General features: G+C 43.9%; 257 protein-coding genes, 1 other RNA gene, 2 pseudogenes and 3 riboswitches (2 of these 263 cut by a window edge). Of the genes and pseudogenes, 43 read left to right on the top strand and 217 right to left on the bottom strand.

Annotated elements, in window-relative coordinates:
* The 4 genes in view from kdgT to kdgR are tightly spaced (at most 44 nt apart) and all read right to left on the bottom strand, a layout consistent with a single transcriptional unit that may run on beyond the window.
* A protein-coding gene (kdgT, locus tag M1D94_RS10360; protein WP_015714144.1) for a 2-keto-3-deoxygluconate transporter crosses the window boundary here: on the bottom strand, positions 1-985 show its 5' portion. Its footprint begins 8 nt before the window's first position; the window shows 985 of its 993 coding nt (coding positions 1-985); the start codon lies at positions 983-985; its stop codon lies beyond the left edge, outside the window.
* 44 nt (positions 986-1,029) lie between these two features.
* Complete coding sequence (gene eda, locus M1D94_RS10355; protein ID WP_424935082.1) at positions 1,030-1,620, bottom strand: bifunctional 4-hydroxy-2-oxoglutarate aldolase/2-dehydro-3-deoxy-phosphogluconate aldolase; 591 nt, start codon at positions 1,618-1,620, stop codon at positions 1,030-1,032.
* Position 1,621: 1 nt separating this feature from the next.
* Complete coding sequence (gene kdgK, locus M1D94_RS10350) at positions 1,622-2,596, bottom strand: 2-dehydro-3-deoxygluconokinase (RefSeq protein WP_015251846.1); 975 nt, start codon at positions 2,594-2,596, stop codon at positions 1,622-1,624.
* Positions 2,597-2,633: 37 nt separating this feature from the next.
* Entirely contained in the window at positions 2,634-3,653 is a 1,020-nt protein-coding gene (kdgR, locus tag M1D94_RS10345) for a pectin utilization transcriptional regulator KdgR (protein ID WP_015383935.1), read from the bottom strand.
* Between the two features lie 221 nt (positions 3,654-3,874).
* On the opposite strand from kdgR, the gene kduI reads away from it, so the two are divergent.
* Together kduI and kduD are read left to right on the top strand one after the other, a co-directional pair.
* Positions 3,875-4,702, top strand: a complete 828-nt coding sequence (gene kduI / locus M1D94_RS10340) for a 5-dehydro-4-deoxy-D-glucuronate isomerase (RefSeq protein ID WP_015251844.1) — start codon at positions 3,875-3,877, stop codon at positions 4,700-4,702.
* A gap of 1 nt (position 4,703) precedes the next feature.
* Complete coding sequence (gene kduD / locus M1D94_RS10335) at positions 4,704-5,468, top strand: 2-dehydro-3-deoxy-D-gluconate 5-dehydrogenase KduD (RefSeq protein WP_015251843.1); 765 nt, start codon at positions 4,704-4,706, stop codon at positions 5,466-5,468.
* 41 nt (positions 5,469-5,509) lie between these two features.
* Here kduD and M1D94_RS10330 read toward each other — a convergent pair whose 3' ends face one another.
* Both M1D94_RS10330 and M1D94_RS10325 read right to left on the bottom strand, forming a co-directional pair.
* Positions 5,510-7,435: an ATP-dependent DNA helicase gene (locus tag M1D94_RS10330; protein WP_282627243.1), complete on the bottom strand. Its 1,926-nt coding sequence runs from the start codon at positions 7,433-7,435 to the stop codon at positions 5,510-5,512.
* Positions 7,436-7,537: 102 nt separating this feature from the next.
* Positions 7,538-7,729: a hypothetical protein gene (locus tag M1D94_RS10325; RefSeq protein ID WP_003246090.1), complete on the bottom strand. Its 192-nt coding sequence runs from the start codon at positions 7,727-7,729 to the stop codon at positions 7,538-7,540.
* 163 nt (positions 7,730-7,892) lie between these two features.
* Between M1D94_RS10325 and M1D94_RS10320 the strand changes: the two genes are divergently transcribed.
* Positions 7,893-8,045, top strand: coding sequence for a YpzG family protein (locus M1D94_RS10320; RefSeq protein ID WP_010327933.1), 153 nt, complete (start codon positions 7,893-7,895; stop codon positions 8,043-8,045).
* A 52-nt stretch (positions 8,046-8,097) separates the two neighbouring features.
* Here the strand turns inward: M1D94_RS10320 and M1D94_RS10315 are convergent, their stop codons facing one another.
* From M1D94_RS10315 to M1D94_RS10275, 9 genes are all read right to left on the bottom strand, one after another.
* Positions 8,098-9,255: a THUMP domain-containing class I SAM-dependent RNA methyltransferase gene (locus M1D94_RS10315; protein WP_021481520.1), complete on the bottom strand. Its 1,158-nt coding sequence runs from the start codon at positions 9,253-9,255 to the stop codon at positions 8,098-8,100.
* Positions 9,256-9,355: 100 nt separating this feature from the next.
* An RNA gene (gene rnpB / locus M1D94_RS10310) (RNase P RNA component class B) lies at positions 9,356-9,736 on the bottom strand.
* A 65-nt stretch (positions 9,737-9,801) separates the two neighbouring features.
* The gene (gpsB, locus tag M1D94_RS10305; protein WP_003225629.1) at positions 9,802-10,098 is read right to left on the bottom strand and encodes a cell division regulator GpsB; all 297 of its coding nucleotides are present in this window, start codon (positions 10,096-10,098) and stop codon (positions 9,802-9,804) included.
* 75 nt (positions 10,099-10,173) lie between these two features.
* Positions 10,174-10,719 (bottom strand): DUF1273 domain-containing protein, encoded by a 546-nt coding sequence (locus tag M1D94_RS10300; RefSeq protein ID WP_041850190.1) that lies wholly within the window; start codon positions 10,717-10,719, stop codon positions 10,174-10,176.
* A gap of 88 nt (positions 10,720-10,807) precedes the next feature.
* A complete protein-coding gene (gene cotD, locus M1D94_RS10295; protein WP_010886551.1) occupies positions 10,808-11,035 on the bottom strand; it encodes a spore coat protein CotD in 228 nt (75 codons plus the stop codon).
* A gap of 83 nt (positions 11,036-11,118) precedes the next feature.
* Positions 11,119-11,247, bottom strand: coding sequence for a hypothetical protein (locus tag M1D94_RS10290; protein WP_003230707.1), 129 nt, complete (start codon positions 11,245-11,247; stop codon positions 11,119-11,121).
* Positions 11,248-11,347: 100 nt separating this feature from the next.
* Positions 11,348-12,589 carry a metal-dependent exonucleaseMrfB gene (gene mrfB, locus M1D94_RS10285; RefSeq protein ID WP_041849956.1) on the bottom strand — a complete coding sequence of 414 codons (1,242 nt, stop codon included), beginning with the start codon at positions 12,587-12,589 and terminating at the stop codon, positions 11,348-11,350.
* Between the two features lie 15 nt (positions 12,590-12,604).
* Positions 12,605-14,854, bottom strand: coding sequence for an ATP-dependent helicase MrfA (mrfA, locus tag M1D94_RS10280; protein WP_424935081.1), 2,250 nt, complete (start codon positions 14,852-14,854; stop codon positions 12,605-12,607).
* Positions 14,855-14,956: 102 nt separating this feature from the next.
* A complete protein-coding gene (locus tag M1D94_RS10275; RefSeq protein ID WP_015483368.1) occupies positions 14,957-15,463 on the bottom strand; it encodes a PTS sugar transporter subunit IIA in 507 nt (168 codons plus the stop codon).
* 137 nt (positions 15,464-15,600) lie between these two features.
* Here M1D94_RS10275 and M1D94_RS10270 point away from each other — a divergent pair, with 137 nt between their 5' ends.
* Entirely contained in the window at positions 15,601-16,020 is a 420-nt protein-coding gene (locus M1D94_RS10270; protein ID WP_015251833.1) for an Hsp20/alpha crystallin family protein, read from the top strand.
* Between the two features lie 20 nt (positions 16,021-16,040).
* On the opposite strand, the gene M1D94_RS10265 is transcribed toward M1D94_RS10270, so the two are convergent.
* The gene (locus M1D94_RS10265; protein ID WP_014477159.1) at positions 16,041-16,418 is read right to left on the bottom strand and encodes a YppG family protein; all 378 of its coding nucleotides are present in this window, start codon (positions 16,416-16,418) and stop codon (positions 16,041-16,043) included.
* 187 nt (positions 16,419-16,605) lie between these two features.
* On the opposite strand from M1D94_RS10265, the gene M1D94_RS10260 reads away from it, so the two are divergent.
* Complete coding sequence (locus tag M1D94_RS10260) at positions 16,606-16,794, top strand: YppF family protein (RefSeq protein ID WP_003230690.1); 189 nt, start codon at positions 16,606-16,608, stop codon at positions 16,792-16,794.
* Between the two features lie 38 nt (positions 16,795-16,832).
* On the opposite strand, the gene M1D94_RS10255 is transcribed toward M1D94_RS10260, so the two are convergent.
* Complete coding sequence (locus M1D94_RS10255; RefSeq protein WP_003246080.1) at positions 16,833-17,204, bottom strand: YppE family protein; 372 nt, start codon at positions 17,202-17,204, stop codon at positions 16,833-16,835.
* Between the two features lie 45 nt (positions 17,205-17,249).
* Positions 17,250-17,495: a DUF5446 family protein gene (locus M1D94_RS10250; RefSeq protein WP_021481526.1), complete on the bottom strand. Its 246-nt coding sequence runs from the start codon at positions 17,493-17,495 to the stop codon at positions 17,250-17,252.
* A gap of 198 nt (positions 17,496-17,693) precedes the next feature.
* On the opposite strand from M1D94_RS10250, the gene sspM reads away from it, so the two are divergent.
* The gene (gene sspM, locus M1D94_RS10245) at positions 17,694-17,798 is read left to right on the top strand and encodes an acid-soluble spore protein SspM (protein WP_003225606.1); all 105 of its coding nucleotides are present in this window, start codon (positions 17,694-17,696) and stop codon (positions 17,796-17,798) included.
* Between the two features lie 24 nt (positions 17,799-17,822).
* On the opposite strand, the gene M1D94_RS10240 is transcribed toward sspM, so the two are convergent.
* Entirely contained in the window at positions 17,823-18,785 is a 963-nt protein-coding gene (locus M1D94_RS10240; RefSeq protein WP_021481527.1) for a DUF2515 domain-containing protein, read from the bottom strand.
* Between the two features lie 40 nt (positions 18,786-18,825).
* On the opposite strand from M1D94_RS10240, the gene recU reads away from it, so the two are divergent.
* Both recU and M1D94_RS10230 read left to right on the top strand, forming a co-directional pair.
* On the top strand, positions 18,826-19,446 hold the full coding sequence (recU, locus tag M1D94_RS10235) for a Holliday junction resolvase RecU (RefSeq protein ID WP_004399067.1): 621 nt from the start codon (positions 18,826-18,828) through the stop codon (positions 19,444-19,446).
* Positions 19,447-19,467: 21 nt separating this feature from the next.
* Entirely contained in the window at positions 19,468-22,212 is a 2,745-nt protein-coding gene (locus M1D94_RS10230; protein WP_424935080.1) for a PBP1A family penicillin-binding protein, read from the top strand.
* A 75-nt stretch (positions 22,213-22,287) separates the two neighbouring features.
* Here the strand turns inward: M1D94_RS10230 and M1D94_RS10225 are convergent, their stop codons facing one another.
* The 18 genes from M1D94_RS10225 to M1D94_RS10140 all read right to left on the bottom strand — a co-directional run bounded on the left by M1D94_RS10225 (position 22,288) and on the right by M1D94_RS10140 (position 38,514).
* Positions 22,288-22,782, bottom strand: coding sequence for a YpoC family protein (locus M1D94_RS10225; protein ID WP_064671080.1), 495 nt, complete (start codon positions 22,780-22,782; stop codon positions 22,288-22,290).
* Complete coding sequence (nth, locus tag M1D94_RS10220; protein WP_009967580.1) at positions 22,779-23,438, bottom strand: endonuclease III; 660 nt, start codon at positions 23,436-23,438, stop codon at positions 22,779-22,781. The genes M1D94_RS10225 and nth overlap by 4 nt, the downstream gene beginning before the upstream one ends.
* Positions 23,439-23,456: 18 nt before the next feature.
* The gene (dnaD, locus tag M1D94_RS10215; protein ID WP_064671079.1) at positions 23,457-24,155 is read right to left on the bottom strand and encodes a DNA replication protein DnaD; all 699 of its coding nucleotides are present in this window, start codon (positions 24,153-24,155) and stop codon (positions 23,457-23,459) included.
* A gap of 92 nt (positions 24,156-24,247) precedes the next feature.
* Positions 24,248-25,540 (bottom strand): asparagine--tRNA ligase, encoded by a 1,293-nt coding sequence (gene asnS / locus M1D94_RS10210; protein WP_038430016.1) that lies wholly within the window; start codon positions 25,538-25,540, stop codon positions 24,248-24,250.
* 143 nt (positions 25,541-25,683) lie between these two features.
* Positions 25,684-26,865, bottom strand: a complete 1,182-nt coding sequence (aspB, locus tag M1D94_RS10205; protein ID WP_041849963.1) for an aspartate transaminase AspB — start codon at positions 26,863-26,865, stop codon at positions 25,684-25,686.
* A gap of 22 nt (positions 26,866-26,887) precedes the next feature.
* Complete coding sequence (tseB, locus tag M1D94_RS10200; RefSeq protein ID WP_014477164.1) at positions 26,888-27,373, bottom strand: cell wall elongation/penicillin-binding protein regulator TseB; 486 nt, start codon at positions 27,371-27,373, stop codon at positions 26,888-26,890.
* 8 nt (positions 27,374-27,381) lie between these two features.
* Positions 27,382-27,552, bottom strand: a complete 171-nt coding sequence (locus tag M1D94_RS10195; RefSeq protein ID WP_003225588.1) for a YpmA family protein — start codon at positions 27,550-27,552, stop codon at positions 27,382-27,384.
* A gap of 142 nt (positions 27,553-27,694) precedes the next feature.
* Positions 27,695-30,490, bottom strand: a complete 2,796-nt coding sequence (dinG, locus tag M1D94_RS10190; RefSeq protein ID WP_064671077.1) for an ATP-dependent DNA helicase DinG — start codon at positions 30,488-30,490, stop codon at positions 27,695-27,697.
* A gap of 125 nt (positions 30,491-30,615) precedes the next feature.
* Positions 30,616-30,999, bottom strand: a complete 384-nt coding sequence (panD, locus tag M1D94_RS10185; RefSeq protein ID WP_003225586.1) for an aspartate 1-decarboxylase — start codon at positions 30,997-30,999, stop codon at positions 30,616-30,618.
* Between the two features lies 1 nt (position 31,000).
* On the bottom strand, positions 31,001-31,861 hold the full coding sequence (panC, locus tag M1D94_RS10180) for a pantoate--beta-alanine ligase (protein WP_024571841.1): 861 nt from the start codon (positions 31,859-31,861) through the stop codon (positions 31,001-31,003).
* A 1-nt stretch (position 31,862) separates the two neighbouring features.
* Positions 31,863-32,696 (bottom strand): 3-methyl-2-oxobutanoate hydroxymethyltransferase, encoded by an 834-nt coding sequence (gene panB / locus M1D94_RS10175; protein ID WP_064671076.1) that lies wholly within the window; start codon positions 32,694-32,696, stop codon positions 31,863-31,865.
* Between the two features lie 245 nt (positions 32,697-32,941).
* Positions 32,942-33,919, bottom strand: a complete 978-nt coding sequence (locus tag M1D94_RS10170) for a bifunctional biotin--[acetyl-CoA-carboxylase] synthetase/biotin operon repressor (protein WP_003230650.1) — start codon at positions 33,917-33,919, stop codon at positions 32,942-32,944.
* Entirely contained in the window at positions 33,904-35,097 is a 1,194-nt protein-coding gene (locus tag M1D94_RS10165) for a CCA tRNA nucleotidyltransferase (protein ID WP_038828590.1), read from the bottom strand. The genes M1D94_RS10170 and M1D94_RS10165 overlap by 16 nt, the downstream gene beginning before the upstream one ends.
* Before the next feature lie 4 nt (positions 35,098-35,101).
* Positions 35,102-36,235, bottom strand: coding sequence for an N-acetyl-alpha-D-glucosaminyl L-malate synthase BshA (gene bshA / locus M1D94_RS10160; protein ID WP_021481533.1), 1,134 nt, complete (start codon positions 36,233-36,235; stop codon positions 35,102-35,104).
* A complete protein-coding gene (bshB1, locus tag M1D94_RS10155) occupies positions 36,232-36,942 on the bottom strand; it encodes a bacillithiol biosynthesis deacetylase BshB1 (protein ID WP_015383958.1) in 711 nt (236 codons plus the stop codon). The genes bshA and bshB1 overlap by 4 nt, the downstream gene beginning before the upstream one ends.
* Entirely contained in the window at positions 36,935-37,348 is a 414-nt protein-coding gene (gene mgsA / locus M1D94_RS10150) for a methylglyoxal synthase (protein ID WP_032726032.1), read from the bottom strand. The genes bshB1 and mgsA overlap by 8 nt, the downstream gene beginning before the upstream one ends.
* 15 nt (positions 37,349-37,363) lie before the next feature.
* Entirely contained in the window at positions 37,364-38,167 is an 804-nt protein-coding gene (dapB, locus tag M1D94_RS10145) for a 4-hydroxy-tetrahydrodipicolinate reductase (protein ID WP_282627246.1), read from the bottom strand.
* 11 nt (positions 38,168-38,178) lie between these two features.
* The gene (locus M1D94_RS10140) at positions 38,179-38,514 is read right to left on the bottom strand and encodes a nucleotide pyrophosphohydrolase (protein WP_004398044.1); all 336 of its coding nucleotides are present in this window, start codon (positions 38,512-38,514) and stop codon (positions 38,179-38,181) included.
* Positions 38,515-38,653: 139 nt separating this feature from the next.
* Between M1D94_RS10140 and M1D94_RS10135 the strand changes: the two genes are divergently transcribed.
* Positions 38,654-39,526, top strand: a complete 873-nt coding sequence (locus M1D94_RS10135; protein WP_003230635.1) for a YitT family protein — start codon at positions 38,654-38,656, stop codon at positions 39,524-39,526.
* Between the two features lie 41 nt (positions 39,527-39,567).
* On the opposite strand, the gene ypjB is transcribed toward M1D94_RS10135, so the two are convergent.
* The 36 genes from ypjB to M1D94_RS09955 form a co-directional block, all read right to left on the bottom strand.
* Positions 39,568-40,362: a sporulation protein YpjB gene (gene ypjB / locus M1D94_RS10130; protein WP_124048164.1), complete on the bottom strand. Its 795-nt coding sequence runs from the start codon at positions 40,360-40,362 to the stop codon at positions 39,568-39,570.
* Positions 40,363-40,430: 68 nt separating this feature from the next.
* Complete coding sequence (lhaT, locus tag M1D94_RS10125) at positions 40,431-41,024, bottom strand: lipoprotein heptaprenylglyceryl N-acetyltransferase LhaT (protein ID WP_017696530.1); 594 nt, start codon at positions 41,022-41,024, stop codon at positions 40,431-40,433.
* A gap of 110 nt (positions 41,025-41,134) precedes the next feature.
* Positions 41,135-41,902, bottom strand: a complete 768-nt coding sequence (locus M1D94_RS10120) for a menaquinol-cytochrome c reductase cytochrome b/c subunit (RefSeq protein WP_003225562.1) — start codon at positions 41,900-41,902, stop codon at positions 41,135-41,137.
* Between the two features lie 34 nt (positions 41,903-41,936).
* Complete coding sequence (gene qcrB, locus M1D94_RS10115; RefSeq protein WP_003225560.1) at positions 41,937-42,611, bottom strand: menaquinol-cytochrome c reductase cytochrome b subunit; 675 nt, start codon at positions 42,609-42,611, stop codon at positions 41,937-41,939.
* 1 nt (position 42,612) lies between these two features.
* On the bottom strand, positions 42,613-43,116 hold the full coding sequence (locus tag M1D94_RS10110) for a ubiquinol-cytochrome c reductase iron-sulfur subunit (protein ID WP_003230627.1): 504 nt from the start codon (positions 43,114-43,116) through the stop codon (positions 42,613-42,615).
* A 142-nt stretch (positions 43,117-43,258) separates the two neighbouring features.
* Positions 43,259-43,705: a YpiF family protein gene (locus M1D94_RS10105; RefSeq protein WP_014480115.1), complete on the bottom strand. Its 447-nt coding sequence runs from the start codon at positions 43,703-43,705 to the stop codon at positions 43,259-43,261.
* 54 nt (positions 43,706-43,759) lie between these two features.
* Positions 43,760-44,299, bottom strand: a complete 540-nt coding sequence (locus M1D94_RS10100) for a ReoY family proteolytic degradation factor (RefSeq protein ID WP_014477176.1) — start codon at positions 44,297-44,299, stop codon at positions 43,760-43,762.
* A gap of 71 nt (positions 44,300-44,370) precedes the next feature.
* On the bottom strand, positions 44,371-45,642 hold the full coding sequence (locus M1D94_RS10095) for a tetratricopeptide repeat protein (protein WP_103804407.1): 1,272 nt from the start codon (positions 45,640-45,642) through the stop codon (positions 44,371-44,373).
* 334 nt (positions 45,643-45,976) lie between these two features.
* On the bottom strand, positions 45,977-47,263 hold the full coding sequence (aroA, locus tag M1D94_RS10090; protein WP_172850966.1) for a 3-phosphoshikimate 1-carboxyvinyltransferase: 1,287 nt from the start codon (positions 47,261-47,263) through the stop codon (positions 45,977-45,979).
* 10 nt (positions 47,264-47,273) lie between these two features.
* Positions 47,274-48,389 (bottom strand): prephenate dehydrogenase, encoded by a 1,116-nt coding sequence (locus M1D94_RS10085; RefSeq protein ID WP_014480118.1) that lies wholly within the window; start codon positions 48,387-48,389, stop codon positions 47,274-47,276.
* 48 nt (positions 48,390-48,437) lie between these two features.
* Positions 48,438-49,520, bottom strand: a complete 1,083-nt coding sequence (gene hisC / locus M1D94_RS10080) for a histidinol-phosphate transaminase (protein WP_282627247.1) — start codon at positions 49,518-49,520, stop codon at positions 48,438-48,440.
* Between the two features lie 10 nt (positions 49,521-49,530).
* Positions 49,531-50,334 (bottom strand): tryptophan synthase subunit alpha, encoded by an 804-nt coding sequence (gene trpA, locus M1D94_RS10075; RefSeq protein ID WP_128441686.1) that lies wholly within the window; start codon positions 50,332-50,334, stop codon positions 49,531-49,533.
* Complete coding sequence (trpB, locus tag M1D94_RS10070) at positions 50,327-51,529, bottom strand: tryptophan synthase subunit beta (protein ID WP_101502409.1); 1,203 nt, start codon at positions 51,527-51,529, stop codon at positions 50,327-50,329. Before trpB ends, trpA begins: the two co-directional genes overlap by 8 nt.
* A complete protein-coding gene (locus M1D94_RS10065; RefSeq protein WP_101502410.1) occupies positions 51,510-52,157 on the bottom strand; it encodes a phosphoribosylanthranilate isomerase in 648 nt (215 codons plus the stop codon). The genes trpB and M1D94_RS10065 overlap by 20 nt, the downstream gene beginning before the upstream one ends.
* Positions 52,158-52,161: 4 nt before the next feature.
* A complete protein-coding gene (gene trpC, locus M1D94_RS10060) occupies positions 52,162-52,914 on the bottom strand; it encodes an indole-3-glycerol phosphate synthase TrpC (protein WP_101502411.1) in 753 nt (250 codons plus the stop codon).
* A complete protein-coding gene (gene trpD, locus M1D94_RS10055) occupies positions 52,907-53,923 on the bottom strand; it encodes an anthranilate phosphoribosyltransferase (RefSeq protein WP_014480124.1) in 1,017 nt (338 codons plus the stop codon). The genes trpC and trpD overlap by 8 nt, the downstream gene beginning before the upstream one ends.
* On the bottom strand, positions 53,895-55,442 hold the full coding sequence (gene trpE / locus M1D94_RS10050; protein WP_172850963.1) for an anthranilate synthase component I: 1,548 nt from the start codon (positions 55,440-55,442) through the stop codon (positions 53,895-53,897). Before trpE ends, trpD begins: the two co-directional genes overlap by 29 nt.
* A gap of 215 nt (positions 55,443-55,657) precedes the next feature.
* A complete protein-coding gene (aroH, locus tag M1D94_RS10045; RefSeq protein ID WP_004398675.1) occupies positions 55,658-56,041 on the bottom strand; it encodes a chorismate mutase in 384 nt (127 codons plus the stop codon).
* On the bottom strand, positions 56,038-57,126 hold the full coding sequence (aroB, locus tag M1D94_RS10040) for a 3-dehydroquinate synthase (RefSeq protein WP_021481545.1): 1,089 nt from the start codon (positions 57,124-57,126) through the stop codon (positions 56,038-56,040). Before aroB ends, aroH begins: the two co-directional genes overlap by 4 nt.
* Complete coding sequence (gene aroC, locus M1D94_RS10035; RefSeq protein WP_004398727.1) at positions 57,126-58,298, bottom strand: chorismate synthase; 1,173 nt, start codon at positions 58,296-58,298, stop codon at positions 57,126-57,128. The genes aroB and aroC overlap by 1 nt, the downstream gene beginning before the upstream one ends.
* Positions 58,299-58,372: 74 nt before the next feature.
* Positions 58,373-59,143, bottom strand: a complete 771-nt coding sequence (cheR, locus tag M1D94_RS10030) for a protein-glutamate O-methyltransferase CheR (RefSeq protein WP_038429209.1) — start codon at positions 59,141-59,143, stop codon at positions 58,373-58,375.
* 236 nt (positions 59,144-59,379) lie between these two features.
* Positions 59,380-59,829: a nucleoside-diphosphate kinase gene (gene ndk / locus M1D94_RS10025; RefSeq protein ID WP_010886554.1), complete on the bottom strand. Its 450-nt coding sequence runs from the start codon at positions 59,827-59,829 to the stop codon at positions 59,380-59,382.
* A 115-nt stretch (positions 59,830-59,944) separates the two neighbouring features.
* Positions 59,945-60,907 carry a heptaprenyl diphosphate synthase component II gene (gene hepT / locus M1D94_RS10020; RefSeq protein ID WP_003246013.1) on the bottom strand — a complete coding sequence of 321 codons (963 nt, stop codon included), beginning with the start codon at positions 60,905-60,907 and terminating at the stop codon, positions 59,945-59,947.
* A 25-nt stretch (positions 60,908-60,932) separates the two neighbouring features.
* Positions 60,933-61,634 carry a demethylmenaquinone methyltransferase gene (gene menG, locus M1D94_RS10015; RefSeq protein ID WP_003230580.1) on the bottom strand — a complete coding sequence of 234 codons (702 nt, stop codon included), beginning with the start codon at positions 61,632-61,634 and terminating at the stop codon, positions 60,933-60,935.
* A 6-nt stretch (positions 61,635-61,640) separates the two neighbouring features.
* Entirely contained in the window at positions 61,641-62,396 is a 756-nt protein-coding gene (hepS, locus tag M1D94_RS10010; RefSeq protein WP_004398550.1) for a heptaprenyl diphosphate synthase component 1, read from the bottom strand.
* A 163-nt stretch (positions 62,397-62,559) separates the two neighbouring features.
* The gene (gene mtrB, locus M1D94_RS10005) at positions 62,560-62,787 is read right to left on the bottom strand and encodes a trp RNA-binding attenuation protein MtrB (RefSeq protein ID WP_003230576.1); all 228 of its coding nucleotides are present in this window, start codon (positions 62,785-62,787) and stop codon (positions 62,560-62,562) included.
* 21 nt (positions 62,788-62,808) lie between these two features.
* Positions 62,809-63,381 carry a GTP cyclohydrolase I FolE gene (folE, locus tag M1D94_RS10000; protein WP_003225516.1) on the bottom strand — a complete coding sequence of 191 codons (573 nt, stop codon included), beginning with the start codon at positions 63,379-63,381 and terminating at the stop codon, positions 62,809-62,811.
* A gap of 187 nt (positions 63,382-63,568) precedes the next feature.
* Positions 63,569-63,847 carry a non-specific DNA-binding protein Hbs gene (gene hbs / locus M1D94_RS09995; protein WP_003153447.1) on the bottom strand — a complete coding sequence of 93 codons (279 nt, stop codon included), beginning with the start codon at positions 63,845-63,847 and terminating at the stop codon, positions 63,569-63,571.
* A gap of 374 nt (positions 63,848-64,221) precedes the next feature.
* Positions 64,222-65,700: a stage IV sporulation protein A gene (spoIVA, locus tag M1D94_RS09990; RefSeq protein ID WP_003230572.1), complete on the bottom strand. Its 1,479-nt coding sequence runs from the start codon at positions 65,698-65,700 to the stop codon at positions 64,222-64,224.
* A gap of 180 nt (positions 65,701-65,880) precedes the next feature.
* Positions 65,881-66,615, bottom strand: a complete 735-nt coding sequence (locus M1D94_RS09985; RefSeq protein ID WP_015714176.1) for a hypothetical protein — start codon at positions 66,613-66,615, stop codon at positions 65,881-65,883.
* Between the two features lie 21 nt (positions 66,616-66,636).
* Positions 66,637-66,840, bottom strand: a complete 204-nt coding sequence (locus M1D94_RS09980; protein WP_004399143.1) for a DUF2768 domain-containing protein — start codon at positions 66,838-66,840, stop codon at positions 66,637-66,639.
* Positions 66,841-67,177: 337 nt separating this feature from the next.
* A complete protein-coding gene (locus M1D94_RS09975) occupies positions 67,178-68,215 on the bottom strand; it encodes an NAD(P)H-dependent glycerol-3-phosphate dehydrogenase (RefSeq protein WP_015251807.1) in 1,038 nt (345 codons plus the stop codon).
* Positions 68,216-68,232: 17 nt separating this feature from the next.
* Positions 68,233-69,543 (bottom strand): ribosome biogenesis GTPase Der, encoded by a 1,311-nt coding sequence (gene der / locus M1D94_RS09970; protein ID WP_021481550.1) that lies wholly within the window; start codon positions 69,541-69,543, stop codon positions 68,233-68,235.
* A gap of 153 nt (positions 69,544-69,696) precedes the next feature.
* Positions 69,697-69,891, bottom strand: a complete 195-nt coding sequence (locus M1D94_RS09965; RefSeq protein WP_038828580.1) for a capping complex subunit for YIEGIA — start codon at positions 69,889-69,891, stop codon at positions 69,697-69,699.
* A complete protein-coding gene (locus M1D94_RS09960; RefSeq protein ID WP_003230562.1) occupies positions 69,888-70,781 on the bottom strand; it encodes a YIEGIA family protein in 894 nt (297 codons plus the stop codon). Before M1D94_RS09960 ends, M1D94_RS09965 begins: the two co-directional genes overlap by 4 nt.
* Positions 70,778-71,377, bottom strand: a complete 600-nt coding sequence (locus M1D94_RS09955; RefSeq protein WP_003230560.1) for a YphA family membrane protein — start codon at positions 71,375-71,377, stop codon at positions 70,778-70,780. Before M1D94_RS09955 ends, M1D94_RS09960 begins: the two co-directional genes overlap by 4 nt.
* Positions 71,378-71,454: 77 nt before the next feature.
* Here M1D94_RS09955 and M1D94_RS09950 point away from each other — a divergent pair, with 77 nt between their 5' ends.
* Positions 71,455-71,586: a YpzI family protein gene (locus tag M1D94_RS09950; RefSeq protein WP_003225499.1), complete on the top strand. Its 132-nt coding sequence runs from the start codon at positions 71,455-71,457 to the stop codon at positions 71,584-71,586.
* Positions 71,587-71,628: 42 nt separating this feature from the next.
* Here the strand turns inward: M1D94_RS09950 and fni are convergent, their stop codons facing one another.
* From fni to M1D94_RS09865, 17 genes are all read right to left on the bottom strand, one after another.
* Positions 71,629-72,678 carry a type 2 isopentenyl-diphosphate Delta-isomerase gene (fni, locus tag M1D94_RS09945; protein WP_041850191.1) on the bottom strand — a complete coding sequence of 350 codons (1,050 nt, stop codon included), beginning with the start codon at positions 72,676-72,678 and terminating at the stop codon, positions 71,629-71,631.
* Between the two features lie 12 nt (positions 72,679-72,690).
* The gene (gene rpsA, locus M1D94_RS09940; protein ID WP_014477197.1) at positions 72,691-73,839 is read right to left on the bottom strand and encodes a 30S ribosomal protein S1; all 1,149 of its coding nucleotides are present in this window, start codon (positions 73,837-73,839) and stop codon (positions 72,691-72,693) included.
* A gap of 232 nt (positions 73,840-74,071) precedes the next feature.
* The gene (gene cmk, locus M1D94_RS09935) at positions 74,072-74,746 is read right to left on the bottom strand and encodes a (d)CMP kinase (protein WP_041849974.1); all 675 of its coding nucleotides are present in this window, start codon (positions 74,744-74,746) and stop codon (positions 74,072-74,074) included.
* A gap of 78 nt (positions 74,747-74,824) precedes the next feature.
* Positions 74,825-75,001 carry a YpfB family protein gene (locus M1D94_RS09930; protein ID WP_021481556.1) on the bottom strand — a complete coding sequence of 59 codons (177 nt, stop codon included), beginning with the start codon at positions 74,999-75,001 and terminating at the stop codon, positions 74,825-74,827.
* Between the two features lie 44 nt (positions 75,002-75,045).
* Positions 75,046-75,699, bottom strand: a complete 654-nt coding sequence (gene dgrA, locus M1D94_RS09925) for a cyclic di-GMP receptor DgrA (protein WP_041849975.1) — start codon at positions 75,697-75,699, stop codon at positions 75,046-75,048.
* A 93-nt stretch (positions 75,700-75,792) separates the two neighbouring features.
* Complete coding sequence (ypeB, locus tag M1D94_RS09920; RefSeq protein WP_029726759.1) at positions 75,793-77,145, bottom strand: germination protein YpeB; 1,353 nt, start codon at positions 77,143-77,145, stop codon at positions 75,793-75,795.
* Positions 77,146-77,179: 34 nt separating this feature from the next.
* A complete protein-coding gene (gene sleB / locus M1D94_RS09915; protein ID WP_015714181.1) occupies positions 77,180-78,097 on the bottom strand; it encodes a spore cortex-lytic enzyme in 918 nt (305 codons plus the stop codon).
* 138 nt (positions 78,098-78,235) lie between these two features.
* Positions 78,236-78,892 (bottom strand): glutamic-type intramembrane protease PrsW, encoded by a 657-nt coding sequence (gene prsW, locus M1D94_RS09910; protein WP_014480144.1) that lies wholly within the window; start codon positions 78,890-78,892, stop codon positions 78,236-78,238.
* Between the two features lie 119 nt (positions 78,893-79,011).
* On the bottom strand, positions 79,012-79,986 hold the full coding sequence (locus M1D94_RS09905; protein ID WP_038828568.1) for a YpdA family putative bacillithiol disulfide reductase: 975 nt from the start codon (positions 79,984-79,986) through the stop codon (positions 79,012-79,014).
* 108 nt (positions 79,987-80,094) lie between these two features.
* Positions 80,095-81,369, bottom strand: a complete 1,275-nt coding sequence (gene gudB / locus M1D94_RS09900) for an NAD-specific glutamate dehydrogenase (protein WP_003230536.1) — start codon at positions 81,367-81,369, stop codon at positions 80,095-80,097.
* Between the two features lie 155 nt (positions 81,370-81,524).
* Complete coding sequence (locus M1D94_RS09895) at positions 81,525-82,109, bottom strand: genetic competence negative regulator (protein WP_003230533.1); 585 nt, start codon at positions 82,107-82,109, stop codon at positions 81,525-81,527.
* Between the two features lie 158 nt (positions 82,110-82,267).
* A complete protein-coding gene (locus M1D94_RS09890; protein ID WP_282627248.1) occupies positions 82,268-83,047 on the bottom strand; it encodes a metallophosphoesterase in 780 nt (259 codons plus the stop codon).
* A gap of 87 nt (positions 83,048-83,134) precedes the next feature.
* Positions 83,135-83,578 (bottom strand): YpbF family protein, encoded by a 444-nt coding sequence (locus M1D94_RS09885; protein WP_003230531.1) that lies wholly within the window; start codon positions 83,576-83,578, stop codon positions 83,135-83,137.
* Positions 83,579-83,640: 62 nt separating this feature from the next.
* The gene (locus M1D94_RS09880; protein WP_282627249.1) at positions 83,641-84,372 is read right to left on the bottom strand and encodes a LysM peptidoglycan-binding domain-containing protein; all 732 of its coding nucleotides are present in this window, start codon (positions 84,370-84,372) and stop codon (positions 83,641-83,643) included.
* A complete protein-coding gene (locus M1D94_RS09875; RefSeq protein WP_014477208.1) occupies positions 84,323-84,925 on the bottom strand; it encodes a CPBP family intramembrane glutamic endopeptidase in 603 nt (200 codons plus the stop codon). Before M1D94_RS09875 ends, M1D94_RS09880 begins: the two co-directional genes overlap by 50 nt.
* Before the next feature lie 26 nt (positions 84,926-84,951).
* A complete protein-coding gene (locus M1D94_RS09870) occupies positions 84,952-86,442 on the bottom strand; it encodes a RecQ family ATP-dependent DNA helicase (RefSeq protein ID WP_151870191.1) in 1,491 nt (496 codons plus the stop codon).
* Complete coding sequence (locus M1D94_RS09865) at positions 86,435-87,493, bottom strand: helix-turn-helix domain-containing protein (protein ID WP_187001794.1); 1,059 nt, start codon at positions 87,491-87,493, stop codon at positions 86,435-86,437. Before M1D94_RS09865 ends, M1D94_RS09870 begins: the two co-directional genes overlap by 8 nt.
* Before the next feature lie 265 nt (positions 87,494-87,758).
* Between M1D94_RS09865 and M1D94_RS09860 the strand changes: the two genes are divergently transcribed.
* Positions 87,759-88,007 (top strand): ferredoxin, encoded by a 249-nt coding sequence (locus M1D94_RS09860; RefSeq protein ID WP_003225461.1) that lies wholly within the window; start codon positions 87,759-87,761, stop codon positions 88,005-88,007.
* 39 nt (positions 88,008-88,046) lie between these two features.
* Here the strand turns inward: M1D94_RS09860 and fmnP are convergent, their stop codons facing one another.
* On the bottom strand, positions 88,047-88,619 hold the full coding sequence (gene fmnP, locus M1D94_RS09855; RefSeq protein WP_004399159.1) for a riboflavin transporter FmnP: 573 nt from the start codon (positions 88,617-88,619) through the stop codon (positions 88,047-88,049).
* Between the two features lie 153 nt (positions 88,620-88,772).
* Positions 88,773-88,907, bottom strand: a riboswitch (FMN riboswitch).
* Positions 88,908-89,115: 208 nt separating this feature from the next.
* Here fmnP and serA point away from each other — a divergent pair.
* On the top strand, positions 89,116-90,693 hold the full coding sequence (serA, locus tag M1D94_RS09850) for a phosphoglycerate dehydrogenase (RefSeq protein ID WP_004398713.1): 1,578 nt from the start codon (positions 89,116-89,118) through the stop codon (positions 90,691-90,693).
* 42 nt (positions 90,694-90,735) lie between these two features.
* On the opposite strand, the gene aroD is transcribed toward serA, so the two are convergent.
* The 15 genes from aroD to scpA form a co-directional block, all read right to left on the bottom strand.
* Entirely contained in the window at positions 90,736-91,503 is a 768-nt protein-coding gene (gene aroD / locus M1D94_RS09845; RefSeq protein WP_456270515.1) for a type I 3-dehydroquinate dehydratase, read from the bottom strand.
* A 112-nt stretch (positions 91,504-91,615) separates the two neighbouring features.
* Positions 91,616-92,722, bottom strand: coding sequence for an anti-sigma-X factor RsiX (gene rsiX / locus M1D94_RS09840; protein ID WP_049141251.1), 1,107 nt, complete (start codon positions 92,720-92,722; stop codon positions 91,616-91,618).
* Positions 92,658-93,242 carry an RNA polymerase sigma factor SigX gene (gene sigX / locus M1D94_RS09835; RefSeq protein WP_003230521.1) on the bottom strand — a complete coding sequence of 195 codons (585 nt, stop codon included), beginning with the start codon at positions 93,240-93,242 and terminating at the stop codon, positions 92,658-92,660. Before sigX ends, rsiX begins: the two co-directional genes overlap by 65 nt.
* Before the next feature lie 203 nt (positions 93,243-93,445).
* Complete coding sequence (gene resE / locus M1D94_RS09830) at positions 93,446-95,215, bottom strand: sensor histidine kinase ResE (RefSeq protein WP_021481567.1); 1,770 nt, start codon at positions 95,213-95,215, stop codon at positions 93,446-93,448.
* Positions 95,212-95,934, bottom strand: a complete 723-nt coding sequence (resD, locus tag M1D94_RS09825; RefSeq protein WP_032726061.1) for a DNA-binding response regulator ResD — start codon at positions 95,932-95,934, stop codon at positions 95,212-95,214. The genes resE and resD overlap by 4 nt, the downstream gene beginning before the upstream one ends.
* A gap of 80 nt (positions 95,935-96,014) precedes the next feature.
* Entirely contained in the window at positions 96,015-97,190 is a 1,176-nt protein-coding gene (resC, locus tag M1D94_RS09820) for a cytochrome c biogenesis protein ResC (RefSeq protein ID WP_032726062.1), read from the bottom strand.
* A 19-nt stretch (positions 97,191-97,209) separates the two neighbouring features.
* On the bottom strand, positions 97,210-98,838 hold the full coding sequence (gene resB, locus M1D94_RS09815; protein WP_217019525.1) for a cytochrome c biogenesis protein ResB: 1,629 nt from the start codon (positions 98,836-98,838) through the stop codon (positions 97,210-97,212).
* The gene (gene resA, locus M1D94_RS09810; RefSeq protein WP_003230513.1) at positions 98,835-99,374 is read right to left on the bottom strand and encodes a thiol-disulfide oxidoreductase ResA; all 540 of its coding nucleotides are present in this window, start codon (positions 99,372-99,374) and stop codon (positions 98,835-98,837) included. The genes resB and resA overlap by 4 nt, the downstream gene beginning before the upstream one ends.
* Positions 99,375-99,468: 94 nt before the next feature.
* Entirely contained in the window at positions 99,469-100,203 is a 735-nt protein-coding gene (gene rluB / locus M1D94_RS09805) for a 23S rRNA pseudouridine(2605) synthase RluB (protein WP_004398815.1), read from the bottom strand.
* 91 nt (positions 100,204-100,294) lie between these two features.
* Complete coding sequence (gene spmB, locus M1D94_RS09800; protein WP_003230509.1) at positions 100,295-100,831, bottom strand: spore maturation protein SpmB; 537 nt, start codon at positions 100,829-100,831, stop codon at positions 100,295-100,297.
* Positions 100,832-100,835: 4 nt separating this feature from the next.
* Entirely contained in the window at positions 100,836-101,426 is a 591-nt protein-coding gene (gene spmA / locus M1D94_RS09795) for a spore maturation protein SpmA (RefSeq protein ID WP_004398980.1), read from the bottom strand.
* Positions 101,414-102,562, bottom strand: a complete 1,149-nt coding sequence (gene dacB / locus M1D94_RS09790) for a D-alanyl-D-alanine carboxypeptidase DacB (protein ID WP_014480157.1) — start codon at positions 102,560-102,562, stop codon at positions 101,414-101,416. The genes spmA and dacB overlap by 13 nt, the downstream gene beginning before the upstream one ends.
* A gap of 122 nt (positions 102,563-102,684) precedes the next feature.
* The gene (locus M1D94_RS09785; RefSeq protein WP_014477219.1) at positions 102,685-103,224 is read right to left on the bottom strand and encodes a YpuI family protein; all 540 of its coding nucleotides are present in this window, start codon (positions 103,222-103,224) and stop codon (positions 102,685-102,687) included.
* Between the two features lie 54 nt (positions 103,225-103,278).
* The gene (scpB, locus tag M1D94_RS09780; protein WP_003223904.1) at positions 103,279-103,872 is read right to left on the bottom strand and encodes an SMC-Scp complex subunit ScpB; all 594 of its coding nucleotides are present in this window, start codon (positions 103,870-103,872) and stop codon (positions 103,279-103,281) included.
* Entirely contained in the window at positions 103,862-104,617 is a 756-nt protein-coding gene (gene scpA / locus M1D94_RS09775; RefSeq protein WP_003246108.1) for a segregation/condensation protein A, read from the bottom strand. The genes scpB and scpA overlap by 11 nt, the downstream gene beginning before the upstream one ends.
* 281 nt (positions 104,618-104,898) lie before the next feature.
* Here scpA and M1D94_RS09770 point away from each other — a divergent pair, with 281 nt between their 5' ends.
* Positions 104,899-105,423 carry a DUF309 domain-containing protein gene (locus M1D94_RS09770; protein ID WP_032726064.1) on the top strand — a complete coding sequence of 175 codons (525 nt, stop codon included), beginning with the start codon at positions 104,899-104,901 and terminating at the stop codon, positions 105,421-105,423.
* Between the two features lie 13 nt (positions 105,424-105,436).
* On the opposite strand, the gene ribT is transcribed toward M1D94_RS09770, so the two are convergent.
* From ribT to sipS, 7 genes are all read right to left on the bottom strand, one after another.
* The gene (gene ribT, locus M1D94_RS09765; protein ID WP_003223910.1) at positions 105,437-105,811 is read right to left on the bottom strand and encodes a GNAT family N-acetyltransferase RibT; all 375 of its coding nucleotides are present in this window, start codon (positions 105,809-105,811) and stop codon (positions 105,437-105,439) included.
* A 112-nt stretch (positions 105,812-105,923) separates the two neighbouring features.
* The gene (gene ribH, locus M1D94_RS09760) at positions 105,924-106,388 is read right to left on the bottom strand and encodes a 6,7-dimethyl-8-ribityllumazine synthase (RefSeq protein WP_003223915.1); all 465 of its coding nucleotides are present in this window, start codon (positions 106,386-106,388) and stop codon (positions 105,924-105,926) included.
* Positions 106,389-106,420: 32 nt separating this feature from the next.
* Positions 106,421-107,617 (bottom strand): bifunctional 3,4-dihydroxy-2-butanone-4-phosphate synthase/GTP cyclohydrolase II, encoded by a 1,197-nt coding sequence (locus tag M1D94_RS09755; protein WP_038828558.1) that lies wholly within the window; start codon positions 107,615-107,617, stop codon positions 106,421-106,423.
* A 14-nt stretch (positions 107,618-107,631) separates the two neighbouring features.
* Positions 107,632-108,279: a riboflavin synthase subunit alpha gene (ribE, locus tag M1D94_RS09750; protein WP_014480161.1), complete on the bottom strand. Its 648-nt coding sequence runs from the start codon at positions 108,277-108,279 to the stop codon at positions 107,632-107,634.
* Between the two features lie 10 nt (positions 108,280-108,289).
* Complete coding sequence (ribD, locus tag M1D94_RS09745; RefSeq protein ID WP_077671404.1) at positions 108,290-109,375, bottom strand: bifunctional diaminohydroxyphosphoribosylaminopyrimidine deaminase/5-amino-6-(5-phosphoribosylamino)uracil reductase RibD; 1,086 nt, start codon at positions 109,373-109,375, stop codon at positions 108,290-108,292.
* 129 nt (positions 109,376-109,504) lie between these two features.
* Positions 109,505-109,649, bottom strand: a riboswitch (FMN riboswitch).
* Between the two features lie 120 nt (positions 109,650-109,769).
* Positions 109,770-110,114 carry a hypothetical protein gene (locus tag M1D94_RS09740; protein WP_003230488.1) on the bottom strand — a complete coding sequence of 115 codons (345 nt, stop codon included), beginning with the start codon at positions 110,112-110,114 and terminating at the stop codon, positions 109,770-109,772.
* Between the two features lie 234 nt (positions 110,115-110,348).
* Positions 110,349-110,903 carry a signal peptidase I sipS gene (gene sipS, locus M1D94_RS09735; RefSeq protein ID WP_003246166.1) on the bottom strand — a complete coding sequence of 185 codons (555 nt, stop codon included), beginning with the start codon at positions 110,901-110,903 and terminating at the stop codon, positions 110,349-110,351.
* Between the two features lie 266 nt (positions 110,904-111,169).
* On the opposite strand from sipS, the gene M1D94_RS09730 reads away from it, so the two are divergent.
* Positions 111,170-111,406: a hypothetical protein gene (locus tag M1D94_RS09730; RefSeq protein WP_456270514.1), complete on the top strand. Its 237-nt coding sequence runs from the start codon at positions 111,170-111,172 to the stop codon at positions 111,404-111,406.
* On the opposite strand, the pseudogene M1D94_RS09725 reads toward M1D94_RS09730, so the two are convergent.
* Positions 111,349-111,555, bottom strand: a pseudogene (locus tag M1D94_RS09725) (zinc ribbon domain-containing protein). The gene M1D94_RS09730 and the pseudogene M1D94_RS09725 sit on opposite strands and share 58 nt — an antisense overlap.
* A gap of 169 nt (positions 111,556-111,724) precedes the next feature.
* Here M1D94_RS09725 and M1D94_RS09720 point away from each other — a divergent pair.
* A complete protein-coding gene (locus M1D94_RS09720) occupies positions 111,725-111,937 on the top strand; it encodes a spore germination protein (protein ID WP_003230479.1) in 213 nt (70 codons plus the stop codon).
* A 135-nt stretch (positions 111,938-112,072) separates the two neighbouring features.
* Here the strand turns inward: M1D94_RS09720 and M1D94_RS09715 are convergent, their stop codons facing one another.
* Positions 112,073-112,504 carry a peptidylprolyl isomerase gene (locus M1D94_RS09715; protein ID WP_003223931.1) on the bottom strand — a complete coding sequence of 144 codons (432 nt, stop codon included), beginning with the start codon at positions 112,502-112,504 and terminating at the stop codon, positions 112,073-112,075.
* A 256-nt stretch (positions 112,505-112,760) separates the two neighbouring features.
* Between M1D94_RS09715 and M1D94_RS09710 the strand changes: the two genes are divergently transcribed.
* Positions 112,761-113,633: a DUF1002 domain-containing protein gene (locus M1D94_RS09710; RefSeq protein WP_021479957.1), complete on the top strand. Its 873-nt coding sequence runs from the start codon at positions 112,761-112,763 to the stop codon at positions 113,631-113,633.
* 29 nt (positions 113,634-113,662) lie between these two features.
* On the opposite strand, the gene lysA is transcribed toward M1D94_RS09710, so the two are convergent.
* The 23 genes from lysA to ansA form a co-directional block, all read right to left on the bottom strand.
* Complete coding sequence (gene lysA, locus M1D94_RS09705) at positions 113,663-114,982, bottom strand: diaminopimelate decarboxylase (protein WP_004398851.1); 1,320 nt, start codon at positions 114,980-114,982, stop codon at positions 113,663-113,665.
* 105 nt (positions 114,983-115,087) lie between these two features.
* A complete protein-coding gene (gene spoVAF, locus M1D94_RS09700; RefSeq protein WP_003230471.1) occupies positions 115,088-116,569 on the bottom strand; it encodes a spore germination protein SpoVAF in 1,482 nt (493 codons plus the stop codon).
* On the bottom strand, positions 116,520-117,131 hold the full coding sequence (spoVAEA, locus tag M1D94_RS09695) for a stage V sporulation protein SpoVABEA (protein ID WP_003230469.1): 612 nt from the start codon (positions 117,129-117,131) through the stop codon (positions 116,520-116,522). Before spoVAEA ends, spoVAF begins: the two co-directional genes overlap by 50 nt.
* Positions 117,132-117,138: 7 nt before the next feature.
* Entirely contained in the window at positions 117,139-117,489 is a 351-nt protein-coding gene (gene spoVAE / locus M1D94_RS09690) for a stage V sporulation protein AE (protein WP_003230467.1), read from the bottom strand.
* A gap of 1 nt (position 117,490) precedes the next feature.
* On the bottom strand, positions 117,491-118,507 hold the full coding sequence (gene spoVAD, locus M1D94_RS09685) for a stage V sporulation protein AD (RefSeq protein ID WP_161986180.1): 1,017 nt from the start codon (positions 118,505-118,507) through the stop codon (positions 117,491-117,493).
* A gap of 12 nt (positions 118,508-118,519) precedes the next feature.
* Entirely contained in the window at positions 118,520-118,972 is a 453-nt protein-coding gene (gene spoVAC, locus M1D94_RS09680; RefSeq protein WP_003223947.1) for a stage V sporulation protein AC, read from the bottom strand.
* Between the two features lie 12 nt (positions 118,973-118,984).
* Complete coding sequence (spoVAB, locus tag M1D94_RS09675) at positions 118,985-119,410, bottom strand: stage V sporulation protein SpoVAB (RefSeq protein WP_003230463.1); 426 nt, start codon at positions 119,408-119,410, stop codon at positions 118,985-118,987.
* The gene (gene spoVAA, locus M1D94_RS09670; protein WP_015714205.1) at positions 119,400-120,020 is read right to left on the bottom strand and encodes a stage V sporulation protein SpoVAA; all 621 of its coding nucleotides are present in this window, start codon (positions 120,018-120,020) and stop codon (positions 119,400-119,402) included. The genes spoVAB and spoVAA overlap by 11 nt, the downstream gene beginning before the upstream one ends.
* A 126-nt stretch (positions 120,021-120,146) precedes the next feature.
* A complete protein-coding gene (gene sigF, locus M1D94_RS09665) occupies positions 120,147-120,914 on the bottom strand; it encodes an RNA polymerase sporulation sigma factor SigF (RefSeq protein ID WP_003230458.1) in 768 nt (255 codons plus the stop codon).
* Between the two features lie 11 nt (positions 120,915-120,925).
* Entirely contained in the window at positions 120,926-121,366 is a 441-nt protein-coding gene (gene spoIIAB / locus M1D94_RS09660) for an anti-sigma F factor (protein ID WP_003230452.1), read from the bottom strand.
* On the bottom strand, positions 121,363-121,716 hold the full coding sequence (gene spoIIAA, locus M1D94_RS09655) for an anti-sigma F factor antagonist (RefSeq protein ID WP_003223957.1): 354 nt from the start codon (positions 121,714-121,716) through the stop codon (positions 121,363-121,365). Before spoIIAA ends, spoIIAB begins: the two co-directional genes overlap by 4 nt.
* A gap of 95 nt (positions 121,717-121,811) precedes the next feature.
* The gene (dacF, locus tag M1D94_RS09650; protein WP_326243303.1) at positions 121,812-122,981 is read right to left on the bottom strand and encodes a D-alanyl-D-alanine carboxypeptidase DacF; all 1,170 of its coding nucleotides are present in this window, start codon (positions 122,979-122,981) and stop codon (positions 121,812-121,814) included.
* 154 nt (positions 122,982-123,135) lie between these two features.
* On the bottom strand, positions 123,136-123,951 hold the full coding sequence (locus M1D94_RS09645) for a purine nucleoside phosphorylase I, inosine and guanosine-specific (protein WP_456270513.1): 816 nt from the start codon (positions 123,949-123,951) through the stop codon (positions 123,136-123,138).
* A 12-nt stretch (positions 123,952-123,963) separates the two neighbouring features.
* The gene (gene deoB / locus M1D94_RS09640) at positions 123,964-125,148 is read right to left on the bottom strand and encodes a phosphopentomutase (RefSeq protein ID WP_326243302.1); all 1,185 of its coding nucleotides are present in this window, start codon (positions 125,146-125,148) and stop codon (positions 123,964-123,966) included.
* Positions 125,149-125,308: 160 nt separating this feature from the next.
* A complete protein-coding gene (gene xerD, locus M1D94_RS09635) occupies positions 125,309-126,199 on the bottom strand; it encodes a site-specific tyrosine recombinase XerD (protein WP_014480176.1) in 891 nt (296 codons plus the stop codon).
* 7 nt (positions 126,200-126,206) lie between these two features.
* A complete protein-coding gene (locus M1D94_RS09630; RefSeq protein ID WP_003230440.1) occupies positions 126,207-126,434 on the bottom strand; it encodes a YqzK family protein in 228 nt (75 codons plus the stop codon).
* Positions 126,435-126,557: 123 nt separating this feature from the next.
* Positions 126,558-127,007: a ferric iron uptake transcriptional regulator gene (gene fur, locus M1D94_RS09625; RefSeq protein WP_003223972.1), complete on the bottom strand. Its 450-nt coding sequence runs from the start codon at positions 127,005-127,007 to the stop codon at positions 126,558-126,560.
* Between the two features lie 112 nt (positions 127,008-127,119).
* A complete protein-coding gene (gene spoIIM, locus M1D94_RS09620; protein WP_004398593.1) occupies positions 127,120-127,764 on the bottom strand; it encodes a stage II sporulation protein M in 645 nt (214 codons plus the stop codon).
* A 100-nt stretch (positions 127,765-127,864) separates the two neighbouring features.
* Positions 127,865-128,080: a hypothetical protein gene (locus M1D94_RS09615; RefSeq protein WP_124072979.1), complete on the bottom strand. Its 216-nt coding sequence runs from the start codon at positions 128,078-128,080 to the stop codon at positions 127,865-127,867.
* Positions 128,081-128,176: 96 nt separating this feature from the next.
* Complete coding sequence (locus M1D94_RS09610) at positions 128,177-129,496, bottom strand: NAD-dependent malic enzyme (protein ID WP_070547503.1); 1,320 nt, start codon at positions 129,494-129,496, stop codon at positions 128,177-128,179.
* A gap of 17 nt (positions 129,497-129,513) precedes the next feature.
* A complete protein-coding gene (gene mleN / locus M1D94_RS09605) occupies positions 129,514-130,920 on the bottom strand; it encodes a malate-H+/Na+-lactate antiporter MleN (protein WP_032726072.1) in 1,407 nt (468 codons plus the stop codon).
* Between the two features lie 141 nt (positions 130,921-131,061).
* The gene (gene aspA / locus M1D94_RS09600; RefSeq protein WP_003230430.1) at positions 131,062-132,489 is read right to left on the bottom strand and encodes an aspartate ammonia-lyase; all 1,428 of its coding nucleotides are present in this window, start codon (positions 132,487-132,489) and stop codon (positions 131,062-131,064) included.
* A 44-nt stretch (positions 132,490-132,533) separates the two neighbouring features.
* Positions 132,534-133,523 carry an asparaginase gene (ansA, locus tag M1D94_RS09595; protein WP_004399032.1) on the bottom strand — a complete coding sequence of 330 codons (990 nt, stop codon included), beginning with the start codon at positions 133,521-133,523 and terminating at the stop codon, positions 132,534-132,536.
* 181 nt (positions 133,524-133,704) lie between these two features.
* Here ansA and ansR point away from each other — a divergent pair, with 181 nt between their 5' ends.
* A complete protein-coding gene (gene ansR, locus M1D94_RS09590) occupies positions 133,705-134,055 on the top strand; it encodes an HTH-type transcriptional regulator AnsR (RefSeq protein WP_004399024.1) in 351 nt (116 codons plus the stop codon).
* 8 nt (positions 134,056-134,063) lie between these two features.
* Here the strand turns inward: ansR and M1D94_RS09585 are convergent, their stop codons facing one another.
* Together M1D94_RS09585 and nudF are read right to left on the bottom strand one after the other, a co-directional pair.
* On the bottom strand, positions 134,064-135,227 hold the full coding sequence (locus M1D94_RS09585) for a TIGR00375 family protein (protein ID WP_103803316.1): 1,164 nt from the start codon (positions 135,225-135,227) through the stop codon (positions 134,064-134,066).
* Entirely contained in the window at positions 135,224-135,781 is a 558-nt protein-coding gene (nudF, locus tag M1D94_RS09580) for an ADP-ribose pyrophosphatase (RefSeq protein WP_456270512.1), read from the bottom strand. Before nudF ends, M1D94_RS09585 begins: the two co-directional genes overlap by 4 nt.
* A 74-nt stretch (positions 135,782-135,855) precedes the next feature.
* Here nudF and mciZ point away from each other — a divergent pair, with 74 nt between their 5' ends.
* Positions 135,856-135,978 (top strand): Z-ring formation inhibitor MciZ, encoded by a 123-nt coding sequence (mciZ, locus tag M1D94_RS09575; RefSeq protein ID WP_003230420.1) that lies wholly within the window; start codon positions 135,856-135,858, stop codon positions 135,976-135,978.
* Between the two features lie 62 nt (positions 135,979-136,040).
* Complete coding sequence (locus tag M1D94_RS09570) at positions 136,041-136,961, top strand: aldo/keto reductase (protein WP_021479963.1); 921 nt, start codon at positions 136,041-136,043, stop codon at positions 136,959-136,961.
* 31 nt (positions 136,962-136,992) lie between these two features.
* Here M1D94_RS09570 and M1D94_RS09565 read toward each other — a convergent pair whose 3' ends face one another.
* On the bottom strand, positions 136,993-137,217 hold the full coding sequence (locus tag M1D94_RS09565) for a YqkE family protein (RefSeq protein ID WP_003230416.1): 225 nt from the start codon (positions 137,215-137,217) through the stop codon (positions 136,993-136,995).
* A gap of 160 nt (positions 137,218-137,377) precedes the next feature.
* Here M1D94_RS09565 and M1D94_RS09560 point away from each other — a divergent pair, with 160 nt between their 5' ends.
* Complete coding sequence (locus M1D94_RS09560) at positions 137,378-138,295, top strand: alpha/beta hydrolase (protein WP_031315200.1); 918 nt, start codon at positions 137,378-137,380, stop codon at positions 138,293-138,295.
* Between the two features lie 39 nt (positions 138,296-138,334).
* Here the strand turns inward: M1D94_RS09560 and M1D94_RS09555 are convergent, their stop codons facing one another.
* From M1D94_RS09555 to M1D94_RS09525, 7 genes and pseudogenes are all read right to left on the bottom strand, one after another.
* On the bottom strand, positions 138,335-138,574 hold the full coding sequence (locus M1D94_RS09555) for a YqkC family protein (RefSeq protein WP_003230411.1): 240 nt from the start codon (positions 138,572-138,574) through the stop codon (positions 138,335-138,337).
* A 12-nt stretch (positions 138,575-138,586) separates the two neighbouring features.
* Complete coding sequence (locus tag M1D94_RS09550) at positions 138,587-138,910, bottom strand: iron-sulfur cluster biosynthesis family protein (RefSeq protein ID WP_003226552.1); 324 nt, start codon at positions 138,908-138,910, stop codon at positions 138,587-138,589.
* On the bottom strand, positions 138,907-139,938 hold the full coding sequence (locus M1D94_RS09545; protein ID WP_326243301.1) for a bifunctional GNAT family N-acetyltransferase/GrpB family protein: 1,032 nt from the start codon (positions 139,936-139,938) through the stop codon (positions 138,907-138,909). The genes M1D94_RS09550 and M1D94_RS09545 overlap by 4 nt, the downstream gene beginning before the upstream one ends.
* Positions 139,931-140,276: pseudogene (locus M1D94_RS09540) on the bottom strand (antibiotic biosynthesis monooxygenase family protein). Before M1D94_RS09540 ends, M1D94_RS09545 begins: the two are co-directional and overlap by 8 nt.
* A 9-nt stretch (positions 140,277-140,285) precedes the next feature.
* The gene (locus tag M1D94_RS09535; RefSeq protein ID WP_004398668.1) at positions 140,286-140,756 is read right to left on the bottom strand and encodes a GNAT family N-acetyltransferase; all 471 of its coding nucleotides are present in this window, start codon (positions 140,754-140,756) and stop codon (positions 140,286-140,288) included.
* A 185-nt stretch (positions 140,757-140,941) separates the two neighbouring features.
* Entirely contained in the window at positions 140,942-141,280 is a 339-nt protein-coding gene (locus M1D94_RS09530) for a YolD-like family protein (RefSeq protein ID WP_014477255.1), read from the bottom strand.
* Positions 141,277-142,515 carry a DNA polymerase IV gene (locus M1D94_RS09525; protein WP_010886562.1) on the bottom strand — a complete coding sequence of 413 codons (1,239 nt, stop codon included), beginning with the start codon at positions 142,513-142,515 and terminating at the stop codon, positions 141,277-141,279. Before M1D94_RS09525 ends, M1D94_RS09530 begins: the two co-directional genes overlap by 4 nt.
* 165 nt (positions 142,516-142,680) lie before the next feature.
* Here M1D94_RS09525 and M1D94_RS09520 point away from each other — a divergent pair, with 165 nt between their 5' ends.
* From M1D94_RS09520 to M1D94_RS09510, 3 genes are all read left to right on the top strand, one after another.
* Positions 142,681-142,887 carry a YqzH family protein gene (locus tag M1D94_RS09520; protein WP_014477257.1) on the top strand — a complete coding sequence of 69 codons (207 nt, stop codon included), beginning with the start codon at positions 142,681-142,683 and terminating at the stop codon, positions 142,885-142,887.
* A gap of 545 nt (positions 142,888-143,432) precedes the next feature.
* Positions 143,433-144,686 (top strand): MDR family MFS transporter, encoded by a 1,254-nt coding sequence (locus M1D94_RS09515; RefSeq protein ID WP_169037834.1) that lies wholly within the window; start codon positions 143,433-143,435, stop codon positions 144,684-144,686.
* Between the two features lie 29 nt (positions 144,687-144,715).
* Complete coding sequence (locus tag M1D94_RS09510) at positions 144,716-144,874, top strand: hypothetical protein (protein WP_014477259.1); 159 nt, start codon at positions 144,716-144,718, stop codon at positions 144,872-144,874.
* On the opposite strand, the gene M1D94_RS09505 is transcribed toward M1D94_RS09510, so the two are convergent.
* From M1D94_RS09505 to M1D94_RS09485, 5 genes are all read right to left on the bottom strand, one after another.
* On the bottom strand, positions 144,871-145,257 hold the full coding sequence (locus M1D94_RS09505) for a VOC family protein (protein ID WP_085186446.1): 387 nt from the start codon (positions 145,255-145,257) through the stop codon (positions 144,871-144,873). The two genes, M1D94_RS09510 and M1D94_RS09505, sit on opposite strands and share 4 nt — an antisense overlap.
* Positions 145,258-145,261: 4 nt before the next feature.
* Entirely contained in the window at positions 145,262-146,221 is a 960-nt protein-coding gene (coaA, locus tag M1D94_RS09500) for a type I pantothenate kinase (protein WP_424935074.1), read from the bottom strand.
* Between the two features lie 71 nt (positions 146,222-146,292).
* Positions 146,293-147,639: a D-serine ammonia-lyase gene (gene dsdA, locus M1D94_RS09495; RefSeq protein WP_041849990.1), complete on the bottom strand. Its 1,347-nt coding sequence runs from the start codon at positions 147,637-147,639 to the stop codon at positions 146,293-146,295.
* A gap of 74 nt (positions 147,640-147,713) precedes the next feature.
* Complete coding sequence (locus M1D94_RS09490; RefSeq protein ID WP_041849991.1) at positions 147,714-148,493, bottom strand: SDR family oxidoreductase; 780 nt, start codon at positions 148,491-148,493, stop codon at positions 147,714-147,716.
* 5 nt (positions 148,494-148,498) lie between these two features.
* Positions 148,499-149,458: an MBL fold metallo-hydrolase gene (locus M1D94_RS09485; protein ID WP_424935073.1), complete on the bottom strand. Its 960-nt coding sequence runs from the start codon at positions 149,456-149,458 to the stop codon at positions 148,499-148,501.
* Positions 149,459-149,862: 404 nt separating this feature from the next.
* Here M1D94_RS09485 and proC point away from each other — a divergent pair, with 404 nt between their 5' ends.
* A complete protein-coding gene (proC, locus tag M1D94_RS09480) occupies positions 149,863-150,699 on the top strand; it encodes a pyrroline-5-carboxylate reductase (RefSeq protein ID WP_172850256.1) in 837 nt (278 codons plus the stop codon).
* A gap of 40 nt (positions 150,700-150,739) precedes the next feature.
* On the opposite strand, the gene M1D94_RS09475 is transcribed toward proC, so the two are convergent.
* A complete protein-coding gene (locus tag M1D94_RS09475) occupies positions 150,740-152,383 on the bottom strand; it encodes a M20/M25/M40 family metallo-hydrolase (protein ID WP_282627252.1) in 1,644 nt (547 codons plus the stop codon).
* Positions 152,384-152,554: 171 nt separating this feature from the next.
* Here M1D94_RS09475 and namA point away from each other — a divergent pair, with 171 nt between their 5' ends.
* Together namA and M1D94_RS09465 are read left to right on the top strand one after the other, a co-directional pair.
* Positions 152,555-153,571 carry an NADPH dehydrogenase NamA gene (namA, locus tag M1D94_RS09470; protein ID WP_003230377.1) on the top strand — a complete coding sequence of 339 codons (1,017 nt, stop codon included), beginning with the start codon at positions 152,555-152,557 and terminating at the stop codon, positions 153,569-153,571.
* 109 nt (positions 153,572-153,680) lie between these two features.
* A complete protein-coding gene (locus M1D94_RS09465) occupies positions 153,681-154,442 on the top strand; it encodes an alpha/beta fold hydrolase (protein WP_032726094.1) in 762 nt (253 codons plus the stop codon).
* Positions 154,443-154,484: 42 nt separating this feature from the next.
* On the opposite strand, the gene rpmG is transcribed toward M1D94_RS09465, so the two are convergent.
* Both rpmG and rnz read right to left on the bottom strand, forming a co-directional pair.
* The gene (gene rpmG, locus M1D94_RS09460) at positions 154,485-154,634 is read right to left on the bottom strand and encodes a 50S ribosomal protein L33 (RefSeq protein WP_003226511.1); all 150 of its coding nucleotides are present in this window, start codon (positions 154,632-154,634) and stop codon (positions 154,485-154,487) included.
* An 81-nt stretch (positions 154,635-154,715) separates the two neighbouring features.
* Positions 154,716-155,639, bottom strand: a complete 924-nt coding sequence (rnz, locus tag M1D94_RS09455; protein ID WP_169037831.1) for a ribonuclease Z — start codon at positions 155,637-155,639, stop codon at positions 154,716-154,718.
* Between the two features lie 226 nt (positions 155,640-155,865).
* Here rnz and zwf point away from each other — a divergent pair, with 226 nt between their 5' ends.
* Entirely contained in the window at positions 155,866-157,335 is a 1,470-nt protein-coding gene (gene zwf, locus M1D94_RS09450) for a glucose-6-phosphate dehydrogenase (protein ID WP_070547511.1), read from the top strand.
* 122 nt (positions 157,336-157,457) lie between these two features.
* On the opposite strand, the gene gndA is transcribed toward zwf, so the two are convergent.
* Together gndA and M1D94_RS09440 are read right to left on the bottom strand one after the other, a co-directional pair.
* On the bottom strand, positions 157,458-158,867 hold the full coding sequence (gene gndA / locus M1D94_RS09445; RefSeq protein WP_003230365.1) for an NADP-dependent phosphogluconate dehydrogenase: 1,410 nt from the start codon (positions 158,865-158,867) through the stop codon (positions 157,458-157,460).
* 109 nt (positions 158,868-158,976) lie between these two features.
* Complete coding sequence (locus M1D94_RS09440) at positions 158,977-160,221, bottom strand: DNA polymerase IV (protein ID WP_070547512.1); 1,245 nt, start codon at positions 160,219-160,221, stop codon at positions 158,977-158,979.
* Between the two features lie 72 nt (positions 160,222-160,293).
* On the opposite strand from M1D94_RS09440, the gene mifM reads away from it, so the two are divergent.
* The 3 genes from mifM to M1D94_RS09425 all read left to right on the top strand — a co-directional run bounded on the left by mifM (position 160,294) and on the right by M1D94_RS09425 (position 162,348).
* Positions 160,294-160,581: a membrane protein insertion/folding monitor MifM gene (mifM, locus tag M1D94_RS09435; RefSeq protein ID WP_010886563.1), complete on the top strand. Its 288-nt coding sequence runs from the start codon at positions 160,294-160,296 to the stop codon at positions 160,579-160,581.
* A gap of 30 nt (positions 160,582-160,611) precedes the next feature.
* The gene (locus tag M1D94_RS09430; RefSeq protein WP_021479981.1) at positions 160,612-161,439 is read left to right on the top strand and encodes a membrane protein insertase YidC; all 828 of its coding nucleotides are present in this window, start codon (positions 160,612-160,614) and stop codon (positions 161,437-161,439) included.
* Positions 161,440-161,619: 180 nt separating this feature from the next.
* Entirely contained in the window at positions 161,620-162,348 is a 729-nt protein-coding gene (locus M1D94_RS09425; protein ID WP_038829761.1) for a YqjF family protein, read from the top strand.
* A gap of 40 nt (positions 162,349-162,388) precedes the next feature.
* Here the strand turns inward: M1D94_RS09425 and M1D94_RS09420 are convergent, their stop codons facing one another.
* Genes M1D94_RS09420 through mce form a run of 3 tightly spaced genes read right to left on the bottom strand, consistent with a single transcriptional unit; the run spans position 162,389 to position 165,460 of the window.
* Positions 162,389-163,504 (bottom strand): tripeptidase T, encoded by a 1,116-nt coding sequence (locus tag M1D94_RS09420; protein ID WP_003230352.1) that lies wholly within the window; start codon positions 163,502-163,504, stop codon positions 162,389-162,391.
* A 17-nt stretch (positions 163,505-163,521) separates the two neighbouring features.
* Positions 163,522-165,045 (bottom strand): acyl-CoA carboxylase subunit beta, encoded by a 1,524-nt coding sequence (locus M1D94_RS09415; RefSeq protein WP_172850261.1) that lies wholly within the window; start codon positions 165,043-165,045, stop codon positions 163,522-163,524.
* Positions 165,038-165,460 carry a methylmalonyl-CoA epimerase gene (gene mce, locus M1D94_RS09410; RefSeq protein ID WP_021479984.1) on the bottom strand — a complete coding sequence of 141 codons (423 nt, stop codon included), beginning with the start codon at positions 165,458-165,460 and terminating at the stop codon, positions 165,038-165,040. The genes M1D94_RS09415 and mce overlap by 8 nt, the downstream gene beginning before the upstream one ends.
* Positions 165,461-165,549: 89 nt before the next feature.
* Between mce and prli42 the strand changes: the two genes are divergently transcribed.
* A complete protein-coding gene (gene prli42 / locus M1D94_RS09405) occupies positions 165,550-165,642 on the top strand; it encodes a stressosome-associated protein Prli42 (protein ID WP_003226489.1) in 93 nt (30 codons plus the stop codon).
* 19 nt (positions 165,643-165,661) lie between these two features.
* Here prli42 and M1D94_RS09400 read toward each other — a convergent pair whose 3' ends face one another.
* The 6 genes from M1D94_RS09400 to brxB form a co-directional block, all read right to left on the bottom strand.
* Positions 165,662-166,192 (bottom strand): L,D-transpeptidase, encoded by a 531-nt coding sequence (locus M1D94_RS09400; RefSeq protein ID WP_032726102.1) that lies wholly within the window; start codon positions 166,190-166,192, stop codon positions 165,662-165,664.
* 51 nt (positions 166,193-166,243) lie between these two features.
* Positions 166,244-167,212: an aromatic acid exporter family protein gene (locus M1D94_RS09395; RefSeq protein ID WP_125121273.1), complete on the bottom strand. Its 969-nt coding sequence runs from the start codon at positions 167,210-167,212 to the stop codon at positions 166,244-166,246.
* A gap of 70 nt (positions 167,213-167,282) precedes the next feature.
* Positions 167,283-168,005, bottom strand: coding sequence for an arginine ABC transporter ATP-binding protein ArtR (artR, locus tag M1D94_RS09390; protein ID WP_003230342.1), 723 nt, complete (start codon positions 168,003-168,005; stop codon positions 167,283-167,285).
* Entirely contained in the window at positions 167,998-168,657 is a 660-nt protein-coding gene (gene artQ / locus M1D94_RS09385; RefSeq protein ID WP_003230340.1) for an arginine ABC transporter permease ArtQ, read from the bottom strand. Before artQ ends, artR begins: the two co-directional genes overlap by 8 nt.
* Before the next feature lie 79 nt (positions 168,658-168,736).
* The gene (artP, locus tag M1D94_RS09380) at positions 168,737-169,504 is read right to left on the bottom strand and encodes an arginine ABC transporter substrate-binding protein ArtP (RefSeq protein WP_003230337.1); all 768 of its coding nucleotides are present in this window, start codon (positions 169,502-169,504) and stop codon (positions 168,737-168,739) included.
* 267 nt (positions 169,505-169,771) lie between these two features.
* The gene (brxB, locus tag M1D94_RS09375) at positions 169,772-170,209 is read right to left on the bottom strand and encodes a bacilliredoxin BrxB (protein ID WP_003226477.1); all 438 of its coding nucleotides are present in this window, start codon (positions 170,207-170,209) and stop codon (positions 169,772-169,774) included.
* 160 nt (positions 170,210-170,369) lie between these two features.
* Between brxB and M1D94_RS09370 the strand changes: the two genes are divergently transcribed.
* The 3 genes from M1D94_RS09370 to bmrR all read left to right on the top strand — a co-directional run bounded on the left by M1D94_RS09370 (position 170,370) and on the right by bmrR (position 173,442).
* Positions 170,370-171,263: a diacylglycerol kinase family lipid kinase gene (locus M1D94_RS09370; RefSeq protein ID WP_103803309.1), complete on the top strand. Its 894-nt coding sequence runs from the start codon at positions 170,370-170,372 to the stop codon at positions 171,261-171,263.
* 100 nt (positions 171,264-171,363) lie between these two features.
* The gene (bmr, locus tag M1D94_RS09365; RefSeq protein ID WP_249850945.1) at positions 171,364-172,533 is read left to right on the top strand and encodes a multidrug efflux MFS transporter Bmr; all 1,170 of its coding nucleotides are present in this window, start codon (positions 171,364-171,366) and stop codon (positions 172,531-172,533) included.
* A gap of 72 nt (positions 172,534-172,605) precedes the next feature.
* Entirely contained in the window at positions 172,606-173,442 is an 837-nt protein-coding gene (gene bmrR, locus M1D94_RS09360; protein WP_003230325.1) for a multidrug efflux transcriptional regulator BmrR, read from the top strand.
* A 54-nt stretch (positions 173,443-173,496) separates the two neighbouring features.
* Here the strand turns inward: bmrR and bfmBB are convergent, their stop codons facing one another.
* The 8 genes from bfmBB to M1D94_RS09320 form a co-directional block, all read right to left on the bottom strand.
* Positions 173,497-174,771 carry a branched-chain alpha-keto dehydrogenase complex dihydrolipoyllysine-residue (2-methylpropanoyl)transferase gene (gene bfmBB / locus M1D94_RS09355; RefSeq protein ID WP_172850694.1) on the bottom strand — a complete coding sequence of 425 codons (1,275 nt, stop codon included), beginning with the start codon at positions 174,769-174,771 and terminating at the stop codon, positions 173,497-173,499.
* Positions 174,772-174,793: 22 nt separating this feature from the next.
* Positions 174,794-175,777, bottom strand: coding sequence for a 3-methyl-2-oxobutanoate dehydrogenase subunit beta (bfmBAB, locus tag M1D94_RS09350; protein ID WP_282627254.1), 984 nt, complete (start codon positions 175,775-175,777; stop codon positions 174,794-174,796).
* Positions 175,778-175,790: 13 nt separating this feature from the next.
* Complete coding sequence (gene bfmBAA, locus M1D94_RS09345) at positions 175,791-176,783, bottom strand: 3-methyl-2-oxobutanoate dehydrogenase subunit alpha (RefSeq protein WP_032726106.1); 993 nt, start codon at positions 176,781-176,783, stop codon at positions 175,791-175,793.
* A gap of 21 nt (positions 176,784-176,804) precedes the next feature.
* A complete protein-coding gene (lpdA, locus tag M1D94_RS09340) occupies positions 176,805-178,229 on the bottom strand; it encodes a dihydrolipoyl dehydrogenase (RefSeq protein WP_273797510.1) in 1,425 nt (474 codons plus the stop codon).
* Between the two features lie 20 nt (positions 178,230-178,249).
* Complete coding sequence (gene buk, locus M1D94_RS09335; protein WP_049141231.1) at positions 178,250-179,341, bottom strand: butyrate kinase; 1,092 nt, start codon at positions 179,339-179,341, stop codon at positions 178,250-178,252.
* Positions 179,342-179,359: 18 nt separating this feature from the next.
* Positions 179,360-180,454: a branched-chain amino acid dehydrogenase gene (gene bcd / locus M1D94_RS09330; RefSeq protein ID WP_003230309.1), complete on the bottom strand. Its 1,095-nt coding sequence runs from the start codon at positions 180,452-180,454 to the stop codon at positions 179,360-179,362.
* 11 nt (positions 180,455-180,465) lie between these two features.
* On the bottom strand, positions 180,466-181,365 hold the full coding sequence (gene yqiS / locus M1D94_RS09325) for a phosphate butyryltransferase (protein ID WP_064671043.1): 900 nt from the start codon (positions 181,363-181,365) through the stop codon (positions 180,466-180,468).
* 124 nt (positions 181,366-181,489) lie between these two features.
* A complete protein-coding gene (locus M1D94_RS09320; protein ID WP_004398669.1) occupies positions 181,490-183,568 on the bottom strand; it encodes a sigma-54 interaction domain-containing protein in 2,079 nt (692 codons plus the stop codon).
* Positions 183,569-183,720: 152 nt separating this feature from the next.
* Between M1D94_RS09320 and M1D94_RS09315 the strand changes: the two genes are divergently transcribed.
* The gene (locus M1D94_RS09315; RefSeq protein WP_003230304.1) at positions 183,721-183,957 is read left to right on the top strand and encodes a DUF2627 domain-containing protein; all 237 of its coding nucleotides are present in this window, start codon (positions 183,721-183,723) and stop codon (positions 183,955-183,957) included.
* Between the two features lie 41 nt (positions 183,958-183,998).
* Here M1D94_RS09315 and prpB read toward each other — a convergent pair whose 3' ends face one another.
* From prpB to M1D94_RS09270, 9 genes are all read right to left on the bottom strand, one after another.
* Positions 183,999-184,904, bottom strand: a complete 906-nt coding sequence (gene prpB / locus M1D94_RS09310) for a methylisocitrate lyase (RefSeq protein WP_046160568.1) — start codon at positions 184,902-184,904, stop codon at positions 183,999-184,001.
* Positions 184,905-184,921: 17 nt separating this feature from the next.
* Positions 184,922-186,340: a bifunctional 2-methylcitrate dehydratase/aconitate hydratase gene (locus M1D94_RS09305; RefSeq protein WP_253136836.1), complete on the bottom strand. Its 1,419-nt coding sequence runs from the start codon at positions 186,338-186,340 to the stop codon at positions 184,922-184,924.
* A gap of 14 nt (positions 186,341-186,354) precedes the next feature.
* A complete protein-coding gene (gene mmgD / locus M1D94_RS09300; protein ID WP_046160570.1) occupies positions 186,355-187,473 on the bottom strand; it encodes a citrate synthase in 1,119 nt (372 codons plus the stop codon).
* 32 nt (positions 187,474-187,505) lie between these two features.
* Entirely contained in the window at positions 187,506-188,645 is a 1,140-nt protein-coding gene (locus M1D94_RS09295) for an acyl-CoA dehydrogenase (protein ID WP_327840814.1), read from the bottom strand.
* Positions 188,646-188,672: 27 nt separating this feature from the next.
* Positions 188,673-189,536 (bottom strand): 3-hydroxybutyryl-CoA dehydrogenase, encoded by an 864-nt coding sequence (locus M1D94_RS09290; RefSeq protein ID WP_424935071.1) that lies wholly within the window; start codon positions 189,534-189,536, stop codon positions 188,673-188,675.
* A 24-nt stretch (positions 189,537-189,560) separates the two neighbouring features.
* Positions 189,561-190,742: an acetyl-CoA C-acetyltransferase gene (locus M1D94_RS09285; RefSeq protein WP_049141222.1), complete on the bottom strand. Its 1,182-nt coding sequence runs from the start codon at positions 190,740-190,742 to the stop codon at positions 189,561-189,563.
* 126 nt (positions 190,743-190,868) lie between these two features.
* Positions 190,869-191,600, bottom strand: coding sequence for a glycerophosphodiester phosphodiesterase (locus M1D94_RS09280; protein ID WP_049141221.1), 732 nt, complete (start codon positions 191,598-191,600; stop codon positions 190,869-190,871).
* A gap of 78 nt (positions 191,601-191,678) precedes the next feature.
* Entirely contained in the window at positions 191,679-192,299 is a 621-nt protein-coding gene (locus M1D94_RS09275; protein WP_010886565.1) for an N-acetylmuramoyl-L-alanine amidase family protein, read from the bottom strand.
* 14 nt (positions 192,300-192,313) lie between these two features.
* Entirely contained in the window at positions 192,314-192,607 is a 294-nt protein-coding gene (locus tag M1D94_RS09270) for a lipoprotein (RefSeq protein ID WP_003230284.1), read from the bottom strand.
* Positions 192,608-192,914: 307 nt separating this feature from the next.
* Between M1D94_RS09270 and M1D94_RS09265 the strand changes: the two genes are divergently transcribed.
* Entirely contained in the window at positions 192,915-193,067 is a 153-nt protein-coding gene (locus tag M1D94_RS09265; RefSeq protein WP_014480226.1) for a hypothetical protein, read from the top strand.
* A gap of 72 nt (positions 193,068-193,139) precedes the next feature.
* Positions 193,140-194,258, top strand: coding sequence for an NADH-dependent flavin oxidoreductase (locus M1D94_RS09260; RefSeq protein ID WP_017696437.1), 1,119 nt, complete (start codon positions 193,140-193,142; stop codon positions 194,256-194,258).
* A 464-nt stretch (positions 194,259-194,722) separates the two neighbouring features.
* Here M1D94_RS09260 and spo0A read toward each other — a convergent pair whose 3' ends face one another.
* The 27 genes from spo0A to M1D94_RS09125 all read right to left on the bottom strand — a co-directional run bounded on the left by spo0A (position 194,723) and on the right by M1D94_RS09125 (position 217,524).
* The gene (spo0A, locus tag M1D94_RS09255) at positions 194,723-195,526 is read right to left on the bottom strand and encodes a sporulation transcription factor Spo0A (RefSeq protein WP_003226427.1); all 804 of its coding nucleotides are present in this window, start codon (positions 195,524-195,526) and stop codon (positions 194,723-194,725) included.
* Between the two features lie 275 nt (positions 195,527-195,801).
* Positions 195,802-197,082 carry a SpoIVB peptidase gene (spoIVB, locus tag M1D94_RS09250; RefSeq protein ID WP_004398697.1) on the bottom strand — a complete coding sequence of 427 codons (1,281 nt, stop codon included), beginning with the start codon at positions 197,080-197,082 and terminating at the stop codon, positions 195,802-195,804.
* A 174-nt stretch (positions 197,083-197,256) separates the two neighbouring features.
* The gene (gene recN / locus M1D94_RS09245) at positions 197,257-198,987 is read right to left on the bottom strand and encodes a DNA repair protein RecN (RefSeq protein WP_424935070.1); all 1,731 of its coding nucleotides are present in this window, start codon (positions 198,985-198,987) and stop codon (positions 197,257-197,259) included.
* Positions 198,988-199,023: 36 nt separating this feature from the next.
* Positions 199,024-199,473 carry an arginine repressor ArgR gene (gene argR / locus M1D94_RS09240; protein WP_014114358.1) on the bottom strand — a complete coding sequence of 150 codons (450 nt, stop codon included), beginning with the start codon at positions 199,471-199,473 and terminating at the stop codon, positions 199,024-199,026.
* Positions 199,474-199,570: 97 nt separating this feature from the next.
* Positions 199,571-200,416 (bottom strand): TlyA family RNA methyltransferase, encoded by an 846-nt coding sequence (locus M1D94_RS09235; RefSeq protein WP_003230264.1) that lies wholly within the window; start codon positions 200,414-200,416, stop codon positions 199,571-199,573.
* Positions 200,413-202,314: a 1-deoxy-D-xylulose-5-phosphate synthase gene (dxs, locus tag M1D94_RS09230; RefSeq protein WP_015384069.1), complete on the bottom strand. Its 1,902-nt coding sequence runs from the start codon at positions 202,312-202,314 to the stop codon at positions 200,413-200,415. Before dxs ends, M1D94_RS09235 begins: the two co-directional genes overlap by 4 nt.
* A gap of 174 nt (positions 202,315-202,488) precedes the next feature.
* Positions 202,489-203,379 carry a polyprenyl synthetase family protein gene (locus M1D94_RS09225; protein ID WP_003230262.1) on the bottom strand — a complete coding sequence of 297 codons (891 nt, stop codon included), beginning with the start codon at positions 203,377-203,379 and terminating at the stop codon, positions 202,489-202,491.
* Positions 203,369-203,623: an exodeoxyribonuclease VII small subunit gene (locus M1D94_RS09220; RefSeq protein WP_003226409.1), complete on the bottom strand. Its 255-nt coding sequence runs from the start codon at positions 203,621-203,623 to the stop codon at positions 203,369-203,371. Before M1D94_RS09220 ends, M1D94_RS09225 begins: the two co-directional genes overlap by 11 nt.
* Positions 203,620-204,966 carry an exodeoxyribonuclease VII large subunit gene (gene xseA, locus M1D94_RS09215; RefSeq protein WP_015251733.1) on the bottom strand — a complete coding sequence of 449 codons (1,347 nt, stop codon included), beginning with the start codon at positions 204,964-204,966 and terminating at the stop codon, positions 203,620-203,622. The genes M1D94_RS09220 and xseA overlap by 4 nt, the downstream gene beginning before the upstream one ends.
* A 137-nt stretch (positions 204,967-205,103) precedes the next feature.
* A complete protein-coding gene (gene folD / locus M1D94_RS09210; RefSeq protein WP_003230259.1) occupies positions 205,104-205,955 on the bottom strand; it encodes a bifunctional methylenetetrahydrofolate dehydrogenase/methenyltetrahydrofolate cyclohydrolase FolD in 852 nt (283 codons plus the stop codon).
* 11 nt (positions 205,956-205,966) lie between these two features.
* Complete coding sequence (gene nusB, locus M1D94_RS09205; RefSeq protein WP_003230256.1) at positions 205,967-206,362, bottom strand: transcription antitermination factor NusB; 396 nt, start codon at positions 206,360-206,362, stop codon at positions 205,967-205,969.
* A gap of 263 nt (positions 206,363-206,625) precedes the next feature.
* Positions 206,626-207,033, bottom strand: coding sequence for a fatty acid biosynthesis protein YqhY (yqhY, locus tag M1D94_RS09200; protein ID WP_003230254.1), 408 nt, complete (start codon positions 207,031-207,033; stop codon positions 206,626-206,628).
* A gap of 20 nt (positions 207,034-207,053) precedes the next feature.
* A complete protein-coding gene (gene accC / locus M1D94_RS09195) occupies positions 207,054-208,406 on the bottom strand; it encodes an acetyl-CoA carboxylase biotin carboxylase subunit (RefSeq protein ID WP_003230253.1) in 1,353 nt (450 codons plus the stop codon).
* Between the two features lie 11 nt (positions 208,407-208,417).
* Complete coding sequence (gene accB / locus M1D94_RS09190; protein WP_003230252.1) at positions 208,418-208,897, bottom strand: acetyl-CoA carboxylase biotin carboxyl carrier protein; 480 nt, start codon at positions 208,895-208,897, stop codon at positions 208,418-208,420.
* 155 nt (positions 208,898-209,052) lie between these two features.
* Positions 209,053-209,709, bottom strand: coding sequence for a stage III sporulation ratchet engulfment protein SpoIIIAH (gene spoIIIAH, locus M1D94_RS09185; RefSeq protein ID WP_003230250.1), 657 nt, complete (start codon positions 209,707-209,709; stop codon positions 209,053-209,055).
* The gene (gene spoIIIAG / locus M1D94_RS09180) at positions 209,710-210,399 is read right to left on the bottom strand and encodes a stage III sporulation protein AG (protein WP_003230248.1); all 690 of its coding nucleotides are present in this window, start codon (positions 210,397-210,399) and stop codon (positions 209,710-209,712) included.
* Positions 210,392-211,012, bottom strand: a complete 621-nt coding sequence (spoIIIAF, locus tag M1D94_RS09175; protein ID WP_003230233.1) for a stage III sporulation protein AF — start codon at positions 211,010-211,012, stop codon at positions 210,392-210,394. The genes spoIIIAG and spoIIIAF overlap by 8 nt, the downstream gene beginning before the upstream one ends.
* A 13-nt stretch (positions 211,013-211,025) precedes the next feature.
* Positions 211,026-212,225 carry a stage III sporulation protein AE gene (gene spoIIIAE, locus M1D94_RS09170; RefSeq protein WP_003230230.1) on the bottom strand — a complete coding sequence of 400 codons (1,200 nt, stop codon included), beginning with the start codon at positions 212,223-212,225 and terminating at the stop codon, positions 211,026-211,028.
* 18 nt (positions 212,226-212,243) lie between these two features.
* The gene (gene spoIIIAD, locus M1D94_RS09165; protein ID WP_003230228.1) at positions 212,244-212,645 is read right to left on the bottom strand and encodes a stage III sporulation protein AD; all 402 of its coding nucleotides are present in this window, start codon (positions 212,643-212,645) and stop codon (positions 212,244-212,246) included.
* 6 nt (positions 212,646-212,651) lie between these two features.
* A complete protein-coding gene (gene spoIIIAC, locus M1D94_RS09160) occupies positions 212,652-212,858 on the bottom strand; it encodes a stage III sporulation protein AC (protein ID WP_003153142.1) in 207 nt (68 codons plus the stop codon).
* A 22-nt stretch (positions 212,859-212,880) separates the two neighbouring features.
* The gene (spoIIIAB, locus tag M1D94_RS09155; protein WP_014480238.1) at positions 212,881-213,396 is read right to left on the bottom strand and encodes a stage III sporulation protein SpoIIIAB; all 516 of its coding nucleotides are present in this window, start codon (positions 213,394-213,396) and stop codon (positions 212,881-212,883) included.
* Complete coding sequence (spoIIIAA, locus tag M1D94_RS09150; protein ID WP_015714242.1) at positions 213,390-214,313, bottom strand: stage III sporulation protein AA; 924 nt, start codon at positions 214,311-214,313, stop codon at positions 213,390-213,392. The genes spoIIIAB and spoIIIAA overlap by 7 nt, the downstream gene beginning before the upstream one ends.
* Positions 214,314-214,388: 75 nt before the next feature.
* Positions 214,389-214,670, bottom strand: coding sequence for a YqhV family protein (locus M1D94_RS09145; protein WP_004398639.1), 282 nt, complete (start codon positions 214,668-214,670; stop codon positions 214,389-214,391).
* 144 nt (positions 214,671-214,814) lie between these two features.
* Positions 214,815-215,372 (bottom strand): elongation factor P, encoded by a 558-nt coding sequence (gene efp, locus M1D94_RS09140; protein ID WP_003226377.1) that lies wholly within the window; start codon positions 215,370-215,372, stop codon positions 214,815-214,817.
* Positions 215,373-215,396: 24 nt separating this feature from the next.
* Entirely contained in the window at positions 215,397-216,458 is a 1,062-nt protein-coding gene (gene papA, locus M1D94_RS09135; protein ID WP_014480240.1) for an aminopeptidase PapA, read from the bottom strand.
* Complete coding sequence (gene aroQ / locus M1D94_RS09130) at positions 216,455-216,901, bottom strand: type II 3-dehydroquinate dehydratase (protein WP_003230223.1); 447 nt, start codon at positions 216,899-216,901, stop codon at positions 216,455-216,457. The genes papA and aroQ overlap by 4 nt, the downstream gene beginning before the upstream one ends.
* An 86-nt stretch (positions 216,902-216,987) precedes the next feature.
* Positions 216,988-217,524, bottom strand: coding sequence for a YqhR family membrane protein (locus M1D94_RS09125; RefSeq protein WP_003230222.1), 537 nt, complete (start codon positions 217,522-217,524; stop codon positions 216,988-216,990).
* A 225-nt stretch (positions 217,525-217,749) separates the two neighbouring features.
* Between M1D94_RS09125 and M1D94_RS09120 the strand changes: the two genes are divergently transcribed.
* Together M1D94_RS09120 and M1D94_RS09115 are read left to right on the top strand one after the other, a co-directional pair.
* Positions 217,750-218,706, top strand: coding sequence for a DUF1385 domain-containing protein (locus M1D94_RS09120; protein ID WP_032726146.1), 957 nt, complete (start codon positions 217,750-217,752; stop codon positions 218,704-218,706).
* A 39-nt stretch (positions 218,707-218,745) separates the two neighbouring features.
* On the top strand, positions 218,746-219,141 hold the full coding sequence (locus tag M1D94_RS09115; RefSeq protein WP_003226367.1) for an SA1362 family protein: 396 nt from the start codon (positions 218,746-218,748) through the stop codon (positions 219,139-219,141).
* Here the strand turns inward: M1D94_RS09115 and M1D94_RS09110 are convergent.
* The 3 genes from M1D94_RS09110 to lipM all read right to left on the bottom strand — a co-directional run bounded on the left by M1D94_RS09110 (position 219,138) and on the right by lipM (position 221,503).
* A complete protein-coding gene (locus M1D94_RS09110; RefSeq protein ID WP_003230220.1) occupies positions 219,138-220,013 on the bottom strand; it encodes a patatin-like phospholipase family protein in 876 nt (291 codons plus the stop codon). The genes M1D94_RS09115 and M1D94_RS09110 overlap by 4 nt on opposite strands.
* A 125-nt stretch (positions 220,014-220,138) precedes the next feature.
* Positions 220,139-220,567, bottom strand: coding sequence for a transcriptional regulator MntR (gene mntR / locus M1D94_RS09105; protein ID WP_003236923.1), 429 nt, complete (start codon positions 220,565-220,567; stop codon positions 220,139-220,141).
* Positions 220,568-220,666: 99 nt separating this feature from the next.
* Positions 220,667-221,503: an octanoyltransferase LipM gene (gene lipM, locus M1D94_RS09100; protein WP_014480244.1), complete on the bottom strand. Its 837-nt coding sequence runs from the start codon at positions 221,501-221,503 to the stop codon at positions 220,667-220,669.
* A gap of 190 nt (positions 221,504-221,693) precedes the next feature.
* Here lipM and M1D94_RS09095 point away from each other — a divergent pair, with 190 nt between their 5' ends.
* Positions 221,694-222,074, top strand: coding sequence for a rhodanese-like domain-containing protein (locus M1D94_RS09095; protein WP_004398485.1), 381 nt, complete (start codon positions 221,694-221,696; stop codon positions 222,072-222,074).
* 34 nt (positions 222,075-222,108) lie between these two features.
* Here the strand turns inward: M1D94_RS09095 and gcvPB are convergent, their stop codons facing one another.
* From gcvPB to gcvT, 3 genes are read right to left on the bottom strand one after another with little or no spacing between them, the layout of a single operon-like run.
* The gene (gcvPB, locus tag M1D94_RS09090) at positions 222,109-223,575 is read right to left on the bottom strand and encodes an aminomethyl-transferring glycine dehydrogenase subunit GcvPB (RefSeq protein ID WP_038829738.1); all 1,467 of its coding nucleotides are present in this window, start codon (positions 223,573-223,575) and stop codon (positions 222,109-222,111) included.
* Entirely contained in the window at positions 223,568-224,914 is a 1,347-nt protein-coding gene (gene gcvPA, locus M1D94_RS09085) for an aminomethyl-transferring glycine dehydrogenase subunit GcvPA (RefSeq protein ID WP_029317920.1), read from the bottom strand. Before gcvPA ends, gcvPB begins: the two co-directional genes overlap by 8 nt.
* Positions 224,915-224,943: 29 nt before the next feature.
* The gene (gene gcvT / locus M1D94_RS09080; RefSeq protein ID WP_038829737.1) at positions 224,944-226,032 is read right to left on the bottom strand and encodes a glycine cleavage system aminomethyltransferase GcvT; all 1,089 of its coding nucleotides are present in this window, start codon (positions 226,030-226,032) and stop codon (positions 224,944-224,946) included.
* 171 nt (positions 226,033-226,203) lie between these two features.
* Positions 226,204-226,305: riboswitch (glycine riboswitch) on the bottom strand.
* Positions 226,306-226,473: 168 nt separating this feature from the next.
* Between gcvT and M1D94_RS09075 the strand changes: the two genes are divergently transcribed.
* From M1D94_RS09075 to sinI, 3 genes are all read left to right on the top strand, one after another.
* Complete coding sequence (locus M1D94_RS09075) at positions 226,474-228,147, top strand: DEAD/DEAH box helicase (protein ID WP_032726152.1); 1,674 nt, start codon at positions 226,474-226,476, stop codon at positions 228,145-228,147.
* A gap of 20 nt (positions 228,148-228,167) precedes the next feature.
* The gene (locus M1D94_RS09070) at positions 228,168-228,962 is read left to right on the top strand and encodes a YqhG family protein (RefSeq protein ID WP_125121239.1); all 795 of its coding nucleotides are present in this window, start codon (positions 228,168-228,170) and stop codon (positions 228,960-228,962) included.
* 183 nt (positions 228,963-229,145) lie between these two features.
* Positions 229,146-229,194, top strand: partial view of an anti-repressor SinI gene (gene sinI / locus M1D94_RS09065; RefSeq protein WP_014477323.1) — the start only. It continues 125 nt past the right edge of the window; 49 of the gene's 174 nt are visible here — the first part of the coding sequence; it begins with the start codon at positions 229,146-229,148; its stop codon lies beyond the right edge, outside the window.

The raw sequence follows: 229,194 nt of genomic DNA, 5'->3' as shown, positions 1-229,194 counted from the left end.
TCGTCATTTGATTTTTTGGCGGAGGTGTTCTCCGCTTTTTCTGCTTGATTTTTTTATCTACCCACACTGTTGCCAGCGGGGTTAAGAGCGAGGTGACAATAACGCTTGTCGCGATAATTGCAGTTGCCGACTCAGCAACTGGCGCAAATGAGGCATTCGCTTCCGCTAATGCATATGGCACGGCTACAGCCGCCCCCGCCGTAGAAGAAGCGGCCACTCCCGCGACACCATCTCCCCGCGCAATAAAACGATCAAGCAAAAACAAAGAACTGCCCGATAAAATGACGACAGAAACTCCGATAAAAATGCCGAGCAGCCCTGATTGGATCAGCATTCCAAAATTCAAGGTATTGCCGAGCGAAAAGGCGAAAAATGGAATGATCGCCGGCACAACCTTGCTGAATAAGTCTCTGAGATCATGATCCAGATTTCCAAGTATACATCCAAGTAAAAACGGGATGACTGTCGCTGCCAGCGTTTCCCATGGGAATGCGGCAAGTCCCGTCACACCAAACGTCACCATGGTCATAAAAGGACCAGATTCTGTACTGATAAAGGCGAAAGCGCCCGCATCCTCTTTTCTTCCCATATGGTTCATGAGCGCTAAATACAGTCCGCCGTTCGTTTCATTCATTACCGCGACAATTGCTAAAACAGAAAGGCCTGCAAAAAAGCCGGATTGTATGCCTTCGTCAGGTATAAATTGCGCTGCGATCACGCCGAGCAGCGCCGCAAATCCGATCTTCCCCAATAATAACGTGATTCCTTTTCTTGCGATATAGCCTGAAGAACGAAAATCAATCGTTGCTCCTACGCAAAAGATAAAAACACCCAGTATCGGCAGCGTTCCGGTAATCAAAGCACCCGTAAACCCTCCAAAGAACTCCGCTGTTCCAGGCGCAAACGTGTTGAGCGCCGCTCCAAGAAATAGCGGAATAATCATCATTCCGCCAGGTACCCGTTCAATTGTCGCCTTGATTTTCATATTGTGGATTCTCCCATCCTCCGGTTATGAAAAAACAATTCCACTTACACTTGGAAAACAGCCTGCAAATCCTCTTTTGAACAGCTGCCCAGCTGGCTGCCGACTCCGACGGCGCCAGCTCCGGCTCTAAGCCAATCAGGCACTTCAGACGGATGTATCCCGCCTGTCGGAATAAAGGTCACCTGCGGGAAAGGACCCGCTAAATTTTTCATAAACGGAATGCCAAACACACCGCTTGGGAACAGCTTTAATGTCGTGAACCCGAATGTCAACGCTTCCATAATTTCGCTCGGAGTCAAGACGCCGGGGATATAATGTGTCTTTACAAAAGATAGATGTTCAGCAAGATCAGCTGAAAAACCCGGACTGACAATAAACTGCGCGCCAGCCTCAGCAGCTTCCCCAGCTTGCTGCGCGGTGATGATCGTGCCCGCGCCAATTAAAATATCTTCCCTATTACGGAAGGATTCGATAATATCTGATGCCTCGGGGGTCGTATACGTCACTTCAACTGCACGAATCCCTTTATCTAATAAACTCTCAATCTGCTGACAGGCCTCCTGCTTATCCTTTGAACGAATGACTGCAATCAGCTTTGCTTCTTTCAGACGGTTTTCAACGACTTTGGACTCCATATTAATAATCCCCTTTCTTTTGGTGAACCGTTCTTTGAGCAGATAAAAAAGAAGCTAATTTCTCCCTGGTCGGCAAACCGTCCATATCCCCCGGTGCCTGCACTTGCAAAGCGCCAATCGCATTTCCCCTTTGCACCGCATCCTTGTACGACAAACCGTCTAGGATACCGCTGATTACACCGACTGCAAATCCGTCTCCGGCGCCGACCGTATCAACCACCCGGTCGACCCGGCAGCCTTCTAGAAATCCTTCACTTGTCCCCGTTTTAAAGTAAGCGCCTTCTTTTCCAAGTTTAATAGCAACAAAGCTGGCACCTTTTTTCAAATAATAGTCGGCAATGCCTTCAGGTGTTTTTTCTCCGGTCAATAGCTCTCCCTCTGCGATACCCGGGAAAAACCAGTCTGCAAGCCCAGCCAGATCATTGATTGTGTGTACCATTGTTGCTTGATCAGGCCAAAGCGAAGGTCTTACATTAGGGTCGAATGAAATGGTCTTCCCTGCGTTTCTCATGTCGTTCATGACATGATACGTGAAGTCTTTCATCTCGGCTGATAAAGCAGGCGGAATGCCTGTCACATGCAAATGGCCTGCGCATTGAAAATAATCTCTTGGATATTCAGCTGAAGTTAATGTGCTTGCAGCTGAGTTTTTCCTATAGTAGGTAACTTGCGGGTCGCCTTCTTTCACTTTTGACTTCAGCAGCAGCCCGGTGGGATTTTCGTCCTGCGAGCGGATCACGCGGGACACATCCACTCCCTCTTTTTTAAGCTCTTGTAAAATAAACGTTCCGAGCTGATCATTGCCGACCTTGCTCATCCATCCCATTCGGAATCCGAGTCTGGCAAGGCCGCAGGCGACATTGCTTTCTGCTCCGGCAAGCCCTTTAGAAAAAGTGGATACTTCATGAAGGCCTCCATACTCATTTGCATAAAACATGGCCATTGATTCCCCGAATGTCACCGCATCAAGCTTCATCTCTTCCCAACCTCCTCTTAGTTGAGGGCACCTAGGATTAAAGTGACTTTCTCATAATGACTTTTGCCTCTAATTCAATGGTTTGAGGCGCTCCTTTGTCACCTTCAATCCTTTTTAATACACGTTCCATCGCCGTCCTGCCCATATCATGTGACGGCTGGGCGATCGTTGTAATACCTGGACCGATCAGTTTATACCATTCCGTATCATCGAATCCTGCAATCCCTATATCTTGAGGGATGCGCAGGCCAAGCTCTTCCATACAGCTGATGATTTTCAGCATAATCAAGCCATTCAAAGCCAGAATCGCTTTTTTTTGCTCCGGCATTTCCTTGTGAAAAGAACGAAGCGCCGCCTTAAGCTGCTCCTTGTCCTTTACGTCAATTTCATGCAATCTGACAAGCCCGTTCACATTTTGAACCGAAGCCATTTCCTGATACACAGCTGCTCTTTCTGCACGAGGGCTGATAGAGGAAATCGGTTCGGTAAACAGCGCGACATCAGTATACCCTTTGCTGTACACCTTCTGAAGAATCTCTTTTGTGATCCATCTGTTGTCAGTCGTTACGGTATCCAGTTTCAGATCCGGCAGTTTCCGGTCAATTAAGATTGTTGGAATTTGCTGTTCAGCAAAAGCGCGGAGTACATCCTTGTTTTCCCCTGTTGCGTTTAAAATCAAGCCCTCAACCGAATGGGCTTCTAGCTTTAAGAGCATTTCCCGCTCTTTTTCAGGACTGTTATCTGTATTGCACACCATAATGCTGTATCCATATTGATCACAAACCTCTTCGACTCCCCTGAAAGCAGCGACTGAAAAAGGATTTGTAATGTCAGCCACAACAAATCCGATTAACTTGCTTTTTTTTATTTTCAAACCTTGTGCCATTTTACTCGGCCGATAATTCAATTCTGCGATTGCCTTTTTAATGTTTTTCACTTTTTCAGGAGAAATCGCGTCAATTTTTCCGTTAATATAGCGGGAAACTGTCGATTTCGAAACTCCTGCACATTCAGCTACATCTTTGATGGTTGTATGGCCTGTTGTTTTCTTTTTCATTCAAGTGCTCCTGTATCTCTTATATTTGAAACCGATTTCAAAACCGTTACAACAAAAGGATACCATAATTTTAGAATTTGGAAAGAGTTTTTTTAATAATGTGTCAATTCATTATTTTTCCGTTGACTCTTTTCACTATTTATCCTAAAATTTTCTTTGAAACCGTTACCAAAATATTTTCATTCAAGTGATGCTGAAATCCTAACCAAGGGGGAAATATAATGGAAAATCGTTATTCTGTACATCCTGAACAAGTAAAACGCTTTACAACAGAGGAGCTTCGCAGTCATTTCTTAATGGATCCTTTATTTACAGAAAACAAACTTACGATGTATTACTCACATGAAGACCGGGTTGTCATCGGCGGAGCGGCTCCAGGGCAAAGTGAACTGAAGCTTGATGCAGGTGATTTTCTAAAAACAGACTTCTTTTTGGAACGGCGTGAAATCGGGATTATTAATGTCGGCCAGCCTGGTGCCGTTAGAGTCGGCGATGATGAATATGTGCTTCAAACAAAGGATTTTCTCTATATCGGAATGGGTAATCAGGATGTATCATTTTCAAGCCTGAACGGTGAAAAAGCGAAGTTTTACTTCGTCTCCGCTTGCGCCCACAAAAGCTATCCGACACAAAAAGCCGCCCTAGCTGAACTGACACCGGACCGCCTTGGTGATGATGCAGCGTCTAATGTCAGAAGTCTGTACAAAGTCATTCATCAGGATGGCATTAAAAGCTGTCAGCTGATGATGGGAATAACGATGTTAGATCAAAACAACAACTGGAATACCATGCCAGCACACGTTCATGACCGTCGGATGGAGGCTTATCTTTATCTGGATCTTGAAAAGGACTCAAAGGTATTTCATTTCATGGGCCAGCCGGACGAAACACGCCATCTTGTTGTTGGAAATGAGCAGGCTGTCCTTTCTCCCGCCTGGTCTATTCATTCTGGCGCAGGAACATCAAACTATAGCTTTGTGTGGGCGATGGCTGGAGAAAATTACACATTTACGGACATGGATCTCGTTCCGATGGATGGGCTGAAATAAGATGGGTTATCTACATGACGCCTTTTCATTAGAAGGAAAAACAGCGCTGGTGACAGGCCCGGGAACAGGGATCGGTCAAGGTATTGCCAAAGCCCTAGCCGGGGCTGGCGCTGATATTATCGGCACATCACATACAAGCAGCCTGTCTGAAACACAGCAGCTTGTGGAACAGGAAGGCCGGATATTTACATCTTTTACATTGGACATGAGCAAGCCGGAAGCGATAAAGGATTCTGCAGCTGACCTGTTTGAAAACAGGCAGATCGACATCCTTGTCAATAATGCCGGCATTATTCATCGGGAAAAAGCGGAAGATTTTTCAGAAGAGAACTGGCAGCACGTACTGAATGTCAATCTAAACAGCCTGTTTATTCTGACACAGCTTGCTGGCAGGCACATGCTGAAAAGAGGTCATGGAAAGATTATTAATATTGCCTCTCTCCTGTCTTTTCAAGGCGGCATCCTTGTTCCGGCTTACACCGCGAGCAAACACGCTGTTGCCGGTTTGACAAAATCATTTGCAAATGAGTGGGCAGCGTCCGGTATTCAGGTCAACGCAATCGCCCCAGGCTATATTTCTACTGCGAATACAAAGCCTATTCGGGATGACGAAAAGCGAAATGAGGACATTTTAAAGAGAATTCCTGCCGGCCGCTGGGGCCAAGCGGATGATATCGGGGGGACTGCAGTCTTTTTGGCATCACGTGCTTCAGATTATGTAAATGGACATATTTTAGCAGTTGATGGCGGCTGGCTATCCCGCTGACAAATAAAAAAAGCTGACGAACGATCGTCAGCTTTTTTCCATTACATCATGTGCGGTTCAACAGGCAAGACCTTTTTGACCTCATCAATGATGCGTTCATTTTCTCCGCCAGCGTAAATGTGAATCGAGCCGCTGTCTTGATTCGAGCGAATCAGGCGCCCGATGCCCTGCCGTACACGTAACAACATATATGGCAGATCAACTTCTTCGAACGGATCTTTTTTCGCTCCGTTGCGCTTCGCTGTAAATACAGGATCGTGTGGCGGGAACGGTAATGACCAAATGGTAACATTCTTCAATGCGTCACCGGGAATGTCGAGTCCTTCCCATAAGTGAACTGAACAAAGTACTGTTTCTTCTTCCTCTTGGAATTTCTCTACTAAGCTGCTGATTTCCTCATCACCTTCGAAAAAAATTGGATACGGCAGCTCCCATGCCGCCGACAGCTCTTTAAACTCGTTTAATTCTTCAAAAGAAGGGAAAAGCACCAGCGTTTTTCCTTTGTATCGTTTGATTGTTTCAATCGTTTCAGCCGTTTTTTGTTCAGCGGCCATATCTGTTTTTGCGTATAAATTAATACTCATTTGCTCGTCATAATCATAAGGGGAATTAACAGTTAATGACAAATAATCATGAATCCCAAGACTGTCGGCAATATAATCAAACGAACCGCCTTCTGACAGCGTAGCAGAAGAGAAGATATAAGGAATTTTCTTAGAAAACACTTTTTCGCCAAGTACTTCTGCTACCGTTCTCGGCATCACGACAAAAGTTGATTCTGCTTCCTTTTTCTCCAGCCAGCTGATTGCATCCTTTTGATATAGAGATAATGAATACGCCATTTGTTCAACATATTCTTCCACTACTGACAGCTCGTATTGATCAATCGTATACATTTCAGACTCAAATACAAGTGCCTCACCGATTTTATCAAGTAAACGACAAAGCTCGTCCGCCGCCTTTTTGACACGCTGGTCATTTTTTATTTCTAAACGGTGTGAACCGGCTACTTCCTTTGATTCTTCAGAAAGAACATAGAAAAATTCGTCGTTTGCGAGAAGCGCATCTTCAATCAATTCTGCAAACTCTTCTCTGATGTCATTTTGCAGCAATCGTTCTAAAAACAATTCAAGAGTAGACTGCTTCACTCTATAGGTTAGCGCTTTTTGCGCAGCAAACTCTAACAAGTGCCCCTCATCAAATACAACTGCACTATGATCAGGCAAGAGCGGCAGCTGGCCCTCTCGTTTGCGTGATTCTTCCGTCCACACATGCTCCATATAAAAATCATGGGAACATATGATTAAGTCCGTTGCCTTACGATAGTAATCTCTGGAAAGTGTCAGACCGCATCTGTGTCTCATATCACAAGTCAGACAGTCCTGAAACGAGTCGTAGCTTACGTCAGACCACTCTTCATTCGATAGATTTGCGTACTGCTTACGGTCGCCATACGGATAAAAGCGCTGCATCGCCTGTGACTCGTGGACAAATGACGGTAACGACTCATAAAGATCCAGCCATTTATCATCATCAGAACGCTGCATTGTTTTTTCAAGCTTCTTCAAGCATAAATATTGTTCATGTGATTTTGACAGTCTTGTATCAATTTTCAGATCAAGATGCTCAGCCAGCTTAGAAATATCGCCCTCTTTTTTCACCAGCTGTTCAATTAATGTTTCATCTGCACAAGCGATGATGGCGGGTTTGCCGACATACCTTGCATAGCTGATTGCAAAAAGAAGATAAACCAGCGTTTTCCCCGTTCCCACTCCAGCTTCGGCGAACATGACTTTTTTCTCTTTAAACGCCCGCTCCAGCTGAAAAGCCATAAATACTTGCTCGTCCCGAAGATCAAACCCTTTTTCGGGAAGGATATCGTAAAACACGTCACCAATCCAATTGTTCAATTCTTCATAAAAATTCTTTGTTTTCGTTAAAGAAAAAGGCAAACGTGATGTTGTCACCTAGTTCCAACCCCCAACTATTCGACATTCAGACCACCAATAATATCATTTTCCGCTGATGAATACAATAAAAAAACTTGGCAATGCCAAGTTTTTTGCAGTTTACTTACGATTGATCACATGCGACGATAAAAAAGGATGGTCTGTTGAATAAATATGTTCTACCGCTTTTTCTAAATCAGTTTGCGCATGCGAAATCACAGACGGAGACGAATCAGTCCCGAGCTCCTTCAGCTCGTTTGCTGTTGCGTCAAGCGCCCTTTGAATAAGATTAAAATGTTCGCTGTTCAGCATGAGATCACCTCTGATGGAAATAATCATCATTGTATGCGAACTTTTCATTTTATATACATGCTTTACCGCATGTTATCACCGAAACATGCACAAACTACACTTGATATTCCGTCTCCGGATTATCCGTCTTATCAACAATATTCTATCAGGGAGTGATGTTGACATGAGTTATAGAAACCGATTAGATCAGCATTCTGAACTGTTTCATCACAATTGGACGCGGCCTAAACGTTCTAAGTCTCAAGTAAACGGTCACACTGAAATGTCCCAAACCAACATTATTTTGAGAAGCAACGCGAAAGCTCACCGTTGGTAACGATAGAATAGGGCTGAAAGATGAAAGAAGACGCATGCAGAGCGTCTTCTTTTTATGCGTTTTCTGTTTTCTTTCGCTGCGGCCTTACTTTTGACCAATATTGATAATAATCCGTTTTAATAAACCCGTTAAAGAGCTTTCGTTTCTTCGTTGCTTTTCTGCCATATGCTTCCTCAAAGTTTTCATTTGATGTCAGCATATACACAGACCAAGTATCAAGCGGCTCGAACGCCTTCCCCATTTCTTTGTACATCTGCTCAACGGCTTTTTTCTCGCCGAGACGCTCTCCATATGGCGGGTTGCCGACAATTACGCCAAATTCCAGATTTGTGGTAAAGTCTTTGACCTGCATCTGTTTGAACTGGATTAGATCTCCCAATCCTGCTTCCTCTGCATTTTCTTTTGCGATTTGAACCATGCGGTGGTCTATGTCGCTAGCGAAAATTGTAAGCGGCTGATCATAATTTGCCTTTTCTTCGACTTCAAGCCGCGCTTTGTTCCACAGATCTTTACCGATCCATTCCCAATCCTCTGATACAAAATCGCGGTTGAATCCCGGGGCGATGTTTTGGCCAATTAACGCCGCTTCTATCGCGATTGTTCCGGAGCCGCAGAAAGGATCAACAAACGGGCGGTCCGGCGTCCAATTGGTTAATTGCACCAAAGCTGCAGCAAGTGTTTCTTTAATCGGCGCACCGCCCTGATCGACACGGTATCCTCGTTTGTGAAGGCCTGTCCCTGATGAGTCCAGCGTAATCAGAGCCTGATCTTTCAATAAAGAAATTTCCACTTTATATTCGGCACCTGTTTCTTCAATCCAATCATTGGCTTTGCCGGACTGCAGCTTGAGCTTTTCGACAATTGCTTTTTTGACGATCCGCTGACAGTCGGGAACGCTTGCAAGTGTTGATTTTACCGATTTTCCGATGACAGGGAATTTCCCGTTTTCAGGTATAAATGAGCGCCAGTTAATCGCTTTCGTTTTTTCAAACAGTTCATCAAATGTTTTCGCTTTAAAAGAAGCAACCTGAACCTTTATGCGGTCGGCTGTTCTAAGCCAAAGGTTCGCACGGCAGATGGCAAGTGCATCACCTTCAAAAATAACTTTCCCGTTATCAACCTTGCATTCGTATCCTAAATCTCGTACTTCCTTTGCGACAACAGCTTCAATGCCCATCGGCGCCGTTGCAATTAGTGTATACTTCTTCATCGTATCACCCTGTCTTTTAAAACTTTTCTCTTTTCAAGATAAAAGCTCTCCTTATACGGGAGAGCTTGTTTTCATCATTTTAAATGTAAGTGGTCTAACGTTCTGTAAGCCATGTTTTGTTCCGTCGTACTGCAAACGGCTCATCACCTCGTACTCAGGCGGCAATCATCTATCTACAGAAAGCATTCTGTCCTTCTCTCCGTTGAATTCCGTTAAGAAGGTTCCCCTACCAAAATTTGGGTTTCTCGCTCGAGGGGTTTACCGCGTTCCACTCTCACCATTTCTAGTGAGACTTCGTCACTGTGGCACTTTCAAGGATACTCAGCCATATCCGAAGACGTAGGCTTTTTTCCTGCCGTCAGCCTCTAAAGACTGCCCTAGCTTATGACTTCGCTAGGCACGAACACTACGGGCATCTCAGCACCGTGCGAGCATGGACTTTCCTCTACAGATTCAAGATCTGCAGCGATTACCCGAACGTTAAGAACATGAATTATTATATAACAACTGATTACAATTTACAAGCGCCATTTTTTTCAAGCGTGATCAATCATAAAGCTTGCTACCAAAAACGTGTTTTTCTAAGTTAGACAGCCGTTTTAAAATATCAAAGTTTGTTGTGTTAGATTGCACAGGCTGTTTTTTGCTTGCTTCTTCAAGCTGTTTTTTCAGCTGCAGATTTTCCTGCTGCAGTTCTTCAATTTCTTGATGGAAGGTTTCATAATCCTTAATAATCATATCTAAAAATTTGTCAACGTCTTCTTGCTTGTAGCCTCTAACGCCTGTTTTAAATTCTTTTTCCAAAATTTCTTTCGCAGAAAGCTTTACTTTATCAGCAAGCATCTTTTTCACCTCGTATCGTGAATCATCACATATATTTTTTCAGAAATCTGTACGGTTGTCAAATTTCTCTTATTGCTATGAGTAGCTGTCTTCCTCTACTGTCACTCTCAAGTCATCCATTGTAATAAAGTAGATGGGATAGCCATCCTTTTCGCGCCTTTTTTCCGCTGTCCCAAGCATATACTTAGGGGAGCCTTCCTTTTCCGGGTCATATAAAAGTAGAAGCCCGTCGGACTTATCAATGAAGAACTGATTTTTTTGTTTGAATTGAAGCGGGCTTTCATAAGGACGGTGAGTCAGGCTTGCTTCATAGTCTGCCTGAGCCAGAACTGCTTCATACTGTTCCTTATTCGGTTCTTTCCAGTTCTTTTCCTGCTCGTAAAATGGTGTGATGACAGCTACCTTTAAGTCAGGGTATTCCTCCTGCAAATCATATGCAGCTTCTGCCGTCCACAGCTCCGCTCCAAGCTGGCCCGAAATTAAAATCCATTCTAATCCTTCATCCAAAAAAGCAATCAGCCGGTTCTTAATGGCTTTTTTTATGTAATACAGCGCCTTGTCATCCTGCTTAAATATCCCGAGTTCAAACGGTTTATAGCCCGTAATTGCCAGTACTTTCATCATTTCACCTGCTTTAAAAAATGGGGCTCCCGTGGGCCCCATTTGTTGTGCTGCATTGTTTACACCATCAAGCTGCACGTTTTCCATACTAGTAGTCGCAGCAAGGTTTTCCTGCTTGAAAATGCTGATGCGTAGCCGGGTCAACATTTGAGAAAGTGTGTGGAAAGTAGTGAACGTGCTGAAAATGCTGGTGGTTTACGTTTGTTGTATGCTGTGGGTGAATGTGCGGCACGATAGTCTTCGAAAACGTATGATGTTCACAGCAATGAGTAGGATGGACAATTGGCGCCATCATATGCGGTCTGCAGTGATGCATGATAAAATCCCCTTTCCATAAACTTTATTACAATACTAAGCTATGAAAAATAAGGGGTACATGTTCTGATGCAAAGACCTATTTTAAAAGTGTGCAATTAAGCTGTCTTTAAAGTTTGAAAATACAAAAGCAATCAAAAATACCACAACAAAGAACAAGTAAAAAACACCCTTATACATACCAACTCTCCCTTTAAAAATAACTAAAGTCATTTTACAGGATTCGCCGCTATTCTACAACAAAATCAATGTGAATTCAGCAAAAAAAATTCATGGCGAAACAAGTCGTCTTTTGCGCTTTCCCGGGGAATATTTAAGAGGAATATTTCCTCTTCAGCCGGGCAATTCTCACATGCAGTTTTTCAGTTTCTTTCTCTGATAAGCATGCCGCCTCGCTAAGCAATTGCTCTGCTATTTGCAATGCTTTTCCGAATTCTTTTTTCTTATGCTCAAAATATTTCGCGAGCTCTATTACAGCAGCGTATCTGCACTTCTGGTTTTGCGAGCGGGACAGCTTTTCCCAAAGCGGCACTGCTTCTTCCAAGCGGTTTTGTTTTTTGTACAGGAGCGATAAATCCAGCCGTGCACTGTCCTTGTCCTCAAACGATTTTTCTATAAGCCTTTCCAACTGCTTGATCGCTTGGTCCGTTTCTTTATGAGCCATAAACCATTTCGCCATAGCATAGGCTTCACTGTGTTCTTTTGGCGCATGTGATTCTGAAAGGATTTTTTTAGACATATGGATGTACAATGAAATGAGTGATAACACATCCATTTCATTATGATGCAGGACACCTTTTAAAAGATCCGGCTCTTGCGCCTTGATAAAATGAAAGTAAAGCATTGGAGCCAAGTAGCCCGGTGTGTCTTCTAGTCTGCGGATGCCGAGCTCCTCTTTTTCAACCGTGCCAAGAGATACGCGGTCCATTTTGTGTTTCCACAGGCGTCTAGCTCCATGCAAAAGATCAAAGTGGCCAAACTCCGGAAGCTTCGGAAGTCTGTCACGGATCAAGGTGTGCCTTGTTTTCACCTGCGGCCAATCAAAGGCTTTGCCGTTGTAGGTCACAAGTGATGTAATGTCAACCTCGCTTAAAAAGCTTTGGTACAAGGCGACTTCGTTCCCCGGTTTGGGCAAAAGATGCTGTTTGACTGTCACTCGGTCTTCATATACTCTCGCATGCCCAAGCAAAAAAATGGTATTCCCAGCTCCACCCCCAAGACCGGTTGTTTCTGTATCAAAGAAAAAGAGGTTGTTTTTGTTATACCCTTTTGCTGACAACGTATGCGACAGGCCGCTTTGATTCCACAGTGTGATCACTTCCTCAAGCTCAGAAAAGCTGTATAACCCATGGCGGTGAGAAAGCGGATATTCTACTTCTCTGATGAGGCAATATTCATCTTCGAAGATGAAAGGCTTCATGCCAAAAGCCTCCCACTCTTCTAAAAACGGGATGTCATCAAAGTGGTTTTCTTGTTTGCCTGCTTCTATTTTTTGTTCTCCTTCATTGAGCACCATGTGCTTTTTCATCCGCTGGAGTTTCCCTTTTAATGACATATCCGGCCCCCCTCCTTACGACATTTGATCCAACAGCTGCAAAATTCTTTCCTTTGCTTTTATCCCTTCTATTTCCGTACCTATACAAGACGGACAGCCGTCATGACAAGGACAATGTGTAATCAGTTGTTTCGCCGCTTCATTAATGTCTGAAAAACGTTTAAAGACTTCCTCCGCCAAACCGATACCGCCCGGATAATGATCATATAAAAATATGGTTGGCAATCCGGTATGGGCTGCTTTGATTTGAGAAACAACATGAACATCATTTCGATCACACATGATATACACAGGGACAATATGCTGCAGCACATTCGAGATGCCAAGAAGCAGCTGTTCCAGTGTCTTTTCCCCGATGTCCTCATCCGCTGTTTTGATTTCGAGCCAAGCTGCACTTGTATGCAGTTCTTCTTCCGGCAAATGAATAGGTCCAGACCCAATATTTTCAAAAGTGGTCATTTTTATTTTTTTAAAAATGGTCGGCAGGGCATTGACAGTGACGTCTCCGTAGTGCAATGACGTACGGCTTTTTTCTTTCGTTTTATCGATTTCTAATACCTTCAGCTGAACTGCCAGGTTTGCATCCGTATAATATTCGACATCGACTTTTCTGACATACGCCTTTTTATGGTCCCAATCGAGCTTCTCAACTTGATACTGAACGCCTTCATGCAAATAAATTGCTTCATCATGTAAAAGCGTCATCGCACTAAAACGGTCCATTTCACCGATAATCCTTACATTTGCAATATCCGACTGATCAACTATAACGACATTTTCCTGGGAGGCGGAACGCAAACTGATGTTTGAAGCAGGGAACGACTCACTTGCCCAATGGTACCGTTCGCCGTTGCGGTGAAGAACAGCCTCTTCCTGAAGATACTCAAGAATATCACTGACTTCCATGGCTCCAAATTCTTCATCAGCTCTAAAAGGAAGCTCATAAGCCGCACACTTTAAGTGGTCTATTAAAATAATCAAATTCTCCGGATTGATTCTTGCAGATTCCGGCGAACGATTAAAGAAATATTCAGGATGCCGCACAATATATTGGTCAATCGGTGTTGAATTGGCTACCATGATAATCAAAGATTCACCGTGTCTTCTGCCGGCTCGTCCCGCCTGCTGCCAAGCACTTGCAACACTTCCGGGATACCCCGTCATTACACACACTTGCAGCTGGCCGATATCAACACCAAGCTCTAATGCATTCGTACTGACCACTCCTAAAATGTCGCCTTCTCTCAGTCCTCTTTCGATTTCTCTTCGCTCTTTCGGCAGATAGCCTCCCCGATAGCCTCTGATTGATTTTGTTCCAATCTCTTTTTTCACAAGCTCCTGAATATGGCTTAAAATAATTTCCACCCGAACTCTGCTTCTGGCAAAAACAATGGTCTGCACTTTGTTTTTAAGGAACTCTTTCGCCAGTTCATTCACTTCTGCGGTTGCGCTCCTTCTAATATTCAGCGGTTTGTTCACAATTGGCGGATTGTAAAACACAAAATGCTTGCGTCCGCTCGGTGCGCCGTTGTCATCGACCAGCCGCATCGGTTTGCCTGTCAGCTGCTCTCCCAATTCCTTTGGGTTGGCAATCGTTGCGGAAGTACAAATAAAAACTGGATCACTTCCATAAAACCGACAGATCCGCTTTAGCCGCCGGATCACATTTGCTACATGGCTGCCGAACACACCTCGATACGTATGAAGCTCATCGATGACGATATACTTAAGGTTTTCAAACAAACTGACCCATTTCGTATGATGCGGTAGAATGGCAGAATGCAGCATATCGGGGTTTGTAATGACAATATGACCTGCTTTTCTCACCTTTTGTCTGATTGCCGGAGACGTATCCCCGTCATATGTAAAGCTTTTAATATCAATGCCCATTTCATCAATAATTTCATTTAGCTCGCTCTTTTGGTCTTGTGCCAGCGCTTTAGTCGGGAATAAATATAACGCCCGGTTTGTTTCATCTTGGGCGATGGACTGCAGGACTGGGAGGTTGTAGCATAACGTTTTTCCTGATGCTGTTGGCGTTACGGTAACGATGCTTTCTCCTTTTTGCACATATTGAAAAGCGGAATATTGGTGAGTATATAGTTCATCAATGCCCCTTTTCGAAAGGGCCGCTTTGATTCTCTCGTCTATACTTTCGGGCATAGGCCTTGTTTTTGCTTCCCGAGGCTCAATTTCATGCCAATTCACAACGTTTTCATTTCCTTTTAAATCAGAAATGAGTTCAGTCAGTGATTTCTTTTTCATTCTTTACACCTCTTTGTCAAGTACAGTTTACCGAATATTTGTTTGCATGGCTAGGTGCAAATTTTATACAGTTGAATAAAAAAAGCAAGGCATACGCCCTGCTTATTTCGCTTTTATTGTAAGGAGCTTTGATTCGCCTTTACGAGCAGCCTTTTCGCCTGCCGGCACAATTGATCCTACAGCCTCACCATTCATTATAACGATTGGGATGACTGTGCTGCTCGCTTTTTCTTTTATTAATTCCAAATCACATGTAATCAGCGGGTCACCGACCTTCACTTTATCCCCTTCTTTAATGTGGGCAGTAAATCCTTCTCCGTTCATATTGACTGTCTCCAGCCCGACATGAATTAACAGCTCAATTCCCGAGCGAGTCCGAATGCCAACGGCGTGTTTGGTGTGGAAAATCTGAATGACTTCACCTTCAGCGGGAGAAACGATTTCACCGCTAGAAGGTTCCACCGCTATTCCTTCTCCCATCATTTTCTGTGAAAAAACAGGGTCCGGCACATCTGACAGGTCCATTACTGTACCGTCTGCCGGAGAATAAATAACCTCTTCTGTCACCTTTTCCTGAGTTTTGCCCATTCCGAATAATTTTTTCAGCAATGTATTTTCTCCCTTCTCATTCACTTCAACCGTTATCCCTTCATTCACCACTATTTAACCACACTTTCAATTTTGCTTCAATTTATAACAACATCTGGCATAGACGCATAATCTGGATAAAAAAGGCGGTGGCGAAATTGGAATTCTATGATGACAAAAAGAACGAACTGCAAAAGAAAGAAGAAATCATAACGGAGGCAATCGACACTCTTTTTCAATCCTCAGCGTTCGGCAACCTTATAAACAGATTTCAGAACCTGATCAACTCAAGTTTAAAGGATGTGCAGACGACCATACATGTCAGAGAAAGAGATACTGGGCTGTATATCGATATTACCATTCCGGCGACGTTTCGAGATGGCGAGATCGTCGTTGATGTTAAATCGAGGTATCTCCATGTAACACTCCAAGAAAAACAGAAACACCAAAATGAGGCTACCTTTACAAGCATGACAAGAACGGTTCAGCTGCCTTATGAAGTTCGCCAAGAAGATATGGAAACGTCTTGGAACGAGCAGACAATGACACTTTTCTTTCCAAAAAATAAGCATGAATGAACGATTCATTCATGCTTCTATCATTTAAAAAAGCTGGTAAATCCCTTTATTAAAGATCCGACCTGATTCATTGCACTCATTACTTGACCTGTTGTATCCATCATTTTATTAAAATCAAATTGCCCATTGGCTTTTTTGAACTGCGACATAATGCTTTGAAATTGCGAAGGCTGCTGTTGATTAGGCCTTGGGATAGGATAAGGGTTAGAAAATACAGGCGGCTGCATAGGCATAGGCTGGATCGGAGCATAGGGCTGATAATAATCCTGCTGTCCATAATGCTGCTGAGGCAGTTGTTGCTCTAAATAACCGGGTGCAGCCTGCTGATAATATCCTTGCATTTGCTGAGGATAATAATAGCCCATTTGCCGAGGATAGCTTCGAGAGCTCCTGTTCATTGCGATTCCCCCCTAAACACAACATATTTCTCTTCTATATATGTATGAATGACTTCTATTGTTTGTGTCACAAGTGATGATTAGCATTTGTCAAATTGTGTCGAAAGTTTAAATTTTTTAAAAACAGAAAAAAGTCGAATCATTATGGTACCATATTTTCAATACAGATGAGAGGGGATGCACCATAATGAACGTATCATACTTAAGCAAACGTTTTGCAGAAATGAAGAAATATGAAACAGACTGTATGAATAAACTGATGGACTTTGCCAAGTTCCTCTATATTCAAGGACATCTCAGCATAACTGAGTTTCGTAACAGTATGAAGGTTCTCGAAGCAAATGGAGCAGAAAGCCCGGCATATGAGATGAATTAACGTCCGGCCCCCTATAAAAACGAAAAGAAGACAGCCTTTTACCGGCTGTCTTCTCTTGCAATTTCATCCTTTACTGCGTGCAATGTATAAAGGACTGACTCAGTGATGTCCTTGAATCGTTTTTTATGAATATGATGAACATATGATTGAAGGACCAATTCCAGGAAATTATCCTTTACGGCCTCAATTTGCTCTTTATGCACATATTTAGGCCGGCGGACTTTTATCAATTCAAGAGCACCCTCTGCCCAGCGAGCGGCCAGTTCATCATTCTCTTCAACTGCAGGCTTTATCGTCTCAAAAAAATCATAAGAATGATTACTGTTTTTCCCTTCCTGATACCGATCAGCGCCTTTTTCAGCAACTTCAATCATTTGCTCGGTCATTTCCAGCAAAGTTTGTGATAGCAATATCTTTCACCTCAATGCCTATCGTACCAAATTTCACTCGCAAATTCAGCCGATGCGGTATACCTTCTCAAACGCATACCTGTGTTCAGGCGATTGATACAGCTCATTTATACAAATATGAAGATCTATGATTTCTTCTTCCAGCACACTCAGGCGATCGTTTTCCGTTTCCCGCATCTCAGCCTCTAATGCATTTACAGAATGATTCAGGCTTTGCTCAGCTCGCGTTAATTCATCTTCTATATCAGAAAGCATACGGAGAATATCTGTCTTGCTAACATAACCGGACATTCGTGTACCTCCCTTTCCTCGTCTCTCCCGGTTAAAATTCTTTGCTCTCAAGGCTCTTTCCTTCCTCATGACAAAACTAGAAGCAAATCGCCAAACAAACAGGTATTCCACGAAAAGCTGAAGTTTTCGACAAAAACACCCGCAAAAATTGTATGATCCTCCTCGTTAATGCAAACGATACTTGTGAGGAGGTGCCGTATGAAAACAAGACCGAAAAAAGCCGGCCAGCAAAAAAAGACTGAATCAAAGGCAATCGATTCTTTAGATAAAAAATTAGGCGGCCCGAACCGCCCTTCTACGTAAGAAGCAAGGAATTTCCTTGCTTCTTTATTTTTTCAGCCACTGCTCCACCGCAAAAAGCGCATGAAGCTGGCGCTTTTTATGTAAATACCAGTCTGTCAATTCAATCTGCTTCGGCAATTCCTCGCGCCTAAAGAACGTTTTCTTTATCTTTCCATGAAACCAATCTGTTTTCGTTCCGTCTAATGAGTGGATTAACTCAGGGTAGCATGTCCTTAGCATAGGAGATGTTCTTTTTGTAATCCCGATTATCTTTTCCATATCAAAACGGGAACCTGTGTGCGGCACTGTGTGCAAAAAGTGATAAAAAGAGGAGAACAATTCTGGCTTGAACAGCAATTGAGACAGCTGCTTTCCCAGCCTTATCCTTTCCTCCGCCTTTGAAAAGCGTTTCACTGAAATGCCGTAAAGAAACCCATTTGAGGAAGGAAAAATAACGGTGTTAAAATGTAACCAATCACTTAAATAAAAAGGAATCGTGTCAAAAACATTCTTTTTAAACGAAGGATTTTGTATAATAGGTGTTTGGATAGTGTTTTGTTCATTTATAATGAGGGCATACATTAGCCGCTCCGTATTTCGCTCATGCCAAAAACGGGTCCATTCTTCCGTCATAAATTGTGAGACGCCAAACACATGCAGCAGATGAAACAGCGGTTTCCCGACTCTTTTTGACCATTGGTATAATAGAAGCTGCGGATAGGCATCCGAAAATATAAGCCAGTTCGCTCTTTCATAGGCTAAAAAGAACCATTTTTGCTGTCTCTCACGGAGTCCAAGCTGAAACAGACTGCCTTTTAAGTCAGTCATTGACCAGCCGGCATTACGAGAAACGAAAGAAGCCAAAAGCGACCATTTGATTTCCGGATGACGGTCGTAAAATGCTTTATAAGCATTTGTTCTTGAAATGTTATCCGCGTTTTTTATTTTTGTCTGCCGCTCAATTCGGCTCAGAAGCTTTCTGATGGTCTGTTGTTCTTGCACGTTCATTCACTTCCGTCATGATTAGTTTAATAAGGAGGATGAGAAAGTGATTCGGTATCCTAACGGAAAAACATTTCAGCCGAAACATTCGGTTTCATCCCAAAACAGTCAGAAAAGGGCCCCGTCTTACAGTAATCGCGGAATGACCCTCGAAGATGACTTAAACGAAACGAATAAGTATTATCTGACAAACCAAATTGCCGTTATACACAAAAAGCCGACACCTGTTCAAATTGTAAATGTCCATTATCCAAAAAGAAGTGCCGCAGTGATTAAAGAAGCTTACTTTAAACAATCATCGACAACAGACTACAATGGGATTTACAAAGGGCGGTATATTGATTTTGAGGCGAAAGAAACGAAAAACAAGACCTCTTTCCCCCTGCAGAATTTTCATGACCATCAAATCGAGCATATGAAGCAGGTAAAGGCTCAAGACGGTATTTGTTTTGTTATTATATCCGCTTTCGACCAGGTTTATTTTTTGGAAGCCGATAAGCTGTTTTATTTCTGGGACAGAAAAGAAAAAAACGGCAGAAAATCAATTCGAAAAGATGAGTTGGAAGAAACAGCTTATCCGATTTCTCTTGGATACGCACCCAGAATTGATTATATTAGTATTATTGAACAGCTTTATTTTTCGCCATCATCTGGTGCGAAAGGTTGATTAACGAAAGGTTGAGATGTTATGTCAGATCAATTTAACAGCCGTGAAGCTCGACGAAAAGCGAACAGCAAGTCGAGTCCTTCACCGAAAAAAGGCAAGAAACGAAAAAAGGGCGGATTGTTTAAAAAGACCCTTTTCACTTTACTCATTCTGTTTGTTTTAGGCGTAGTCGGCGGTGCTGTTACATTTGCCGTCATGGTTTCTGATGCGCCGTCCCTTGATGAAAGCAAATTGAAGACGCCTTATTCATCAACGATTTATGATAAAAATGGAAAAGAGATCGCCGAAGTCGGCGCCGAAAAACGGACCTATGTCTCGATAGATGAAATTCCCGATGTTGTAAAAGAAGCCTTTATCGCGACAGAAGACGCTCGTTTTTATGAGCACCACGGGATTGACCCTGTCCGTATCGGCGGTGCTTTAGTTGCCAACTTTAAAGACGGCTTCGGGGCTGAAGGCGGAAGTACGATCACCCAGCAGGTCGTCAAAAACTCCCTTCTTTCACATCAGAAGACGCTGAAACGGAAGGTGCAGGAAGTATGGCTTTCGATTCAGCTGGAGCGCAATTACTCTAAAGATGAAATTTTAGAAATGTATTTAAACCGGATTTATTTTTCTCCTAGAGCATACGGTATCGGAAAAGCGGCGGAAGAATTTTTCGGCGTTACAGATTTAAGCAAATTGACTGTCGAACAGGCTGCGACGCTTGCAGGAATGCCGCAAAGCCCGACAGCGTACAATCCCGTTAAAAACCCGGATAAAGCGGAAAAACGACGGAACATCGTACTCAGTCTGATGAAAAAACAAGGATTTATTTCTGATTCTCAATATAACAAAGCGAAAAAAGTGGCAGTGAAAGACGAAGGCGTCGTGTCACAGAAGGAATATGAAAAAGCAAGTACAAACAAATACAGCGCATTTGTTGAAGAGGTTATGAAGGAAATTGATGAAAAATCTGATGTCGATCCATCTGCTGACGGATTAAAGATCTATACGACATTAGATACAAAAGCACAAGATAAACTAGATGAATTAATGGACGGAGACACCGTCGGATTTACTGAAGGCATGCAGGGCGGTGTGACGCTTCTCGATACCAAAAACGGAGAAGTCCGAGCGATTGGTGCGGGACGCAATCAGCCTGTCGGAGGCTTTAACTATGCTACTCAAACTAAGGCACAGCCTGGTTCAACCATAAAACCGATTTTGGACTACGGACCAGTTATTGAAAATAAGAAATGGTCCACATACGAACAAATTGATGACTCAGCTTATACGTATTCTAACGGAAAACCGATTCGTGATTGGGACCGCAAATATCTAGGGCCTATCTCAATGCGTTACGCTCTGGCCCAATCAAGAAATATACCTGCTTTAAAAGCATTCCAGGCAGTCGGTAAAGATACTGCTGTAGACTTTGCAAATGGACTTGGCCTTGGTTTAACAAAAGATAATGTAACAGAGGCCTATTCTATTGGCGGTTTCGGTGGGAACGATGGTGTTTCTCCTCTGACAATGGCAGGTGCATACAGCGCGTTTGGAAATAACGGAACGTATAATGAACCGCATTTTGTAAAATCTATCGAATTTAACGATGGCACGAAGCTTGACTTAACACCAAAATCAAAATCAGCCATGAGTGATTATACTGCGTTTATGATTACAGATATGCTGAAAACAGCTGTGAAGACAGGTACTGGACAGCTTGCACAAGTACCTGGTGTAGAAGTTGCAGGAAAAACAGGAACGACTAACTTTGATGATAATGAAGTCAAAAGGTACAATATCGCTAGCGGTGGCGCCCGAGATTCTTGGTTCGTTGGCTACACACCGCAATATACAGCTGCCGTCTGGACGGGTATGGGAGAAAACGAAGCTGGAAAGAAATCACTTTCAGCTGAAGAGCAAAAAGTTGCAAAGCGCATCTTCGCCCAACTCATCGCCGATGTCGATGACGGAAGCGGATCATTTGAGAAGCCTGACAGCGTAGTGGAAGCCACCGTAGAAAAAGGTTCTAATCCGGCAAAACTGGCAGGGCCAAATACGCCAAGCGATAAGAAGCTCACAGAGTACTTTGTTAAAGGCACAGCTCCTTCTACTGTTTCTAAAACATATGAGAAAGAAGAAAAAGAGGAAACAGCTAAACTGTCTGGTTTAAACGTGAAATACGATAAAGACAATCAATCTTTAACGTTAAGCTGGAATTATGACGGAGATGCGACCTTTGCTGTTAAGCAATCTGTTGACGGCGGCAGCTACTCGGAAATTCAAAACAGCTCTGCAAAAGAGGCAGTCATTTCGGGTGTGCAGCCAGGATCTGTGTACAAATTCGAGGTAACAGCCGTCAGTGATGATGGCAAAAGTACAGCTTCCACATCTTATGAGGTGCCAAAAGCTGAAGACGATGAAGATAAAAAAGACCAGCAACAAACGGATGATGAAAAACAAGATGATGAGAAGACTCAGGATGATACCCAAACTGATGATTCTCAAAAAGATGACGGTAAGACGGATCAAGATCAGACAGATGATTCAACAAATGATCAAGACAAAAAACAAGACAACACGAACACCAATCCGTCTGACAACAGTAACCAAGACCAATCTAACAATAGTAATAACAATAACAGTAATAACCAGGATACGTCGGATGGTGATTCGAACTCAGATACGAATGACTCAACAGGTACTGACACGAATAAAAATAAAACAGACACATCTAATAAAACACAAACAAACTCATCATCAATTGAAAAAACAAATTAACCAAAAAAGCCGTCACCTTTGGGGTGATGGCTTTTTTGGTACACAGTAAAAAACCTCCCGTTTTAACAGGAGGTTTTATCGATTCATCGCATGATATTTATAAAAATGCTTTTTCATTTCGGTAATCAGCTCATCAAGCTGAATAAAGCAATGGTATTGGGTCGGCTTAAGAAGAATAAATTCCACTCGTTCAGCCCAATTAATCGGCTTTGCGGGATATGATTTCTCCCTCAGTTCTTGCCAATCGAGCGATTGCACCGGCTCACCTGCTGTCCAATGTAACGAAACCAGCAAACACACAATGCCCTTTAACATTTCGTTTTGGTCACATCTCGATTTTCGTGTTTGAAAGACTGGGAGAAGTGATGCTTTGATGTCATCCCACACTTCAAATAAAAGCGGAACGTATTTCCCGCTGTCCTCCCATGGCAAATCGCCTTGTAATTCCGTGCAGAAATCAAAATACACGGGATTGGTCTGCAAGGTTTTCTTCATATCCGAGGAACTCTTCTGGCCAAGACTGCGCAAGTATTGCTCATAGGAAGCCAACACTTCTTTTGCTTGCGTCATCGTTTCACCAGTCCTTTTTTATCCCTCTTCTGCCCTTCTCTGCACAAAGAAAGCAGCGGACACTCCGCACAGCGCGGAGATTGGGCTTTACAGTGATATCTGCCGAAGAAAATAAGCCGGTGATGCGTAACGGACCAGTCTTCTTTGGGAACCTTGCGCATCAGCGTCTTTTCAACTTCCAGAACCGAGTCCTTCCACCTGCAAATGCCCAATCGTTTGCTGACTCTCTCCACATGGGTATCTACGGCTATGGCCGGCACGCCAAACGCAACGGATACCACTACGTTTGCGGTCTTTCTCCCGACCCCTGGCAGTTTGACAAGCTCATCGCGGTCTCTCGGCACTTCTCCGCCATAATCTTCAATAATCATTTTACTCAGCTTTTGAATATTTTTCGCTTTATTACGATATAAACCGATTGATTTAATATCTTGCTGAAGCTCTTCCAGCGGAACAGCCAAATAGTCTTCCGGCCGTTTGTATTTTTGGAATAATGTTTTGGTCACTCTGTTTACAAGTGCATCTGTACATTGCGCAGATAAAGCAACAGCCACCACTAATTCAAAAGGATTGGAATGAACCAGTTCACACTCCGCATGAGGAAACATGTCACCTATCTTGTCTAAACAGAATTCAATTTGTTTTAGATTTAACACGATTGTCACCTTTTCACTTTATTGTTCAAGCCAATTGTAAAAAGGAACCTGCCTTTTATACTCTTTTTGCTGTTCATTCTGCTTTGCTTGTACACGCCGGAATTTTTGGCTGTGTATTTTTGCCTGCTCCACAGTTTTAAGCCCGTTTTTCTTCCATTCAAACAAAATCCGGTCAATGTAGCGGAAACTGAGTTTTCCTGATAGTACAGCCTCTTTTAACGCGTGTTTGATCAGTTGTGCGTCATGCTGATCCTGGTCCTGCCAGATCGCCAGCGTTTCACACTCCAAAGGCGATAACGGCCTTGCGAACTCTTCCTCAAAAATGGTATAAAGGCTTTTTTGTTCCCCTTCTGCTTTTCTTTCCTGTGTTTGATTCTGTGCAAGCTGAATATACTCGTACAGTTTCCCCCATAAAGGCTGAAGAGAATATTTCTCAAATTTGATGCCGTTTTGATCCTCGCATTCTTCAATAAACAGAAAGCCTTTTTGAATAAACATCCGCAATCTGTTTGTGCATTCTTCAACAGAAATTGACATACCTTCCTGCAGCTGATTCGGTGTAGGAAAATATGATCCTTTTTCTAAATGCATTTTAATTTTTAACAGCAGAATAAGTTCTGTTTCATTAAGCCCAAGCTGTTTATAATGCGTAAGCAGAAGATTGGGGATGGTTGATGTTCCCTGCTCCTGCATATCAATAAATTGCTGTTTTTTCATCGTCACACCTCTTACTGTAAAGGATTGTGATTGCCCCTTTACTGTAAAAAGTCTCCCTTGCAGGAGACTCTTTTTTGTTTCATTTGAATGTATTACGGATACAGACGGTTTAACAGTCTTGGGAACGGAATCGTTTCACGAACGTGAGGCGCTCCGCTGATCCAAGCTACTGTCCGCTCTAATCCAAGGCCGAAGCCGGAATGAGGAACTGATCCATATTTTCTAAGTTCAGCATACCATTTATATGCGTCAGAATCCAGTCCATGTTCTTTAAGACGGGATTCCAAAAGTTCCATATCGTGAATCCGTTCAGACCCGCCGATGATTTCTCCATAGCCTTCCGGCGCAATCAAGTCAGCGCAAAGCACAACGTCCTCACGGTCAGAAGCCGGCTGCATATAGAACGGTTTTAAGGACGTCGGATAGCGAGTGATGAATACCGGTTTGTCATAATGTTCAGCAATCGCTGTTTCATGAGGCGCTCCGAAATCATCTCCCCACTCGATATCGTTAAAGCCTTTTTCTTTCAGAAATTCAATCGCTTCATCATACGTGATTCTTGGGAACGGGGCTTTGATTTGCTCAAGTTTTGACGTGTCTCTTCCCAATGTGTTTAATTCAATTTTACAATTCTTAAGAACTGATTGTACGATGAAAGAAACGTAATTTTCCTGTACTTGAAGGTTTTCTTCAAATTCTACAAACGCCATTTCCGGTTCGATCATCCAGAATTCGATTAAGTGACGCTTTGTTTTAGACTTTTCCGCTCTGAATGTCGGTCCGAAAGAGAATACTTTTCCTAAAGCCATTGCCGCAGCTTCCATGTAGAGCTGGCCGCTTTGAGACAGATACGCATCTTCATCAAAGTACTTTGTCGCAAAGAGTTCTGTTGTACCTTCAGGTGCGCTTCCAGTCAAAATCGGCGGATCCACTTTTACGAAGCCTTCGTTATTAAAGAATTCGTAAGTCGCGCGAATGATTTCATTACGGATTTTCATGATCGCATGCTGGCGCTTTGAACGCAGCCATAAATGTCTGTGATCCATCAAAAATTCCGTTCCGTGTTCTTTTGGTGTAATTGGATAATCGGTCGCTTCGTGAATGACTTCAATATCTGTCACAGCAAGTTCATATCCAAGCGGAGAACGCTCGTCCTCTTTGACAATCCCTTTTATATAGAGCGACGTTTCCTGCGTCACTGATTTAGCTGTTTGGAAAATGCTTTCTTCCACTTCCGCTTTTACTACGACACCCTGAATAAAACCGGTACCGTCCCGAAGCTGTAAAAACGCAATTTTCCCGCTTGAACGCTTATTAGCGACCCAAGCTCCGATCGTTACTTCCTCACCTACGTGCTTGTACACTTGGTTGATTGTTGTTTTCAACATATTTCCCTCCAAAACAAGAAAGACATTCGGAAGCTCATTGCCCCGCGAACTCTTTTATCATCACTTTATTATACCCGCTCTTAACTAACCGGGTCAATGCAGATAAAAAGCGGCTTTTCTGTCAGCCGCTTTTTGATCTGTTAGCTATGTTTTTCTACAAAACGCTTGATTCTTTCAATGGCTTTTTCAAGAAGATCTAACGATGTTGCATAAGAAAGACGGACATTCTCAGGAGAGCCAAATCCGGATCCTGGAACAATCGCAACTTTTTCCTCCTCGAGAAGCGCTTTAACAAATTCATCTACATCTTTGAAACCGCAAGAGTGAGCTGCCTCTTTTGCATTTGGGAACAAGTAAAAAGCACCTTCCGGCTTCACACAGCTGAACCCTGGGATTTCTATGAGCTTTGCATAGATCGTATTTAATCTATGTTCAAATGCTTCTCTCATTTCTTCCAATGGCTCAGAAGGCCCGTTATAAGCAGCAATCGCTCCGTATTGTGCGATTGATGTCGGGTTTGACGTGCTGTGGCTTGCAAGGTTCGTCATCGCTTTAATAATGTCTTCAGAGCCTGCCGCATAACCGATTCTCCAGCCTGTCATGCTGTGGGACTTCGATACGCCGTTTATAATGACCGTTTGCTCTTTCAGTCTGTCTGACAGCTGTGCAATGGAAACATGTTTCTTTCCGCCGTATGTAAGTTTTTCATAAATTTCATCTGACACAATCAAGATATCATGTTCAAGGCACACTTCACCGAGCGCAGATAGTTCTTCTTCCGTATACATGACACCAGTCGGGTTGCTTGGAGAGTTAATAACGATTGCTTTTGTTTTTTCCGTAATTGCATTTTTCAGCTGCTCAGGCGAAATTTTGAAGTGATTTTCCTCAAGCCCTTCTACATAAACAGGCTTTCCGCCAGCGAGTTTCACCTGCTCCGGGTAGCTTACCCAGTAAGGCGTTGGAATAATAACTTCATCTTCTTCATCCAAAATCACTTGGAAAAGGGTATACAGAGCATGTTTGGCACCAGTGCAGACAATAATTTGAGACGGTTTGTATTCAATATTCTGGTCGCGTTTAAATTTCTCTGCAATGCTGTTTTTCAGTTCAGCCAAACCACCGGAAGGCGTGTATTTCGTATGGCCCTCGTTCATCGAACGCACAGCGGCATCAATAATATGCTGCGGTGTATTGAAGTCAGGTTCGCCTGCTCCTAAGCCGATGACATCATGGCCTGCGGCTTTCAGTTCTTTCGCTTTCGCTGTGATTGCCAGTGTGGTTGATGGTGTTAATGCGGATACTCTTTTTGCCAGTTTCAACTTGAACTCCCCCTAATTCGTCTTAAGGCGTGATATTTTTGAGAATCTTTCCAGTTGTAAAGTCCACATAACTTAAACTGTATTGCCCTTCTTTGTCTAAGTACGTCACTTCCCAAAGCAGGACGTTTCCTTCTCTTGCCAGATGAACCTCTTTTTGCTTTGAAACCAGCCCTTCATCCTTTATGATTTTCGCCGCTTTGTCTTCAGAGATTCCCTCTTTCGCTTCTTTTGAGAGAATTTTTGCTTTTTTATCAGCAGGAACCCAGACATATAATGCAGTGCCTTTTTTATCCGTTCCCTTTACAACATAATATTTTTCTTTTCCGACAAATGTTTCGACTTGATCAACATTGGCGAGATCGGTTTCTTTTTTAGCTTCAGCAGCTGCTGCTTCGTGCCCCTCTTCCTTTTGTGCCATGGCTGATTTATAAATGCTTGCCGAGACAAGAAGTACTGCTAAAAAAATAATACCAAAAATGACGGTAAATATTAATGCTTTTTTTCTCATCTTCTCACCTACGTACGATAAATGGTAAAAACGGCTTGGTTTTTGTTTTCTTCATCCAGCGCAAGGCCGAACATCAGATTGTCTCTTTTCAATGTACGATTCAATGTGTCCACAATTTTATACAGATCATCAGAATGCTCTACATTAATTGTTGAAAGAATTTCGATTTTACTTTCCATTTTTTCATCCTCCAGTTTGAACAAATATTGTTAGTCATACTCCATTTCAGGACACGCCATACTAGTATCACAGAGCGGGAAATCCGCTTTTAAATAAAACACCATCCTACTCCCACACCGCAAAAGCCGCTTTATGCGGCTTTTATTCTTTTTCCCCTGCAACATAAGCTTCAAGCTCGCTGTCAGTCATTTCGGATACTGAGGTTGTCGGCAAGGCATCAAGAAACAGCCGGCCGTAACCAGCGGTTTTAATCCGTCTGTCCAATATCATAATCGTTCCCTTGTCTCCCGCAGAACGCAGCAAGCGTCCGATTCCTTGCCTGAAGGTCAGCACAGCTTCCGGTAATGACACTGTTTGAAACGGATTCTTTCCTTTTTTGCGGGCAAACTCACATTTTGCAGCATGAAGCGGGTGATCAGGGGACCGAAATGGGAGCCTCACGATCATTACTGTTGTCAGCTCATCACCAGGGAAATCAACGCCTTCCCAAAAATGATTTGTTCCGAGCAGGATCGCCTGATTGGATGTTTTAAAAGTCTTCATCAGTTTGCCGGGACTTCCGCCTGTAATCCCTTGTGCCAAGAGCTGAATGCCGGAAGCACTCATGTTATGCTTGAGCTCCTGGTGAACCTTTTTCAACATATCATGGGATGTAAACAGCACAAGAATTTTAGGCTGTTTTTCCTTTGCCATCAGTTCGATATAACGGGCTGTATCCTGTATAAATTCAGGTTGCCCTGTATCCTGAATTGATTTCATTTCCTTTGGAATCATCACCTGCATACGCTCATCGTAAGAAAAGGGTGATTCAATTCTCATTGTCCGCGGGAAAAAGTCACTCAGTCCCAGTCGTTCAATCATAAATTGAAAAGAACCTTCGACTGTAAGGGTTGCAGATGTCAGCACCACACTATTTTTGCGCGCGAAAAACTGATCAGCCAGAAGTTCACCAGGTTCAAGAGGCTGTGCGTAAATGGCCACTGCATTTTTCGCACCCTTTGCATCTATTTCAATCCAAACCGCTTCATCGTCATCAGAGCCAAAGAAGAGCTTCTGCAACGTCTGACAATAATGCTGCAAGCCTTTCATGCTTCTTTGGTATTCATCGGCTAAAAAGACGGTTTTGCTCTTCATACCCTTCAAATGTTTTTCCATCAGGGATGACTGCGCCTCAAAAAGCTGCTGCAAATGTGTCAGCATGGAACAAAGCCTCTCCGCACCATCTGTTAAGATCGACCAGCTTTTATCCTGGCTTTCTTTGTTCACCTTAAACACTAGACGGTTTAAGTCTTCTTTAGGTTTTCTTCGTTTGACAAAAGAATGTACAGAGCTGAAGAAAGCATCACTTTCTGCTTGAACGTGCTGAAGCCACTCTTCCAATTCGAAAAATGAATCAACCGGCAGGCTATTTCGCTGGAATAGCTGTCTCATCTTTTTTAGAAGTCCCTGCTCCTTCAGAGTGCCGATTCTGCTCAATTTCGTATGCAATTCTATGTACGTGGCTCTTTTCCCTAAATGTTCGCTTGCCGCACGTTCAAAATGGTGTGCTTCATCAATAATAAATGTGCCGCTTTCGGGAAGCCTTTTTTTCTGACTGCCTTCATCGGTCAGCAAAAGAGAATGATTGGTGATCACCAAATCAGAACGCATAGCAACCTGTTTGGCCCGCTCGTAAAAACCGATCACATGCTCACTGCGACTTCTTTTATAGGAGTCATCGTCATAAGCCAATCTGTCCCACAGCAATTTTCCGCCTGAAGGCAAATTCAGTTCCGCTACATCTCCTGTATTTGTCTCTGTCAGCCAAACGAGAAGCTGTGCCTTTGTCAGTACGGCATCATAATTATCATCTTCTTCATGAAGCACCTGCTCAAATTTATACAGGCATAAATAATGCGATTGCCCTTTTAAAATCGCCGCTGTTACCGGAAATGGAAACAGATCTTGGACAATCGGCAAATCCTTTGTGAGAATCTGCTGCTGTAAAAGCGTCGAATACGTGCTGATTATGACCGGCTTTTTTGATTTCTTGGCAAAAAGCGCAGCCGGAATAAGATAGCCAATCGTTTTTCCGATTCCCGGAGGAGCTTCAATCAGCGCATGCTCACGATTGGCAAACGCATCAGCCACCTCTCTCATCATCATCATTTGGCCGTCTCTTTTTTCATACCCAGGCATTAACTCTGACAGCGCTTTTTCATTTCCCGCTTCCCAGCTTTCGATCTCAAATGAGAAGTTCTCGTCCTCATTTATACGAACATCGATAGCTTCAGGTTCTCTGACAGAAAACGAAGAAAAGCGCGTATAGCCCGGTATCTCGGTATGTCTGTTTTCATTAATGAACATATCCAACAAATGCGTCAGATCACTGATGAAATGCTGCGAAAGCCTTCTTAACTGCTTTAATGTCGGATAAGGAAGCTGCCGCAGCTTTTCAAGGATTTCCAAAAAAATAAGCCCTGTCACTTCAGCATCGCTGTCAGCCCGGTGCGGCTGATCATGCCGCAGCTGAAGCTCCTCGCTTAATTCCGTCAGCTTATACCCTTCAAATCCCGGAAAAACAATACGTGAGAGCTCGACAGTATCAAGCACTTCACAATCTGGGAGCTGAAAGCCCGCCTTATGTAGCTCATACTTGACAAATCCAAGGTCAAAATGGATATTGTGTGCGACAAAATAAGCGCCGTCAAGCAATTGGAATACTTCTTCAGCAACTGCTTCAAATGGCTGTTCATTCTCGACCATTTGATTAGAGATTCCAGTAAGCTGCTCAATAAAAGCAGGGATTGATTTATTTGGATTAATGTATTTTGAAAACCGCTCAGTAATTTGTCCATTTTCGATTACAACCGCTGCGATTTGTATGATTTTATCGCCTTTCTTCGGCGAATTCCCTGTTGTCTCTACATCTATAACAACGAACCGTTGCTTATTCATTAAAATGGACACCTCAATTCTTGCATACGACAAAAGTGTAACACGTTTTGTACGGAAATGGAGCGGCAAAACCGTTTTACTCTCAAAATCTTAAAAGAAAACCCCCGATAAAGGGGGCTTTTCTTCTACAAAATTGTACGGGCTGGTTCGTTCCCCAGCATTTGTTCAATTTTGTTTTGATCATTCAGAACAGCCACTTTCGGCTCGTGGCTTGCCGCTTCTTGATCAGACATCATTTTGTAGGAAATAATAATGACCTTATCTCCTTCCTGCACAAGGCGTGCGGCTGCACCGTTTAAGCATATGACGCCGCTTCCCCGTTTACCAGGAATAATATACGTTTCAAGACGTGCTCCATTATTATTATTCACAATTTGTACTTTTTCATTAGGAAGCATTCCCACAGCATCAATGAGATCTTCATCAATTGTAATGCTTCCCACATAGTTCAGGTTTGCTTCCGTAACAGTTGCCCTGTGAAGCTTGCCGCTCATCATTGTTCGATACATATTATATTCTCTCCATTTCTCGAATATCAATAATGATATTATCTATTAAACGCGCTTTTGAAAAAGCAACTGCAACAGCGAGAATCATCTTTCCAGCAATTTCATTCACAGGCTCGAGTTCCGGATAGGAATAAAGCTCTACATAGTCTATGGTTCCGCTAGTCGTTTCAATGATTTCTTTTGCAGCTTTTATCACCGCTTCAGGATCTCTTTCACCGGCTTGGATCAGCTCCGCACTTGTTTGAAGGGCCCGATACAGCTTAGGCGCTTCTTTTCTTTCCTCAGCTGTTAAGTATACATTGCGAGAGCTTTTAGCTAAGCCGTCTTCCTCTCTGACCGTATCGACAGGAACCAATTCAATATCCATGAAGAAGTCACTGATTAACCCATCAACAACAGCTACCTGCTGCGCATCCTTTAAACCGAAATAGGCACGAGTCGGCTTGACTAGGTTGAAAAGCTTCGTCAGTACGATCGCGACCCCGTCAAAATGTCCTTCTCTTGAGCGCCCGCATAACACGTCTGTGCGTCTTTCTACATGAATCGTGACATTCTTTTCACCGGGATACATATCATGAGCATCTGGCGTAAAAAGAATATCAACTCCGGCGTTTTCTGCAAGAGCTGCATCCCGCTCAATATCGCGCGGATATGCTTCAAAATCTTCATTAGGGCCGAATTGTGCAGGATTCACAAAAATACTCATAATAACGGCGTCGTTTTCTTGTCTTGCTTTGTCTGCTAAGGTTAGATGGCCCTCATGCAGAAACCCCATCGTCGGGACAAATCCGATTGACTTGCCCTCTGAATGATATTGTTTTATGGCTTCTTTCAACTGTGAAATATCAGTAATCTGTCTCATCTTATTTTCCCCCGTACAAGCCGTCCAGCACTGTCTGGTTCATTTGAAAGGAATGCTTTTGTTCAGGGAAAGCACGATGTCTTACATCCTGAACATATCCGCTGATTGCTGTTTCGATGGTTTTATCAATGCGCGTATATTGCTTTACAAATTTAGGTGTTCTCTCAACACCGTGGCCAATAATATCATGATAAACGAGAACTTGTCCGTCCGCTTTCACACCAGCACCGATTCCAATGACCGGTATGCTTAGCGTCTCGGCAATTTTGGCTGTGAGTTCTGCCGGCACACATTCCAGCACAAGCATCATAGCTCCTGCTTCTTCGCATTTTATACTGTCTTCTATTAATTTTTTGGCGCTTTGTTCGTCTTTGCCCTGTACTTTATAGCCGCCCAGTACGCCGACTGACTGCGGTGTCAAACCTAAGTGACTGACTACTGGAATGCCTCCAAGCGTCAATGCGCGAATGGATTCAAACACGCCTTCTCCGCCCTCAAGCTTCAGTGCGTCAGCTCCGCTTTCCTGAACGATAGCCGCTGCATTTTTCAGCGTATCTTCCTTAGATAGGTGATAAGACATAAACGGCATATCTGTCACAATAAAGGTATTCGGCGCACCCCTTTTAACGGCTTTTGTATGATGAATCATGTCCGCAACTGTCACACCGACAGTTGAATCAAGGCCGAGGACGACCATTCCAAGTGAATCACCGACTAAAATCATGTCAACTCCCGCTTGTTCAGCAAGTTTAGCTGCCGGATAATCATAAGCGGTCAGCATGACAATCGGTTCTTCAGACTCCTTCATTTTTAGAAAATCCAGTTTTGTTTTCATGTTTTCTCCTCCTCATGTTTAGAGGAGATGATCTGCCGTTTTCTTCTGCAAGCCAAAAAACCTTCCGTTACAACGAGAAGGATTCTTCACTTTCTAAAGTTCGGCGAGTTTCATCCCTCTGTCCCAGTCCTTTTTTGGATCAAGGCAGACTGCTGCAATGTCTATCTATTTTAATAATAGGTGCAGTTCGCAGGCGATACTGCCCAATGGAAGTATACCAAAATCAACGGGCTTGTACCAACACATTAGCCCAATTCGATATCGGCAGAATAGATTTTTTTAATGCCTTCGTTCGTTTCTAAAAGCAGAACGCCTTCATCATCTATACCTAACGCCTTCCCGTAAAAGGTTCCGTTTAACGTTCTGGCTCTCATATTAGTGCCAATACCGAGCGCATAGCTTTCCCATAAAAGCTTAATCGGCGTAAATCCGTGCGTCATATAATCCCGGTACCGTTTCTCAAAGCATAGTAAAATATGCTGGATGACGCCGGCCCGATCAATTTTTTCCCCAGCAGCTTGGCTGAGGCTTGTCGCGATGTCCTTCAATTCATCTGGAAAATCATTAGGCTGCTGGTTAACGTTAATGCCGATCCCAATGATCACTGAACGTACGCGGTCTTCTTCAGCCTGCATTTCCGTTAGAATACCGACTGTTTTTTTTCCGTTAATCAAAATATCATTTGGCCATTTAATATCCGTTTGGATGCCTGCTGCCTCTTCTATTCCCTGCACAACAGCTACTGCAGCAAGAAGAGTCAGCTGCGGTGTTTTTTGGAGCGGAATGTCAGGCCGCAAAATCAGGCTCATCCAAACACCGTTTCCTTCTTGAGAATGCCATACCCTAGACATTCGGCCCCTTCCGGCTGTTTGTTTGTCAGCCACCACGAGGGTGCCTTCCGGTGCGTTATTATTCGCGAGCTCATGAGCCGTTTTTTGCGTGCTTGAAAGAACGTCATGGTAAATAAGATGCTGGCCCATCACTTCCGTTTTTAATCCAAAACGAATTTCGCTTTCACTGAGTTTTCCGGGCTTTTTGATGAGCCGATATCCCTTTCTTCTAACGGCTTCTACTTCATAACCCTCTTTCCGAAGCTCTTCAATATGCTTCCACACAGCAGTTCTTGAACAGCCGAGAGCATCACTGATTTTTTGGCCGGAAATAAATTCATTGCCGGCCTGAGAAAATAATTCAATAAGGTCTTTTCTTAATGTTGACCGCATGTCTTCAGCCACTCCTCTATGTGTTTCTTTTGATTGGAGAGCTTCCCTGTCACAACAGCCTGCTCGATCCGCTGTAATTCTTCCGACACCCATTTTCCGGCCGGCTGGTTTCGAAGCGCAAGCAAGTCCTTACCCGTGATATCAAGATCCTTAAGGCTTTTGATCGGCAGGTTTTGATAAGTGTACTGAATGTCCTTCAGTTTCTTTTCATCCAGTTTTTCGTTTTGACGAAGCTGCGATATTTTGGCCGCTGAGAGCAGTGCTTTTTCCCCAGCTCTGTACATTGTCATTGCGTCAAGGCTCTGGCCAAACGTATCGACAATGTGAATGGCTTCCTTGATCACTTTTCCCGGGAGCTTCCAGGCTTTCAGGAAAAGGGGCGCGTCTTTTAAAACTATGCCAAGGTTAATTAAAAGAGCAGCCCAAAGCTCCTCACGGGATGTTAAAGAGAAGAATGGAAACTCACTCGTTGAAATCAGGTTTTCTCGTTTATGATAAAAACCAGGAAGCTCTTCATACAATCTCGTTTGAATGAGCGTTTGAAGCGCCTGGCGAGAAGCTCTTCCCTTCAGCAATTTCTCGAACTCTATAGTTTTTCGTTCGACTGAAACATGGGAGAGGAGTGATTTTTCTTTCGCAATGGCTTCTTCTGTTTCCGGTGAAAGCGTAAAGCCAAGCTGACTCATAAAGCGTACGGCTCTCAGCATACGAAGCGCATCCTCTTGAAATCTATCCTCAGGCTTTCCAACGGTTCGAATCACTTTCTGATCAATATCTTTCTTGCCGCCAAAATAATCAAGCACCTTCCCGTCCGCTGTCATGGCCATCGCATTGATCGTTAAATCTCTTCGTTTTAGATCCTCTTCTAATGATGAGATAAATTGCACTTCTGACGGTCTTCTGAAATCAACATAATCAGATTCAGTCCGGAATGTCGTGACTTCATAGGTTTCATCCTCCCAGAGCACAATAATGGTCCCGTGCTCTTTGCCTACATCAACAGTTCGTTGAAACAGCCGTTCTACTTGATCAGGTGCCGCATCTGTCGCGATATCGACATCTCCGATCGTTCGTTTCATATAGCTGTCACGAACTGCGCCCCCGACAAAATAAGCCTGATGGCCCGCTTCGATTAAGATGCGGAGCACGGGAAGTGCTTTGATAAAAACTTTTTCCATGTGATCACTCCGGTTCTGCTAAATCGCCATAAATCTGTTCATACTGGCTGACAATTTTTTGGGAAGAAAATTCATTTTCAAGCATCTCTATTGCCGCCTTTGTAAAACGATTGCTTAGCTGTTCATCTTCTAAAATGCTCATCGCGCGGGCTGTTGCAGCCGCAACATCACCGACATCCACCAAAAATCCGCTCACATTGTTTTTAATAACCTCAGGGATACCGCCAATGTTTGTTCCGATACAAGGCACTCCGCAAGCCATCGCTTCAAGCAGGACAAGACCGAAGCTTTCTTTTTCAGATAGCAGCAGCTTCAAATCGCTAATAGAATAAAGCTCTTCAACACGGTCTTGATTTCCAAGCATTAAGACTTGGTCTTCCAAGCCATATTTTCTGATAAGCTCGCAGGCTGTCGATTTCTCCGGACCGTCTCCGACTAAAAGCAGCTTCGCTTTCGTTTTGCCAGCGATATTGCGGAACACACGGATGACATCCTGCACGCGTTTAACTTTTCTGAAGTTGGACACATGGATGACGACTTTTTCATCTGGTAAAATTCCATGTTTCTCTTTAATTGCCGCTGTGTTTTTCTTCAGATACACACGCTCGTCTATAAAGTTATAAATCGTTTCAATTTTTTTCTCCGGTTTAATTAAATCGTATGTTTCAGCCGCAAGCGCTGAGGAGACGGCAGTCACCCTGTCTGATGACTCAATGGCAAAACGGATCAGATCTTTTAGAGACGGATCATAACCTAACACCGTGATATCCGTGCCATGCAAAGTGGTAACAATGCCGATATTGCGTTTCAGCATTTGTTTTGCAAGATAGGCGCAAACGGCATGCGGGAGAGCATAGTGAGCATGGATAATGTCTAAATTCTCCCGTTCCGCCACCTCTGCGATTTTGCTTGCCAATGTCAAATCATACGGAGGATACTTAAAAACAGCATATTGATTAACCTCAACTTCATGAAAATGAATATTGGGATGATATGTATTCAGTCTAAACGGAATGCTTGATGTGATGAAATGGATTTCATGTCCCTTTTCAGCAAGCTGCTTCCCCAGTTCTGTCGCAATGATACCTGAGCCTCCAACGCTCGGATAGCATGTGATTCCTATTTTTAGTTTTCTCATTGTTCGCCCCCAAGCACATCATGATCAAGCATCAGCATCCGTTTGGAAAAGAAACCTTCGGCATACTCCACGCCCGCTTCTTTACCGTAAAGCTTTTCTCTCGCTTCAACGATTTCAATATACCCATTCGTCAGAGGAGTAGAAACGGAATCCTTTGACGGGATAAACTGGCTTTTGTAGGCGTTGAGGCTTTGTTTCTTTGCCTCTATTGTATCCGAGATATCAATAACAAAATCCGGCTGATGAAAACCATTTATCATATAATAGTAAACCTTGCTGACTTTATGCGCCGGAAGGCTTTTTTCGTCTTTATATTTATGGATTCCGGCGGAAAAGATCGCTTCTTCCACCAGTGCAGCCGCATTGCCGTGATCCGGATGGCGATCCTTTTTATACGGCATAAAAACCGCTTTTGGCCGACAGGTTCTGATGACAGTGACAATCGACCGAATTGCCTGATCACTCATTATTAGGCCGCGGTCTGGAAGCGTTAGCTGAATTCTTTTATCTGCGCCTAATATGCGGGCTGCTTCAGCTGCTTCTTCTTTACGCAAACTGACCGTACCGTTAGAAGAGAGTTCCGCTTCTGTCAAATCGCATATCATTACTTTTTTTTCCTGTTTGACAAACTTCGCTATTGTGCCGCCCATTCCGATCTCGACATCATCACTGTGGGCGCCAAAAGCAAGAACGTCAGCATTATACATTCGGCTCTTCTCCCCGAAGAAGGTCACGGAATTCGAAAACACCTTCATCAAGTGTGCGGACGAGAATTTCCGCAGTACCCATATTTGTGGCGAGCGGAATGGAATACACATCACATAACCGGATTAATGCCGAGACATCCGGTTCATGCGGCTGCGCGGTCAGCGGGTCGCGCAAAAAAATGACAAGATCGAGTGCATTGGCAGCGATCAGTGCACCGATTTGCTGGTCTCCCCCTAAAGGGCCGGATTGAAAACGTTCAATTTTAAGACCTGTCGCCTCTTGAATTTTCAACCCTGTGGTTCCGGTTGCGTATAGATCATGATTCTTTAAAATATCCCGATAGGCAGTCGTAAATTGAACCATATCCTGTTTTTTCTTGTCATGCGCGATCAAAGCAATTTTCATTGTTTATCCCCCCGTCTAATCAATGATATTTTCTAAACCGTACACAAGCTGATCAACCTTCATGACTTGTTCGACTGACAGTTTAACGCCTGACATGAAAGAAGCCCGGTTATAAGAATCATGGCGTATCTGAAGCGTTTGGCCATCCATGCCGAACATGACCTCCTGATGCGCGATCAGTCCCGGAAGACGGACGCTGTGCAAGCGAATGCCGTTTTGCTCCGCTCCTCTTGCTCCTGGGAGAATTTCTTTTTCATCCGGATGTCCTTGCTGCTTTTCTTTACGGACTTCTGAAATCATTTCCGCTGTTTTAAGCGCAGTTCCGCTTGGCGCGTCAAGCTTCTGGTCATGATGAAGCTCAATAATCTCAACATCCTCAAAATAGTTGGCAGCCATTTTTGAAAATTTCATCATCAGTATCGCACCGAGCGCAAAATTTGGCGCAATGATGGCTCCGATCCCTTTTTCTTCTGTTAAAGACGTGAGCTCTTTTAAATCGGCTTCTGAGAAACCGGTTGTTCCGACAACTGGACGGACTCCGTGCTCTAATGCAATTTTTGTATGTACTTTTCCGATTTCGGGCGTTGTTAAATCAATCAAGACATCCGGTTGTGTTTCTGTAAAACAGGCATTGATATCTGTATAAATGAAAGCATCTGACTCAACAGGCATCACATCAGATAATTTTTGCTGATCGTATGTATGGTCTATGGCCCCGACAAGGTCAAAATGAGGTGTTCGTTCTGCCAATTTAACAGCTTCCTGCCCCATTCTTCCACGCGGTCCCGCAATGACTACTTTAATTGTTTCGTTTGACATCTCGATCTCCTCTACTTTCCTTCTTCTTTTCTGGTCCAGCGATCTTTATCTCTTGTATTAAATTTATGCATGACTCGGTCGTGGGCTTCCTCTAAAGAGATATCAAGGGAGTTGGCTAAACAAACCAATACAAATAGCACATCGCCCATTTCCTCTTCCATGCTTTTATCATCTTCAGTCGCTTTTTTTGGTTTTTCTCCATAACGGTGATTCACTTCTCTGGCAAGCTCGCCCAGTTCTTCAGTCAGCCTCGCCATCATGGCCAGCGGGCTAAAATATCCTTCTTTAAATTGGCCGATGTAACGGTCTACTTCAGCCTGTATGTCTTTCATTGTTTTATCACTCACTGAACGAAACCTCCTATCATCCTCTTACATGTTAGCTAATTCAGATACGTTTGACAAATGTTTAAGCACGTTTGCTGTTTTCTTTTTCATCCACTATAATATAAACGCTATCTAATGGAAGGAAAAGGGGTTTTGTGTGATGCTTGGAGAAATTAGATTAAAAAACATATTTTTTATTTTAATCGGAGCGGCAATTTTTTCATTTGGCTTGGTTCATTTCAATATGCAGAACAATCTGGCTGAGGGCGGTTTTACAGGTATTACACTTTTGCTTTATGCCCTTTTCCACATCAGCCCCTCTATCTCGAACCTGGTGTTGAACATTCCGATTTTTTTTATTGGCTGGCGTTTGCTCGGCAGGACAATGTTTGTTTATACCCTTGTCGGCACTGTAGCCTTGTCTTTGTTCCTCAGCATCTTTCAGCGATATGAAATACATATGCCCCTTCAGCACGACTTAGCGCTCGCCGCTTTATTTGCCGGCGTATTCATCGGAGCCGGACTGGGAATTATTTTCAAGTTCGGCGGAACGACAGGCGGTGTTGATATCATCGCACGTTTAGTGAATAAGTATTTTGGGATCCCGATGGGCAGAACGATGTTTGCTTTCGATGCCTGCGTCATCATTTTGTCTTTGCTTACTTATCTCTCCTATAAAGAAGCGATGTATACGCTGGTAGCTGTATTTGTAGCGGCAAGATTAATCGATTTTATTCAGGAAGGCGGATACGCTGCTAAAGGCGCTACGATCATCTCTTCGAAAAACGACCTGATTCAGAAAAAGATTCTTGAAGAAATGGAACGAGGCGTCACCATTTTGAAAGGACAAGGTTCCTACACAAAAGAGGATATAGATGTACTTTATTGTGTGGTGCCGAAAAACGAATTGGTGATGCTGAAAAGCGTGATTAACTCCATTGATCCCCATGCCTTTGTAGCGGTAAGCGATGTTCACGATGTGCTCGGAGAAGGATTTACGCTTGATGAAAATAAAAATCCGCTTCCGCGCTGACATGTAATAGAAAAAAGGCGGCTGACCGCCGCCCCTCATCCTTATTTAGGGTAGTCCCTTTTTTTCAGCTTGTTTTTTTCCGCCTTGTACTTTCTGTAACCGACATAGGTAAGAGCAGTAATGATGATACTGCCGGTTGTAATCATCACCCAGAGTAAAGACGGATCGGCATCATCCTCCTCCACCCTGTCAAACACATTTTTCAGGTCATGCTGAAGAAGGGAAAGCCGTTCAAGCTTCGTGCTCTCTGTCATTTGCTGAAATTCCTCTTGCTCAATGACGTCTATATGTTTTCCGACTGTTTCAAGCTGATCCTCTGATACATCGATTGTAAGACTAGGGTAAATCAAGTCATATAAACTGATAAATTCATTCCACTTTTCATGAAAGCTTGTGCTTCCATTCTTTTGGACATCTCGCTTCAGCTCAGTAAAAGCTTCCATAATCGGTTTTTCCAGTGATCCCCAAAGCGGGTCAGACCGATTGTCAACCGCATCCATCAGCATTCTGAACTGCGCGGCTGCTCTGAGTTTTTGTGTGTCTGATGTATCAGCTTGCTTTAAACTCCGAATCATATCATTATAGCCCAATGTGATTTGACGAATTTGGGCTCCCGTTAGCATGGGGTCTTGCTGTTTTTTCTCAGCGGATTTTAATGTTTTTTCAAAATACTCCAAGACTTGAAGCGCCTCTTCATATTTCGCCTGTCGGGTCATTTGAAAGACTGTATCGGATAAATCATTCAATTCCTCGAGGCTTCCCCGCTCTGCAGCCTTGGCATTTCCATTATAAAAAATAAGTGCAATCAACAAACAGATCGTCAGCTTTCGTTTCATGCAGGTCCCTCCCACTCTCTCTCCTTACAGAATATGAAGAAAGGGACAAGGATAGACCAACATTGTCTTTACATCAGCTCAAGCTTCGTTTGCTTTTTTGAGACCACAAGAAAGTAAGCAAGCCCGATTGAAAAGATGCTTAGCCAAAATGTTCCGTATCCTATTTCAGTCATATAATCAGAAAGCATAGAGTATTGCGGCATCATATCAAACAAGTAGTCAATGACATCGTTATGCAGTGTCCAGACTGCAGCAATTGCAAGATGCCAAAATGAAAAACGAAAATACGGACTGTATAATACGCCTTGAACTGCCATTGCAAAATGCGAAGCAATTAGCATGTAGCCCTCCCACGGCAAGTCACCAGTTACTGCAAGCACAAGAAAATTCATAGCCACCGCCCATAGGCCATACTTTACGAGGGTAACTAGCGCAAGCGCCTCAAAGAGCGGAGCATTCCGTTTCATGAGAAAGGCAAGCAGCACAAACAGAAAGAAAAACGTTGCTGTCGGACTGTCCGGAACAAAAATCAGGAAACGGGCCGGTGTCTCCAAAAGCTGCGGCAAGTACCAATAGTAGCCGTAAACCGTTCCCAGAAAATTAATGGCTAAGACAAGAATAAGCATCGGCCGCTGCCCTAATACATATTGAAACCATTTCACATCGAATCAACTCTCAGTCTGTAAAAATAATATGTCCATATAAAAAAGCTGACGCCGGGTCAGCTTTTGATAATAAAAGTATATCCTTCCATTTGACAATTCACAATACGTTATTTTGCGGTTGTTTCAGAAATAAATTTTGCAAGTTCTTCGAGTTGCTTATCATTTCCTTTGAACACACCCGCCGGCATTTTGCCTTTCCCTTCTACAGCGATTTTTTTGATTTCATCCGGTTTCAGCCCGCTGTCAACCAATGAAGGCCCGGCCGCTCCTCCCTGAAGGTTATCCCCATGGCAAGAAATACAGCCCTGTTCCTTAAAAACCTTATATCCTTCTGCATTGGTGTCAATGTCGGCTTCTTTTGTAATTTTCCCCTGTTCTTCTGCCTTGGCCCAGTCATGAGTAGCAACTGACTGCCACGTCAAAAATACAGCAGCGGAAATGGCCAGAAGCATCATACCGACAGCGACCGGACGCTTCCACGGCCTTCTTTCTGTCCCTCTGTCTAGGAATGGAGCCAATAGCAGGGCCCCAAAAGCGAGACCTGGCATAATCATGGCGCCGACCACTGTAAAGCTTCCAGCGGCGTATTCATATTTCAACAGCTGGTATAAGAAAAGAAAATACCAATCCGGCAGCGGAATATAACCAGTATCAGTCGGGTCCGCCATCCGCTCCAAAGGCGGCTGATGCACAATCGTCAAAACGAGAAAACCGATGAGAAAGACAGCTCCAACCATCCATTCCTTTAACAAGAAATTTGGCCAGAAAGCCTCTGTTTTACCGGGATACTCCGAATAATCCTTCGGTATATTCGGCTTTTTTTCAGCCGGTATCCTTGAGTCGCCTACAAATTTCATCCCTTTGCCCCGGTGCATGTCATCCCCTCCCTTTTATTCGCAGATCAAGAGTTTAAAGCGGTCCTGAAATCCCCTGCTTCCGGATCATAATAAAATGTGCAGCCATCAGCCCGAACAATGCGGCAGGAAGAAAAAATACATGGATCGCAAAAAACCTAGTCAGCGTTTGGGCGCCTACAATATCCGGATGCCCTGCAAGGAGCGTTTTAACTTGCGTTCCGATCAAAGGCGTGGCTTCGGCGATCTGCAGCCCGACTTTTGTTGCAAACAGAGCCTTCATATCCCAAGGAAGCAAGTAGCCTGTAAAGCCAAGACCGAGCATAACAAAAAAGATCAGCACACCGACAATCCAGTTCAGCTCGCGCGGTTTTTTATACGCGCCTTGGAAAAAGACCCTCAGCGTATGTAAAAACATCATCACAATGACCAGGCTCGCACCCCAGTGGTGCATCCCCCTGACAATCTGGCCGAATGCCACTTCATTTTGCAAATAATATACCGATTCCCAGGCATTTTTGATATCAGGCACATAATACATCGTTAAAAACATTCCAGATAATACTTGGATAACGGTTACAAAAAACGTCAGTCCCCCAAAGCAATACACAAACGCAGAGAAATGATGGGCGGGATTCACATGTTCCGGTACTTCGTGATCGGCAATATCCCTCCACATCGGTGTAATATCAAGCCGCTCGTCTACCCAGTCATAAATTTTGTTCAGCATGTCACCCTTCCCCCTTAGGCTTTGCTTTTCCAAGATACAGGAAGCCGTCTTTTACTTCTTGCTCATAATGATCAAGAGGCGCAAGCGGCGGCGTGCCAGGGACATTGGTGCCGTCCTTTTCATAGAGTCCGTAATGGCATGGACAAAAGAATTTATTCGGGTTTTTAGGATCACTATTCCAGTTCACCGTACACCCTAAATGTTTACAAATTGGCGAAAGTGCTACAATTTCATCCCCGTTTTTGAAGACCCAGGCTGATCTTGACTCTTCAGACTCATACCAGGCATCGACTTGATTAATTTTAAAATCAAAGCGCTGCGGCTCTTTTGTCAACTCATCAACGCTGACAACTTGAACCATATCCTGCTTCCCTGTCGATTTTAATACCGGGTCGAGTGCGAAGCGAACCATAGGCATGAGCATACTAGCCGCCATAAAACCTCCTACGCCTGTGAGCGTGTAATTCAAAAATTGACGTCTGGATATATCATGTTTTCCGCCCATCTCTTCTCCCCCCTCTAGGTCACCCCTGCAAACTGACTAAAATAGAAAATATTGCAATAACTCTAGACACCCTCATAATATATGAATCTCTCAGCAAGGTCAATATAGCCAAAATATTGTTCATAAGGAAATGTAAGTGTTTTTATGAAGTGCTCCATAACTGTAACAAAACGTTCAAAATTTCAGCAGTGCGTTCATCCAATATTTTTCTTTTTAAAGAGTCATTTAAATGCTCTAATGGAACAGAAGGTGTAACAATCATTTTGCCTAACGCATCCTCAGCTCTCCAACTTTCGTCAGATGTGAGCAGGACAACATGCGGAAATTCCGTTATCAGCTCTTCCCGCAAATCCTTAAGCCCTTGAACGGTTATTTCATTTCTATCAACATATGTATAAGGCGGAAGTAAATATACCCGTCCCTTTAACTGCCTTTCAAGTTCTTCTGAGAGAAGCTGCGTAAACTCGCCTTTCTCCGCCGCCATTTTAAAATGGTTATTAACCCTTATGTTAATTAATGGTATGACAGCGGTATCAATGTAATCCTTAGCTTGTAAATAGTCCTTGGCATCAGTGATTCTCCACCTCATCGTTCTCCCCCTTTACGGCAACAAGCCTTGCAATTCACTGCAAGGCTGGTCATATTATGTGAGCTGATTTAATTGGCGCGATAATTGTTCAAATGCCTCTTTATCATGACGATCTAACGCCTCGTCAATGTCTTTTAATAATTTTTCTCTTTGGAATGTGGAAATAGCGTGCTCTAAAATCTGTTCCGCCAATCCCTGATCTTTTTTATTCTCAAAAAGATCTTTCGGAATATGCGGGTTGGACTCCAGCACCGCCGCATATTCAGGTGAGCTGTAAGCCGAACGGAAATTAAGCTGGATAAACAAATCCTGCTGTTTATTTAATCTAATATCATGAAAAGATTTTTCCGCGTCGGTAGTCATGACATTCTCTTTATAGAACCGGAACGGAACTTCTTCAACACAATGTGTTGACATTATAATGCCTCTCGGGCAAAATTCAGCCTGCTCCACAAAATGAACCTTCTCCATGAGAGAATCATGGCTCATTAAGTAGTTCAAGATCCAAACGCACTCTCGGCGCTTTAACTGATAATGGTTTAAAAACCAACGGATAAAATCTTTTTTCTCATTGACAGAAACAGGGGTCTGCATGTAATTCCCTCCTCTATCGTTCGTATAATCTATATACTTATATGTTCCACATGAATGGTTAATATTCCTGCTTATCTAGAAAATTCATCCTCGATTCGCAAAATCGTTTCTTCAAGCTCTTCATTGGCTCCGTCCATTTCAAGAACCTTTTTCAAAAGCGGCAGCGCTTCTTTTTGATGGCCTTCTTCTAATAGGAAGCTTGCGTATTCATATAAGAAATCTCTATCCTCCCGATAATGAAGATAGGCAGCCTCAAAGGATTGTTTTGCTTCCTCGTATTGCTCTAATTCAGTATATGCGCTTGCAAGATACCAATTGTATTTCGGATCTTCTTCACCGTAGCTTCGAACCTCTTGAATAAGATCAATGATCTGATCATAATCCTCTTCTTTGTGATACACGGCAAGAAGTGTATGAAGCGCCTCGACAAAGCCCGGATCAAGCGCAAGCGCCTCCTGAAGCAGCTTTTTCCCCTCTTCTGACTTCCCGATTTTTAAGGCCATTTTGGCGGCATAAAGGAAAAGTTCTTTGTTATATTCATCATATCTGATCCCCTCTTTTGCCGTTTTTAATGCCTCTTCATACATCCCTTCAGCTTCATAGCTTTTCGAGAGCGGCATATAAAGTGAAGTATAAGATGGATCAAGCTCCTTTAAATCAGACAGCTGCTTAATAGCTGTTTTCACAAGCCCCGCCTGTAAGGCTGTAAAACCATAGCCGAAAATCGTATTAGGATCAGGATTCTCATCGACAGCTTTCTCATACCATGGAATGGCATCCTCAAATTCACCTGAGGCACTTAACGATTCTGCCAGTCTTTGATGGACATTAACGCCTCCGATCTCACTCTGCTCCTCAGCCGTTGTTTTAAAATATTGAACCGCTTTTGCATAGGCTCCCTGAGCAAAGTAAAGTTCTCCCAGTGCAAAATCAATAACAGGTTCATTGTCCAGAATGGACTTTGCCTGTAAAAGCTTTTGTTCACTGACTTCGAATAACCCCTGCATCTGATAAAGATCCGCCATAAGCAGCAAACTTTCCGGATATGATGGATCTGTTTCCGGAATAGTCTCCAGCACAGCGAGGGCTTTTTCTTCTTCGTCAATATCTATTAAAAGTTCAGCGTAGAAATTCGTCAGTTCTGTTTCATTTGGATATAAATCATGTAGATCACTAATCAGTGAAATTGCTTTTTCTACATCGCCCCACTCGTAATAAAGCTGGGCTGCAATGGCTTTATCTTCATCATGCAGCTGTTTTTCAGCCTTCGAGAGCGTGTTGAGGCCTTTTTCTGTTTCACCTGCTTCAACTAATTTTATGGCTTCTTGAATCAATGTATTCAAATCGGACCGGTCCTTTCTTTTCCTATACAACATCAACCATACAAAAAAGCTTTATTTGTTCGGGTTAATCTTATCATAATTCAGACGAATGCCCCCGGCAAATAAGATGCTTCTGTACGGAAGGGAATTATTGAGTCTTATTAGTTTACCAAAAGATCTTGAGATAGAAAATGAAAAAAGGAAGATCGCCCTCTGTACAGTAAAGCAGCTCTTTGACCTGCCGGCTTGTAAGTAAAGCACATCCCCCCTTTTTGTTTTTCTATCCCCTCTATAAGACAAGCTATGTTTTTTCGCCTCGAATTATGATCTGCATAAAAAATCCTGAAGTAAAACTTCAGGATTTTTTCGAAAGCTTATTTAAATGCTCGAAGAAGGTTGGATAAGAAACGTGAATGGCATCCGTGTGCTCGATTTCAATCGGCTCCTCCGTTATACAGGAAGCAATACCAAGCATCATTCCGATTCGATGATCTCCGTGGCTGGACACTGCCGCGCCGCCTTTCAACGTTTGTTTGCCATAAACCTTCATTCCATCTGCTGTCGGTTCAATTTCAGCACCCAGCTTGCGAAGCTCAGAAACAACAGTATCAATACGGTTTGTTTCTTTCACTTTTAGCTCTGCCGCGTCCTTAATAACGGTAGTTCCTTCCGCCTGAGTCGCAAGAAGCGCGATGATAGGGATCTCATCAATTAAACGCGGAATGATATCTCCTCCGATTTCAACTGCTTTTAGAGATGACGTTTCTATAATCAAATCTCCATAAGGCTCTGCACCGCTATCAGCAGATGGTTTGATTTCAAGTTTTGCCCCCATGTTTTGAAGGACGTCAATAATACCTGTCCGAGTCGGATTTAAACCTACGTTTTTCAATACAATTCTGCTGTTTGGAACCATCGCGCCAGCAGCAAGGAAAAACGCGGCTGAAGAAATGTCTCCAGGAACAAAAATATCAGCAGCTGTCAGTTTCTGGCCACCAGCAATGGAAACACTCGTTTGATCTTCAGAAAGCTTAACGCCAAAAGCAGAAAGCATCCGCTCAGTGTGGTCCCGAGATTTATGGGGCTCTGTGACAGTTGTTGTGCCCTCAGCCTGTAATCCGGCCAGCAAAACAGCAGATTTAATTTGCGCGCTTGCAACAGGTGATACATAATCAATTCCTTTTAATGAAGCGCCGCTCACTGACAGCGGTGTAAACTCTCCGCCGGCTCTGCCGTCGATTTTAGCCCCCATTTTTTTCAAAGGCTCAGTCACACGCTTCATTGGGCGCTTCGCAATGCTCTCATCTCCGGCTACCGCGCTGTAAAAAGGACGGCCCGCCAATATTCCGAGCATCAGGCGAATCGTTGTACCTGAATTTCCGACATCTAAAAGGCTTTCTGGCTCTTTCAGGGCATCGATTCCTTTTCCGTGAATCACGACATCGCTGCCGCTTTGCTCAATGTGAACACCCATTTTTCTAAAGCAATCGATCGTGCTCAGACAATCTGCTCCCGGCAGAAAGTTTTTAACTGTTGTTGTGCCTGCCGCTAGCGCGCCAAACATAACAGAGCGGTGAGAAATGGATTTATCACCCGGAATATGTATTTCTCCATGTAAGATCTGCACCTTTTCTCGTTTCATTTTTTCCACCTCAATCAGCATAAAAAGTTTCATATTCCGCCCGGGCTTCAATGCATTGTTCTGCCCTTTTGCGGTCGTCATCAGACTGAAAACTGATCCTTAAAATCCCGTTAATATCCTCTCGTGTTTCGATAATGCGGATATTCGTGATACTGATGCGCTCCGCAGCTAAGATCGCTGTTATCTCGGATATTACACCCGGATGATCGGGTACATCCACATATAAATCATAAAATGCAGGTATCGCTCCCTTCTGCCGAAGCGGCAGCCCGTCGCGATAATCCTTGGCTGTTTTAAAATAACGAAATAGATTTTCCGCATCTTCTTGTTCTACATATGTACGGATCTTGTCAATTTCACGAATCCACTCATCAAAACGGTCTAAGATTTTATCTTTATTATGTAATAAAATATCCCGCCACATTGCCGGGCTGCTTGATGCAATCCTTGTAATATCTCTGAACCCGCCGGCAGCAAAACGCTTAACAAGCGGATACAGGTTTTCCGAATGATGGGTTTGGTGAACAAGACTGGCTGCTACAATATGCGGAAAATGACTGATTACACTTGTAACGCCATCATGCTCCTCCGGCGACATTTCCACAAAATGGGCATTCGTCCCCTTCAGCAGGTTTTTTAACTGTTCCACAGCTTGTTTGTCCGTTTTCTGGCCTGGCGTTAAAATATAAAATGCATTTTCAAACAGGAACTCCTTCGCAGCGGCCACTCCTGATTTATGTGAACCCGCCATCGGATGTCCTCCGACAAATTGATAGCGGCTAGGCAGCACTTGATCAGCGTAATCAACCACTTTTTGCTTTGTGCTTCCTACATCCGTAATCAAAAGCTCATGTTCAATTCCTGAATGAGCCAGCTCTTCAAGCATAACCAGTGTTTGTTCAACAGGTGTCGCAATGATTACTGTAGCTGCCTCTTTCGCACCGCTAATAAACGAATCAGCACGATCGTCTATCACACCTAATTTTAATGCCGCTACCGCCTGTTCATCAGAGATGTCGATTCCGATAATCCGTTTGCCGGGATGATTTTTTTTGATGGCTAGGGCAATCGAACCGCCTATCAATCCGAGACCGGCGAGCAATATTGTATCTTTCATTTGATTCATACGTCATCACCTGGTTTATAGACTAAAGAGGTGATATTTGATCACCTCTTATAAAATTTCAGCTAAAATGGCAAGTATTTCTTCATTTTGCTCTTTTGTTCCGATCGTAATCCGGAGTGATGTCGGGAAACCTAATGCATTTCCTGACCGGACGATATAGCCTTTTTCCAGCAGAGCCTGAAACAGTTCATCAGCAGGACGTTTAAAGTCAATTAACACAAAATTTGTCTGTGAAGGGTAGCACTTTAAACCATGAGTTTTCACAAAATCATAATACTGCTGAAGGCCTGCATTATTTTGCTCAACACAGGAAGCAATAAACGCTTGATCATCAAGTGCGGCAATCGCCGCAGCCTGGCCCAGACGGCTCGTATTAAACGGCTCTCTCGCCGGCTCAATCTGGCGAATCAGGTTCTCGTCAGCAATTCCGTATCCGACTCTGAGCGCTGCCAGACCGTATGCCTTTGAAAATGTGCGCAAAATCATCAAATTGGAAAACTTGCTTAAGAGCGGCACGGTTTCCGGGTAATCCTCTGCTGTTACATATTCATAATATGCTTCGTCAAGAACAACAAGGACACGTGAAGGAACGCGCTCCAGAAATGCGAGTAATTCTCCTTCAGATGTATAAGTGCCAGTCGGATTATTCGGGCTGCATATCCAAACGACTTGTGTCTGTTCGTCGATGGCTTCTAACATGGCGTCTAAATCATGTGAGCCGTCGGGACGAAGTGCAATTTCACGCACTTCAGCACCTTCAATAACCGCATTATGTTTATATTGCGGAAAAGTCGGGGCAGCAGTGATCGTATTGGTTTTATTGTTTAGAAATGCCCGGCAGATGATCTGAATGATTTCATCAGAACCGTTGCCGAAAATAAGTGATGTTTCGCTGACATCGAGGTGCTTACTGAGCCTTGTCCGCAAAGCGGCGCTATACCCGTCCGGGTAAAGGGCTAGCTGTTGAATCTCATGATGAAGCGCCTCTTTTGCAGCCTCTGAACAGCCGTAAGGATTCTCGTTTGAAGCAAGCTTCACAACTTTGACCAAGCCATATTCTGATTTCACTGCTTCAATCGGCTTTCCAGGCTGATAAGGCTTCAGCTGTTTTAAATGTTCTTTGATACGCAAATCAGTCACCTCATTTTAAACTGTACAAGCCGCCAAACGCCATTGCATAATCCTCAAACTCCTGCAGCGCCTGATTTCTCGTTTCAGCGCTGATGAGCCGGTCCTTTAATTCTTCTATTTTTCTGACGAGCGCGCTTCCCACTACGACACCGTCACTAATCTCATTCATCTTTATGACCTGTTCACGGTTTGATATACCGAACCCTACGGCAACCGGAACAGTGCTGAGATTCTTCACTGTCCGAATGAACGGGTACACGGATGAATTGAACTCATTGCGGACACCGGTCACACCCAGAGAAGACACACAGTAGACGAAGCCCTCGGCTTGTTCAATAATGGTTTTCAAACGGCTTTCGCTTGTCGGCGCAACCAAAGAAATATACGTCACCTCATGGCTTTTACATTCCTCTTGAAGGCTGTTGCTTTCTTCTAGTGGCAGATCCGGAACAAGCAGACCGTCAATATGATTTTCCCGCAGTAAAGCGAAAAAGTATTCTTTGTTCAATTGTAACACAGGATTATAATACGTAAAGAGGATAATCGGAATATTCACTCCGTTTTTTTTCATTTCTCCGCCTAATTTGATTGCCTTTACGATATTCATTCCTTGATCAAGTGCCCGCTTTGAAGCCCGCTGGATCACCGGACCGTCTGCAAGCGGGTCAGAGTATGCAACACCAAGCTCCAATGCAGTGGCGCCTGCTTTTTGGAGTGACTTCGCCAGTTCAATCGAAACCTCAGGAACTGGATCGCCCGCCGTAATAAACGGGATAAACAATTTTTCTAATGGTTGAAGATCCAATTTAAACATGGGCTTTCACCTCTTCTTCCAATACCTTCATTAATGTGTTGACATCCTTGTCTCCCCGTCCTGATAAACAGACGAGAATGAGTTGACCGCGATCCATTCCTTTGGCGAGTTTGAATGCTTTCGCCAACGCATGGGCAGATTCGATTGCCGGCAAAATCCCCTCTTTTTCTGACAAAAGCTTTAATGCATCCACCGCTTCTTCATCAGTGATACTGTCATAAGTGACACGGCCGCTCTTATGCAAGTATGCGTGCTCCGGACCGATTCCAGGATAGTCGAGACCGGCTGAAATAGAGTAGGGCTCAATAATTTGCCCGAATTCATCCTGAATGAGATAAGTCAATGAACCGTGAATAACCCCTACGGTTCCTTTCGAAATAGTGGCGGCATGAAGAGGCGTATCAATTCCTTTTCCTGCTGCTTCAGCGCCGATCAGTTCAACATCTTCATTTAAAAATGCCTGAAACATACCCATCGCATTGCTTCCTCCGCCTACACATGCCACTACTTTATCAGGCAGAGTGCCTTCAATACGTTTCAACTGATCCTTCGCTTCCTCTCCGATCATTTTTTGAAATTCACGGACCACTTGCGGATAAGGATGCGGGCCGACAACTGATCCAATCATATAAAAGTGATCCTCACAATGCTGAACCCAGTACCGGATCGCCTCATTTGTGGCATCCTTCAATGTTCCGTTTCCGCTTGTTACAGGCACTACCTCCGCTCCAAGAAGCTTCATGCGGAAAACGTTCAGAGACTGGCGGGCAACATCCTCTTCACCCATAAACACAGTACAGGAAAAGCCGAATTTGGCTGCAACTGTTGCAGCGGCAACGCCATGCTGGCCGGCACCGGTTTCAGCAATGATTTTCGTTTTGCCCATTTTTTTAGCAAGCAGCGCTTGACCTAGCGCATTATTGATTTTATGAGAACCTGTATGGTTTAAATCTTCTCGTTTCAAATAGATTTTCGCGCCGCCTAAGTATTCAGTGACTCGATCAGCGTATGTTAATGCAGTCGGCCGTCCGGAATAGTCCTTTAACAGCTTATAATATTCTTCACGAAAAACAGGATCATCCTTGATTTGCTTAAATGCTGTTTCTATTTCATCTAACGGCTGCATGAGTGTTTCCGGAACAAACTTTCCGCCAAAATCACCGTATCTGCCTATTTCATTCGGATATGGATACATATCGGTTCATCCTTTCTTCTAAAAGCCTCATCAGATTCTGATCTTTTTGTCCGTTTTTTTCAATTCCGCTGGCAAGGTCAATTCCTTCTGGCTGCCATTTCAATAGGCCTGTGATGCTATCCGGATTCACGCCGCCAGCGATAAAGCAGCGTTTACCAATAGCCGCCTGCTGATATTCCGGCACACATTCCCAAGAAAATGCAACACCAGTTCCGCCTCTAGACCCTTTTACAGATGAATCAATCACAAAGCCGTCAACATTATCTTTAAAGCGGGCTATTTCTTGAGTTGTGTTATCTTGATGGTGAAGCGCCTTCCATATTTCACAGCCTGTCAGCTTGCGAAGAACAGCAGCATCCGTCGGTTTTTCATCACCGTGAAGCTGAATGACGTCGAGCTTCAAGCTCTTGGCAACACGTGACATCGTCTCTATTGATTCATTAACAAAAACACCTGCAACCTGTTTTTCGACACGAACTTGGTTCAGCCATTTTTTCACATCTTGCGGAGATACTTTTCGTTTGCTTTCAGCAAAAATAAATCCTAGGTAATCAGCCTGTGATTCCGCCGCAAGCTGCAAATCCTTTAGTGACCGAATACCGCAATATTTTAATGCCGGTTTCTTCACAACCTCACTCCCTAAACAAAGCATGGATTGCTTTACGCTGAGAAGTTTGTCTCATCAATGATTCACCGATAAGTACAGCTCGCGCCCCATGCTCATTGACAAAGGTTAAATGTTCTAAAGAACCGATTCCGCTTTCGCTGACAAGCAAGGATTCTTTCGGAACGAGAGATGCGATTTGTTCTGTCTGCTTTACAGATGTTTTAAACGTTTTTAGGTTTCGATTATTTACGCCAAGAATGTCGGGTGTGAACACTTTCAATATTTGTTCTAGCGTTGATCCATCATGAACCTCCACTAGCACGTCCATCCCCTTTTCACCTGCTTCAAGATATAATTCATGAAGGTGTAAGGGATCAAGCACCTCGCCGATTAACAATATGGCATCCGCTCCGATTCTTCTTGATTCCTCTACTTGAAGAGAATCAATAATAAAATCTTTTCTAAGTACAGGAATCGAAACAGCACGCTTTACGTCTGATAAATAGCTGTTTTCCCCTTGAAAAAACGGGGTGTCTGTTAAGACAGAAATCGCATCTGCCTTCGCAGCCTCATAGTCTTTTGCAATCTGCACAGGCACAAAATCCTCTTTAATAAGCCCTTTTGACGGCGATGCTTTCTTCACTTCGGCAATCAACCCGATAAACCGATTCGGGCTTGCCAGCGCCTCCTTAAATGAACGTTTCTCGAAAGGCTGCTCTACCGGCAGAACCAGTGTTTTCACTTCTTCTTTCTTTTGTTTGATGATTTTTTCAAGCATAGATCTCTTCCTCTTTCTGCTTTAGTCGTTCAAGCTGCGCGGCAGCGCCTCCGCTTGTAATCGTCTCTAACGCCAGCTCCGTTCCTTCCTTCAGTGAGGCGGTAATTCCCGCCGTGTAAATCGCAGCACCCGCATTAAAAGCCGTAATAGATAAAGCGGAACTGCTGCTTTTATTTTCAAAAATATTCTGAATGAGATAAGCGCTCTCTTTCGGAGACTGCACCTGTAAATCTTCAAGTCTGCCATTTGTGAAACCGAAATCTTCGGGTGAAACGGTATACTCCCGGCGCTCTCCGTCCTTTAATTCAATCACGTCGGTCGGTGCTGTAATTGAAAGCTCATCTAAACCGTCACGGCTTGATACAAACATAACGTGCTTCGGCTGAAACGTCTCCAGTGCGCTTGCCATCAGTCCAGCTTTTTCAACAGAATAGACCCCAATCACCTGACGCTTCGCCTGTAAAGGATTGCTGAGCGGTCCAAGCAGATTAAATACCGTTCTGAAACCTAGCTCTTTTCTAGTACCTGCTACATGTTTCATAGACGAATAGTAAAGCGGCGCAAAAAGAAATCCCATGTTGTTTGTTTCAATGCTGCTTTTGACCTTTTCGGGAGTGGTTTGAATAGAAACCTCTAGCTCCTCTAAAACATCAGCGCTTCCGCTTTTAGAAGAGACAGAGCGATTGCCATGCTTAGCGATTTTCGCGCCAGCTGCCGAGGCAACAATTGCCGAGGCCGTTGAGATATTAAAAGTGGAAATACCGTCTCCCCCTGTTCCGCATGTATCAACAATATCAGGAAGTCCATCGACTGTAAGAGCGTGTGCCCGCATTGCCTTCACAAAACCCGCAAGCTCTTCTGGCGTCTCCCCCCGATGAGCAAGAATAGACAATATACCACCCATTTCAGAAGGAGTCATTTCCGCTGCCATCATCATATTCATCAGCGTTTCAGCCTCACCGGCAGTAAGGGTTTTTCCGTCAACGCACAATTGTAGAAATCTGTTCATCAGCTTTATCCTCCTTGCTATGAAACATGTCTTCTGCAATATGAATCGTTTTCAGCAGCGCACCGGCTTTATTACAGCTTTCTTCGTATTCGGCTTCCGGAACAGAATCAGCAACAATGCCAGCACCTGCCTGTATCGATGCAACGCCGTTCTTTACACTCATCGTGCGAATCGTAATACAAGAGTCGATATTCCCGTCAAACCCAATGTAGGCAATACATCCTCCGTATGTCTCTCTCGGTGTTGGCTCGAGCTCTTGCAAAAGCTGCATGGCACGGATTTTGGGTGCGCCTGTTAAAGTCCCCGCCGGGAAAGCAGACATCAGTGCATCGACAGGATGAACCTCTTTTTTCAATCGGCCTGTAACCACCGAGATAATGTGCATGACATGTGAAAAGGAAACAATTTTTGTGAACTCCGGCACAGAAACAGAACCATACTCTGCTACTCTGCCGATATCGTTTCGGGCAAGATCAACGAGCATGTAATGCTCCGCTTTTTCTTTTTCATCCTTCATGAGCTCAACCTTCAGTCTCTCATCTTCAGCTTTGTCTGCACCGCGTTTTCTCGTACCGGCAATCGGATGGATTTCCAAGTGCCCGTCTTGAACGTGGATTAACCGTTCCGGAGAGCTGCCGACTATTTCTCTGTCTAGCAGTTTCATATAATACATATACGGCGAAGGATTGACGATCCTAAGCACTCGGTATAACTCAAAAGCATCTGCTTTTATCGGCACCTCAAATTTTTGTGATAAAACACCCTGGAAGATATCTCCTGCTTTTATATAGCCCTTGATTTTTTCTACATCAGCCATAAAAGCCGATTTTTCATAATTAGAAGATACCGTCTCAAAGCTGGGTGTCTTGTATGAATCAGCAGAGAGAAACAGCTCTTTTATGTTTTTTTGGTCCATCATTTTTTCGATGAGATTTTGGAGCTCCAAATGATTTTGATGGAATACATCCATTTTTTCGTTTTCTGTTTCCTCTCCAGTGAGCCTTGCATATTGGATAAAGTGGACGTTTTTGGTTTCATGATCATACGCAATTAATGTCCGGCAAACAAACAGCATACACTTTTCCATGTCTGTTTCTTTGGTATGCGAAGGAACAGAAGGCTCAATCAGCGGGATCATATCATAGCTTAAGTACCCAACAGCTCCGCCGACAAAAGGAATGCCAAGCTCAGGTGTTTTGATTTTGTATGTGGTATTCATCCAGTTCAGCACTTCTTTTAGTTCATTTCCTGTGTAAAGAGATTTGCTGTCCTGATCAGCGGCCGAAAAACGGCCCTGCTCTTCTTTAATTGTGAGAAATGGATTCAGGCCGATAAACGAATATCTGGACCAAGTGGAAGTATCGTCCTTGCTTTCAAGAAGATACGTAATCTCCCTGTCAAGCTTCTCTATCATTTGAATGGGTGTCAGTGTATCGACTGTGAAGGTCTCCACAATCGGTATCGTGTGGTGGGACAAGCTGTCCTCTAAAAATGCGGAAATGTTTGATTGGAAATTCATTGCTCTCACTCCTTATGGCAAGGAGAATGAGAAGATGGCATGAGAGGTAAAATACTATATAACAAATAAACCCAAAAGAAAGACTTCTTTTGGGTAGAATAAACATACATGTCTCAGCTCAACTAAACTCATTCTCTGCTACCCTATTCTCTAACTCAACTCATTCTAATCGCTTTATACACACTCTTGTGTATTTCTAAGCTATTCTTATCGTATTACAATTCAGTATTTTTTGTCAATGATAAATCGGGCCTCAATACGACGGCTTTTTCTAAATATACATGTCTGATCTGATCCTGAGGGACATCTGTCTGGACGGTCATCATGACTCTTATGCACTTTTTCAGACCGCCTGTTACGTCCATTTCCTGCATACATGTTACCGGTACATACTGCCATCCTGAAAGCTCGCGAACAGCTTTTGCCGGGAAAACAGCGTGCAAATCAGGTGTAGCCGAAAGAAGCATTTGAACAACATCTTCCGGTTTTGTATGATTTTCTTCTATGATTTTCTCTAACAGCTGTTTTGTTTTTTGTAAAATTTCTTCTTCAGTATCCCGTTCAACTGTAGTTGCTCCGCGAATTCCGCGAATCATCATGATGTCTCCTCCAATCGCCATTTGTTCAGCCAGCTCTCAAGTTCATTTCTGGAAAATGTATGATCAGCAACTTTCCCTAATTCGTTGAGCACAATAAACTGAATCTTCCCGCCGCGGGTTTTCTTATCATTCATCATACGGTCCAAGAGAACCGAAGTTTCCGTCTCTTTTCTGATTTGACTTGGATAACCCAGGCTTTTTAGCCAGCTGACCAAACGTTTTCTGTCCATTTCACAGCCTACAGTCTTTTCGCTTATATATAAAGCAAACTGCATTCCGAGGGCTACGGCATCACCGTGAGTGATCTGCCCGTATCCATATTCCGCCTCAACGGCATGACCGAGCGTATGCCCAAAGTTTAAGTAAGCTCTTATCCCCTCTTCTTTTTCATCCTGCTGAACGACAGACGCTTTAATTGAAATGCCTTTAAAAATCATGTCATTCAGCTGATCATTGGTGATATCACGCAGTGAGTGGATATTCAGCAGCTCCTCCAGAAACGCTCTGTCATAGATAAACGCGTGTTTAATCACTTCTGCCATTCCGGACCTAAGCTCTTTTTCAGGCAGAGAACGCAGGAAATCTGTATCATAGAGCACGGCTTTCGGCTGATAAAACGCACCGATTAGATTTTTTCCAAGCGGATGGTTCACGGCTACTTTTCCTCCGACTGCGCTGTCATGCGCCAAGAGCGTCGTAGGCATTTGAATGAAATCAATGCCGCGCATAAAAGTGGCTGCCACAAACCCAGCAAGATCTCCTACAACACCGCCTCCAAAAGCAATGATGCATGAGGAGCGATCCATATGAAATCGAATCGCTTCACTCTGCAGCTTTGTGTACATGTCCATGGATTTTGCCTGCTCTCCACTCGGTACCGTCACTTTTTTCACAGGCCATTTTTCTTGCAGCAAATGGAGCATTTCATCACCATACAGGCGGTCCACTTCTTCATCCGTGACAAGCATAATCCTTGTTAAAGGCCTGTTTAAAGAGGTTAATAGTTCGCAAGCCTTTTTTCTGATACCTTGTCCGATAAAAACAGGATATGACGAGGAAGCAGTTTGAACATGCAGTGTCTTCATTAAAATTCCCTCGACAGTTTTCTCATATTCTCCACATTTTCTCTAATGCGGTCAATTTGATCTAATCCGAATTGTTCAACGACTGCGTTCGCAATTTCCCAAGCGACAGCCGCTTCAGCGACTACACTTGCCGCAGGAACAGCACAGCTGTCTGAACGTTCAATGCTGGCAGAAAACGGTTCTTTCGTTTCAATATCGACACTTTTCAGCGGTTTATACAAAGTCGGAATCGGCTTCATGACTCCGCGGACAACAATCGGCATCCCTGTCGTCATGCCGCCTTCCAGTCCGCCAAGTCTGTTAGTAGCACGGGTGTATCCTTTTTCCTCGTCCCAAATGATCTCGTCATGGACTTCGCTTCCATTTCGGCCTGCCGCCTCAAATCCGATCCCGAATTCCACACCTTTAAATGCATTAATTGACAGTACAGCGGCAGCAAGCTTGCTATCCAGCTTGCGGTCATAATGGACATAGCTGCCCACGCCTACGGGCATTCCCTCGACAATGACTTCTACTATTCCGCCGATGGAATCTCCGTTTGCCTTTGCTTCATCAATGGCAGCCATCATTTTTTTGCCTGCCTCTTCATCGTAGCATCTGACAGGAGACTCTTCCGTTACGCGCTGCAGGTCTTCAATTGACGTATATTCTGTTTTTTCAGCTTTAACAGCGCCAATTTGCAACACGTGGCCCGCCACCTTAATGCCAAGCTCAGAAAGAATCTTTTTAGCTACAGCCCCTGCCGCCACTCTGACAGTTGTTTCCCTTGCTGAAGAACGCTCAAGCACATTTCTCATATCACGATGATTATATTTAATTGCACCGTTTAAGTCAGCGTGCCCAGGTCTCGGTCTGGAAATCTGGCGCTTCATTTCCTTTTCTTCATCTTCTGTAATTGGAGCGGCGCCCATGATTTTTGTCCAATGCTTCCAATCGTTATTTTCAACTACGAGAGCAATTGGTGAACCGAGTGTACGTGCATGGCGCACCCCGCTCATAATTTTGGCCTGGTCTTTTTCGATCTGCATGCGGCGGCCGCGGCCGTGTCCTTTTTGGCGTCTGGCAAGCTCAAAATTGATATCTTCCTCCGTTATGTAAAGCCCGGCAGGTACACCCTCAATAATGGTTGTCAGTTGGGGGCCGTGTGATTCTCCGGCTGTTAAATATCTCATGACTTCTTCTCCCTTCATCGCATTAACGCTTTTAAGTAAGACTACTATAACATATTTTTCAGCAAAAAGTCAGTCTATCTTTTTTGATAAAAGAATGTATCGGCTGGGACTAGGCCAAATTTTTCGGGATTGAAGATTTGCTCGGTGCTGCCGACAAAAAGAACTCCATTCTTCTTCAAGCTATGTGCCATTTTTAAATACAGCTCTTCCTTCGCGCTTTCTGTAAAATAAATAAATACATTGCGGCACACGATTAAGTCAAAGTCTTGTTCATAACGATCCGCCAGCAAATTGTGCTTTTTGAATGTAATATGCTTTTTGATTTCCGGTTTCACTTCATAACTTCTATTTGCGTTTTGCGTAAAATAACAATCTTTCACAGATAGCGGCACTTCCTGTAAAGACCGCTCCTGATAAACGCCTTTTTTCGCTTTTTCCAATGCTTTTTCATCAATATCCGTCGCCAAAATCTGATAGCCCGGAAGACCTTTTTGCTGGTCCAAAAGCATGGCAAGCGTGTATGGCTCCTCCCCCGTTGAGCAGGCGGCACTCCAAATCTTTAAAGGCCTAGAGGTCTTGATTAACGGCAGAATTGCAGTCTCAAGAACTTCCCATCTTTTATAATTACGATAAAATTCTGAAACATTGATCGTCATTCTGTCCAATGTTTCATTTAAGAGAGCTTGATCCTTTTCCAATGCCGCAGCAAAGTCCTTAAAGCTTTGGAACCCCTTTTTCTCATAAAGTGACGTTAGCCTTCTCTTCATTTGTGCTTCTTTATATAGTGTTAAATCGACTCCGGTTAATTGTTTCCATTTCGTTGTAAATACGCTGTATGTATCCATCTCTACTCTCCCAGTCTCGCTGTCTTTTTGTCCTAGTATAGCTTGTTTTATCAGGAAATTGTATTGTTTCAATAAAAAAATCAGCTTTTCAGCTGATTTTAGATCGTTGGGAAAGGCAGAGGTCTGATGCACACTGCCATTCAACCCTTTATTCACTTTAATGTAAACCTTTACAAAACAGATCAAAAACCGGCGGCGTTATATGATGCCGGCTCTGTTACTTATTTTCACAATGATTAATAGATCCAGCCTGCCATAAGCTGCTGATATGATACTAATTCTTCATTCTTAAAGAAAATGTTAATCTCGCGTTCTGCACTTTCGAGAGAATCAGAGCCGTGGATGATGTTTTTTCCGACAAACATGCCATAATCCCCACGAATCGTACCAGGTAAAGCTTCTTTAGGGTTTGTCTTCCCGATCAGCTGTCTCGTCACTTCAATGACATTTTCGCCTTCCCACACCATTGCGAATACAGGTCCTGAAGTAATAAACTCAACGAGCTCTCCGAAGAAAGGCTTTCCTTGATGTTCGGCGTAGTGTTTCTCAGCCATCTGTTCAGTCACTCTCATTAACTTGGCACCAGCTAATTGTAAGCCCTTACGTTCGAATCTAGATAAAATGTCCCCAATGAGCTGACGTTGGACACCGTCTGGTTTCACCATGATAAAAGTCTTTTCCATCATATTCTCCACCCCATCATTATGTATGTATAGGCTTTCACACTGCACACCGAAATCGTAACATCTTTCTGATAATTAATCAATCCGGGGCGGAGAAATTTCTTAATATCTACAAAAATTAAAATTTTCTTTTACCGATATATTTTGCGATGGCTGCAAGAGACGAGCGTGCGCGCCCTCGAGGAAGCGTGTTTAATTTCTGAAAAGCTTTCTGCAGATACATTTCGCTTACTGCCATAGATGCTTCAATTGCATCTGTTTTTTTGATTTCTTCAATGATTGGTTCAAGTTGTTCCTGCGTTGTCTCACTGTTAATCAATTTAAGCTGGTTTTTTAATGCAGGATTTTTCAGGGCATACAGCACTGGCAATGTGACGTTTCCTTGAAGCAAATCTCCTCCAACGGGTTTACCCAGTTCTTCTTCAGTTGAAGTAAAATCAAGAATATCATCAATAATCTGATAAGACATGCCGACGTAATACCCAAACCAGTACAATGCCTTATGAATCTTCTCATCAGCTCCAGACGCAATGGCACCAAGCTGGCAGCTGACCGCGATCAAGAGAGCCGTTTTTCTTTTGATACGGCGGAGATACGTTCTGAGATTTTGTTCCATGTTGTATTTGTCTTTGATCTGCTCAATTTCCCCTAGACAAACTTCAACGATCGTCTGTGACAAAATCCTATGGGCTTTCGGTTCGTTAATTCTCGTCATCATTTCAAGAGATCCCGCAAGCATATAATCGCCTGTGTACATCGCAATACGATTGTCCCACTTTGCTTTGATTGTCGGTTTTCCTCGGCGAAGCTCCGCATCATCAATGACATCATCATGGACCAAAGATGCCATGTGAATCATTTCCAGAGTGACGGCGACATATTTAATCTTATTAATATCGTAATCGCCAAACATGCCGGAAAGCAGCACGAAAACAGGCCGAATACGTTTCCCTCCGGCCTGCAGCAGGTGAAGACCTGCCTCGCTTAAAAGCGGGTAATCGGAACGTACGGTTTGTTCAAGTTCTCTTTCGATTACATCAATATCGTCATTTAAAAAAGAGTAGGCCATTTTAAATTTCATATCATTCACCCAAACATCTGTGTTTTCATTTCCATCCGATATGCGTGGCAGCGACTCCGCCAGTAAACGAATGATATTTAACATTTTTCAGGCCCGCCTCTTCAAACAGGCCTGCCAGTTCCTTCATTCCAGGGAAATCTCTGGCTGATTCTTGAAGCCAAGAATATTCTTTATAGCTCTTCGCAAACAGTTTCCCGAAAAACGGCATAATATACTTAAAGTACATAAAGTAAGCCTGTCTGAATCCGAACATTTCCGGCTGGGACGTTTCCAGACATACCACCTGCCCACCCGGCTTCACTACACGTCTCATCTCTTTCAGTACAGTCAAGTAATCAGGGACATTTCGGAGTCCGAAGCCAATGGTGACATAATCAAATGTATCATCATCAAAAGGAAGCTCCATCGCATTTCCGTGCAGCAGTTCAATTTGGCTGAATCCGCCGTCTTTTACTTTCTGCTCGCCGACACTCAGCATATTTTCACTGAAATCCAAGCCCTTGATCTCGCCGCTTTTGCCGGCCGCTTTTGCAAGAGCGATCGTCCAGTCAGCCGTTCCGCAGCAGACATCAAGTGCTTTTGCGCCTTCTTTTACATTCATGATGCGCATCGTTTTATCGCGCCATTTTTTATGCTGCTGAAAACTGATGACAGAGTTCATTTGGTCATAGTTTTTATATATTTTTTCAAATACTCCGTGTACGCGCTGTTCTTTTGAGTCCTGCATAATGGTTTACCCTTCTTCCACTTTCTGATGATAGGTTTGATCTTGGCTGATTGTCTTCAGACGGTTTATTAAAATGTTCTGAATAGGTGAATTTAGAGGCAGAAGTGACTCAATGCTGTTTTTCGCTTTTTTAAAACAATCTTCTAATATCTCTTCTTTTGTTTTTCCCAGCTGTATAAAACTGCCGATCACATCCAGAAATGCATCATTTCCGTTCATAAGCCGCTTAAATACAAAAAAATCACTCGACAGCTTTTTCCATCGCGGGAGGTTGAAGTGTTCCGCCACACGATGGAATAAAGCTGATTCAACGATGCCGACACTTTCGAAAAAATCGTTTTCGTCCTTGAAAGAACGGTCATATAGACGAATTTTATGTTCGTTGATTTCTTTAATGGCTGTAGCAAGCGTCCGAATCATGTAGATATCCTTCATTTCAGATAGTAAAGAGTAGTACAGCCCGCTGAAATAATCGCCCGCGAGAACAGTCAATTGGCGGTTTTTGTTTTCGTCTCGTTTTATGACTCTAGCTGTCGTCACTTCATCATGGGTATCAAGGGCGCTTTGTACAAGCATCGCTGTTACAATATAATTTTCTCTGTCGTTGTTTTTTATGTCAGCTTCTTCAAATAAAGCATGAAAAAGAAGAAGCTTATCCTCATCAATTTTCGGCGCAGAAATATGCTTCGCTAAATAAGGATGAGACAGCTTTTGTTTTAATTTCGTGTTCAGATTGGCTAAAGTTCCGTAGATGTCTTGCAAAAATATCACCCTTGTCCCCAAATTCACATTTATTTCTTAATCTATGTATGAGTTTTATCTTTTCATTCGCTTACGCAGGTATCATTATAGCATAAAAAAAAGAAATTGGCTGTATCCTCCCGCTGTTTGCGAGCATTTGCTTTTAACAGCGGGGACAGCCAGCTTATTTTTTTTCGCTTTTCATTTCTCCGTACGCGGTTTGAATCAGTGCCTCTCCTCTGACTTTAATGGCAGAAGTATGCTCTGTAAACTGAGCGATGATCACTTCTCCCTTGTCGAGTTTTTCGGAATGGTGAAACTTTGTGTCTGTTCCTCTTGTCAGGCCGATCACATTCACTCCGTCCTCAACGGCTTTAATGACGACAAAATCACTTGAATGCTTTTGGTTCATTTATAGCACCCTCTATCTTTATTAGTCCTGGCGTTTAATATGTTCCAATACTTCTGCACGGGCAGCGGCATCATCTTTAAAAACGCCTCTGACTGCTGAAGTCACAGTTTTCGCACCCGGTTTTCTTACACCGCGCATCGTCATGCACATGTGTTCCGCTTCAACCACTACCATTACGCCATGCGGATCAAGCGTTTCTACGATGCTTTCTGCAATTGTAGAAGTGATGCGTTCCTGAAGCTGGGGGCGCTTTGCAACGGCTTCAACGGCACGTGCCAGTTTGCTGAGTCCTGTGACCTTTCCGCCTCGCGGGATATATGCAACATGTGCTTTTCCATAAAAGGGAACAAGGTGATGCTCACACATAGAATGAAACGCGATATCTTTTACAAGAACAAGCTCCTCATGGTTTTCACCGAAGATAGTCTGGAAATGTTCTTTTGGATCTTCATTTAAGCCGGAGAATACTTCGGCATACATCTTTGCGACTCTTTTCGGAGTATCAAGAAGCCCTTCTCTATTCGGGTCTTCTCCGATCGCTTCTAAAATTTGACGAACAGCTTGTTCGATTTGCTCTTTATTAACTTCTTTCATGTTCTATGTCCTCCACCAATGAATACATTTAATTTCGATTCTAGCACATATGTCCCGCTAAAAGCAAAGTGAATGCCCTGTCAGGAAGCCCATGCTCTTGAAATATGAAAAGCCCCTTAGAAAGGGGCTTTTCTGTGAAGAAATAAAGTGTATGTAAGCTAGATGCATACACGATCTATATTCACAATTATTTTCCGGCAACTGCGTCTTTAAGCGCTTTACCTGGTTTGAAAGCAGGTACTTTGCTTGCTGGAATTTCGATTTCTTCACCTGTTTGAGGGTTGCGTCCTTTACGTGCAGAACGTTCACGCACCTCGAAGTTACCAAAACCGATCAGTTGAATTTTATCACCGTTTTTAAGTGCATCTAAGATCGTATCAAAAACAGAGTCAACTGCTTTTGTAGCGTCTTTTTTAGACAATTCGCTTGCTTCTGCAACCGCATTGATAAGTTCTGTTTTGTTCATGCCTTTCACCTCCTCCCAAAAGGATACATTCAGTTCGTTTATTATCATTTCTTCACAGTTCAGTCTGATTCTAAACCTGTCTCAGAAAAAAATGAGAGCAAGTAAGAGAAAGACAATTAAACGGCTTTTTAAGAAAAACTGCACTCTGAGGAATGTTTGTCCAACAAAGTGAAGAATTTCTGTATGTAGAGTAACACATATAAAAAGCCATATCAAGCATTTTAAAGCGTCAATCCCTTGCTCGTCAAGGATTTAAGGTGATTTACCGAACAAATATTCCTTTTTTTCCTTTTTTCATCCTATTCCTTGATCCTTTTCCATTATTAAGAGCAAAGAAAAAAAGACCTCCCATTCTATAAAGAGGTCTACCGGTATTACAGGATGATGGCGATTAAGCCGCCAGAGCCTTCGTTTATGATTCTTTCTAATGTTTCTTTTAATTTATACCGTGCGTTTTCAGGCATTAATGACAGCTTTGCCTGAATCCCTTCTCTCACAATTGAGCTCAGCGACCTTCCGAAGATATCGGAATTCCAGATGGAGAGCGGATCATCCTCAAAGTCCTGCATTAAATAGCGTACAAGCTCTTCACTTTGTTTTTCCGTTCCGATAATCGGGGCGAATTCGCTTTCGACATCGACTTTGATCATATGGATCGACGGAGCGACAGCTTTCAGCCTCACACCGAATCGCGAGCCCTGCCTTATAATTTCCGGCTCATCGAGACTCATATCAGCTAAAGCAGGCGCTGCAATGCCGTATCCCGTCTGTTTGACCATTTTTAAGGCATCAGACACTTGATCATATTCTGTTTTCGCATGGGCGAAGTCTTGCATGAGCTCAAGCAGATGGTCTCTTCCTCTGATTTCGACGCCCACAACTTCTTTTAGGATTTGATCATATAGATGATCCGGCGCGTACAAATCAATTTCTGCCACCCCTTGGCCCAGCTCAATTCCGGCTAATCCGGCACTTTCAATGAATTCAAACTCGCTGAATTGGCCGACAACCCTGTCTACGTCCCGGAGCCGTTTAATATCCTTAACCGTTTCCTTCACGGACTCCTGATAGCTTTCACGCAGCCAATGGTTTTCTTTCAGCACCATTACCCAGCTTGGGAGATTGACATTCACTTCTAGCACCGGAAACTCGTAGAGGGCCTCTCTGAGCACACTCAGCACATCTGATTCCCGCATGCTCTCTACACTCATTGCCAATACCGGGATATCATATTTTTCGCTTAAATCCTGGCGCATGGCTTCCGTTTCCGGGTGATACGGCCTGACTGAGTTGATGACCATAATAAAAGGTTTGCCAACCTCTTTCAGCTCTTCAATGACTCTTTCTTCAGCCTCTATATAGTCACTTCTGGCGATATCTCCAATGGTGCCGTCTGTCGTAATGACAACTCCGATGGTCGAGTGTTCTTGAATGACTTTTCGAGTGCCGATTTCAGCAGCCTCATGAAATGGGATCGGTTCTTCGTACCAAGGCGTATTGATCATCCGCGGCCCGTTTTCATCTTCATATCCTTTAGCCCCGGGCACTGTGTAACCTACACAATCTACTAATCTTATATTCACATCGAGTCCGTCTGACACATGAACAGACATCGCCTGATTCGGAACAAATTTAGGCTCTGTAGTCATAATGGTTTTGCCGGCTGCGCTCTGCGGCAGTTCATCCTGCGCTCGGGCCCGGTCTGCTTCGTTACTGATATTCGGGAGCACCACAAGCTCCATAAATTTTTTAATGAACGTGGATTTTCCTGTACGGACAGCACCTACGACTCCTAAGTATATATCGCCTCCTGTTCGTTCAGCGATATCCTTGAAAATATCGACCTTTTCCAAGTGATCCCCTCCCGGACTTCCTATCCTTTTCAATTTTATTAAGCTCTTTCAATCAAACACAGGACACTATATGTGTATGACGTTGTCCTATTTGAATATGACATCTTTAGAAAATTTCTCATCCTCAATCTATTAATATAAAAAAACCTTTCTCCCTATTTGTATGCAAGGGAGAAAGGTTCATTCCTTTTTCATATCATTTTCTAAAAAAACAGGTTCCTGTTTGTCATTTACCGTATATTTTACAGAAAACGCGGGGACAAAGGGGGTTTCCTGCCAAATCATATCCTGGATTTCAGTCCCGGGTTTAAACGTTTTCTTGCTTTTTTTGAGGCAAGAAGCCAGCTCAGTCCGGTAATCAGCATATATTTCTCCGTCTCCGTCAATCATAAGCGGCAAGGAATTCCCTGAGATTGGGCTTGTCACTGTAAGAGAGCTTCCATCCCCAAGCTTCTTCTCATCAAGTGTAAATAAATCACGAGATAGCACATCCTTGTAAGGCGGATATTGATGCTCCTGACGATACATTTGGATGCGCAATTTCACATCGCGAATTTTTTCTGCCATCTTTAGATCAATTAATTTAACAGTCGGATCGTTCTCTACGTCAACAAGCACGTATTGATAGTCTCCCCCACTTTCAAATGCCGTACTTGGAGGTTCAGCTATGTATCTTGGCGCTAACCGGTTAAAGTCTATCGGATATTTTTGATATAGCGGTGTCGACATATCTTTTGTTTGAATGGGAAGCAGCCCTCCATTTGCCTTTTGAAATTCATCAACAGCAGATTGAACCTGCTTTAGCTGGTCTTGATAAGGAATGGCATGCACACTGCTTTTCCGTTCATTTGGATATAAACATCCGGATAAAAACACGACTGCCGCAAAAATGATTGCGCACTTCAGTTTACCCATACAGCACTTCCTTTTACAGCTTTATTCATTGACAGGGCCGCTAAAAACCACGACAAACACAATAATTCCAGATATGAGCATACACATGTATGCGAATGATGAAATCGCAATCTTCAAAAAACGGTTTTGGCACTTAAAGCGGCTTAAATAGATGGAAGCTACAGCCAGAAACATCAGACCCATGGACCCTAGTGCAAACCACATTTTCATCAATGCCAGATTCAATGACGTGCGCCTCCCCGATATGTATGATGTAAGCGTTATATTATATTTTAATATACAGCGCCAGAAAAGATCAACCAGATTTTCCATCCTTTGATAGAACAAAAAAACTGAAGCAAAGAGGGGGACCTTCGCTTCAGTCAACTTGACTATATTCACCTGCACGTTTAAGAAACACTCTCTTGGACTTCGATGCTATAGTATGCGACTTGGCATACAGATGCATCCTCTATTGCCTAAATCGGCAAAATGTTTCAGGAGATCCCAAGACTTGGGTGTTCTTCTGTTTTTCGGGCTTTCGTTCAATTAAGATATGCGATTCACCATTTGATTGACACTTTTACTTCACTTGATTTTCAAACGTATTTACCAAATCCTCCATCTCGTGGGTTTTCCCTCTCGCCATTAAAGATTCAACAGCGGTTTCCACTTTTTGTCCGTTGAATAGGACCTGATGGAGAGCTTCTGTAATCGGCATTTTAACATCATATTTCTTCGAAAGCTGGTAAGCCGCTTTCGTCGTGCGGACGCCTTCGACTACCATTCCCATCTCTTCAAGAACATCTTCAAGCTTGTACCCTTTTCCGAGCAAATTGCCCGCACGCCAGTTTCTGGAATGAACACTTGTGCACGTCACAATCAGATCGCCTACTCCTGTCAATCCAGAGAACGTCAAGGGATTTCCGCCCATTTTCGTTCCGAGTCTCGCGATTTCGGCAAGTCCGCGTGTAATCAAAGCAGCTTTGGCATTGTCGCCGTACCCTAAACCATCTGTAATTCCTGCAGCAAGGGCAATAATATTTTTTAAAGCCCCTCCGATTTCAACTCCGATAATGTCAGGATTTGTGTATACCCGAAAATTGTGATTAATAAATAGATCCTGCACCTCTTCTGCTGCCCTCATGCTCTTTGAAGATGCAGTAACAGTTGTGGGGTGCCGCAGCCCTACTTCTTCCGCATGACTCGGGCCGGAAAGGACAACAATATCTTTTCTGACATCACTCGGGAGCTCAATTTCCATAATTTCAGAAATGCGCAGAAGTGAATCCGGCTCAATACCTTTGCTGACATGAACAAAGACCGCCTTTTTCGTTATAAAAGGGACAGCCTGTCTCAGCACTTCCCGAATTGCTTTTGTTGGAACAGCAACGATAATGAAATCCGCGTCTGAAACAGCTGTCTTCATATCCGTTGTTGCCTCTATTGATTCTGGAAGCTTGACGTTCGGCAAATAATCTTTATTTTCATGCTGATCATTGATTTGATGGATCAGATCTGCACGGTGCCCCCACATGGTTACATCATGATGATTATCAGCTAACACTAAAGCCAGTGCTGTTCCCCAGCTCCCCGCTCCGAGCATTGTGACTTTTTTCATATTTGCTTCACACCTTTTTATTTTCTAGCTCTTGCAAATATTTTGATTGGTGTCCCCTCAAAACCGAACGCGTCTCTGATTCGGTTTTCTAAAAACCGTTCGTATGAAAAATGCATCAATTCCGGATCGTTTACAAACACAACGAAGCTTGGCGGCTTTACCGACACTTGAGTCGCATAGTAAATCTTCAAACGAGAACCGTTATGAGTCGGTGTCGGATTCATTGCCACAGCGTCCATGATGACATCATTTAAGACGTTTGTTTGAACTCGAAGTGAATGATTTTCACTTGCTTTAATAATCGCAGGCATCAGCGTATGGATCCGTTTTTTCGTTAAGGCAGACATAAATAGGATTGGCGCATAATCCAGAAATTGAAAATGATCGCGAATATTTTCTTCAAATTCTTTCATTGTGCTCTCATCTTTGTCAACAGCATCCCATTTGTTTACGACGATTACGACGGCCTTGCCCGCTTCGTGTGCATAACCGGCGATACGCTTGTCCTGTTCAATAATGCCTTCTTCGCCATCCAGCACAACTGCCACGACTTCTGAGCGGTCAATCGCTTTCAGCGCCCGCAGTACACTATACTTCTCAGTCGTTTCATAGACTTTCCCTTTTTTTCGCATACCGGCAGTATCGACAATGACAAACTCCTGCTGGTTGTAAGTAAATGACGTATCAACAGCATCTCTTGTCGTTCCAGCCACGTTGCTGACAATAACGCGTTCTTCGCCGAGCATTGCGTTCACAAGTGAAGACTTTCCGACATTCGGACGTCCGATCAGACAGAATTGAACAACTTCCTCATTGTATTTCGTTTCTGGAATGTTTTTAAAATGCTCTGCAACGGCATCCAGTAAATCACCCAGTCCGAGTCCGTGTGTTCCCGAAATTGGATACGGCTCACCAAAGCCTAGCGAATAAAAATCATACATATTCGCTCTCATTTCTGTGTTATCCAGTTTATTAACCGCTAAAACAACAGGCTTTTTTGTGCGGTACAAAATTTTCGCCACTTCTTCATCAGCAGCTGTCACGCCTTCACGGCCGTTCACCATAAAAATAATCACGTCCGCTTCATCCATGGCGATTTCAGCCTGCTGGCGAATCTGCGCTAAGAACGGCTCATCACCGATATCTATACCGCCCGTATCAATCAAATTAAAATCATAATTCAGCCATTCAGCCGAGCTGTATATCCGATCCCTTGTCACGCCAGGGGTATCTTCTACTATTGAAATTCTTTCTCCCGCAATCCGGTTAAAGATTGTGGATTTTCCTACATTTGGTCTCCCGACAATGGCTACGACAGGTTTACCCATAGTACCCTTCCTTTCAATCCAGCCGCTTTCATTTTTACATAAATTTTCAACCGGTTATTAAAATCATTTCATTCACTTTTATGAAAAGAAACCCTTCAGAGGAAGGGCTTAACTCATTTATTATATCAGTTTTTACTGGGATCACAACTATTCTTAAAAATGTTTCACGATCAAATACACGTCATCTCCGATTCTGTGTGCTATTCCATCAAGGATCGCCTCAAGATTTTTAGCGAAAAGCTCCATCTCCTTTTGGTCATTGCAAAAAAAGACAGGTGCTCCCCCTGCAGCCCGGTTTGGATTTGTCGTGATTACAGACAAAATCACTTTCGTAAGAGATTCACTCATCCTATCACCTTATCCTGATTCTTGATAAATTCAGTCGGCATTCTAATCGCATTTTCCAGGGTTGGAACATTGCTAATAATTTGAACAGCCGTTTCGGGATGGTGAATTTGCGGGAGAACAAATACCGCCACTCTCCCATCATTTAAATCCCGTTTTGCAATTGGTGTCAAAGATGGCTCTCCTGAATCCCGATAAACCCCAAGCACATTGGAAACATCAAATAAAATGGCCTGACGCTGCCCTAAATTTGCTATCGTCGCTGCTGAATTAAAGTTTTTTGGCGTTAAAATAAAGCCCATGCCATGCTTTAAAATCAGTTCCTGTTTCTCTGGAAGCCCGATATTCATCATATAAATATTATCAACAAACAGTCCCGGACCGTCAAAGCGCGGCTTTATGTACTCGATGTCTACAATATCCTTCAACACACTGCCCGACATAAATTTCATGGCCAGTAAAAAACAAACGACAGCCGCTATGACAGCAGCCCAGATGGATAAAAACACATACGCAGAGGTTGTCAAAAGCGCTGTAAAGATCACAATATAATTTCTGCTTTCAAACGCAATGGCAATCCCCTCAATATATGTGCTTCCCCTTGAGACAAGTTCATACGAATCCATTTGCGTCAATGTGTTCCGCTCCATGTTTCGGACATCTCTAAATTGCGTCGCTGCCAATGTTAAAAATGTGATGGCCGTAAATTCCTCCTGCAAAAGCGCCGGCATAATAATTGCACCTAAACCAGCCGCTATCAACCCCAGCGCGATGTGAATCACTTTCCCATGAACATAGGTCGGATACTGGCGGTAATCCGTTTTCAGCATATAAAGCCTTGTCGCAATTCCGGCAATGACCCCAGCAATAATCGGATAGATGTAATCACTCATGACATTTTGGTAGCTCCTTTGTTTGATCTTTTGCTTTTCTGACCAATCTGGCTTGCGAGGTGTTCGTATTTAGATATGCCAAACAGCAATATCATCCCCGCAGAACACGCATTCAGCCATTGAAAGCCGCCGACAGCCATAGCCCCGGCCAACTTCTGGATCACAAATGAATACACCAGTTCGCCTTGGCACATCCCTAGGACAAATAAGACAAGCTGCTTCTCAAAATTCCTTTCAACAGAAGCTGTTAAAAGCACTATTAATATAACAGCAGCCCACTCAGGTTTTATGATGAACCAAACCGGGTCATATAATGCAAAAAGATAAACAAACGCATACGCGGCAACAAGCGTCAGATAGACCATGATATAACGAAAACGATACATTCCCAAATACCCGGCATAGACACATCCGCAAACGAAAAACATCAAATATGCAGCATTCAGGGAAAAATATAAAGCGATGTCATGTATGCTTAGAATAATATTAGTTAAAATAAAGACAGAGACGGCAATTCGTCTTTTCGTCTTTTCAAAAATAAATGTTGTCAGAACCCACAGAAACCACATTGACCAATAGTAATAAAATTGTTCCATTTTACTTCCTCCATATTCCCAGTATGGAGTTCAAGCACATTTTTTAAACAATCGATCTCACATTAAGGAGTATGATCATGGGAAAAGACAGACAAGAGAAAAAACTCAAAGCTTCAGGCAGAGTCGAATCAGACCGCGACCAGTCCATTCACTATGACGGAGCGACAAGCCTTGAACAAAACGGAAGATTCAAAAAGCGAAAATCATAACACAAAAAGCCCAAACCACATATGGTTTTGGGCTTTTATCATTTATCGCACACTATAGCTTGATGTATTGACCCCTCTCTCTGTGAGCCAATGATGGGTTTCACCTTTGATCACAAGGGGCGCCTTTTGTAAATCGTCAATCGTTCTGGCGCCCAGCACGGTCATAATCATCTTTAATTCCTCAAGGATCAGCTGAATCTCCTCAAGCAGTCCTTCCTCACCGCTGTCAGTCAGCGTTTTTAAAAAATGCCCTGCCATTCCGGTGCAAGAGGCCCCAAGCGCAATGGCCTTTGCCACGTCAAGTGCATCTTGCAGACCGCCAGAGGCGATCATGGTGCTTGCAGGAAACTCGGAGCGGATTTCCGCCAAACTTGCAGCTGTCGAAATGCCCCACGAGTTAAAAAAGGAGATTTGCCGCTGTCTTCGGAGATTTTCGATTTTCGAGAAATTTGTTCCCCCGTAACCGCCAATGTCAACAGCTGCAGCACCAGCTTCATACAGCTTTCCTGCTGATTCTTTGCTCATACCGAATCCGACTTCTTTCACAATGACTGGTACACTGACATGACTGCAAATTTGTTCAATACGTTCCAGTGCGCCGCCAAAGCTTCTGTCTCCTTCAGGCATCACAATTTCCTGAATCACATTGAGGTGGATCTGCAGCGCATTTGCTCCAATCATCTCAACGGCTTCCTTTGCCTGAGCAGCCGTTGCCTCGCTTCCCAGGTTGGCAAAAATCAGCCCGTTTGGGTTTTCCTTCCGAACGATTTCATAGGAAAGACGCTCTGATGGATCTTTTAATGCTGACATTTGCGATCCCACAGCAAGGGGAATTCCAGCCTGAGAAGCCGCTCGCGCAAGCGATTTATTAATCTCATATGTAAGTTTTCCGCCGCCGCCAGTCATTGCATTGATAAAAATCGGCGAACTGCTTGAAAGTTCGCCGATTTTTGTGGAAATATCTACTTGTTCTAATGCAAGATCGGGCAGACTGACGTGAACAAACGTAATATCATCAAGACCTGTTTCCCGCTTTTGGCCGGTGGACAGGGCATGATTGATGTGTTGTCTTTTCCGTTCTGCTCGAGTCACGTTTATCACCAATTATTTTAGTTTATTCAGCTTATCTCCGATCAAATCTCCAAGCTGGAAGCCAGTGCTTGTTTCTTCCTTCGCTTGATATTGACGGTAATCTTCCTGATCAGCTTTAGGCGTTTCTTCAAGTTCACGCATGCTTAATGAAATGCGCTCCTCATTTTCATTCACATCAAGAACCTTCACTTTTACAGTCTGTCCTTCTTCAAGAACTTCATGCGGCGTGCCGATGTGTTTATTGGAAATTTGAGAAATATGAACGAGACCTTCAACACCTGGAAGGATTTCAACAAAGGCACCGAAGCTTACAAGACGCTGTACGGTTCCTTCAAGCACATCGCCAGGCTTCACTTTTTCGCCGATTTGGCTCCAAGGTCCAGGCAGTGTATCTTTGATTGATAAAGAAATACGTTCATTATCACGGTCAACCGATAGCACTTTCACTTTTACTTCTTGTCCCTCTTCAACAACGTCAGACGGCTTCTCTACATGAGAGTGGGAAAGCTGTGAAATGTGTACAAGTCCATCGATGCCGCCGATATCAACAAACGCGCCAAAATCAGTCAGGCGCTGTACTTTGCCATCAAGTACACTTCCAACTTCAAGAGACTGAAGAAGTTCTTGTTTTTTATTCGCTTGTTCACTTTCAACAACAGCACGGTGTGAAAGGATCACGCGGTTTTTATCACGGTCAAGCTCTACAACGAGCAGTGACAGTGTTTTTCCTTTATAGTCAGTGAAGTCTTCAACGAAATGTGCTTCAACAAGTGATGCCGGAATAAAACCGCGAACGCCGATATCAACGACAAGGCCGCCTTTCACGACATCTTTCACTTCAGCTTCAAACACTTCTTTTGTTTCAAATTTTTTCTCAAGGTCTTCCCAAGCGCGGTCTGCATCAACAGCACGTTTAGATAAAATCAAAGCATCGTCTTCCACTTTTGTTACTTTCAGGTCAAGCTCGTCGTCTACTTTAACAACATCCGATGCTTTCTCTACATGAAGACTTGATAATTCACTGATTGGAATAATACCGGATTGTTTGACATTGATAATTTCTACATCTACATGTTTGTCTTCTACCTTTGTCACAATCCCTTTAACTACATCTCCAACCTCTGGCACTTGAACATCAATTTGATTCATTTCCTCTGTCATTTGAATAACCTCCTTGGTCCAAACCTACACAGCTTAATTAAAACGGTTTGAAAGCTGAACATATAACATGCCCGCTTTTAGCCGAATATGTATTAAAGAATCATCCAAAAAAGTTTTTTGAATGATCAATAAAAAGTTTTATTAGTATTAACTTCTAATAAAAGGACAGGTTTGTCAAGCAATAACATTCTATCTTCGTTGAAAAATTCAAAAAAAGTGGCATTTGCCATCCTCAGCGGGACTTTTGCTCCACAGCCTCGAGGATTTTATCAGCTACCTCTTGAATGGAAAGCGATGTCGTGTCGATTTCAATAGCGTCTTCTGCTTTACGCAGCGGAGATACTTCGCGCTCTGAATCAAGCTTGTCTCTTCTTGCAATTTCCTCAATTAATGTTTCGTAGTTGACATCAAAGCCTTTTTTCACATTTTCTTCATAACGGCGTTTCGCTCTCTCTTCAACAGATGCCAAAAGAAAGATTTTTACTTCTGCATTTGGCAGCACATGCGTCCCGATGTCACGACCATCCATGACGACGCCGCCTTTTTCCCCAAGCTGCTGCTGGCGTTTCACCATTTCTTCTCTGACACTTCTGTGCTTGGCCGCAATTGAAACTTGGTTGCTGACTTCATCTGTTCTGATCGCATCAGTTACATCGGTGCCGTTTACAAGCACTTTTTGTCCATCTTTTGTTGTAATCAGCTCAATGTCTGTCCGCTTTAGCAGCTCAGCCAGTTTTTCTTCATTTGTCAGCTCAACGTTTTCTTGTAAAGCCGCGTACGTAATCGCTCGATACATTGCTCCTGTATCAATATATATGTACGATTTTTTCTCAGCCACAATTTTGGCAACGGTGCTTTTCCCTGCAGCTGCCGGGCCGTCAATTGCAATCGATAATTTCTTTTCCATAATTCCTCTCCTTGCTCTTTTCTCCTCTATGGATTGTATCACGAACTTTATGAAAAAGGGTGAAAAATTGATGAATAATTAATGTTTGAAGGTTTCAATCTTATTGTCCCCCTCCATGTTATCCACCCCTTCATATTGAATCACTTTTGATACGTATGGTTCAATATGCTGATAGTGAAAAAGAAATTGGACACCAAATAAAATGATGGCCTGAATGAACAATAATTTGATCAGCAGCCGTTCAAATGTTTTCATTGGAGCACCTCCATTACAAATAGTATGGAAGTGTTTGCCGATGTTTATTCCATTCGGGCCTTTCTTCTCTTATTTAACTGGCGCCTGATGCAGTATTGAAGCAAAGCCTGCTGGTCACCTGCTGCAATTTCTGAATACTCTAAAGTCATTTTGCGTTTTCCTGACTTGGGGTCATTAAAGATTCGTTTGACAACTGCTTCTGTTTCTATTTGACGTGTGTGCTCCTCTTCAGGAAGACGGATGATCAGGCGCAATGATTCCCCCGATTGAAAAGAAAGGCCATCATTTAAAACCACGGCGATGCCGCCTGCACTGATGTTATAGGATAGTGTGCGGAACTCTTCTTCATTTCCCGGCTGAATTTGCACATCTAATACCGCATCAGTTCTTACATATTGGCGGCGCTGGATTCTTTTCATTTTTTCACGGGGAGGCATTTCAAGACAGATCATTTGAAGTTTGTCCTTCACTTTACCTTTTATACGGCTTATAAAGCGATAAGGAACTTCGTCTTTTCCCACAAACTCTACCGTTACTTCCATATCGTTATGTAAAATCACAGTTCGCCCTGTAACTACATCAACAGGATACGCGATCAAAAGTTCATTGTTTTCAATGCTGACCGCCTTGCTTTTTGCCTTTTTCAATTCATTTTCTTCTATATATTCTAAAAGTACATTTTCTCCAATCTCTATCATTGACTTCACTCTTTCGCATTCAATATACTCACGTTTTTATTAAAGCACGTAATGAAAAAAAGGAAAAGACATTTAGTCCTTTCCTCCTGTTTTTTATAGGTCTTTATATATAGGTTCTGCATTTTTTAGTTTTTCAACCTTTTCTTCCGATCCGTCTTTGGCATTGATATACATTCTGAATGTGTCATTTTCAATTGTCCCAAGCATTTCGTAGCATAACACTTCTTGACCTAGTTCATTTGTAATCAAAGCGAGCCTTGTTTCTCTCACTTGTACATTTTTATTTAATTTAGACTTTGCCTCTGCTTCAGTAATTGCAGGCTTAGGTATGGTTCTTTTTCTGTGAGATGTGAGGAAGTCTCTTGCTGAAAAGCCGACAACTTCACCGTCATCCAAGGCCACTTTCATACGAATTGCCTCTGGGTACATCCGGACTTTATTTTCAACAGGAACATATGAAAATACACCGATTTTATCATATTGGGCACTTTCATCAATTTCCAAATCATCTGTTTCAAATCCGTTTTTCTTTAAAAATGCAAGCGCTCGGTTCGATCCGTCATTCAAACTGATTTTCTGATCTTTCACTTCTCTGTTTTGGATCAAATATACCGGATGCCCGCCCTTCTTCGTAATATCCATATAAATCACTGCTTTATGGTCTGGGTCTTTCATGCTGATGCTATATACATCGCGATTTGTTTTTTTTCCGCTCTTTACCACTTTAATTGAATAATTGTCATCTGGGGCAAAGCGCTCAGCAATTTGTTTTGCTTCCTGTTCGGAAATTTGTTTTCCCTTCAGATGGCTGAAGCCTTTCTCTTCTTTTTTCGTGCTGGTGAAACTCGGGCCAAGATCAGTGCCAGTGGAGAATGCACCAACATTTTTTTCGACTGTTTTAAAGCTGTTGATAATCGTATTATCACTTTGTTTTTCGTCAGAAGCCAGGGCCATTTCTACGTCCATCCAGCGAAGGTTTTTGCTCATGACAAGGTGCTGAACATGACGCAATTCGTTTTGTATATCTTCGGACTGCTGATATAGCTTATTTAGTGATGTATACTCGTTTTTATCAAGCGGCTTTTGGTCCAAATCTCTGACTGACGTTTTATAGCTGAAATCGCCGATCTTTGATAATAGCTCTTCAGTTTTATTAAACGGCATTAATGTAAGCGGCAGCTGACTGACACTGTTATGAGCTTCTGATGTAATCCTCCACACATCGATCAATGCAGGCGACAGTGATTTTTGGCTGTTCATGGCAAGTGTTGTTCCGATTTTATCATGAAGCTGATCCATCTGATAGGTAAGCTCATGAAACGCCCGCTGATAGTTATTTTCAGCATGAAGAAGAACTGCGTCTTTTTCCTGGTGTTCTTTGTATCCCCAGTAGCCTGTACCGACTATTGCAATACCAAGCACGGCGATTAAAATTCCTCTGATCATTTATCACACCTCTTTTTATGCTTTCTCATATCTGCTACTCACAGAAAATGTGTTTACCGATTCTTTTAATCTGTGGACGCCCCCAAATCCACGGACTTGTAGCCGTATCCGGATTAAAGTAGTAAAGTGCTTCCTCTGATGGGTCCCAGCCATTGATGGCATCCAGCACTGCTTCTCGGGCCGTTTCATTCGGCTGCATGTAAATTTGTCCGTCGGCTACTGCTGTGAAGGCAAGCGGCTCAAAAATAACCCCCGCTACTGAATTTGGAAATAACGGGCTGTTCAAACGGTTTAAAATGACTGCTGCAATAGCAACCTGCCCCTCGTACGGCTCGCCCCGGGCTTCGCCATAAACCGCTTGAGCAAGCAGCCTGATATCGTTGTTGGAAAATCCACCAGGCATGTTCGCTGCTACCGCATCCTGTTTTCTTGCTTTTGCTGGTGTATTGTTTTGCTGTTTATTCGCATTCGCTTTAGGCTGCTGCGTTGTTTTTTCCGCAGGCTGTTTCTGCCTCGCTTCCGCTTGCTGTCTTGCTTTTTGTGTTGCTGCTTTTGACGGTTTCGTCTGATACTTCAGCGGGATTTTTCCGTAATGCGTGAATGTATTCCCTTTATTGAGCTGTTCCATAACATATTCACGATAGTATTTTGATTTACATATTAAGGTTTGCTTTGTTTTAGCTCCTACAAGGCCGTCAACCTCTTTTAACCCGAATTGATCCTGAAAATTCCGAACTGCCCAGTACGTCCCCCATCCATAAACCCCGTCAATTTTTCCGTTATAATATCCGTTGTATTGAAGACGCGCCTGAAGCTCGACCACATCATCCCCGGTTGCCCCTCTTTGAATGACCTGATTCGAAAAGGCAGAGATCGTTTCAGTATTAATAAACGTCGTTATTGTAAAGGAAAAAAGGATGAGACATGCCATAATCGATCCTTTGGACTTCATCTTTTCAAGCCTCCTACTGCAAATTTTTAAGTGTAATCGTATTTTCTGTAACGAGGTTATTTTTATACACTCTTTCCTTGTTATCCCTCAGAACATAAAAACTGCACACAAAAAAGCCGCACGGTTGCTGTGCGGCTTCTATACTTGCATCATATTAACGGAACGGGCTTTTTTCGCTTTACGCAAACCAAACCACCATAAAAATACCATAAATGGAAGCATATAATAAATCCAATTGCTAAGCGCTGTTAGGATAAAATCATATGATCCATGCAAAAGGGATGGGACAACTAAAGAAAGAGTAAGCCACTTTACACGCGCCTTATCAGCGGAAAAACGGGCTTTTCCAAGATAAAATCCCATTATAACGCCAATCAAGGCATGGCATGAAACAGGCAGCAGCGCCCTGACAAACGCATGCTCTACGCCGTGGCCAATTAAATAAAGAATATTTTCGAGGGTTGCAAAACCGAGTGATACACTTGTACCGTACACAATCCCGTCATAATGCTCATCAAAGTGGGCGTGCGGGTAAACACTGATCATCAGTATAAACCATTTTAATGATTCCTCCAAAAACCCCGAAGATAAAAAAGAAACGAAAAAGCTTCCGCCTCCTACATTCTCTTTTTCAAGTACATACTGGATAAACATGATGGGAAATACAAGAACAACCCCGAGAAAAAACGACCGTAGCACCATATGTACAGGTTCATTATCATACTGATCTTTTAAATAAAAATAACTTAATAACGCGATGCCGGGGGCAATTCCTGCAGAGATGATTGCAAACATCAGGCAACCTCTTTCCTTTATATTCCTACGTCTATCCTACCATGTTGTTTAAAATTTTACATCTGTCTGCACTTAAAAAAACAAAAAGAGCATACGAATGCATCATATGCTCCTCATCTTTAATGGTTTTCTCTTTTGGCGATTTCCGCTGCGATATGCCCCCCGTGAAACCTGCCGTTTTCAATAAATATTTCATTTGCATTATTTCCCGCAGCAATAACACCGGCAATAAAGACACCTTCAACGTTCGTTTCCATCGTTTCTTCGTTGAAATATGGACGCCCTGTTTCTTTATCAATTTCAACACCAATTTTTTCAAGAAATTGATGATCAGGATGATAGCCTGTCATGGCAAATACAAAATCATTTTTAATGGTAATGAGTTCTTTCTCTCCGGAGCGAAACACAACTTCATCCTCGGTGATTTTTTCGACACAAGCGCCAAATTCCATACGGATTGTACCGTTTCTGACGAGGGCTTCAAATTCCGGCAGAATCCACGGCTTAATGCTTGGAGAATACTCATTGCCCCTATATAAAACTGTGACACGCGCTCCAGATTTCACGAGTTCAAGGGCAGCGTCCACGCTTGAATTTTTCCCCCCGATAACAACAACATCTTTATCAAAATACGGGTGACCTTCTTTAAAATAATGAAATACTTTCGGCAAATCCTCACCGGGTACATTCATATAGTTTGGATGATCATAATAGCCTGTGGCGATGATACAATATGGCGTCGTGTAGGTCTCTTTTGACGTCTCAATAACGAATGTGTTTTTTTGCGTTTTCGTCACTTTATGCACCATTTCAAACGCATTAACACGGATGTTTTTCCGTTTAACGACTTCACGGTAATACGATAAAGCCTGGATTCTGACAGGCTTCCTGTTCTCTGTAATAAATGCGACATCTCCGATTTCGAGCTTTTCACTTGAGCTGAAAAAGGTTTGATGCGTCGGATAATTGTAAATACTGTTAACGACATTGCCTTTTTCGATGACGAGGGCATCAATGCCAATTTGTTTTAGGTGAATGGCAGCAGATAGTCCGCAAGGTCCTCCGCCTATAATAATTGCTTTTTCTTGAATCATTTCTGTCAACTCCTGCGATTGGCATTTCACTTCATATTTTCTATTTCCGAATAAAAAAATCTCCTATTTTATCATAGGAGATTTTTTATTTTTATGCAAATCATCAACTTATATCCAGCCTCTAAAACGCGAAGCTTCAGCCATTTTGCGAACGCCGACCATATATGCAGCGAGCCTCATGTCAATTCTACGGTTGTTAGCCATTTCATAAATATTGTTAAATGATTTGACCATCATTTTTTCTAATTTTTCTTCTACCTCTTCTTCACTCCAGTAGAAGCCTTGGTTATTCTGAACCCATTCAAAATAAGAAACTGTTACGCCACCGGCACTTGCCAGCACGTCTGGTACAAGCAGAATGTCCCGGTCTGAAAGAATTTTTGTTCCTTCAAGCGTTGTTGGTCCGTTCGCTGCTTCAACGACAATTTTAGCCCGGATATTATGGGCATTTTCTTCTGTAATTTGATTTTCAATCGCAGCAGGAACGAGAATATCACAATCCAGCTCCAGCAGCTCTTGGTTGGTAATGGTATCGTTGAAAAGCTTTGTTACGGTACCGAAGCTGTCGCGTCGGTCGAGTAAATAATCGATATCAAGGCCTTCCGGATCATAAAGTCCGCCATACGCATCTGAGATGCCGACAACTTTTGCCCCCGCATCATGCATAAATTTTGCCAAATAGCTTCCCGCGTTTCCGAAGCCTTGGACAACGACACGCGCACCTTTAATATCGATGCCTCTCTTCTTAGCCGCTTCTTTAATACAGATAGTAACACCTTTTGCTGTCGCAGATTCTCTCCCGTGAGATCCGCCAAGCACAAGCGGTTTGCCTGTAATAAATCCAGGCGAATTAAATTCATCAATTCTTGAATACTCATCCATCATCCAAGCCATGATTTGTGAGTTTGTAAATACATCCGGTGCCGGCACGTCTTTTGTCGGGCCGACAATTTGGCTGATCGCTCTGACATACCCTCTGCTCAGACGCTCCAGCTCTCTAAACGACATATCCCTTGGATCACAAACAATTCCGCCTTTACCACCGCCATATGGAAGATCTATTATGCCGCATTTTAAACTCATCCAAATTGAAAGCGCCTTCACCTCTTTTTCTGTTACGTTCGGGTGAAAACGTATCCCGCCTTTCGTTGGACCGACAGAGTCATTGTGCTGCGCACGATATCCTGTGAAAATCTTTACTGAACCGTCGTCCATACGAACAGGTATTTTTACCGTTAATAATCTCATCGGCTCTTTTAACAATTCGTATACCTCTTCGGGATATCCCAATTTTTCCAGAGCCTTATGTATTACGGTTTGGGTTGATTTTAATACATCAAGTTTGTCCTCTTCTGTATGACCGGTGTTTCGATCGGCTGCCATTTGAGTTAACCTCCTAGAATCTTCTGTTTCTCACATGCTCCCTTTCAGAGAATAGTATACACCTTCATATGATCTGTGCATAGAATAAACGTTATGTTTTTCCATGTTTTTTAACGAAAAAAAACTGCTGAAATCAGCAGTTTTCCGTTGCATTCTTATGAAAAATGAGTTTGTATCGTTTCTACGGCATTACCGTCCATAATGAGCTTACCATACTCTTGCAGGCGATAAATCGTTAAAGTTGTCGGATTGCCGTATTCAGCCAGAACCGCCACAACCCCTTCAGCCGTATGTGACCCTAGATCTTCAAGGCTTAAAAAGTACTGCCCGTCATAGTGGTAGACAGTTCCCCCTGTGATACCGATTCGCTGTAAGCTTTCTGAAAGCTGAATGATATCTTCAAAGGAATGGAATTGATATATGATGTCCGCGCTTTCATCAAGCTTGACTTGCATTTCGATGTAATCATCATCATACTCATCGTCTTCTGAATCGGCGTCTTGGTTCTTTGTTACAATCACGACCATCCCTTGTGCTTGGAGAGAATACACTTCCACTGCAATCGGTCCATTCGCTTCAAAGCCGAGCTCTGTATTTGCTTCATTCATCATATCTTTAAATAACTGGTGGACTTTGAATGAGTCCTTCCAGAGGTCTTCTTTTGTCAATCCCCGGTCTGTCAAATCATCGAGGGTTAAAAAGATTTTGATCTTATTATAATTCAGACGCTCAAGCCGCATAACGTTCCCTCCTGCCTCTACTTGCACACAAATCATATAACACATTATATGAGATGATGAGTCATAGGTTCTTAATTGTTATCAGTTTACACTGAGTTCACTAGTAAGACAAGCACAATGCAGTTTTTATTGCCATATGGATTTTTGCTTTTTAGAAGTTATTCTGGCCCGCAAAGAGTCACAATGTGTGTTTCAGGCTCAGCACCTAAACGAAGAGGCACTTTTGTCGTGCCGTAGCCGTTGCTGATCAGATATGCCGCGTTTTTAACAATACCTGTTTTCCCCAGTTCATAAGGGCCAAATTTTCCAAACCTGATCTGGCCTCCATGGGTATGTCCGCTGAGTATCACATCAATACCGTCATCTTCATTGATTTGTTCATGAATCTCCGGATTATGGCAAACCAGAATATTCAGCTGGCTTTCATCAAGTTCTTTGATGGCTTCCTCATAATGATCCATCTCCATCCTGATATCATCAACCCCCGCAATCGCAATCGTATGCCCATTGTATGAAAACGGGACTGACTCATTTCTCAGAGTGATGACGCCGTGCGCTTTAAATATGGAATACAGCTTATGCTGCCTGACTTCATAATCATTATTCCCCCACACAAACACGATAGGGACTCCGAAATGTACGACCCTTTTGATGTTTTCCTCGATTCTCGCACTGGGCACCCCGCCCTCAGCTAAATCACCGCCGATTATAACCAAGTGAGGGGCATGGCTTCGCGCTTTTTCTAAAAGGTCTTGATCGATGAGACGTTTGTGAATGTCTGAAATAAAAAAGATTGTCAGAGGCGGCTTGCCCTTCATCTTTGATAAAGGAAACGTATGTGTCTTCAAATGATTGCCTTTTGCTGTTGCATACATTTTTGCCGTCATTGCCGCTGCCGCAACAGTTAGTACACCGGCAATTTTCACTGATAGCTTCATAAAAAAACTCTCCATTCTTTTTAGAACTTATCAATAAGACGGACAATAAAAAAAAGACGTTTCTATCGTTTGAGAAAACGCCCCATTTTATTTACTTTCAAAATATAGATTAATGTCATATTTGTGCTTCATCATATGAAAAACAGACTCTCTCGCCTTCCATTTATCGGGCTGCGGCCAGAGATCAGTGCTTTTCTGAATAATTTCACATCTCAGTTTATGGAAATCAGTCTCGGATTTTTCTTCCTTTTTCTTGAAATAATATGAAGTGCAGTAGGCAAAAGCGGTTGCCAGCATCCAAAATAAATAAAAGGTATGGCTAAGTATTTCTTGAAGTATAAGCTGAGGCTCCGGGCTTTTGATCATGATCATAACACATAATAAGCCTAGGCAGATAAGTGAAGCCCATCGCCATCTGCGGCATTGTGCTGCATAATTTTCGAATTTTTGTTTTCGTTTTACCAGCGCTTGGAGCATCTGTTTGGTCGGCGCGTCTGTAAACTGATCCAGCTGATTCCATAAGGATTCCATACGCTTCACACCTTGTCCATTTTCATTGCTACAATATATGAACGTAAAATAAAAATAATACCCTATTCATCCATTAAGGGGATGTCCAAAACTTGTCCGGTGTAAACATCAATTCCATTCAGATGATTATACGCTCGAATTTTTTCTTCTCCTGTCCGGCTTTTATAATACTTCATGGAAATGCGGTATAGCGTTTCTTTCTTTTGGACGGTGTGCTTGACAACGCGATTCGGCACATTTTGAACTGGCTCAGCCGGCTGCTGTTGCTGTTCTTGCTGTTGTACTGTTGATTGGGAAGAGGAAGCAGCCGCGGCGGTTGCTTCCTCCTTATTTGCCGAGTCTTCTTTTTCCGCTACAGCAGTCTGTTTCTTATCAGCAGCTGTTTGCTCTTTTGGCTTGGAATCTTCTGGCTCTTTTTTTGACTCCTTCTGCAGTGCGGTTTCTTTAGTGTCTGCGGTATCGTTTTTATCCTCTGATTTCGGGACAACCTCATATTTGCTTTGGCTGCTGTCAATAAAAACGTCTTCATAATCGTCATGATTATCCGGGTGGCTCTTTAGATAAAATAACGTGACTAAAACGATAACTGGCACAAATACAAATATTACTGCGAGTACTGTGAATAATGGCGTTTTTGTTTTGCCTTGCTTTTTTTTCTGTTCTCTTTGATTTTTTACAGATTGTCTTGTCGGAAGGCTTTCTCCATCATCGACATAATCGTCCGCCAATGCGGCGTTTTGATCTTCATAAAGATTCTGGGCTTTTCTTCTCTCTACTCTCGACATGTTCGTCATGTTTATCCCTCCTCACATGTTCAAAACGAATCTGACAGGCAAACACGGCATCAATGATAAAATGCGCCGTCATCGGAACAAATAAGTTGCCGGTCCATTCATACATCAGACCGAGCAAAAAGCTGATTGCTGTCACCATAATAAATAACAGCCATTTTGACAAATACCGAAAGTGCAGAGCGGCAAATATAAGGCTGGCCGCCCATAAACCGATATGAGTCTGCAGCACTCCTCTGAATAACATTTCTTCCGCGAAAGCAATCAGAAGCGTTAAAAATATAATATGAGGGATTGACCTCTTACTGAATATTTTTTTATTGATTCCGCCGTCATCATATAAATGAGACGGAAACCATTTCATTACTGCCATATCGGCTAAAATAACAATAACAGCTATAGAAACACCATACCAGATGATTCGCATATCGCGAATGTCCCAGAGCTTTAATACGTCCCGTACATCCTCAAAAAAGAACAGTCCTGCTGCAGCAGCGGCAAATATGATGAGTAGCTGCGTCAAATATAACTGCTTCAGCATGTCACGGTCAGTCATATGCTGAATATAATCTTTTTGCTGTTTCAGTTCAGCTCACCTACAGTCTGCAAGCTGAATATCCGGTGCAATTCCGAACTCCAGCTGTCTAATGGCGCCATTTTACTCCGTTCCCCTTTTTGTTCATAAAAGGATAAATCAAAACCGCAATGTGAACAGCACGGAAGGTTTCCGTCATCGGGCTCGTATGATTCATCAAAGTAGGTTAACAGTGCCTGCCTTAAACAGCCGTCACGCTGAAGCAAAAATGATACACGGTGCATTTTTTCCAGCTTCAGCTCCATGCGATATGAAATTTCTTTCTTCATCAGTTCAACTGATGTTTTTCCCTGCATAAAGAGATGAATCATCATACGGGCCTGTGTCTCTCCGACGCCATACTGAAGTAATACGTCACGCAGCCTTCTCTCATCCCGCTCCTCCGTCTTCTCTAGCACACGGATTACGTCGGCGATTTCTTCAGCTGTGACACTCTCCATCTGGATAATTTGTTCCTGCAATTCAAAATCCCCTGGCGCCCGCAGCAAAATGCTGACACTCGGCTTTCCGTCGCGTCCCGCTCTGCCGATTTCCTGCATAAAAGCTTCTGCCGTCTGCGGGAGGTGAAAATGAATCACATATCTGATATCAGGTTTATCGACACCCATTCCAAACGCATTCGTACAACATATCACATCAAGCTGGTTATGAATAAACTGCTGCTGAATTAAAATCCTGTCCCCTGACTCCAAACCGCCATGGTAAAAGTCGGCTCTGCTGCTCGTTTTGCTTTTAATTTCACCCGCTAATTCCTCAGCCCATTTCCGTGTTGGACAATAAACAATTCCCGGGCCTTGCAGGTTTTCAACCAGCTGAATGACCCTATCTATTTTTTCGGCAGTATCCGCCGCATTTTCAACCCTCAGTGCGATGTTTGGGCGGTTGACTGAGTTGAGATGGCGTACAGCATGCTGCAGCTCCAGCAGGTTCATGACATCTTGCAGCGTTTCCTTTGTAGCCGTGGCGGTCAATGCCAGAACGGGCGGGTGACCAAGTTTTTTTCTCAGCTGTCCGAGCTTTGAATAATCAGGCCTGAAGTCGTGTCCCCATTCAGAAATACAATGCGCTTCGTCAATAACAAATAGGCTGATCGGGACGCTTTTCAATTTTTCCAATACATATGGAGACTGTAAAGCTTCAGGAGACAAGTACAAAAATTTATATCGATGAATATGTTCTAAAACAAATTGTCTTTCCTGCCTGTTAAGCATGCTGTTCAAAGCTGCAGCACGCTTTTCCCCCCGGGCTTTCAGCTGCTGCACCTGATCCTCCATTAAAGAAAGCAGTGGAGAAACGATTAATACCATGCCGTCAAGCATATAACCAGGCAGCTGGTAGCAAAGCGATTTCCCTCCCCCAGTCGGGAGCATTGCAATGGTATCCTTACCGCTGAGTATGCTTTCAATAATGTCCTGCTGCCCTTTTTTAAAGGAAGTAAAACCAAAAAACTGATATAACGTTTGCTGTAATTTAGTCATATTGCTGCACCTGCTTTGTCAATGCCAGTCTGATTTGAAAGTAGCTGAACCGCTGTTCCAGCCCGTCGCGAATTTGTTTGATTTTATTCGTCCGCATCCGTTTGGCAAACTCTGCGATTTGGAGCTGGTCTTCTGCTGATACATAATCATTAATCATAAACGTAGGCTCATGGAGAGAAATCTCGACAATGTGGTCTTCAATCGTCGCTGTTTTCAGCTTTCTGATTTCAGCAATTCGATGTATCGGAAACCCTTGTTTGACCATCTGCCATGTTTTCCTCGTCGACTCTGTCAGGGCATTATCTAAGTGCACATCAGAAAGGAGATCCTTTAACAAAGCATCTTCACACTCCGGAAGAGAATGAATAAAATAATGTACTGAAGCCCAAAACATGATATAGACATACCATTCATCTTCTTCCAGCGTATCAGCAAGCTGCCTGCTCGTATAACCGATCCGATGGTGCGAGGTTAAGGAGTAGACAAAAATTTGCGCTGCTTTGTTTTCAATCTTTTTCAAATGTGTCTCAAGCATGGCAAAAAGGCTTTTTGCCATCTCTATATGATCCGTATGCCGGGACAGGTATTTCTTTACCCAGTGGAGTGTCTTATGATCCTTTGTGACAGGGATATACTGCCTGCTCCCTTGCTGTTTATGGGATAGGACCTGCACAAGCAGCGAAAGCCTTTTCCAAAGCACGCGGGCAGCCTGCTGATAATGAGCACCGTGACAATAAACGGGCCACGGCCGCTCGCTAAGGGAATGTCTCAAAACTGCTGCGCCGCTGTCTGTCACTTTGTATGTATCTGTTTCAGACATTGGCGCGAGATATGAATGCTTTTCAAGCTTGTCAAGCGACGCAGAAATATCGCTTCTCGAACATTTTGCCGCCATTCCAAAGTATTTTGCAGTCTGAAATAAGCCGGCATCTTGAATGGTTTGTGACGATCTCTTGCCTTTGAATAGGTGAAAAACAGCGCTTCCCGACCGTTCCCCGTTTATTTTGCAAAGACAATCGAGAACCATAATATCGAAGTAATTTAATGACAACCTATCCACCTACATTCTTCCTGACAAAAATCGTTGATTTGCTCTTTTTATTTTAACAGATTTCAAACAGAAATCGACGTTTAAAGTCATCATTAAGGGAGATGTTATGTAGATAACCCCTTATGTGATAAGCATTCTCAATCATTTTTCTGTTGAAATGTAGCAGCAACATCATTACAATAAGTAAGAGGAATAGGTGTTAAATTGATTAAATATAAAGATTGATCCATTTGTTCCACCAAGAACAATCTGGGAGGTTTTATTCATGGCAAAGTACACAATCGTAGACAAAGATACATGTATTGCATGCGGCGCTTGCGGAGCTGCTGCACCAGACATTTACGATTACGATGATGAAGGCATCGCGTTCGTAACGCTTGATGAAAACAAAGGTGTTGTCGAAGTTCCTGAGGTACTGGAAGAAGATATGATTGACGCATTTGAAGGATGCCCTACTGATTCCATCAAAGTGGCGGATGAGCCATTTGAAGGCGACCCGCTTAAATTTGAATAGAAGTAACTAAAAAAAGCTCCCGAACGGGAGCTTTTTTATTTAATGGATATGTGCACTTCGCTGCTGCTCAATCCATGGCTTAAGCTTGATAAAAATTAGTGAGAATACAACCGTAATTACAATACCTTTTATCATGTTAAACGGCAGGATACCTGCGACGACAGCTGTTTTTAGCGCGCTGTCGGATAATGCCGGTGAATGTAAAAACCACGTGTATGCCGGAAGAATCAGAACATAATTTAAAATACTCATTAAAATGGTCATCGCTGCAGTTCCCAAAAGCAGGCTGACAGCCAAGCCCTTTGCTGAGTTGAGTTTTTTAAATAAGAAAGCAGTCGGTAATATAAAGAGTGTTCCTGCAATAAAATTCGCAACTTGCCCTACAGGAACTCCGGCCATGCTTCCCTGAATGATATACTGAAGAACATTTTTTATCGCTTCTACGGCAATACCCGCCAAAGGTCCGTAAATCAGAATGGCAATAATAGCGGGAACGTCGCTAAAATCGATTTTTAAATAATCCGGAAGACCCGGAAACGGGAAATTTAACAGCATCAAAACAAATGCAATGCTGCTCAGCATGCTGACCACAACTAATTTTTTTACTTTCACTTCATTCTCTCCTTTTCGATCACATCTTACTCGAAAACGGAAAGGTTCTTTTCCAGCCAATAAAAAAACCGCTTCATATATAAAAGCGGGGTTTCGAAAATTAGGCTAGGCAAAGAAACGTTTGAAAAATTCAATTTCAAAACGCTTATGAACCTCCATCTTCTCCCATCCAGACTGTACTGTCGGCTCCGGAATCTCACCGAATCCTGCTGTAAAGACAGCTCGCGGGCTTAGAGCCATTGGCTCATCACCGCCGGTAGGGAATTTCACCCTGCCCCGAAGATTGATCATATGAAATTTAATTACATTATAAACGATAACTGGTTGGCTGTATAGAGAATTGCTTCAAATTATATATATTACCTGCAAGCTGTCAAATCATTGATTTATTAGGCTTTACTTTTATCCTTTACTGCGTCAATACACGTTGACACTCTTTTGAGAATATGTTAAATTATCAGATATTTAGTTTGTCAATTTAGGAGGAAATCTAACGATGTTTCGAGTATTGGTCTCAGACAAAATGAGCAACGACGGTTTACAGCCACTTATTGAATCAGACTTTATTGAAATCGTTCAAAAAAACGTAGCAGATGCAGAAGATGAATTACATACTTTTGATGCTCTTTTGGTGCGAAGTGCGACAAAAGTAACAGAAGACCTTTTCAACAAAATGACTTCTTTAAAAATTGTCGGAAGAGCCGGTGTCGGTGTCGATAATATCGATATTGATGAGGCTACGAAACACGGGGTAATCGTGATCAATGCTCCGAACGGCAACACCATTTCGACAGCTGAGCATACATTTGCAATGATCTCTTCTTTAATGAGACACATTCCGCAGGCTAATATCTCAGTGAAATCCAGAGAGTGGAACCGCACAGCTTATGTGGGTTCAGAGCTCTATGGAAAAACGCTTGGTATTGTAGGATTAGGCCGAATCGGAAGTGAAATTGCACAGCGTGCGAGAGCGTTCGGTATGACAGTGCACGTTTTTGATCCTTTCTTAACGGAAGAAAGAGCGAAAAAAATCGGCGTAAACAGCCGTACATTTGAAGAAGTGCTTGAAAGTGCGGATATCATTACCGTTCACACGCCTTTAACAAAAGAAACAAAAGGCTTATTGAATAAAGAAACGATTGCAAAAACGAAAAAAGGCGTTCGCTTAATTAACTGTGCGCGAGGCGGAATTATCGATGAAGCAGCACTTCTCGAAGCTTTGGAAAACGGGCATGTTGCGGGAGCGGCTCTTGACGTTTTCGAAGTTGAACCGCCAGTTGACAACAAACTTGTTGATCATCCATTAGTCATTGCCACTCCTCACTTAGGAGCATCAACGAAAGAAGCACAGCTCAATGTCGCCGCCCAAGTGTCAGAAGAAGTTCTGCAGTTCGCAAAAGGCCTGCCTGTCATGTCAGCTATCAACCTGCCTGCCATGACAAAAGATGAATTTGCTAAAATTAAGCCCTACCATCAAATTGCAGGAAAAATTGGCAGCCTTGTATCACAGTGCATGAAAGAACCAGTACAGGATGTTGCCATTCAATATGAAGGCACAATTGCTAAACTTGAAACATCGTTCATTACAAAAGCCCTTCTGTCAGGCTTTTTAAAACCGCGCGTTGACTCTACTGTTAACGAGGTCAATGCCGGGGGTGTCGCAAAAGAACGCGGCATCAGCTTCAGTGAAAAAATTTCCTCTTCTGAATCTGGATACGATAACTGCATCAGTGTAAAAGTGACAGGAGACCGCAGCACCTTTACTGTAACAGCTACGTATATTCCTCATTTCGGAGAACGAATTGTCGAGATCAATGGATTTAATATTGATTTTTATCCGACAGGTCACTTGGTGTATATCCAGCATCAAGATACAACAGGTGTCATCGGCCGAGTAGGACGTATTCTCGGAGATAACGATATTAACATTGCAACTATGCAGGTTGGCCGTAAGGAAAAAGGCGGAGAAGCCATCATGATGCTTTCCTTTGACAGACATCTGGAAGATAAAATTGTGAAAGAACTAACAAATGTCCCTGATATTGTGTCTGTGAAGCTCATTGATCTGCCATAATCAAAAAAACTCAAGCTATAAAGCTTGAGTTTTTTTATTGTTCTATCCTCGTGTGTTTTTATGCAAAATATCTAAGACACTCCTTAGCTCAGAAACAGGTATTTGACCTGGTGCGGACGCCTCTTCTCCTGCTCCAAAAGTACAAGCCGATCCAAAAACCTCACCGCTCAGCCTGCTGATGAGCCCTGTTGCAGCCATTGACATTGTAATAATGGGGCGGTCTGCATATCTTGTTTTCATTGTATACGTCGCATCAAGCAGCGTTAGGAGATCTCCAGTATCATTCGGCATAACAGCCATTTTGGGAATATGTGCCCCTAAATCCTGCATTTTCCGAAGTCTTGAAAGAATCTCATCTTTCGAAGGCGTTTTTTCAAAGTCGTGATTTGACATCACCACATAGACGTTGTTTTCTTCCGCCATCGATACTAACGCTTTTACATGTGCATCTCCTGAAAATAATTCGATGTCTATCAGATCGATGTCTTTTGTTTGGATTGCCGATTCCAGCAAAGCAAGATAGGAGCTTTCGTCCATCTCCATGCTCCCGCCCTCTTTGTGGGTTCTGAATGTAAATAGAAATAGCTTGTCTTCTAAAGATTTACGAAGCTTAGACATGAGCTTTGTGACCGCTTCTCTGTCATTAGCTTTTTCAAATACGTCGACTCTCCATTCAACAATGTCCGGATTCAGTAATTTTACTGCCTCTGCTTCATTCAGAATTTGTTTTTCCGTCTTTCCCATCAGCGGAACGATGATTTTCGGCATTCCTTCCCCGATGGAAACTCCTTTAATTGTTAACACGTTCACTCATCTCAAATCCTTTCAATCGTTACCTTGTTTTATTATACACGCACAACTTTTTTTTGAAAATTTCTATTATATGAATAGCAACTAAAAAAAGAGCCTCAAAGGGCCCATTTTAGTTTAAGAAAATCGGATTTGGAGCAGCCGGTACCGGAATTGCATCTGATACGTCATATTTGCCGATTTTGTTTGTTCTGGTTTCGGTAAAGGTCACTTCTGTGAAGCCAAACTCTTTTGCGGTTAAAAGAAGTCCCTCAATCATTAAAATACTGGCAATAGAATCCTCAACTTCTGAGTCCTTTGAGAAACGGATATATAAGTGCTTCTGTTTCTTCGTTACAGATTGGACAGTACCCGCTTGAATAAGCGGTGTTGTATCTTTTTGACTGCTCGATTCCATTTCATTAATCGCTTCTTTTACCGTATCAAAAGAATTATTTGACGGAACGAGAAAGTCTTGTCCTTGTTTATTTTGGTACAAGTAGTAGGATCGTTTTGACTGTTTGGGAATCGAAATTTCCGTAAAAGTGCCATATGAGCCAATCCGAACCCCACTCTCATTTTGATCCGATAAAAATTTGACTTTTTCATAAGGACTCCATTTTAAGGATTCTTTAAGCAATTTTTTTAACAGTGTATCATCTTTTACAGAAAATGCCGTAGCTGGCTGATGGACTCGTATACTTAATTCCTTCTGCTTTGGTTTTTCTTTTATTTCTACTTCATCTATGAAGGATGGAATTGTAATGGCATGATCCAAGATATCCAATTCACTACTTACAGTCAGCATGTCCTGGATCGTTTGGTATGCATTTGTTTTTTGAATGCTGACAGGTATGATTGCAGATGTATCGGCATCAGCAACTGCTACAGTGATGTAATTGTCTTGTTCCTTTTCAGTTACAACAAACGATGTATGATCCAGAGATGATGCAGCTTTTGGGCTGTCTTCTGTCTCAGTTTTCGTTACTGCGTTCTCTTGGGACGCTTCTTTTTGTTGAGGCTGTGCCTGATCAAAGAAATGAGGAGAAATAATGAAGGCGATATAAACCGCAATTGCAGCGGCACACGCGGGGCCAATCCACCTGACAGCGGGCTTATTTTTACGCTTTGCCATCGTCAGCCGCTTGTAAATATCCTGAGGCGAACGATGGTCTTTAACTGCCGGAAGTTGACTTAACAACTCCTTTATCTGTTCTTCGTTCCATTCTGACTTCATCATCCATTAGCTCCTCCCTCAAAAGCTCCATATGTTTCCGAAGTACTTTGAGCCCTCTGTGTTGGGTCGTTTTTACTTTGCTTTCCGAGAAGCGCAGAGCCTTGGCTGTTTCCTGTATTGAATATCCCTGAATAAACCGCAAGATAATCACAGCTCTTTGATCGATTGTACATTGATCAAGCGCAGCATAAATTTCCCGGACATTTTCATGTTGAACCGCAAGTTCGTCCGGCAGCAATTGCTGATCCCTGACATCCTGTGTATCCCAGTCAAATGTACCGAGTATACGCTGTCTGATTGTTTGCTGTTTACGAAACCAGTCTATCGCAACATGGCGTGCGATAGACAAAAGCCATGTTTTTTCACTGCTTCTTCCTTCAAACGTATGATAAGAATTTAATACCCGGATATAAACCTCTTGAAGAAGGTCTTCTGTCTGGTTTTTATCCTTTACCATATAAAATAAAAATTGGTACAAATCTTGATGATATGTATCATATAATAATTGAAAGGTTTCTTCCATTTGAAACCCCTCCGTTCACTTTTTTGTCGTATGAATAGCTTGAAAAGTTACATTACAACTATATTACGAGTAACTGGAATTTGGAAGGGAATTTATATTAACATATCCTTAAATTTTATTAATGTTGGCTATTAAAAAAACACCCGCTCAGTCAGCAGGTGTTTCTTATGGAACAAGATTCTTCGGCAAATTCAGACTCGATTTTAACGTTTTGTCGGAATATAAAAAGTAAATGTTGTTCCTTTATCTATTCGGCTGTGCACAGTAATTGATCCGTTGTGGGCTTCCACGATATTTTTAACGATAGCCAGCCCTAACCCTGTTCCTGCTCTGCCCCTTGTCCGCGCTTTATCTGCCTTATAAAACCGCTCAAAGATAAATGGCAGATCTTCTTCCGGTATGCCGGACCCGGAGTCTTTGATATCAATTTTCAATCCATCCTTCACAGAATGGACTGAAATGGAGACACTGCCACCGGATGAAGTATGCCGCAACGCGTTATCGATCAAATTGGTAAATACCTGCTCCATCTTGTCTTCATCAAACATAAATTCCTCTTCTGTGAGAGAAATGTCATGATGTAAAGCAATATTTTTTTCTTTCGCAACACCGGAAAACTTCCGAATGATCTTTTCTAAAAACTCATTCACATTGATTTTTTCATAATGTAAGCCTGTATGGCCTGATTCCATTCGGGCTAAATCAAGCAAATCATTAACTAAACGGCCCATTCGGAGCGATTCGTCATAAATGATTTGAGCAATTTCTTTCCGGTCTTCTTCAGAGCTTGCAATGTCATCGACAATTGCTTCACTGTATCCCTGAAGCATGGAGATTGGTGTTCTCAGCTCATGACTGACATTTGCGATAAAGTCCTCCCGCAGCTTATCAAGGCGGCGTTCTTCTGTCATGTCACGCAGTACGGCAACCGCTCCTCTGACGTGCGATTCCGCATAAAGCGGCGACATCAAAAGCACCCATGATCTGCCTTGCAGCGTCATCTCAATCATTTGTTCTTTTTCAGTGCTGACAGCGTTTTGAAACAGCTCTTTTGCTTCAGGCGGAAGGTTGTCGCCTTCTTTGATATTCATGTTCTGTTCATAATACCAAGCCTGAAGAAAACGTTCAGCCGGCGGGTTGGTCACAAGAATCGTACCGTCAATATTAATGGTAATAACCCCGTCAGCCATACTGCTCAAAATGTTAGAAAGCTGCTCTTTTTCTTGATTGAGCGCATTGATATGAAAGTTAAGCTGCCGGCCCATTTGATTAAAAGCGGTCGCCAGTTCACCGATTTCATCCTGAGTTAAAATCGGGATTTTTGTATCGAACTTGCCCTTCGCCAAATCCTGCGCGCCTTCTCTCATTTTTCGGAGAGGGTACGTGACCCTGCTTGATAAAAAGAATGCGAAAAATGTGGTCAGCACAATTGCAATTCCAGCGGCAAGAAAAATATAGCGGGTCGTATGTTTTGTTGTATCTTTAACGGCAAGCAAAGACTGGGATAAAAAGACCATGCCTTTCTTTCCGTCTTTTTCATACGGGACACCTACAATCAGGCGTTCATTATCCGTGTCTGTATCGCTCAGTCCCGTCCGTTTGCTTACTTTTTTATGGTCTTTGAGAGCTTTATTTAAGTCTTTGTCATGCTGTATTTGCTCAACCGTAATAGACGACAGGCGATTTTTATCATTCGGAGAATACCAGTGGTTCTTCTCATCCTGGATGATGGCAATGCTTGTTAAGTTATCAGCGAGCTCCCAAGTGATTGACCTTGCCAGTGCCTGGTCCTCGTGATTTTCTAGGATGACAGCAACTTTATTCGCAAGCTGTGTTAAATCATTCTCGGCTTCTTCCACATGGTAGTTTTCAATAAACTCCAGCAAAAGAACCGTTAAAATGAACAATACGATCAAGACGAGTGAAAGGATCGTAAACCACAGCTTGCCTACTACGCTTTTCCAAAATTTCATTCAGCGCCGACCTCAAATTTATAACCTACACCCCATACTGTGACAATTTTTTTCGCAGCTTCCGGAGATACCTTGTTCAGCTTCTCTCTCAAGCGTTTGACGTGAGTGTCCACTGTGCGTAAATCACCAAAAAACTCATATTGCCACACTTCTTTCAGAAGCTTTTCCCGATCATACACCTTGTCAGGCGTTTTCGCTAAGAAATATAGAAGCTCATACTCTTTTGGCGTCAGGCTCACTTCTGTTCCATCAGCTGTTACGCGGTGAGCATCATGGTCTATTGACAGATGTGAAAACACGAGCACATTTTTCGTCGGTGTATTGGCATTGAAATAAGAGGTTTGGGATGCTCTTCTCAAAAGGGCCTTTACACGCAGCACGACTTCTCTCGGGCTGAACGGCTTAACAATATAATCATCTGTTCCCGCTTCAAACCCCTGCACCCGGTTTGCTTCTTCTCCTTTTGCGGTCAGCATGATAATGGGTGTCGCTTTTTTTTCACGAATTTGCCGGCACACTTCAATTCCATCAGTCCCCGGCATCATCAGATCAAGCAAAATTAAGTCATAATTGGCTTCAAGCCCTTTAGTAATGGCTTCATCACCATTTTCAGCTTCATCTATAGCATAATTTTCACGTTCAAGATACATTCTTAAAAGGCGGCGAATTCTGGCTTCGTCATCAACTACTAATATTTTTGTTTCGTTCGTTTGGTCCATGTTTTCCCCCTGCTTTCCTTCTGTTACTTTCATTTTATCAAATCGCGAGAAAGTTTGAGAACTGTGTCGCTTTCAAAGGACTATGCATAAGAATGAAGTCCGGCAAGCACAAGATTTACGAATATTAAATTAAACATAATAATAGCAAAACCGATTACGGCCAGCCATGCTGACTTCTCACCGTGCCAGCCTCTTGACAGTCTTAAATGCAAGTAGGCGGCATAGAACAAAAATGTGATCAGCGCCCATACTTCCTTAGGGTCCCAGCCCCAAAATCTAGTCCACGCGAGCTGAGCCCAAATCATTGCAAAGATCAGCGCGCCGAGTGTAAAGATCGGAAATCCGATTGATACGGCCCTGTACCCAACCTCATCCACCAGATCAAGATTGACGTTTTTCACCAGCGGATGTAATAGAGCGCTGATTCTTTTTCTGATGATCAGGCGGAGAGCCCCATACAACACAAGACCTGCTCCAAATGACCAAATGACAGTGTTCACTTTTCTGCCTGAGAAAAGCGCGGGAAGATCAACAAGCGGTTCCATTCTTCCTTCGGTCAAAAGCTCTCCCTGATGCGGACCGACAAGCGCGGGCATTTCGTACACCATCACGCTTTTTTCTTTACTTTTGTCCACCCAGTTAAACTCCGCTTCATAGCCTGCAAGACGAAATGCTGATGTGATTGCAATAAAGGCGACGGTTGTGACCAGGATAAACATAATCGCTTCAAGCCAGAAGGTCTTTTTGCTTGGCTTTGTCTGGTCTACATGCTTCAAAAGAAAGATGACACCAGCGACAAAGCTGATGGCAAGTATAGCTTGCCCAAGCGCGGCCGTTGTTACATGAATATACAGCCAGTTGCTTTGGAGCGAAGGAATTAAAGGCGAGATATCTGTCGGAAACATGCTGGCGTAGGCAATCAGCAATAAAGCAATTGACAGCGTAAACAGGCCTAATGAAGGCAATCTATAGAGAAAATAAAGAATGATAAACGCCAAAACAAGCATCATGCCAAAAGCGGTGGTGAATTCAAACATATTGCTGACCGGCGCATGGCCGCTGGCAGCCCACCTTGTGATGAAATATCCAAGGTGGCAGAAAAAACCGACAATAGAAAGGGTGATTCCAATGTTGGCCCATCGGTTTGGCTTGCCCTTTTTATCTTTATTCCCGCGTATGGCCCCGCCGAAGATCGGGACAGCGATTAAATACACAAGAAAGGCCGCATAAAGAAAATTTCCGCTCAGCTCTGCCATGACATCACTCCCTTTTCGCCTATTTCTGTGTTTTGATTAATTCTTTTTGGTCCACCGGTTCAGTCAGTCCGGAATCAGCCAATATAAATGCTAAATCCTTCTTCAGGCCAAACCAGTTTTTATTGGTATGCCCCGCTACCATAACTGCACCGTCCTGTGAGTGCAGCCAAATTCTTCGATGCTGCCAGTACATACCTTGAATAACACCGATCATAAAAATGGCTCCGCCGACAGCAAGCACCCAGAGTGTAAGGTCCTTTCTGACTGTAAGTCCAGTAATGTTTTTCGTTTCGACATGGTCAAATTTCAGCTTGTATTTATTATTGCCTGATCCTTCGATGGTTTCTTGGATGGCGACAAAGCTCTTTTCGCCTTTCGGTTTGTCCGGCGTTATAATATTAAAGACAAAAGCCGGATTGTTAGGGATCTTTGTTTTTGTGCTCGGCTCTCCGTCCTGATTAAAATAGAAGTCAGGCAGGTAGCTGGCGATTTCCACCTTGTAACCGTTGCCAAGATCATAGACCGAATCTGGATCCAGAAGGTTGATCTTCAGGCTCCCAAAGGATTTTTTTGTTTTTTTATCAATCAGCTGGAACACCATTTGGTCAAGCTGATTCTCTTTGTAATCCACCTGGTAAACGGAAAAAGAATCAAAACGCAGCGGCTGATTGACACGGATGTCTTCTTCTGTTACTTTTTTCAGCTTCGGCTTCTCGCCATAAACAATTTTTCCTTCTCTCTTGTAGAGTACGGCATCGGTTTGAAAGTTCTTTGCCACTCTACCGTCCCCGACTCTGTCAATGGCATCTGCAAATACCTTTTTTTCTGTTTTTCTGTTATAGGTCTCTACGCTGAATTGATTGTTTTTCAAATAATATTTTCCGTCTGTACCCGGAATTGCTGCGGTTTCGCCTTCTCTGACCCAAAGCGTCTCATCGACGTACATGCCAGGCACAAATCTCAGCATCGCACCAATCAGAAAGATGATCAATCCAATATGGTTGACATACGGGCCCCAGCGGGAAAAGCGTCCTTTTTCAGCAAGAATGCTGCCCTCTTTTTCTCTGATTCTATAATGTTTTTTCTTTAATAGAGCAACTATCTTTTCTTTCGATTCCCCGTTCAGTACTGTAACTGTTTCACTGAACAAGCGCTGCCTTCTTAAAAAAGCCGGGCTCCTTCTGACGCCTTGGTTTTTTAACGCTCTGTACAACGGAATGACCCGATCAAGGCTGCAAATCACAAGTGAAATGCCGATCGAGGCAATGAGCAGCAAATACCACCAAGAACCATATAAATGATGAAACCCGAGCAAATAATAAAGCTGGCCGAACGTGCCGTACTGCTCCTTGTAATAAGTATCAGCCTGTGCGCCCGGAGGCAGATAGGCTTCCTGGGGAAAAATGGTGCCGAACGCTGATGCGGCAAGGGTTATGACGATAAGCCATATTCCCACCTTAACCGAGGAAAAGAAATTCCAAATTTTATCGATGATCGTTTTGTTATAGGTTTGCGAACGTCTTGCGCTTCCGTCATATCTCATATCAGCGAGCGGAGGTTGAGTTTCCTGAAGAGCTCTTCCGCACGATTCGCATAAAACGGTTCCGACCGGGTTTATATGTCCGCATTCACATTTGACTTGCTTCATCCCGAAGTCTCTCCGGGTTTTATGAGATTCATATAATCGTGTATCATGCTTTCTGTCATAGTGCCGGTCACCACCTTGACAACTTTTCCTTCCGGATTGATCAAAAAGGTTGTCGGAAGCGGAGATACGTCATAGGCATCAAGCACTTGGCGATCTGTATCCAGAACAACCGGGAAATTGACTCCGTAGGATTTCATAAAATTATGTACTGCTATCTTTGACTCCCCAACATTTACAGCGACAATTTCAACACCTTGGCTTTTAAAATGCTTATATTGGTTTGCCATATAAGGAAACTCTTTTTTGCACGGTTCACACCATGTACCCCAGAAATTCAAAAAAACACCTTTCCCTTTTAAGTCACTGAGCTCGATACGTTTCCCATTCGTATCCTCAAGGACAAAATTCGGTGCGTCGGACCCTTCGGATATACTCTCTTTGCCGGCAAATACAGCATTGTAAATGGTATAGCCGAGTGCGCAGATTAAAACGAGAAGGATGCCGGTCCGAATGAATAAACGCCTTTTTTTCTTCATTGTCCACTGCCCCCTTCCCCCTATTGCAGATCCATTCAATTATATCATTGCACGTTCATTTCACATTTCTTACTTTTTGAAGGTTATGTGAAATTTAGAAAGCGTTTTTACCGTGATCCGCCAGTGCTCTGAGCCTTTTTACTTCGTGAGGCGTAAGCTCTCTGGCATCGCCCGTGTGCAGGCCTCGCAGGTTTAAAAACGCGTATTCCTCACGCTTCAGCTTGATTACCTCATGTCCGATCGCTTCAAACATGCGGCGCACCTGTCTGTTGCGTCCCTCATGGATCGTCAGCTGAATAATGCTTGTCTGCTTTTTCTTATCCAAGGACAGCAGCTTCGCTTTAGCAGGCGCTGTTTTGCCTTCTTCCAGCCTAATTCCGCGCTCCAGCTTTCTGAGCAGCTCTTTAGGCGGGATTCCTTTCACCTTCGCCACGTATGTTTTGTCTATTTCATACTTAGGGTGCATCAGCTTATTGGCGAATTCGCCGTCATTGGTTAAAAGCAAAAGACCGCTCGTATCATAGTCCAGACGCCCAATCGGATAAATGCGCTGCGGAATATTTTTAAAAAAGTCCGTCACCACTTTGCGTCCTTTATCATCTTGCGCTGCGGAAATAACGCCTCTTGGTTTATATAAGAGAAAGTAAACCGGCTCTTCGCGTTCAACCTTTAACCCGTTTACCTCAATCTGATCAGAACCGGTGACCTTAACACCTAGCTCTGTTACTACTTTGCCATTCACCTTTACTTTTCCTTCTTTAATCAGCTCTTCTGCCTTTCTGCGCGACGCAACTCCGGCATGAGCAATCACTTTTTGCAGTCTTTCCATGTCTTTCACCTCAAGTATTATCTTACTTTTTTCAACCTTAACAAACAAGCTTTTTCAAATTCCTATGCCAAATCTAAAAAAAACGCCGTTTTCAGGCGCTCCCAAATAATAACGTAACGATGATGATAGATGCAACTACGCCAATTAAATCTGCAAGAAGTCCCACCTTTAATGCATCACCCATTTTTTTAATGCCGACTGCTCCGAAATACACAGTCAGTACGTAAAGCGTTGTATCTGTAGATCCCTGCATGACGGAAGCCAGCCTGCCGATAAAGGAATCGGGCCCGTATACTGCAATTAAATCGGTCGTCATTCCGAGAGCGGCCGTACCGGAGATCGGGCGGATCAGAGCAAGCGGCACTACTTCAGCAGGGATGCCGATAGCGGAGAAAGCCGGTTTTAAAAGATCCATTATAAAATCAAGCGCGCCTGATGATCTGAAAACAGTTATAGCGACAAGCATTCCGACTAAATAGGGGATAATGGAAAAGGCAATTTCTATCCCCTCTTTCCCGCCTTCGACAAACGATTCATATGTTGGAACCTTTTTGATCGTTCCATAAAGAAGAATTCCGGCAATAATGATTGGAATCATGGCTAAAGACAGCCAGTTGATGATTTCCATCCGCTCACCTTCCCTTCTTTTTGCGGCGGTAATAAAAATACCGATCAATGATAATGGCACCGATTCCGGAAATAAGCGTTGCCAAAATGCTTGGCCCGACGATATCTGTCGGCGTTTTGGAGGAATAAGCCATTCGGACAGCGATCACCGTTGTCGGGATGAGTGTGATGCAGGACGTATTAACAGCTAAAAAAGTAATCATTGACCGGCTTGCTTCCGATCGGTTTCCATTCAGCTTTTTCATTTGTTCCATTGCTTTAATGCCAAGCGGAGTTGCTGCATTTCCGAGGCCGAAGAAATTCGCCATAAGATTAGATAAAATATAGCCCATCGCCGGGTGATCCGGCGGTATATCAGGGAACAGTTTAGATATAAAAGGCCTGCACATCCGGCTGAAAATATCCAAAAGCCCTGACTGCTCGGCGATTTTCATTAAGCCAAGCCAGAAAACAAGCACGCTCATCAATCCAAATGAAATCGTAATCGCTTCTTTCGCACCCTTAAACACGGCTTCATTTACATCTTGCAGAGTTCCGTTGCACATCGCAAAAACGAGTCCGATCACGGTTAAACTGACCCAAATTATATTGACCATTTTGCTCCGCCTGCCGCATTCAGAAAGATTGATTTAAACGTTTCAAAAAATTGTTTCTTCGGTTTTTGATGCCGCTCATTTTCATAATAGATCGGCACTTTTGCGATGGTTGCATCGTTGAACATGATCTCCATGTGCCCTACGATGTCAGGGATTTTCGAGGCATCTTTTTCCCATGCTTTTTTCGGCTTGAGCAGTGTGGTATTAATTTTCACATCTTCTTTTTCCTCTTCAGTCAGCAAATAGGTGATATCACGTTTGATAAAAGCCTTCGATTCATAAAATGTGCCTTTCAGCTTTGGAATATCCCCTTTTTTTGCAATTAAATAGGTTTGATAATGCTCAAACACATAGTTAAACATCTTCATATGGTCATCCCAATCATTAGGGTCATTAATGGTGACGGCTATCAGGTCAATGCCGTCCTTTGAAGCCGTAGAGACCAGTGTCCGTTTTGCAAGTTTTGTATAGCCTGTTTTTCCTCCTGTGCTGTACGGATATAGCATGGTCAGCAGTTTATTTTTGTTTTTCCATACGCTTTCCATCGTTTCCGCTTTGTATATTTTTGTGCCTGAAATCTTTTGATAGTCTTTCAGCTTCATAGCATACTTAGTTAAAATGGCCATGTCATAGGCTGTTGAATAATGATTTTCATGGTCGTCCAATCCGTGCGGGTTTTGAAAACGGGTGTTTTTCATACCAAGCTGCTCGGCTTTTTGATTCATCATATAAACAAACCCATCGAGGCTCCCACCGACATGCTCAGCAATCGCGACAGCGGCGTCGTTTCCTGATCTTAGCATCAGGCCATACACAAGATCTTTTAGCTTCACTTTTTGACCTTCTGTTAAATAAATGGCGGAGCCTTCTGTTCTGACAGCATTTGCCGAAACCGTCACCGTTTGATCCATTTTGCCGGATTCGATGGCGAGGACGGCGGTCATAATTTTTGTGATGCTCGCGATCCGCCTTTTTTGATGCTCATCCTTGGCATATAACACTCTGCCTGACGCACCGTCAATAATGATCGCGCTTTTTGCACTGACATCTATAGCAGCATGTGCTGTATTCACATTTACGGTTGCAATAAGAAAAGAAATCATGATCACGAATACTGCTTTTTTGAAAATGCGCATGTTTGCTCACGTCCTTGTGGTGGTTTGTACAAGTTTATGCGCATGTCCATCAGTTATGAATAACAATTATATTTCTGGAAGCAAACATAAAAAAACTCTCCCTGAAAAAGGGAGAGTAAACGTTATCTGATTGGCGCCATGCTTGATCCGGACGCTTCGTAATGAGCCAGCTCTTCCCTCATCTTCAGAAAGGCCGCGCTCAACGGCAATAATAATTGCTCAAGCGACGCAGGAACAGCATGATAAAACTCAATTGCGCTGACCCCGGTATAAGACGCCCGGCTATTTTCACACCACGTGTCTTTTTTCGGCATAAAGAACTCTTCAATGCATTGGTGATACACATTATAAAGTGTTTTTTCCGCTCTGGCTTCCTGAAAAGGCTCCTGCATCAGGAGACGGCGGCACGCTTCTGCGCCTCCTTCACAAAATACTGCCATTCTTCTCAGAGTGCTCAGCACATCACAGCAGTATCCTTTTTCAATAGGCAATTCAGCCTGTAAGGACTCAAGCGTCGTTTGATTTAGGTAATCGTTCACGGTATTGACAACCATTGATAAGAATTCGCCTGTTTTTTGAGTCTGCGCTCGCACAATCGAATGTCCCATTTCGTTTGGTATCTTCCCCTCATGTCTTTGTCTCTCACATTTTGCTTCTTTCATGATAGCTTCTTCCTTATATCTTATGATGATGAAAAAGCGCGATTCATTAAACTTCTATTTTATATCTTCGAAGGTTTGGTTAAAGTTTTCAAAAAATAAATCTGCTTCTTCTTGAAGAACGTCTTCTTCCGCATTTTCAGGCAGCGGCGGAAGCTCGTCCAGCGTTTTCAGACCGAATTGTTCAAGAAAAGTCGGCGTAGTACCGTATAAAATGGCCCGCCCCGGACCATCGGCACGCCCTACTTCACACAATAGCGCCTTCGCGACAAGACTGTGTAAAATCCGCTCTGATTTTACTCCTCTGATTTCTTCAATTTCTGCTCTCGTAATTGGCTGTTTGTATGAAACAATGGCCAGTACTTCTAAAGATGCTTGAGAAAGGCCCTTTGACGGCACTTCAATCAGTTTTTTCAAGTAAGGCGCAAAGTCTTTTTTGGTAGAGAGCATGTACGTATCTGCATACTCAATAAGTTCAATCCCTCGTGTATCTCCGCGGTATTCGTCCGCCACATCCGCCATGATCGTGTTCAGTTCAGGCTCTTCGATTTCAAGCACTGTTAACAGCTGCTTTTTTGTAAGCCCTTCATCGCCTGCCGCATAAAGAAGGGCTTCCACAATAGCTTTCCAATTCACGATATCAAGCCCCATGAATGGATTCACTCCCCGTAATGTAAATATCTGAAAAATTGTGCTCCTGTTCAATGAGGACCAGCTGATTTTTCATCAGCTCGAGAACAGCTAGAAAGGTCACTACTAAATGTTCTTTTTGCTCATATGGAAACAGATCCATAAAGTTGATTCTCGTTCCTCTAGATTTCAAGCTGTGCACGATTTCGTTCATTCTGGCTTCGATTGGTATGTCCTGTCTTGTAATTGTTGTTTCCATCGGCCTGTTTATTTTTTTGCGTTTCAGCACTTTTTGAAAAGCTCCGATCATATCATAGACCGTGACAGAGAGCTTTTGCTCAGACTGTTTTACTTCTTTTGCATATTCACTCAAATCACTCGGCGGTTTCGTGAACGATTTTTGTCTTTCTTCTTCCCGTTCTTTTAAATCCTTCGCCGCATCTTTATATTTTCGATACTCAATCAGCTTTTCAATCAGTTCCTCCCGCGGATCTTCTTCTTCAAGTAATTCATCTTCAAAAAGCTCCTCCTCTTGCTTCGGGAGCAGCATTCTGCTTTTAATGCTGAGCAGCGTGGCAGCCATAACCAAATACTCGCTGGCAATGTCGAGCTCAAGCACACGCATCGTATGTACATATAATAAATATTGTTCAGTGATCTTCGCCACAGGTATATCATATATGTCAATTTCAAGACGATTGATTAAATGAAGCAGCAGGTCCAATGGGCCCTCAAACGTATCAATTTTCACTTGATATTCTTCCATCATCTCACCATTTTCAAGTATCACTCTCATTGCCGGAAAAACTGGCTACCCTATAGTATAAGCCACCAAAAAGCTCTCGTCCAATACTATTTCATTTCCTGTTTTGAACAAGTTTTGTACAGAATATTCAAAACACGAGAGGTGTTTGCTGGGAGCGCAGAAGCGGGAGAAAAAGCCTTAGCTTCTGGTTTTCCTTTCTAAGAAGCAATAGAGGCCGAGCGTTCTTTTTTCCTTTTATCCCTTCTATGGTACACTAAAAGCACATTAAAGGAGGAAACACCTTGTATCCGAAAGCTTATATAGATTATCTCGTTGAGTTTCACGCGACACGGGATTATTTTGAATGCCATGAAATATTAGAAGAATATTGGAAGGAAGATCCGCCAAAGAAACGAAAACGCTATTGGGTGGGCTTTATTCAGCTTGCAGTGGCTTTATATCATCACAGAAGGCAGAATACAGCCGGAGCAAAAAGACTGATGGCGAACAGCATCCGGATTCTTCAAGCAGAACACCGGGCAGTCGAAGACTTAGGGCTTGATCATGGCCGTTTGCTCGAACTTATGCAATCGGTTTACGAACAAATCGAGACGGGCTCTGCCTATAAAAGCATTATGCTGCCAATCAAAGATGAGAAACTGGAGGAAGCATGCAGGATCGAATGCAGGAAAAAAAAGTATACATGGGGACAGCCCAGTGCACTCAGGAACATATTTCTTATCGACAAACACCGTTTGCGGGATCGGACTGACGTCATCCGTGAACGTGAAAAAGAAATAGAACGCAGAAAAAAAAGCAGAGGCTGATGACAGCCTCTGCTTAATTATTGTATGAAATGTCTTGATCCTGCTGACCTTGACAACGTTCGAAAAAGCTCTGCGTTAATTCATTTGGAACCAGTACTTGCGTTTTGAATAAATGCTTTAAAGCATCCATCATCTGTTTTCCGATTCCTTGATGGCGATGAGAAGGATTCACACTGATATGCCGGATCTCAACCTCAGAATCCTTTTTTTCGACTCCGATTGCTCCGACGATATCCTCGTCCTCTTTCCAAAGAAAGAGCTGGCGGTCTGTATCCGTTTCGTAGTCCTTAATTGTCTGCTGAAGCTGCTTAAGGTCTTTTTCATTCGGCATAAACGAAAGAAGCCCCATCGCAATCTTTTCAAACGATTTTTTATAACGAATTAACATAAAAACCCCTCTATATCCAAAATGTCCAGTCTGCTATTAACGGATACGAATAGGTGATCCGTTTTCTCACATTATATCATTTTCGCCATATTTTTAAACTGTTTTCAGCAAATTATTCAAATGAGCGGTTTAAATTTGCCATTTCAATGGCAGAAACAGCACAATCTACACCTTTGTTGCCCGCTTTTGTGCCCGCACGCTCGATGGCCTGTTCGATGTTTTCAGTTGTTACAATTCCAAAGATGACAGGTACACCAGTAGTGTTTGCTGCTTGCGCGATGCCTTTTGCAGCTTCATTGCAGACATAATCGTAATGCGTCGTAGCGCCTCTGATGACAGTGCCCAATGTGATAATAGCATCATATTTTTTTGTTTCCGCCATTTTTTTCGCAGCAAACGGTATTTCAAATGCGCCTGGAACCCAAGCCACATCAATGTCATTTGTGTCTACGCCATGTCTGAGCAGCGCATCTTCTGCTCCGCTCAGCAGCTTGCTCGTAATAAAATCATTAAATCTTCCTACTACGATTCCGATTTTAAGACCTGTACCAACTAAATTTCCTTGTATGATATTCATATGATTCCCATCCTTTTTTGTGATATTTGTGATTAGAAATGAAGTAAATGACCTAGCTTGTTCATTTTGGTTTGCAAATATTTTTTATTGTGTTCTTTCGCCTCCATTTGAAGCGGCACTCTTTCTGAAATACTGAGTCCGTAGCCTTCAAGGCCTGCGATTTTTCGCGGATTATTCGTCAAAAGCTTCATATTCCGGACACCGAGGTCGCGTAAAATTTGTGCTCCGATGCCATAGTTGCGAAGATCCGGCAAGAATCCAAGCGCCTCATTGGCTTCTACGGTGTCATAACCTTGTTCCTGAAGCTTATAAGCTTTTAATTTATTGATTAAACCGATGCCTCGTCCTTCTTGGCGCAAGTACAGAAGCACTCCACGGCCTTCTGCGGCAATTTGGTTCAGCGCGGCGTGCAGCTGCGGTCCACAGTCACAGCGATGAGAGCCAAACACGTCACCTGTGAGACATTCTGAATGTACCCGGACCAATACCGGGTCTTCTCCGAACGGCACATCTCCCATCACAAATGCGACATGCTCTTTTCCATCTACCTCATTTGTGTATCCATAAACCTTAAATGTCCCAAAATCAGTAGGCAGCGTAATGTCAACTTCACGCTCGACGAGTGTTGTCAGATTGTAACGGTATTGAATCAAATCCTTAATGGTGATCATTTTTAATTGATGCTTTTTCGCAATTTCAATGAGCTCAGGCACTCTCGCCATCGTTCCGTCTTCATTCATAATTTCACAAATGACGCCGGCTCCTGGAGATCCGCAGGCTTCAGCAAGATCAACAGCAGCTTCTGTATGGCCCGCTCTTTTCAGGACACCTCCTTTTTTCGCAATCAGCGGAAAAATGTGCCCCGGACGCTGAAAATCAGATGGCACGGATGTGCTGTCCAGCAATGCTTGAACGGTAAAAGATCTTTCTTGAGCGCTGATACCTGTCTTCGTTTCACGATGGTCTATGCTTACGGTAAATGCAGTGTGGTGAGAATCTGTATTATGCTCAACCATAGGGTGAAGATCAAGCCTGTCTGCAATTTCCTCACTGAGCGGCGTGCAGATCAGTCCTCTCCCATGTGTCGCCATAAAGTTAATGACTTCCGGCGTTGCATGCTCGGCAAGAGCCACAAAGTCTCCTTCATTTTCTCTGTCTTCATCATCTACAACGATGATGACTTCGCCTTTTTTTAAAGCGTCCAGTGCTTCTTCTATCGGATGAAACATGCAAATCTTCCTCTCTAAAAGCCGTTTTCGCTTAAGAAGGCTTTTGTAATGGTTTGTTGGGTCTTATTTTCATTGGCTTTATGCAAAAATCGATACATATATTTTCCGATCATATCGCATTCGATATTCACTTTAGAGCCGATCGTTTTTTCTGAAAAGATCGTTTCGCTGATCGTATGCGGTATTAAGGAAATCGTCACTGTGTCTTCTGTCAGGCCGAATATGGTTAAGCTCACGCCATCCACAGTAATTGATCCCTTTAAAACCAATGTTTTTGTTAATGACGGGTCCATTTTTAAATCATAGTAAACTGCGTTGCTTTTCTCTTCAATTCGTGTGATTTCCGCAGTTCCGTCGACATGGCCTGAGACGAAATGGCCTCCGAAACGGCCGTTTGCCGCCATTGCTCTTTCCAGATTTACTTTGCTTCCTTTTGTTAAATCATTCAGTGACGTAGCTTTGACTGTTTCAGGCATAACATCCACTGTGAATTGATTTTTTGTAAAATCAGTGACAGTCAGACAAATGCCGTTCACTGCAATGCTGTCGCCAAGATGAACATCCTCTAAAATCTTTGAGCATTTAATTGTTAAGGCCATTGAATGCCCTGCTTTTTTCATGGATTCGATTGTGCCTGTTTCTTCGATAATTCCTGTAAACATGGTCACCATCCTATTCCTTTGTCGGTTTTGCCGTCAGTTTGATATCACGGCCGATTTGGGTTATATCAGTGAATTGTAATAAGGGGACATCTTTCATTGATTGAAAACCTTCACCGGAGATTAAGCTGGGAGCATGCGTTCCTCCGATTAGTTTAGGGGCAAAATAGAAGATGATTTCTTGAAAACAGCCTTCTTTGACAAAGCTTCCGTGAACAGCTGAACCGCCTTCCACATACACCGACATGATGCCTTCTTCCGCTAGGATCTTCAAAACATCGGGAATTTGAATGCGCTCGGTTTCAAGTGTAAATATGTTCACTCCGAAAGCTGAAAGCCGTTTTTTCTTTTCCTCGTCTGCGCGTGCCGTCGTAAAAATCCATGTCGGCGCTATTTGATCGCAAATCACTTTAGCGTCCTCAGGAATCGAGAGTACGGTATCAAGTATGACCCGAACCGGCTGTTTTGTTACATTCGGCAGTCTGCAGGTTAAGCTCGGATTGTCGGCTTTCACTGTGCCAACTCCGACTAAAATGCTTTGGTGTGTTTTCCTGTATTGCTGAGCATCCTGTCTTGCAGCCTCTGACGTGATCCATTTGCTGTCACCCGTGCTGGTAGCTATCTTGCCGTCAAGGCTGGCAGCCGCTTTTAGCGTGACGTACGGAAGGCCTGTCCTCATAAAGTGCAGAAATTTTTCATTCAGCCTCTCCGCCTGGTCTGCCAGGATGCCTTCCCTTACCTCAATGCCGGCTTCTTTCATCATGCTGATCCCTCTTCCAGCCACAAGCGGATTAGGATCTCTCATCGCTACGAACACTCTTTTGATGCCAGAGTTGATAATCAATTCTGCACATGGCGGTGTTTTTCCGTAATGGCTGCACGGTTCGAGTGTAACGTAAATATCGGCACTCTCTGCATGTGCTCCAGCCATATGGATGGCATGAACTTCTGCATGAGCTTCACCATATTTTAAATGGGCGCCCATTCCGACAATTTGTCCGTCCTTTACGACAACAGCGCCGACGAGCGGATTGGATTCGGTCTGTCCTTCGCCCTGCTTCGCAAGATCTAACGCCAGCTTCATATAATACTCTTCCATTTGTTTCCCTCCCCTCTTTTGTTATTTACCGTCAAAAAAGCCCCGAATTTATAAAAAATTCGGGGCTTTAGGTATTTTACGCAATAGGAAATAACACTATGCATTTTTGAACCATTTGCATAGCGGTTCATCATCCTTCTCCCATCCAGACTTTCACTGTCGGCTTCAGCTTAAACTGAATCCACCGCGTGCTTATGCACACGGGTCACGGGCTCTAAAGCAAATGTGCTTTACTACCGCCGGTCGGGATTTCCACCCTGCCCCGAAGGATACAATCTTTATTCATTTGTCCTTATTGGCTATTATAGCGATCCTTTTTAAAGTACGCAATGAAATAAACTTACAATTTGAGAAAAACAAAACATCACCCTTCGATCCGAAAGGTGATGTTTTGTTAATCATTCACTTTTGCAACCTTGATTAATCCGTCGATCCGCTTTGATTTGCTGAAGTATGCCTTAATCTTGTCACCTTCTTTTATATCAGATAAATCCTGATTTAATTTTTTTCCGTTGAAGATGATTTTCGTTCCGTTTTCTGCTACTCCATGATACTCTGAGCCGTCAATTTTCGTCACTTTATATTCCTGGATGGTGTATTCCTCTTCTTCCGAGGACAAGGTTTGTCCAATTGCTGTCGGAACATCCTTCAGCTCAACATCATTTATGTACATATAACCGCCTGCAAGTAAAAGCAAAAGCACTAACAGAATGGTAATCTTGGTTTTTATTCTTCCCATTTCTAAACCTCCAGCCAATATGAATCTATTCATTCATATGAGTTATTCCTTTTTTTCATGAATAAAAAACCGTAAATTCTCGTAAATTATTAATATAACGATGCATAACGGGAATATGTTTCACATTTCTGCAAAAATTTCTTTTCTATAGATATACGAATTTATGTTCTGTTTTTAGGGGATGACCGTAAAAAAGATATAAAAAAAGCAGCCCCAATGGGAAACTGCTTGATCCTAATTTGTTTTGCGCATTTCGTTAAACGGGTAGAAAACAAACTTTGACGTACCCGCAATTTGTTTTTTCGTGAAGAGGCCAAGTCCGTTACGGCTGTCCATGGAATTCCGACGATTGTCACCCATCACAAAATACTTGTTATCAGGCACTTTAACCGGGCCGAAATCATCGGTCAAATGGTCAAAACCGTCCTGTTTCGCTCTCTTTTTATTAGCCGCCAAATAAGGTTCGTCCACCTTTTTCCCGTTGATATAGAGCTGGTCATTTTTCATCTCAACCGTATCGCCGGGAAGGCCAATAATACGTTTGACATAGTGAACATCATCTCCATTTAACACGACGATGTCTCCTCTATCAAACTCGCCGATGTATTTGACTGTCATATTGACAAAGACCCTTTCACGGTTGTGAAGTGTAGGATACATAGAGTCACCATCAACGACATACGGCGCAAAAATAAAGTTGCGGATGAGCAAAGCAAGAACGACAGCAATCACAATTGCTTTTGCCCATTCTAATATTGATTTTTTCTTCGAAACATTTTCTGATTTCAACTGATTTCCTCCAATAAACAACGGTCTTCAATTTATGTTATCACGAATCGAAAAAAAATCCCATTAGGACCATTGAAGTGATTTTACAAACTGTTAATCTTCATCTTCTACCCACATCATGCCTATTTTTTCTTGTCGATCATAACTAAGCCTGCAAATATTGAAAGAAATGAATCGCATAATTCAGAAGCGGTGGACTCAGAAGAAAGAGAGTTCTCATATGCTAAATCTTTAGATCGTATATAAGGTATGAGGTTAGGAACAGTTTGTTCATTTACTGCATTCCATTGATGTCCCAGTCCATGATACCCATGGCATTTGACAAAACAATTCACGTCATGAAGGTTACTGGAATGTTTGCAGCAACCTATTTCGCAGGTGATAACCGCACCCCATTTTTTGCTTTCATAATAGGTTTAAAATCATTCAAGCTCGAAAACATGGATCAGCCTCCAAAAAATAAATCGAATATATTCCCAGCAGTTGAAGACTCTTTATTATAAAACTCTGAATATCCGCAGTTCTTACAGTAAACCACTAGAAATCAGTTATGCTGCACGTCAAACAGCTTTGATATTCCCGTACCGGTTGTGGCTATTTCTTTTTGTCCGGCTTCAGTACTGCCGCATTTTCTACAGCCTTTGTTGTCCATATCGCGATCTCCTTTTCATTACATCACGTTTATTTGATTTATTTTACTACAAAATACCAATCCCAATGAACAGGCATCTCCTAAATATTTTTGCCATTAAGTTTACGCTAATCAACTCTAGCACTAATACATATAAAAAATAGAATGATATGAAAGGAGACTTGATAGTATGATTGATTATCCTATTAATATAAACAACGTTTCCGGGAACAGCGTAATTAACGTAGGCGGCGCTTTTATGATCAGGCCTTTAACTTTGTCCAAATCTGTGTTTGGCTCCGGAGGTTTAAACACAGGAATTGTCTTTGAAAATAACTTTGTAAGCAAGGCTAAAATGATTAATCATCAATTTACTGATCAGAACGTCACCAAAACTTTTTAATGTATTCAATACACGGGGGTCACTAACTAAACACCTGGTTTTGCCAACCGCCATCAGCATTCGGCGGTTTTTTATTGAACATTTTTGGCCAATAAAAAAAGCTTCCTCTCTAAGAGGAAGCCTTTTGCCTGCCGATTAGCCTTCTACACGAACTTCTTTCATGACGTCGCCATTAGACATGTTTTTCGCGAATTCTAATCCGCTTGTTACTTTACCAAATACAGTGTGAACACCGTTCAAATGAGGCTGTGGCTCATGAACGATGAAAAATTGGCTGCCGCCAGTGTCTTTTCCGGCATGTGCCATAGAAAGTGCGCCCGCCTCATGTGTATGCGGGTTTCCTTCTGTTTCACATTTGATTGTGTATCCTGGGCCGCCAGTACCAGTTCCGTGCGGGCATCCGCCTTGGCTGACGAAGCCAGGGATCACTCGGTGGAATGTAAGCCCGTCATAAAAGCCTTCGTTTGCAAGCTTTTCAAAGTTTGCAACAGTTCCAGGTGCAGCTTCAGGATAAAGTTCAAATTCAATTTTGTTCCCGTCTTCTAATAAAAAGTAACCTGTTTTCAATTGTATGCCTACTTTCTTTATTTTAATTTTCAAAGGAGATTATGTATGATAGGTTATAGCCTGTCTCTCCTTGTCGCGGCTATTATACCACACCTTTCGGGGGAAAACGAATCTCCCGAGCTTTACTAAAAAATAAAAATGAAACCTGAATCTCTTTATCTCCGTCTAACCTAACGGAACTGTATTTTTCATGATTCAGGTCCTCACAAAGCAGCACTATCCAGCTGCTTGTGAAATTGAAGGAGGTCAAACTGCTTTGAAGAAAATTTGGATTGGAATGCTGGCAGCGGCCGTTTTGCTGCTGACGGTTCCGAAGGTCAGTCTCGCGGATGCCGCAGTTGGAGATGTCATTGTAACACTGGGTGCTGATTTGTCAGAATCCGACAAACAAAAAGTGCTTGATGAAATGAATGTCCCTGATAATGCCACAACGGTAACCGTGACCAATAAAGAAGAACATGAATATTTAGGAAAATATATATCAAACGCGCAAATCGGATCGAGAGCGATTTCTTCATCGTCAATCACCATTGCCAAAAAAGGCTCCGGATTGAATGTTGAGACCCATAATATCAGCGGCATCACAGATGAAATGTACCTGAATGCACTGATGACAGCCGGTGTGAAAGATGCGAAGGTGTATGTTACAGCACCGTTTGAAGTATCCGGGACTGCAGCTTTAACTGGATTGATTAAGGCGTATGAAGTTTCTTCAGACGAAGCGATCTCGGAGGATGTTAAACAAGTCGCCAACCAAGAGCTTGTCACGACATCAGAGCTTGGAGACAAAATCGGTAACGAAAATGCATCAGCCCTGATTGCAAAAATCAAAGAAGAGTTTGCTAAAAACGGGGTGCCTGATAATAAAGCTGACATCGAAAAACAAGTGGACGACGCAGCTTCTGATTTAAATGTCACGCTTACAGACAGCCAAAAGAATCAGCTTGTCTCCCTATTCAATAAGATGAAAAATGCTGACATTGACTGGGGACAAGTCAGTGACCAGCTTGATAAAGCGAAAGATAAGATTACGAAATTCATAGAATCAGATGAAGGCAAAAACTTCATCCAGAAAGTCATTGATTTCTTCGTATCTATCTGGAATGCGATTGTATCTATATTCAAATAAGAAAAGCGCCGAAAAATCGGCGCTTTCTTTTATTGCTTTACACCCGTTTTAAATGGCAGATCAAGTTTTACAATATCTTCGTATGTTTCTCGCTTCACGACTAAATGAGCCTCACCGTTTTCGACAAATACAACGGCGGGTCTCGGAATACGGTTATAATTGTTGGCCATGCTGTATCCATAAGCGCCTGTACAAAAAACGGCAAGAAGATCGCCTTCTTTTACTTCCGGCAAGTCAATATCCCAAATCAGCATATCTCCGCTTTCACAGCACTTTCCGGCAATCGATACCGTTTTGTCATGCGCTTCTCCGATCCTGTTGGCTGCCGCAGCTTCATATTTAGCTTGGTAAAGCGCAGGACGAATATTGTCGTTCATGCCTCCGTCTACTGCCACATATTGGCGGACACCCGGCACTTCTTTTTGAGAGCCAACCGTATAAAGGGTTGTGCCTGCGTCTCCCACGAGAGAACGGCCCGGTTCGATCCAAATTTCCGGAATATCAAAACCGTAACGGGAGGCATTTTCTTTCACAGCTTCAATAATTTTTTCAACGTATTCAGTGGCATGAAGCGGTTCATCATCTTCCGTATAACGAATGCCGAAACCTCCTCCAAGATTCAGCACCTTGGATACAAATGAATATGAATCTCTCCACTCGTCTAGTTTTTTGAAGATTTTTTCCGCTGCTAACACAAAACCGGCCGTATCAAAGATTTGCGAGCCGATATGGCAATGGACACCCAGCAGCTGAATGTGTTCCGATTGTAATACTTGTTCAATGGCCCGTTCAGTTTGTCCGTTATGAAGATCGAAACCAAACTTTGAATCTTCCTGGCCCGTTGTAATGTAGTCATGCGTATGCGCTTCTACTCCGGGCGTGATCCGAAGAAGAACATCGATGGAGTGACCCGTTTCTTTACATAGGTCTTCAAGAAGCGCAATTTCATAGAAATTATCCACCACAATGCAGCCGATGCGGTGCTCAAGCGCCATCCGCAGTTCTTCCCTGCTCTTATTGTTTCCGTGAAAGTGGATGCGTTCTGCCGGAAAGCCTGCCGCAACAGCCGTATATAGCTCTCCTCCGGATACGACATCTAAAGAAAGTCCCTCTTCCTCAGCGAGCTGAATCATTGCGACTGATGAGAATGCTTTGCTCGCATATGCCACCTGTGCTTTCAGCCCTGCAGAAATAAACGCCTGCTTAAAGCTTTTAGCACGCTCACGTATTAAAGCCACATCATATACGTAAAGAGGTGTACCATATTTCTCCGCTAAATAGAGAGCATCCACACCTCCGATTTCTAAATGACCATGTTGATTTTGTCTGCTTGTGCCGTGTAAGAACAATGTCATTCCCTCTTTCTCCGCTTATGGATGAAAGGACAGTTTTATGGACTGTCCCTTCATAATTAAGACATACATTATCATACTCTTCAGTCAGTTTCAATGCGATTATGAATTGGTAGGCTGTCTTAAACGATTTTTGGGGTGAACGATACTGGGTCTTACTTTTGCGCCAGGTTTCGCTGTGCGGACAAGAACCTGCCACAGCGCCTTTCCGTTAAAGGGAATCAGCGGCCATAAGTACGGTGTCTGAAGGGATTTGATGCTTGCCATGGCAATAATTAGCACTGTAAATCCGATGACGAGCCCTTTTATATGAAATAAGGCAACGAGTATCATGAGGACAAGACGGCTCATTTTGTTTGCCAAGCTTAATTCATAACTAGGCGTCGTAAAGGTTCCAATCGCCGCAAGTGAGACGTACAGAATCACCTCAGGCGAAAAAAGGCCGACTTCAATCGCAATCTGCCCGATCAGAACAGCGGCAATTAAACCCATTGCTGTCGATAAAGCCGTCGGGGTGTGAATGGCAGCCATTCTGAGAAACTCGATTCCTAAGTCAGCTAAAAATATCTGCAGGATGATCGGGATATGCGTATCTTTATTTAAACCGATAAATTTCATATTGTCCGGGAGCAGATCAGGCTGAAGCACAAAGAGAAACCAGATCGGAAGAAATAAAGTAGAAGCAAGAATACCGAAAAATCTTACCCATCTTAAAAAGGTCCCGACTGAAGGCGCCTGCCTATATTCTTCAGCATGCTGCACATGGTGAAATAAAGTCGTCGGGGTAATGATCACACTCGGCGATGTGTCCACTATAATGATAACATGGCCTTCTAGAACATGATTTGCGGCCACATCCGGTCTTTCTGTATAGCGCACGAGCGGAAAAGGATTATAGCTTTGATTAACAATGAATTCCTCGACAGTTTTGTCTGCCATTGTTAATCCATCGACATCAATGGATGCAATTTCTTTTTCTACGATCTCAACCAGATCCGGATCAGCTATATCTTCTATATAACAAATGCTTAAATCCGTCTTTGACCGCTCGCCAACTTTAGTCATCTTGACTCGAAGGCGCTCGTCTCTGATCCGCCTTCTGAGAAGGGCCGTATTGACGACGATATTTTCAACAAATCCGTCTCTGGCTCCTCTGACTACCTTTTCCGTATCAGGTTCTTCCGGGTTTCTGCCCGGATAGCTTCTGACGTCAATTATAAATGCGAAGCCTGCACCTTCAACAATGACAGCGACGAGCCCGGACAGCACTTGGTCGGTGGTTTCATCCAAGGTTTTTACTTTTTCGACCTGGGCGTTAAGCAGCCTGTTTTCGACGATGTCGACCAGCTCATCAGGGTCTTCTTTCCGATTGTTAATGGCAACAAGCTCTCTCATTAAATGAATAATATAGGCTGTATCGCATAATCCATTTAGATAGTAAAGCTGGATCTCTTTATCTAAAATCGTGAGTTTGCGAACACCTACATCATAGCTCGTCCCCATCCCAACACGGTTTTTGAAATATTCTTCATTTTTAGCTGGATTCCGATAAACCCGAATTTTCTCTTCCTTGTGGTCCGGCATGATACCCGCTCCTTTCTAAAATAAACTCGACCGCTTTCATGGTGATTGGCGACCCTTTTGAGATATCGTCTTTTCTGCCCATTTTGCCGATATCCCCGATACCGACAATAAGCGGGAGATCAAGTTTATCAAGGCAGTAGACTGTATCTCCACTCATTCTGTGGTCATCAAATTCCCTTTCCCCGACTTTATCGACGCCGTATTCAGTTATTTCTCCATTGCGGTCAATGCTTACATCGACCCTGGTCCATTCAGCCTGATGTGTTTTTGACGCGACCGCAATCACACCGAGCACTTCAATAGACGGATGGGTTGCGACATAGGTTAGAGCGGCTTCTCCCGGACCCTCTCCTTGAAGGCCGGAGTCGTCAAACATGACAAATACAGGATCATACGGTGCTGAGGCGATCAGCTTGACAAGCTCGGCGCCGCTGCGGGTGGAAGGATTCCCTTTTGATTGTGAAATACATCGACCTCCCACTTTGCTTGCGGCGTATTCAATTGTTTTAGCGGCATAAACATCCCCGTCTGTTACCAGTATGACCTTGCGTTTTGTCGTCATGTCGGCATTATCCTTTCGGTTTGAAAATAACAGCTACGATAAAGGCGAAAAGAATAGCGGCTGAGATACCGGCCGAGGTCAGCTCAAAAATCCCCATGCCGATTCCGATAAATCCGTGTATATGCGCCTGATGCATGGCGCCGTGCAGAAGACTGTGACCGAAGCTGACGATCGGAACGGTGGCGCCTCCTCCGGCAAATTCAATAAATTTATCGTAAATGCCGAAACCATCTAATATTGCACCGATTACAACAAATGATGTCATGACATGAGCTGGCGTCAATTTAAAAATATCCAAGAGCAGCTGGCCGACGATACAAATGGCCCCGCCGCAGACAAAAGCCAAAAGGTAGTCCATGTTAAGATGCACCTCCTGCACGCTCAAATACAACCCCGTGGGCGATAGTCGGGATGGTTTCTTTTTGCTGGATCATTGTCGGGCTTAATAGTGCCCCGGTCGCTACGACAAATACACGGTTTAATTTTCCTTCTCTCAGCTGCTTAAAAATATGAGAGTAGGTGACAACCGCTGAACAAGCACAGCCGCTCCCCCCGGCAAAGACCTGCTGATCCGGAGTGTAAATCAGAAGCCCGCAATCATCATGCTTTGTGCCGACTGGATATCCATCTTCTTTTAAGATGTCTTTTACGATTGGAGAACCGACGCCTGACAGGTCACCTGTCAGGATTAGATCATAATCATCCGCTGTCCGGTTGAGATCTTTAAAGTGCTGCTTAATCGTATCAGCTGCAGCCGGAGCCATAGCCGATCCCATATCAAAAGGGTCTGTAATTCCTAAATCAGAAACCTTTCCGACAGTCGCACTTGTGATTTGGATATCACCCGGTGTCTGACTGATGACAACTGCACCGCTTCCGGTTACAGTGGAGGTAGCAGTGTCCGGTTTTTGGCCTCCGTATTCTGTCGGATAGCGAAACTGTCTTTCCGCAGTTGCATTGTGACTGCTAGTGGCAGCGAGTGCCCTTTGGGCAAACCCGCCATCAACTAAGGCTGATGCGACAGCCACTGTTTCCATTGATGTTGAACAGGCGCCAAACATACAAAGAAATGGGATTTTCAAGTGTCTTGCCACATAGTTAGCCGTCACGTTTTGGTTCAGCAAGTCGCCTGCCAGCAATAGGTCAATATCATCTTTTGTCAGATTGTTTTTTTGAAGTGCAACATTAACAGCGTCTTCCATCAGCTGCCGTTCCGCCATTTCCCAGCTTTTTTGATTACAATGCATTTCGTCATAGGTTTTATCAAATAAAGAGCCGAGCGGTCCGTCTTTTTCCTTTGGTCCTGCTGCCGTTCCCGCTGAGTTGACAAATATGGGATGTTCAAATACCCAGGTTTGCTTTCCTGTTAATTTCATTTTCTTCTCCTCCTATGACATCAGTTTCTCAAAAGCAAACCGAATCATTCCAACGATGTATGCAGCTACAACTCCGAAAACAATAACATTTCCTGCCAGTTTAAACATATTTGTCGCTACTCCAAGCACTAATCCTTCGCTTTTATATTCAAGAGCCGCGCTTGCCATACTGTTGGCAAAACCTGTGACAGGTACGGCTGAACCTGCGCCTGCGAATTGTCCGATTCTGTCATAGATGCCAAACCCTGTAAGCAGGGCAGAAATTAATATCAGCGTTGCAGCTGTTGGATTCCCCGCAGTTTTTTCATTGAAATCAAAAAAATGGATATAAAAATTTTGCAGACCTTGCCCGATTGCACAAATCAGTCCGCCCACTAAAAAGGCTTTTACACAGTTCCAGACGTAAGGCGGCTTAGGCTGATATGTTTTCACTTTTGATTTGTAATTTTCTTTTATGTTTGTCATCTTGAAACCTCCTTATGAATGGTCAATAAAGTACAGCCAGTGAAATAAAGATCCCGCGATTTTCCCAATCACGATGGCCATTAATAAAATAATGATTTTACTTCTGAGCCCGATTCGTTTCGCCAAAATCGGCAGGACATTTAAAACTTCTGTAAGAGCAGCCGCTAGCATCCCGACGAACAAACCTGCCAGAAGCCCGACCGGCACAGCTATCCATTTTGTTAGATAAAGATGATTCATATGAAGCGTCTCCCATCCCCCGCAAACCGCGCCAAGAATGACAGCCGCTTCATAAGCCTGAACAAATCTCATTGTTTTGGTGAGCTGCATCAGCCGCGGAATGATTCCCATTACGGTTAAAAAAGCAACGAAACCCGCCCCCACCGTTATGCCTCCGCCGAGCCCTACAAAAATAATGAACAATACACTAACGATCATGCAGATCCTTTATGGTTTCTTGATTCTCATGCATGGCCACATATTGATCGAGATCAAGCTGATAGTTAAACATCTCAACCTCCAGCGGGCTGGGCTCTTCATTTAGGCGCTTTTTAAATATGTGGTTAAAAAACACGATCATCCCCAGTCCCAAACCGATGCTGTATGGGATTTGAAGCAAATATGGATAGTCATTCCTCTCTCCGGTTATGATTTCATATAGTGCGATATGAACATCTCTCATGCTTACATCCTCATGAAAGTTCATGATGGCAAGACACGATCCAATAAACAGAAGCAGCCAGACACCGATAAATAGAACCGTTGATAAATTTCGCTTTCGATACTGAATTTCAACAATGGTTTCTGCTCCGCCTACGGTTTGAACATCAAGTGTCGGATCTTGTAAATGAATGGCTCTGAGGACTTGTATGATATCCAGAATTACGATATTTTTATCTTTTTCGCTCACCTGATAAAGCGGCATAGCCGAAAGTTTCTTTTTCAGCTGAAGCTGCCCTTCTATTTGCGCGGCATCTCCAACGGTAATAATATCCCCTGGATGTGCCAGCACCCGGTGGCGAAGCCGGATAAATATTCGTCGTTCCATCATTGATCACCATCTTTCGGTGGTTATATATGTAGTATGTGGTTCGATTTTGTTCTCATTCATCCGCTCGAAAAGACCATAAATTACCACGCTTTTGCACACAAAAAAGCTAGCCTGCACTGCAGACTAGCCATCCGTATGATCCATTTGAACCTTGATCTGTTTTAATATTTTCTTTTCAAGCCTGGAAACCTGCACCTGAGAGATCCCGAGCCGCTCAGCCACCTCGGACTGTGTCTGGTCTTTATAATATCTGAGATAGACGATTAGTTTTTCCCTTTCCTCCAAATCGCTGATTGCTTCTTTCAGCGCAATTTTGTCAAACCATTTTTCTTCTGAGTTGTCAGCGATTTGATCAAGCAGGGTAATCGGATCTCCGTCATTTTCATAAACGGTTTCGTGAATCGAAGATGGAGCCCTTACCGCCTCTTGGGCCAGTACAACATCCTCAGCTTCAATCTCCAAATGGTCAGCGATCTCCTGCACCGTCGGCACTCTGCCCAGTGTTTTCGAAAGCTCATCCTTTGCGCGCCGGATTTTGTTTCCAAGCTCTTTTAATGACCGTGATACCTTTACGGTTCCGTCATCACGGATAAATCGTTGGATTTCTCCGATAATCATCGGCACTGCATACGTTGAAAAACGCACATCATAGGTTAAATCAAATTTGTCAACAGATTTTAACAGCCCGATGCAGCCGATCTGGAAGAGATCGTCAGGCTCATATCCTCTGTTTAAAAACCGCTGTACGACAGACCAAACAAGACGCATGTTTTTTTCTATGAGGAGGTCTCTTGCCTGCTGGTCGCCATTTTGGCTTTGTTTGATTAATTCCTTTACTTCATGATCCTTCAGCTGAGCGTTTTTGCCGTTTTTCTTAACCTCCACATCCATAACAAATCTCCTTAATTACAAAGCGCTTTGCTTTTTGATAAGTGCTTTGTTAAGCGAATCGTTGTTCCCATTTCAGGCGATGAATCGATACTGACATCATCCATGAAATTTTCCATAATGGTAAAGCCCATTCCAGAGCGCTCAAGCTCAGGCTTAGTCGTAAATAGAGGCTGACGGGCTTCTTCAAGATCTGTAATGCCTAAGCCTTCATCACGAATGGTCATATATACGACATGATCTTCCAGCGTCACTGAAATGTAAACTTTCCCTTCACAGTTCTCTTCATATCCATGGATAATTGCATTTGTGACAGCCTCTGACACGACTGTTTTGATTTCAGTCAGTTCATCCATTGTCGGGTCCAGCTGAGCTATAAATGAAGCAACTGTCACACGGGCGAACGATTCATTCTGACTGAGGGCAGAAAACTCAAGGTGCATTTCATTTTTCATGATGCCACCCCCAGTGTCAGGAGCGCCTGCTGTTCAGATTGTTCAAATCGGATAATTTTAAACAGACCCGACATATCAAACAATCGCTTCACCGCAGGAGAGATAGCGCAAACAACCATTTCCCCGCCAATTTGCTTAATTTGCTTGTATCTTCCTAAAATAACGCCAAGCCCTGAGCTGTCCATAAAGGAAAGGTCCTCCAAGTTCAGCACGATATGGCGAATATCATCCTTCTCCAATGATTGAGTCACTTTTTGCTTCAGGGTTTCAGCCGTATGGTGATCGAGTTCGCCTGTTAATCGAATACAAAGCACAGATTCTTTGACATGCATGTCAATTCCAAGGCTCATGCTCATTCCTCCTTGATATGATCGGATAATGAGTGTTTCGATTTCGACGGAATGAATTCCTTCACCGTGACAAAACTAGTGGTCATTCGGCATAATTACTTAAATTTTGTCCAGTCTCGCATCGTCCGCTTCAAGAATGTGATAAACCCGGCTTTCTTCATATCTTCTTTTGCAGCAACAGGACTTTCAGCGAGTACTTCTCCATCCTTTTTCAGAACAAGAGTGCCAAGCTCTTGGCCTTTTTGAATCGGAGCACTAATATTGTCCTTCATCTTGATTTCTTTTTTCACATCGTTCATATCCTCGCCTTTTTTCGTCAATATTGAAATCGGCTCAGATGTAGTGAGTTCGATAAATTTTTGTTTCCCTTTTTTGACCTTTACTTTTGCTACTGTTTGATTTCGTTTATATAAAGGATGCGTTTCATACTGGCTAAAGGCGAAGTCAAGCATTTTTGTCACTTGCGCGTTTCTTTCTTTAGGCGTGCTCGCTCCGAATACAACCGCTATGGCCCGCATGTTTCCTTTTTTAGCCGAAGCAGTCAGACAATATTTCGCTTCGCCTGTATAGCCTGTTTTTACGCCGTCTACACCAGGATAAAATTTGATAAGGCGATTTGTATTTACAAGCCAAAACTTTTTATCTGTATTTTCACGCAGATAATCTTCATACGTGCCGGTAAACTTCGTAATTGATTCGTATTTCAATAATTCCTTAGCCATGATTGCCATGTCATAAGCAGAGCTGTAGTGTCCTTCCTCGGTCAGTCCTGTTGGGTTTTTAAAGGATGTATTTTTCAATCCCAGCTCTTTTGCTTTTTTATTCATTTTCTTCACAAATTCTTCTTCAGAGCCGGAAATAAATTCAGCCATGGCGACGGAAGCGTCATTTCCCGAAGCGATTGCGATGCCTTTCAGCATTTCTTTGACAGTCATTTCTTCGCCGGGCTCAAGGAATATCTGTGAGCCGCCCATTGACGCCGCATGTTCGCTTGTACGGACCTTATCACTCATTTTGATTTTGCCTTTATCTAAAGCTTCCATAATCAAAAGCATCGTCATAATTTTCGTCATGCTTGCAGGCGCCAGTCTCTCATTGCTGTTCTTGTTGTAAAGCACTTTTCCCGTGTCACGTTCTATCAGCACCGCAGACTTCGCTTCATGAGCAAGCTCCGATGTACGTTTTCCGTCTTGTTTTGCAAATGCAGACGGTGCAAATGTAAGCAGCATTATACCAATCAACAAAGTGGATAAAAGACGTTTCATCTCAAAAGCCCTCCATTTCATAATCCTTTTTATTTTTTCCAAGCGGGATGGTTTTATACGCCACTGATGGAAAATGTTTCGAATTTTGGGCATAAAAAAAGACAGCTGTGTGATATCAGACACAGCTGTCTTTTGATCCTGCATTGATTCATATTTATTCGTACTGAGCGACGATCGCTTTAACAAGCTTTAAGAATCCAGCTTTTACTTTTTCGGTCACTTCCATAACTTCATCGTGACTTAAAGGCTGATCCAGAATTCCGGCTGCCGCGTTAGAGATGCAGGAAATGCCAAGAACCCGCATTCCCGCATGATTCGCTACAATGACTTCCGGAACAGTAGACATGCCGACTGCATCAGAGCCCATCGTTCTTAAGAAACGGACTTCTGCCGGTGTTTCGTAAGAAGGTCCTGTCACAGCAGTGTACACGCCTTTTTGAATTGGGATATTAAGGTCTTTCGCAATCTTTTCAGCCAGGCTGGACAGATCTTTGTCATAGGCTGAAGACATATCTGGAAATCTGGCGCCGAAATCTGCTTCGTTTGGCCCGATTAACGGGTTTGTTCCCATAAAGTTGATATGATCGGTAATAATCATTAAATCTCCCGCACGGAATTCAGTGTTGACACCGCCTGCGGCATTTGTCACGATCAACGCTTCCACACCGAGCACTTTCATCACGCGTACAGGGAATGTGACTTTCTCCATTGAGTAGCCTTCATAAAAATGAAAGCGGCCCTGCATTGCAATGACGGAAACTCCTTCAAGAGTGCCAAGCACAAGCTGTCCGGCATGCCCTTCAACAGTAGATACCGGGAATTCAGGTATATCTTCATATTTCAGCTTGACCGGATTTTCGATTTCGTCCGCCAAAATGCCAAGACCTGAGCCTAAAATAAGGCCGATCTTCGGAGATTCCGGCAGGTTTTGTTTAATAAAAGCGGCTGCGCGTTCAATTCTGTCCTTCAAGAAACAGTCCCCCTATTGTAATAAAGATAAAAAGCTTTTCCCGTATTTCGGTTTATTTGTTTGGAAATTATCAGCGATCGTTGCGCCAATATCGGCAAATGTATCTGCAAGCGGCAGCATTTGCGCTTTCTTATGTTTTTTGCTGTAAGCGAAAATCGGCACATACTCGCGTGTATGGTCAGTCCCATGATGAATCGGATCATTGCCGTGGTCGGCTGTAATAATTAACAGATCGTCTTCTCTCATTTTTTCAAACACTTCCGGAAGCCGCGCATCAAATTCTTCAAGCGCGCGTCCGTAGCCTTCAGGGTCACGGCGGTGTCCGAATAACGCGTCAAAATCAACAAGGTTCGCAAAGCTCAGACCCGTAAAGTCTTCTCCCAGCGTATCGATCACCTTGTCCATTCCGTCCATATTAGAAACCGTTCTGCGTGAAGAAGTAATGCCTTCTCCGTCGTAAATATCAGAGATTTTACCGATTGAAATCACATCTAAGCCGCTGTCTTTCAATTCATTCATGACAGTGCGATCAAACGGTTTAAGGGCATAGTCATGGCGGTTTGGCGTCCGTTTGAATTGACCCGGCTCTCCGACGAACGGCCGTGCAATAATGCGGCCAACCATATATTTCGGATCAAGCGTCAGCTCTCTCGCCGTTTCGCAAATGCGATACAGCTCCTCAAGCGGCACAACCTCTTCGTGAGCGGCAATTTGCAGAACAGAGTCAGCAGACGTGTAAACAATTAAAGCCCCTGTCTCCATGTGCTCCTGACCAAGCTCATCCAAAATCGCTGTGCCGGAAGCCGGCTTGTTTCCAATAATTTTGCGGCCAGATCTCTTTTCCAGCTCTTGAAGCAATTCATCAGGAAAGCCTTCCGGGAACACTTTAAATGGTTTATCAATGTATAAACCCATAATCTCCCAATGGCCGGTCATCGTATCTTTTCCGTTTGACGCTTCTTGCATTTTTCCATAGTAGGCAAGCGGATGTTCTGTTTTTTCTACACCTTTGATATCTTCGATAAGACCAAGGCCGAGCTTTGCCATATTCGGCATATGTAATCCGTTCATATGCTCGGCAATATGACCGAGCGTATGAGCGCCTTCATCATTAAAGTCAGCGGCATCCGGCGCTTCGCCGATTCCGACTGAGTCCATCACAATTAAAAACACACGATTATATTTGTATGCAGGCATCTTGAAAGCCTCCTTTTTTTCTATACGTCTATTGTATCGCTAAGAGGTCTGACAACTCAAGTATAAACCGTTTTCATTCCCGTTGACAATGCATTTGGAAATAATGAGAAACTTCAATATTTTCTGTCGCTCTAAACAAAAAAGCCGCAGCCACCTGCGGCTATGCTCGCGGATGAAACTGCTTGTACACATCCTTCAGCCTTGTTTTCGTCACATGCGTATAAATTTGCGTTGTGGATATATCCGCATGACCGAGCATTTCCTGCACCGCTCTTAAATCTGCCCCGTTCTCAAGCAGATGCGTCGCAAAGGAATGCCTGAGTGTATGCGGAGTCAGCTCTTTCTTAATGCCGGCTTCCAACGCGATTTTTTTCAGGTTCTTCCAAAATCCCTGGCGGCTGATCTGTTTGCCGTGATGATTTAAAAAGAGGGCGTCAGATACATTATTTTTTAACAGTTTTCCCCTGGCTTTTGTCATATATTCCTCAATGGCGGAAGCGGCGGCTTCACCAATTGGCACAATCCGTTCTTTTCTTCCTTTGCCGAAGCATCGGACAAACCCCATAGATAAATGAACATCTGTCGTTTTCAACTCAATCATTTCACTGACTCGTATGCCTGTCGCATAAAGCAGCTCCAGCATTGCTTTATCCCGATATCCGAAAGGGCTCGTCAGCTTAGGCGTGTCCAATAATCGCTCGACTTCATTGAGTGCGAGCACCTTCGGAAGCGCCCGTTCCGTCTTTTGTGTTTCGATATGAACGGAAGGGTCCTTATCCGTTACTTTTTCCCTGAGCAGAAATTGATGAAAAGAGCGAATGGATGCCAAATGCCGCGCCGATGTCTTGCCGGATTTCCCCGAGTCCTTCAAATGCTTTAAGTATTGGATAATATGTATGCGGGTAACGTGATTCCAATCTGTAACATGAAGGGTTTCTGTTAAGTAGAGAGAATAGCTTTTCAAGTCACGTTCATAGGATACGATCGTATTTTGAGAGAGCCCTCTCTCTACCATGACGTAGTGGATGAAATCCTTTATTTGATCTTTCACTCTTGATCTACTCCCCGTTTTGGTAAAAAAAGATCAACCGGTCGAACCATCCGCCTTTTTCATCCTGATCCATTTCAACAACTTTTACAGCGGAGCCTTCCGGTTTATCATACCGATGATAGTTTTCATACTCTTGATTCACCCATATCATAGCATAATAGAACAAAGCGGTAAAACCGGTAAACAGGATGAAAACTTTCAATGCATCGACAGCTGTTTTCAGGAATCTTCCCATGTCCTAATCGATCCTTTCCTATGGTTCCAGTTATATAAACCATATGCCAAATCAGAAAGGTTTTATACATAGAAACAGCAAAAAACCCTTTCCCCATGAGAAAAGGTTCGCGCTCGGCACCGTCTATTCAGTTTCTTTTCCGTTACAGCGGTGGCAAATGCCGTGAAACGTCAATCTATGATCTTTAATCTTAAATTTCCAATCACGTTCAATGATTTCTTCCACGTCTTCAAGCAAATCTTCTTCAATTTCATCAACGGCTCCGCACTCCATGCACACCAAGTGGTGATGAAAGTGAGCTGCGCCCTCTTTCCGAAGGTCATAACGGGACACACCGTCTCCAAAGTTAATTTTATCTACGACTTTTAATTCAGTTAATAATTCAAGCGTACGGTATACTGTAGCGAGACCGATCTCAGGAGATTTCTCTTTTACGAGGAGGTATACATCTTCTGCGCTTAAATGGTCTTCTTCGTTTTCAAGCAGCACTCTTACTGTCGCTTCACGCTGTGGCGTAAGTTTATAGCTGGATGAGTGCAGTTGTTTCTTAATTCGATCAATACGGTTTTCCATGTCTTTCCCTCCTACGCCGCATTCCATGACTCATTATAACAAAATACGCGCAGAGTTCCAACTATAATTATTATAAACTGATAAATAAAATGATTTTCTTTTAATAATGATTTTAAAAAAGTCTAGATGTAAGCTTTTCCATTAAAACAGGAGATAAGTATGCTTCAAAGAGAGATGAAATCAGCGCTAAAAACAGAATGACCAGCAGCACAAAGGCATACCGCCCGAACCATTGAATCGGCGCGTCATGCAGGCTTCGTTTCACGAACAGCTGTCTGATTAACTTTAAAGAAAACGCAATTGCACATGTGCCCATAATGAGATAAGCCGGAATCAGCAGCACATTTTGCGGCAAAACGGAGACAAATGATAGGAAAAACCCGCTTACTCCCATCTGATTGACTAGGAACCCGACAGTAAAGCCGACGACGATCCCTTTCAGAAAGATCATAATGAAAATAATCGGCATTCCAATGACGGAAATTCCCAGTATCCACATCAGGCCTAAATACTTTGCATTATGAAAGATACTTTGCCCAAACATATCAGCTGAACTTGCCTGTTTTCCATCCGAAAGCTGTCCAAAAAATTGACTTAAGTAGTAGTATAAATCTTCTTTCTGGCTGATGGTCATACTGTTGACAATAATCGCGCCAAAGATGACACCCATGAAAAACAGCACTGATACAAATATATAAAGAGAGAGATGATCTTTGACATGCCTGAGAAACATGTCCTTATAAGAGATTTTTCGCATACCGTTTCCTCCCGCCCGTTCTAGTGATTTGATTTAATAGATTGTATGAAAGAAACGGAAAAACATGCCCTTTTTCAAAAAGAAACGATAGAGACGAATGCTAGGCGGCTTTTTTGGGCACAAAAAAATCCTTATCATCAACTGCTGTATGATCATAAGGATTCTTATGCTTCCGTTTATTCAAAATCTCTTTTTTGCTTTTTGTCATTCTTTCATGTGTGCTGAAAGATGGTGTGCTGCCTCTTGATAATAAGACGTCACGTCCGTCGTTTCTCAATCGATGCTCCCGCTTCTTTTTCGCTTGGCTTTTTGCCATGTGATCACTCCCTTTTTTTTCATAGTAATGATAACAAAATTGAACAATAATAAGAAAAAAACAGCACCTGCTACGACAGGTGCTGTTTAGCTACATTTATTTCACTGCTGTAAGAGCTGCATGCTCGACAGCTGCTGCTACCGCATGATGGACTTTTGAATCAAGCGGCTGAGGGACAACATCACCTTGTTTAGTGCAAGCTGCGATGGCCTCTGCTGCTGCGACAAGCATATCATGATTAATCTCCGTGCTTTTTGCGTTAAGCGCTCCTCTAAAAATCCCTGGAAAACCGAGTACATTATTAACAGAACGCCCGTCAGCTGCATATGCGGCGCCAGCCTGCAGTGCGGCCTCCGGCTCAATTTCCGGCTTCGGATTCGATAAAGCCAGAATCACTTGACCAGAACGTACAAATGCCGGTTTTATTAAACCCGGAACGCCCGTTGTAGCAATGACAATATCACATGTTTCCATAAGCTCCTCAATACTGGAAACTGCCTGTCCGCCGTATTGTTCGAGACGGTTCATTGCTGACTCTGATTTGTCTGTGCCGTACACAGCATTCACACCATAAGCCATGAACATCCGGCAGATGGCCACGCCTGCTGCGCCAAGGCCGATTTGCCCCACTTTCGCTTCTTTCAGGTCAACCCCCGCACTCCTGCATGCCGAAATGGCAGCTGCCAGCGTCACTACAGCTGTACCATGCTGGTCATCGTGCATAACAGGGATGTTCAGCTCCTCTTTTAGGCGATCCTCGACTTCAAAACAATGCGGCGAACCGATATCCTCAAGAAGGATGCCGCTAAAGCCCGGAGAAATATGTTTTACTGTTTTAATGATTTCTTCAGGATCACTCGTATCAAGCAGTATCGGAATGCCGCTAATACCTGCCAGCTGATCAAATAAAGCAGCCTTTCCTTCCATGACAGGCATGCCAGCCACAGAGCCGATATTCCCAAGGCCTAAAATTGCGGTTCCATCCGTTACAATTGCAACAGAATTGCTGATCGTTGTATAAATAGAAGCTTTTTCAGGTTCTTTTTCGATCAGTCGGCACACGTCCGCAACACCTGGTGTGTAGACACGTCCCAGCTCTGCCAGTGAACGGATCGGCATTTTGCTTTTCATTTGGATTTTTCCGCCTTCATGTGCGGACAGGACTTCATCAGATACGGTGTGAAGCCTGATCCCTTCTCCGAGGGCCTGTACAGCCGCGATCACTTCCTGAAGCTGTTCTTCATTCTCCACTTGAACGGTAATATTCCGCATTGTGTAATTGGGTCCGACTTTTACCGTCTCCACTTCACCAATATCCCCGCCCAGAAGGCCGATGGCCGTAGCCACCCTTCCAAGATTTCCGGGAACCGAAGGCGTTTCGATCATCAGTGTCCGAATCATGTGTTTCGCTATCATTCAGTGATCCTCCCCTATTAGCCTAGTTTTTCGGCTTTAACTGTATTGTTTTTCGTATACCATATAAATTTTCCTGTATAACCATAGATAATTGCAAGACCTATTGCTACAAAACTGAGCCACATAAACGGCAGATAAGAGAAGGTAGAAACACCTAAAATACCAGCCATGTAAATCCCATTATCAGACCAAGGTACCATCCCCGAAGTCAATGTTCCCCCGACCTCTGAGTTACGTGATAACACTCTTCTGTCCAGATGCAAGCGATCATAGCTGTCTTCCATAATTTTTGGAGTCAAAATAAGAGATACATACATTGCACAGCCGAAGATGTTCGCTAAAAACGCTACGATCAGTGTAGATAAAGTGACATTGCCGGCAGATGTTAATTTCTTTTCAAACATAGAGACGATGACTTTCAGCACGCCGAGTTTCTCAAGCAGGCCTCCAAAACCAAGACCAAATATAATCACGACAAGGGAACTGAGCATTCCGACAATTCCGCCGCGGTTTAACAAGCCGTTCAAAAATTCAACATCTGTTTTAATAGAAAATCCGTTGTACGCAGTGGCAATCGCATCCGCAATATTCATGCCTTGGAACACAGCAGCCCAGATTGCGCCAAGCAAAGCACCGATCACGATAACCGGCATAGACGGCTTTTTCATCGCTAATAAGACAATGACGACAACAGCCGGAATCAGCATCCAAATATGAATATCAAACGTATTTTGCAAAGATGATTTCAAAAATTCAACTTTATCAAGATCAATATTTTTCCCGCCGTACATAAAGCCGGTAATAGTAAATAAAATAGCCGTAATCACATATGCAGGTATTGATAAATAAAGCATTGCTCTCACGTGGTCCAATACATCGACTTTTGATAGTGAGGAAGCCAAAACTGTACTGTCAGACAGAGGAGACAGCTTGTCCCCAAAATATGCGCCTGAAAGGATAGCTCCCGCTACAAGAGGAAGCGGAATCCCTAATCCTTCTCCAATTGCGATCATGGCGATGCCGGCAGTTCCGACTGTTCCCCATGATGTTCCTGTTGCCACAGACATGATTGAACAAATAATCAATGTTGCTAGTAAAAAGATACTAGGGTGAATAAATTCTAATCCGTAATAAATCAGTGTCGGCACAACGCCTCCGGCGATCCATGTTCCAATGAGCGCCCCAACTGAAACGAGAATCAGAACAGCTTCAAGACCGTTTGATATTCCATGCAGAATCGCATTTTGCATATCTTTATAAGAATAACCGAGTCTGATTCCGAGAATCATTGCAATAAACCAGGAAATGAAGAGCGCGAGCTGTATCGGCAAGTCTAAAAAGACTGTAAACGACATGACAAGTGCTAAAAATGATCCTAGTACAATAATAATTTCGAATAGTGTTGGCAGTCTTACATCCTTCATAAGAAGTCCCCCTTCATGTAAAAAGCTAAAACGCTTTCAATAAATAGTGCAACACGTATACTATACTTCCTCATCCCTATGTTGTAAACAGCTTATTCATCCGATTATTCGGAGATGAATAAGCTGCATTTTGTTCAAATTTTATTTTTCTAAGAGTTCTTTTCCTGCAATCCCTGGTTTTGTCATTTCATATGGATTTAAAATAATATCCAATTCTTCTTCTGTCAGCACATCATGCTGCAGGCAAAGGTCACGGACAGATTGCCCTGTCATAATCGCTTCCCTGGCAATTCTGGCAGCCGCTTCATATCCAAGATGCGGATTGACAGCTGTGATCACGCCTGCGCTTTTTTCTACGTATTGCTTCATACGCTTTTCGTTGGCTTCAATGCCTTTTAAGCAGTTGTCAGTGAACGAACGGAAGCCGTTGTTCATGATGCTGATGGATTGAAGCAAATTAAAGACAAGCACGGGCTCCATGACGTTCAACTCAAGCTGGCCGGCTTCTGAAGCAAGGCAGATTGTATTGTCGTTTCCGATAACCTGGAACGCAATTTGGTTGATCAGCTCCGCCATAACCGGATTGACTTTCCCCGGCATAATAGATGAACCCGGCTGACGTGCAGGCAGAGAAATTTCCGCAAGTCCGGCGCGCGGTCCCGACGCCATTAAGCGCAGGTCGTTTGCGATCTTCGACATGTTCATCATGCAGACTTTTAATGAAGCTGATACCTCTGTATAGGCATCTGTATTTTGTGTCGCATCAACAAGATGATCAGCGCCGACAAGAGGAAGCCCGCTAATATCAGCAAGGTGCTTTACTACCTGTTTGATATATTCAGGATCAGCGTTCAGCCCTGTACCAACAGCAGTTGCGCCCATGTTGACTTCATACAGGTGCTGGCGCGATTGCTTGATTCGTTTGATATCACGCTCGAGAACACGGCTGTAAGCTTCGAATTCCTGGCCAAGACGGATCGGAACCGCATCTTGAAGGTGTGTCCGGCCCATTTTAATAACAGAGTCAAACTCCTGTGCTTTTTGCTTAAACACACTATGCATATCTTCCATTGTTTTCAGCAGTTTTTCTAAGAGCTTCAATGTGGAAATATGAATAGCAGTCGGGAACACATCGTTCGTAGACTGTGACATGTTCACATGTGTGTTTGGACTTAAATGGATATAATCTCCCTTTTTATGTCCCATGATTTCAAGCGCCCGGTTTCCGATAACCTCATTCGCGTTCATGTTCATAGAAGTTCCGGCACCGCCCTGAATCGGATCGACGATAAACTGATCGTGCCACTTGCCTTCCAGAATCTCGTCAGCGGCTTGTACGATAGCTTGGCCAATTCCTTCATACAGCCGTTTCACGTCCATGTTGGCAAGAGCCGCAGCTTTTTTCACAATCGCCAGTGCGTTAATCATTTCCTCATGGATTTTGTATCCTGTGATCGGGAAATTTTCAGAAGCACGGAGCGTCTGAATTCCGTAATAAACATCTGCCTCAATTTGTTTTTCCCCAAGGAAGTCTTTTTCCACGCGATATTCTTTTTGGCCGTTTAACATAATCTTTAACCTTCTTTCTCTTTGCTGGTTATCGTTTTTACATTTTACAGGACAACGTCATCAGCTATCGGCGTTTCCATAATTCTCTTGACGACAGGAAGATCCGAAGACTGACCTAGCGCCCACATCAATTTTGGCACAATTGCTTCTGTGTTCATATTTCTTGATCGGATAATTAAGTCTTGGTTGACTCTGCGGCCAACCTCGTAAATGCTCATGTCTTCGCCTTCTTCAAGACATTGAGTCGTAATGACGACGACAATGCCGCTTTCGATCAGCTCATTCACTTTTGACAAAATGTCCCTGCCTTCAAACGGCACCCCTCCGCTGCCATAACTCTCAATGACAATTCCTTTGTACATGCTTTTCAGGGCATCAAACATTTCAGGCTTTAAGCCTGGATGCAGCTTCAGCAGACATACATCTGTGCATAGTGAAGTGTCAACTGTGAAGGTGTCGTTCTCAGGTTCCGTTACTTGTTTGTTGTATTCGATCCCGTCTTCATTGATAAAAGCGATATATGGGTAATTGATGCTTTCAAATGCGTCGTAGCTTTTCGTTCTTAATTTGATCGCACGCGTTCCCTGAATGACTCTGCCGTCAAATACAACATAAACGCCGCCCACGCCTTCACAGGCAAAACGAATGGCATCAGTAATATTTTTTTTGGCATCGGTTTTTTGGAACGTGATCGGAATCTGCGAGCCGGTGATGACAATCGGCTTTTTGGCATGCTGCAGCATATACGAAAGTGCTGCAGATGTATAGGCCATTGTATCTGTACCGTGAGTAATAACAAACCCGTCATAGGCATCATAATTTTCCTTAACGGCTTCCGCTATTTCCACCCAGTATTCAGGCTGCATATTGGTGCTGTCTATATTCATAAGCGACTGAGTTTCCATTGTGTAATCGTTATCAAGTTTTGATACGTAACTTAATAATTCATCAGCCTTGACTCCGGGAGCCAGCCCATTTTCCCCTTCAACTGAAGCAATCGTTCCCCCAGTTGTCAACATCAATAATTTTTTCATACCATGCACCTCTTCACTGTATCTAAAGATGGGTTGCGAGAAGGTATTCGCTTTTCGCATACTTTTAATGCAATTATAGACACGGAAAATAAAATACGCAAGACATTATTATTCAATTCGCGTACACTTCCTAATACCTATATGATATAATCAGCTCAAGGTGAAAAAGGAGCGGAAGTTCATGAATCTAGATCGTTTAACTGAATTGAGAAAAAAGAAAAATTGGTCGCTTCAATATACAGCTGACCTTCTCGGTATCGCAAAAAGCACATATGCCGGCTACGAGTCAGGCTACCGACGGCCTTCACTTGAAGCGCTTGCCATGCTGGCTGACCTCTTTGACACAACCTGCGATGAACTTTTAGGCCGCGAGAAACAAAAGCAGACTGCTCCTCAGGCCATAGAATTGGCCACGTGGAGCAGCCTTGACTTTACCATTTCTGTTGATGGCCAGCCGCTGAGTGAAGATGAAATCATCCAGCTGATTACCTTTATACGCACAAAAAGAAAAGTACAGGAGGAACTGAGTTAATCTTTAGCTCACGGTTTAATTTTACCGTAGGTTCCTCCTCCTCCGGCTTTCAATTCCAGTTTTCCGGATCTCGCTTTTACGATAAGCGCCGCGGTTTTCGGCGGGACAACGCGAGCCAAATCTTCTTCTGCAGCCTCATGAAGAACAGCCATTTCTGTTCCGAAGGCTTTTTTTAGTTTGTCCAGCGTTTTCGGGCCTACACCCGGAACAAATTGCAGCGGGATCTGATGTACATATCGCGGACGCGGGACGCGAACTTCAAGCTGATCACTCAATTCACGCAATCTTTCGCTGACTCCCTTGGTAAATCTGGCATTTCCGCAATTCGCGCACGCTGTTTCCCCGCTTACAGCAGGCTCTCCGCACGCTTCGCAAGCAGTCTGATAATATTTCCCCAATAACGGGTCCAAGCCATAATTTGCGATAATTTTCCTGTCATCTTGTCCCTTTAATGCAAGAGCAAATTCAGTAAAATCAGCTGACTGCACATATAGTTCATTATATTCTCTGCCGATTTTCCCCAACGAATGCGCATCAGAATTTGTTAAAAAAGGATACGGATTCAATTCAGATACCTGTGATGCCATGTCTGTATCACAGCTTAATCCAAGCTCCACCGCGTCTATCATAGATGGATCAAAAACCTCAGTTAAGCTTGATTTAACCCCTTTTCCATATAAGCTTTTATGCGGCGTAAAGATATGGGCGGGGATAAACAAGCCGCCCATATCCTGCACTTTTTTTTGCAGGTTTAAGCCCGTTTCATAAATCCGCTGCGAGCTTAAATGAATATTTTTCAGCCGGGCTGACAGCCAGTTTGAAAACTGTTTCATATCAGCCAGCGTCGGCATAAATACGAGCACATGGATCGGTCCGCTGCAGGCTTCATCATAAATCTCCAGCTCGCTCCCCAATAAAAGAGTCGTGCTGCGATAACGGATTCCTCCCCCGTCAAGCTCGCGATATTTTCCAGATGAAATGCCTTCCTCAAGCTCTAGAATGACTTCCGGAGAATGACAGTCGATAATGCCGAGGAGTTCAATTCCTTTATGTTCACTGGCTTCAACCAAAATTCTGTCCAGCGTTAATGTTTTGGCGCCTGTTATTTTGACAGCCCTTCCTGTAAAGGTCCGGCCGATATGAATGTGCAAATCCGCGTAAATCTTTTTCATTTTTGTGCTTGGAGCGCTTCTTTCAGTTGAAGATACTGAATCGCGTAGGCTGTTTTAGCATCATATACTTCACGCGATTCAACCAGCTTTAGCGCATCTTCAAGCGTCACCTCCATCACTTCAACAAACTCGTCCTCATCAAGCTCCCGTTTTTCTTCAAGCACAGAAAGCTCCTCAGCAAGAAAAACGTGAACGATCTCATCTGCAAATCCGGGTGATGTATAATACGCAGTTATTTTTGTCAGTTTTTTTGCTGTATAACCGGTTTCCTCTTCAAGTTCCCGAAGTGCCGTATACTCCGGCTCCTCACCTTTTTCAAGCTTACCGGCCGGAATTTCAACGATCGTCCGCTCAAGCGGCTTACGGAATTGTTTGACCATGATGATTTTCCCTTCATCTGTGACGGCTAGTACCGCTACAGCTCCAGGGTGTTTCACAATTTCACGTTTACTGGCTTTGCCGTTTGGCAGCTCTACATCCTCGACATAAAGATCAATGACTTTACCCGAAAAGATCTGTTCTTTGGCAATTGTTTTTTCTTCTAATGATTTCATTTCTTCATCTCCCGTTCTGTCTCTATATGATGCCCCATACATTTTATCATACTAGAGCAAAAGGGGGCTTCTTCGTGAAAGTGCACCGCATGCCAAAAGGTGTTGTCTTAGTCGGAAAAGCATGGGAAATTCGGGCGAAGTTAAAAGAGTATGGACGCACATTTCAATATGTGAAAGATTGGATCTCAAAGCCATAAAAGTTGAAACTTTAGCTCCTTTATATTACGGTCAATACAAAGCCTAAAAAAGGAGTGTGCACATGAAAAAGCGCAAATTGGGTACATCTGATTTAGACATTAGTGAAGTCGGACTCGGCTGTATGTCTCTTGGAACTGAAAAAAACAAAGCATTGTCCATTCTGGATGAAGCGATCGAGCTTGGCATCAACTATTTGGACACAGCGGATTTGTATGACCGAGGCCGCAATGAAGAAATTGTCGGTGATGCGATCCAAAACAGACGCCAGGATATTATACTGGCAACAAAAGCGGGAAACCGTTGGGATGACGGAAGCGAGGGCTGGTATTGGGACCCTTCAAAAGCTTACATAAAAGAGGCGGTAAAAAAGAGCCTTACACGTCTGAAAACAGATTATATCGACCTTTATCAGCTTCACGGCGGCACGATAGAGGACAACATTGATGAAACGATCGAAGCGTTTGAGGAATTAAAACAAGAAGGTGTCATCCGCTACTACGGCATTTCTTCCATCCGCCCGAATGTGATTAAAGAATATGTAAAAAAATCAAACATCGTCAGCATTATGATGCAATTCAGCCTCTTTGACAGACGCCCTGAGGAATGGCTCCCGCTTTTAGAGGAACATCAAATCAGCGTAGTCGCCAGAGGTCCTGTTGCCAAAGGGCTCTTAACTGAAAAACCGCTTGATCAAGCTTCAGACAGCATGAAACAAAACGGGTACTTGTCCTATTCATTCGAGGAACTGACAAACGCCCGCAAGGCAATGGAGGAAGTGGCTCCCGATCTTTCCATGACAGAAAAGTCGCTGCAGTATCTGCTAGCACAGCCGGCTGTCGCTTCAGTGATTACAGGCGCCAGTAAGATTGAGCAGTTACGGGAAAATATTCAGGCAGCAAATGCACGGCGTTTAACCGAAGAGGAAATCAAAGCGCTCCAATCTCATGCGAAACAAGACATTTACAAAGCTCATCGCTCATAGCAGAAAAACCAGCACCCGTACGGGTGCTGGTTTATTTATATTGATGCCAATCCATTTGGCTTTCATTTAGGAGTTCTTCAAAGCTCTTATTTTTTTCGATCTCTTTTTTCTTTCTGATCTGTTCTGCTTTTTCTCTTTCCTGCCTCTTTTCATCCTCTTCCTTCAATTGGCTCTTCATCTCCATAAGCTTTGCTTTGATATCGGATTGAAGGCCGTCTTTTAGCTGGTGTTTGTCAGCGGATTTTTGTTTTTTCATTCAGACTTCCCCCAAGTTTTGTTTTGAAGACAGTTTATCACGGAGCATATACACTGAACAAGCAGACTCTCTTCTGATTACTTTCTCAGCGAAGCAGTGTTTAGGTATAATGATTTTAAACACGAATTACCTATATTTAGTTGAAAGGTGCTGTGACTTGTTGAAGAAAATCTTTTTGGCCATTGGCGCTCTCGTAACAGCTGTCATCGCAATCGGAATTGTTTTTTCGAATATGATTCTATACATCAAGAAAAAAACGGATGAAGACATTATCAAAAGAGAGACAGACGACGGACATGATGTGTTTGAATCATTTGAACAAATGGAGAAAACCGCTTTTGTGATACCCTCCGCTTACGGGTACGACATAAAAGGATACCATGTCGCACCGCATGACACACCAAATACCATCATCATCTGCCACGGGGTAACCATGAATGTGCTGAATTCTCTTAAGTATATGCATTTATTTCTTGGTCTCGGCTGGAATGTGCTCATTTATGACCATCGCCGGCATGGCCAAAGCGGCGGAAAGACGACCAGCTACGGGTTTTACGAAAAGGATGATCTCAATAAGGTTGTCAGCTGGCTCAAAAACAAAACAAATCATCGCGGATTGATCGGAATTCACGGTGAGTCGATGGGAGCTGTGACCGCCCTGCTTTATGCTGGTGCACACTGCAGCGATGGCGCTGATTTTTATATTGCCGATTGTCCGTTCGCATGTTTTGATGAACAGCTTGCCTACCGGCTGAGAGCGGAATACAGGCTCCCGTCTTGGCCCCTGCTTCCTATCGCCGACTTCTTTTTGAAGCTGAGAGGCGGCTATCGCGCACGTGAAGTATCTCCGCTTGCTGTCATTGATAAAATCGAAAAGCCGGTCCTCTTTATTCACAGTAAGGATGATGACTACATTCCTGTTTCTTCAACCGAGCGGCTTTATGAAAAGAAACGCGGGCCGAAAGCGCTGTACATTGCCGAGAACGGTGAACACGCCATGTCATATACCAAAAATCGGGATACGTACCGAAAAACAGTGCAGGAGTTTTTAGACAACATGAATGATTCAACAGAATAAAAAAGCGAAAGGCCTCTTCGGCTCTTTCGCTTTTTTATGTTACAGAACGTCGGTAATGCCATCCATATTTTCTCTGATCCATTCAATCGCAAGATCTATCGTTGTAAACTCCTGCGTCTCGAAGGTCATTTCATCCTGCAATAGCCAGACATCTTTCTTGATGGACTCTGCTCCTCCAATTGACCAGTGAAGCAAGGTATAGGGATGGTTTTGATTCAGGAAGGATACCCACGTTTTATTTTGTGCTGTGTTCTTCATTGCCTTCAGCTTTTGTTCCACGTTTCGCGTCTCCTACTTTACTAATATGCTCATTCTGGGGCTGAGCATTTCAGCCGGGCTTTTCAGCGCCAATGTTTTGGCTTTTTCATTGTAATCGATCGTCATTTGATCGTCAAAAAACACTTTTTGTGACGATTGGATATACAGCGGAATGCCGTTCGTTTCCAGCTGCTCGCACTGTCCCGTTAATTCTTCTGCCAGCCAGATTGTCGGGACACCGCTTACCGCGCAGCCGCATCCTTCTGCATCGTAACGAAGCTGGGCTTTTTTCCCCGGGTTGGCGTCAAACGCCTGCTGCAGTGCCTGTTTTGCTGCATCTGTCACATGTATGTTCATAAGGTGAAACCCCCGTTTTCATCATTTTCGCTATTGTAGCATACAACACTGCCATTCGCATTGTTTCTGCCTTTTTTCCACCGCTTCGCATTTTCTTCTGCAGTCTTGATCCACTCATCTTTCCCTTGTATGTACTGATTGATGCTGTCAGGATGCTGGGCCGCCAGCCGTTTTTTGAGAACGGCGTATTCTTTCGCTATGTTTGGATGAGCTCTGAGATAATCTCTGAATAACAGATGCCTTTCAATAGCAGGGTTTCCCTGTTCGTACATATGGACATGATGAGTGCGTTTATTTCCGCCCTTTTGGAAATAACGCCTGCCCGCTATGCCGTTCTCACCTTTTGGTGTATAGCCGTTAGCCTTCATTTGTTCATCAAATTGGCTCACGGCTTCAATGCTTCTGACTTCAATTAACATATCAATGATTGGCTTCGCTGCCATGTTCGGTATTGATGTGCTTCCGATGTGATGAACAGCGATAATCTCCGGCCCGAACACAAGTTTCAGCCGTTCTTTTTCTTCATCGAAACATTCTGCCCATTTTTCGTTGTAGAGAATGACCTCAACTTTTCTTTTCGGATACAAATGAAAGACCGACAGCAATAGACCCTGCGCTGCTTTGACGGTTTCTGCCTTTTGGAATCCAGCCTGTGTATAGAGTGACACGGCCGGGGTATTGTTCTCGGCTGTGACTACTTCGATTTTCTCAGCGTCTTCATTATGATCAATGACAAATTGCAGAAGTGCTCGTCCAATTCCTTTTCTGAAACCGTCAGGATGCACAACAAGCCTGCAAATGGTGAGATAATGCATGTTTTTCTCATATGAAATGACACCGATCAGCTTGCCGTTTTTCCGATATCCCGCAAACCGCTCATGGGATGCTTGAATATCCTTCACCTTCTCTTGTAAAGCGGGAATACCGTCAAAACCAATAATCTCTGTTTCCTTTATGTAGGCGGGGATCTGTACGGCTAAAATCTCACGCGCTATCGTATCTTCCTTATGCTGGATAAATTCAATCATTCGTGTTCCTCCTGAAACAGCCGCTGTCTTTCGACTTTTGCGACGCGGACTGCATACGACTCGTACCAAACGCTTTTTCCTTTTTCTTTTGCTGCTTGATGTTCAGTGTGATGCCTCCAATGGTTAATTGCGTCCATACTGTCCCAATAGGAAACTGTGATGCCCCTTCCATCCGCTTCACGTACGCTTTCCACGCCTAAAAATCCAGGCTGATCCGCCGCAAGCGATACCATCCGCTCCGCTGTTTCTCCATATCCTGTGTCATTTTCGCTTTTGACAGAAGAAAAAATGACTGCATAGTAAGGAGGCTCAGGTGTTTTTGATAAAAAATTCATCATATTTCCCCCTCATATGTTTTTGACAAACAGTACCCTGTCTTGGCCTGGGCCATCATAGTTTGCAAACACTGAGATGCCATTTACCGTCTTGGTGCCCTTTTCAATATCAAACCCCAATTTTGTGTGATATGCGATTGATACCTTATTCACAGGTGAAGTGACGCACTTTACCCGGGTGCAGCCTCTTTGTTTTACTGTTTCGATAAATACATCATACAATTGTTTCCCAATTTGCATTTTTCTGAAATCTGGATGCACACCGGAAAAATGAATGTACGCCGTTTCAGGATCCGATTGCGATTGAAATCCGATTAAAAATCCCGTCATGCTGTTATGTTCGGATGTAATAAAGCTTGTGTCCTGAAAATGCTCAAAAAATAGTCTCGGCAATTTTTCTTTCAGCTGTCTGCCGCCCCACCATTCATTCAGTACAGACGTTACCATTTCATAATCTGAAGACGTGATTGTTCGAATATCCATTACGATTTGATCTCCCTCCGTCTGGCAAAACGAATGTCAGCTCTTTTTCTCACAATATAAAAATTATATTTTGCCTGGCTGGAATTGTAAATGCCTTCTTTCCTTTATCATACGTTTCCAGACTGCCGAGGGAACAATGTTTGATCATTTTACGCCTATTTCTCCCCCAAGCAGGAGGAGAGACTTTACAGCACAATATCAAGCACTTGATCAAGTTTCAGCTTATAAAGCTGATCCTCGTCTCCTTTTATCCATACTGCTTTTTCAAACTCTTCATACCGGCAGATCTTCCCGGTGCAGCGGACAATCTCACCGTCCTGAAAGCAGCTCACAGTGATATCCTGAGCGAACTCCATCGCGGCACAAAGCGTTTGATTCATCTCTTCCAGCTTATCGGGGTCAAGGATCGGCTTTTGCAGCTTCTGTTTAAGCCGCTTTCTCTCCAGCAGGCTTTGCTTATGTTCCGGCAGAAACATCCTGCTCCCTTCCCACAGCAGGTTGCCCCTTTTTAAATGATCGTTCATTTATAATGCCCCCCTATTTTAGCCGCACGTTCAAATGCCTGGCCTGCCGCTGTCAGTGACGCCGCCCTGATGATTGCTGTGTCGCCGAATCGATTTTTAATGCCGTCCATCACATAGCCTAGGCTCATTTTCTTTGCATAATCCTGAAATAAATTGAGCTGCCATATGTCATCAGATGAGAGCTGAGACAGATTGACACCGAGGCGGCGGACAGGTTTCCCGTCCCAAAATGTAAGAAACAGCCGGCGTACAGCCTCATATACATCCTGAGTAGAATTAGTCGGCTCTGCCAGCTTCACTTGCCGGTTGAAGCCCGTCGGCCAATCAAAATCAGCACCCCGGCAGCTCACTGACACCGTCTGCCCCATGACCCCGGCGTTTCGGCTTCGCCTGCACACTTCTTCACTCAGCTCAAGCAATACGACCTTGATTTCTTTGTCAAAGTGTTCGTAGTCTCTCGGGAGAGTCATTCCATGGCCTATCGCCTTTTGCCCGTCCAGAGACGAAGTTGACACAGGGGAATAGTCGATTCCGTTTGCCGTCATCCACAGCACGTGGCCGTTAATGCCCCATTTCTTTTTTAAAAGATCGAGCGGAAAAGCCGCGAGCCCGCCGATCGTGCTGATGCCCATCCGATTTAAATGATGCTTCATGCGGCTCCCGACGCCAAACATGCTGCCCACCGGGAGCGGCCACATTTCGGTTTTCATATTTTCTTTCGTTAAGGTAAAAATACCGTTCTTATTCTTTTTGGCAAAATTGTCACACGCAATTTTGGCCAGCGCTTTGTTAGGGCCGATTCCGACCCGTGCATAAACGCCGATCTCCCGCATGATTCTGCCCTGAATGCTTTTCGCGATCTCCATCGGCGTCCCAAACAGCTTCTGGCTGCCTGTAATGTCCATGAACTGTTCATCGATAGAATAAGGCTCCACAAGGTCTGTATACTCCTCGAGAATGGCCGTAATTTGCAGTGATACATCAATATACCGCTGCATACGCGGCCGGAGCACAACAGCCTCAGGACACTTTTCCTGCGCCTCCCACAGCCGTGAAGCATTCACCACACCCTTTTGTTTCGCCAGCGGGCAGGCAGCCAATACGACTCCGCCCCTTTTTTCAGGGTCACCCGAAACAATGACGGGCCTATTTTTCAAATGTGGATTTTCCGCTTTCTCTACAGATGCATAAAACGATTGCATGTCAACGAGAAAAATCACTTTTTCTTTCATCATACACACCTCTAAAAAGAACTTATGTTCGTTTTTCATTATATGCGAAAGTATGTTCGTTTTATACTGGTAAATGATTCTTGTCTGACAGAAAATATGATCCAAGGGTTTGAGAGAAGAAAAACATTTAGTAGAATAAAAGCGAAGCATAAGGATAGGAGAGTCATGATGGAGAAATTTGTCGAAAAAATGATGGAACAGGCATTGCGGCAATACGGCAGAAACGTTGCTATAGATCCGTTAAGCCCGTATGAAAAACAAAGCCTGAAAGCGGCTCTACAAGAGAGACGGAATGAAGAACCGGATGAGGATTTGCATGCGCATATAGAAGATATCATTTATGACTATGTCACAAACCAAGGCTTGTTCTCTTAAACGCATGACTTTCAGCCGCTGATGCGGCTTCCCCTTGAAAACACCGCCTGAAACAAATAAACAGTCTCAGGCTTACAGAAAAAAAGCAGGATTTTCTCACGCTCCATAGATTCATATGGCCTGGCGTAAAATTCCCCTCAATGCTCGCGCAAAACGGAATAAGCTGTCCATGATCACGCGTATACACTTTTTCGAAGAGATGTGCTCTCTTGTTCTGTCATGCGGTCCATCGGTTTTCAGCGTACATCTTGATCTCATAGCCGGTTTCACTGCCGATATGATCTACGTCCTGGCGGCTTAAACTCTTTTAATGTTTCAAACACACCCTCACTGAATTCGGACATACCGTCATTTTCCTTCTGTCATCACCTTCAATTTCAAGATGTAACCCCCGCCACACGCATCCTCAACGCATAGTATATTGCCATCCATACAATCAGGCATACTACATGTCAATAACGAAATATTTTGAACGATCTATTGGAGAAGGAAATTTTTTCATATATGATAGAGAAAGATCATACATACAGGAGAGAATATAATTCATGAAGAAATGGAAAGATATCCACCCGATCAGCTGGACAATTATAATCGGAACCATTTTCGGCAGAATGGCAACATCGATGAGCATTCCTTTTTTAGCGATTTATTTGACAGCCGTCCAAGGCGCATCAGCTTCCTATGCAGGGCTGGTCATCGCCGCGAGCTCATCAGTCGGCATCCTCGCAAGCTTTTACGGCGGATATATCTCAGATAAATTCGGCAGAAAAAACATGATGCTTGTATCGATTTTCGGATGGATGCTGGTATTTGCAGGCTTTGCGGCGGCATCTCATCTCTGGGTGTTTTTTGTAGTAAACGCATTAAACGGTCTTTGCAAATCACTGTTTGAGCCCGCTTCAAAGGCCTTGCTGTCTGATATGACAGAAGAAAAAACGAGACTGCTAGTTTTTAATTTACGCTATGCGGCTATTAATATCGGCGTTGTCTTCGGACCTGTGCTTGGCCTATATTTCGGCTCATCGCAATCGACTACGCCCTTTTTGGTGCCTGCAGTCATTTACGGACTATACGGAATTATGCTTGCCCTCCAATTTAAAAAACATCCATCCTTATCAGCACCAGCCCAGTCCCGAAATAGGAGCGTGCGGGAAGCGTTTATGGTCACGCAAAAGGATTATCTTTTTACCATTGCTTTGGTCGGCATTACGCTATGCACCTTCGGCTACTCACAATTCAGTTCCACATTCCCTCAGTATATGGCGCAGAACCCCTTGATCGGCAATGGAACGAAGCTGTATGGGCTGATGCTGACATTAAACGCAATCGTTGTGTTGGCGACGCAATTTCCCATTGTCCATTTTGCAAAACGGTTTTCGCCGCTTTGTTCTCTGATGCTCGGTAATGTGATGGTTAGCATCAGCATGGCCATTTTCACCGTATCACACGGTGTTCCATCAATTGTGATGATTGTCATCACATTTACAATCGGCGAAGTGCTTTTATTCTCTATGATGGATTTGTATGTAGACCAGATTGCAAAACCAGGATTAAAAGGCACTTATTTCGGGGCAATCGGTTTTTCACAGCTCGGAAACGTCATCGGCCCTTGGGTCGGGGGGATATGTATAGACCTGTTTGGCGCTGGCCGGCCGATTTATATTTTTTCTGTCCTGAGCGGCATTACCCTGCTCGGCCTGCCATTTTTAGCGTTCGCCTATCGGCAAATGAAAACGGAGACCACAAAACACCGTTCCCGTCTGGAAAAGCCGCTTTACATAAAAAACGGAAGAGAATGAATCTCTCCCGCAAACATGAGGTGAAGAACATGAATATAGGTGATGTGATGTTTCAGCTGTTTGTATTTATTATATTTGCCGCTGTCATCTTTGCGGCTGTTACAGGCTTCAAGTATGCGAAAAACCGAAAAGCGCAGCTGGATCGCATTGAGAAAAAGCTGAACAGCCTGTCCGAAGATCACGATTAACAGCTTGGGGCAACGAGCTCTACCTTAATCCGGTCTGGATCCTCACAAAAAACTGCATAATGCCCGTCTCCTCCGGCAAAAGGATGCCTGTCTCGGTACAACACACGATAACCTTTTGCCGTCAATTTTTCAGTCATCTGATCGACTTGAAGCTTGGATTCAGCATGAAATGCGAGATGGTTCAGACCGACTCGGCATCTATGGTATTTCGGCTCTAGAAATGGCTCTTTCGCCTGCACAATCACTAGGTAAAAACGATCTTTCTTCCAGCTGATGCCTGAGCTCCATTTTTGATACTCTTTATAGCCAAGTTCTTTTAAGAACCAGCCCCAAAACCGCCTAGACGCCTCCAAATCAGAGACATACAGTTCAATATGATGCACAATTTCATACCCTCCTTACCAGCACTTCCTCGACCTTATGCCCGTCTCCCTTACGCAAAATGAGATCTGACCTGAATTTAGTCGGCAAAATATTTTCATATAAATTCGGCCGGTTGACACTCTCCCAAATCGAGGCTGCCATCTCGTCAGCCTCCTGATCGGACAAGTCTTTAAATTTATGAAAATATGAATCAGGATTTTGAAAAGCAGTTTCCCGAAGAAGGCGAAAACGCTCTAAATACCAAGTGAAAATCCGGCTTTCCTCCGCATCCACATAAATCGAAAAATCAAAGAAATCGGAAACAAAAATACGCGGGTTTTCCCGGTCATCCTCCAAGGTGGGCGACTGAAGAACATTAATGCCTTCAATAATCACAATATCCGCCTGTTCTACAACCTCGAACACACCTTCCTCGCGGTCATAGGTTAGATGGGAATACACCGGGGCCTTTACGCTGTCCTTTCCTGATTTTAAGTCATTCAAAAACTCAAGCAGCGCCTTTACATCATAGCTTTCAGGAAACCCTTTTCTAGACATCATATTTTTCTTTTTCAGCTCGGCAGTAGGAAATAAAAAACCATCTGTCGTGATAAGGCTCACTTTTGGACGGTCAGGCAAACGCGAAAGCAGCTTCTGCAAGATCCGCGCCGTCGTGCTTTTTCCGACTGCGACACTGCCGGCAATGCCGATAATAAACGGAATTTTGGCTGAATGTGGGTGCTTCAAAAAAACATTGACATGCTTATTGCGTTCAGCCGCAGACTTGACATGCAAATGAAGCAAGCGAACAAGCGGAATATAGATCGTCTCCACTTCTTCAACAGATAGATAATCATTCAATCCTTCCACAGCTTTTGCCTCTTCTTCAGATACAGCAATCGACAAATGCCCCCCAAAACCAGACCAAGACTCCCGATTGTGCTGTGTATATAAAGTTTGTAGGTTAAGTTCTTTATTTTTCACTGTTTACACCTGACTCTCTGTAGGTTAAAACCCTTACAAAGATTGTAACGGAAAACCTTTTCACTGTCTGCTTATTTTTCATTTCGTTTTTTTAGCAAATCAGCACCAATTCGGTTATACGCAGCCATTTCATCTTTTGGAACCATGCTTCCTCCCGTTCCCCAGACGACATGTACGGCATGTTCCATCTTATATTTCTGAGCATAGCGCCTTCCCTCTTCTGTCGAAAAAAGCTGAACCGGCCCGAACATGCCGGCAAGAGCAGAGGGCTCTAAATATTTATCTTCAGATACAGCCAGCATATGAAGCAAAGTATAAAGCATATTGTCCTCTACCGTATAACAGCCGCTCAGAAGCGGTTCAATCAGCTTGCCGACAAATCCTGACGGCCTCCCTACGGCAAGTCCGTCAGCAGCCGTCTGATTATCCAGGCCGATATCCTGGACGGAGATCTTCTCGTGAAGTCCTGAATAAAGCCCTAACAGCATACAAGGTGAATGAGTTGGTTCTGCGAAAAACACATGAACATGATCTCCGTATAAAAGCTTCAGCCCAAATGCTACACCGCCCGGTCCTCCGCCGACTCCGCACGGCAGATACACAAACAAGGGCGTCTCAAGACTTGGCTTTATATTCATACAGTCAAGCTGTGTTTTTAATCGGCTTGCGGCAACAGCATATCCTAAAAACAGCTGTCGAGAATATTCATCATCAATAAAATAACAGAATGGATCTTGTTCCGCCTGCCGTCTCCCTTCGTTCACTGCTTCGCTGTAATCTGTTTCGTACTCCATAACAGTGACTCCCTTTTGGCGGAGGAGATCCTTTTTCCACTGCTTAGCATCGGCGGACATATGCACTGTCACACGAAACCCGAGTGCCGCGCCGATGATGCCGATGCTTAAACCTAGATTTCCTGTCGAACCGACAGCAATCGAATAGCGGGAGAAAAACCCGGCAAACCGCTCTTCCTGTAAGATGCGGTAATCATCGGTTTCCCGAAGCATTCCTTCTTGAAGCGCGAGATTTTCAGCATGCTTTAACACTTCATAAATCCCGCCCCTCGCTTTAATCGATCCTGAAATCGGAAGCTCATGGTCGCACTTTAAAAGCCATCTTCCCGGAAATGGCTGCTGATATGCCGCTTCCAGCTTTTCCTTCATATGCTGAACCTCAAAAAGCGGAGACTCGATGATTCCTTTAGCGCCTTTCGTCTCAGGAAACACCTCGGCAATGTAAGGTGCAAACCGCCGCATTCTTTTTTCCGCTTCCGCTATCTCGGTTGCCCACTCATCTGCACGGGGTAATGGCCCCTCTTTCTTGCCTGAATTTGCCCAGAATACAGGCTCTGCATCAATCAGTTTCTGAATAAACGGATCTTTAAGCAGAGCATGAAGGACTTCTGAATGAACTAACATTCAACAATCTCTCCCTTCCACTATCAAAAACTGCCTCGTTCGAATCAAGCCATTCCATAACAGGCAGTTCCATATTATTTTTTCATGAGCGCGCGTCCTGCCAGCTTTTCTACAAGAGCTGGAAACAGCTGATACAGTTTAGTGCCGGCATTCATTAAACGCGGAAGATTGATCTCCCGCTTTTTCGTAAAAATTGCAGCTGTAATTTGAGCTGCCACGTCATCAGGATCAAGCATCCAGCGGCCGACATTTTTGGCGTAGTCCCCGCCTTTATCAGCAATGGAAAAAAAGTCCGTCTGAATCGGTCCCGGGTTGACTGTTGTCACATAAATGCCGGTTCCCGAAAGCTCCATCCGCAAAGCGTTTGAGTAACCTAACACGGCATGTTTGGTCGCGGAATACAGGCTAGACTTCGGTGTTGCGATTTTCCCCGCCTGAGAGGCGATATTGATGATATGGCCCTTTTTTTGCTCAAGCATTTGCGGAAGCACCGCTTTTGTACAGGCGATCAGGCCGAAGACATTCACATCAAACATCGCTTTCATGTCATCCAATGTAGAGTCTAAAACCGTTTCAAATATACCAAAGCCCGCATTGTTAATCAGTACATCAACCGAGCCGATCTGATCGCGGACCCGGGCGATATCCTCTAGGCGGCCGACATCCAGAGGAAAAAGCTCACACCGTCCGCTCCATTCTTCGGTTATTTTCCTTTTGATTTCTATCAAACGATCCTCGCGTCTAGCCGACAGAAGGACATGGGCTCCTTCAGCCGCGCATAAGTATGCGATTCTTTCACCAAGCCCTCCTGAAGCGCCGGTTATCCAAATCCTTTTTCCCGCTATATGTTTCACCCATTTCACCTCTTCATTGTTTTAAAGTATGCGGTATTTCCTTCCCAATATGACGTGATGGCTTCTTCAGCCTCCAACACATCAAGGTGACCTGCCGTTTCTGACATCGTTAAAAACAATTCCTTTTCATATACAGCAGGAAAAAGCTGCTGACAGACCTGAAAAGCGGTCATCGGCTTTTCATCCAGCATGCGACGCACATCCTCCGTCCTGTTCCTCTGCTTGTCAAAACGCTTCTCAATCAGCGCTTGTACACTGGTGATAGGCTCGCCGTGACCAGGAAATACGATTGTTGGATCAAGTTGAGACAGCCTTCGCAATGACCGCTGATAATCCACTAAAGGCTTTGACCTAACGTCTCCCGCTTTCGGCGCTTCCAAAATCGGATTAGACGAGCTGTTTGCCAGCAGTAGATCGCCGCCAAGCATCCTTCCGCTTTTTTCATGGAACAGAACGATATGCGATTCAGCATGTCCAGGCATCTCCAACACAGACCAGCCCTCAAGCCCATCTATGCCCATACCTTCTCTGATTGATTTTGTCAGAGATCTCGTACAGGAAAATGCGTACGCTGATCGAATCAGCTTTTCCGCCTTCCCCGTATCAAATGGAACGCCTAATTCAGGCAGCAGCTTTTGAAAAAAACGTTTTTGCCAATCCATAAAGGCTTGATTTCTGCTGATATAAGGTTCGTTGAATGTATGCCCAATCACTTCGATTTCATCTGAAAAGACATCAAGCAAGCCTGCATGATCAGCATGATGGTGAGTCAGTACAACCTGCTCGATATCTGATATTTTCACATTTACAGCGGCAAGCTGCTCTTGTAGGGCTCTGGCAGCCTCTTTTGTATTCGGCCCGGCATCGATAAGTGTCAGCGCATCACCTTTTACGAGGTAAACGATAACATCGCCGACAGCAAACGGCGTCGGGACGCGGATCGCAATTACATCTTCAGTTGTCATCCTTTCGCTCCTTGTCTTCATTCATTATTCATATTTTAGCTTTTTCTCGGTCTTGTGTCATTATTGCAGAATGAGAACAAACCTTTTTGAAAAAGCTATTGACATTAGCTTGTCCGCCATTGCATAATGAACAACAAACTAAAACGAGAACCATTGGAACGCTATGACGAGGAATAGTATACAAGGCAATGGCCTAAGAGAGCGATACCCCCGGCTGAAAGGTGTTGCGGCCCGCTTGTTTGTAGAACCTGCCCTCAAGTCGCGGTTAGGAAAACCTAAACGTTTCCCGCGTTACGGGGATTTGAGCTGAGCACAATTTGTGCTAATGAGGGTGGTACCGCGAACCTTTTCGTCCTTTACGTGATGAAAAGGTTTTTTGTTGTTCTGATAGAAGGAGGATATCAATGAAAAAGATAGGATTTGTCGGCGCCGGGTCAATGGCAGAAGCAATGATCAACGGCATTTTGCAAAGCGGCATCACAAAACCAGAACATATCTATATTACAAATCGCTCAAATGACGAGCGTCTGATTGAATTAAAGGAAACGTACGGCGTGCGTCCATGCAGAGATAAAAATGAGTTTTTCACTCACACCGATATCATTATCCTCGCTTTCAAACCGAAAGACGCGGCGGAAAGCATCGACAGCATCCGGCCGTATATCAAGGACCAGCTTGTCATTTCAGTACTTGCAGGCCTTACCATCGAAACCATTCAGCATTATTTTGGCAGAAAGCTCGCGGTCATTCGCGTCATGCCTAATACATCAGCGGCAATCAGAAAATCAGCAACCGGATTTTCCGTAAGCACGGAAGCAAGCAAGAATGATATTATTGCCGCAAAAGCTCTATTGGAAACAATCGGTGATGCAACACTGGTTGAGGAGCGGCATCTTGACGCTGTCACTGCAATCGCAGGCAGCGGCCCGGCCTATGTGTATCGTTATATTGAGGCGATGGAAAAAGCAGCACAAAAAGTAGGATTAGATAAAGAAACGGCAAAAGCACTCATTTTGCAGACAATGGCAGGGGCAACAGAGATGCTCCTCCAAAGCGGCAAACAGCCGGAAAAGCTGCGTAAAGAAATCACCAGTCCTGGGGGCACTACAGAGGCAGGTCTTCGCGCTTTACAGGACTCCCGCTTTGAAGAAGCAATTATTCACTGTATTGAAGAAACAGCTAAACGGAGCGCAGAAATCAAAGAACAGTTTGCCGGTGCCGCCTTAGAGAGACATTCTTAGATGTAAGGACAAAAACAGAAGGCACAGTGCCTTCTGTTTTTTATTTTTCCCGCAGCAGCTGGCCGGCAGATTCTGATTGCATTAATAGCGCGGAGATCGTAAATGAAAGCAAATCGGGAAGCACTTCAAAGGAATAAGGCATATACAATCTTTCCGTCCATTTATGCGGGTCTTTACCAGCCGGACCGACATTTAAAACCGGGACATATAAAGCCTGATTTTTACCGCTTGGAAATGAATACCCTCTGTTAAAGAGCGGCATATTGCTTGTGTATGCATCAACCTCCTGCTTTTCCAGCTGAAGATAACTCAAGTCCGAAAGTCCGGGGAAGTACTGAACCTCCCGTAATGCAATGCCGTATCGCTCAGCCGCATAATGCTTTAACTGATCTGCTGTATTTCTGATCAATTGATCATCCTTTGAAGAAACAGCTGGATAAAGCGGCGGACTATAAAACAGAACGATGAGCGGCGCATCCTCCTTACAAAGCGAAGCAAGTTCAGAAACAATTTTCGTCGAAAAATCCCTGTCTCCAAGCCCGCCCCTGTTAGCAAAGGCATAATTTAGAGCCCGCTCTGTTTCCGAGATCCCCGCACGCTTTTTTGCACGCGAGACCAGCTCATCAAATGTCAAAACAGTGACATCCCGCTCAATCGGCTGAAATGGCTCAAATTGTTGAAAATCCTGTGTTTTCTTCCGAACGTTCGACATGATTTCCTCCGCCGCCTGTTCTGCTGTTTTAAGCAGCATCTGATGCAGCTCACTAGCTGAGCGTTTCATTGACAGCACATTAAATAATGTGACAGCTGTATGCGGTGTCTGGACTGAATATGCCTCTTTCAAGTCCTTTTGCATTAAGTTTACCGGCGGCGGAGTGACCTCGCCATCAACCTTTTCGCAATAATCAGCATTCAGTTCAAGCAAACGGTTAATCTCAGATACCATTAAATTTGCGTTTAGGCCTGAAAACGGCTCTCCAACATGTGTCTCAATCCCCTTGCAGAAAAAACCCGCAAGCACCTTTCCAATGCTTCCTGTATAAAAATATTGCTGCTGATCGCCGGGAAATTTTTCAAACATCGGTTCGGCATTCAGGCAAGCGGTTAATGTGATATCATGCTTTTTCTCCATTTCCTTCAATGCAGGAACCGCTTCAATCATGCCTCTTGAATTCACTTCCTCGTCCGGAACCGTTATCAACAGCAGATTGCCCTCAAAATGTCCGTTCATTGCCCTCTCCAGCATCGACAGTTGAACACAAAGCCCCGCTTTCATATCCATCGTCCCTCTTCCGAACAGCCAGTCTCCGCTTTCGGCATCTCTTCTCACCCGTTCCGGGAGCAGCTCTTTTTTCTCTAAAAAGGAGCTCAAAAGCTCAGCAGGCTTGCAAGCCATATGTTTAAATTCGCCGTAATCTTCTATGTCAACGACATCAAAATGACTCAGCAGAAGCACTGTCTTTTTGACATTCTTCTTTTTGACTAGAGCCGTAAGAAAAGATCTGCCATCGTCCATCGGATGAAGTGTTACATCATCAGGGTGCTTTTGAAAATAGGGCTTGTCCTTCAAAATAAAATAAAGATACTCTGCAAGCGCTGCCTCGCCCTTTGAACCGGTGATGCTTTCGTATTGCACAAGAGAAGTTAAAAGTGCCAGCAATTCGTCCTTCGTCTGCCAATTCATTGATTCCGCCCCTCCTATGAATAAAAATGCTTCTATACTGAAAAATAAACTGATTTCTCGTCTATTATACAGAAATGTTTGACAAAAGCGGTTCTTTTGAGCAGTTTATATGACGGGAAAGAAATGACTTGATATAATCAATCTCTAAAAACCTTACGGGAGGCGAAAGAAATGGCCAGAAAATTATTTACACCTATTACAATTAAAGATATGACGTTAAAAAACCGCATTGTCATGTCGCCAATGTGCATGTATTCTTCTCATGAAAAGGACGGAAAATTAACACCGTTCCACATGGCACATTACATATCGCGCGCAATCGGCCAGGTCGGACTGATTATTGTAGAGGCGTCAGCGGTTAACCCTCAAGGACGAATCACTGACCAAGACTTAGGCATTTGGAGCGACGAGCATATTGAAGGCTTTGCCAAACTGACTGAGCAGGTCAAAGAACAAGGTTCAAAAATCGGCATTCAGCTTGCCCATGCCGGACGTAAAGCTGAGCTTGAAGGAGATATCTTCGCTCCATCGGCGATTGCGTTTGACGAACAATCAGCAACACCTGTAGAAATGTCAGCAGAAAAAGTAAAAGAAACAGTTCAGGAGTTCAAGCAAGCGGCTGCCCGCGCAAAAGAAGCCGGCTTTGATGTGATTGAAATTCATGCGGCGCACGGATATTTAATTCATGAATTTTTGTCTCCGCTTTCCAACCATCGCACAGATGAATACGGCGGCTCACCTGAAAACCGCTATCGTTTCTTGAGAGAGATCATTGATGAAGTCAAACAAGTATGGGACGGTCCTTTATTTGTCCGTGTATCTGCTTCTGACTACACTGATAAAGGCTTAGACATTGCCGATCACATCGGTTTTGCAAAATGGATGAAGGAGCAGGGAGTTGACTTAATTGACTGCAGCTCAGGCGCCCTTGTTCACGCAGACATTAACGTATTCCCTGGCTATCAGGTCAGCTTCGCTGAGAAAATCCGTGAACAGGCGGACATGGCTACTGGTGCCGTCGGCATGATTACAGACGGTTCAATGGCTGAAGAAATTCTGCAAAACGGACGTGCCGACCTCATCTTTATCGGCAGAGAGCTTTTGCGGGATCCATTCTTTGCAAGAACTGCTGCGAAACAGCTCAATACAGAGATTCCGGCCCCTGTTCAATACGAAAGAGGCTGGTAATGCCCATAAGAGATATCCTGTAGAGGATATCTCTTTTTTTATTTTTAGAGAAACGATCGGCTAAGGTTCTCCGTCTCCCTAGTAGAACCAATTAGAGGAGATGACTCCAATGAAATCAGCTTGGATGGAAAAGACATATACAATTGACGGATGTGCGTTTCATACACAACACCGGAAAGGATCAAGCGGTGTAACGATTGTCTTTGAGGCCGGCTATGGTACTTCTTCTGAGACGTGGAAACCATTAATGGCGGACATTGATGATGAATTTGGCATTTTCACATATGATCGGGCAGGCATAGGAAAAAGCGGGCAAAGCAGAGCTAAACGAACAGCTGATCAACAAGTGAAAGAATTGGAGAGTTTGCTTAAAGCAGCTGATGTAAAACCTCCTTATTTGGCTGTTTCACACTCATACGGAGCTGTCATCACCGGTTTATGGGCCTGCAAAAACAAGTATGATATTATCGGCATGGTCCTTCTTGACCCAGCTTTAGGCGATTGCGCCAGCTTTACCTTTATACCCGAAGAAATGCACAAATCACATACGAGAAAGATGATGCTTGAGGGCACACATGCAGAGTATTCAAAAAGTCTGCAGGAGCTCAAAAAGCGGCAAGTCCACTTAGGAAACATGCCTCTTCTTGTGTTGTCATCAGGAGAACGGACTGAGAAATTCGCTGCTGAACAGGAGTGGCAAAACTTGCACAGCAGCATATTGTCTCTATCTAACCAAAGCGGCTGGATTCAAGCTAAAAACAGCTCCCACAACATCCATCATGATGAACCTCATATCGTTCACTTGGCTATTTATGACGTATGGTGCGCAGCGTGCCAGCAGGCCGCTCCTCTTTACCAGGCAGTCAATTAACGTAAAAAAGACCGGGCCGTAAGGGATTCCCGGTCTTTTATATTATTTTGTTTCACGATGAAGGGTATATTTCTTTAAACGCGGTGAATATTTTTTCAGCTCCAAACGGTCTGGATTGGTGCGTTTATTTTTTGTTGTGATGTAATTTCGGTCTCCCGTTTCAGTGCAGGCTAAAGTAACATTTACTCTCATAATTAACACCTCCTTATAAAACGTAATTATTACGTTTTATTATACAACGTCATCACAAATTGTCAAATAAGAGCTCCGCCTTCAGCCTCGCGGGACGTTTACCTCTAAGAAATCATATGCCACCACGCTATTGGGGAAAACGTCAACCGCTTCTTTTTGAAGCTCCAAAGAAGCATCTCCCTGATATCTTGCGCTGATATGGGTTAAAATGAGCTGCTTCGCTCTTGCTTCTTTCGCTGTTACAGCCGCTTGTTCCGTTGTACTGTGATAATAATCATAAGCAAGTTTACGGTCTTCCTTAGCAAAGGTTGCTTCATGAACAAGCACATCACAATCCCTCGCAAGCTCTTTTAGTTTGTCACTTACTCTCGTATCACCGGAGAACACAACAGATCTTCCCTTTTTAGGAGGCTCCAGAAAATCATTCCCATTGATGATTCGTCCGTCTTCAAGCGTTACCGTTTCGCCTTTTTTGATTTTCTGATATACAGGTCCGGGCGGGATGTTCATTTCTTTTAATACATCAGCCTTCAAGGAACCCGGTACGTCTTTTTCCTGCACACGGTACCCGAAGGCTTCCACTCCATGAATAACAGATACCGCTGTGACAATAAACTGATCGTCCTCAAACACGATTCCTTCTTCAATTTCCTGGACCGCAAGCGGATATGTCAAATGGGTCTTCGTGACGGCAAGGCTTGTTTCAATAAACGCCTTGATCCCTTTAGGTCCGTACACTGTCAGCTCGTCCTCTCCGCCTTGAAAGGAACGGCTCCCCAGAAGCCCCGGAAGTCCGTATACATGATCGCCGTGCATGTGTGTAATAAAGATTTTCTCTATTTTACGAGGTTTAATCGTTGTATGTAAAATTTGATGCTGTGTGGCTTCCCCGCAGTCAAAAAGCCATACCGAACGCCTTTCTTCAAGCAATTTTAATGCCACCGACGTTACATTTCTCGCCTTGGCGGGAATGCCGGCTCCCGTCCCTAAAAAAAGTAATTCCACGTTTCCTTCCTCCTACTAGAACCAGATACCTACAAGAATACAGGATCAAGCTCAAAATGTGAATCTTGCCTCTGAAAAGAACAATCCTTTCGTGCTAGAAACATTTTTTCAGCATTCTGCTTAAAAAAGGGCTTAAATGTTTGCTTTCGTTGAATTTTAGATTTAAAATGAAGGAAATATACGGGGTGTACTAAAATAAAGCTTCGAATAAAGTGAGGTACTTTTAGTGAAAACAAACCAACAACCAAAAGCAGTAATTGTCATATTCGGTGCAACTGGAGATTTAGCAAAACGAAAATTGTATCCGTCTATTCACCGTTTATATCAAAACGGACAAATCGGAGAAGAGTTTGCAGTGGTAGGAGTTGGAAGAAGACCTTGGTCTAATGAGGATCTTCGCCAAACTGTTAAAACATCCATTTCCTCATCTGCAGATAAGCATATAGATGATTTCACGTCTCATTTTTACTATCACCCGTTTGACGTGACAAACCCTGGTTCTTATCAAGAGCTAAACGTATTGCTTAACCAGCTGGAAGATACATATCAAATTCCTAACAACAGAATGTTCTACTTGGCAATGGCTCCTGAATTCTTCGGAACGATTGCAAAAACATTAAAATCAGAGGGTGTAACAGCTACAACCGGCTGGTCCCGCCTTGTCATCGAAAAACCGTTCGGCCATGATCTGCCAAGCGCACAGGCATTGAATAAAGAAATCCGCGAAGCATTTACGGAAGATCAAATTTACAGAATCGACCATTATCTAGGCAAACAAATGGTTCAGAACATTGAAGTGATTCGATTTGCCAATGCGATTTTCGAACCGCTTTGGACAAACCGCTACATTTCAAACATTCAAATCACATCTAGCGAATCACTAGGCGTTGAAGACCGCGCAAGATATTACGAAAAATCAGGCGCCCTTCGCGACATGGTGCAAAACCATATTATGCAGATGGTTGCCCTTCTTGCAATGGAGCCGCCTATCAAATTGAACACAGAAGAAATCCGCAGCGAAAAAGTGAAGGTGCTGAGAGCACTGCGTCCTATTGCAAAAGAGGAAGTGGATGAATACTTTGTGCGCGGACAATATCAAGCTGGTGAAATTGACGGTGTACCGGTTCCTGCTTATACAGATGAAGATAATGTCGCTCCTGACTCCAATACAGAAACCTTTGTTGCCGGCAAGCTCTTGATCGACAACTTCAGATGGGCTGGTGTTCCATTCTACATCAGAACCGGAAAACGAATGAAAGAAAAGTCCACAAAAATTGTCGTTCAATTTAAGGACATTCCGATGAATCTGTACTACGGTAATGAAAACAACATGAATCCGAACTTGCTTGTCATTCATATCCAGCCTGACGAAGGCATTACGCTTTACTTAAATGCTAAAAAGCTTGGCGGAGCAGCACACGCACAGCCAATCAAACTCGATTATTGCAGCAATTGCAATGACGAGTTGAACACCCCTGAAGCATATGAAAAACTAATTCACGACTGTCTTCTTGGCGATGCAACAAACTTTGCACACTGGGATGAAGTTGCCCTTTCTTGGAGCTTTGTCGACTCTATTTCTGAAACATGGGCAGCAAACAAAACCTTATCTCCTAACTACGAATCAGGCTCAATGGGACCGAAAGAATCTGATGATCTTTTGGCGAAAGACAGCTTACACTGGTGGAATATATAATAAGAAGAAAAAAGCCGAAAATGTTTACAAGCATTTTCGGCTTTTTTACGCTGAACAAAGGTATAACAATCTCTTTAATAACAAAACCCCCAAAGCTTAAGAGCTTCGGGGGTTTCTATTGATTACTTCATCCATTCAGTATGGAAGATGCCTTCTTTGTCAGTACGCTCATAAGTATGAGCGCCAAAGTAGTCGCGCTGTGCTTGGATTAAGTTTGCAGGCAGTACGGCTGTGCGGTAGCTGTCATAGTAGGCTAATGCGCTTGAGAATGATGGCACCGGCACACCTTGGGCAACTGCAAGTGAAATCACTTGGCGAAGCGCTCCTTGGTAGCTTTCTACAATATTCTTGAAATAGCTGTCAAGAAGCAGGTTGTCAAGCTCAGGCTCGCGATCGTAAGCTTCTTTGATCTTCTGAAGGAATGCCGCGCGAATGATGCAGCCACCGCGGAAGATCATAGCGATTTCACCATATTTCAGATCCCAGTTGTATTCTTCAGAAGCAGCTTTCATTTGAGCAAATCCTTGCGCGTATGAGCAGATTTTACTCATAAACAACGCTTTTCTGACCGCTTCAATCAGCTCTTCTTTATTTTCTGTAACAGGCTTCACTTCTGGTCCTGAAAGAAGGCCGCTCGCTTTCACACGCTCTTCCTTCATAGCTGAGATAAAGCGCGCGAATACAGATTCAGTAATAATCGGAAGCGGAACACCTAAGTCAAGTGCGCTTTGGCTTGTCCATTTTCCTGTTCCTTTTTGGCCTGCTTTATCAAGAATCACATCAACAAGCGGTTTGCCTGTTTCTTCGTCTTTTTTCGTAAAGATGTCAGCTGTAATCTCAATCAAGTAGCTGTCAAGCTCACCTTTATTCCATTCAGCGAAAACTTCGTGAAGCTCATCAGCAGAAAGGCCCAGCACCTGTTTCAGAATGAAATATGATTCAGAGATCAGCTGCATATCTCCGTATTCAATTCCGTTGTGCACCATTTTTACGTAATGGCCGGCGCCGTCCGGACCGATATATGTCGTACAAGGTTCTCCGTCAACTTTTGCAGAAATGGCTTCAAGAATCGGTTTTACAAGCTCATGTGCTTCTTTTTGTCCGCCAGGCATGATAGAAGGTCCTTTAAGCGCCCCTTCTTCTCCGCCGGAAACGCCTGTTCCGATAAAATGAATGCCGCTTTCAGCGAGTTCTTTGTTACGGCGCTGTGTATCTTTATAGTATGTATTACCGCCGTCAATTAAAATATCATCCTTCTCTAGATGAGGAAGAAGAGATTGAATTGTCGCATCTGTTGCAGTTCCCGCTTTAACCATTAATAAGATTTTGCGCGGTGTTTCCAAGGATTGGACAAATTCTTCAATGCTGTAAGTGCCAACAACATTTTTTCCTTTTGCCTCCTGTAAAAACTCCTCAGTTTTACTGCTTGATCTGTTGTAAACAGAAACAGAAAATCCCCGGCTTTCGATATTTAAAGCCAGATTTTTACCCATGACCGCAAGTCCGATAACGCCGATTTGTTGTTTTGACATATTCTAACGTCCCTTCTGCAAACGTTTAATCATTTTAAAATTTAAATTAAAATAAAATGATATTTATAATAAAGAAATTACCATACATTCACCCTTTTTTTCAAGCGATTCAGCTTTTCTTTTCATCCTGAAAAAAATCTTTATTAAAGCTTGTTCCCTTTGTTTTGCTCTCCTCTTTTTTTAACCTTGCCCCTTTTCTGATCAGTTTGGTACCGTACTTTTTATTCAGCTTTTCCATCATCTGCTGAATGGGCTCATCCTTCGCATCTTCATTAAAGCTGAACAAATCAAGCTGCTTATAGGCCTGCTCTTTTTCTACCAAATCGGTTCCGGTAATGCCAAGCAGTCTGACAGGATTTTTATTCCAGTGTTTAAAAAAGAGGTGCTCTGCTTCTTTCAAAATGTCATTTTTTTGATCAATCGGGTTTCTCAGCGTAGTGCTTCTTGTGATGGTTTTCCAATCCGCATATCTAATCATAATAAAAAGCTTCGAAGCCATGACTTCCTTGCGCTGTAAACGGTCACTCACAGAAGCGGCAAGCTTTCTAAAAACGCCTAACAGCTCCTCTTCATCACTGGAATCATGGGAAAGTGTCGATGAGTTGCCGACGCTTTTAAATTCGTAAATGCGCTCCGGGTCAACCGGCGCATGGTGAATGCCATTTGCTTTATTTTTAAGGCGCGGACCGTTGATGCCAAGCAGGCGCTTCAGCGAGTGTTCATCAGCTGCAGCTAGCTCTCCGATTGTATGGATGCCGAGTCCCTTCAGTTTTTCCGCTGTCTTTTTGCCGACTCCGTGCATCTCTCCAACAGGAAGCGGCCACAGGATATCAGGCACTTGCCTCTTTCTTAAGATCGTAATTCCAAGCGGTTTTTTCATATCAGACGCCATCTTAGCGAGAAATTTATTCGGCGCGATTCCTATGCTTGACGGAAGCAGCAGCTCTTTTTGCAATCTGCTTTGGATTTCTTTTGCCGTCTCCAGAGCCCGGCTGCTGTATGGTGTATCGGTCATGTCCATATAGCCTTCGTCGATGGAGACAGGCTCCACTAGGTCAGTATATTCACGAAGAATGGTAAACATCGCTCGTGAAGAGTTTCTATAGCGGTCAAAGTTCGGCGGAAGAACGATGAGCTCAGGACAATGGCGCTTCGCTTGCCAAACCGGCATCGTTGTTTTGACGCCGCGCGCTCTAGCCTCGTAGCTGCATGTCACCACAATGCCCTTTCGCTCCTTTACGTTTCCGGCAACTGCGACCGGCTTTCCCCGGAGAGCCGGATCATATGCCATTTCAACCGACGCATAAAAGCTATTCATATCAATATGGAAAATAATTCGGCTCTTTCCCGGCATAAACAAATCTCCTTTTCGGTCATTAGACAACAGCTTGTACATATAGTAAAATGAAGCTATTGAATGGATGTGATGACAATGTTTGTGGAATCGATAAATGACGTTTTATTCTTAGTCGATTTTTTCACAATTATTCTTCCTGCTCTAACGGCAATCGGGATTGCATTCCTCTTACGGGAGTGCCGTGCGGGCGAGCAATGGAAATCAAAACGAACAGATGAACATCAGACGGTCTTTCACATTAACCGAACAGACTTTCTTATTATTATATATCATCGCATTACAACTTGGATACGTAAAGTCTTCCGCATGAATTCGCCTGTGAACGATGAGGAAGACGCCGGTTCTCTTCTTTTATAAACCGCATTTATAAAAAGGAGGAGAACAAAATTGTTAAAAACATATCAAAAACTTTTGGCTATGGGTATCTTTTTGATCGTATTATGCTCGGGCAATGCTGCATTTGCAGCGACTAATCAGGTGGGAGGCCTCAGCAACGTAGGGTTTTTCCACGATTATTTAATCGAACCGTTTTCCGCTCTGCTTAAGGGTGTTGCCGGGCTGTTTCACGGAGAATACGGACTCTCTATTATCCTCGTAACCATTATTGTGCGTATGGTTGTACTGCCTTTGTTTGTTAATCAGTTCAAAAAACAGCGCGTGTTCCAAGAGAAAATGGCCGTTATTAAACCTCAGGTTGACAGCATTCAGGCCAAATTGAAAAAAACGAAGGACCCTGAAAAACAAAAAGAACTGCAAATGGAAATGATGAAGCTGTATCAAGAGAACAACATCAATCCGCTTGCTATGGGATGCCTCCCAATGCTGATTCAGTTTCCTATTGTGATTGGGTTTTATTACGCGATTCGCTCTACACCTGAAATTGCGTCACACTCGTTTTTATGGTTCAGTTTAGGACAATCAGATATTCTCGTGTCTCTTAGTGCGGGAGCAATGTACTTTATCCAGGCCTATATCGCTCAAAAACTGAGCGCGAAATATTCCGCTGTCCCGCAAAACCCAGCGGCACAGCAATCCGCAAAATTGATGGTGTTCATCTTCCCTGTGATGATGACGATTTTCTCGCTTAATGTTCCGGCAGCCCTTCCGCTGTACTGGTTTACAAGCGGACTGTTTTTGACAGTGCAAAACATCGTCCTTCAGATGACGCATCATAAAAGTAAAAAAACAGCCGCTCTTACTGAGTCGGTGAAATAAAAAAACAACCCCGCGCGAAAAGCCGGGGTTGTTTTTTGTTACTTGCAAAGCATACCGCGCCAAACAGTCTTGTTTATCATGGCTGAAGCAGAAATGGCCATCCAAAAAATAGCCGTATCGTTTAAAAAGAAGGAAATAGGGAATACCTTTACTCATCTCCAAACGAAAGGAGCATATACGTTGACGGAACACTTTCAGCAAAAAAACATTTCTGTACCTGAAGGAATCTGGATCATGAGACAAACCTGGAATGATGTCTTATTTGCTCACTGGCCTGTTGATGTTTCTATCCTTCGCGCTTTGGTACCGTCCGTTTTAGAATTAGATACATATAACGGGCAAGCTTGGATCAGCATGCTTCCCTTTATGCTCACGAACCTGAGGGCGCGTTATCTTCCTGCCATTCCCGGTGCGCGTGCATTTCCTGAGCTTAACCTCCGCACCTATGTCACGTATAAAGGTAAGCCCGGCATTTATTTTTTTAGCTTAGATGCCGATCATCGTCTGGCGGTCCTTGGCGCTCGCACATTCTTTCATCTGCCTTATTTTTACGCGGATATGAAAGCCGAAAAAAACGGTGATGCCATTGACTATGTCAGCAAGCGGAAAGATGACAAAGAAGCAGCATTCCACGCCGCATATCGGCCCATTTCAGCGCCTTTTACAGCAGAAAAGGATTCGCTCGATTACTGGCTGACAGAACGGTATAGACTCTATACTACCAATCAAAGCAAACTCTATTACGAAGACATCCATCATCATCCATGGCTGCTGCAAAACGCCGAAGCAGAAATTTCAGTCAATACGGTGACTGATGCTCACGGCATTACATTGCCGGAGTCAGACCCCTTGCTTCATTACGCTAAAAAACAGGATGTGTTATTTTGGCCGCTTAGGAAATGGAGCTAAAAAAACCCGATGCGGGAAATCGCACTCGGGTTTTCTTTTTTTATTTTGCCGCCTCTTCAATAATGGCAACAACCATTTCTGCCGTTTTAACGAGCTCTTCGATCGGCATTTTTTCATTTTTTGTATGAATTTGCTCATAACCGACAGCAAGATTGACCGTCGGGATGCCATGACCAGCGATTACGTTCGCGTCGCTTCCGCCGCCGCTCGTTTGCAGCTCGCTTGGACGTCCGATTTTAGCAGCCGCTTTTTTCGCGATTTCAACAACTTGGTCGCCGTCTTGATATTTAAAGCCCGGATACATAACCTCAATTTCGACTTCTGCGCGTCCACCCATATCAGCAGCTGCCTCTTCAAAAGCAGCTTTCATTTTTTGAACCTGAGCTTCCATTTTCTCAGGAACTAAAGAGCGCGCTTCAGCAAGAATATGAACTTCGTCGCACACAATGTTTGTTTGTGTGCCGCCTTCAAACCGGCCGATATTAGCTGTTGTTTCTTCATCGATACGGCCCAATGGCATTTTTGAAATGGCTTTGCTAGCGATTGTAATTGCTGAAATGCCTTTTTCAGGTTCAACCCCGGCGTGAGCGGTTTTCCCGAAAATTGCCGCTCTTACCTTCGCCTGTGTCGGCGCGGCCACAATGATATTTCCAACTTTTCCGTCTGAATCAAGGGCATAGCCGTAGGATGCAGTGATCATAGAACGGTCAAGAGCCTTCGCTCCGATCAGACCCGATTCTTCCCCTACTGTGATGATGAATTCAATCGTGCCGTGTTCAATGTTTTCTTCTTTCAGCACCTTAATCGCCTCAAACATTGCAGCCAATCCCGCTTTATCATCAGCGCCTAAAATCGTCGTGCCGTCAGTTTTGACGTAACCGTTCTCTACAACTGGTTTTACGCCGTTTCCGGGTACAACTGTGTCCATATGAGATGTAAAATAGATCGTATCTGTTTGTTTTGTCCCTTTTAGCGTGCAAATCAGGTTACCGGCTCCGTGGCCCGTGATATCCATTGTATCGTCTTCTTTAACGTCCACACCTAAATCAGAAAATTTTCGTTTCAGCACTTTGCAGATTTCAGCTTCGTGCTTTGTTTCTGAGTCAATTTGGACAAGTTCTAAAAATTCTTCCAGCAGGCGTTTTTCATTCACCATTTGTAAGTCCCTCCATATTAAAGCGGTATGTTACCGTGCTTTTTTTTCGGTCTCTCTTCTGTCTTATGTGCAAGCATATGAAAAGCTTGAATCAGTTTTCCCCTTGATTCTTCCGGCAAAATGATGTCATCGACCATTCCACAAGCGGCCGCTTTGTATGGGCCGGCGTTTTGCTTTTTGTATTCAGCTGTTTTTTCGCGTTTCGTCTTTTGCGGGTCAGCTGAAGCTTTGATTTCCTTTTCATACAAAATCGATGCCGCACCTTCTGGACCCATCACTGCGATTTCAGCATTCGGCCATGCAAACACAAGGTCCGCTCCGATCGCTTTGCTGTTCATGGCCACATAGGCGCCGCCGTACGCTTTTCTAATGATGAGTGTGACTTTTGGGACAGTCGCTTCAGCATAAGCAAACAATAATTTTGCTCCATGCCTGATGATTCCATTGTGCTCTTGCTGAATACCCGGCAGAAACCCCGGGACATCTTCGACAGTCAATAGCGGGATATCAAATGCGTCACAAAAACGGATGAACCTTGCTGCTTTATCAGCAGCGTCAATCGTCAGGCTTCCCGCCAGATGCTTCGGCTGGCTCGCCACGATGCCGATTGCTTTTTCACCCAGCCTTGCAAACCCAATGACAATGTTCTTCGCAAAAAATGGCTGAATCTCAAAAAAAGACTGCGGGTCAGCCAGCTCCCTGATCACCTTCCGAACATCATAAGGCTTTGTCGTATCACCAGGGACAAGACGGTTTAATAACGGTCTGGACGCCTCTTTCTCTGGCTTCGGCTCTGTTGTCCGGCCATTCAGCGGCAAATAAGACAGCAGTTTTCTCACCCCTGTCAGAACCTCCTTCTCCGTATGTCCGGAAAAGTGGGCGTTTCCGCTGACGGCATTATGTATCCCCGCTCCGCCTAAGCTCTCCGCATCAACCTGTTCCCCTGTCACTTTTTCAATCACCTTCGGGCCGGTAATAAACATCCGGCCGGTCTGTTCAGCCATAAATATAAAATCTGTGAGTGCCGGAGAATATACAGCGCCTCCAGCGCACGGCCCTAAAATAACCGATATTTGCGGAATGACTCCGGAATATAAGACGTTTCGATAAAATATGTGACCGTATCCATCTAATGATACCACACCCTCTTGAATTCTCGCACCACCTGAGTCATTCAGCCCGATAATCGGCGCCTTATTTTTTGCTGCCAGATCCATCAAAGCGCAGATTTTCCTGGCATGGGTTTCGCCAAGCGCCCCTCCGAATACTGTGAAGTCTTGCGCAAATACATAAACTGAGCGGCCGTCAATTGTGCCGTACCCTGTCACGACCCCATCCCCTAACATGCGCTGTTCTCTTGTTAACACTTGACTTTCCATGAAGGGGTTTAATTCGATAAAGCTGTCCTGATCTAGAAGAAATATGATCCTTTCCCGAGCAGTGAGCTTGCCCTTTTGCCGCTGCTGAGCCAGCTTTTCCTGTCCTCCGCCTTCTTCTGCCTGCTTGCGTTTCGTGTATAAATGATCCATGTGCTCATTCATGCTCATTGTGTTGGTCTCCTTTCGGTTCACAAAGCTCTATAAGAACACCGTTTGTTTCCCGAGGGGAAATAAACGCGATCTTTTTCCCATTTGCCCCCTGTCTTGGATACCTGTCAATCAATCGAACATGCCGGTCAGACAATGCTTGAAGCTGTTCAGATAGGCCGTTGCACAAAAACGCAATATGATGCAGTCCCTGCCCTTTCTTCTCCAAAAATAAACGGACGGGGCTGTCAGCTGTCAACGGCTCTATCAGCTCAAGTTTGACGCTACCAGCTTGAAAAAAAGCAACATTCACCTTTTGTTCTTCAACCGTTTCTTGATGAAGAAATGCAAGCCCCAATACATTTTCATAAAAGCTTCTAGCATCTTTTATCGAAAAAACGGCTATCCCGATATGGTCAAGCCTGTTCATTTGCATCCCTGCTTTCGCTAATAGATATCGCTTGTCCACCCATTCAAAACACGCTAAAATATAGACAGATTGTTTAAGGAGTGAAAATCATGTCTCAAAAACTGATGAAAAGCGTTTTGATCGTGATTTTGGGAGTTTTTATTCTTTCAACTGTACTCTCAGGAATCGTCATGTTTTTATAACGATAAAAAAGCAGGCGCCTTATTCAATGGGAATATCCTGCTTTTTTATCAGAGCTTTATGCTCGATGGCAATCTCCTCAAAAGAGCGGTTGTCGTCCGTGATCAGCACTCTCGTTCCTACTGGTATCGTTTGAAACAAATGAACGACCTCATCGTTATGCATACGTATACAGCCGTTAGACACAAATTTCCCTACTGATTCCTCTCGGTTTGTCCCATGAATTCCATAAATCCGCCCGTCCGTTCCTTTCGCGTCAAATCCGATCCATCTGGCCCCAAGCGGGTTGTCAGGAGATCCCCCTTCAATATTTTTCTTTCTGTAGTAAGGATTTTCCGCTTTTACCGTTACCGAAAACTCTCCTTCAGGCGTCAAATCATCTGTTTTTCCAGTCGCCACACTATACACGCCTTCTACTCTGTTGTCGAGGATAACAGCAAGTTCATTTGTTCGCTTGTTGACAATAATATACGGATCACCCGGCAGCGGATTTTCGCCGAGCGGCCAAATCGGTGAAATCATCATAAAAATCGAACATAAGAAAAAACGCATAAGCTCCTCCTTTTTCATTAGGTTGACCAATGAAGGAAGAGCTCATGCGAATCATCCGAGTGATTTTTGCGCTTTTATTCCTTTAAAATAACTTTTAATCACTAAATATTGTTCCATTTCGCCGAGAAGATGGAAGAGAGCGGCCCTCGCTTCAAATTCCTCTCTAGTCGCAGGAAGCGCCATCTCCTCAAATTCTTTTCTCATGTCAGCAAGTCTTTTCAGAAATTTGTACGCTGTATTCCCAGGGTGTATCGCCTCCCGCAAATCATGAATAAATTCAGCGATCATTTTTCCCTGATCTACCGTAATGGAGATCGATGTCACTTTAGGGAGAAGGCGTTCGATAATTTCAAATTGCTTTTCTCTCATTTTAAAATAATGATAATGCAGATTTTCATAACGCAAAATGTGGTTTTGCACATCTCGATATGCCAGGTTTTTAGCCTCCGTAATGAGCTGGTGCGTTTCCGGAATTTCTTTTCCTGACCAATCTTGCTCACCAGTTAACAAATACCGTTCGATTTCTGCAAAAATGACAGCAAAGTTATCCTCTATCTTTTTGCGGTAAGCAATCAGTTTCCGGTCAAGACTAGGCATATACAAGTTCATCAATAGAGCGACGCCGATGCCAACCGTAATCAGCTGAACTTCATTCCAGATGAAAGCAAGCGTAATGCCGCCGGACATGTATAAATGAAGGATAATAACGGAACTGGTGACGATACCCTCGTTAATTTTTAACAGAACCGTTATCGGAATGAATATCAAAAGAAGCGCTCCGATCACAAACGGGTGGTAGCCAATAAGCTCGAAAAAGAGATAAGAAAAAACAATTGCCAGACAACATGCCGCAAAGCGGGCCCATGAGGCCTGAAGCGACCGTTTTTGTGTGATTTGTATGCACAAAATGGTGATGATTCCTGCTGATGCGAAGTTTTGCAAATGCAATAACTGGCTTATATAAATAGCCAAAGCTGTTCCTAGCGCGGTCTTTATTGTGCGATAACCAATTTTAAACATGTCGGACTCCATTTCTATTTGTTTCTTCAATAAAAAAGAAGAGGCGGCCAGCCTTCTTCTTTTTTATATTCTATAATATTTTCTCTAAAAAGTCCTGCGCTCTTTTGGATTTTGGCGACATAAAAAATTCCTTCGGATTGCCGTCTTCGACAATCATTCCTTGGTCCATAAACAGCACACGGTCTGCCACTTCTTTTGCGAAGCCCATTTCATGTGTGACAATCACCATGGTCATGCCGGTTTCGACCAGCTCTTTCATCACCTGTAGCACTTCTTTAACCATCTCCGGATCAAGGGCGGAGGTCGGCTCGTCAAACAGCATGATGTCCGGATTCATCGCAAGAGCCCTGGCAATCGCGACACGCTGTTTTTGTCCGCCAGACAAACGGTTTGGATAGTCATTTCGCTTTTCAAACAAACCGACTTTGCGGAGCAGGTCCTCAGCTTTCTCCTGTGCAGCCTGTTTTGTTTCTTTTTTTACATTGACCGGCGCGTACATGATGTTTTCGAGAACCGTTTTGTGCGGAAAGAGATGAAAATGCTGAAAAACCATCCCGATGTTTTCCCGGACCTTTAATGTGTTGGTTTTTGGCTTCGTAATCTCTGTGTCTTTTATTGTAATGGTTCCGCCGTTAGGCTTTTCCAACAGGTTTAAACAGCGTAAGAACGTTGATTTGCCTGAGCCTGAAGGACCGATCACGGCAACAACCTCACCCTCAGCGATTGTTGTTGAAATGTTTTTTAATACTTCGTGTTTCCCAAATGATTTTGACAGCTTTTCAACCTTAATCATTGGATTTCAGCTTCCTTTCTACAGCCTTGCCGATAAACGTTAAAATCAGGACAAGCACATAATAAATCAATCCCGCGATAATGAGCGGCTCAAGGTAATTGTAAGTGGCGGCGCCAGCTTGATATGCGCGTCTCATGACATCACCAAGCCCGATGACGGTAACGATCGCCGATTCTTTTGTTAACGTAATTAATTCATTCACAATTGCAGGTGATATATTTTTGAAGGCCTGCGGCAGCAGCAGATCCTTCATCATTTTTCCATACGGGACACCGAGTGCAACAGCAGCTTCTTTTTGCCCTTTATCAATGGCATTGATTCCGGCTCTAATAATTTCCGATACATAAGCGGCGGAATTCAAAGACAATGCGACAACCGCAGCCCAAAACTGGTCAATTTGAAATCCGAGCAGCTGAGGAAGGCCAAAATAGACAATCATAAGCTGCAGCACTAAAGGCGTGCCTCGGAACACTGATGTATAAAAATCAGCGATCCAGATAAACGGGCGGAATGTGCTGATCTTGCATAAGCTTAGCACAATACCGAGTATAAGTCCGATAATAGCAGATACAACAACAATTTTTAATGTAATTGCCAAGCCTTCTAATATAAAAGGAATTTGGGGGATCGTTGCTGAAAAATCCAAATTCATAGCCTTTGTCTCCTTTTCTTACAGGAAAAAAGTTTCCTATTCAATAAAAAGGCTCAACGAAAAAGTTGAGCCGCTTTTTTTACTTCTCGCCAGTGAACCATTTTTTCTTCAATTTCTCAAGCTCTCCGTTATCTTCCATTTCCTTGAGCGCTTTATTGAATTTGTCTGTCAGTTCACTGTCCTTTCTGAAAGCAATTGCTGAACCGGCTTCTTCCGCTTTCGCATCAGGAATCACAAAGCCTTGCAGGTCATCATTTGATTTGAAATACCCTTCTGCAACAATGTCTTCAATAATCGCGGCATCAAAGCGGTCAGATTTGATTTCCTGCACCAAATCAGAAATTCTGTTGCGGTCTTCTGTTTTAAAACCATATTCCGGAGAAAGCTCTTTCCCCTTCTCTTCCTGAATAGAGCCAAGCTGAACGCCAACTGTTTTTCCTTTCAGGTCTTTCAAAGATTGAATGCCGCTGTCTTTTTTGCTGACAATCATATGGTTCGCTGTGTAATACACATCTGAAAAATCAACTTGTTTTTTACGCTCAGGCGTTGGTGTCATTCCTGACAGAACGAGATCCACCTGTTTTGATTTAAGCGCTGTAATTAAGCTGTTGAAGTCCATATCCTGCACTTCAATTTCATAGCCTGCCTTCTTTGCCAGAGCTTTTGCCAACTCTACATCAAAGCCGACAATATTATCGCCTTCTTTATATTCAAACGGTTTGTAATCCGCCGAAGTACCCATAATTAATTTTTTCTTGCCGCCTTCTGAACCTGAATTGCTTGAGCCGCAAGCAGATAATGCAAAGGTAATGCAGGCAGCTACAAGTAATAAGAGCCATTTTTTCATGATCCATTTCCCCCGTATTCATTACTTTTGTGTATTTGAATATTTATTCGTTAATTTGTATTTTAAACAGTTTCTTATTTTTATGCAATACTATTTTTAAAAATTATCTTCAAGCTTATCTTTCCAGTGATCTCTTTTTGATATTACTAGATAAAAATAAAATCACTGTACAATCCGATTGAATAATCCCTTAATATTTATTCATATACTCTTGGAAATTTATGCACAAAAAAACCCGGGCTGCTTTGAGCATCCGGGTTGTTCGTCTTATACTTCTTCACAATATTCTTCAAAGGCTTCCTGCAGCTTTGCCACTACGGCCATCGGCTCATGGCCTTCAATTTCATGACGCTCTACCATTTTCATGATCTTTCCGTCTTTCAAAATCGCAAAGGACGGAGAAGATGGCGGATAACCTTCAAAATAGTCACGCGCACGCGCTGTCGCTTCTTTATCCTGTCCGGCAAAAACGGTGACGAGCTGATCAGGTCTTTTATCATAGTGAACGGAATGGTAGGCTGCCGGTCTTGCAATTCCTCCGGCGCATCCGCAAACAGAGTTTACCATGACAAGCGTCGTTCCTTTTTTCGTAAGTGCCTCATCCACCTCTTCAGCTGTTTTCAGCTCAGTGTATCCAGCAGCTGTAATTTCCTGTCTCGCTTGGCGGACAATATCATTCATAAATAAATTAAAGTCCATATTCAATGAAGACCTCTCCTTTTTCATCATCTGTTCTTATGATAGCAAGGAAACGTCCATATCGGCAAATGACTTTGCTTCGCCGTGCACTTTTTTTGCTCTTCGTTTACTGCTTACAAAAAAAGGGGATTATATAACCAGAAGTAAAATAAAGGAGCAGTTGTATATGAGCCACCGGAAAGCGTTACTGATTCATAACGGAAATGCCGGCAACAAAAATATAGAAAAAGCACTTGGTGCTGTCGTGCCGGTTTTATCTCACCATTTAGATGAGGTGATTATTAAACAGACAAAGAAAAAGGATGATGCGTATCATTTTTGCCGATCCATTGATGATTCTGTCGACACCGTCTTCATTCTCGGCGGCGACGGCACGATCCATCAATGCATAAATGCTATCAGCGCTCTAGAAAGAAAACCCGCGGTCGGAATTTTGCCCGGAGGCACGTGCAATGACTTTTCAAGAGTGCTTGGCATCCCTCAAAATCTTGCAAAGGCCGCGGAAGCACTTATGTCAGGAAAAAAAACCAGCGTAGACGTATGTCAGATGAATGACCGTTATTTTTTGAATTTCTGGGGGATCGGCTTAATTGCAGAAACGTCGAATCAAATCAACGAAACGGAAAAAGCATTATTGGGAAAAATCAGCTATTTTACAAGTGCCTTGCGAACCGTCTCATCCGCTGCATCGTTTCCGATGACATTAAAAATTGATGGAGAAGAAATTAAAGAAGAAGCCGTTATGCTGCTTGTGATGAATGGCCAATACATTGGAACGAATCGAATTCCTCTGCCCGATGCCAGTATTGAAGACGGCTTACTTGATGTTCTCATATGCCGCAATACCAACCTCACCGCGCTGCGGGAGCTGATGAGCATGGAACAGGGTTCAATTGATCGTTTTACCGGAGAGTTGTCCTATGTCCAGGCTTCCCGTATCGAGATTGAAACAGACACTGCCAAAAAGGCGGATATGGATGGAGAAGTTTATACACATACACCCGCAGTCATTCAGGTCCTGCCGCAGCATATCGACATGCTTATTCCCGCAAATGAATAACTGTCATAAGGCTTTAGAAAGATTTTGCAAATCCGTTGACTCTCCCCTAGGAGGAGGTCTTACAGTATAAGGGATACACACTTGAAAAAGGGGAAGTCATATGGAGAAGAAAAATATTACCTTAACGATATTATTAACCAATTTATTTATTGCTTTTTTGGGGATCGGGCTTGTGATTCCAGTAACGCCGACCATTATGAATGAATTGCATTTATCGGGGACCGCGGTCGGCTATATGGTTGCCTGCTTCGCTATTACACAGCTCATTGTCTCACCAATAGCCGGACGATGGGTTGATCGCTTCGGGCGCAAGATCATGATCGTGATCGGCCTGTTGTTCTTTAGTGTGTCGGAGTTTTTATTCGGCATTGGAAAAACAGTGGAGATGTTATTTATCTCCCGTATGCTGGGCGGTATCAGCGCAGCCTTCATTATGCCCGGGGTCACGGCTTTTATTGCAGATATCACGACCATTAAAACGAGGCCGAAAGCGCTCGGTTATATGTCAGCCGCTATTTCAACAGGATTTATTATCGGCCCCGGCATTGGGGGATTTTTAGCAGAAGTCCATTCCCGGCTGCCTTTTTTCTTTGCGGCAGCTTTTGCACTGTTAGCAGCCATTTTATCCATCCTCACGCTGCGCGAGCCGGAACGAAACCCTGAAAGTCAGGAAATAAAAGGACAGAAGACAGGCTTTAAACGGATTTTTGCCCCCATGTATTTCATAGCTTTTCTCATTATCTTAATTTCGTCTTTTGGTTTAGCATCATTTGAATCTTTATTTGCATTATTCGTGGATCATAAATTCGGTTTTACGGCCAGCGACATTGCCATTATGATTACAGGAGGAGCGATTGTTGGCGCCATTACGCAAGTCGTCTTATTCGATCGCTTCACAAGATGGTTTGGCGAAATCCATTTAATTCGGTACAGCTTAATTCTCTCGACGAGTCTGGTATTCTTGCTGACAACGGTACATTCATATATTGCGATTCTGCTGGTGACAGTCACCGTATTTGTCGGATTTGATCTCATGCGGCCTGCGGTAACGACTTACCTGTCAAAGATTGCGGGAAATGAACAGGGGTTTGCCGGCGGTATGAATTCAATGTTTACAAGTATCGGCAATGTATTCGGGCCTATTATCGGCGGAATGCTGTTCGATATTGATGTAAACTATCCTTTCTACTTTGCAACGGTCACCTTGGCTATAGGGATTGCACTGACCATTGCTTGGAAAGCGCCTGCACATCTTAAAGCCAGCACGTGATAAGAAGCGTATTCTTTGTGTACTGTAAAGAATGCGCTTCTTCTTTATACTGATGATAGAAGGAGTGATGGCATGAAGGAATCATATTACTCAATTGGGGAAGTTTCAAAATTGGCAAACGTGTCGATTAAAGCGCTCCGTTATTACGATAAAATTGATTTATTTAAACCAGCCTACGTCGACCCGGATACCAGCTACCGCTATTATACAGATTCTCAGCTCATTCATCTGGATTTGATCAAATCATTGAAATATATCGGCACACCTTTAGAGGAGATGAAAAAAGCACAGGACTTAGAGATGGAAGAACTGTTTGCTTTTTATACCGAGCAGGAGAGGCAAATCAGGGAGAAATTAGACTTTTTATCAGCACTGGAGCAAACCATTTCATTGGTGAAAAAGCGGATGAAACGGCAGATGGAATATCCCGCGCTCGGTGAGGTTTTTGTTTTAGATGAAGAAGAAATACGGATTATTCAGACAGAGGCAGAAGGAATCGGGCCTGAAAACGTGCTCAACGCCTCCTACAGCAAATTAAAAAAATTTATCGAGTCAGCAGATGGATTTACGAACAATAGCTACGGCGCTACTTTCTCTTTTCAGCCCTACACTAGCATTGATGAAATGACTTACCGTCATATTTTCACGCCTGTATTGACGAATAAACAGATTTCATCAATTACGCCGGATATGGAAATCACAACGATCCCTAAAGGGAGGTATGCGTGTATCGCGTATAATTTTTCGCCTGAACATTATTTTCTCAACTTACAGAAGCTTATCAAGTATATCGCAGACCGCCAATTAACAGTTGTCAGTGATGTATACGAGTTAATCATACCGATTCATTACTCCCCGAAAAAACAAGAAGAATATCGTGTCGAAATGAAAATACGAATCGCTGAATAATAGAAAAAGAGCATTTTTTGAAACAAAACTTCAAAAAATGCTCTTTTTTCTTATTTAGTAAACAGATGTCTTCTCGTCAATCGATTCTAAAATTTGTTTCACTCGTCCGAGGAATCGTCCGCACACGAGACCGTCAAGCACTCTGTGATCTAAGGACAGACACAGATTAACCATGTCTCTGACAGCAATCATGCCATTGTCCATGACAACCGGGCGTTTGACGATGGATTCTACTTGAAGAATCGCAGCCTGAGGGTAGTTGATAATGCCCATTGACTGAACAGAGCCGAACGAACCTGTGTTGTTGACGGTAAACGTGCCTCCCTGCATGTCATCTGCAGTGAGTTTTCCGTCTCTTACTTTTTTGGCAAGACCGGTAATTTCTTTCGCAATGCCTTTAATTGTTTTTTCATCAGCGTTTTTAATCACCGGAACAAATAAAGAATCCTCTGTGGCAACTGCAATTGAAATATTGATATCCTTTTTCTGAATAATTTTGTCGCCCGCCCACATGCTATTCATTTGCGGGAATTCTTTTAACGCCTGAGCGACCGCTTTTACAAAAAAGGCGAAGAACGTTAAATTAAAGCCTTCTGTCTTCTTAAAGGAATCTTTTATACTGTTGCGATATGCAACCATATTTGTGACGTCGACTTCCATCATCGTCCAAGCATGCGGAATTTCTGTTTTGCTGCGTTTCATATTGGAAGCAATTGCTTTTCTTACACCTGTGACAGGAATTTCTTTATCACCGGCTGCAGACGCAGGATATGACGTCTCTTCTTTTGGCTCAGGTTTTGATGCAGACTTCGGTGCAGGAGCTGCTGTTTTCGGCTCCTCAGCCTTCTGTTCTTGCGCGCCGCCTGTTTCAATTAAGCGCTGAATATCTTTTCGTGTGATGCGCCCGCCGGCACCTGTTCCTGTTACTTGTTCTAGATCAATGCCGTGCTCTCCGGCCAAACGGAGTACAGCTGGCGAGTAGCGCTTTTTATTGGGCTGATCAGCGGCTTCGGCACTTTTTGCAGCAGGCGTCTCAGCGGCTTTTGATGCAGCTGGCTGTTCTTGTTTTTGTTCAGCCGGATTCGCGCCTTCTGTTTCAATTTTGCAAATCACTTCTCCGACTTGCAGGGTTTGGCCTTCTTCTCCCACAAGCTCTGTTATTGTACCAGTAAAAGAAGACGGAACCTCTGCATTTACCTTATCTGTCATGACTTCCGCGATCGGATCGTATTTGTTCACTTTATCACCGGGGGCGACAAGCCATTTGCTGATCGTCCCCTCTGTTACGCTTTCTCCAAGCTGCGGCATCGCCATTTGTTCAATTGCCATGATTGTATCCTCCCTTACGTCTTTAAAACTCCGCTAATTCTCTCATCGCCGCTTCCACTTTATCAGGGTTGACCATAAAGTATTTTTCCATTGTCGGCGCATAAGGCATAGCCGGAATATCAGGACCTGCAAGCCGTTTGATCGGCGCGTCTAAGTCGAACAGACAATGCTCGGATATAATTGCGGCTACTTCGCTCATGATGCTGCCTTCGTTTGTATCTTCTGTGACCAAAAGAACCTTTCCAGTTTTGGACGCAGCTTCGATGATGGCTTCTTTATCAAGCGGGTAAACTGTTCTTAAATCCACCACATGCGCTGAAATGCCATCTTTTTCGAGACGTTCTGCAGCTTGTAAGGCGAAGTGGACACATAGACCGTATGTGATCACTGTGATGTCGTCGCCTTCCCGTTTTACGTCAGCCTTGCCAATTGGCAGGACATAATCATCAGCCGGAACCTCTCCCTTTATCAGACGGTATGCCCGCTTGTGCTCAAAAAACAGCACGGGGTCTTCATCACGAACTGCGGCTTTTAAGAGCCCTTTCGCGTCATATGGTGTTGACGGCATGACAATTTTCAGTCCGGGCTGGTTGGCGAAAATTGCTTCGACTGATTGAGAATGATACAGGGCCCCGTGCACGCCTCCGCCGTATGGCGCTCTGACGACAATCGGACAGCTCCAGTCATTGTTGCTGCGGTAGCGGATTTTAGCCGCTTCAGAAATAATTTGGTTGACTGCCGGCATAATGAAATCAGCAAACTGCATCTCAGCAATCGGTCTCATTCCGTACATTGCCGCTCCGATACCGACTCCTGCGATCGCAGATTCAGCAAGCGGCGTATCCATAACGCGCTCTTCCCCAAATTGTTCATAGAGTCCGGCTGTCGCTTTAAACACACCGCCTTTTCTTCCTACATCTTCCCCAAGGACGAAAACGCGAGAATCTCGTTCCATTTCTTCTTTCATCGCCAAATTGATTGCATCAATATATGACATTACTGACATTTGTTCTTCCTCCCTACTTCGCATACACATAATCAAGCGCTGACTCAGGAGCTGCATATGGGGCGTTCTCCGCTTCATCCGTCGCTTCATTTACGATTGCCATAATTTCATCCAGCATGGTTTGTTCCATCTCATCGGACAGCAGGCCTGTTTCCTTTAAGTAAGCTTGATAAGTAAGCAGGGGATCACTTTTTTTCGCTTCCTCTACTTCTTCACGGCCTCTGTAGCTGCTGTCATCGTCATCACTGGAATGTGGTGTAAGGCGGTAAGAAATCGTTTCAATTAATGTCGGGCCTTCTCCTCTGCGTGCCCTTTCGCGTGCTTCTTTGACCGCTTGATAAACTTCCAGCGGATCATTTCCATTCACAGTTACGCCAGGCATCCCATAGCCTATGGCACGGTCGGAAATATTCTCACATGCGACTTGCTTATCGTAAGGCACTGAGATTGCGTATTTGTTGTTTTCACACATGAAAATAACCGGCAGCTTATGGACAGCGGCAAAGTTTGCCCCTTCGTGGAAATCGCCTTGGTTTGAAGACCCTTCCCCAAATGTAACAAAGGCTGCGATATCCTTTTTCTCCATACGTCCCGCAAGCGCAATACCGACTGCGTGCGGCACTTGCGTTGTAACCGGAGATGATCCCGTCACAATGCGGTTTTTCTTTTGTCCGAAATGTCCCGGCATCTGGCGGCCTCCTGAGTTCGGATCTGCTGCTTTTGCAAACCCGGACATCATTAAGTCCTTTGCTGTCATGCCAAACGCGAGCACGACACCCATGTCTCTGTAGTACGGCAATACATAATCCATTTCACGATCAAGTGCGAAAGCCGCTCCTACCTGTGCTGCTTCCTGTCCTTGACAAGAAATTACAAATGGAATTTTGCCAGAACGGTTTAACAGCCACATTCTTTCATCGATTTTTCTTGCTAACAGCATGGTTCTATACATATCAACGGCTTCCTGATCAGTCAGCCCTAGTGCTTGATGTCGGTTTGTACTCATTCAAGCCCCTCCTTTATGCTTTTAAAAATGAATGGCTTTGCCATCTGCGGCAAGCGCTGCTTCCCCAATTGCTTCAGAAAGCGTTGGATGCGGGTGAATCGTTTGCCCGATCTCCCACGGCGTTGCGTCCAGCACTTTGGCAAGACCCGCTTCAGAAATCATGTCGGTGACATGCGGGCCGATCATATGAACGCCGAGAATATCATCTGTATCTCGGTCCGCTACGATTTTGACAAAACCGTCGCTTTCACCGTATACAAGCGCTTTTCCAATCGCCATAAATGGGAACTTGCCGATTTTGACATTATGCCCGTTCGCCTTTGCTTCGTCTTCGGTTAAGCCGACACTGGCAGCTTCAGGGCTTGAGTAAATGCACTTCGGCACAAGCGTCGGATCAAGCGGATGCGGATTGAGACCTGCAAAATGCTCAACAGCAATAATTCCCTCATGTGAAGCAACGTGAGCTAACTGCAGGCCACCGATTACGTCTCCGATTGCATAAATATGAGATTCCTTCGTCTGGCAGCTTTCATTGACTGAAATCATGCCATTTTCAGTAACAATATCGGTGTTCTCTAGGCCAATGCCTTCGATATTTGCCTGTCTGCCGATGGAAACAAGCATTTTCTCAGCAGAGTAGGTAACGGTTTCTCCGCCTTTTTCCGCTTGTATGCTGATATCATCTGATGTTTTTGTCATTGTGTCAGGCAGCACTTTTGCCCCTGTTATGAACTGGATGCCTTTTTTCTTAAGAAGACTTTCCATTTCTTTTGAAATCTCTAGATCTTCAGTCGGCAATATGCGATCCGCGTATTCAATAACCGTTACCTTCACACCAAAATCATGAAGCATAGACGCCCATTCGATACCGATAACTCCTCCGCCGACAATGATGATTGATTGTGGCAGCTCCTCCATTTGGAGCGCCTCATCTGAAGTCAGTACAGACTTACCGTCCGCTTCAAGACCCGGAAGCATTCTCGGTCTTGATCCTGTTGCAATGATCACTTGTTTCGGGATCAGCATGTCATTTTCTTCGCCATTTCCCCGCTCAACAGAAATTGTTCCCGGCAGCGGAGAGAAGATTGACGGTCCAAGGATACGTCCATATCCGGTGTACACGTCAATTTTTCCTTTTTTCATTAAATGATTTACACCCGCTGCAAGCTTATCAACAACGGCTTGCTTACGCTGCTGCACTTTTTCAAAGTTGAGGGACACGCCAGCCGTTTCCACCCCGAATTGATCGGCTTCACGAGCTGTCCGGTATACCTCTGCGCTTCTAAGCAGCGCTTTACTCGGGATACAGCCTTTATGCAGACATGTTCCTCCGAGTTTTTCCTTTTCCACAACGGCTGTTTTTAAGCCAAGCTGAGCGGCTCTGATGGCCGCAACATAACCGCCGGTACCGCCGCCCAGAATGACTACGTCATACTCAGTTGCCATGGTGACTCACTCCTGTCTGTCTATTCAATACGATATTGTTTGGATTGCTCTTCGCCCAGCAACACTCTGAGCGCCCCTTGGGCAAGAGACTGCAGTTCATTTTCACCCGGATAGACTAAAACGTCTGAAATCCAATCTATGTATGATCTGATAGCAGAAACAAAGCTTTTGCCGTACGCAAGGCCTCCCGTCAGCACAATCGCTTCAACTTCGCCTTTTAACGCCGCGCTGGCTGCCCCGATTTCCTTTGCTACCTGATATGCCATGGCATCATAAATGAAGCGGGCTTTTTCATCGCCCCCTTGAATCATCTGTTCTACTTTTACTGCATCATTTGTACCGAGATAGCCTAAAAGTCCGCCGGTGCCAACAAGCTTTTTCATGATTTCTTCTTTTGTATATTCCCCTGAAAAACATAGATCAACAAGATCTCCCGCAGGCACTGTTCCTGCTCGTTCAGGACTGAATGGTCCCTCGCCGTGCAGGCCGTTATTGACATCTACCACTCGCCCGCGGTCATGGACGCCAATTGTAATACCTCCGCCCATATGGGTAATAATCATTTTCATGTTCTCATATCGTTTGCCAAGAGAGGCTGCCGCTTTACGAGCGACAGCTTTTTGGTTTAACGCATGGAAAATGCTTTTCCGTTCAATTTCAGGCATGCCTGAAACTTTCGCAAGCACTGACATTTCGTCTACGACAACAGGGTCGACGATATACGAAGGGATATTCAGGCCATCAGCGATTTCCCGCGCGATAATGCCGCCGAGATTAGAAGCATGCTGACCGGCGTAGCCGCTTTTCAAATCCTCAATCATCTCATCATTCACCACGTAGGTCCCGCCTTCAATTGGCCGGAGAAGGCCGCCTCTTGCGCAGACTGCATCAAACTTTGAGATATTGATTCCCTGTTCATGAAGCGTTTCGAGAATATGGTTTTTACGAAATTCATACTGATCAATAATTCGGTCAAATCGCTGCAGCTCTTCTATGTTGTGTCTCAATGTTTTTTCAAAAATGCTTCTTTCGTTATGAAAAACACCGATTTTCGTTGAAGTTGAGCCTGGATTAATTGTGAGAATGCGTTTTTCGTCATGTAGCACTTTCATAACCTCCAGATCAATTTCTTAACGTCTGCTTAATACACTGTGGCCGTTTTGCAAAAACTGGCTTCTTGAGCGGCGCATGCGTTCAATTCGTTCCTCTGCCAAGCGGTCAGCCGCTAAATATGCAGGAATGCCGTCACGCTGAGAAATCTCTAGTACACGCTCGATATTGCCGTAAATGCCTTCAACTTTTTTCAATGCACGTTCTGCATTATAGCCGTAAAGCTCATCTGCCACGTTGATAACACCGCCCGCGTTAATCACGTAATCCGGTGCATAAACGATGCCCATTTCGTGAATTTGATCACCATGGCGTGTCTCTTTTAATTGGTTGTTAGCCGCACCTGCGATCACTTTCGCCTTCAGCTGTTTAATGGTGTCGTCGTTAATAGTCGCACCAAGGGCACACGGCGCATAAATATCGCAGTCTTGTGAATAAATGTCATCAGGATCTACCGCACGGGCGCCAAAATCTTCAACTGCACGCTGTACAGATTGTTTGTTGATATCCGTAACGATTAAGTTTGCTCCTTCTTCATGCAGGTGGCGGCAAAGGTTATAGGCTACGTTCCCAACACCCTGTACAGCAATGGTTTTTCCTTCAAGAGAGTCGGTTCCGAAAGCAGCTTTAGCTGCTGCCTTCATTCCTCTGTACACCCCGTACGCTGTGACTGGGGACGGATTTCCAGAAGAGCCGAAAGCAGGAGAAATCCCTGTGACATAGTCTGTCTCATCATGAATGATATCCATATCCTCGACCGTTGTGCCCACATCTTCAGCCGTGATGTATCTGCCGTTCAGCCCTTGAATATAGCGGCCAAACGCGCGGAACATTTCTTCATTTTTGTCTTTGCGCGGATCGCCGATAATGACTGTTTTTCCGCCGCCAAGGTTTAAGCCGGCCGCCGCGTTCTTATAGGTCATGCCTCTAGCCAATCTGAGCGCATCTTCAATTGCCGCTTCTTCATTTTCATATGTCCACATTCTCGTTCCGCCAAGCGCCGGACCAAGCGTTGTATCATGAATCGCGATAATCGCTTTTAATCCAGATTGTTCATCCTGGCAGAATACCAATTGTTCGTAATCGTATTTCTCCATATATTTAAAAAGTTCCATGTTCGTTCCTCCTAATGTGTGTATTCTTCAGATGCGCATATTGCCAGCGCAATGGAATACAGTTTATTTTCAGCAGAGTCCGCTCTGCTTGTTAAAGCAATCGGTGCTTTTGCTCCTGTAATGACAGCCGCCACGCTGGCCTTGGCAAAATAAATCAGTGATTTATATAAAATATTGCCGGCCTCAATTGTTGGGACGAGAAGGATATCTGCGTTGCCCGCTACGTCTCCCGAAATTTTTTTCTGGGCCGCGGCAATTTGTGAAACTGCGTTATCCAAAGCAAACGGTCCATCAACAATGCAGCCTTTGATCTGGCCCCTTTTGTACATTTGAGCTAGAGCAGCTGCATTCACGGTTGCTTCCATTTTTGGGTTCACCGTTTCGACCGCTGCAAGGGCAGCTGCTTTTGGCATATTGTTCCCTACTGCATGGGCCACATGAACGGCATTTTGCAAAATCTGCCGGAGCTCTTCCAGCGAAGGAGCAATATTCATTGCCGAATCTGTCACAAACATCAGCCGGTCAAAATCCGGTATATCGAAGACAGCCACGTGAGAAAGGACACTTGCTGACCGAAGCCCCTCCTGTCTGTTCAATACCGCTTTAAGCAAAACAGAAGTCGGCACATTGCCTTTCATTAAAACGTCCGCTGTTTTATGATGTACAGCACGAACCGCTAATTTCGCCGATTCCTCAGGAGTATCAGCATGGACGATTTCCACTTGATGCCCTTGCATGGATGATGTCAGCTCGTTCAGTTTTGTGCTGTTGCCCGTTAACAAGAAACGGGCGGATAGGTGCTCGGCAGCCAGCTTTACAGCCCGGATCACTTCCTCATCCTCAGCATGAGCAACCGCAATGGTCTTATTTTTGTGTATCGACGCTTTGCCGATTAAATCTTTCAGCTTCATCTGTTACCACCTTTCTTGTTTCGACTCCGCCTTTTATTATGCAAGTTCCATGCCAGCTCTTAAGGGTGCTGTCATACCAGGTATACCGAAACATTCGTGCAGATGTTTGCGTTTATTCTGCAAATTATTGCATGCCTTCATTTGCAAGGCCATATTTATCCATTTTGTAATATAAGTTCCGAATGCTGACACCGAGAGCTTTTGCTGTTTTTGTCCGGTTAAAATGATGCTTTTCAAGCGTTTGCTGGATCAAATGCGCTTCAAATTTTTCTACTGCGACAGACAGCTTTTCGCCTTCAATATCCGGAAAATCAAAACCTGTTCCCTGATCTGTGTCATTTTCTTTTTGCTCAAGTTCGAATACAGGCAAGTGATCTTTTTCAATCCATTCCATATGCGGATTCAGAAAAATCATGGCTCGTCCAAGGACATTTTCAAGCTCCCGGACATTCCCAGGCCAATGGTAGGCAGATAAGGCGCGCAAGGCTTGCTGTGAGAGCCCTTTTACATTCCTGCCGTAATCCCGGTTGATCTTTTGGATAAGTCTGACGCTCAATGCTTCAATGTCCTCCAACCGCTGCCGCAAAGGCGGGATGGAGATCGGATAGCGATTGATCCGGTAATACAGGTCTTCCCGGAATGTTCCGTCCGCCATCGCCTTTTCAATATTTACATTTGTCGCCGCGATCACTCTGACGTTGACAGGGATCGCTTTCGTGCCGCCCACTCTGACGATTTCCTTTTCTTGAAGGACGCGTAGCAATTTGGCCTGCATATTTTGTGTCAGCTCACCGATTTCATCTAAGAAAATACTGCCGTTATTTGCTTCCTCAAATAAACCCTTTTTACCGCCGCGCTTCGCTCCTGAAAACGCACCATCCTCATAGCCGAACAATTCTGATTCGAGCAGGTTTTCAGAAAGGGCTGCACAATTCACGCGAATAAATTTATTGTATTTCCGGTCACTTTCGTTATGGATGGCATGGGCGAACAGTTCTTTTCCTGTTCCTGATTCCCCGCGCAGCAAGATGGTTGCCGGTGTTTTCGCACCGAGCTTCGCCTGCTCAAGCGCAACCAGCATTTGCTCGCTTTTGCCGATAATGTCGTCAAACGTGTATTTCGCTTCAAGCGTGCGAATAATTTGTCTGGCGCGATTAAGCTCCGCTGTCAGCATTTTAATTTCGGAAACATCGTGAATCACGCCGACGCTGCCTTTCAAAATCCCGTCCACAATCACCGGTGCTACATTAACGATGACCTCTTTTTCATTCGGGCCGACCTTCATTCTGACACCGCGGACAGGACGTCTTGTTTCAAGCACCTTTAAATGCATGCTTTCGCCTTCGGAAATATCAGTGTTTGCAGGCTTGCCGATGACTTCTTTTTCAGAAAGCCCCGTCATTTTCGTATACGCTTTATTGATTAGCAGGCCGATGCCGTTTTCATCAACGACAGAAATCGCCTCATCGGAGGATTGAATAATTGCCTCCAGCATCGTACGGACCTGCTTTAAGTTGGTCACTTCCTCTGCCAGCTCGACCGCATCAGTGATATCTTTAAACACACAAAGAGCCCCGAGCAGACGTCCGCCTTCATCAATAATCGGCAGTCTTGTGGTCACAATTTGCAAATGATCGCCTAACAGCTGCTTCTGGTTGTATTCAGGCACTCTTGTTTTTAAAATCCGCGGCATCTTAGTGCTCGGAATCACTTCTTTTATTGGGCGCCCAATGACTTCCTCACGTTTTTTTCCGACCATTTTTTCGGCCATATGGTTAAAGAGAATGATTTCTTCATTGATATCAATAAAAATCATTCCATCATGGGTGGAATTAAAAATTCTGTCATATTTATAGGTTTGCTCTTTTAGCATTTGAATCAGGTGCTGCTTTTCTTCCATCAGCTGAAAAACGATGTATGCCATTTTTCCTGGCATGACAATGGTATCTTCATGCTTTCTTTGAAGGAGCTCGTCAAACACGGCTTGATCGCCGGTGGTATGAATGACGATATCCGGTTTTTGTTGTATGTAAGGTTTCCAATCAGATGATACGGCAATCCCATACTGTTCTGCTTCTTTCAATCCCGGCGCTTCGGGGTCTTTGTCAACTACGGCAATGATATCTATGATGGCTGTTTTAATCAGAATATGTAATAACGCCGTTCCCCTTTTGCCGGCACCTACTATCAGTACCTTTTGCATCCCGATACCCCTTTGCATGAAAAAATTTGCACACCTATTTATTCCGTTGCAATAATTTGCACAACCCTATGTTACCACGTTTTCTTCTCTTGACAAAATATTTTTTCCGCTGGACAATAAAGGAAATGAAAAGATAAAGGGGTTTTCTGAAGATGAGCCGACTTCTTGCGCTTTTAATATTAGTCATCCCCGGGGCTATTTCTGCTTTAGGCATTAAACTGATGAGAGATACACTTTTCGGCCATACAATCAAGCCATTTTCAGCTCTTTGGCTCCAAGGGTTGTCAGGATTCATCTTTTTTGCGATCGGCCTCTATGTGCTGGCCGGGTTCATTTTATACAGAGACAGAAAACGCAATCAAGTCAGCCCGCGATTCAGAAAACGATAGCTGAAAAAAAGCCGGAGAATGCTCCGGCTTTTTTTGTTGCACTATTCGTCAGGCAAAACGGTCTTGGCAATCGTTTTGTCTAACGCTTCATAATCATAATAAGAAATCGTATCGTACAGTTCTTTTCGTGTCTGCATATCATGAAGTCCTTCTTTTTGTGAGCCGTGCTCCTTCATCAAACCAAACATCCGCTCACAAGCTTTTGCCGCCGCTCGAAGCGAGGTGACAGGATATATCACCATGTGAAACCCCATATCTTCGAATTCATCGGCACGATAATACGGCGTTTTCCCAAATTCAGTCATATTCGCAAGGAGCGGAACGGAGATACGCTCAGCAAACTGGCGGAATTCATTCTCCGCCTGTAGCGCTTCCGGGAAAATTGCGTCCGCTCCCGCCTCAATGTAAACCTCTGAACGTTTTATTGCGGCATCAAGCCCTTCCTGCGCCCTGGCATCAGTACGGGCAACAACAATAAGGGAGGGTGCCGCTTGTTTAATGGCTTTTATTTTTTGCGCCATTTCCTTTATCGGAACTAGCTGTTTGCCATTTAAATGTCCGCATTTTTTTGGGAGCTGCTGGTCTTCTATTTGAACGGCTGCTACCCTGGCTTCAAGCATCTCCCGGGCTGTTCGGGCGGCATTTAAGACACCGCCAAATCCCGTATCGATATCCACAAGCAAAGGCAGATCAGCTGCACGCACAAGATCTTTGGCCCGTTCAGCTATCTCTGCCGATGTGATGATCCCTAAATCAGGCAGCCCCCTGCTGGCTGTATAGGCAGCACCGGACAAATAAATAGCAGAAAAACCGGCTTCTTTCGCAAGCAAAGCGGCCATCCCGTCATGGGCGCCGGGAATTTGAAGAATGTCCGGTGCTGACATCAGCTTGCGGAAACGCCCGGCAAGCTCCTCTTGTGACGATTGCTTATTGACGATCCACGACATGAAACAAAATCCCCCTTTTACATGCAGAACATGTCTACGAATTCATTTACACGCATCGTTTGTAATGTCTCATAGCTGGTACAGCGCTCATAAATGTGTTTGTGCTGTTTATCAGGAAAATGGGTTTTGAGATTGTCGGAAAACTTTTCCAGCAGTTTCGGCACTGCTTCCTCTCTTCGAAAACGATGGCCGAGGGGAAACTCACATTCCACCATTTCCGTGCTCGTTCCGTCTTTAAAATGAACCTGAACGGCATTTGAGATGGAACGTTTATCAGGCTTCAAATAATCCTCGGTATATATTTTATTTTCAGTCACTTCCATTTTATCACGAAGTTTATCTATTCTCGGATCACTCGCTGTTTCAGCTTCATAATGCTGTGCGGTGATATCACCAAAAAGCAAACCGATTGCTGTAATGTATTGGAGACAGTGATCGCGGTCTGCCGGATTGTGGAGCGGGCCTTTTTTATCAATGATTCGGATAGCGGATTCATGCGTTCTGATGACAACACGGTCAATCTCGTCAATCCGGTTCTTTACCTGCGGGTGAAGAATGACGGCGCACTCCGCCGCTGTCTGGGCGTGAAATTCCGCAGGATAAGACACTTTAAATAACACATTTTCCATGACATAAGCGTCAAGCGGACGGGCAAGCTTGATCTCTTTCTTATTGAATAAAACGTCTTGGAACCCCCAACCCGGTGCACTCAGGGCTGTCGGATAACCCATTTCCCCTTTTAACGACATCAGCGCCAAATGAACACCTCTGCTCGTTGCATCTCCTGCCGCCCATGATTTACGCGAGCCTGTATTCGGTGAATGGCGGTATGTCCTCAATGCTGCATTGTCAATCCATGCATTCGAAAGCGCATTTTTGATTTCTTCTCTTCCGCCGCCCAAAAGCTTTGCCGCAACAGCGGTTGTCGCAACTTTGACAAACAGCACATGGTCAAGGCCAACTCGATTTAAGCTGTTTTCTAACGCCAGCACACCTTGGATCTCGTGTGCTTTGATCATCATCTCAAGTACGTCGCGTACTGTTAACGGCTCTTTTCCTTCAGACAGCCTCACTCTTGATACATAATCAGCAGCGGCAAGGATTCCTCCCAAGTTATCGGATGGATGCCCCCACTCCGCCGCCAGCCACGTATCGTTGTAATCGAGCCAGCGAATCATGCAGCCGATATTAAACGCTGCCCTCACAGGATCGAGAACATATGACGTTCCCGGCACTTTGCTTCCATTCGGCACAGTCGTTCCTGGAACAATCGGGCCAAGCAGCTTTGTGCATTCCGGATATCGTAGCGCCAAGATCCCGCAGCCCAGGGTATCCAGCAATACATGCCCCGCTGTTGTATACGCTTCGGCACTAGTAATCTCTTTTTCAAGCACATAGTCTGTGATTTCTACGATTACACGATCCGTTTTCGGCATTCTACCAGCTCCTTTCATGATTTTGTTTGATATCGCGGGCCCATGTAACTGACACGGGGACGGAAGAGCCGATTATTGGCATGCTGTTCGATCACATGGGCGCATAAACCGGACGTTCTCGCGCTGAAAAAGACCGGCGTATATAAAGGAATCGGTATGCCGAGCATCCAATACACCGGGGCAGCATAGTAATCCAAATTCGGGTAAAGCCCTTTTTCCTTCTCCATCAGCCGCTCACCCGCTTCACACATCTCATATAAACGATGGTCACCGGCTTTATCGCATAATTGCTGCAGCGCCTCTTTCATCATGAGTGCTCTTGGGTCCATTTTTTTCATATACACCCGGTGGCCGAAGCCCATGATTTTTTCTTTTCTTTTCAGTTTTGTTTGCAGAAGCTGCTCAAAATCAGATGTCGTTTTTGCCTCCAAAAGCAAATACATCACAGCTTCGTTTGCTCCTCCGTGAAGATTCCCTTTCAGGGAAGCGACAGCCCCAGTCAAAGCCCCATAAAGATCTGAATGTGTAGATGCAATGACCCTGGCCGCAAAGGTTGAATTCGGCATCTCATGCTCACTGTACAGGACGAGCGACCGGTCAAAAATCTGTTCTTCCAATGAAGACGGCAATTTCCCTGTCATCATGTATAGAAAATTCGCACTGTAGGATAAGGTATGAAGCGGAAGAATCGGTTCTTTCTTATTAATGATCCTGTAGCTGGCAGCAGTGAGGGCAGGCATTTTCCCAAGAAGCTGATAGGCGCGTTCTTTGTTTGCGGAGGGAGACCGATCATCAATTTGCCGATCATAGCCAGCAAGTGCCGACAGGCCGGTACGCAGACTATCCATTGGATGAGTGTCCTCAGGGAGCAGCTCAAGCAGACGGAGATGATCAGCAGGCAGGCTTGCGGCACTGTTTATTTTACGTTCCAGCGTCTCCATTTCACTTTCTTCTGGCAGCCTGCCCTCCAGCAATAAATGGACAAGCTCCAGATAGCTTTTTGTTTCAGAAAGTTCTATTAAATCATAGCCTCTTATCAAAATCTGGCTGGACTGCGTGTCAAGATAAGAAATATGAGTTTCTGCCGCAATCACACCGTCCAACCCTGGAGAATATTGCTGTTTCTCCTCCATATCCTCAACCTCCGTTTTTGCGTTTTTGTCTATCAGGTTCCGCCAAGCAAATGCTTGGAAATAATCAGTCTTTGAATCTCATTCGTCCCTTCATAGATTTGCGTCACCTTTGCATCGCGAAGCAAGCGCTCAACCGGATAATCCTTCATATAGCCATATCCCCCATAAATTTGAACGGCGTCTAACGCTGCCTTCACGGCTGCATCGGAAGCAAATTGTTTAGCCATAGACGCTTCTTTTCCACAATTTAGGCCGCGGTTATGAAGGTCTGCGGCGTGGTAGACAAGATGTCTTGCCGCCTCTGCCCTAGTCGCCATGTCAGCCAGCTTAAATGATATGCCTTGATTGGCTGCGATCGGCCTTCCAAATTGCACTCGCTGCTTCGCATAACCAACGGCATGCTCAAGAGCCGCCTCTGCAATTCCGAGGGCCTGTGCCGCAATGCCGATCCGGCCGACATTTAAATTCGCCATGGCAATGTGAAAGCCATCCCCCTCTTTGCCAAGCAAATTGGCTTCAGGCACTTCTGCATTATCAAAAATCAGTTCCGTAGTATTGGAGCCATAAAGCCCCAGCTTTCTTTCTTTTTTCCCAACGGTAAAACCGGGTGTGTTTTTTTCAACGATAAAAGCTGAAATCCCGTGCCTGCCTTGACCTGGAGCCGTTAAAGCAAACGTGATATAGATATCAGCGGCTCCGCCATTCGTAATGAATATCTTCGATCCATTTAATAGGTATTTGCCGTTCTTTTTGATTGCCGTTGTGCGGAGGCTTCCAGCATCCGACCCCGAGTGAGGCTCCGTTAGTGCAAATGCGCCCAAATGGTCTCCTGACGCGAGCTTTGGTATATATTTCATCTTCTGTTCTTCGTTGCCGAAATACAGAATCGGATTTGTGCCGACTGAGGTATGAACGGAAAGAATCACGCCGACAGCCGCGCTGATTCTAGAAATCTCATGAATCGCCAAAATATAAGAAACAACGTCCGCCCCGGCACCGCCGTATTGTTCCGGCACCGGTATTCCCATCAGTCCGTGTTCACCCATTTTTTTGATCAGCTGAAAGGGAAATTCGTCCGTTTTCTCCATGATTTCCGCAGCGGGAGCAATTTCTTTTCGTGCAAAATCACGCACCATTTTTCGCATCATGACTTGCTCTTGGGTTACATGCAACTCGGCCACCCCCGGATGGAATAGACTTCAGGAAGTCCTCTCCTCATAGTCATAAAAACCGCGTCCGCTCTTTTTGCCAAGCCAGCCTGCTTTGACATACTTGCGGAGCAGCGGGCATGGACGGTATTTGGAATCGCCAAGGCCTGAGTGAAGGACTTCCATAATTGATAAACACGTATCCAGTCCGATAAAATCCGCTAATGCAAGCGGACCCATCGGATGATTCATGCCCAGCTTCATCACTTCGTCTATTGCCTCCGGCTTCGCCACTCCCTCATACACGCAATAAATGGCTTCATTAATCATTGGAAGAAGCACACGGTTGGAAACAAACCCAGGAAAATCATTGACTTCTACCGCTGTTTTCCCCATCTTTTCCGCTAATGCCATAACATCTAAGGCCGTTTCTTCTGATGTAGCCAAGCCGCGAATCACTTCAACCAGCTTCATTACAGGGACGGGATTCATAAAATGCATCCCAATAACCCGTTGAGGCCGGTTTGTTACAGCAGCGATTTCTGTAATAGGCAAGGAAGATGTATTGCTGGCCAAAATCGTATGAGACGGGCACATGCGATCAAGTGTTTTAAACATCTCAGTTTTTGCCGCCATGTTTTCTGCGATAGCCTCAATCACAATGTCCGCATGCTCTGCCTTCTCAAGCGTTTGAGAAATCGAAATGCGGCTGATTACGCTCTTCACTTCCGTCACGGTCCTTTTTCCTTTCTCAGCATCACGGTCCAGCTGTTTCTTCAGCCGTTTCAATCCTGCCTCAGCGGCCTCTGGATTCACATCATACATCCGCACATAAAAGCCCGCGTCGGCAGCTGTTTGAGCAATTCCGCTTCCCATCTGACCTGCGCCAGCTACCATGATTTGTTTGATTTCCATTCAAATCCCCTTTTTCATCATGTTTTAATGAACCTGCACTAAGACGGCGTCTCCCTGTGCTGCCCCGCTGCAAATAGCGGCAACGCCCAGCCCCCCTCCCCGCCGCTTTAATTCATAAACAAGCGTCATGAGAATTCTCGCCCCGCTCGCGCCGATCGGATGGCCGAGCGCGATCGCACCGCCATTTACATTTACTTTTTCAAGATCGAAACCTACGATTTTTTCACATGTCAAAACAACTGAAGCAAAAGCTTCATTTACTTCAAACAAGTCAATATCTTGGACAGTTAAACCGTTCTTTTTCAGGAGCTTGTTAATGGCAAATCCCGGCGCTGCCGCCAGCTCGTGCGCTGGCATTCCCGTAGTTGAAAAACCAAGAATTGTAGCCAGAGGCCGTTTGCCAAGCTCAGCAGCTTTTTCCTCAGACATCAGCACGAACGCGCCGGCTCCGTCATTGACCCCAGGAGCATTGCCGGCTGTGATAGAACCGTCACTTGCATAAATAGGAGCAAGTTTCGCGAGCTGATCCAGACTTGTGTCACGGCGAATCGCTTCATCTTTATCAACAACGTTTGGTTTTCCTTTTCGACCGATCCAGTTGACGGGAACAATTTCATCCTGAAACTTCCCTTCATCGGCGGCCTTAGCTGCCCTTGCATGACTTCTCAACGCCCATTCGTCCTGCTCTCTTCGTGAGATTGCATATTCCATGGCAGCTGTATTTCCGTGAACAGCCATGTGCACCTCGTCAAATGCGCACGTTAATCCGTCATACACCATTAAGTCCCTAAGCTCGCCGTCCCCCATCCGTGCTCCCCAGCGCCCGGCGGGAACGGCATACGGAATATTGCTCATGCTTTCCATTCCCCCCGCAACAAGTATGTCCGCATCCTGCGCCCGAATCATTTGATCACATAAAGTGACAGCACGAAGGCCGGAAGCACAGACTTTATTCAGTGTTTCTGACGGCACACTCCAAGGCATTCCCGCCAGACGGGCAGCTTGACGGGAAGGTATCTGCCCTGAGCCGGCCTGGACAACCATGCCCATGACGTTTCCTTCTACATCATCTCCAGAGACTCCAGCCCGTTGCAGCGCCTCCTTCATCACAATGCCCCCAAGCTCAGCAGCTTTCACCTCTTTCAAAACTCCGCCGAATTTGCCAAATGGAGTTCTTGCAGCACTTACAATGACTGTTTTCCTCATGGTTTCACCTCATTCAGAAGATAGACAGCGCTTACAATTTCTAGTTGTCTTCTATGAATGTATGCTTTGAAAAGGGCATGAATGAATGAAAAAAGAAGGCTGCATCAAACAGCCTCCTTCTAACAATTATTCATTTTTCAGCAATGCCGAAGCCTTTTCTGGAAAGTCGGTAAACATGCCGTCTGCTCCCGCTTCAATGAGACACTTCATATCTTCCGGACGATTGACTGTATACGGCCTTACCTTAATCGAACTGTTCCTCATTTTCTTCAGCACTTCATCTGTGACCCCTGGGCTGTTTAACTTCGGGTGATAGCCGGAAGCCGGAATAGACGCGATATATCGATCTGCCTGATAAAGCACATCTGAAGTTAATACTGCCCGTTCGATATGCGGCGCAAGCCGGGAGCATAGCGCCAAGCTGTCATGATTAAACGTGGATAGGATGACTCTGTCCTCTACATTGAATCGCTTCACTGCCTCCAGCACTTTTTCTTCCATTCCCTCATAGCGGATCACGCTGTTTTTTAATTCAATGTTGATGAGAAAATCCTTTTTTACCGCCCACGAGAGCACATCTTCTAGCAGCGGCACTTTTATATCGCTGTACGCTTGATCGTGACCAGCGGCCGCATTCGCAGTCTTTACCTCATCATAGGCTGTATCCTTCACGAATCCTTTAAGTGATGTCGTGCGATTAAGTCTTTCATCATGAATCACAACAATGCGTCCGTCTTTCGTCAGCTGTACATCAAGCTCTATCCCATCCGCTCCGGCTTCAATTCCTTTTTCAAATGCAAGCATTGTATTTTCGGGAAATTGACCTGATGCCCCCCGGTGGGCAAAAATCTTTGTCATCGTTTCACCTCAAACCCTAAAGTTTTCTCCATTATACTTATTTTGTCGGCTCCACTCTAGGATTAAGGCTGTATCAATCTACTGATCATAATAAGAATCAATGCCGTTGACAATCGCATCTGCGGCCTTTTGCTGGTATTCTTCACTTCCCAGCTTGTCCGCATCAGAACTGTTAGTGATAAACCCAAGCTCCGCCAACACACTTGGCATTTGTGAATATGTAATGACGTAAAAGTCTGATTCTTTCACGCCCCTGTCTCTCGTTTGTAAGGATGAAACGAGCTGTGACTGAATATCGGATGCCAGACGCCGGCTGTTCTCCCCTTCATAATCAGATTGAAAATACGTTTCTGTTCCTGAAGCTGAAGCAACCCCTGAATTCACATGAATGCTGACAAAAAGGTCAGCCTGATTGGCACTTGCCTTAGCCACTCTTTCCTCCAAGGTCAGAAAATGATCGTCAGACCGGGATGCAACAGGATTGGCTCCCTCCTCTTTTAGTTTGTCTGTCACATGCTCTGAGACAGCCAAATTAATATCCTTTTCAAAGAGCCCGTTTCCGACCGCTCCACTGTCTTCACCGCCGTGTCCGGCATCAATATACACTGTTTTCCCTTCTATCGGCTCTGCTGCCTGTGCACAAGGCGCGAGCGTCAAAGCCAATCCGCACAGCGCCAAGCTCCTCCATAACATTCTCAACTTACTCCCTCCGGTCACGAGTTCTTTCGCAGCTGAATATCTTCCAGCTGTAAAGTTCCATTATCCTTCTTTGTATATTTCACCAGGACATGTGTCTGATCTGGCAGTGATTCACATTCATCACGTTTATCCTTCGGAACTTGTATCATGGTTTCTTCTCCATTAAGAGAAACCGCAATCGTATGAGGATCAGCCGAGCCAATGTATTTTCCCTCTTCGGTAAACCTTGGCACTGAGTCATCCGCACTTGCAACACTGCACCCCGAAAGAAAGAGCGCAGTAAACAGCAAAAGAACCGTTTGTTTCACATGACCACCTCTTCCTGATGTTTGGCTTTTATCTTTGACCAGAATGGCGAATTTGTAAAGACAACGCGAATGCAGGCGAGCAAGTTCCATGATTTTCAAAAGGGCTATACGACCCGATCATTTCCTGTTGTTAGAAAGATAACGAGCAGATTTGTCTATGAGGATGGCTCTAATTGAGGCGCCAATTAGAAAAAATTAGCGGAAAGAAGCAACTTTTTATTCATTTTAAAAAATTTGAGAATAGGGTGAGCAAATCGTTTGACGGGTGGGTCAGCCAAGCGTAACCTTTTAAAGGATATTTACTTTATTGAAAGAAGTTAAAGCCATGAAAAAATTCGTTCTGCTGCTGGCGGCAGCTGTCATCACATGCTCCATCGGCCACCAAATCAGCGGCGGCTACAAAGGCCCCGAAAAAGAGCGGCGAAAACATCACTCTGCACTCAAGATATTCAGTCGGTAAAGCAGATCAATTGCATTAATTTTTACATATAGGCTAGAATATGTGCGAATCCAAACGAAAGAAGATGATCAAATGAATCCTAAGTATAAGCCTCTGTTTGAACCATTTACGTTTAAAAGCGGCGTTACAATCGACAACCGGATCGCAGTAGCACCAATGACTCATTACGCTTCTAATGAAGACGGTACAATATCTGAAGCGGAGCTCGACTACATCATCCCCCGTTCAAAAGAGATGGGAATGGTGATTACAGCCTGCGCAAATGTTACACCGGACGGAAAAGCATTCCCCGGGCAGCCGGCCATCCATGACGATTCCAACATTCCAGGTTTAAAAAAGTTAGCACAAGCCATTCAGGCACAAGGCGCTAAAGCTGTTGTACAAATTCATCACGGCGGTATTGAGTGCCCGTCTGAGCTTGTTCCTCAACAGGATGTTGTGGGGCCAAGTGACGTGTTTGATAACGGCAAACAAATTGCTCGCGCATTAAAAGAAGAAGAAGTGGAAAACATTGTGAAGGCGTTTGGAGAAGCGACAAGACGCGCCATTGAAGCCGGCTTTGACGGTGTCGAAATTCACGGTGCAAACGGCTACTTAATTCAGCAGTTTTATTCTCCGAAAACCAACCAGCGCACGGATCGCTGGGGAGGAAGCGATGAAAAACGATTAGCCTTCCCGCTCGCTATTGTCGATGAAGTGAAAAAAGCCGCTTCAGAACATGCGAAGGGTGCGTTCTTAGTCGGCTACCGTCTGTCTCCGGAAGAACCTGAGACACCGGGATTGACAATGACTGAAACTTATACGCTTGTTGATGCTTTAGGGGATAAAGAATTGGATTATCTTCATATCTCACTGATGGACGTGAACTCAAAAGCGCGCCGCGGTGCAGATCCGACTCGCACACGCATGGACTTATTGAATGAACGTGTCGGAAACAAAGTGCCGCTGATCGCCGTCGGTTCCATCCATTCCGCTGATGACGCGCTTGCCGTCATCGAAAACGGTATTCCGCTAGTCGCTATGGGACGCGAAATTCTAGTTGACCCTGACTGGACGGTAAAAGTAAAAGAAGGCCGTGAAAAGCAAATCGAAACAGTGATCAAAGGCACAGATAAAGAAAAATATCATTTGCCTGAACCGCTATGGCAAGCAATTGTGAACACGCCAGGCTGGGTGCCTTATAAAGATTAATGTGCAAAAGACTGCCGAAACGATTCGGCAGTCTTTTTCCCTTTATATAAATAGTTTGTGTACACATCTAAACAGCAAAAGAAAGAGCTCCCCACCAACTTCGAAAAGAAAATCCAGGAAAAACCCCTCACGCTTTCTTGCTTTTTTCTTTTTCATTCGTACGTCTCCTTTTTACATGAATACGCCTTACTTACGATTTTGCAGGAGAAAGGTTTCATTTTATAACGGACACATTTAGGGTCGATCATGCTTCGTGATCCTATAAGATGTATGAATGGACCAAGAGTGCAGGTAATACCGCCATTTGCTTTCCTTACTTTTCAAACCTATCCTTTACTATATGCGGATACTTAATATTCTTCTCCCATACTACAAATGTCCCCAAAACAAAACGCCTCCTATTTATCAGCGCAAACTAATAAATAAAAGACGTTTGATTTAATGACCACTTAATAAGCTCATGTTTAAGAAGCCTTATGTTCTAATCTCAGCTTATCCGCAACCATTGCAATGAATTCCGAATTTGTCGGTTTAGCTTTTGTCATGCTGACAGTATAACCAAACAACGAGGAAATGGAATCAATGTTTCCTCTGCTCCATGCCACTTCAATTGCATGGCGGATCGCTCTTTCTACACGGCTTGCGGTTGTGTTAAATTTTTTGGCGATGTCTGGATAGAGGACTTTTGTAATGCTGCCGAGCAATTCGATGTCATTGTATACCATTGAGATTGCTTCGCGCAGATAGAGATAGCCTTTAATATGGGCTGGGACGCCGATTTCATGGATAATGCTTGTGATGCTCGCGTCGAGATTTTTCTTCTTTGGTTCAGGCTGGCTGCTGCGTATAATACTGCTTTGCGATGATGGCGCACGATGCGTCACACTGCTGGCATTTCCGCTGACCTGGCGGATATGGCCGACAAGGTTTTCCATATCAAACGGTTTGAGAATAAAGTAGGACGCGCCTAAATCGACGGCCTTTTTCGTGACATCTTCCTGTCCAAAGGCTGTCAGCATAATGACATTCGGCTGTTTTTTCAGATCTGATTCCCTCAGCCTCTCTAAAACCGCAAGTCCGTCTAAATGCGGCATAATAATATCTAATACGAGCACATCGGGATCTTTTTCTTTAAACAGCGACAGGCATTCCTGTCCGTTATAAGCAACGCCGATCACTTCCATGTCTTCCTGTCCTTCTATATATTCACTTAACAGGCTTACCAGCTCTCGATTATCATCAGCAACACAAACTTTAATTTTCTCCACGTTTCTTCCTCCCCAAATGTAGTTAACAGGATTCACCCTTGCTACATGTTTACATTCGACAAAACCGCTATATACCCTCTAAAAAAATCATAATCACCAATATTAGTGGCATATCTTTGTTATTCTATGTTTTTCTCTGTTTTTCGACTAAAAATGAAATTTGACAAACAAGGAAACGTGAATTTGTCGAAAAATCTTCTTTTGTATATTTTACCGTATGTATTCTGAGAAGTGAAGAGGGATCAAAATAAAAAAACTGCCGGAAACTCCGGCAGTCAGCTTGCTTTTTCTTTTCCATAAATATCGATTCCTGCTTCTGACAGCATCCATTCAATATGAACACCGTAGCCGCTTGTCGGGTCATTTACAAATACATGGGTGACAGCACCGATCACTTTTCCATTTTGAATAATCGGGCTTCCGCTCATCCCCTGTACGATGCCTCCTGTTTCTTTCAACAGCCTTGGATCGGTAATTTTCAACACCATTCCTTTTGTCGCAGGGAATTTTTGCGGCGTTGTGCTGACGATTTCAATATCGAATTTTTCTACTTTGTCATCATCAATAACGGTTAAAATTTCAGCCGGCCCTTTTTTGACTTCGGTAGAAAACGCAACCGGCAATGCTTGATCTGATATGTTGTTTTGAATCGGCTGATGCAGCGTGCCAAAAATTCCAAATGGGCTATTTCTGTTAATATCCCCGATCGTTTTGCGTTCTGAGGAAAATCGCGCCAGTTTTTCTCCCGGATTACCGCCTGTCCCTTTTTCAATTGATGTTACAGTGGATTTAACAATTTCTCCATTCTCCACTACAATTGGTTTCTTTGTGTCCATATCGGAAATCACGTGGCCAAGTGCTCCGTATTTTTTTGTTTTCGGTTCATAAAAGGTCATAGTACCGATGCCGGCAGCAGAATCTCTGATATATAACCCGATTCTGTATTTGCCTTCTCCTTCATCCTTTTCTGGGATCAGCTTCGTTTTGATTTTCTGTTTATCACGTTTGATCAGTAAGTCTAAAGATTCACCAGTTTTCCCAGCCTTTTGAATAAATGGGGCTACATCATTCATTTTTTCAATTTTCTGTCCATTCATCTCAATAATGATGTCGCCCGCTTCAATTCCGGCCGTTTCTCCCGGAGATTTTTTGCCTTCACTTGTATTGATTTGATGAAATCCGACGACAAGAACACCGACGGAATGAAGTTTTACACCGATTGATTGTCCGCCAGGTATAACCTTTAAATCAGGAAGAACATGCACTTTTGTTTTTTTAATTGGAAATCCGGCAAGATCGTATACCAATTCTGACTCACCTGATTTTTTGCCCGTCACCTTGATTTCATGCGGATCTTTCTTTACTGTAAACGCTTCTGAGGATTCTGATGTCTGAGCGTTTACCGATAAACTCGTTTCAATCGCTTGTGTTTGGGTTTCAAATACTCTCATTTGCGTTGGAATCAGTAAATATTCTTTTAGCGGTTTGCATAAACCTACACTTAATAACGAAACAAGGAGAATTAAACCTACTGCTTTTCTGATGTTATCGGGCATTCACTACTTCACTCTCCTCGCTCCTATCCCACACCTTCTTTATGACTTGCTGCTACATCATTTAATTTTGCCTTCTGACGGCTTATTTATAACTGTCATATGAAGAAAAACATTGGATATACTGATGAACGAATGGATGTGCACGAAAAAAATAAGCTGCGCTTCTCGCGCAGCTTACCCAGTTGTTTTGACTTGATCCGCTTGTTTTAAAAGTTCTTTCGCATGGCGTTTCGTTAAGTCGGTTACTTCGACACCTGCAATCATGCGTCCGATTTCCGCTACCTTTTCCTGCTTAGAGAGCGGCTTGACACGTGTCGTCGTTCTGCCGTCTTTTAACTCCTTCGCAATATAAAGATGCGTATCGGCCATGGCAGCCACCTGAGGCAGGTGTGTAATGCACAGCACTTGTGAACCTATTGACACCTTATGGATCTTCTCAGCGATTGCCTGTGCGACCCTGCCGCTTACACCGGTATCAACCTCGTCAAAAATGATCGATGTCACATCCTGTTGTGAGGAGAAAATGCTTTTTATGGCAAGCATCACCCGTGACAGCTCTCCACCTGAAGCGACTTTCGAAAGGGATTTCAGCGGCTCGCCTGTATTGGTTGAAATTAAAAACTTCACCAGGTCAATCCCTTGTTCAGTCAACTGAACGGGCTGGCCGTTTACAAGCGGCGCCTCTTCATTGCGTGACACTGTTCTGACCTTAAATTCCGTATCGAAAGTTGATTTTTCCATGTACAGGCTTTTTAATTCCCGATGAATCTCATCAGCCAGCTTTTTCGCCCATGTTTTTCGGATTTGTGACACATTTGCCGCTTCCACTGCGACATCTTTGCCGACGGAGTCAAGCTCCTTTTTCAAGCTTTGAAGGTGGCTGTCCCTGTTTTCAATTTGGTCAATCTCTTCTTCAATTTTAGAAGCATATTCCAAAATGTCTTCAACAGTGGCACCGTATTTTCGTTTCAGCTGTTTGATTTCATTAAGTCGTGTCTCAATATAGTTCAAGCGTTCCGGATCAAATTCAAGCTCATCCAGCATATTTCTCATCTGAAATGTGGCATCCTCAAGCAAATAGTAGGAGTTCGAAACACTTTCAGACAGTTTTTTCAGCGGTTCGTTAATATCAGAGATATCTTCAAGCTGCGCTGAAGCCATTCCGACCCAGTCCAATCCGCCCTGCTCACTGCGAAGCGCGTTATATGCATTTTGCAGCGATTCATATATCTTCTCAAAGTTTGAAATTTCCTGGCGCTCTTCTTGGAGCTGTTTATCTTCGTTAAGCTCAAGCTTTGCCGATTCGATTTCTTCGAGCTGAAATTGAATAAGATCAAGACGATGGGCCATTTCCTGTTCGCTTTCAGAAAGCTGCTTAAGCTTTTTGAGCAGCTTCATATACCGCTGGTATCCTTCCTGATACGTTTTGAGCGCGCTTTCCACTTCGGCCCCGGCAAACTTGTCCAAAAGCTGGAGATGATTTTCGTCTTCCATTAACAGCTGGTTATCGTGCTGCCCGTGAATATCTAATAAAAGCCTGCCGATCTCTCTTAGCGAGGCAATCGTGACAAGCTTGCCATTGACACGGCAAACGCTTTTCCCGCTCGTGCTGATATCCCTTCTCATGACGATCATTTCGTCTGAAACGTCGATTCCCTGCTCAGCGCATACGCCTAAAACAGGATGGCCGCTCTCCAACAGAAACAGCCCTTCAAGTTCGGCTTTTGCTTCCCCATATCTAACAAATTCAGATGATCCGCGGCCTCCGACTAAAAGAGAAATGGCATCTATGATAATGGATTTGCCGGCTCCGGTTTCTCCTGTTAAAACCGTAAGCCCGCGTTCAAAAGAAACCGTCAGTTCCTCAATAATGGCAAAGTTTTTAATCGATAGTTCAGCTAACAAACAGCATTACACCTCTTATCTTTGTTAGAATTTCTGTTACAGCAGTTCAAGGAGCCTGTTTTTTACACCGTCTGTATCTTCAGGAGTCCGGCAAATAATTAAAATCGTGTCATCTCCGCAAATGGTCCCCATAATTTCATCCCAGTCCAAATTGTCCATCAGCGCCCCGATTGCCTGAGCATTGCCCGGCATCGTTTTCAGTACGATCATATGGCTTGCAGAGTCTATTTTCACAAATGCGTCCATCAAGGCCCGCTTTAGCTTAGACAGCGGATTGAAACGCTGGTCCGCCGGAAGACTGTATTTGTAAGAACCATTATTTGTAGGCACTTTTACAAGGTGAAGTTCTTTAATATCCCGTGATACCGTGGCTTGCGTTACTTTGTATCCATCCTGCTTTAGCATGTCGACCAATTCATCCTGCGTTTCGATTTCATTGCTTGTAATGATCTCTCTGATTTTAATATGCCTCTGGCCTTTGTTCATGTAAGCACCTCTATTTCCAAGCTTATCTGTTCTTTTATGTTATATGATTCTCTGCACATTGTACATGAATGCAGAAAAAAGGAATAATAGCGCCCTATTATTCCGGTACATCTGCTTTTTTTTCTTTTAACGTCTTATGTGCTTCTTCTACAACGCGCATGATCTCTTCTTCCGGCAGCTCCTGGCCTTCCTGTCCCTCTCCCGGCCAATGCAAATGAAGGAGAAACTCAATATTTCCGTCTCCTCCCGTGATTGGAGAAAATGACAAGCCTTTACAGATATAGCCTTCAGCGGCAGAAAAACTGATCATTCGCTTGAGCACATCTGCATGCACTTTAGGATCTCTGACAATCCCTTTTTTGCCGACGGATTCCCGTCCCGCTTCAAACTGAGGCTTAACTAGAGCCATGCAGTCGCTGCCCGGTACGAGTAAAGTCCTTAGGACAGGCAGGATGAGCCGCAGTGAAATAAAGGACACATCAATTGTGGCAAACTCCGGCATGCCCTTTGTAAAGTCTGCCGGTGTTGCATAACGAAAGTTCGTCCGTTCCATCACGACGACCCGTTCATCCTGTCTAAGCTTCCATGCAAGCTGATTATAGCCTACATCCACAGCGTATGACTGTTTAGCTCCATTTTGCAAAGCGCAGTCCGTAAAACCGCCGGTGGAGGAGCCAATATCAATCATAATTTTATCTTTGACAGAGACGGGAAATTCCTTCAACGCTTTTTCGAGCTTTAAGCCGCCCCTGCTCACATACCTCAACGGGTTTCCTTTGACGGTTAACGGAAGGTCGCGGTCAATTTTTTCTCCAGGCTTGTCCAAGCGGTTTTCGTTTGAATAGACGATCCCCGCCATAATGGCTCTTTTGGCTTTTTCACGCGTTTCCGCCAGCCCTCTTTCCACTAATAATACATCTAATCGTTCTTTCTTTGACGTCATGATCCAATTCCTTTGTGTGTCTTTGGCGGCATCAGTAATCTAATACGATTTGCCACCTGCTGTTTTGTCAGTCCAATTTCCTCAAGAAGCGCTGTTACGCTTCCGTGTTCAATAAACCGATCAGGTATACCCATTCTGTCGATCGGAGTATGATATTCACCTTGATCATGAGCGAATTCTAAAATCGAGCTTCCGAAACCGCCTTCTAAGACCGCTTCTTCAATTGTTAAAATTGGCAAGCCTTCTTTTAGGATACTCTTCATCATCTTTTCATCAATCGGCTTAATAAAACGCGCATTCACAACGCGCACGGAAAGGCCTTCTTTCTGCAGCTCTTCGGCTGCTTCAATCGCCATTTCGATTGTTGTGCCGAATGTTAAGATGACAGCATCGTTCCCCGGACGCAGCACCTCCCACGTACCGATCGGAATCGTTTTCAACTGTTCATCCATTTTTACGCCGAGTCCGTTTCCGCGCGGAAAACGCATCGCTATCGGGCCTTCGTCATAGCTAAGTGCTGTATGAACCATGTGCTGGCCTTCATTTTCGTCTTTCGGCATCATTAAGACCATGTTTGGAATGTGGCGCATAAACGCAATATCAAACACGCCTTGATGTGTCTCTCCATCAGCGCCAACGAGTCCTGCACGGTCAATTCCAATAAACACATTGGCGTTTTGGCGGCAGATGTCATGGACAACTTGGTCATATGCCCTTTGCAGGAAGGTTGAGTAAATCGCCAAAAACGGCTTCATACCCTGCATTGCCATAGCTGCCGCCATCGTTGCGGCATGCTGTTCTGCGATTCCTACGTCGAACATCCGGTCAGGGAATTCCTTTGCGAAACCTTCAAGCTTTGAACCGACAGGCATAGCCGGCGTAATGGCTACAATGCGTCCGTCCTCGCGCGCCATTCGCTGCACAGTTCCGCTGACAAGACCGCTCCACGAAGGAGCTGCGGCTTTCGGCTTTACAAAGTCACCGGTATTAATTTTATATGGTCCGGTACCATGCCATGTCCCAATCGTATCGGTCTCAGCCGGTTTGTACCCCTTCCCTTTTTTCGTGATGACATGCAGAAGAACAGGGCCTTTCGTTTTTTTGGCGTATTGAAGATTCTCAATCAGCTCATGATAAGAATGTCCGTCCACCGGGCCCAAATACGTAAAACCGAGCTCCTCGAAAAACATTCCGGAGACGAGCATGTATTTCAGGCTGTCTTTGACTCGTTCCGCCGTGGCGGCAAGCTTGCCCCCAACTGCCGGAATCTTTTTAAATAAGTATTCAAGCTCATCTTTGACCCACTGGTATTTCCCCGCAGTACGGAGCCGTCCGAGCATAGAGTGAATGGCACCGACATTTGGCGCAATACTCATTTCATTATCATTAAGGATGACAATCATGTCTTTTTTCTCGTCGCCGATGTGGTTAAGGGCTTCGAGCGCCATTCCGCCGGTCAGCGCGCCGTCACCAATGATCGGAATAATATATTCATCCGTTCCTTTAATATCACGGGCAGCTGCCATTCCCATCGCGCCTGACAGAGAAGTCGAGCTGTGCCCGGTTTCCCAAACATCGTGCTCGCTTTCACTCCGCTTTGGAAATCCGCAAAGCCCTTTGTACTGGCGAAGCGTCGCAAATTCTTTTCCGCGTCCTGTCAGCAGCTTATGGACATACGATTGATGGCCTACATCCCATAAAAATTTGTCTTTCGGGCTGTTAAATTCCTTATGCAAAGCAATAGTAAGCTCTACGACACCTAAGTTTGGGCCGATGTGGCCGCCGGAAGCGGATAAACTTGTAATTAAAAACTGACGGATTTCATCACTTAATTTCTCTAATTCATCAATGGACATGTTTTTTAAAAACGACGGGTCCTGTATTGATAAAAGATCCAAAGCGGATCAACTCACTTTCAGCATGAATTTCTGCAATGATACATGTCTTTTGCATGCCGAGCTGACAATAATCTCAGACATAAAAAAAGACAAACGCGCTTTTCCTTTTCATTTTTCATATAAACTGCTTACATTTTACCATATCTCGTGCAGCCGCTTCAAATTAGGATCGTTTTAGTGATCTCTTGCCGCAATTAAATCACAAAGCTCATATAAAAGGTCTTTTTGAAGAGAGAGTCCGCCGATCAATCGCTTCGCCTCTTTTATATGAACATCCAATTTATGTTTGGCCCCTTCCAATGAAAGAAGCGATGGGTATGTCGATTTGTCATTTGTGGTATCCGAGCCGACACGTTTGCCGATTTTCTCTTCACTGCCTTCTAAATCTAAAATATCGTCTCTGATTTGAAATCCGATTCCAATATGGCTGCTGAAGGTACGCAGTGTTTCAATGTCTTCCTCAGGCGCATCAGCCAAAATAGCACCGGCGATTACACAAAAGCCAAGGAGCTTGGCAGTTTTCCGTTCATGAATGGATTCGAGCTCTTCAAGCGTGACTTGTCGGTTTTCCGCTTCCATATCAGCTACTTGCCCACCGACCATGCCTTCGGTGCCTGCCGCTGAAATCAGTTCATTCACAAGCCGCAGGCGCTTTTCTGCTGACACCTCGTCTGACACGTGGGAGGTAATCAGCTTAAAGCTTTCTGTGAGCAGCCCGTCACCCGCTAATACTGCCGTCGCTTCACCAAACACTTTATGGTTTGTCGGCTTCCCACGGCGCAAATCGTCATCATCCATGCATGGAAGATCATCATGAATTAACGAATACGTGTGAATCATTTCGACAGCACAGCCCACCGGAATGCCGTCTTTTTCGCTTTTTCCATATGCGTTTAAAACAGCCAGTACAATCAGAGGCCGCAACCGCTTTCCGCCGGCCTGTAGAGAATACAGCATAGACTTCTTTAATGAGTCCGGCATATCAAGCTTTTCTGTATAGACAGAAAGCTGATTTTCAATTGTTTTTTTCCGGTCCGCCAGAAAGCTCGTTAATTTATTTGTCACCTTCGTCTTCCTCCTGAACACTGAAAGGTGCCAGTTCGCCGTCTTCTTTTAAAATGAAGTCCATTTGCTTTTCGACTTTTTGCAGCTTTTCATGGCACATTTTTGACAGAGCCATGCCTTCTTGGAAATAGTTAATGGCTTGCTCTAGAGGCACATCTCCCTCTTCAAGCTTTGATACAATGCTCTCAAGCCCTTTCATCGCTTCTTCAAATGTCATGTTTTCATTTTTTTTCACGTCTGTCATTTTTCTTCCCCTCTCTTTTCTAATACTTCACAGGTCAGCACGCCATCCTTCAGCTTGACTTCAAGCCGGTCCTGCTCTTCTATTTGACTGACACTTTTAATGAGTTTATCTTCTTTATAAGCCAAGCTGTATCCTCTCTCCATCACTTGAAGAGGACTTAGTGCATTCAGCTTGCCAAGAACGGTTTGAAATTGGGAATGCAGCTGCTTCATTTGGATATTCATATTTTTTCTCAGCTGATTTGTTTGTTCCTGGTATCGTGTTCTTGCTTGTTTCAGCTGTTCATGAGGATGCAGTGCCTCTAATCTGTACGTTTCACGCTCCAGCTGTCTGCTTTTCCGATCTAAAAGAGCGGTCAGCTGTGCTTGAAACTGCTGGTACGCGAGGTCAAACTGCTGCTCTTTTTGCGCATACAAACGCTTTGGAAAACGAAAGGCATAGGACGATTGCAGCGTTTGTATCCGTTCTTTTTTCTGGCCGAGATGCTGCTGCATTGCTCTTGTCATTCTGACTTCCGCTGTTTTTGTCCGTTCGATTAAATCAGTGGTATGAGGCACAGCAATCTCAGCTGCTCCTGTCGGCGTCGCAGCTCTGATATCGGCGACAAAATCACTGATCGTAAAATCCGTCTCATGTCCGACTGCCGATATAATCGGAATATTGGAAGCAAAGATGGCGCGTGCTACAATTTCTTCATTGAATGCCCACAGTTCTTCTATCGAACCGCCGCCTCTCCCGACAATTAATACGTCGCAAATCTCTTTTTCATTTGCCTCTTCAATGCGCGTAACGATGGATCTGCTCGCATTTTCACCTTGTACGAGCGCTGGAAGAACAATGACTTTTACAAGGGGATATCTTCTTTTTAGAGTTGTAATAACGTCTCTGACAGCGGCACCCGTTGGAGATGTCACAACCCCGATTGTGGCTGGAAATGCGGGGATTTGTTTTTTGTAGCGGTCGTCAAATAAACCTTCTCCGGCAAGCTTCTTTTTTAATTCTTCGTACGCTAAATAAAGCGCTCCAACCCCGTCAGGCTGCATTTCTTTGGCATATAATTGATAGTTTCCGCTCGGTTCATATACGGAAATTCCGCCTCTTACCAGCACTTTCATTCCGTTTTCAGGTTTAAAAGGCAGACGCTCGCTTTGTCTCGCGAACATCACCGACTGCATTCTTGCGTTTTCGTCTTTTAAAGTGAAATAAATATGCCCTCGTGTGTGTATCTTTACATTCGACAATTCGCCTTTAATCCAAATATTTTCAAGGTGAGGATCTACATCGAATTTTCGTTTTATATACTTTGTCAGCGCTGAGACGGTCACATACGCTGCTTCACCCATGTCTAAAAACTCCTCTCCTAAGCATTCCTGCACCATAACTAAAGAAAACCCGCCCTGGCTTTAGGAGCCTGAAGAAGCGGGTATCGTGCTCATATTCAAGGCGGGCAAACATTTCGCCTGTGAATATCTCCAATTATCTATGATAACGTACGTTTCGCAGATTTAACAGTATTATGCGCAAGCATCGTGATGGTCATCGGACCTACTCCGCCCGGAACCGGCGTGATGAAGGACGCTTTTTCCTTTGCCCCTTCAAATTCAACGTCTCCGCAAAGCTTTCCGTTTTCCAGACGGTTAACGCCGACGTCAATGACAACAGCGCCCTCTTTGATCTGGTCTGCACTGATGAAGTTGGCTCTGCCGACTGCCACCACCAGGATGTCCGCTTTTTTCGTATGTTCAGTAATATTTTCTGTTCTTGAATGACAGTAAGTAACCGTCGCGTTTTCATTTAATAAAAGCTGGCCGACAGGTTTGCCGACAATGTTGCTTCGGCCGACTACAACAACCTCTTTACCGGAAAGGTCAATATTGGTTTTCTTCAAAAGCTCAACAATTCCATGAGGCGTGCAAGGAAGAAACGTATCTTCGCCAAGCAGCATTTTCCCTACGTTTAACGGATGAAAACCGTCTACATCTTTATCAGGGGAGATACGTTCGATCACCGCTTTTTCAGAAATATGGTCTGGGAGCGGAAGCTGAACGAGAATGCCATGAAACTCAGGGTCTTGGTTATATTGATCAATAATGGAAAGCAGTTCAGCTTCTGTGAGGCTGCTGTCAAATTGATCGAGCTTGAAATTCATTCCCATTGTTTCTGCCGCTTTTTTCTTTCCTCGCACGTAAGAGTGAGAAGCAGGATCATCTCCAATCAAAATAACCGCCAGTCCGGGAGTGACGCCTTGCTTTTTAAGCTCTTCTACCTCTTTTGCCAATTGTTCGCGTTTTTCTCTAGCCGTTTCTTTTCCGTCGATGATTGTTGCAGTCATTTTCTTTCCTCCTATGATTGTTCAATATCAGATTTAATGTTAGAAAGAACCCCGTTTACAAACTTTGTCGCTTTGTCATCACCAAACCGTTTTGCCAGCTCAATCGCTTCGTTCATGGAGACATTCACCGGAATGTCTTCGGCATATGCCATTTCATATGCTGCCAGGCGCAAAATCGCACGGTCAACATTGGCAATCCGATCGAGCTTCCAATTCACCAGATGCTTGGAGATCATTTCATCCAGCTGGTCTTGGTGTTCCAATACCCCGTGTACAAGCTGTTCAAAGAAAGGATCTGTTTTTTCTTCATCCAGTGCGTGTTCTATGGCTTCATTCACTGCAATATCGCTGACATCAATTTGAAATAGTGCCTGCAAAGCTTTTTCTCTTGCTGTTCTTCTTTTCATTTTCTTTCTCCTTTGATCCTCTTTATCCGCTTGTCGTTAAGCCACAAAGAGATCATAACATATTTTTTTCGTATCCGCATATTGAAATCAAGGTTTTTTTACCCTATTACCGAATATTTTCACACACCTTAATATGATTATTCGGATTTCACATTCATGAAGAAACTCGGCTATGTAAGCCGGCTTTCTTCATGCTTTGAAATAAAGGGTAACGTGTAAAAAAACCAAAGGGCCGCCCTCCCCTTGGTTTCGTGTTAAGCCATTTACATTTCTTCGTCGATTTGGACTTCTTGGGCTTTTGTGTCAAATTGAATGCCGACGATGTGAATATTGATCTCGTTAATCGAAAGAGACGTCATATTTAATAAGGTTTGACGAATGTTTTCCTGAACGGATGCTGCAACTTTCGGAATCGAAACGCCAAATGTAACGACACAGTATACATCGATCGTAATTCCGTCATCCGCCAGGTCGACTTTGACACCTTTGCCATGATTCACTTTGCCAAAGCGCTCAACGACGCCTGTCGCAAAGTTTCCGCGCATTTCGGCAACCCCATCAACTTCTGATGCTGCAATGCCGGCAATGACCTCAATGACCTCCGGTGCAATCTCAACCTTACCCAAATGCGTATCTTCGTGATCCATTTTAAGCAAGCTGTTGTCTTTCATTCAATTCACCTCCGTAAAAATTATGAGCCCATTACATCATATGTTTCTAAAAATTTCGTATTAAACTCTCCGCTCACAAAAGTTTCGTGTTCAAGCAGTTTTAAATGGAAAGGGATTGTTGTCTCAATGCCTTCGATGACGAATTCGCTCAATGCGCGCTTCATGCGGGCAATCGCTTCATCCCTCGTTTTTCCGTATGTGATTACCTTTGCAATCATGCTGTCATAGTACGGTGGGATGGAATAGCCAGGGTACGCAGCTGAATCAACACGGACACCAAGACCGCCAGGAGGCAGGTACATTTTAATTTCACCAGGTGACGGCATGAAATTTTTACTTGGGTTTTCTGCGTTGATTCGGCATTCGATGGCCCAGCCTTCAAATTCAACATCTTCTTGCTTGAGGCTCAGTTCCATTCCTGATGCCACTTTGATTTGTTCCTTGATCAGGTCAGTTCCCGTCACCATTTCTGTGACTGGGTGCTCTACCTGAATTCTCGTGTTCATTTCCATGAAGTAATAGCGCTGTTCATTGTAGTCATAGATAAATTCAACTGTTCCAGCACCTGTATAGCCAACCGCTTTTGCAGCCTTTACCGCTGCATCTCCCATTTGCTCCCTGATTTCTGAATCAAGGGCAGGAGATGGTGATTCTTCCAAAAGCTTTTGCAGGCGTCTTTGGATCGAGCAGTCGCGTTCGCCCAAATGGATCGTATTTCCGTAGTTATCAGCAAGCACTTGGATCTCAACGTGGCGAAAATCTTCTATGTATTTTTCGATGTATACACCTGGATTTCCGAATGCAGTTGCCGCTTCCTGCTGTGTAATCTTAATGCCATTAATCAGTTCCTCTTCAGTGCGGGCAACCCTAATTCCTTTTCCGCCTCCGCCTGCGGTGGCTTTTATAATTACAGGATACCCAATTTCATTAGCAAGCGAAACCGCTTCTTCCACATTTTCTATAATTCCCTGTGAACCCGGTACGATTGGCACGCCGGCCTGTTTCATCGTTTCCCGCGCAACGTCTTTTGTTCCCATTTTTGAAATGGCGTCAGCGCTCGGGCCGACAAACGTGACATTCACTTCTTCACATAATTCAGCGAAATCAGCATTTTCAGCTAAAAATCCGTATCCCGGATGAATGGCGTCCGTGCCAGTCAGCTTTGCAACACTCACAATATTTGTAACGTTTAAATAGCTGTCTTTTGATGCTTTCGGTCCGATACAAAAAGCTTCATCGGCCATTTGAACATGAAGGGCATCTTTATCAGCTTCTGAATAAACAGCGACAGTCTCAATTCCGAGCTCTCTGCAGGCTCTGATGATTCTGACAGCAATTTCTCCTCTGTTGGCGATCAATAGCTTTTTAATCATGTTCAGTCTCCTTACTCCGCTTTTACAAGAAATAGAGGTTGTCCGTATTCGACCAGCTGGCCGTTTTCTACTAATACTTCAACGATTTCGCCTTTCACTTCTGCTTCGATTTCGTTGAAAAGCTTCATCGCTTCTACAATGCAGACAACTGTGTTTTCATTTACTTTTGAACCGGCTGTTACATACGGGCCAGCTTCCGGTGATGAAGAAGCATAAAATGTTCCTACCATTGGTGAAGTGATTTTATGCAGATTCTCATCTTGCTTTGGTGCTTCTTGGGCAGGTGCCGCTGCTTGCTGCGCTTGCGGCTGAACTGCCTGCGGAGCCTGTGCTTGTACAGGTGCTGCCGGTGCCTGCTGCATGACTTGAACCGTGCCTGCTTCGTGTTTTTTCAGTTTTAAGGATACACCTTCATTTTCATATACGAATTCGTCAATTGTAGACTCGTCAATTGCTTTAATCAGCTCGTGGATTTCTTTGATATTTAACATTCAATCGCACTCCTATGTATGAAATTTCTTTTTTATAGGTTACTACTAAAAGTACATACTATGTTCATCTTACAGGAGCGGACTTTTGAATTCAACTCTAATATGACAGCAACGCAAAAAGCCCGCTTGTTTAGCGGGCTTCTTTTTCCTCTTTCTTACTTGGATGGTTCAAATGTGACAGCGACATCTTTCATTGTTTTGATTTCTTTTGCCACAAGGTCTATAATGGCTGTCGCCTTCGATTTGGAGTGTTTGTCTGATTTGACTGTAATATTGATTTTATCTCCTTCAGCATTAACAAGCGCATCCTCGTAACCTTGTGTTTTAATCAGCGTTTCAAGCTGTTTTTCTGTTCCTTCCACTTCACTGAGAGCCGTCATTTTATCGTATGCTTCGCTTTTCTCCTTGGCTGTTGCATCATCGCTTGACACAATGGCATTCAGCTCTTCTCTTTCTTTGCTTCTGGCATCTTCTAAATCAAGACGGTACGTTGTAAACAGATCATCATCGGCTGTTTCCGTAACAACAGTTCCTTTTTCACTGGCTTCAGCGGATGTTTCCTTGTCTGCTGATGAATCTTTCGTTCCCTTTGTTCCATCTTCTTTTCCTTTTTCAGTTTCTGTACCGCTTTTTTCCTTCGTGTCTTGCTTGGCAGGCGCTTTTTCAGTTGCGACCTCTCCGCTGTCAGACGCGCTTTTTTCACTTTGCATCTGCACGGCGTTTTTGCTTTCCGGCGACATGATATAGTAGACGCTTAACACCACGACAAGACTGAGCATTGTTAATAGCCAAACGGTTTGTTTTTTAAGCATTTATGAATCCTCCTTTATTTTTTTAGGGGCAACCGCAACCCGGTGGCTTGGAACATCCAGGACCCGTGTCACCGCTTCGATAATGGTTTGTTTTATTTGAACGTTGTCCACTCCTTGAGCAACAACGAGTACACCGCGTATATCAGGTTTTTTCGTTTGGACGACGACAGGTGTTTCTTTATCGCCGTTTTTGATCATGACGATTTCTTCCTCCGATGATTGGTCTGTAACGCTTCTTTTCCCGCCTTCTTTGTCAGTTTCTTCAGTGGTTGTATTTTTGTTTGATTTGTTTTTTTCGTATACTTTCAGCGACGTTGCATCTACATTCACGACAACCGAGACATCGTCCACACCAATGATTGTTTCAAGGATTTCTTTCAGCTGATTTTCGTATTCTTTTTCATAGTCATCGATCGAGTCTTTAGGTTTATCAGATTTTGAGGCTTTAAACACTTCAGCTGTTTTCTCTTTGCTGTCTGCGGAATGTTGTGATGATACGGCCGTTATCGTTTTGGCGTTTTCAGTTTTCTCAGGTGAAGAAAACAGCTGGCTGACAAGCATAAAGGAAACTCCGAGAACAAAAACGAATAGAAAGTAATGATATTTGGTCAGCTTCGGCTTTTCGCCGTCCTTCGTTTGTCCCGGAAGAAACTGCTTTTTCAATACATTCCATAATCCGTTTTTATTCATTGCCGACACTCTCCCCGCCTTCCATATGAACCGTAATTTTCTCACTTCCGATTTCCCAAATGTCCGCGAGCTGCGTTTGTATCTGTTTGGCTTCTTTTTGTTCGGCTGCTTCTTTTGTTACGTATGCATGATCTGTATCAATATGGACCGGCGCGACCGTTTGGACCGTTTTTTCAGAAGACGGGGCCATATACACGCTGATTGTTTTAATATCCTCTTCTGAATCTACCTTTTCTCCTGCCGTGAGTTTGATGCGGCCTACTTTATATTCATCATGACTGAATCTCTCCTCCGCTTTCTTTTTTAGTTGGACAGCCATTTCTTCTAGAATATATGCGCGCTGGGAAGCTTGTATTTCTATTTTTTTTGAATTGATTTGATTTTTTATGTCGGCAGACTCTGACTGCCCGTTTTTTGTGAGGTATTCAAAAATGACTTCGGGGTCTGTCTTGAAAAGTTTAAAAATCGGCGTAAGCATGACGACAATCAAGAGCAGGCTGACTACCATTTTTGCGTACTTTTGCATGCTGGAGCTCGGCAGCAGCATATCAATCACAATTGCAAATAGGATAAACAACACGATGGTGGTAAGCCATTCCGTTAAAAAACTCATTCGCCTGCCTCCTTCATTTCATCATCATCGTGAGGTTTCCAGCTGTGATTATGACAGTAAGGCTTAAAAAAAACATGAGAGACACAATGGCGAGAGCTGCAAAAATATAAATGACGCTTTTGCTGATGACGTCGAGGCAGGTGATGACGGGCCCGCCTCCTAGCGGCTGAAGAATCGCGGCTGCCAGCTTATAAATAAAAGCGAGGGAAAGCACTTTGATTGCCGGAAATGCCGCGATACAGATCAAAATAGCGACACCGAGAATCCCTACCGTATTTTTCAGCAGTAAAGAGGCGCTGATTACTGTATCTGTTGCGTCTGTAAACATTCGGCCAAGCACAGGAATAAAATTTCCGGTTATAAATTTAGCCGTCCTGAGCGTAATGCCGTCTGTCACTGCAGCTGAGGCTCCCTGAACAGAGATGACGCCGAGAAAGATGGTAAGAAAAACAGCCAGTGCTCCGATGGCGATATTTCTGAGCAGGTTGGCCAGCTGCGTTACTTTGTATTGTTCAGTCATCGTGCTGACAATGCTCAGAATCGCTGATAAAAAAATCAGCGGCATGACGATATTCTGAATCAAGAGACCGCTCGTGTTCATCAGGAAGAGGATAACAGGATGAAAGAAGGCAGCAGATACAGCTCCGCCTGAGGAAGCCAAAAGCGCCAAGAGGAGCGGAATGAGCGCCAGGATAAAGCTGGTCATCGTCTGAATCGCCTCAGTTGCATAGTTAATTGCCACATGAAAGCTATTAAGCGCAAGGATAATCAGCACCATGTACACAATTGAGTAAGCGACCTTACTGACGGTGCTTTGCTGAAAAGCATTTTGCAAAAGCTGCAGAATGACGCAAAAAATCGTGAGCAAAATCAATGTGCCCAGCAGCTTTCCGTTGGCAAGCACTTCATGAAACAAATAAGAAAAGAGAGCTTTCAGCCATTCTTGCGGTGAGAATGATTTATCGCCATTGATAAACTCCATTAAGCTGCCTTTTTGGCTTTCCGGCAGCAGTCCGCCGTATTCTGTCATAATGTCATTCCAAAATTCCCCGATCTTATCTGTTTCAAGCGAGGCTGCTGTCCTTTCCGCTAATTGCTCGGCTGTTTCAGCATGGTCTTCCGTTTGCTCTGCATTACCAGCTGCTTGTACAATTTCTGCACGGCCTGCTATGATCAGCACGGCCAAAAGCAAAACCCATTGAAAGCGCTTCAATCTACCGCCTCCTTTCGGTTATGACATAGAAGGTATAAGTCCGAGAATCGTTTCGATAATGACGGTTAAAATAGGCACAGCCATTACGAGTATTAAAATTTTCCCCGCCAATTCTATTTTCGAGGCGATGGCTCCTTGACCGGCATCTTTTGTGAGCTGTGCCCCGAATTCAGCAATATAGGCGATTCCGATAATCTTTAAAATGGTTTCAACATAGACCATGTTGACATTTGCATTAATCGCAATTTTTTCTATCATTCGAATAATGTCGTAGATTTGGTCTACCAAATAAAGAAAAATGGCACATCCGGCAAAAACGACGATTAAAAACGCAAAAGTCGGCTTTTGTTCTTTTACAATTAAAGAAAGGAAGGTGGCGATCAGCCCTAAACCTACAATTTGAACAATGTCAATCTGCAAGCCCCCCTATCCTTGGAATAAAAACACAGCTTTTATCTTTTTAAATAGGTCATCTACAATCGTGGCGACCATAAATAAAATATAGATAAAACCTAACAGCGTCACCCACTGAGCATATTCTTTCTTGCCCATCTGATCCAATATCGTGTGTAAAAAAGCGACCACGATTCCCACTCCGGCGATTTGAAATATGACATTCACGTCTACTCCCATTTTATTTTTGCTCCCCTCACGTTTACATCAATAGAAGAATGAGTAACAAGCCCGCTAAAAAGCCCAAACTTTTTATCATCTTTTCATTTTTCGCTTGCGCCTGCTCAGCATCCGCTTCAGAGGCTTCCAAATGTGACAGCGCCAGCTTGATGTGCTTTTGCTGAGAGATTCGATCATGAATCCCGAGCGTCTCGCCAAACTGCTTCAGCACTTCGTATTCGCTTTTTTTCAAAGACAGGGTGTCCCATACCTTCTTTAAGCTTTGCTCCCACGCCGTTTTCGCGGAATCACTTCCCTTGTCCAGCTGATCACTGAATGCGGAAAAAAGAGCTGAAACAGGCTGTGCGAGCTGTTTGGCAATCTGCTGTGAAGCAGTATGAAGCGGTGTATGGCCGTACATGATTTCAGCCTCGAGGGATTGAAGCGCCGCACGCAGCTGGCGGATTTGCCGCGGCCGTTCTGTATAAATCTTCGCCATCTCAAAACCTGTCCATGTTGTCGCTACCACAATGAATACAGCGCCCAGCAGCTTCAGCATGTTTTCACGCCCGTCGTCCTAGACAGCACATTTCCGTCTTTGTCATAAATTTGGCTCACTGTGCCCGGCCCTTTTGCTCTTGATAATTCCAAATAGCGGTCAAAGGCTCTTTCTTCCCACAAACGCTTCAATGAAGGCCGCTTCATCAGGTCGGATATACTCCAGCCATGCGCCGATACGATTACTGAAACACCGGCATGCAGCGCCTCCAGAAGTGCATCTGTATCTTCCATACGCCCGATTTCATCGACAATCATCACCTCAGGGCTCATGGATCGAATCATCATCATCAGCCCTTCAGCTTTTGGACAGGCGTCTAACACGTCAATTCTCTGACCAAATTGATGCTGCGGAATACCGCGAAGACATCCGGCAATTTCTGACCGTTCATCGACGATTCCTGTCTTAACGGGCAGCATGGGTTTTTTGCCGGTGCTTGAGAGCCTCGCAAGGTCCCGGAGAAGTGTTGTTTTGCCGGTTTGGGGCGGTCCGATAATCAGCGTATTCAGCCAGCTGCTTTGATATAAGTATGGAAGCAGCGGCTCCGCAATCCCCAGCTTTTGCCGGGCAATTCGTATATTAAAAGATGCGATATCACGGAGGCCTTTCACACCTCCGTTTTCCGTAATGACTCTGCCCGCCAGTCCGACTCTGTGGCCGCCTCTGATCGTGACATACCCTTTCTTCAGCTCTTCTTCTAGTGTATACATACTATAGTTGCTGAGCCGGCTCAGGATCAGATGGGCATCCTCGGCCGTGCCCGCATAGGACAAATACACAGGTTGTCCTCTTCGAATCAATTCAACAGGGCGGTTGATCCGAATTCTGACTTCTTCGATTTCCAGCCATTGTTGTTCCGGTATTTCAGAAAGGGCGTTTTTCATGGATTCAGGGAGAACCTCAGCGATTTCATTCAACAGAGCCTCCTCCTTTCTACCGATTGGCTTCTTTAAAATGTATGATGTGAGGCAGACTTTATGACAAGCCTCTCTTTATTTATGAACACCCGCCAAAATCAAGACAACACCCGTAAAAATCAGAATCAGCTTTGCATACGAAAGCTGTCCGGCAATTTGGTAGATTCCGACAGTCATCGTGATGATAAAAATCAACGGACCGACAATAGCGAGAATGCTGTTAACCACAACCGCCTTCCGGACATCGTTGGTCACAAGCATGACAATTGCTGCCGTCAGCTCAATCATAGAGGATAAAACTCGTAATCCCGCCATTGTTAAAACAGTAGAATTGATATTTCCAAGTAAAAATTTCATAGCACTCTCCCAACCTCCCATTTTTTTATATGATATGCTCTAGCTTGCTGAAGTAGTCTTGTCATTTTCGTATAAAAGAAAGATTCTGTTTTTGGGCACAAAAAAAGCCTGCTCCCATTTGGGAACAGACTTCTTTTTTTCTTTCTATGCTCTTGAAACGTAAGAACCGTCTGATGTATTGACAACAAGTGTGTCGCCTTCATTCACAAAGAACGGCACGTTTACAACAAGCCCGGTTTCAGTTTTCGCAGGTTTTGTACCGCCTGACGCTGTATCACCTTTAATACCAGGTTCAGTTTCAACAACTTTCAGCTCAACTGTGTTTGGAAGTTCGATACCAAGTGTTTCATCCTGGTACATCATGATATGCACAGACATGTTTTCTAGCAGGTATTTTAATTCTTCTTCGATTTGAGTTGCGCTCAGTTCAAGCTGCTCATAAGAAGAAGTATCCATAAATACGTGCTGATCTCCGTTTGCATATAGATATTGCATTGTTTTGGTTTCGATTTGCGCTTTCGCTACTTTTTCACCAGCGCGGAATGTTTTTTCCTGAATCGCGCCAGTGCGAAGGTTGCGGAGTTTAGAGCGGACAAATGCCGCACCTTTTCCAGGTTTTACGTGCTGGAAGTCAACGACGCGCCAAATGCCGCCATCTACTTCAATTGTTAATCCTGTACGGAAATCGTTAACTGAAATCATGTTTAATGTCCTCCTATATTCCAATCACAAAATAATAAGTTCTTTTGGGGAATGGGTGATTGTCCGGTTGCCGTTTTCTGTAATCACGATGTCATCTTCAATACGGACACCGCCTGTTTCTGGTATGTAAATGCCCGGCTCCACTGTGACCACCATACCCGGTTCAAGGATAGCTGAAGATCTGACGGATAATCCCGGCGATTCATGAACTTCCATGCCGAGCCCGTGCCCGGTTGAATGGCCGAAATAGTCACCGTAGCCTTTTGCAGCAATATGATCCCTTGTGAGGGCGTCAGCCTCTTTTCCTGTCATTCCCGGCTTAATATGTGCGACGCCAAGCGCCTGAGCATCAAATACAACCTGATAGATCTCCTTCAATTGATCACTGGGCTGACCTACAGCGACCGTCCGGGTAATATCAGAACAATATCCTTTATAATAAGCGCCAAAATCAAGCGTAACAAGGTCTCCGCTTTCAATCAGTTTGTCACTGGCCACACCGTGCGGAAGGCTCGAACGAAGGCCTGAGGCGACAATCATATCAAAAGAAGAGCTGTCTGCTCCCTGGCTTCTCATATAAAACTCCAGCTCATTGGCAACAGCGATTTCAGAAATGCCGGGTTTCATAAACGTCAAGATATGTCTGAAGGCATCATCTGCAATCTTCGCAGCTTCCTCTAATATCTTAATCTCTTCACTAGACTTAATCAAGCGCAACTTTTCCACGGATTCAGCCACAGGCACTAATTCGGCATCACTGATAACGGCGCTGTATGAAGCGTAAGTGCCATATGTCATGCTGTTCTGTTCAAAGCCGAGACGCTTGATGCCAAACGATTCAACAGTGTCGGCAGTGGTCTGAATCAAGCTGCCGCCATGTTCAATGATCTCAAAACCCTTTACCTGAACCTTCGCCTGCTCAGTATAACGAAAATCCGTAATAAACGCTGCTTTGTCACCCGATATAACAGCCAAACCCGCCGAACCTGTAAACCCTGTCATATAGCGTACATTCGTGCTGCTTGTAACCAGCATGCCGTCAATTCCCAGCTGTCCAAACAGGTTTCTTAATTTCTCTAGCTTCATCTTGATTCTCCCCCTTGCTGGCTTAATAAGTAGCGAACAGCAAGCTTGTAGCCTTCAGCTCCAAGACCGACAATCTGCCCTTTCGCAACAGGAGCGATAACCGACTGATGCCTGAATTCTTCCCTGGCGTATAAGTTTGATAAATGCACCTCTACCACAGGAAGACTGATGCTTGAAACAGCATCCCTGATCGCATAGCTATAATGACTCAGGGCGCCGGGGTTCAGAACAATCCCGCTGTATTGCTCCTCAGCCTCATGTATCGCATCTATCAAATCACCTTCGTGATTAGACTGGAAGAAAGTGAGCTGGATATGTAAGGCTTCAGCAAACTGAAAAAGATCTGTTTCAATATCGGTCAGTGTCTGGCGGCCGAATACTTCAGGCTCACGACTCCCAAGCCGGTTAACATTCGGTCCGTTTAAAATCAAAAAATGAGGCACATAATCTCTCCTTTTCGCGAGGGTTTCTCATGTAAAAAATGTTCACTTCTCGTGAACATTTTATCATACTGGAAAAGGATTATACACTATTCTCTATGCATTCCCAGCGCACGTGCAAGCTTTTCCGAATTCAGCTCATTGTATTCAAATGAAATGGAATACCCGACAAACAGCCCGTAAAGCAAATAAATGCAAATGGTCGTAATAATTGTATCTGATGTCAGTTCGGTCACCGTGCGCACATCTGGAAAAATCGGATTAAAAACAAAAAACACGAGCAGCCAAAGCACCAAGCCGTATAAAATACCCGGCCACATTGTTTTTAAACGTTTCAATAGAAGAAAATAAAGAAACGCTGCGCCAATTGAAATTACTCCAATCAAAATGATGCTGATTACCGTTCCCAGCCCATGTTTTTTCCACTCTCCGAGCACAAACGGCTGCAATATCATATTCGGGCTGATTTCGGAAAAATGAAACAAGTATGCGATATAAGCAACGAAACTCCAAAGTACGCCTCCGCAAAAACCTGTTGCCGCCACTCTGCCGGCCATTGAAACAGGCGGCTTTTGCTTCTCATTCAATTCTTCATTTTGTTCTGTATCTTTTTCGCTTGTCATCATGGCACCTCCAGTTAAAGTGTGCCCAAAAAATGAAATGTCAATAAAAAAGCTCACACTTTTTGACAGCTGCGAGTAAAATTTGAAAATAAAGGGTATAATGCATGTAGAAAAAGCAAGGCTATGGCAATTTTTTCAGCCTGTCAATCTAGAGGTTTAGCGCTGTTTCCTGTACAATAGAGTGAAAGGAAATGGTTAGCAATCCTAAGAAATAGGCAGGTTGATAATATGTCAAAACATAAAGTTCCGCCCGCTTACGGCGGGCAGGCTGTTGTGGAAGGCGTTATGTTTGGCGGAAAGCATCATTACGTTACAGCCATCAGAAGAACGGATGGAAGCATTGACTTTTTTAAGCTTCCCCGCAAACACAACCCGAAACTGAACATCGTGAAAAAGATACCGTTTTTACGGGGGATCGCGGCCATTATCGAAGCGAGTGCAAACGGCACAAAGCATTTGAATTTTTCAAGCGAACGTTACGGGCTCGATCCATCTGAAGACGAGACACTTGAGCAGGAAGAAAAAAAATCCTCCGGGCTGTCTATGTATCTCAGCCTCGCAGTTATAGGCGTCCTATCATTTTTGTTCAGTAAATTCGTATTTACATTGGTTCCAGTTTTCTTAGCGGAACTGACAAGGCCGATTTTTTCCTCGGACACGGCGCAAATCGCGGTTGAAAGCCTGTTTAAGTTGATTTTGCTGCTCGGTTACATCTATTTTTTGTCCATGACACCGCTTATTAAAAGAGTGTTTCAATATCATGGAGCCGAACATAAAGTCATAAACTGTTATGAACAGAATTTGCCAATTACTGTGGAGAATGTCCAAAACCAATCTCGGCTTCATTACCGCTGCGGATCAAGCTTTATTTTATTTACGATTATTGTCGGCATGTTTGTTTATTTACTCGTTCCGACAGATCCGCTTTGGCTGCGTGTTATAGATCGTGTCGCACTGATACCGGTCGTGCTTGGTCTATCCTTTGAAGTTCTGCAGCTGACAAACAAAGTGCGTGACATTCCCGGTCTGAAATTACTTGGGTACCCGGGACTTTGGCTTCAGCTGTTAACCACAAAGGAACCTAAGGATGACCAGGTTGAAGTTGCCATCGAAAGCTTTAACGAACTTCTCAGACTCGAAGCATTGTCTGAGCAAAATCAGAAGCCTTCTCACAACGTCATCTAAAATCCGTTGCCCTGCTATTACTTTCGGAGGTGGACAGTTATGAATCATCGTGTACAACCTATTATTGCTGTATTAATTGCGCTGGGAGCGTTCGGTTTCCTCTATGTGCTGGTAACCAATCCCGGAGAAATGGCAAAAATGGCGGTAACCGTCATCGTGGCAGGTATCATTATTTATTTTATTGTGAAATATGTAATGAATCGAAATGCGGGCAGCGAAGGAGCAGCCTTCAAAAAAGCGGCGAAACAATCGCGGCGCCGGATGAAAGAACAAAAAGCAAAACACCGCGCCGGACATAAGGGACGTGTCAGCCACCTGCGAAGCGTTCCGAGCGCCAGCAAGCCTAAACCGATGATTCTCAAGAAAAAAAGCCAGACTCAGCTGACTGTTATAGAAGGGAAAAAAAATAAAAAGAAAAACAGAGCGCTTTTTTAATAGGTCCACTGCTTTAAAAACAGCTCTGTCCGTCTTTTACCTAGCTCAATCAGGGCTAGTTTTTTTTGTTGTGTTAAATGAAAATCAGTGGCCATTACGTCATCGACAGGGAGAAAAATGATATTTTGTTCATAGCGTGACGCAATGTGCCTTGCGTCATGAGCATCCTTCATCGTTTCAAACAGGGCGCCGAACAGTTCAAAAGCGTTGCGGATATTTTTTTTCGGACGCTCTCTTTCACGCGGCGCAAGTGTGACACCGATCACAGGGCGCTTTCTTTCCTTTGAAAACAGCCAGATTGGAAAATTGCTTAACACGCCTCCGTCGACAACCGTGGCGGTGCCTGTGTCCGTTTTTAATTTTATCGGTTCAAAGAAATACGGGATGCTGCAGCTCATTCTGACCGCTCTGGCAACCGGGAACATATCAGGATTTAACCCGTAACGGGCCAAATCGTCCGGCAAAACAATCATGGTGCCGTTTGTCAAATCAGAAGCAATAAGGCGCAGAGACCCTTTCTGCAAATCGCCGAAAACCCTTATGCCTTTCGCTCTTAACAGATCAGCAATCCATTTTTCTATCGTATCGCCTTTGTATAAGCCAAGACGCCAGTAGATGGACACCCACTGGAGCATCTTTAAGGGGAGAAATGAGTACCTCTGGTCCAGCAATTTCTCTCCGTCCACTTCTTCAATTAAAGCGTGGATTTCCTTACTGGTGTAACCTGACGCAATGAAAGCGGCAATAATGGCGCCGGCGCTTGTACCCGCAACTCTTTTAAAGCGGAAGCCTTTTTCCTCAAGCACTTCATAAGCGCCTGCGAGCGCAATGCCTTTTACTCCTCCGCCGGAAAAAACACCGTCAATATACATCTCATTCCCTCCCCCTCCATCCGATCGTTTATTACCATTTTAAGAAAACACGCGAAGAAATAGACCAACGAATGACGGGTGGCGTCAGCGTATCAAAAAAGACGGCCTCCTTCGAGACCGCCTTTTTACTGATTATGATGTTCTGTTTTCTTTTGGATTGATTTCAGATCTTTTTTACGGGCATCATCTTCTTCAAAATATTGAACAAGATCCCCGATGCGATCAATACTGTTCCAGCTTAAATGATGTTCGATTCCTTCGACATCGTTATATATTTTCTCTTCATCAACACCAATGATTCTTAAAAACTGCTCAAGCAATTCATGTCTGTATACCAGCCGTTTGCCTATTTTTTTCCCTTTAGACGTTAACACGAGACCGCGATATTTTTCATAAATTAAATATTCGTCTTTATCTAGTTTTTGAACCATTTTTGTTACAGAGGAGGGATGGACTGCCAATGCTTCCGCGATATCGGAAACTCGTGCATATCCTTTTTCTTCAATCAGCATATAAATCTGTTCAATATAATCTTCCATACTTGGTGTTGTCATCGAAACCCTCCCAAAAAGCACCTTAACTTTATAAACCATTACAAGTTTACACTAATGAACTTGAAAAAACAAGGATGCTCCGCGGGTCAAAAGCCCTGTTTACCGCTTATAATTCCATTCATCTGAAGCGTACTTTGTTTCAGCCAAGTGATGAACAAAACCAAGCTCTTCCTGAGAAAGTTCATATGGCTCCAAATGAATGTTAAGACCTGTTTCAAATCCTTCTTTAAAGGCTTTACGAGCCTCATCCATCGTCACCCGCTTTTCAGTGAGTTCATTAATGGCAACCGCTTTGTTTTTGAAATTGCGCTGCATCCGCTCTCTTACTCTTTCACTTGGATATAAGAACAGATCGAACAGCTTGTCCTCATCTAAATCAAGAAGAATGGAGCCATGCTGAAGAATCACGCCTTTTTGTCTCGTTTGCGCGCTTCCCGCCACCTTGCGCCCCTCAACCACTAGCTCATACCACGAAGGCGCGTCAAAACAAACAGATGACCGCGGATTTTTTAAGCTTTCTTTTTCTTTTTCAGTTCTCGGGATGGCAAAGTAAGCGTCCAGACCGAGATTTCTAAAGCCTTGAAGTATGCCTTCTGAAATAACCCGGTAAGCCTCAGTAACAGTCGCCGGCATCTCGGGGTGCTCTTCCGAAACAATTACGCTGTATGTCAGTTCCTGATCGTGAAGCACACCTCTCCCGCCGGTCGGGCGTCTGACGAATCCGAGATTATATTTATGTACTGCTTCAAAATTGATTTCCTTTTTAATATTTTGAAAATACCCTACAGAAAGTGTCGCCGGATTCCAGCCGTAAAAACGGATAACCGGGGGGATTTTCTTTTCGCTGTGCCAATATAAAAGCGCTTCATCAAGCGCCATATTGAATGCAGGACTTGCATTGCCTGAGTCTATAAACCGCCAAGTTTCTTTTTGCATTTTAAGACCTTCCTTACCGTTTTAATAGAATCAGTTTATCAAACTGTCGGGAAAATGAAAAATATTTTAGTTCCATTATAGATGACAATCACGCTGTGCTTTACTATAATAGTATTTGTCGAAAACGGCTCTATGACCTTGTTTTATGAAGCAGGGTTTTGATTTTATATGCTAAAGGAGTAGAATCACATTGTCTAATATGATCGTTTTGATTATTTTTGCTGCGTTTATCATCTATATGATTGCTTCCTATGTCTATCAGCAGCGAATTATGAAAACACTTACCGAAGAAGAATTCCGCGCGGGTTACCGCAAAGCGCAGCTTATTGATGTTCGTGAGCCAAATGAGTTTGAGGGCGGACATATTTTAGGCGCCCGCAACATCCCGCTTTCCCAGCTGAAACAGAGAAAAAATGAGATCCGTACGGACAAGCCTGTTTACCTGTACTGCCAAAACAGTGTCCGCAGCGGACGCGCGGCACAAACCCTGCGCAAAAACGGCTGCACTGAGATTTACAACCTAAAAGGCGGCTTTAAAAAATGGGGCGGAAAGATTAAAGCGAAGAAATAAAGCAAACAGCTGTCTGGTAGACAGCTGTTTTTATTTATCTTTCTACCGCCTCGTATCTGAGCACCGGGTGTCTCGCCGCTTTTGTTTCATCCATTCTTTTTACAATCGTTGTATGCGGGGCCTCCTGAACAAGCTCCGGATTCTCCTCCGCTTCTTTTGCGATTTGAATCATAGCATCAATAAACGCGTCCAGTGTTTCCTTTGATTCGGTCTCCGTCGGCTCGATCATGATGCATTCTTCAACATTAAGCGGGAAATAAATCGTCGGCGGATGATAGCCGAAATCAAGGAGCCGTTTTGCAATATCAAGCGTACGCACTCCCAGCTTTTTCTGCCGCTTCCCTGATAATACAAATTCATGCTTGCAATGGCGGTCAAACGGAAGATCGTAATAAGGCGCGAGCTTTCTCATCATATAGTTGGCGTTTAACACTGCGTTCTCAGTAACAGCCTTTAATCCGTCAGGCCCCATGGAGCGAATATACGTATACGCTCTCACATTAATGCCAAAGTTGCCGTAATACGGCTTCACTCGGCCAATCGCATGAGGGCGGTCATAATCAAACGTAAAGCGCCCTTCTTTTTTGACTAAAACTGGCTTTGGCAAATAAGGAATCAGATCTTTTTTTACGCCGACAGGGCCTGAGCCGGGGCCTCCGCCGCCATGAGGGCCTGTGAATGTTTTATGCAGGTTGAGGTGCACCACGTCAAATCCCATATCTCCAGGTCTCGCCTTGCTTAAAACGGCATTTAAATTAGCGCCGTCATAATACAGTTTCCCCCCCGCTTGGTGTACAATTTCCGCCATCTCTGTAATCTGCTCCTCAAACAAGCCGAGCGTGTTCGGATTCGTCAGCATAAGAGCTGCAGTTTCTTCATTCACTGCTCTTTTTAAATCCTCTAAATCAACAAGCCCTTTTTCATTCGATTTCACCGTAACGGTTTCAAAGCCTGCTACTGTTGCTGATGCAGGATTCGTCCCATGCGCGGAATCAGGGACAATGACCTTCGTCCGCTTGAAATCCCCGCGAGCTTCATGATAGGCACGGATCATCATCAGCCCCGTCCATTCGCCGTGCGCTCCGGCAGCAGGCTGAAGCGTAACCTCATCCATTCCCGTTATTTCTTCAAGGTGCTTGCTTAAATCATATAAAAGCTCTAATGCGCCTTGCACCGTGTCTTCATCCTGAAGGGGATGAATTGCAGCAAAACCGGGTATACGCGCGATTTTTTCATTGATTTTCGGATTGTATTTCATCGTGCAAGAACCGAGAGGATAAAAACCGGAATCCACCCCGTGATTGCGTTTGGACAGCGCTGTATAATGGCGCATGATGTCCAGCTCTGAAACCTCCGGCAGCGATGCGTCTTCGTCACGAATATAGGTGTCTGACAAGAGGTCCCCCAATTCGATTTCCGGTACATCGAGCTCCGGCAGACTATAGCCGATTCGGCCTTCTCTTGAAAGTTCAAAAATAAGTGCCTGGTCCTGATTACTCATGGCGATCCCCCAATTCCTGAATGAGTGCGTCAATTTCTTCTTTTGTTCTCAGCTCCGTTACAGCAATCAGCATATGGCAGTCCAGCTCCGGATACGTCAACCCAAGATCATATCCGCCAATCATGCCTTTTGCCAGCAAACGCTTGTTCACAGCTCTCACCGGCTCATCCAGTTTGATGACAAATTCATTAAACATCGGCCCGTCAAACATAACGGTAAGGCCTGCTTTTTTTGCTTCTTGCTTTGCATAGTTGGCTTTTAAGAGATTTTGGCGGGCTATATCTTTTACGCCGTTTTTTCCGAGAGCAGTCATGGCTACTGATGCTGCCAGCGCATTTAAAGCTTGGTTCGAGCATATATTTGATGTTGCTTTATCCCGGCGGATATGCTGCTCCCTGGCTTGCAGGGTAAGCACAAAGCCTCTTTTTCCGTTTTCGTCTTCCGTTTGTCCGACGAGACGGCCCGGCACCTTTCGCATTAATTTTTTAGTAACGGCAAAAAAGCCGCAATGCGGGCCGCCGTATGCTGAAGGAATGCCGAAAGGCTGCGCATCACCGACGACGATATCAGACTGAAACTTACCCGGCGGAGTGAGAAGACCTAGCGCAAGCGGGTTAGCTGAAACAATAAACATGGATTTCCCTTGATGAGCGATAGGCTCAATATCCTTTAGCGGCTCGATCCGGCCGAAAAAATTCGGGTACTGAACGATCACTGCGGCTGTGTTCTCGCAAACGGTTTGGCGCAATGCATCAAGATCCGTAACGCCATCCGCAGCAGGTACTTCAACAACATCAATATACTGACCTTTTGCGTACGTTTTCAGCACTTCTCGCGATTCAGGATGCACGGTTTTTGACACAACGATTTTTTTCTTTTTCGTGTGGCCTGAAGCAAGCATTGCTGCTTCCGCCAAGGCTGTTCCGCCGTCATACATCGAGGAGTTGGCGATATCCATGCCTGTCAGTTCACAGATCATCGTTTGGAATTCAAAAATAGCCTGGAGCTCTCCTTGTGAAATCTCTGGCTGATAAGGCGTATATGCGGTATAAAACTCAGAGCGCGAAATGACATGATCCACAATGACAGGCTGATAATGGTCATATACACCCGCTCCTAAGAAAGAAGCGTATTGTACGGTATCACGATTTTTAGAGGCCAGCTTTGTCAGTTCTCTTGTTAATTCTGTTTCTGATTTCGCTTTTTTAATTTGATACTCTTTTTTATATTTGACGTTTTCCGGTATATCAGCAAATAAATCATCGATGCTGCTTACGCCGATAGTAGCAAGCATCTCCTGTTTATCCTTTTCTGTTGCGGGCAAATAACGGTGCTTCATGTGTTGTCTCCTCTCTCCAAGAAAAAATATTAGCGTTTATAAAATGGTGTTTTGACAACCTTTGCTTTCACTAATTTTTTGCGAATCTCTACATCTACAACAGTCCCGATCTCACTTGTTTCCGAATCAATTAAGGCAAGGCCGACGTTTTTCCCTAATGTCGGTGACTGCGTGCCGGTTGTCACCTTTCCGACAGACTTGCCATTTTGGAAAACCTCATATCCGTGCCGCGGTATCCCTTTTTCAATCATTTCGAGACCGACAAGTTTGCGCTTCGCTCCGTTTTCTTTTTGTTCACTCAATACTGACTTACCGAAAAAGTCAGACTCTTTTTTGTGCTTTACAGCAAAGCCTATACCTGCTTCAATCGGTGTAATATCCCGGGTCAGCTCCTGACCGTAGAGCGGGAGCTTCGCTTCAAACCGGAGTGTATCACGTGCACCGAGACCGCATGGAATCAATCCGTATGCATCCCCTGCATCGATGATTTTTTTCCAAATATGCATAGCATCATCACTGCGGCAGTAAATTTCATACCCGTCTTCTCCCGTATAGCCAGTGCGTGAAATAAGTGCTTTGCGGCCGCTGATATCGGCTTCATCAATAAACGCAAACGGCTTTAATGCAGACACATCTGCATCTGTCAGATTTTTTACGACCGCTTCTGCTTTCGGTCCCTGTACAGCCAAGAGCGCGATTTGATCTGACTGATTGTCAATCTGCACATCACCTGCTGCATGTTCTTTCATCCAAGCCAAGTCTTTATCTATATTAGAAGCATTAATGACAAGCAGATAGCGGTTCTCTCCTTTTTGATAGATAAGCAAATCATCGACGGTTCCGCCATCCGGGTAACACATCGCTGTATATTGAGCACGGCCTGGCGTTAACGCGGAAACATCATTTGTCATCAATCTTTGCAAAAAAGACAGACTGTCGTTCCCTGACACTTCGACTTCTCCCATATGAGATACATCAAACAAACCGGCTGCAGTTCGGACAGCCTCGTGTTCTTTTTTTATAGAAGAAAATTGAACAGGAAGCTCCCAACCTCCGAAATCAATCGTTTTTCCTCCATATTCCTTATACAGGTCAAATAACGGCGTTCTTTTCAGCATCTAATTCCTCCCCTTTATCAACGGCGCAGCTAAAAAACATACAAAAAAGGACAGAGAAACACCTCATGTAAAATGAAGGTTCTCTGTCCTGGCACCTGAAAGTTTACTTTGCATACGCAAAGACGTCCCCTTTGGTGGTTTGCGCATCCGCACAAACACTCTCCAGAGTTGCGTCGAGCAAGAGTTCTTTTGCCTGAGAGATTCACTCCGCAGTTTGCTCCTTCGGCGCCTGTATCCCGAGGTTTTCGGTCAGGTCTCTCCCCTTGCTGTCATTCGCTCATATTTTCATGCTGTTATGGACATACTATAGCAATATCTTACATCAAATACATACTCATATCCTACCATCATCACTATATGCTGGGCAACAGCAATTTGGGCAGATTTTTCTAATATTATTCATCTTAAGAATCGAAGAATAAGAAAGGCGGTTTCAAAGCAATGAATACCGAAATGATCTACGATGCAAAATGGCCTGAAGAATTTGCTGAAAGACTGAAAAACGATGGCCCTTGGGCAAACTGGGAACTGTACAAGCTCTCTGCAGAAATCCAGAAAACATTAGCAATTCCAGAGTTTGAAGGTTTACGGGCTCCTTTATATCTGCCTTCCTTTACGCCGCTCCCCCACCAGCTTGAGGTAGCGCAAAAAGTGGTTGAAAAAATGAACGGGAAAGCGATTTTAGCAGATGAGGTTGGTCTCGGGAAAACGGTTGAAGCTGGACTGATTCTAAAAGAATATATGATTCGCGGGTTAGCAAAAAAAATTTTGATCCTTGTGCCCGCTTCCCTTGTGTCACAATGGGTCAAAGAGCTTCAGGAAAAATTTTTGATTCCGGCTGTTGAACAAAAGAAAAGCTATGTGTGGGAGCAATGCGATATTGTCGTCTCATCAATAGACACCGCGAAGCGCTCGCCCCATCGCGAAATCGTTCTGTCAATCCCATATGATCTTGTCATTATTGATGAGGCACACAAACTGAAAAATAGCAAAACGAAGAACTATGAATTTGTCCGGAATCTCGTAAAAAAATATTGCCTGCTTCTTACCGCGACGCCAATCCAGAACCGTATCGAAGAGATTTTCAATTTGGTGTCCTTATTAAAACCCGGCCATTTAGGCAGTCAGAATCACTTTCAGGAGGAGTTCGCCAAGAAGAAATCCAGTTTAGAAGCGCATGAACATTTAAAAGATCTTGTGAATAAAGTCATGATCCGTAACAGGCGGCATGATACCGGGCTGAATTGGAAACAGCGCCATGTTGAAACAGTGCCGATTGAATTTTCTCCATCAGAGCAGGCGCTTTATGATGAAATTTCTCGCTTGAAGGAAAGTATCAATAAACCAGCCAGCATGTTCTCGATTATGACCTTGCAAAGAGAATGCTGTTCGAGCAGAGAAGCGGTGTATATGACGCTGAAAAAGATGCTTGATCAAAAAGAGAAACAAGCACCTGCCATTGATGAACATACGATTTCAGTTTTAATAGAGCGCATCAATCAAGTGACACAAAATTCTAAAGCGCTTCAAGTCGTTGATTTAATCAAAAAGATCGACGATAAGGTCATCATTTTTACAGAATACCGTGCAACCCAGATTTATTTGCAGTGGTTTCTTCAGCAAAACGGCATCAGTTCTGTGCCGTTTAGAGGCGGATTTAAACGTGGGAAAAAAGACTGGATGAAGGATCTTTTCCGCGGAAAGATCCAAGTCCTTATTGCAACTGAAGCAGGCGGTGAGGGAATTAACCTGCAATTTTGCAATCACATGATCAACTATGATCTTCCATGGAACCCGATGCGACTTGAGCAAAGAATCGGAAGAATTCACAGACTCGGGCAGGAGCGTGACGTCCACATTTATAACATGGCAACAAAACATACGGTGGAAGAGCATATTCTAAAGCTTTTATATGAAAAAATTCATTTGTTTGAAAAAGTGGTCGGCGAACTTGATGATATTTTAACGAAAATTCAAGTGAACAATTTTGAAGAGCACCTTCATGACATTTTGTATCACTCAGCAACAGAAGAAGAAATGAAAATAAAAATGGATAACTTAACCTCATTTTTGTCTTATAAAAAACAGCAGCCTGCTGAAAAAAGAGGATCTTAGCCTGTAAGGAGGTTTTACTAGTGAGACAGCAAGAGGTTCACGATTTTCTGCTGCGTTTTTTTCAAGCAAACAGCTGCCAAATCGTCGATCAAGGCTTAGGCTATATGACAGTGCAGCTTACAGTTGAAATGGACAAACAAATCATGAACCGCCCTTTCTACTGGCATTGGCGCGAGAAGACAGGCGGTGATCCGAATCCAATGAAAATCACTTTTATTACAGATAAAGAAAATGCGTCAAAAGACCTAGATGGTGAATTTATATATTTTGGGGCCCCGCGTCTTTTTCAAATATTTAAAGCTGTTAAACAAAATGGGAGATTTACCAGAATGTATGAGAAAATTGAATCAGCCGGAGCCAAAGTCCCACTTCAGCCTTGGCTTGGTATAAATGTCACGATTTCATACCAGTCCGACATGAAAAAGGATAAGTTATTGTCACTAGGTCTTCACCTAGTCTCTGGAACGATAATTGAAGATTTTCAAAGCAAGCTGACCCAGCTTTCACTGACATCACAAATATGTGACTATTGCTTCACCATTTCACCTATGATCAAACCAGAAAGCGGACTTAAGCGTATGGAAAACTATATTTCCAAATCCGCTATGCAGGAGCCGTCCGACTGGGCGGAACAGGCGGTTAATAGGTGGAGAAATGACATGATATTGCTTGATAAGTTTTACGAGCATATAGAAGAAAAACCAGAAGAATACCATCTAGAAAAACAGGCGCTGAAAACCTTGTATCAACCAAAGATATCAGTTGAAATTGAAAATGGCGGATTATTTTATCTGCAAAATAATATTTCAAGCTAACTTTTATTCATTCGACATCGTTCTCGTTTTTTTTGAAAAAATGCGATTATAATAAAGGTATATTGGAAAAAAATTCTGGCATTTTTAAAGGGGAAATGACTTCCAGAGACTAATGAAGCATACAATGAGTCATGGCCGGACTGGCTGAAATACATAAACAAGTATTTTAGGAGGAGAAACTGCATGAAAAATGCAAAACAAGAGCACTTTGAATTGGATCAAGAATGGGTTG

This window comes from Bacillus sp. JZ109 (assembly GCF_053903135.1).
This window is presented reverse-complemented; position numbering and strand designations above follow the sequence as displayed.

Bases quoted from the DNA above. Each gene is read 5' to 3' on its own strand.
- resD (WP_032726061.1), bottom strand. From the start codon at position 95,934: ATGGACCAAACGAACGAAACAAAAATATTAGTAGTTGATGACGAAGCC.
- M1D94_RS09420 (WP_003230352.1), bottom strand. From the start codon at position 163,504: ATGGTGAATGAAAAACGCCTGCTGGAAGAATTTTTAGAACTTGTCCAA.
- M1D94_RS09475 (WP_282627252.1), bottom strand. From the start codon at position 152,383: ATGAATTGGCAGACGAAGGACGAATTGCTGGCACTTTTAACTTCTCTT.
- scpA (WP_003246108.1), bottom strand. From the start codon at position 104,617: ATGGAAGAATATCAAGTGAAAATTGATACGTTTGAGGGCCCATTGGAC.
- gcvPB (WP_038829738.1), bottom strand. From the start codon at position 223,575: ATGAGTAATCAGGACCAGGCACTTATTTTTGAACTTTCAAGAGAAGGC.
- aroC (WP_004398727.1), bottom strand. From the start codon at position 58,298: ATGAGATATTTAACAGCCGGAGAATCACACGGCCCCCAACTGACAACC.
- M1D94_RS10165 (WP_038828590.1), bottom strand. From the start codon at position 35,097: ATGGAAAAAGTTTTTATCAAAGCACTTCCCGTGCTCCGCATCTTAATC.
- M1D94_RS09520 (WP_014477257.1), top strand. From the start codon at position 142,681: ATGGAGAAATTTGTCGAAAAAATGATGGAACAGGCATTGCGGCAATAC.
- M1D94_RS09615 (WP_124072979.1), bottom strand. From the start codon at position 128,080: ATGGCAAAAAGCCAAGCGAAAAAGAAGCGGGAGCATCGATTGAGAAAC.
- spoVAF (WP_003230471.1), bottom strand. From the start codon at position 116,569: ATGCCGGACCACAAGGAAGAGAAAATTCGGGTTTATCGGAATCCAGCT.
- gpsB (WP_003225629.1), bottom strand. From the start codon at position 10,098: ATGCTTGCTGATAAAGTAAAGCTTTCTGCGAAAGAAATTTTGGAAAAA.
- sleB (WP_015714181.1), bottom strand. From the start codon at position 78,097: ATGAAGTCCAAAGGATCGATTATGGCATGTCTCATCCTTTTTTCCTTT.
- cotD (WP_010886551.1), bottom strand. From the start codon at position 11,035: ATGCATCACTGCAGACCGCATATGATGGCGCCAATTGTCCATCCTACT.
- M1D94_RS10135 (WP_003230635.1), top strand. From the start codon at position 38,654: ATGCTTGGAGAAATTAGATTAAAAAACATATTTTTTATTTTAATCGGA.
- M1D94_RS09880 (WP_282627249.1), bottom strand. From the start codon at position 84,372: ATGACGAACATGTCGAGAGTAGAGAGAAGAAAAGCCCAGAATCTTTAT.
- argR (WP_014114358.1), bottom strand. From the start codon at position 199,473: ATGAACAAAGGCCAGAGGCATATTAAAATCAGAGAGATCATTACAAGC.
- bfmBAB (WP_282627254.1), bottom strand. From the start codon at position 175,777: ATGTCAGTAATGTCATATATTGATGCAATCAATTTGGCGATGAAAGAA.
- ansA (WP_004399032.1), bottom strand. From the start codon at position 133,523: ATGAAAAAATTATTGATGTTGACAACTGGGGGAACGATTGCTTCAGTT.
- M1D94_RS09585 (WP_103803316.1), bottom strand. From the start codon at position 135,227: ATGAAAAAGATTTACGCGGATTTGCACATTCATATCGGCCGGACCTTT.
- bfmBB (WP_172850694.1), bottom strand. From the start codon at position 174,771: ATGGCAATTGAACAAATGGCGATGCCGCAGCTTGGAGAAAGCGTAACA.
- prli42 (WP_003226489.1), top strand. From the start codon at position 165,550: ATGTCTCAAAAACTGATGAAAAGCGTTTTGATCGTGATTTTGGGAGTT.
- M1D94_RS09415 (WP_172850261.1), bottom strand. From the start codon at position 165,045: ATGAATGAGCACATGGATCATTTATACACGAAACGCAAGCAGGCAGAA.
- aroB (WP_021481545.1), bottom strand. From the start codon at position 57,126: ATGAAGACACTGCATGTTCAAACTGCTTCCTCGTCATATCCTGTTTTT.
- kdgR (WP_015383935.1), bottom strand. From the start codon at position 3,653: ATGAAAAAGAAAACAACAGGCCATACAACCATCAAAGATGTAGCTGAA.
- bmrR (WP_003230325.1), top strand. From the start codon at position 172,606: ATGAAGGAATCATATTACTCAATTGGGGAAGTTTCAAAATTGGCAAAC.
- trpD (WP_014480124.1), bottom strand. From the start codon at position 53,923: ATGAACAGATTTCTACAATTGTGCGTTGACGGAAAAACCCTTACTGCC.
- M1D94_RS09115 (WP_003226367.1), top strand. From the start codon at position 218,746: ATGAATCATCGTGTACAACCTATTATTGCTGTATTAATTGCGCTGGGA.
- fur (WP_003223972.1), bottom strand. From the start codon at position 127,007: ATGGAAAACCGTATTGATCGAATTAAGAAACAACTGCACTCATCCAGC.
- rpmG (WP_003226511.1), bottom strand. From the start codon at position 154,634: ATGAGAGTAAATGTTACTTTAGCCTGCACTGAAACGGGAGACCGAAAT.
- M1D94_RS09860 (WP_003225461.1), top strand. From the start codon at position 87,759: ATGGCAAAGTACACAATCGTAGACAAAGATACATGTATTGCATGCGGC.
- M1D94_RS09630 (WP_003230440.1), bottom strand. From the start codon at position 126,434: ATGGGAAGATTCCTGAAAACAGCTGTCGATGCATTGAAAGTTTTCATC.
- M1D94_RS09610 (WP_070547503.1), bottom strand. From the start codon at position 129,496: ATGATAGCGAAACACATGATTCGGACACTGATGATCGAAACGCCTTCG.
- namA (WP_003230377.1), top strand. From the start codon at position 152,555: ATGGCCAGAAAATTATTTACACCTATTACAATTAAAGATATGACGTTA.
- M1D94_RS09515 (WP_169037834.1), top strand. From the start codon at position 143,433: ATGAAGAAATGGAAAGATATCCACCCGATCAGCTGGACAATTATAATC.
- mtrB (WP_003230576.1), bottom strand. From the start codon at position 62,787: ATGAACCAAAAGCATTCAAGTGATTTTGTCGTCATTAAAGCCGTTGAG.
- M1D94_RS09125 (WP_003230222.1), bottom strand. From the start codon at position 217,524: ATGATGACAAGCGAAAAAGATACAGAACAAAATGAAGAATTGAATGAG.
- M1D94_RS09285 (WP_049141222.1), bottom strand. From the start codon at position 190,742: ATGAGGAAAACAGTCATTGTAAGTGCTGCAAGAACTCCATTTGGCAAA.
- sspM (WP_003225606.1), top strand. From the start codon at position 17,694: ATGAAAACAAGACCGAAAAAAGCCGGCCAGCAAAAAAAGACTGAATCA.
- sigF (WP_003230458.1), bottom strand. From the start codon at position 120,914: ATGGATGTGGAGGTTAAGAAAAACGGCAAAAACGCTCAGCTGAAGGAT.
- M1D94_RS09305 (WP_253136836.1), bottom strand. From the start codon at position 186,340: ATGCCGAAAACGGATCGTGTAATCGTAGAAATCACAGACTATGTGCTT.
- M1D94_RS09875 (WP_014477208.1), bottom strand. From the start codon at position 84,925: ATGACTGACCGTGACATGCTGAAGCAGTTATATTTGACGCAGCTACTC.
- cheR (WP_038429209.1), bottom strand. From the start codon at position 59,143: ATGGATACATACAGCGTATTTACAACGAAATGGAAACAATTAACCGGA.
- M1D94_RS09985 (WP_015714176.1), bottom strand. From the start codon at position 66,615: ATGGGTAAACTGAAGTGCGCAATCATTTTTGCGGCAGTCGTGTTTTTA.
- M1D94_RS10105 (WP_014480115.1), bottom strand. From the start codon at position 43,705: ATGAGGTGGAGAATCACTGATGCCAAGGACTATTTACAAGCTAAGGAT.
- proC (WP_172850256.1), top strand. From the start codon at position 149,863: ATGAAAAAGATAGGATTTGTCGGCGCCGGGTCAATGGCAGAAGCAATG.
- gcvPA (WP_029317920.1), bottom strand. From the start codon at position 224,914: ATGAAGCACCGTTATTTGCCCGCAACAGAAAAGGATAAACAGGAGATG.
- panD (WP_003225586.1), bottom strand. From the start codon at position 30,999: ATGTATCGAACAATGATGAGCGGCAAGCTTCACAGGGCAACTGTTACG.
- mgsA (WP_032726032.1), bottom strand. From the start codon at position 37,348: ATGAAAATTGCTTTGATCGCGCATGACAAGAAAAAACAGGATATGGTT.
- M1D94_RS09960 (WP_003230562.1), bottom strand. From the start codon at position 70,781: ATGAGTGATTACATCTATCCGATTATTGCTGGGGTCATTGCCGGAATT.
- yqiS (WP_064671043.1), bottom strand. From the start codon at position 181,365: ATGAAGCTGAAAGATTTAATCGGCAAAGCGTCGATACACAAAAATAAG.
- spoVAA (WP_015714205.1), bottom strand. From the start codon at position 120,020: ATGGAACGACGAATATTTATCCGGCTTCGCCACCGGGTGCTGGCACAT.
- mntR (WP_003236923.1), bottom strand. From the start codon at position 220,567: ATGACAACACCAAGTATGGAAGATTATATTGAACAGATTTATATGCTG.
- rsiX (WP_049141251.1), bottom strand. From the start codon at position 92,722: ATGATGAAGTCAGAATGGAACGAAGAACAGATAAAGGAGTTGTTAAGT.
- M1D94_RS10100 (WP_014477176.1), bottom strand. From the start codon at position 44,299: ATGCAGACCCCTGTTTCTGTCAATGAGAAAAAAGATTTTATCCGTTGG.
- aspA (WP_003230430.1), bottom strand. From the start codon at position 132,489: ATGTTAAACGGCCAAAAAGAATATCGCGTGGAAAAAGACTTCCTTGGG.
- dinG (WP_064671077.1), bottom strand. From the start codon at position 30,490: ATGAATAAGCAACGGTTCGTTGTTATAGATGTAGAGACAACAGGGAAT.
- bcd (WP_003230309.1), bottom strand. From the start codon at position 180,454: ATGGAACTTTTTAAATATATGGAGAAATACGATTACGAACAATTGGTA.
- spoVAC (WP_003223947.1), bottom strand. From the start codon at position 118,972: ATGACAAACATAAAAGAAAATTACAAATCAAAAGTGAAAACATATCAG.
- trpA (WP_128441686.1), bottom strand. From the start codon at position 50,334: ATGTTTAAATTGGATCTTCAACCATTAGAAAAATTGTTTATCCCGTTT.
- kduI (WP_015251844.1), top strand. From the start codon at position 3,875: ATGGAAAATCGTTATTCTGTACATCCTGAACAAGTAAAACGCTTTACA.
- M1D94_RS10250 (WP_021481526.1), bottom strand. From the start codon at position 17,495: ATGTCCGGTTATGTTAGCAAGACAGATATTCTCCGTATGCTTTCTGAT.
- ribT (WP_003223910.1), bottom strand. From the start codon at position 105,811: ATGTTAATTCGTTATAAAAAATCGTTTGAAAAGATTGCGATGGGGCTT.
- accB (WP_003230252.1), bottom strand. From the start codon at position 208,897: ATGTTAAATATCAAAGAAATCCACGAGCTGATTAAAGCAATTGACGAG.
- gcvT (WP_038829737.1), bottom strand. From the start codon at position 226,032: ATGCTGAAAAGAACGCCGTTATTTGACCTGTATAAGGAATATGGAGGA.
- hepT (WP_003246013.1), bottom strand. From the start codon at position 60,907: ATGAAATTTAAAATGGCCTACTCTTTTTTAAATGACGATATTGATGTA.
- trpB (WP_101502409.1), bottom strand. From the start codon at position 51,529: ATGTATCCATATCCGAATGAAATAGGCAGATACGGTGATTTTGGCGGA.
- kduD (WP_015251843.1), top strand. From the start codon at position 4,704: ATGGGTTATCTACATGACGCCTTTTCATTAGAAGGAAAAACAGCGCTG.
- spoIIIAB (WP_014480238.1), bottom strand. From the start codon at position 213,396: ATGCTGAAGCTGCTGGGCGCTGTATTCATTGTGGTAGCGACAACATGG.
- M1D94_RS09870 (WP_151870191.1), bottom strand. From the start codon at position 86,442: ATGACTAAATTACAGCAAACGTTATATCAGTTTTTTGGTTTTACTTCC.
- bfmBAA (WP_032726106.1), bottom strand. From the start codon at position 176,783: ATGAGTACAAACCGACATCAAGCACTAGGGCTGACTGATCAGGAAGCC.
- spoIIM (WP_004398593.1), bottom strand. From the start codon at position 127,764: ATGCGAAAAATCTCTTATAAGGACATGTTTCTCAGGCATGTCAAAGAT.
- M1D94_RS09890 (WP_282627248.1), bottom strand. From the start codon at position 83,047: ATGAAGCTATCAGTGAAAATTGCCGGTGTACTAACTGTTGCGGCAGCG.
- M1D94_RS09950 (WP_003225499.1), top strand. From the start codon at position 71,455: ATGGGAAAAGACAGACAAGAGAAAAAACTCAAAGCTTCAGGCAGAGTC.
- M1D94_RS10195 (WP_003225588.1), bottom strand. From the start codon at position 27,552: ATGGAAAGTAAAATCGAAATTCTTTCAACAATTAATGTAGAGCATTCT.
- ribE (WP_014480161.1), bottom strand. From the start codon at position 108,279: ATGTTTACAGGAATTATCGAAGAAACAGGCACAATCGAATCCATGAAA.
- M1D94_RS09720 (WP_003230479.1), top strand. From the start codon at position 111,725: ATGATTGATTATCCTATTAATATAAACAACGTTTCCGGGAACAGCGTA.
- spoIIAA (WP_003223957.1), bottom strand. From the start codon at position 121,716: ATGAGCCTTGGAATTGACATGCATGTCAAAGAATCTGTGCTTTGTATT.
- trpE (WP_172850963.1), bottom strand. From the start codon at position 55,442: ATGAATTTCCAATCAAACATTTCCGCATTTTTAGAGGACAGCTTGTCC.
- mifM (WP_010886563.1), top strand. From the start codon at position 160,294: ATGACAATGTTTGTGGAATCGATAAATGACGTTTTATTCTTAGTCGAT.
- mmgD (WP_046160570.1), bottom strand. From the start codon at position 187,473: ATGGAGGAGAAACAGCAATATTCTCCAGGGTTGGACGGTGTGATTGCG.
- M1D94_RS10300 (WP_041850190.1), bottom strand. From the start codon at position 10,719: ATGAAAGTACTGGCAATTACGGGCTATAAACCGTTTGAACTCGGGATA.
- resA (WP_003230513.1), bottom strand. From the start codon at position 99,374: ATGAAGAAAAAAAGGCGTTTATTCATTCGGACCGGCATCCTTCTCGTT.
- bmr (WP_249850945.1), top strand. From the start codon at position 171,364: ATGGAGAAGAAAAATATTACCTTAACGATATTATTAACCAATTTATTT.
- tseB (WP_014477164.1), bottom strand. From the start codon at position 27,373: ATGAGAAAAAAAGCATTAATATTTACCGTCATTTTTGGTATTATTTTT.
- M1D94_RS09370 (WP_103803309.1), top strand. From the start codon at position 170,370: ATGAGCCACCGGAAAGCGTTACTGATTCATAACGGAAATGCCGGCAAC.
- M1D94_RS09290 (WP_424935071.1), bottom strand. From the start codon at position 189,536: ATGGAAATCAAACAAATCATGGTAGCTGGCGCAGGTCAGATGGGAAGC.
- spoIIIAF (WP_003230233.1), bottom strand. From the start codon at position 211,012: ATGAGTTTTTTAACGGAATGGCTTACCACCATCGTGTTGTTTATCCTA.
- nudF (WP_456270512.1), bottom strand. From the start codon at position 135,781: ATGAAATCATTAGAAGAAAAAACAATTGCCAAAGAACAGATCTTTTCG.
- M1D94_RS09440 (WP_070547512.1), bottom strand. From the start codon at position 160,221: ATGCCGGGAAAGAGCCGAATTATTTTCCATATTGATATGAATAGCTTT.
- eda (WP_424935082.1), bottom strand. From the start codon at position 1,620: ATGGAGTCCAAAGTCGTTGAAAACCGTCTGAAAGAAGCAAAGCTGATT.
- accC (WP_003230253.1), bottom strand. From the start codon at position 208,406: ATGATTAAAAAGCTATTGATCGCCAACAGAGGAGAAATTGCTGTCAGA.
- ndk (WP_010886554.1), bottom strand. From the start codon at position 59,829: ATGATGGAAAAGACTTTTATCATGGTGAAACCAGACGGTGTCCAACGT.
- ribH (WP_003223915.1), bottom strand. From the start codon at position 106,388: ATGAATATCATACAAGGAAATTTAGTTGGTACAGGTCTTAAAATCGGA.
- M1D94_RS10320 (WP_010327933.1), top strand. From the start codon at position 7,893: ATGAGTTATAGAAACCGATTAGATCAGCATTCTGAACTGTTTCATCAC.
- folE (WP_003225516.1), bottom strand. From the start codon at position 63,381: ATGAAAGAAGTTAATAAAGAGCAAATCGAACAAGCTGTTCGTCAAATT.
- der (WP_021481550.1), bottom strand. From the start codon at position 69,543: ATGGGTAAACCTGTCGTAGCCATTGTCGGGAGACCAAATGTAGGAAAA.
- M1D94_RS09545 (WP_326243301.1), bottom strand. From the start codon at position 139,938: ATGATTGAATTTATCCAGCATAAGGAAGATACGATAGCGCGTGAGATT.
- sigX (WP_003230521.1), bottom strand. From the start codon at position 93,242: ATGGAAGAAACCTTTCAATTATTATATGATACATATCATCAAGATTTG.
- bshA (WP_021481533.1), bottom strand. From the start codon at position 36,235: ATGAGAAAACTAAAAATAGGAATCACATGCTATCCGAGCGTTGGAGGC.
- M1D94_RS09955 (WP_003230560.1), bottom strand. From the start codon at position 71,377: ATGGAACAATTTTATTACTATTGGTCAATGTGGTTTCTGTGGGTTCTG.
- M1D94_RS09550 (WP_003226552.1), bottom strand. From the start codon at position 138,910: ATGAACATACATGTGACAGATGCAGCAAAACAGGCACTGCAGCAGGCG.
- M1D94_RS09260 (WP_017696437.1), top strand. From the start codon at position 193,140: ATGAATCCTAAGTATAAGCCTCTGTTTGAACCATTTACGTTTAAAAGC.
- M1D94_RS10315 (WP_021481520.1), bottom strand. From the start codon at position 9,255: ATGAAGAAGTATACACTAATTGCAACGGCGCCGATGGGCATTGAAGCT.
- M1D94_RS09565 (WP_003230416.1), bottom strand. From the start codon at position 137,217: ATGAAAAAACAAAAATCCGCTGACAAACACCAGCTAAAAGACGGCCTT.
- M1D94_RS09965 (WP_038828580.1), bottom strand. From the start codon at position 69,891: ATGAGTGAATCTCTTACGAAAGTGATTTTGTCTGTAATCACGACAAAT.
- M1D94_RS09145 (WP_004398639.1), bottom strand. From the start codon at position 214,670: ATGAAATTTTTACTTGGAAATATCAATTCTACTGTTTTAACAATGGCG.
- M1D94_RS09395 (WP_125121273.1), bottom strand. From the start codon at position 167,212: ATGTTTAAAATTGGTTATCGCACAATAAAGACCGCGCTAGGAACAGCT.
- M1D94_RS09755 (WP_038828558.1), bottom strand. From the start codon at position 107,617: ATGTTTCATCCGATAGAAGAAGCACTGGACGCTTTAAAAAAAGGCGAA.
- dnaD (WP_064671079.1), bottom strand. From the start codon at position 24,155: ATGAAAAAACAGCAATTTATTGATATGCAGGAGCAGGGAACATCAACC.
- panB (WP_064671076.1), bottom strand. From the start codon at position 32,696: ATGAAAACAAAACTGGATTTTCTAAAAATGAAGGAGTCTGAAGAACCG.
- xseA (WP_015251733.1), bottom strand. From the start codon at position 204,966: ATGGGTGAAGCAGCGTATGTGACCGTCTCAGCGCTGACAAAGTATATA.
- spmB (WP_003230509.1), bottom strand. From the start codon at position 100,831: ATGGAAATCATCAACTGGCTGTCTTTAGCCATGATTCCAATCATTATT.
- ribD (WP_077671404.1), bottom strand. From the start codon at position 109,375: ATGGAAGAGTATTATATGAAGCTGGCGTTAGATCTTGCGAAGCAGGGC.
- papA (WP_014480240.1), bottom strand. From the start codon at position 216,458: ATGAAGCTAGAGAAATTAAGAAACCTGTTTGGACAGCTGGGAATTGAC.
- lpdA (WP_273797510.1), bottom strand. From the start codon at position 178,229: ATGGCAACTGAGTATGACGTAGTCATTCTGGGCGGCGGTACCGGCGGT.
- spoIVB (WP_004398697.1), bottom strand. From the start codon at position 197,082: ATGCCCGATAACATCAGAAAAGCAGTAGGTTTAATTCTCCTTGTTTCG.
- M1D94_RS10120 (WP_003225562.1), bottom strand. From the start codon at position 41,902: ATGCACCGGGGCAAAGGGATGAAATTTGTAGGCGACTCAAGGATACCG.
- rluB (WP_004398815.1), bottom strand. From the start codon at position 100,203: ATGGAAAGACTGCAAAAAGTGATTGCTCATGCCGGAGTTGCGTCGCGC.
- efp (WP_003226377.1), bottom strand. From the start codon at position 215,372: ATGATTTCAGTTAACGATTTCCGTACAGGATTAACAATTGAAGTAGAT.
- spoVAD (WP_161986180.1), bottom strand. From the start codon at position 118,507: ATGAAATTAACAGGAAAGCAAACCTGGGTATTTGAACATCCCATATTT.
- folD (WP_003230259.1), bottom strand. From the start codon at position 205,955: ATGACTGCAACAATCATCGACGGAAAAGAAACGGCTAGAGAAAAACGC.
- M1D94_RS10230 (WP_424935080.1), top strand. From the start codon at position 19,468: ATGTCAGATCAATTTAACAGCCGTGAAGCTCGACGAAAAGCGAACAGC.
- M1D94_RS09885 (WP_003230531.1), bottom strand. From the start codon at position 83,578: ATGGAATCCTTATGGAATCAGCTGGATCAGTTTACAGACGCGCCGACC.
- resB (WP_217019525.1), bottom strand. From the start codon at position 98,838: ATGAAGCAAGTCAAATGTGAATGCGGACATATAAACCCGGTCGGAACC.
- lipM (WP_014480244.1), bottom strand. From the start codon at position 221,503: ATGCAAAAAGAAACTTGGCGGTTTATAGACTCAGGCAATGCAAGTCCT.
- M1D94_RS09510 (WP_014477259.1), top strand. From the start codon at position 144,716: ATGAATATAGGTGATGTGATGTTTCAGCTGTTTGTATTTATTATATTT.
- M1D94_RS10225 (WP_064671080.1), bottom strand. From the start codon at position 22,782: ATGACGCAAGCAAAAGAAGTGTTGGCTTCCTATGAGCAATACTTGCGC.
- gudB (WP_003230536.1), bottom strand. From the start codon at position 81,369: ATGGCAGCCGATCGAAACACCGGTCATACAGAAGAGGACAAACTTGAT.
- ypeB (WP_029726759.1), bottom strand. From the start codon at position 77,145: ATGATCAGAGGAATTTTAATCGCCGTGCTTGGTATTGCAATAGTCGGT.
- M1D94_RS09905 (WP_038828568.1), bottom strand. From the start codon at position 79,986: ATGATTCAAGAAAAAGCAATTATTATAGGCGGAGGACCTTGCGGACTA.
- prpB (WP_046160568.1), bottom strand. From the start codon at position 184,904: ATGTCGTGGATCGTCAATAAGCAATCGTCACAAGAGGAGCTTGCCGGG.
- M1D94_RS09280 (WP_049141221.1), bottom strand. From the start codon at position 191,600: ATGACAAAGATTTTTGCCCACCGGGGGGCATCAGGTCAATTTCCCGAA.
- M1D94_RS09535 (WP_004398668.1), bottom strand. From the start codon at position 140,756: ATGGATATTCGAACAATCACGTCTTCAGATTATGAAATGGTAACGTCT.
- artP (WP_003230337.1), bottom strand. From the start codon at position 169,504: ATGAAAAAATGGCTCTTATTACTTGTAGCTGCCTGCATTACCTTTGCA.
- buk (WP_049141231.1), bottom strand. From the start codon at position 179,341: ATGAAAGTGCTACATGACGAAAAACGCATTCTCACAATTAATCCAGGC.
- dapB (WP_282627246.1), bottom strand. From the start codon at position 38,167: ATGTCAAACGAAACAATTAAAGTAGTCATTGCGGGACCGCGTGGAAGA.
- kdgK (WP_015251846.1), bottom strand. From the start codon at position 2,596: ATGAAGCTTGATGCGGTGACATTCGGGGAATCAATGGCCATGTTTTAT.
- mce (WP_021479984.1), bottom strand. From the start codon at position 165,460: ATGAACAGGCTTGACCATATCGGGATAGCCGTTTTTTCGATAAAAGAT.
- spoVAB (WP_003230463.1), bottom strand. From the start codon at position 119,410: ATGATCGTTAGTGTATTGTTCATTATTTTTGTAGGGCTCGGCGGAGGC.
- M1D94_RS10240 (WP_021481527.1), bottom strand. From the start codon at position 18,785: ATGAACGTGCAAGAACAACAGACCATCAGAAAGCTTCTGAGCCGAATT.
- spoIIAB (WP_003230452.1), bottom strand. From the start codon at position 121,366: ATGAAAAATGAAATGCACCTTGAGTTTTCTGCCCTCAGTCAGAATGAA.
- spoVAEA (WP_003230469.1), bottom strand. From the start codon at position 117,131: ATGACGACAAAACGCAAGGTCATACTGGTAACAGACGGGGATGTTTAT.
- M1D94_RS10085 (WP_014480118.1), bottom strand. From the start codon at position 48,389: ATGAATCAAATGAAAGATACAATATTGCTCGCCGGTCTCGGATTGATA.
- mrfA (WP_424935081.1), bottom strand. From the start codon at position 14,854: ATGAAAAAGAAATCACTGACTGAACTCATTTCTGATTTAAAAGGAAAT.
- spoIIIAH (WP_003230250.1), bottom strand. From the start codon at position 209,709: ATGCTTAAAAAACAAACCGTTTGGCTATTAACAATGCTCAGTCTTGTC.
- dacF (WP_326243303.1), bottom strand. From the start codon at position 122,981: ATGAAACGTCTTTTATCCACTTTGTTGATTGGTATAATGCTGCTTACA.
- M1D94_RS10170 (WP_003230650.1), bottom strand. From the start codon at position 33,919: ATGCGGTCAACATTAAGAAAAGACCTTATTGAATTATTTTCTCAGGCC.
- M1D94_RS09400 (WP_032726102.1), bottom strand. From the start codon at position 166,192: ATGCGTTTTTTCTTATGTTCGATTTTTATGATGATTTCACCGATTTGG.
- ypjB (WP_124048164.1), bottom strand. From the start codon at position 40,362: ATGAAACGAAAGCTGACGATCTGTTTGTTGATTGCACTTATTTTTTAT.
- hbs (WP_003153447.1), bottom strand. From the start codon at position 63,847: ATGAACAAAACAGAACTTATCAATGCGGTTGCAGAAGCAAGCGAATTG.
- resE (WP_021481567.1), bottom strand. From the start codon at position 95,215: ATGAAATTTTGGAAAAGCGTAGTAGGCAAGCTGTGGTTTACGATCCTT.
- M1D94_RS09740 (WP_003230488.1), bottom strand. From the start codon at position 110,114: ATGGGAAGAATAAAAACCAAGATTACCATTCTGTTAGTGCTTTTGCTT.
- dacB (WP_014480157.1), bottom strand. From the start codon at position 102,562: ATGCGCATTTTCAAAAAAGCAGTATTCGTGATCATGATTTCTTTTCTT.
- M1D94_RS09485 (WP_424935073.1), bottom strand. From the start codon at position 149,458: ATGACAACTGAAGATGTAATTGCGATCCGCGTCCCGACGCCGTTTGCT.
- serA (WP_004398713.1), top strand. From the start codon at position 89,116: ATGTTTCGAGTATTGGTCTCAGACAAAATGAGCAACGACGGTTTACAG.
- M1D94_RS09530 (WP_014477255.1), bottom strand. From the start codon at position 141,280: ATGAACGATCATTTAAAAAGGGGCAACCTGCTGTGGGAAGGGAGCAGG.
- mleN (WP_032726072.1), bottom strand. From the start codon at position 130,920: ATGAAGGATGTAAGACTGCCAACACTATTCGAAATTATTATTGTACTA.
- aroA (WP_172850966.1), bottom strand. From the start codon at position 47,263: ATGAAACGAGAAAAGGTGCAGATCTTACATGGAGAAATACATATTCCG.
- spmA (WP_004398980.1), bottom strand. From the start codon at position 101,426: ATGGTCAATATAATTTGGGTCAGTTTAACCGTGATCGGACTCGTTTTT.
- cmk (WP_041849974.1), bottom strand. From the start codon at position 74,746: ATGGAAAAGAAATTATCGATTGCAATTGACGGCCCGGCAGCTGCAGGG.
- M1D94_RS10265 (WP_014477159.1), bottom strand. From the start codon at position 16,418: ATGAACAGGAGCTCTCGAAGCTATCCTCGGCAAATGGGCTATTATTAT.
- bshB1 (WP_015383958.1), bottom strand. From the start codon at position 36,942: ATGTATAATGCTGACGTTCTTGCTTTTGGCGCCCACAGTGATGATGTC.
- panC (WP_024571841.1), bottom strand. From the start codon at position 31,861: ATGAGACAGATTACTGATATTTCACAGTTGAAAGAAGCCATAAAACAA.
- spoVAE (WP_003230467.1), bottom strand. From the start codon at position 117,489: ATGGACTACCTTTTGGCTTTTGTCTGCGGCGGGGCCATTTGTATCGTC.
- M1D94_RS09075 (WP_032726152.1), top strand. From the start codon at position 226,474: ATGAATACCGAAATGATCTACGATGCAAAATGGCCTGAAGAATTTGCT.
- artQ (WP_003230340.1), bottom strand. From the start codon at position 168,657: ATGAATTTGGATTTTTCAGCAACGATCCCCCAAATTCCTTTTATATTA.
- M1D94_RS10325 (WP_003246090.1), bottom strand. From the start codon at position 7,729: ATGCTGAACAGCGAACATTTTAATCTTATTCAAAGGGCGCTTGACGCA.
- resC (WP_032726062.1), bottom strand. From the start codon at position 97,190: ATGGCAGAGCTGAGCGGAAATTTTCTTTATGCGGCCTTTCTTGTGTAT.
- M1D94_RS09235 (WP_003230264.1), bottom strand. From the start codon at position 200,416: ATGACGTCAAAGAAAGAACGATTAGATGTATTATTAGTGGAAAGAGGG.
- M1D94_RS10260 (WP_003230690.1), top strand. From the start codon at position 16,606: ATGAACGTATCATACTTAAGCAAACGTTTTGCAGAAATGAAGAAATAT.
- yqhY (WP_003230254.1), bottom strand. From the start codon at position 207,033: ATGAAAGACAACAGCTTGCTTAAAATGGATCACGAAGATACGCATTTG.
- artR (WP_003230342.1), bottom strand. From the start codon at position 168,005: ATGATTAAGGTTGAAAAGCTGTCAAAATCATTTGGGAAACACGAAGTA.
- dgrA (WP_041849975.1), bottom strand. From the start codon at position 75,699: ATGATAGAGATTGGAGAAAATGTACTTTTAGAATATATAGAAGAAAAT.
- M1D94_RS09220 (WP_003226409.1), bottom strand. From the start codon at position 203,623: ATGACAGACGTGAAAAAAAATGAAAACATGACATTTGAAGAAGCGATG.
- gndA (WP_003230365.1), bottom strand. From the start codon at position 158,867: ATGTCAAAACAACAAATCGGCGTTATCGGACTTGCGGTCATGGGTAAA.
- M1D94_RS09525 (WP_010886562.1), bottom strand. From the start codon at position 142,515: ATGATGAAAGAAAAAGTGATTTTTCTCGTTGACATGCAATCGTTTTAT.
- scpB (WP_003223904.1), bottom strand. From the start codon at position 103,872: ATGGGGCTTGATATCGTGAATTGGAAAGCTATTGTGGAAGCCCTTCTT.
- M1D94_RS09110 (WP_003230220.1), bottom strand. From the start codon at position 220,013: ATGTATATTGACGGTGTTTTTTCCGGCGGAGGAGTAAAAGGCATTGCG.
- M1D94_RS09930 (WP_021481556.1), bottom strand. From the start codon at position 75,001: ATGAAAACATTTGAACGGCTGCTGATCAAATTATTGTTCATTCAGGCC.
- M1D94_RS09465 (WP_032726094.1), top strand. From the start codon at position 153,681: ATGAAATCAGCTTGGATGGAAAAGACATATACAATTGACGGATGTGCG.
- M1D94_RS09785 (WP_014477219.1), bottom strand. From the start codon at position 103,224: ATGAAAGAAGCAAAATGTGAGAGACAAAGACATGAGGGGAAGATACCA.
- rpsA (WP_014477197.1), bottom strand. From the start codon at position 73,839: ATGACAGAGGAAATGAATCAAATTGATGTTCAAGTGCCAGAGGTTGGA.
- M1D94_RS10110 (WP_003230627.1), bottom strand. From the start codon at position 43,116: ATGGGCGGAAAACATGATATATCCAGACGTCAATTTTTGAATTACACG.
- prsW (WP_014480144.1), bottom strand. From the start codon at position 78,892: ATGTTTGCAATCATCTCTGCAGGAATTGCCCCCGGCATCGCGTTATTA.
- M1D94_RS09570 (WP_021479963.1), top strand. From the start codon at position 136,041: ATGAAAAAGCGCAAATTGGGTACATCTGATTTAGACATTAGTGAAGTC.
- spoIIIAG (WP_003230248.1), bottom strand. From the start codon at position 210,399: ATGAATAAAAACGGATTATGGAATGTATTGAAAAAGCAGTTTCTTCCG.
- mrfB (WP_041849956.1), bottom strand. From the start codon at position 12,589: ATGTCATTAAAAGGGAAACTCCAGCGGATGAAAAAGCACATGGTGCTC.
- M1D94_RS09895 (WP_003230533.1), bottom strand. From the start codon at position 82,109: ATGCGGCTTGAGCGTCTGAATTATAATAAGATCAAAATCTTTTTAACC.
- M1D94_RS09975 (WP_015251807.1), bottom strand. From the start codon at position 68,215: ATGAAAAAAGTCACAATGCTCGGAGCGGGGAGCTGGGGAACAGCACTG.
- M1D94_RS09120 (WP_032726146.1), top strand. From the start codon at position 217,750: ATGTCAAAACATAAAGTTCCGCCCGCTTACGGCGGGCAGGCTGTTGTG.
- ansR (WP_004399024.1), top strand. From the start codon at position 133,705: ATGAATCTAGATCGTTTAACTGAATTGAGAAAAAAGAAAAATTGGTCG.
- aroH (WP_004398675.1), bottom strand. From the start codon at position 56,041: ATGATGATTCGCGGAATTCGCGGAGCAACTACAGTTGAACGGGATACT.
- M1D94_RS09315 (WP_003230304.1), top strand. From the start codon at position 183,721: ATGAGCCGACTTCTTGCGCTTTTAATATTAGTCATCCCCGGGGCTATT.
- spoIIIAC (WP_003153142.1), bottom strand. From the start codon at position 212,858: ATGGGAGTAGACGTGAATGTCATATTTCAAATCGCCGGAGTGGGAATC.
- trpC (WP_101502411.1), bottom strand. From the start codon at position 52,914: ATGCTTGAAAAAATCATCAAACAAAAGAAAGAAGAAGTGAAAACACTG.
- deoB (WP_326243302.1), bottom strand. From the start codon at position 125,148: ATGCCTGCATACAAATATAATCGTGTGTTTTTAATTGTGATGGACTCA.
- M1D94_RS09320 (WP_004398669.1), bottom strand. From the start codon at position 183,568: ATGCAAAAGGTACTGATAGTAGGTGCCGGCAAAAGGGGAACGGCGTTA.
- menG (WP_003230580.1), bottom strand. From the start codon at position 61,634: ATGCAGGACTCAAAAGAACAGCGCGTACACGGAGTATTTGAAAAAATA.
- M1D94_RS10290 (WP_003230707.1), bottom strand. From the start codon at position 11,247: ATGACTTTAGTTATTTTTAAAGGGAGAGTTGGTATGTATAAGGGTGTT.
- nusB (WP_003230256.1), bottom strand. From the start codon at position 206,362: ATGAAAAGAAGAACAGCAAGAGAAAAAGCTTTGCAGGCACTATTTCAA.
- qcrB (WP_003225560.1), bottom strand. From the start codon at position 42,611: ATGCTGAACAAAATTTATGACTGGGTAGACGAGCGGCTTGATATTACA.
- dsdA (WP_041849990.1), bottom strand. From the start codon at position 147,639: ATGTTAGTTCATTCAGAAGTCCTTCATGCTCTGCTTAAAGATCCGTTT.